This is a genomic window from Ruegeria sp. CDSA021 (genome assembly GCF_059612325.1).
Genome location: NZ_JBXWQJ010000001.1, coordinates 169,951 through 396,400 on the forward strand (window position 1 = coordinate 169,951; position 226,450 = coordinate 396,400).

A 226,450-nucleotide genomic window follows, 5' to 3' on the forward strand; every position below is an offset into this window, starting at 1 on the left:
TGCAGAGCAGGCCGTGCTGGAGCCATCGGATGTGACGCCCGAAAGCACGCTTGAAAATCTGGGCATCGACAGCCTTGGTTTGGTTGAGAGCATCTTCGCCATCGAAGAAGAGTTCGACATATCTGTTCCGTTCAACGCAAACGAACCCGAGGCCAATGATTTCGACATTTCCAATGTGGCTGCGATCATTACCGGGATCGAAAAGCTTGTGTCGGAAAAGGTCTGATCAGCGCTCATGAAACGTGTTGTCATTACCGGCGCAGGTACGATCAATTCGCTGGGCCACTCGGTTCCTGACACTTTGGAAGCCATGCGCGAAGGTCGCTGCGGCATCTCGGAGCTGGAATTCCGGGACGTAGATCGTTTGGCCATCAAGATCGGCGGTCAAGTTCGTGGGTTTGAGGCAGAAGGGCGGTTTAACCGCCAGCAGATGTCTCTGTACGACCGGTTCACTCAGTTCACCCTGACTGCCGCCAAAGAAGCGATTGAGCAGTCGGGAATTGAGTTCCACGGTGAATTGGCTGCCAGATCCGGCGTTGTACTTGGAACGGCGGGTGGGGGCGTCTCGACCTGGGATGACAATTACCGTTCGGTCTATGAGGATGGTAAAAACCGGGTTCACCCGTTTGTTGTTCCAAAGCTGATGAACAACGCGGCAGCCAGTCACGTGTCCATAGAGTACAACCTCAAAGGCCCCAGCTTTACGGTCTCGACCGCGTGCGCCTCTTCGAACCACGCCATGGCGCAAGCCTTTCAGATGGTGCGCAGCGGGGCCGCCCCGGCGATGATCACAGGTGGGTCGGAATCCATGCTGTGTTTCGGCGGGATCAAAGCGTGGGAAGGTTTACGCGTGATGTCCAAAGACGCCTGCCGCCCCTTCAGCGCCAACCGCAACGGAATGGTTCAGGGGGAAGGTGCCGGCATCTTTGTATTCGAAGAATATGAACACGCGCGTGCGCGCGGTGCCGAGATACTGTGTGAAGTTGCCGGCTTTGCCATGTCGTCTGATGCAGCGGACATTGTGATGCCAAGCAAACAGGGCGCTGCGCGGGCCATGGCGGGCGCCCTTGCCGATGCCAAACTGAATGCCAGCGATGTCTGCTATATCAACGCACATGGCACGGGCACGGCGGCGAATGACAAAACTGAATGCGCGGCAGTTGCAGGTGTCTTTGGTCCCCATGCAGATGATCTGATGATCTCATCCACCAAATCCATGCATGGGCATTTGATTGGTGGCACAGGGGCCGTTGAACTGCTGGCGTGTATCATGGCGCTTCGAGACGGCGTCATTGCACCGACCATCGGATACGAAGAACCAGACCCTGAATGTGCGTTGGACGTGGTGCCGAATGAAGCGCGAGAAGCGAAAGTCAACGTCGCGCTGAGCAACGCGTTTGCGTTCGGCGGGCTAAATGCCGTTCTGGCATTGAAGCGGATATGACAGACACAAACGCCGCCGCACTTTGTGCAGCGGCGCAAGCGTTAACGCGGATTAGTTCGTGTTGATGTTCAGGGCGTCATAGCCGGATGTAAAGCCGGACAGCGACATGTCCATTTCCAGTACCTGATCGGGAACCCGGGCCGGAACCAGCGAGAATGTCGCCTTGCTGCCTGCTTTCATTGCGTCAATGTCACCTTGGCTAAGGCCAAGCTGTGCAACGCAGCCAACCGGCAGGCAATGATGATAGTTGTACAGCTTGCGCGGCGCGCCATCGATGGACAAGGCGAGCTGGGCTTGCAACAGCGTCTCCAAAGGAACGATCACATTTGCCCAAGCAACAGCGGCTCCACCTTCCGGTAATTTTCCGATTGAAACTTCTGCAATCGGGTCTCCTGCGGGGCCATTCAACACCTGAACGACGGCACAAGGGTCTTCCCCGGCCTGCGCTTTGATGCAGGACACATCCCAATCGCCGAATTCTTCGCGAACAAACTGTTCACCAACGCGTGGCCCTTCCTGACCCAGGTCAAGCCCAGTCTCTGGTTCGGTTGTTGGTGTCTCTTGAGCATAGGCCGTACCACAGAGCAAAAGGGCTGCCACTGTGTTAAACGAGAGGATTTTCTTGATCATGAATGCCTCGGTGTGATGATTGAGCTTTTTGCCTCGTTTAGCATTCTTCTGTACCGGTGTCAGGCACTAACAGAGCATCCTCTGTGAACGTGAACGGATTTTTGCCTGAATGTGAGACAAGACCCTTTTTCATTAGAAAAAGGGAGCCGTTTGATCAGCTCCCTTTCCCAAATAGTTCTCCCCGTCGGACTGGCCGACTTATTTATGCGCAAACCCTACGAGAGCGGCGCAGGTGGGTCAACAGCTATCCTGAATTTTTAATCTGCTCGTCAGCACTTGCACATGTCTTGACGCAAGCAAAAAAGCCGTGCCCGAAGGCACGGCCAGTCGACAGGGAGGAAGTCTGCCCCACGAGATCAAAACCACCGCAGAGCAAATTGACTATCGCAGTCAAAGGTTAACTTTGTATGCTGGTCACGGATCGGTGAACAATAAGGCAGTGTTAATGGGCAAGACTATTTTTTTGGGCGGCGGTGGCGAAGGGTATGGCGCACCGCAGGAATTGGCATTGAACTACGCAAACCGCCACGGATTGATCGCCGGTGCCACTGGAACGGGTAAAACCGTAACGCTGCAAATACTTGCTGAAGGATTCTCACAAGCAGGCGTCCCGGTGTTTCTGTCGGATGTCAAAGGGGACCTGTCTGGTCTGGCTTTGGCTGGAAGCCCAGAACATAAATTGCATCAGGCATTTCTGGACCGTGCTGAACGTATCGGTTTTTCGGATTTCAGCTATTCCGCTTGTCCGGTAACGTTCTGGGATCTGTTTGGCGAACAGGGCCATCCGGTGCGCACAACGATCACGGAAATGGGGCCCCTGCTGCTGTCGCGCCTGATGGAACTGAGCGAGGCGCAGGAAGGCATTCTGAACATCGCGTTCCGTGTGGCTGATGAAGAAGGGATGCCGCTGCTGGATCTCAAGGACCTTCAGGCACTGCTGGTCTGGATCGGAGAGAACCGCGCGCAGCTGTCCCTGCGCTATGGCAACGTGTCGACATCTTCGATTGGCGCAATCCAAAGACGTTTGCTGGTGCTGGAAAACCAGGGTGGCACGAAACTGTTTGGCGAACCCGCGCTGGATCTGGCCGATCTGATGCGCACAGATGAAAACGGGCAGGGGATGGTGAACATCCTGGCCTCGGACAAATTGATGGCCTCGCCCCGGCTCTATGCCACCTTCCTTCTTTGGCTGCTGAGCGAGCTGTTCGAGGAACTACCTGAAGTGGGCGACCCCGAGAAACCCAAGCTGGTGTTCTTCTTTGACGAAGCACATCTGCTGTTTGACGATGCCCCCAAGGTTTTGGTGGACAAGGTCGAACAGGTGGCGCGTCTGATCCGATCAAAAGGCGTTGGGGTGTATTTCATCACGCAAAACCCGGCGGATATCCCCGAAGATATTCTGGGCCAGCTGGGCAATCGGGTCCAACACGCCTTGCGAGCTTTCACCGCACGTGACCGCAAGAACCTACGCATGGCAGCCGAAACTTACCGAGAGAACCCGGCTTTCGACACCGAAGCCGCGATCCGAGAGGTTGGCGTCGGAGAGGCCGTGACCTCGATGCTGCAAAAGAAAGGCGTTCCGGGCATTGTCGAGCGCACCTTGATCCGCCCGCCGGGGTCTCAGCTCGGGCCGGTCTCAGCGGCGGAACGCAAAGCGATCCTTGCCGCGTCCCCGATGGCAGCGAAATATGACAAAGGTGTAGACCGAAAATCTGCTTTTGAAATCTTGCAAGCGCGGGCCGATGCGGCCGCCAAAGCTGCAGAACAGGCAGAAGCTGATGAGGTGCTTGAAGCGCAATCGCCGATGGAACGCGAATTTTCTGCCGCACGCAGATACTCAGGCAGCCGGGTGGGGCGATCGTCTTCTCGTGTGCAGCGCCGGAAAGACACGTTTGCAACGGCGATGACCGAAGCCGTGATCAAGGAACTGAAAGGAACAACCGGGCGACGTCTTGTGCGCGGTATTCTGGGCGGTTTATTCAAAAACAGATAATGGCGCGGCGCCCAAAACGGGCGCCGACGCAATTATTTCAAACGACGCAGACCTTCCTGGCGGCAATAAGCGTCGGCCTGGGGTACCGACATTTTTGTGGCCGGAAAATCGATTGCGCGGTCCCAAGTCACTCGATCCTGGCGATACAACTGGCAGGTCACGACCCCTTGGGGCGTCTGAACCTTGACCGGCGTTGTTTCAAGATCTTCGGGTCTGGGTATACAGGCGGCTGTTGTGGCGACAACAACCAAAAGCAAAAGAACTGTTCCGAAGCGTGGTGCTTTCATTTTTATACTCGTATCAACACGTTAGAATGATCGTTTAAGATCGGCTTGAGCGGGTGTGAGTGCCAGCAACAGACCGCAAAAGAAAAACACTGCGGTGCGCCCGTTTAGTCATAATACCTTCAAGAATCAAGAAACCGCGCCCGTTTTCAGGCGCGGTTGAACTTTTTTACGTAGCGTTGTGGTCTATTTCTCTGGAATCAGACCCCTCGGGCTGAACCTGAGAACAATCAACAGAATCAGGCCCATGGTAAACAGGCGCATGTGGGCAGCACTGTCGATCAGATGCGACTTCAACCAGCTGCCATCGGGCATACCTGAGGTAATCAGACTCATCAGCCACAAGCCGATCGGTTCAACCTGAACCCAAAGGAACCAAATCAAGAATGCGCCCAGCACAGCCCCAAAATTATTGCCTGATCCACCAACGATCACCATCACCCAAACAAGGAAGGTGAAACGCAGCGGTTGGTAGGCGCTTGGTGTCAATTGGCCGTCCAACGTGGTCATCATCGCGCCCGCGATACCACAAACGGCCGATCCCAGAACAAAAATCTGCAGATGCCGGCGCGTGACGTCCTTGCCCATGGCTTCAGCCGCAACCTCATTGTCGCGGATCGCGCGCATCATGCGGCCCCATGGGCTTTTCAGTGCCATCTGAGCCATCCAGAGCAGCACCAGAAGCACGATCATGAACAGCAAGGAATAACCAAGCTTGACCGATAGGGTCGAGGCCGTGATCGGGTCAAGCCCGAACCAATCCGCACGCGCCAGGAAAGCTGGATCTTGCTGCAAATCGACCTCATACCCCACCACAGGGGACGGGCGCGGTATGCCGTAGACGTTTTTCACACCTCGGGCCAGCCAGTCTTCGTTCTTCATGACGGCGATGATGATCTCGGCAATGCCCAATGTAGCGATGGCCAGATAATCGGACCGCAGACCCAGCGCGGTTTTTCCGATCAGCCACGCGGCACCGGCAGCCAGCAAACCGCCCGCAGGCCATGCCAGCAGGACCGGGAGATTCAGACCGCCGATATTGCCAGCAATTGCTGGATCGATGGCCTCGATCGCTGCAACATTGGGATCAAACACCGCGCGATAGACAAAGAACCCAACGACCAGAACGGCGATGATGGTCAGGGTCTGCATCCGGCCTTTGGACATTTTCGTTGCAACCAGAACTGCGGCCACAACGGTTGCGGCCCCCAGCAGCAACGACAAAACAATCCCGTAACCGCCTGCAATCCAGGCCCCCGGCGTAGGTGGTGTTGACACCAGCACAACCGCCAGACCGCCAAGCGCGACAAAGCCCATGACACCCACATTGAACAGGCCCGCAAAACCCCATTGCAGGTTGACCCCTATCGCCATGATGGCCGAGATCAGCCCCATGTTCAGGATAAGAATGGCCGTGTTCCAGCTTTGCGTGAATCCAGTCAGCAGGATCAGACCGGCAACAACAGCAAACAGCAGCGTGTTTTTGACGGGCTCGCTCATATCACTTTTCCTTTGAACAGACCCGTGGGCTTGAACAGAAGCACAATCAGCAGAATGACAAAGCTGACCGCAAATTTGTAATCAGTGGACAGGAACTGCACCAATCCCGACGGCTCCAGACCTTCCGGCGCGACATAGGTCAGCACCTTCTTCCAGGCATAGGTGATCGTCACTTCGGAAAACGCGATGATGAACCCACCTGCGATGGCTCCCAATGGGTTTCCCAGCCCTCCAACGATGGCTGACGCAAAGATCGGCAGCAGCAACTGGAAATAGACAAAGGGCTTGAAGCTTTTGTCCAGACCATAAAGCACGCCCGCCGTGGTCGCGAGCGCCGCTACGATGATCCACGTGATCATAACCACGCGTTCCGGGTTGATACCGGACAACAGCGCGAGATCCTCGTTATCTGAATAAGCGCGCATCGATTTGCCGGTACGGGTTTTGTTGAGGAACCAGAACAAAAGCACCACGGCAACAACGGCCACGACAACCGTGATGCCCTGCGAGGTCTTGATCGCCAACCCCTCACGCAGGCCAGTCATCTCTTTGAAATCCCGCGCTTTGATCAGGAACCGCGCGCCGTCCGAAAAGCGCTGATCATCCGGCCCGATGATAAAGCGCACGAGGCCGTTCAAGATGAACATCACACCCATCGAAACGATCACGAGGATCACAGGTTTGGCCTTTTGTTCCCTGTAAAAGCGATAGACCAGCCGGTCGGTGATCAGCACCAGAACAATACAGCCCAAAATGGCGAAGGGCAGGGCGAGCAGAGCGGTTGGCAGCGGGCCAAAACTAATCCCGGCAGCCTGCAGACCCCACGTGACCAGCACGGCGATCATTGCGCCAAAGGCCATCGTGTCGCCATGGGCAAAGTTCGAGAACCGGAGGATGCCGTAGATCAACGTGACCCCAAGCGCCCCAAGCGCCAGTTGGCTGCCATAGGCCACAGCAGGCACCAACACAAAATTTGCAAGCGCTACAAGCGCGTTGAGTAAGTCCATGAATCCATCTCTTTGTCCGGGTGCGATCTTATGGCACGCGGTCAGGTGAAATGACAATATTTCCTATGTGCTTAACGTCGTGTTTGGCATGGAAAACACGACCAAGACGCGCTTTAAACCCGTTCGCAGCCTTTAACTCGTGTCGCATAGGTGACGTTTCGTTACGGATCGCCGGTCCATCCCCGCGGCACAGTCAGGCACTTTGACCAAGGGTTTTGGTTCACACGTCCCATCACCGGATTTCAAGGTTAGGTGAAGTTGCGGGTCCAACCTATTGCAACCTTCGGATTCGTAACGAATTTTGTCCAAGGCGTGGGGGCGCAGAATGAAATGAAAGAGGTTCGACATGAAGATTTTCGCAGCTTTTGCCCTGGGAGCGATCTTGCCGGTGGTGGCGCATTCCGCAACAAGCGATCCCCTGAATGGTGCTGACTTTGTGGTAAATTGCATGTCGGACGGCAACGGGGGCGCGGTGACTCTGGCGCGGTCCGGTGCGACCGACAAAGGGTTCATTGTGGCCGACAACATCAAGGGAGAGGCTCAGATCATTCCCGGCCTGAACTCACTGACCTTCCTGCATATCATGGATCAGGACGTCGTGACCTTTGTGGTGGACTTCGACAACCTGCACTATGACATGTCGATCAAAGGCCCACACGCTGTGAATGACTCCGGGTATTGTAGCGATCCAGCCGGATAAATTTGGAAAAGGCGGTTGCCCGTGGTCAAACGCAAGTCGTAGCCGCCTTCAATGCTTGTCTGAAAACTCCGGACGAGGGGGACGAATTTCCCAAATGCCAGGACAACGGGGAGTGCTGACATAGTGCGTCAGCCACGTCTTCTTGCTCGCCATTCTTAAGAAGGGTCAGGTTCTGCCAAAGGCGATTGAAGGAACAAGGACGATGTGGGAGAGCGCCACAAGTGTGTTGACGAAGTCCATTAGCTCTCTTCTCCGCAGTGGCCGTGGAATACTGAAACGTCGACCATCCAACCTTTGGTTTGCGTCGTGATTGTTACAACCGTTGGTTTACCTTTGTGCAAGTTGACTTGCATATGTGCTATCTCGTTTTCTTCGATGCGGCTGGCGATAAGAACGTCTTCTGCGGTTAGTTCTGGGTCCACCACAAATCCCCCCAACGGAAACTTAGAGTCCCTGTCCGGTGACACGGCAAATGTATTTAGCTGACCCCCGATGGACGACAGTTCCATGCTAAAGCTGCCTTTTGGACAATCGACTGCCTCACAGTCGTTGGAAATGCAGTGCGCTTGAACCGCGCACATTTTCATTTTGCAATATGTCTGAGGAATGTCGTCGGCATATCCTGCGCTTGCTGAAGCTAACCCGGAGGAAGCCAAAACAAGAAAGTGATACAGCCTTTTCGTAATAAACCCTGTACTCACCCTCCCAAGAAGCTCTTGCGCACCTCGGGATCGGCCAGCAATTCCTTGCCGGTACCGGTATAAGCATTCCGCCCCTGCACCAGAACATAACCTTTGTCGGCGATTTCAAGTGCCTGGCGGGCGTTCTGTTCGACCATCAGGATCGGCAGGCCGGTGCGGGACACCTCGATAATCCTGTCGAACAGTTCATCCATCACGATCGGCGAGACACCGGCGGTTGGTTCGTCCAGCATCAGCACCTTGGGCTGGGTCATCAGCGCGCGGCCCACAGCGACCTGTTGGCGTTGTCCGCCCGACAGTTCTCCGGCGGCCTGATTGCGCTTGTCGCGCAGGATGGGGAACAGGTCATAGACCTGCTCCATTGTCTGGCTGATTTCGTCGCGGCGGATGAAGGCGCCCATTTCCAGGTTCTCTTCCACCGTCATCGAAGTAAAGATATTCGAGGTCTGCGGCACAAAGCCCATACCTTTGATCACACGGTCCTGCGGAGACAGATTGGTGATGTCTTCGCCGTCCAGCCGTACCGAACCGGCACGCACATCCAGCATTCCGAACACCGCCTTCATCGCCGTGGATTTGCCCGCTCCGTTGGGGCCAACGATCACCGCAATCTCACCCTTATCAACGCCGATTGTGCAGTCGTGCAGGATGTCCGGACCCTTTCCGTAACCGCCGGTCATCGTGTCCCCGACTAGGAAGGGACCGCCACCGACGTAGTGCGATTCACCGCTTTTCGCATGCGCAGGTGTCATCGAGCCAACGCCGTGCGTGTTGGTGATCGAGGCGTCCTTGTTCCCCTTGTCGTCCTGGTAAGGATTGTCGCTCACGCGCCTGCCTCCAGCTTGTCTTTGTTCTTCAGGCCAGTGCCCAGATAGGCCTCGATCACCTGCTCGTTCGCCTTGATCTCGTCCAGGGTGCCTTCGGCCAAGACCTTGCCTTCGGCCATACAGATGACCGGGTCACAGATCTTGCCGATGAAATCCATGTCATGTTCGATGACCACGAAGGTATAGCCGCGTTCCTTGTTCAGGCGCAGGATGGTATCGGCGATGGTATTCAGCAGGGTGCGGTTCACGCCCGCGCCGACCTCGTCCAGAAACACGATCTTGGCGTCGACCATCATGGTGCGGCCAAGTTCCAGCAGCTTTTTCTGCCCGCCCGAGACCTGACCAGCCTTGTGGTCGGCCAGATGTTCGATGGTCAGAAACTCAAGCACCTCATCGGCCTTGGCCCTCAGCGCGCGTTCTTCGTTCGCGATGCGCTTGCGCCCGAACCATGTGTTCCACAGCGATTCACCCGATTGTGCACCGGGTACCATCATCAGGTTCTCGCGGCAGCTCATTGAAGAAAACTCATGCGCGATCTGGAAAGTGCGCAGCAGGCCCTTGTGAAACAACTCATGTGGGGGCAGGCCGGTGATATCCTCACCATCCATGAAGACCTTGCCGCTGGTTGGGGGCAGAACGCCCGCGATCACGTTGAACAGAGTGGTTTTTCCGGCCCCGTTCGGCCCGATCAGGCCGGTGATCGACCCTTTCTGGATTTCCAGCGATGCCCCGTCCACCGCGTGAAACCCGCCGAAATGCTTGTGCACGTCTTCGACGACGATCATGTTATCCCCTTGCCTTTTCCTCGCAAAAACGAGGTGCAGCCTTTTGTCATTGAAACAGCCCGGACACAAGGCCCGGGCTGCTTGTTCTTATGGCTTTTTATGCTGGATCAACGGAAATTGACGGTCTTGTTCTCGCCGTCGGTCACTTCGATCTCACGATAGGAACCCGCGCTTTCGCCGGGGCCGATCAGCTCGACACCGGACGCACCGACATAGTCGATGTCCTGACCGCTTGCCAGAAGCTCAAGACCCTTGGCAAGTTCACCCGGATAGATCTTTTCACCCGGTGCGTTGGCCACTTCCAAGACTTTGCCTGCATAATCGGCAGGGCTCGCCGAGCCCGCAGCCTGCATGGCGAGCATGAACAGCGCTGCAGCGTCGTAAGATTCAGGTGAATAGGGCGAGGAGCCATCAAAACCCGCAGCCTCGGCCAAGGCAAAGTACTTCTCGGGGCCTTCGCCACCCGCACCCGCGATCTGACCGAAGGAACCGTTCAGGTCGGGACCAACATTTGCTGGCAACGAGTCACCGATCATGCCACCCGGCAGACCGAATGTGTCATATGCACCGCTGTCCAGCGCCGACTGGATGATGCCAAGCCCACCTTGGTCCAGATAGCCCGCAACCACCAGGATGTCGCCACCTGCGGAAGCCAGGGCGCCAACTTCAGCAGAATAGTCGGCTTTACCGTCTTCGTGTGCGGCCACGATGGTCACTTCGCCACCGGCGGCTTCGAACGACGACTGGATCGCGTCTGCCAGGCCCTTGCCATAGTCATTGTTGGTGTAGGTCAAAGCGATCGATTCGATGCCGCGATCCTTGAGGATGTCCGCCATCACCTGACCTTCACGCGCATCCGACGGGGCGGTGCGGAAGAAAAGACCGTTGTCTTCCATAGTCGACAGGCCCGGTGAGGTGGCCGACGGCGAGATCATGACCATGCCATTTGGAATGGCCACGTTCTGCAGAATCGCGCCAGTAACGCCCGAGCAGTCTCCGCCAATGATTCCGGCAATGCCATCCGCAATCATACGCTCGCCGTTCGATGTGGACAGACCATTGTCGATACAGCCCGTGTCGGCCCGCATACCAGATACACTGGCGCCATCCATGAACTTGCCAGATTCGTTAACTTCGGCAATCGCCAATTCGGCACCGGATCCCATCGCTGGGGCAAGCGATTCAATCGGGCCGGTAAAGCCGAGCAGAATGCCCAGTTTCACGTCTTCGGCCATGGCCGCACCGGCCAGAAGTGCGGTTGCTGCAGTTGCAGTAAGCAGCTTTTTCATACGGTTACTCCCTGTATTGAACGTCTTTGTTCTGATCTCGACCCTAGGCAAGCTGGTCCAAAAAGAAAAGTCCAAACGGAAACGTGTTTTTACCGGTCGCGAAACTAACTGTTTTGATAGAATTCTTCTGTGACGATCACCGAAAAGGGCCGACATGTTACGTGCAGCTGCGATTTTGTTTTTCGTCCTCAGTGCTATCTCGACTGCGGCGCAGACCCTGCCAACGTCAGCCGGAAGCATTGAACTGACCGAAATGGTCAGCGGACTGGATACACCTTGGGCCGTAGGCATTCTACCGGATGGGACGTTCCTTGTGACAGAGCGGGAGGGCGACCTTCTATACGTTAAAGACGGTACCTCACGTTCAGTGCGGGGCGTGCCGAAAGTCGCGGCCACGGGTCAGGGTGGTCTGCTGGATGTAACGATTCCACGCGACTTCAAGCAAAGCCGCGAGGTTTTCCTGACCTTCTCGAAACCGCAGAATCGGGGGGCAGGCACTGCAGTCTCCGTGGCACGGTTGTCGGAAGACGGAAAGCGCCTGACCAATTTGAAGGTGATTTACGAAGCGTCACCCGGCGGATCCGGTGGGCGGCATTTTGGCAGCCGCGTCGTCGAAGCAAGGGATGGGACGCTGTTTGTCACCATCGGTGACCGTGGCCAACCCGACAGTGCTCAGGACAAATCTTCCCCGATGGGGTCGGTTATTCGGATCAACCGGAATGGATCGATCCCTGCGGACAATCCTTTTGTCGGGCAATCGAGCGTCAAACCCGAAATCTGGTCCTTCGGCCACCGCAACCCTCAAGGGGCTGCGCTGGACACGCGGGGGCGGTTATGGGTGTCGGAACATGGGGCGCGGGGCGGTGACGAGGTTAATCAACCTCGCGCAGGCCGGAATTACGGATGGCCGGTCATTTCATATGGCACACATTATTCCGGCCAAAAAATCGGGGAGGGTACCTCCAAAGCCGGGATGGAACAGCCCAAGTTGTATTGGGACCCATCCATCGCGCCTTCGGGTTTGCTGGTGTATTCCGGCAAACTTTGGCCGCAATGGACGGGTGATCTCTTCGTTGGTTCCCTGAAGTTCGACTACATCGCCCGACTCGCGGGCAATCCGCTTCGTGAGGTTGAACAGATCAAAGGGCGGGAAACCGAACGCGTGCGCGACATCGTAGAGAGTCCGGATGGATCGATCTGGTTCATTTCAGTCGGGCAGGGCGCGGTGTATCGAATGACCCCGCAGCGTTAGACCGACAAACGTCCGCTTTGTGCACCACGTTCACGGTAGGGCGTGGTGTTGTAATGCGCCCGGTAGCATTTTGAGAAATGCGAAGGGCTGGCAAAGCCACAGGCAAGCGCAACGTTGATCACACTCATATCCGTCTGCATCAAGAGGTTCCGCGCTTTGTGCAGTCGCAACTCCATGTAGTAGCGTTTCGGCGAACGGCTGAGATACCTACGGAAAAGACGTTCCAACTGGCGCGTCGACATGCCGACATCTTTGGCCAGAATCGAAGGTGAGATCGGTTCTTCGATGTTCTTTTCCATCATCAGGATGACCTGGCTCAGTTTTGGGTGTCGCACACCAATCCGCGTGGGTGTCGACAAACGTTGGGTGTCCTGATCAGTACGTATCGACGAATAAATCATCTGATCGGCAACAGCATTGGCAAGATCTTCGCCATAGTCATCCGCGATCAGTTTCAGCATCAAGTCGATCGAAGACGTACCACCCGCCGTGGTCATACGGTTGCCGTCAATCTGAAAGACCGATTTCGTCAGTTCGACCTCATCGAATTCCTCGATAAAACTGTCGGAGTTTTCCCAGTGAATCGTAGCCTTCTTGTTGTCAAGCAACCCGGCCTTTGCCAGCGTATAGGCTGCAGTGCACAAACCACCGATTCGAAGCCCGCGCCGGGCCTCGCGCCGAACCCAGTTCAGGACGCGTTTGGTGGTCGCTGATTGAACGTCCACGCCGCCGCAAATCAGGACGACATCATCCCGTTGCAATTCTTCCAGATCTTTGTCGAGCTTGAACTCGGTCCCGGCCGAGCATGTCACCGTATTGCCGCCTTCGCCTGAAAGCGTCCAGGAATACAGCTCTTGGTCTGCCATGCGGTTGGCAATCCGCAAACTGTCCAGCGCCGAAGCGAAGGACAGCAATGAGAATCTCTCCAGGAGAATAAAAACATAATGGCGTGGAGTGGCGTCAGCGCCTTCCACGGTGACTGCCTGGCGTTGAACTTGCATGGCGGGTTGTCCTTACTTCGGCGCCGAACTCATGCGGGTCCAGCGACAGATTTGCCAATCACCATGATCAAAGCTTGTTTGCGCCGTCAAGAGGCGCAAATGGGATATGGCCACTCTGCGAAGCATTTTGTATAGAAGCCACCTGAATACTTCAGCGGAGATCAAAGCTATGACCGAATGGCAAAAATCGAACTGGCGCAATAAGGCACGGGTTCAGATGCCAGATTATACCGACGCGGCCGCTCTGGCCAAGGTCGAGGCCCGGCTTTCACAGTATCCCCCGCTGGTCTTCGCCGGTGAGGCGCGGCGTCTCAAGCAACATTTGGGTGCCGCCGGTCGCGGCGAAGCCTTCCTGCTACAGGGCGGGGATTGTGCTGAAAGCTTTGAACAATTCAGCGCGGATGCGATCCGTGACACCTTTAAGGTGATGCTGCAAATGGCGATGGTTCTGACCTACGGCGCCAAAGTGCCGGTGGTGAAAGTTGGCCGCATGGCAGGTCAGTTCGCCAAGCCACGCAGCGCACCGACCGAGGTGGTGGATGGTGTGGAGCTGCCCAGCTACCGTGGTGACATCATCAACGAGCTGGCCTTCACGCCCGAAGCGCGGATTCCGAATCCTCAGAAGATGCTGCAAGCCTACACGCAAGCCGCAGCGACCTTGAACCTGCTGCGCGCATTCTCAACCGGCGGTTTCGCGGATATGAGCATGGTGCATTCCTGGACGCTCGGGTTCACCGATAAACAGGATGTACAGAAATACTCTGAAATTGCAGATCGTATCCAGGACACCATCGACTTCATGGAAGCGGCGGGAATCACGGCGGATACCACGCATGAATTCTCGACCGTTGAATTCTACACCAGCCATGAAGGGCTGCTGCTGGAGTATGAAGAGGCGCTGACCCGTCTGGATTCAACTTCGGGCAACTGGTTGGCTGGTTCTGGCCACATGATCTGGATCGGTGACCGTACACGTCAGCCCGACGGTGCACATGTGGAATTCTGCCGCGGTGTTCTGAACCCGATTGGTCTGAAATGTGGTCCGACAACGACTGCGGAAGACCTCAAGGTTCTGATGTCCAAACTGAACCCCGAGAACGAAGAGGGTCGCCTGACCCTGATCGCGCGCTTTGGTGCCGGCAAAGCGGGAGAGCACCTGCCGCGCCTGGTCAAAGCCGTGAAGGAAGAAGGCGCCAAGGTCACCTGGGTCTGCGACCCGATGCACGGCAATACAATCAAATCGGCGACTGGTTACAAGACTCGTCCGTTCGATTCGGTCCTGCGCGAGGTGCGTGACTTCTTCGGTGTACATCAGGCTGAGGGCACCATCCCCGGCGGTGTGCATTTCGAGATGACTGGTCTGGACGTGACGGAATGCACCGGCGGCGTACGCGCCGTGACCGAAGAGGATCTGTCTGATCGCTACCACACCGCCTGCGACCCGCGCCTGAACGCGTCTCAGTCGCTGGAACTGGCCTTCCTGGTCGCAGAGGAACTGACAAATCTGCGCCGCAATGGCAGCAAACGCGCCGTAAGCTAAGCGCCGATGAACTGTTTCAAACAGCGGGCCATTGGTCCGCTGTTTTTGGTTTCAGGAACCGTTAGTCGTCGCGTGACACGACCAATCGCAGATGCTTGGCAGGGCGTTTGAATTCGCCTTCTTTTTCCGCAAACCCATGGGCCGGTTGCGGTGCCGCAGGGGTTTGGACCTGAATGTCAGCCACCGGTTTGATCCGTGTATCCGAGATCGAAAACCGGCGCGGTGTTTTTCCGATTGCTCCGTCAGCGACCATGACACCCAGAACGCGGGTGACATCGCCCAGATCACTTTTCAGTGGCAACAAGATCATCCGGGCCTGCATTCGTGTACGGCCCAGTATTCCACCCGAGATCACCCCCAGCTCTGCAACGGCCGGGGCGGCGAACACCTGCTCGAGAACATCCTTGACGCCTGCACGGTCATCGGGCTGAAAGAACGCTGTCAAAGGCATCCCCCGTACCTCCATCCCGGCAAGCGCGTTCAAATGGCTGCCAGCCAGACGAAACCGGGCCAACCCGGGGGCAATGCGCTCCAGTATAAATGTATATTGCAGGATGTTTTCCAAACCACGCGGATCAATCTGAGACCGCGTGGGAACGCCGTCACCGCTCAGCAATGCGGTCCAATACGCCTCGGCCTGGCGGATCGGCGAAAGGCTGCGCCCACTGTCAAAGCGATCCATTGCGACGATCTTTCCAAATTCTGACCCGGAACCAATCCCGAAAAAGGTTTTCATCTTCTTTACCCTTACGCCAAAAGGCCGCCATTTTCATAAAATGCTACACATTGGGAGCATCCGCAGCCTGCAAACCATTGCTTTGGGCAGTTTGACTCGGGTTAATTCAATTTTGGAGCAATTCTTTAACGAATGGTTAACTCGCACCAAACAATTGCGGTTTCAGCAAATACTTGCTCTGCACCGGTCAATGGCATTAGGTGCGGCATGAGTGTGATGCGGCAGGACCAGAAGAAAGGGCAGGTATGATCAGATCCATGACCGGGTTTGCTTCGGCAAAGGGGCAGCACGGCCCACATAGCTGGACGTGGGAACTGCGCAGTGTCAATGGCAAGGGGCTTGATATGCGCCTGCGCGTGCCGGATTGGCTGACCGGGCTTGAGGCCGCACTGAGGGCAAAGCTGTCCAAATCTCTCAACCGTGGAAACGTTACGCTTTCGATGCGTTTAAGTCGCGAGGACTCGGCCACGGAACTGGCCTTGAATGAGGCCGCCATGAACGCCGCACTGACCGCTGTTGAGCAAACAGAGCAGATGGCGTCAGCGCGTGGCCTAACTCTGGCGCCATCTCGGGCGTCGGATCTATTGGCGCTGAAGGGAATGCTAGATACTGGTTCGGACTCAGATGACCCGGGTCCACTGGTTGCACATCTTACCGCTGAATTCGACGTCCTTGTGGACGCGTTTCTCGACATGCGTCGAACTGAGGGTGACGCCCTGGCAGCAGTTCTGAAAACTCAACTGGATCAGGTCGCCACGCTGACCGCGAAGGCGGCTGAACTGGCAGAACAACGCAGGGATAAGATCGCACAGGTCCTGCGGGAAAATCTGGCGCGGGTACTGGACAATTCTCAGGGCGCAGACCCCGAGCGTGTCGCGCAGGAACTTGCCCTGATCGCCGTCAAGGCCGATATCACGGAAGAGATCGACAGATTGACGGCGCATGTCACAGCCGCACGTGACTTATTGGCACAAAACGGAGCAGTGGGCCGCAAGCTGGATTTCCTGATGCAGGAGTTCAACCGCGAGGCCAATACGCTGTGTTCAAAAGCCCAAAGCTCGGATCTGACAGCGGTTGGGCTAGAGCTGAAGGCGGTGATCGATCAAATGCGCGAGCAAGTGCAGAACGTAGAATAGAATGGGAATACATGACATGGCGGATCGCCGCGGCCTTTTAATCATCCTGTCTTCCCCGTCCGGGGCGGGCAAATCCACGTTGGCCAAACGGCTGATGGCCTGGGATACGGATCTGAAATTCTCGGTTTCGGCCACGACCCGTGCACCGCGCCCGGGTGAAGGACATGGGCGCGAGTATTTCTTCCTGTCAGAAGACGAATTCAAGCAACACGTGGCCGAAGGGCAGATGCTGGAGCACGCCCATGTTTTCGGCAATTTCTACGGCTCACCCGCTGAACCCGTGCGCAATTCGATCAACACCGGAAAGGATGTTCTGTTCGATGTAGACTGGCAAGGTGAGGTGCAGATCAGAAACTCGGACCTAGGCAAACACGCCTTGTCGATCTTTATTCTGCCACCGTCCATCTCGGAACTGCGCCGCCGTCTGGAAACCCGCGGGCAGGACAGCGATGACGTCATCGGCAAGCGGATGCTCAAAAGCTGGGATGAGATCAGCCATTGGGGTTATTACGACTATGTCCTGGTCAACGACGATCTTGAGGCGACAGAAGAAAAGCTGAAGACCATCGTCAGCGCCGAACGAATGCGCCGTATCCAGCAGCCAAAGCTACAACAGCATGTACGTAAACTGCAAAATGAGTTCGAGGGCCTGTCATGACCATTTATGCCTTGGGGGATCACACACCGGTCATTCACGAGGACACATGGGTCGCGCCCGACGCCAACCTGATCGGCAAGGTGGTGCTGGAGAAGGGGGCCTCGGTTTGGTTTGGCAGCACGATCCGCGCCGACCACGAAGAAATCCGCGTGGGCGCAGGTAGCAATGTTCAGGAAAACTGCGTCATGCATATCGATGCGGGCTTTCCTTTGACCATAGGCGCAAATTGCACAATCGGGCACAAGGTGATGCTGCATGGTTGCACTATTGGCGACAACTCTCTGATCGGCATGGGTGCGATTGTTTTGAACGGCGCAAAGATCGGGAGGAATTGCTTGATTGGGGCCGGTGCCCTGATCACTGAAGGTAAGGAGATTCCTGACAATTCGCTTGTCATGGGCGCGCCGGGTAAGGTTGTACGCCAGTTGGATGAGACCGCGGCGCAACGCATCACCCTCAGTGCGCTTCACTATCAGGAAAACATGCGCAATTTTCGCAAAACTTTAAAATCCGTCTCCTAAGGCGTCTGGACCACTTGAGAAACAAAGCATGTCCACAGACCTAATAGACGAATTTGTCCGCGCGATTCCGATGCCCGCACTGATGGTGGATCAGACGGAACGGATCATTACCGCCAATACCGAAGCAAAGACTCTGCTTGGCCAGAATATCGTCGGACGCCATTTCGCCACCATCCTGCGGCAACCTCAGGTGCTGGAAGCCATTGAGCAAAGTTTACAGTCCAAAGGCGCAAAAAAGACGCGTCACCTGTCCAATGACGGTGCACAGGACACAACGTTCGAGGTGGATTGCCGGTACATGAACGGAGTTGGCGCCGTGTCTGGCGGGGCTGTTCTGGTCACATTTCAGGACATCACCCATCTGGAATATGCCAGTCAGATGCGGAGGGATTTCGTGGCGAATGTCAGTCATGAGTTGCGCACTCCGCTGACCGCGTTGATGGGCTTTATCGAAACCCTACGTGGATCGGCGCGCGACGACCCGGGCGCGCGCGACAGGTTTCTTCAGATTATGACAGATGAAGCCAATCGGATGAACCGACTGGTCGGCGATCTGCTGTCCCTCAACCGGGTCGAAAGCGAAGAACGTGTTCGACCCAGTGAACAGCTGGAGCTTACTGGCCTGCTACAATCTATTCTGAACTCGGTGCGCCCACTGGCCGAGGACGCAGGTGTGGCCCTTTCGCTCGAGGCTCAGGACGGGCCAGTGTCGGTGACCGGCGACAGCGATCAGCTGCGTCAGGTGTTCACCAACTTGATCGAGAACGGAATAAAATATGGCGGCAGTGGCGGGATCGTTTCGGTTTGCGTTTTGTCTTCGGAACGAGACACAGCGCTGAGGGGTCCGTCTGTGCGAGTTCAGGTCATCGACAAGGGACCTGGCATAGATCCGATTCACCTGCCACGTCTGACCGAGCGATTCTATCGCGCGGACAGCCATAGATCCCGGCAATTGGGCGGAACTGGGCTTGGTCTTGCCATTGTCAAACATATCGTCAACCGGCATCGAGGACGGTTAAGGGTTGAGAGCGAATTGGGTAAAGGTTCGGTTTTTACCGTGATTTTACCAAGGTGACACCTTGTCAGCCTGAATTTTTCGAAGTCCCAGTTCACAAAGCTTGAAATCTTTACGGCGGGTAAAGAGCGAAAAAACTCAGGTTGTCATAAAAGCGTTACACACTTGTCACAAAAGGCTTACGCACGCCCCATAGGGGTGCCCACAGGATCATCATGGGGGTGATCAAGCATACCTTTTTCAGGGAGACTGAAATGTCCTTTGTAAAACTGTCGGCATCTGCGCTGGCAATCGCTGCTGTCTCGGCAACCACTGCTGCAGCTCGTGACAACGTTCAGGTCGCCGGTTCGTCGACCGTTCTGCCTTATGCCTCGATCGTCGCGGAACTGTTCGGTGAAAACACAGATTTCCCGACCCCGGTTGTTGAATCGGGTGGTTCGTCGGCTGGTCTGAAGCGTTTCTGCGAAGGTGTTGGCGAAAACACCATTGACGTTGCGAACGCATCGCGCGCGATCCGCGAAAAAGAGATCAAGGCCTGTGCCGAAAATGGCGTGACTGACATCATGGAAGTCCGCATCGGCTATGACGGCATCGTTTTTGCAAGCCAACAGACAGGTCCCGCGTTCACCGCGTTTGAACCTTCTGACATATTCAACGCTCTGGGTGCGAAGGTCCTGAAAGACGGCGAAGTTGTTGATAACCCCTACAACAACTGGTCTGAATTCAACGCGGATCTGCCTGACGTAGAAATCGCTGGTTTCATTCCGGGCACCAAGCACGGCACCCGTGAAGTGTTCGAAGAAAAGGTCCTGCTGATCGGTTGCGAAGCAACCGGCACAATGGAAGCCATGATTTCGGGCGGTATGAGCGAAGATGATGCAGAAGATGCATGTCTGGCCGTTCGCACCGACGGTAAGTCGGTCGACATCGATGGTGACTATACCGAGACTCTGGCACGTATCGACACCAACCCGAACGGCATCGGTATTTTCGGTCTGGCGTTTTATGAGAACAACACAGACAAGCTGAAAGTGGGCACCATGTCGGGTGTCGCACCGTCGACCGAAACCATCTCGACCGGTGAGTACCCTGTTTCGCGCCCGCTGTTCTTCTACGTGAAGAAAGCCCATATCGGCGTGATCCCAGGCCTGAAAGAATATGCTCAGTTCTTCACTGCTGACGAAATCGCTGGCGGTTCAGGTCCTTTGGCAAACTATGGTCTGGTTGCAGATCCCGAGCTGGCAAAAACTCAGGACGCCATTGCCAACGAAGTCACCATGGGTTCGGGCAGCTAAGCCTGACGCTGTTGGAATGCATCAGGGGCGACGGTTCAGTCGCCCCTTCATCGTCTTTTATTCTATTCGCAATCGAGAGCAAACGGGGGTGTCATGCCGATACTTTGGCTCATTCTGATCGTGTCTGCGATCGCAGCTGTCGGCTATGTTCTTGGACGGGCGCGCGCCCTGCAAAGCGCCGACGGTGACAGTCGGAACCTGCATTCGTTGCCATCATTTTATGGTGCAAACGTTACACTGAAGACACTTGTCCCTGCCGTTGGTCTCTTGATTGTCTGGCTTTTGGCGCAGCCGTTCTTTGTCAACTCGCAAGTCTCGGGCATGATCCCGGAATCGGCCATCAAGGAAGGCTCTTCCCGCAGTCTGGTTATGGCCGAGGTGCGCCGCACCGCCTTCGGCCTGGATAACGCGGTCGCTCAGGGAAATCTGACCGAGAGTGCCGCCAGTGATGCGCAAGTAGACGTCGACGACGTGACCCAGCGCCTGAAGGATGCAGGGCAGGTGGTGACGTCAGACATCACTCAGCCGGTTCTGCGCGCGGCTCAGAGTTATCGGGCCATGAGCTCAACTGGCTATACTATGATGTCCGTTGCCGTTCTGGTGGTCGCATTGATAGGGGCCGCGATAGGCTGGTTGCAAACCAACGCCGATTACCGCGCCCGCAACGTTGTCGAAAAAGGGGTCAGTGTCCTTCTTCTTGCCGCTGCATCCATTGCCATTCTGACAACGGTCGGCATTGTCCTGTCCCTAATTTTCAACACCTGGGAATTCTTCAAGCTATACCCGGCATCAGAATTCTTCTTTGGCATGACCTGGGCACCCAGCTTCTCGGGCCGCGGAGGTTTGTCCGAACTTGGGATCATCCCGCTGCTGTGGGGTACGCTTTACATTTCGATAGTTGCGCTGCTGGTTGCAGTGCCGATCGGATTGTTTGCCGCGATCTATCTCAGTGAATACGCCTCGCCCCGCTTGCGGTCCGTTGCCAAACCTTTGCTTGAGGTCTTGGCTGGGATTCCGACCATTGTTTACGGTCTTTTCGCGCTGTTGACCGTTGGCCCGCTGCTGTTGGACATTTTCGGTGACAGTGGCCTGGGGTGGATGAAAGCGGGTACTGCCGTGATGACGGCGGGTCTGGTGATGGGGATCATGTTGATCCCGTTCGTGTCCTCACTGTCTGACGACATTATCAACGCGGTCCCGCAGGCGATGCGCGACGGGTCTTACGGCCTTGGCGCAACGCAATCTGAAACCATCCGTCAGGTTGTTCTGCCCGCCGCACTACCCGGTATCGTGGGTGCGATCCTTCTGGCTGCATCGCGCGCCATTGGTGAGACAATGATCGTGGTTCTTGGGGCAGGGGCCGCAGCCCGCCTGAGCCTGAACCCGTTCGAAGCCATGACAACCGTAACCGCCAAGATCGTCAGTCAGTTGACTGGTGACGCCGACTTTGCCTCGCCCGAGGCTCTGGTTGCCTTCGCACTTGGCATGACACTTTTCATTCTCACATTGGGGCTTAACGTGTTTGCCCTGTATATCGTGCGCAAGTACCGGGAGCAGTACGAATGACCGACACAAGCATGCAAAGCCCCGAAACCGGTCGCCATGGGGTCTCGCTCACAGCGGCTGACGAGCACACGAAGAAACGTGCCAAAGCTGAGAAACGTTTCCGCGCGTATGGCATCGCCGCAATCGCAACCGGTCTGTTCTTTCTGGTTGTTCTGTTCACCTCGATTCTGTCGCAGGGTATCCCGGCCTTTCAGCGTACTGTTGTCAGCGTAGACTTCACTCTGAACGAGCCGCAGCGGGACGAGGCCGAAGGGACGTTGTTCAAAACCAAAGCCTATTCCAATCTGTTCATCGCTCAGTTGAATCAGGAACTGGCAGAAAGCGGGATCAGCGTCGATTTTGACGAAGCCGCCATCGAGCGTCTTCTGGGTAAGGTTGGCGGCACGATCCGGACATACTATGCCGACAATCCGGACAAACTGGGTGAGCCGGTCAATTTCGATCTGGCGGCCTCCAGCCGTGTTGATGGGTATTTCAAAGGCCGCGTGTCCCGTGACACCATCCAAGACAGCCGCTTTTTGCAGAAAAGTGACCTGGATCTGGTTGATGCTCTGGAAGAGGCCGGCATCATCAAACAAGCGTTCAACTGGCCGTTCATCACTGGCGCTGACTCGGGTGTGGACAATCCGGGCGGTGCAGGTATCGGTGCCTCGGTCGTTGGTTCGTTCTTCATGATGCTGGTGGTGCTGGGCCTGTCGCTGCCGATTGGCGTGGCCGCCTCGATCTACCTCGAGGAGTTCGCTCCGCAAAACAGGTTTACCGACCTGATTGAAGTGAACATCTCGAATCTGGCTGCGGTTCCATCCATCGTCTTCGGTATTCTGGGTCTGGCCGTGTTCATCCAGTTCATGCACTTGCCGCAATCTGCACCACTGGTTGGTGGTCTGGTCCTGACACTCATGACATTGCCAACGATCATCATTTCGACCCGCGCCTCGCTGAAGGCGGTTCCACCGTCCATCCGCGATGCGGCGCTTGGGGTAGGGGCCTCGAAAATGCAGGCTGTGTTCCATCACGTACTGCCACTCGCCGCGCCGGGCATCCTGACCGGTACTATCATCGGTCTGGCACAAGCTCTGGGTGAAACCGCGCCGCTGCTGCTGATCGGTATGGTTGGTTTTGTGGCCCGCGGTTATCCCGATGGCTTCCTCGCAGGCTTTACCGAGCCGAACTCTGCCATGCCCGCGCAGATCTACACTTGGGCCTCGCGCGCCGATGTCGGGTTCTACGAGAAAGCCTGGGGCGGCATCATCATCCTTTTGATGTTCCTGCTGACCATGAATATCATCGCAATCATCTTGCGCCGCCGCTTTGAACGCCGCTGGTAAGAGGGGGCAACAATGAACGACATGACACGAGTGGAGAGAGCCTTGGACTCCAAAGATATCAAGATCAACGCCAAAAACGTTCAGGTCTATTACGGTGACACCCATGCCATCAAGGACGTGGATGTAGCGATCGAAGACAAGACCGTAACCGCCTTTATCGGTCCGTCGGGCTGCGGCAAATCCACGTTTTTGCGGTGTCTGAACCGGATGAACGACACGATCGACATCTGCCGGGTTGAGGGCGATATCCTGCTGGATGGCGAAGACATCTATGACAAGCGCGTTGACCCGGTTCAGTTGCGCGCCAAGGTGGGCATGGTGTTCCAAAAGCCCAACCCATTCCCCAAGTCGATCTATGACAACGTGGCCTATGGACCGCGCATTCACGGTCTAGCGAAAAACAAAGCCGATCTGGATGATATCGTTGAAAAATCCCTGCGTCGTGGCGCCATCTGGGATGAGGTTAAGGATCGCCTGCACGCACCCGGGACCGGCCTGTCTGGTGGTCAGCAGCAACGCCTGTGTATTGCCCGTGCCGTTGCAACTGAACCTGAGGTTCTGTTGATGGACGAGCCGTGCTCGGCATTGGACCCGATCGCGACCGCGCAGGTTGAAGAACTGATCGACGAACTGCGAGCAAACTATTCGGTAGTGATCGTGACCCACTCGATGCAACAGGCAGCGCGTGTCAGTCAGAAAACCGCCTTCTTCCATCTCGGCAATCTGGTCGAGTTCGGAGAGACTGGCCAGATCTTCACCAACCCCGTAGATCCGCGCACGGAAAGCTACATCACCGGCCGCATCGGCTGAGCACAGGTATTCACAAATGTCCGATTTGACCGAACAACATATTGCATCCGTTTTCGACCGCGATCTCGAAGCGATCCAAGCGCATATCATGAAGATGGGCGGTCTGGTCGAGGCCGCTATCATGAGCGCGGCGCGCTCGCTGGAAACCCGCGACGCGGAACTGGCGCAGCAAGTGAGGCAGGGCGACAAAGCCATCGATGCGTTGGAAGATATCATCGACGAGGAAACGGCCCGCTTGATCGCGTTGCGTGCACCCACAGCCAGCGATCTGAGATTGGTGCTTTCTGTTCTGAAAGTCTCAAGCAATCTTGAGCGGATCGGAGACTATGCCAAGAACATCGCAAAGCGCACTACGGTGTTGGTTGATGCCGGAGAGATCAACGGTAGTGCCGCAGCGCTGCGCCGCATGGCGCGCGAGGTCGAACGGATGCTGCGCGACGCGTTGGATGCCTATATTCAACGTGATGCGGAGCTGGCCACCGATGTCATTAATCGCGATGAAGATGTCGACCAGATGTACAATGGTCTGTTTCGCGAGTTCCTGACCTACATGGCTGAAGACCCGCGTAACATCTCATCATGTATGCACCTGCATTTCATTGCCAAGAACATCGAACGCATGGGCGATCACGTGACCTCTATTGCCGAGCAGGTGGTTTATCTGGTCACCGGCGAACGTCCGGCCGAGGCGCGCCCGAAGGCTGACACCACCTCGCAAACCTTGTAGGAGACAATCAAGATGTCCGCAGAACAACCCACGGTTCTTGTGGTCGAGGACGAGCTGGCACAGCGTGAAGTCCTGGCGTACAACCTTGAAGCAGAAGGTTTTCGCGTGTCCAAGGCCGCAAGCGGCGACGAGGCCATGTTGCTGGTGGATGAAGATTGCCCGGATATCATCGTGCTGGATTGGATGATGCCTAATCTCAGCGGCATCGAAGTTTGCCGTCGCCTAAAAAGTCGGCCCGAGACACGTTCGATTCCGATCATCATGCTGTCGGCGCGCACCGAAGAAGTCGACAAGGTGCGTGGCCTGGAAACGGGTGCGGACGATTACGTGGTCAAACCATATTCCGTTGTCGAATTGATGGCACGTGTCCGCACTCAGCTGCGCCGGGTTCGTCCGGCAACGGTTGGCATTCGGCTAGAGTTTGACGACATCGTTCTGGACTCTGAGACCCATAAAGTCAGTCGCGACAGCAAACCTCTAAAACTGGGTCCGACCGAATTCCGGCTGCTCAGCACTTTCATGGAAAAGCCGGGCAGGGTCTGGAGCCGCGAGCAGTTGCTGGACCGTGTCTGGGGCCGCGACATCTATGTGGATACCCGAACGGTTGATGTTCACATCGGGCGGCTGCGCAAAGCGCTGACACAACATGGTGGTGAAGATCCTGTGCGTACCGTACGCGGCGCAGGGTATGCTTTGGGCTGAGCGCCATTGGTTCGAGCACAATGAGCGACGGTTCGGTGGAGCGAGGCATGTACTTTCTCAACCTGTTGCTTGTGTTCTCGACGGTGCCTTTCTGGCAGGGAGCCTGCGGGTCACAGAACCAGCTGTCCGCTCCAATCCTGCCTGCTCGAGAGGGAAATGTGCCATTTCCACTTTGCTAAAGTGGGACATTCTAACATTGCAGCTGCAACTGGATGTAACGGATAATTGGTATTATGGTAAAAGCAGGCAAACTTGATTAACTTCATGCAAGCAGACATTGTTCCTGCACTCAAGCTGAGCGCCCTGGAACGTAAATGGACTTAGAAAACAAAACTGTTGTCGTGACTGGTGCCGCGCACGGCATTGGTCGAGGAATGGCAGAACGCTTTGCCCATGAAGGTGCACAGGTCGTGTGTTCAGATATCGACGATGCCGGCGCGCATACTTTGGCGGATCAAATCGGTGGCCATGCGTTTCCCTGCGACGTGGCCAACGAAGATCAAATCAAAGCACTGATCGACTTTTCAGAAGACACTGTCGGCCCAATTGATTTGTTTTGCGCAAATGCCGGAATTCTGACGCTTGGCGGTTTGGACGTACCGGATGAAGACTGGGAACGGATTTGGAAAATCAATGTGATGTCGCATATTTGGACAGCGCGGCATATGGTTCCACGCATGATTGCGCGCGGCGGCGGATACATTTTGACGACCGCGTCAGCCGCCGGTTTGCTGAACCAACCAGGTGCAGCTCCGTATGCTGTAAGCAAACACGCCGCCGTTGGCTTCGCAGAATGGCTTGCGTTAACATACGGATCGCACGGGATACGGGTCTCGGTTTTGTGCCCACAAGGTGTCCGGTCAAAAATGACCGAAGGACACGAAGTGTCAGTAGCATCGATTGACGGAATGCTTGACCCCAGTGATGTCGCCGAGGCTTGTATAGAAGCTATAAACGCCGAACAGTTTCTGGTTCTGCCGCATCCGCAAGTTTTGGACTACATGCAGCAAAAATCAGCGGATTATGACAGATGGCTATCTGGAATGATCAAGTTAAATCAGAAATTTAACAGCATCTCTTAACGATTTCTCTGAACCTTACGCATTAACCCTTCCTGAGCCACAGAGGCAATCAAAGTGCCATCTTCAGAATAGATGGAGCCGCGATTGAAGCTGCGCCCCTGCCCCGTCCAAGGTGAATCCATCACATACAGATGCCAATTCTGAAACTGGACGGGCGCATGAAACCAAAGCGCGTGGTCGAGGCTTGCGCCATTGAACTCTCCGGTAAACCAACTCAGGCCGTGTGGTCGCAAGCCTGAGGACATGAGGTTCATGTCGGACGCATAGGCCAATAAAAGATGCTGTGTTCTCGCATCGGCGGAGGCCGCAGCGGCCATACGAAACCAGGTCTGGTTCCGGTCATCAGAGACTTTAGGGGTAAATGGGTCTAAATGGTCCACTTCGCGTACTTCTATTGGTCTTTCGCGCAACAACTCGCCGCGCAGGCGCTCGGGCACTCGGTCAACATAGGACTGCCGCAATTCGGAACGGGACGGATAGTTCTCGGGCGCGTTTACGGGTGGCATCGGATGCTGATGATCCCAGCCTTCATCCTGAACGTGGAACGACGCAGACATGTTCAGGATCTGCTTGCCGTGCTGAATGGCAACGACGCGGCGGGTTGTGAATGAACCTCCATCTCGCGCTCTATCAACTTGATAAATAACAGGTTGTTCAGGATCACCAGGTCGAATGAAATAAGCATGGAGCGAATGGCACAGACGGTCTTCCACAGTCCGGTACGCCGCAGCCAAAGCCTGCGCGATGACCTGCCCGCCGAAAATGCGCGTTGGTGTTTCACCGCCGGACCCCGTTCCACGGAACAAATCGACTTCAAGCCGTTCAATATCCAGAAGATCCAGTAAGATACGTTCCGCTTCGGTCATGTTGTGCTCGCACAGTCAGTTACTCGACCCCCGGGTATCAGTCCGGTTGCGATCATTCAATCATGGCAGCGTGAACCAAAGCCTTTAGCTCGGCCCGAGATGGGTAGGAACTTGACGGCGATAATTGGGTGAAAAACACGGCCGTCAGATCGTTTTGCCAGTCGACCCAGAAGTAGGTCGAGGCCATGCCGCCCCAACTGAAATCCCCAATCGAACCGGGCACCCGCACCCGTCCGGGGTTCAAAACAACCGATCCTGCGAGGCCAAAGCCCATGCCCTCCATCGGTTGTTCCGCAAAACTCTTGGGGCCCATTGATGTGATATCGCCCGGTAAGTGATTGCGCATCATAAACTCTACGGTCTTAGGACCCAACAAGCGGTGCCCGTTCGCAGTGCCGCGATTGCGCAGCATGTCTGCAAACTTGGCGTAGTCATCAAGTGTTGAAATCAGCCCGCCGCCGCCCGAAAAGGTCGTTGTGCAAATGAATGGCGACCCTTCATAGCTGTCGACCAATCGCAGGCTGTCACCCCCCTGATCAGCCGAATTGAGCGCCATGGCATCTCCTGCCAGAGGTGTGTAGAGCGACGCAAATCGGTCCCCTGCCCCAGATGGCACTGAAAAGCCGGTTTCGCGCATATCCAGCAGTTTAAAAATGTGCTGCTGAAGAAACTGCTCCAGCGTCTGACCTGATACTACTTCTATCACGCGACCCAGAACATCTGTGCCAACCGAATACTCCCAACGCGTCCCCGGTTGAAAGGCCAATGGTAACTTTGACAGATCTCGCACGCGATCTTCCAGAAGCCCTTGATCAGGCTTGAACATAAGATCTTGCTCATCCATGGCTTCGGGCAGAGTTCCGGGGTTGAAAGGATAGCTGAAACCGCTGGTATGTGTCAGCACCTGATGCAAGGTTGGCGACGGCGCGTGTTCCGTCTGATCCAAGGCTTCGGCCGTTGGAGCAAGCGCGCGCATGTGTTTGAATTCAGGCAGGAACTCCGATAACGGAGCATCCAGATGGAACAGCCCGCGTTCAGCTAGCATCATCAAGGCAACCGACGTGATCGGCTTGGTCATGGAATAGATGCGCACCAGCGTGTCGCGTTGAAATGGCAGGTTGCTTTCCAGATTGCGCAGGCCGCTTTTGTGAAAAAAGACCTCGGACCCGTTTTGGCGCAGCAAAAAAGACGAACCTGCGTATTTCCGTTGCTCAACATAGCGGTCCATCCAGATCCGAATCCGATCCAAACGCGCCTGATCAAACATCAATTCTTGTTGCGGCATTGGACCTTTTCCATCTGGTTGTCCGTGCTGAGTGTGTCGGCTTGAGAGTTGAATTAACAGTGATATCTTACGTCAAAACTGGTTTCGTCTCAGACGAAGCAAGCCTGCCACACGTTGAAATGTTAGACTGTGTTAACCCAGATTCGCAGGGTGTGTTTTGGGACGATCACTCCAGACAACCGGAAAGGTAAAACATGACGCAAAATATCGATTTTGTTTATGACTTTTGCAGCCCAAACGCTTTTCTGGCGCTCAAAATGCTGCCCGATCTTGCGGCGCGGCACGATGTTCAGATCACCTTTGTTCCTGTTCTTCTACCTATCGTTTTCAAGGCGACCCACAACCAAAGCCCGTTTCAAGCCTTCTCAGAGAACCGCCAGAAAACGGCCTATTTGACTCATGACTTACACCGTTTCGCGCGGCGGCGCGGGTTGAGTTTTCATATGAGCCCACATTTCCCGATAAACACGAAATTTGCGATGCGTGGCGCACATTTTGCGCGGGGAAAATCATGGGAAACCAAGTATATAAATGCTGTTTTTGATGCTATTTGGGTGCACGGGCAAAAGGCCGACGAAATGGCCGTGCTTATCGACATCTTGCAGGAAAACGAATTGCCCGCTCGCAAAATCCGTGAAGCCATGTCCAGCCCTGAAGTCAAACAAGACTTGAAGGCACAAACCAAGGCCAATGTACGGCGCGGGGTGTTCGGTGTTCCCAGCCTTTTTGTTGGGTCTGAAATGTTTTTTGGCAAGAACAGTCTAACGAATGTCGAGATAGAGCTCTGGAAGAATAGTAGTGATTAACATCAGGCTGTTACGACGTTATTCTTATGTGCCGCGCAGCGCTCTCAAACCATGCTGGGCAAAGAGAGGTACGTAGGCGCCATACGCCTTGGCGCGTTCCGGGTCTGAGGCATTTCCGTCCAACGCCCGCTTGTATACACCCTGCAATATTCCTGCCATGCGGAAGAAATTGAAAGCCAAGTAGAACCCGAAATTGTCGATGCCTCCCAAGCCGCGTCGTTTGCAATATCGGGCGACAAAGTCTTGGTCGCTGGGCAGGCCCAAGTTTTCGCGATCAATTCCTGCCAATCCGCGTCCTTGGTTTCCCGGAGGTAGCTGCCATTGCATGATCACGGCCGCCAAATCCGCATAAGGATGACCGATCGTTGACAGTTCCCAATCCAGAACACCGATGCAGTCAGTTCCATTTGATGCGAACATCAGGTTGTCGATACGATAATCCCCATGCACAAGCGTACGCTGCCCATCATCTTCGGGCACCGAATTACCCAGCGCGGACACCAGAGCGTCCATGTCTTCAATCACCGAAGTCTCTGACGCGCGATATTGCTTGGTCCAACGTGCGATCTGGCGTTCATAGTAATTGCCCGTCGGCCCATAGTCGGACAAACCCACGGCATCAATGTCGACCATATGCAACTGGGCAAGAACCCTGTTCATCTCATCCATTACAGCCGTGCGCGTTTCGTTGCTTTCGCCTTGCAGGGTTGGTTCAGGAAAGATCCTGCCGTGCAGACGCTCCATCACATAGAAGGCTGAGCCGATAACGCTGTCATCTTCGCACAGCAGGAACATGTTGGGCACGGGCACCTGACTGCCTGCCAGCGCGCTTTGAACTCTGAACTCGCGATCGACTGCATGAGCCGATTTCAGCAGAACGCCGGGTGGCTTTCGCCGCAGCACATAGGTGTTGCCGGGCGTTCGAAGCTCAAAGGTTGGGTTAGACTGCCCAACCGCGAACTTCTTCGCCTCCAGTGGGCCTTCGTAACCGGAAAGATTTGCGCTGAGATACCTGTCTACCGCAGCAAGATCCAGATTGGTGTCAGTGCTCATGGCTTGGCTTCCACTCACAAGGCTTCTGCAAAGATGTTGCCCGCCGTCACCACGTTGATTCCGCCTGAAACCGGGATCACTGCTCCGGTCACATAACTGCCGCCGCGCCCGCACAGAAACAACATGCAACCTGCAATGTCTTCGTCGCGCCCGACCCGGCCCAGCGGAACCGATTTTCCGACCTTTTCGCGGGTGCCCTCGTCCGCCGTGGCAAATGCTGTCATGCGAGAGACAAACGGTCCCGGCGCCAATGCGTTAACCGTTATGTGGTATGGCGAAAGCTCTTTAGCCATGATCTTGGTCAGATGCAGAACCGCGGCTTTTGAGGCCGAATAGCTATACGCTCCGTCCCCCATGGGCACTTCACCCATCACAGACCCCACATTGACGATCCTGGCAGGATCATCGGCTGTTCCAGATTTCATCAACAAAGGCAAAAGCCGCTGTGTCAGTTCGAAAATCCCTGCGACATTGACAGACATCACCTTGTCCCAAGCGTCATAGGGAAACTGGCCTAGCGGAGCGCCCCAAGACACGCCTGAGTTATTCATAAGAATATCAAGCTTTTCCGTACGCTTTCGAATGTCAGAGACAAGGCTTGCGATACCTTCCTCGCTCCCGATATCTCCGGTAAAACCCTCAGCCCTGCCGGGTGCATCCAATGAGTTCAGCTCAGCTGCCACCTCGGCGCACGCATCCCCTTTACGCGACGCGATCAAAACGCGCGAGCCAGCCCTGACCAGCGCCTCGGCCGCCATGCGCCCGATCCCTGTCGCGCCACCTGTGACGAGTGCGGTCTTGCCCTCAAGAGAAAACAGGGTGTCTGGCGTCATGATCATACTCCTCGCTTTAGTTTGTGCCTGTTAGAGCCTGTTATGACCCACCTATTGCCGTTACGGCAAATGGCGGTCGTTCACGTTGACAAACTCATCGTCGGCACCAAAACTTCCCAAAGACAAGTTACAGGCAGAACAGAGGTCGTATGCAAGCGTTACTCAGCGTCGCACCGGGCGGACCCGAAACACTGGAACTCACCACCTTGCCCGATCCGCAACCCGGTAAGGGACAGTTGTTGGTTGCTGTCAAAGCGGCTGGCGTGAACTTCCCGGATACGCTGATCATCCGGGATCTGTATCAGATCAAACCGCCTCGACCCTTTGCTCCGGGGGGTGAGATTGCTGGCGACGTGTTGGCGTTGGGTGAAAATGTCACTGGGTTCAAGGTCGGCGACCGCATTCTAGCTCTGACAGGACATGATGGCTTTGCGACCCACGCAACAATCCGGGCCGACAGTGCCATCAAGATACCTGACGCGATGCCCTATGATGAGGCCGCCTGCTTCATCTTCACCTATGGCACATCTTATCACGCACTCAAGGATCGGGCCAATCTGAAGACAGGCGAAACACTCTTGGTGCTGGGCGCAGCTGGTGGAGTGGGATCTGCCGCCATCGAACTTGGAAAAGCCATGGGCGCCAAAGTGATAGCGGGTGTTTCTTCAGCGGAAAAGGCCGAGTTCTGCCGCCGGATTGGTGCGGATGAAGTCGTGATTTACCCGCATGATTTGGACAAAGATGCACAAAAAGCCTTTTCGGCGGAGGTCAAAAGAATTGCGGGCCCAAATGGTGTGGATGTGGTTTATGACCCAGTGGGAGGAGACCTGGCCGAGCCATCCTTACGCTGTGTGGCCTGGAATGGAAGGTACTTGGTTGTGGGGTTCCCTGCAGGCATCCCGCAGATTCCGCTGAACTTGCCCTTGTTGAAAGGCTGCCAGATCGTTGGTGTTTTCTGGGGCGCATCTGTCTTCCGTGATCCCAAAGGACATGCCAGGAACGCCAGTGAGCTGTTCGCGCAGTATGCCGCGGGACTGATCAAACCCCACATCAGTGCGCGTTTCCCACTAGCGCGGGCCCCTGACGCATTAGAGCATGTGTCGAAGCGCTCGGCCCTTGGGAAACTGGTTATAACGATGGAATAGATGCGTGTTACCAAGGCTGGCCTTAAAGCCTCAACCCTGGCCTGGTTGCGTTGAGACTGGTGGACAATCTGGCCTTTTGCCGTCTATGAACCATTAATGGGGATTGTGAAGACATGCATAAAATACTGGTATTAAATGGCCCGAACCTCAATCTTCTGGGCACACGTCAGCCCGAGGTTTACGGAAGCACGACTTTACATATGATCGAAGAACACTGCGTTCAGCATGGCGTGTCTGTTGGGTTGGAAGTGACGCATCTGCAATCCAACCACGAAGGTGTCTTGCTTGACGCAATTCACGCTGCACGCGGAGTTCAAAGCGGTCTGGTACTGAACGCAGGTGCGTTCACGCATACATCAATCGCGCTGATGGACGCCATTGCGTCAGTAGAATTGCCAGTGGTCGAAGTTCATTTGTCCAACATACATGCCCGTGAGGCGTTCCGTCACAAATCCTATATCGCTCCGGTCGCTCTGGGCCAGATCTGCGGATTTGGCGCGCAGGGTTACATCCTGGCCCTGGATGCGCTGGCCGTGCACTTGAGAGCAGGTGGTGCGGCATGACCTTGAAAGAATACCTGCGGTTTGTCAGCTACACCAAGACTTTGGAAGATCTTTGGGATGCGCACTGCCGACAAATGAATGAGTATGGGTTTGAGCGACTGATCTACGGCTATACGGTCTATAGAACGGCGACGTCCTTGGGCGACCCCGAGGATTTTGTGATCCTGACCAACCACAAACGCACGTATGTGGACGGGTTTATGAAAGACGGACTTTATTTTCACGCCCCCATGCTGAAATGGGCGCTGAACAATGAAGGCGCTGCAAGCTGGAAGATGCTGCAAGACATGAAGTCCAGCGGCACTTTGACCAACGAAGAGCGCAGAGTATTCGAGTTCAACAAATCTATGGACGTGGTGGCTGGCTATACGGTTAGTTTCAATTCCGTCTCAATGCGTTCCAAAGGTGCGATTTCCCTTTCAGCAAAGAACGGGATGAGCCAGGAAGAGATTGACGCCATCTGGCAAGAGCATGGCGAAGATATCCTGTTGATGAACAATGTGGCACATCTGAAAATTTTGACCTTGCCGTTCAACCCGCCAAACCGGGCTTTGACGAAACGGCAACGGGAAGCTCTGGAATGGGTCGGCGATGGAAAAACCACCCAGGATATCGCGCTGCTGATGGGGCTGACATCGGCCACCGTGGAAAAGCATCTGCGACTCGCACGAGAAGCACTGTCGGTCGAAACAACGGCTCAAGCCGTTCTAAAGGCATCGCTACACAATCAGATGTTCATAATGGAAGCCTGATCGCTACATTTTGACGCCATCCCGCGTCAGTTTACCCTAGGTAAGGAAAACACTACTTTTCAAAACTAGCCCAAAAGTTGCAAAGTGAGAGTGTTCCGTGAGTGGTGGCTTTAGCCTGGGAACATTCGGTTGGATCTTTGCAATACCAGAGCTCTCCAATCACTCTGACAAAGGGGCGTCTATTCATCAGCGCATCAGTGTCGGAAATTTGGGGGGCCCCGACCATCCCCATCAAGCGGGGCCCTCCATTTAAACTTCCTAAATATCAGATTCGATACACAGCTTGTGGAAATCAAAAAAGGGTCACGCATGGCGTAACCCTTTTGTTTTTCGGGAAAAGGCCCCAAGCGGAGCGTTTCCGAAAAACGTTTAGCCTTGAGCGGCTTTTGCAACTTCGGCTGCGAAGTCTTCTTTTTCGACCACGATGCCTTCGCCAACTTCCAGACGGATGAAACCGGTGATGGTTGCGCCAGCTTCTTTGGCCGCGGCTTCAACGGTCAGGTCAGGGTTCACAACGAATGACTGGTTCAGCAGAGTTGATTCGGCGACGAATTTCTTCATGCGGCCAACGATCATCTTTTCGATCACCTGTTCCGGCTTGCCGGATTCGCGGGCGATGTCCATCTGAACCTGTTTTTCTTTCTCGACAACCGCAGGGTCCATGTCCGCTTCGGACAGAGCCGCCGGGTTTACAGCTGCAATGTGCATTGCAACCTGCTTGCCGATGGCTTCGTCACCACCCGACAGAGCAACCAGAACACCAATTTTGCCCATGCCGTTGGTGGCTGCGTTGTGGACGTAGGACACAACGGTGTCGCCCGACAGTTTGGCCATACGGCGCACGGACATGTTCTCGCCAATGGTGGCGATCTTGTCGGTCAGCGTGTCAGCAACGTTCTTGCCGCCCAGATCAGCCGCAAGCAGAGCTTCGACGTTGTCCACGCCTTCAGCTGCATAAGCGATCTTGCCAACCATTTCCTGGAACTCTGCGTTTTTCGCGACAAAGTCGGTTTCCGAGTTCACCTCGACAGCAACGCCATTGCCACCGTTAACGTGAACAGCGACCAGACCTTCGGCTGCGGTGCGGCCCGACTTCTTGGCCGCTTTGGCCAGACCTTTGGTGCGCAGCCAGTCAACGGCCTCGTCCATGTTGCCGCCGGTTTCAGTCAGCGCTTTTTTTGCGTCCATCATGCCTGCGCCGGTCGAGTCGCGCAGTTCTTTAACCATTGCTGCTGTGATTGCCATCTTTGGCTCTCCTCAATTCAAACGGAATTGGGGCAGGTCATACCCTGCCCCATATGTCATTTACGTGACGGGCAGCTTACGCTTCGGCTTTGGCTTCCGGAGCGGCTTCTTCTACAGGTGCTTCCTCAGCAACGGCTTCTTCAACCGGCGCTTCTTCGAAAGCACCCAGGTCAACGCCAGCTGCACCCATCTGAGCGGTCATGCCGTCCAGAGCGGCACGTGCGGCCAGGTCACAGTACAGAGAGATCGCGCGGGCTGCGTCGTCGTTGCCAGGGATGATATAGTCAACGCCATCGGGCGAGCAGTTGGTGTCGACAACAGCCACAACCGGGATACCCAGCTTGTTGGCTTCGGCGATGGCCAGTGCTTCTTTTTTGACGTCGATGACGAACAGCAGGTCTGGAACGCCACCCATTTCGCGGATACCGCCCAGCGAAGCCTGCAGTTTGCCCTGGTCACGTTCCATGCCCAGACGCTCTTTCTTGGTCAGGCCTTCGGCACCCGATTCCATGGCTTCATCGATCTGGTTCAGACGGTTGATCGACTGGGAAACGGTTTTCCAGTTGGTCAGCGTGCCGCCCAGCCAGCGGTGGTTCATGTAGTACTGAGCCGATTTCTCAGCCGCTTCAGCGATCGGGCTTGCCGCCTGACGCTTGGTACCAACGAACAGAACGCGGCCGCCTTTTGCAACGGTGTCACGAACGGCCTGCAGAGCCTGATCCAGCATCGGAACGGTCTGGGTCAAGTCCATGATGTGGATGCCATTGCGCGAGCCGTAGATGAACGGGCCCATGCGGGGATTCCAACGCTGTGTCTGGTGACCAAAGTGAACGCCAGCTTCTAGCAGCTGACGCATGGAGAACTCGGGAAGAGCCATGCTATTTTCCTTTTCCGGTTTACGCCTCGGCGGGGGTGAAAGAAGCGGATGCTCCAACCGGCGGGCCAGATAGGGATTTCTCCCCTACAAAGCCCAAACCCCGCCTGCGGGTTTGAATGGCGCGCGTATACGGCAGGATTGAAAGCAGCGCAAGGGCCAATTGCCCTTATTTTTCAAGCAAAGCCAAAGCATGGGCGTGCCTGACCGCCTCTTCGCAGTGAGCCGCCAGCGCCTTTCGATTATCAAAGTCGCTGACCCGCGCAGGTGCGTGGTAGATCAACTCGACATACCCTTGTCTGCGCGCCCCGAGCGTCTTCAACAGATGCGGGCCGAACTCCATATCGCCCCACCAGCCATAAAACCGTTTGGGCTGCCCTTTGGGCGCGTGAAAGACGACCGAAACCGGCTGGATATACATGAAATCGCGCAGTTCATCTGCGAAGAACGCGGCAAAGAGCGTTGTTTTAAATGGTAAAACACGAAATCCGTCCGTCGAGGTGCCTTCTGGAAAGAACAGCAGCTTGTGACCTGCTTTCAGACGGGTCTCAAACACTTTGGTCTGTTCTTTGGCCTTCGCACGATCCCGTTGGATGAACACGGTTCCGGTTGCACGCGCCAACCATCCGATTCCGGGCCATTTTGCAACCTCGGCCTTCGACACAAAATAGACCCTCTTACGCGCGTTCAGAGCGAAAATATCCAACCAGGAAGTATGGTTGGCCACCACTGCCCCCTGCTCTTTCATCAAAACGCCAGAGGTTTTGAAACCCATACCAAGAATGCGAAATGCATTCCGGCAGACAAATTGCGAGATGAACGGCGTCACGGGCCGGTGCACCCCGCACAACGGATACTCGATCAACCGGACCGCCAAAAGAACGATCAAGCCGCCAAAAACCAGAAGAGCCAGCGGCACCCCGCGCACAACGACCAAAATCCAAACGATCACTCCCAGGTCGACCGGTTCAGGCGCTTCCTCACTGTTCCAAGCCGGATCGTTCACGATTGTCAGGCTCCGCCATAGATGCGACGCTGCCGGTCGTTCATACGAGCGGTGTCTAGGATCAGGCACACATCGGTGGTGTTGAACTTATGATCTATAAAGGCACCCTCACCCACGAAACCGCCAAGTCTCAGGTAGGCTTTTATCAAAGCTGGCACCTGAACCATGGCGGCACGCCGATCCAGCGAATCTTTTGCGACCAATTCCATGGACTGAAAAACGTCAGGTTGCGCCCTTACCCGCAACTCAGGCGGTGCAAGATGGTTGTGATGCAACATAGATAAAGGTTGCGCCAATGCGGTGACATCCGTGCCGTGGAAACTTGCCACCCCGAACAGCACCTCAATCTCGCGCTCGGCGACATAGGCCGCCAGACCGTTCCACAGATGATACAGGGCGGTGCCGCCGCGATAGTCGGGATGCACACAAGACCGACCCAGTTCCAGCAACTTGCGGCCACTGTTCTTCAGCACCGTCAGATCATATTCATCTTCCGAATAGAATTGACCCAAATCCGCCGCACGTTCGCCCGGCAACATCCTGTAAACACCGATGATTTCGCCCGTGCTGTCATCATAGGCCAACATGTGATCGAAATACGGGTCAAACCGGTCTTTCTCCAACTCCGCCTCGTGATCGACCAAGTCGCCGCCGCCACCCAGCTCGCGCACGAAGACGTCATAGCGCAGGCGTTGCGCAGCTTGTATCTCGGCCTCGGTCTCAGCCAGCTTGATAGTGAAGGATGGGCCTGTATCCGGCATTAGGGGTGTGTCCGTTTTTCTTTTCGCCGCTGATACCGCAGTTGGTCAGTCGAAGGCAACAACTGCTGGTTTGATCACAGTTGTTAACCTTTCCTAAACCAGTTTCACGGATCAAAGACCGGCATCAGGGCGATGCGCGTTCCGTCGATTACCACTTTCCCCTGCTCGCGAAAGTTCACGGTGATCTTGCCTGCGATGTTGGATTGAACCTGTCCAACGCCCCATTCGGGAAAATCCGGGTGGCGGACAAACATGCCCGGTGCAAGAATAGCATTCATGTCTGTCATAGGGGCTCCTGGTTCCGGTGGCAGATACAGCAGGAGGTACGCATGGGCGCTACAGACGTCAACCTGGCCGAGTTGATCGGCTCTCGGATCTGCCACGATCTGATCAGCCCGATTGGGGCCATCACCAACGGGCTTGAGCTGTTGGACATGGTTGGCGCGGTGCAAGGCCCCGAGATGGAACTGATCTCGGGCAGTGTGGGCAGTGCGGGCGCGCGCATTCGCTTTTTTCGCGTGGCCTTCGGCTTGGCCAGCGACCAACCGCTTGGGCGGGCCGAAATCACCGAACTGTTTAATGATGTCGAACGCGCGGGTCGTGTGCGGGTCAACTGGCACCTGACTAAGCCTGTCTCGCGCAATCAGGTCAAACTGGCCTTTCTGGCATTGATGTGTTGCGAAAGCGCCATGCCGCCGCTGGGTGGCACGGTCGACATCACAAGCCAGGGTGAGGCATGGACCGTCACAGGTTCAGCAGACAAGCTGAACGTAGACAGCGACTTATGGAAACACGTAACCACGGGGCGTTTTCCGAACAAACTGACCCCAGCGCAGGTACAGTTTGCCTTGTTGCCGGAAACAGCCAAAGCGGTAGGACGGCGCATCGCGGTGGAAACCGCCGCAACGCGCGTTTCGCTCAGGTTTTAAGCCCGGGTCGTTCCATCCCCACGGACGAGATACTTGAAACTGGTCAGTTGCGCCGCGCCCACTGGTCCGCGCGCGTGCATCTTGCCCGTAGCTATCCCGATTTCTGCCCCCATTCCGAATTCACCGCCGTCTGCGAACTGTGTCGAGGCGTTGTGCATCAGGATGGCACTGTCGAGACGTTCAAAGAAGCGTGCCGCCGCCGAGACGTCTTCGGTCATGATGCAATCGGTGTGGTTGGACCCAAATTGCCGGATATGTGCAATCGCCGCGTCAATATCTGCTACGGGTTTGGCTGCAATCACACTATCAAGGAATTCCTTCCCCCAATCGTCTGACGTCGCGGCCTGTGTGCCCTCAACCGCCAGCGCACCTTCGGCATGCACCTCGACACCGGCAGCCAGCAACGCCGAGATGACCTCGCGGCCCAGAGTTTCAACGACATCCTGATGTACCAACAGGCATTCAGCCGCTCCGCAGATACCGGTTCGGCGGGTCTTGGCATTCAGAACGACATCCAGCGTTTTTTGCGGATCGGCGGCTTTATCGATGTAGATGTGAACAATGCCTTCCAGGTGAGCGAAGACCGGCACACGGGCCTCGCGCTGCACCAGACCCACCAACCCCTTGCCACCGCGCGGGACGATGACATCGACATAATCAGTCAGGGTCAGCAACTCCTGCACCGCCGCGCGATCTCGCGTGGGCACCAGTTGAATGGCGTCCTCGGGCAGGTTGGCGGCCGTCAACCCTTCGACCAGACATTCATGGATCGCGGTCGACGAATGAAAGCTCTCGGACCCGCCACGCAAGATGACTGCATTGCCGGATTTCAGGCACAGAGCACCTGCATCGGCGGTCACATTGGGTCGGCTTTCATAGATCACGCCAATGACGCCCAAAGGCGTACGTACACGCTGAATTTTCAATCCAGTGGGGCGTTCCCATTCGGCCAGAACCTCACCTACCGGATCGGCTTGATCCGCCACGGTGCGCAACCCATCGACCATGCCCTGAACACGGCCCTCATCCAGCATCAGACGATCCATCATCGCAGGGCTCAGGCCCTTTTCACGGCCAAACGCCAGATCCTTCTGGTTTGCTTCGATGATTTTTGCCCGATTGGCCCAAACCGCATCAGCTGCCGCAATCAAGGCGGCATGCTTGCGTTCGGCGCTTGCAAAAGCCAGATCACGCGAGGCCTCTTTGGCGCGTTTCCCAAGATCGGCCATCAGAGCGGGAATGCTGTCGAAATCTTTCATGTCGCGTGCCTTTCAGGTCGTCTTTCTCAGTGCTTACAGGGCCAGATCATCCCGGTGGATCAAGGCCGCGCGGCCCGGGTAGCCTAGCGTCGCCTCAATCTCGGAAGACTTGCGCCCCTTGATCGCGTCAGCCTCTTGCGCGGTATAGCGGCTGATCCCTTGTGCCAATCGGCGGGCATTGGGATCGAGAACGGCAACCGGATCACCGCGCCCGAAATCGCCAGTCACCTCGACAATACCTGCAGGCAGGAGGCTTTTGCCATTGGCCAGAGCATTCGCGGCCCCGTCATCCACTGTGATCTCTCCGCGTGGTTTCATCGCAGAAATCCAACGTTTGCGGGCGGCGTGAGGGTCCAGAGTCGCCGTGAACCACGTTGAATTTGCGCCGTTTTCCAGCGATTTCAGTGGGTTCAGAGTCGATCCTTCAGTAATTGCCATTGCGCACCCACCCGCGGTGGCCATCTTGGCGGCCAGAAGTTTTGTCTTCATCCCACCCTTGGACAGGCCCGAGCCTGCATCACCTGCCATCGCCTCAATTTCGGGCGTGATCCGATCAATAGTCTCGAACCGCGTGGCCGAGGCGTCCCCGTTCGGATTGCCCGAATAGAACCCGTCTACATCGGACAGCAGGATCAGTTGGTCGGCCCCAACCGTTACCGCAATCTGCGCGGCCAGGCGGTCATTGTCGCCATATCGGATTTCGTCCGTAGCGACGGTGTCATTCTCGTTCACGATCGGAACAACACCAAGGCCCAGCAACGTTTCCAGAGTAGCTCGTGAATTCAAATAGCGACGGCGGTTCTCGCTGTCTTCCAGCGTCACCAGCACCTGTGCCGTTGTGATCTGATGAGGTGTCAGAGCCTCTTCATACGCCCGTGCCAGACGGATCTGACCCACCGCGGCGGCAGCTTGTGATTTTTCCAAAGGCAGCGCAGCCATCGGTAAGCCCAGCACACCGCGTCCCAACGCAATTGACCCGGAAGAGACCAGAATAACATCTGTCCCTTGCCCCTTGAGCCAGGCCACATCCTGAGCCAATGAAGTCAACCAGTCCGACCGAAGCAATCCGGTGTTGCGATCCACCAGCAAAGCGGACCCGATCTTCACCACCAGACGCCGCGCTGAGGTCAGGGCTGCCAAGACTGCGCCTCCTCAGCAGGTATCTGGCGCACACGATTGTCGTCAATCTGTGACCGCAACGCGCGCAGAACCTCGGTCACACCCAGATGCGCAACGCCCGACATGGTCATGACGGGGCCGCCAACAGCCTCTTTCAGTTCGGCTTTGGCTAATTCACGCTCTTCATCGTCCAGAGCATCGATCTTGTTCAGAACGGTAATTCGGGGTTTCTCAGCCAGTTCGCCACCATAGGCTTCAAGCTCGTTAATAATCGTACGGTAATCTTCGGCAACCGATTCCGAGGTGCCATCAACAAGATGCAACAGCACCGCGCAGCGTTCAACATGGCCAAGGAACCGGTCTCCGATGCCGCGGCCTTCATGCGCGCCTTCGATCAGACCGGGGATGTCGGCCACCACAAATTCCACGTTGTCGACACCCACAACGCCCAGATTGGGGTGCAGCGTGGTAAAGGGATAATCCGCAATCTTCGGGCGCGCATTCGACGTCGCCGCAAGAAAGGTGGATTTGCCTGCATTGGGCATACCCAACAATCCAACATCCGCAATCAGCTTGAGCCGCAGCCAGATGGTTCGGTCGATACCCGCCTGCCCCGGATTGGCGCGGCGTGGCGCCTGATTGGTGGCAGACTTAAAGTGCAGGTTACCAAACCCGCCGTTACCACCTTTGGCCAGCAGAACCCGTTGACCAACTTCGGTCAGGTCGCAGATGACGGTTTCTTCGTCTTCATCCAGAATTTCAGTGCCCACAGGGACACGCAGAACGATATCGTCACCGTCCTTACCTGTACGCTGCTGACCTCGGCCTGGTTGGCCGTTCTTGGCAAAGAAATGCTGCTGATAGCGAAAGTCGATCAGGGTGTTCAGCCCGTCCACAACTTCGACCCAGACGGAACCGCCTTTGCCGCCGTCCCCACCATCTGGGCCACCGTATTCAATGTACTTTTCGCGCCGAAAGCTGACGCACCCGCCACCGCCGGCCCCGGACCGGATGTAGACCTTTGCAAGATCGAGAAATTTCATGTTTGTCCCCTACTGCAAAGGCCCCATCGGCCACAAGTCAGAGTTTTTTACTGTATGTCCAGGTGGGCACATTCGCATCGCGCGCCACCGAATAGCTTTCTGCATCGCCAAGATACTGGAACCCGCAATGTGTCAGAACACGAGCTGATGCCGGATTGTCCTGAAATACGCTGGCAAACATGGTGGCGTTCTCCAGCGGGTTGGCGTTTACCAGAGCTTCGACAGCCATCGAGGCAATGCCCGTATTCCAATAAATCGGAGCAACCCAATAGCCGACTTCGGACTGATTCCTATCCAGCCGCTTCAGCGTGATCAGACCAATCAGTTCCGGCCCGCCATCTTTGATGGCATCCATAACCCAGACATCCTCGTCCCGTTCTTCAGCCATTGAACGGGTCACAAAGGCCTCGGTCGAGCCGGGCGCCAGCGGATGCGCGATACTGGTCGTCATGCGCGCCACACGCTCGTCACCGGCGTAGTGCTCGATTAGTCCCATATCCGACCGACGCAAAGGGCGCAGATCGAACCGCTCGGTTTCTATGACCGGCTGATTTATTATTGCTTCAAGCTTCATTGGTGTGTTCCTCCTCCGAACAACACGAAAAGTACGGACGCAACCGTAAGGCCGGCCAACGTCCACATCAGATATTTTTCAACTGGCTGTCCTTCAACCGCGTGGGCAATTCTATCGCCAGCAAAAGTCCAGATTGGATGAAGAACCGCCTGACAAAACAACAAACAGAGAGCGATCGTAATCGTCGCTTCAAAAGTAGGTGTCCCCGCAGCCACAAACCCGGTGAACCCGGCGATGATCATGGCCCAAGCCTTGGGATTGAGCGGATGAACAATCAATCCGGCCAGAAACCCAGGGGCTTTCCCGTCAGCCTGTTGCCGCGACAAGCGCGTATTGGCAATTTTCCAAGCCAGCCACATTATATAGGCCGCCGACACGTATTTGAGCGCCGTAAACACCGCAGGTGCCTGCTCAGCGAGATGCAACAAACCAAAACCAACCGGCCAAATGATCAGCTGCTTGCCCAGAATAACACCGCCAACAAAAGGCAATGCTGCCCGAAACCCATAACGCGCACCTGTTCCTAGCAGGACCATATTGGCCGGTCCCGGCGTGCCGACCTGAGAGGCGGCAAAGATCAGGAAACTGGTGGTTGCGACTGTCATCGGTTTGTTTGATCACGACTGCGTTAAAACGAAAAAGGGACCGGCACTTTGTGCCGGTCCCCCATGAATTTTTCTTAAACCTTCTGGGTTTCGGCTTACTCTGCGGCCTCCGCCACTGGCAGGACCGAAATGAAGGTGCGGTTTTTGAGCCCCTTGTGGAACTTCACAGCGCCATCGACGGTTGCAAAGATGGTGTGATCTTTGCCAATGCCTACGCCTTCGCCCGGCCAGAACTTGGTGCCGCGCTGACGCACGATGATGTTGCCTGCGATGGCAGCCTGGCCACCATACAGTTTCACGCCAAGGCGGCGACCAGCTGAGTCGCGACCGTTACGGGAGGAACCGCCAGCTTTTTTATGTGCCATTCTCTCTCTCCTTAGCCTTTAGCCAGCTCTTTGGCCTGCTCAACCCATTCGGGTTTCACTTTGACCGTTTCGATAGCAGCAATCTGCTCGTCCGACAAGGCGGCCAAAGCGGCAAAGCTCTCGATACCGGCCTCGTTCAGCTTTTTGGCAGCGGCAGGGCCGACGCCGGTCAGCGCGGTCAGATCGTCCGCAGCAGCAGCGGCGGGTGCTTCTGCCTTGGCTTCTGCTTTCTTGGCAGGCTTTGCTGCCGGAGCAGCTTCGCCAGCAGGCGCGGAACCAGTAGCAGCTTTCAGGCCCGACTTGTCTGCGCCAGATGCCAGAATGTCGGTGATCTTGACCAGAGTCAGTTTCTGACGGTGGCCAACGGTACGCTTCGAGCTGTGCTTACGACGGCGTTTGACGAACTTGATGACCTTGTCACCTTTGATCTGTTCGATCACTTCGGCCTGTACGCCTGCGCCTTCAACGAAAGGTGCACCAACAACCGGAGCATCGCCGCCCAGCATCAGAACATCGTTGAATTGAACTTTTTCACCTGCGTCGGCAGCCAATTTTTCAACGCGGAGGATATCACCCGCCTGAACCTTGTACTGCTTGCCGCCAGTCTTGAGGACCGCAAACATGCGTCTTTCCTTTTCATTCCCGCGTTCTGTGGTCCCCTTCCGGGTGTTTCTGGCTTTCGCCACCTCGAACAGCGCGCCCTTTTTCGGGCTGTGTGACAGACCCTTTCGACATGTCTTAAGGGTCAAATAATAACGATACCCGGCGCGGATTACCGGCCGGGATGCGCGCTTATCCATAGATTGAAGGGAAAAGTCAACACCAAAGCAGCGTTACAAGTCCGACGCCCTGAGCGCACGTGCAACCGCTTGCCCCAACTGATAGGAAATATCGTTGAACATGCGATCAAACCCCTCAAATAACGCGTCGTTCAGGGCTTGTCCGGTATCCGTTCTGGAAAAGGCAATATTCTCTCGCATCTGTGTCTCGTCCAACGGGCGATAGGCCAGCAGCAGAAAGGCATAAAGCCAGGCTTCGGTGTCCTCTGCCCTGCTTTCCTTTTGGGACAAAAGCTCGGCCAACAAATCCTGCGTGTCGGCTCTGGACTCAACATCAAGACCGCGAAAGAAGTTGTAATCCGACGTCAACGACCCCTGAACATTCTTCTCAACCAGATCATTTGCTTCGATGTATTCCTCGACCAAAGCAAACCGTATGGTCGTACGCTCGGTCGCTTCAAATGCATCACGGGCCATATCTTCGATCGCGGGGTCCGACATGGCTTGACGGGCCGAGTTTTCCAGCGTCACGACGGTCTGACCAAGATCGCTTTCAAAAAACACGATGGCTTGATCAAGCTGCGCGTCCGACATACCCACCTCAAGCGCATCGGTCAGGTGGTCCTGCATCCAAAGCGGTTCGTAGATGTCGTTGACCTGAGCCTCGAAATACGCGCCACCCGAATTGTTCAGCAGCGTTTCATCCAGATTTTGTCGGTGCAGCTGCCCTTCCAGAACCAGAACTTCCATGACGTCGGACAAATGCATGGCCTGTGCCAGCCGGTCGATCCTTTCATTGGCCAACACGGGCGACCCCAACAGGGCAAAGACCAAGACCGGCGCAAAACTCCGCATCAAATATCCTGAGCGGGATGCATATCAGCCATCCGCGAGGCAAGAATCTCGAACCGTCTGGCCATGATCTCAAATTGTATGACGTTCAAAAGTTCATAGACTTCCTGCATCAATGGCTGCTCAAGCGCTTCGACATAGGCATCCACGTCTTCATCAGAAAAGTCCTGATAGGTGTAAGCCGCCCCTGCAAGGCTGGACAGTTGCAGCGACTGGCGCAACGCAGGCTCATTTCGCTTCAAAAACGCGCGCAACCCGTCTGCATCCAATTGCAGTTCGATCACCCCCGACGCGCTTGCCGCCAGAAGGAAGCGCAGCTGTATCTCCTGCCAAGCCCGCACCGCTGTTTCGGTAGAATCGATTGCCGAATTCATCCGCTTGAAACTTTCGACCCGCTGCGACCCGTCTTTGATAAGGTCTGAAATGATCTGCTGACCTTCCAATTGCTTGGCCTCGCCGTCCTCAATCATATGTGAAGCATTTTCCACTTCCACCAGACGCTGTCCCAGATCGGACGCATAGAATTCAACCGCATGTGTCAGGGCCTCGCCACTCAGTGTTTCCTCAAGGATGGAAACGGCGGTCTCATGCATGGTCTCAATGTCAAACACCTCATCCGTCAGGCGCGCCCAGTCCGAGCCGAACCCGTCCGGATCAATGCCCAGCATCTGAGGTGCAGAACGAGAGCTGAGCGCGATGCTTTCCAGCGCCACGTCAAATCCGGTTGTGGTCAGAAAAGCCTCGATCCGGTCGCGATTGGCCGCTGACAAAGGAGCAGCAGTAAGCAGAAACGCCAGGACCGGCGCCAAAAGAAGAAACGCAAAGCGATATGCATGCTGTGTCATATCATTTAGAGTAGGTGTTTTCCGCGCGCAGGCAACGGAAAAACCCGGCTTTGACGAATTCTGGAATTTTCTGCTTGCACCCCTGCCCGTTCCTCACTAAATCCCCCCCTCACAGACCCCCGCGGAGAGGTGCCGGAGTGGTCGAACGGGGCGGTCTCGAAAACCGTTGTGGGTGCAAGCCCACCCAGGGTTCGAATCCCTGTCTCTCCGCCACTAACCCGAGACCAGCATAGTCCCTGAATTCGGTTTCGTAGCCTTACCCACGACCGAGTGCGCTTGTCATTGAACAACAGACGAGTCTGCTTTCAGATAGATCAAAGTAGTTTTCATATTCTTTTCCCTAAAATATCTACCGAGCCCTGAATCCTCCTTCCCAATGGCTATTTCCGGACCCGAACCGGGCATTCGAAGTTGAGTTTTCTTCTGCAGCGCGGCTTGTTCTGACGTACTATTTTCAGAGTTTATCATTGCGGCACCAAAAGAAGGCAGTCGTACCTTAGGTGCGCCGTTTCTTATTCACTCAAACAGCATTCAGACTCTGGCTTTTTCAAAGGCTGTCCAAGAGGTTTCGAATGCTTCGAAATCAAACTCCGGATGACGGGCTGCATCCAAGACAATACGTTCTGTCGACAACAGCTTTTGCATTGCAGCTTCTAACTGATCGACGACGTCCTCGGGCACGACCAACGCACCATGACGGTCGGCATGAACCAACGCGCCCGGATTGACGGCCAGGCCAAAAACTGAAACCGGTGTATCAATCTCGCGGATGTGGACGAAGCCGTGGCTCGGCCCGACGGAGCCGGCAACAACCGGGAACCCCTCGGGCAAGTCCCCGAGATCGCGCATGACACCATTGGTTACAACACCGGAAATTCCGAACCCCTTGTGGACAGATGTATTGATCTCACCCCAATAGGCGCCGATGCAATCGGGAAAATCCAAGTCCTCAATCACAGCGACACTGGGACTGGTCGATTCGGCCATGTATTTGTAATAGGCCATGCGCCGGGTTTTGATGACGTCAGACGGTTCAGTCGGCGGATTGACTGCCGCGATCTTGGCCGTGCGTGCATAGCCGACGATCGCGGGCTCATCAGGCGCGGAACACAGCATGGTGCCGCGCGTAAAATCGTCGAACCCGCGCTTGCCTTGCGCCACTTCGATGGCATTGCAGACGGTGGGGGTGTCGACCTTGCGCAGCAGGGACAAAAGAGATGGCGTCATGTGTCCTCCAACCAGCGGATCAATGCCGCTGTGGTTAATTGTGGTTGTTCCAATGTCGGGAGATGCCCCGCACCTTCAATGATCTCCAGAGTGCTGTGTGGTAGCAGTTCGTGCATCATCTGGTGGCGCTCAACCGGGCACAACTTGTCTTCGCGTCCACACAGGACCAGAACGTTCCCGGCAAAAGCCTTCAGAGTTGCGCTTTGGTCCGGGCGGTCCATCAGCGCCTGTGACTGGCGCAAGAAAACGTCAGGACCCAAGTCGGAGGCCATCGCCATGCAAAGATCCAGTATAGCGCCCCGATTAGGCCCGTCGGCCAGATAATTGGGTTTCATCTCGTCTTGCATAACCAACCTCAGCTTGCCGTCGCGAACAGCCGCCATTTGGGGCGTACGACGGGCCTTTACCTCTGGAATTTCAGCGAGTGGGTTTGTGTCGAGCAAAGCCAGTCGCGAGACGCGTGCAGGAGACTGACGCAATACTTCCATTGCCACGATCCCTCCCATCGACAAGCCGGTCAGCGCGAAATCGGGTGGCGCATTTTTCAGGATATCATGCGCCATGGCCTGCACGCTGTCGTACCGGGACAAGGGGAATGTCATCACGGGCCTGCTGCCCGACAGAGCATTGATCTGCGGACCAAAGAGGCGGGCATCGCACATCATACCCGGCAAGAAGATTAAGGGTGTCATGCCGAGGCCAGCTTGGCCCCCTCAGATAACGCGGCCAACTTGGCGTAGGCGATCTGAGGGTCAACCGCGCCGAAGCCCGCAAAGGTTCCAAAGCCGCAATCGCTGCCTGCTATCACCCGGTCGGCGCCGACAATTCCCGTAAATCGTTCGATCCGTTGGGCCACAAGTTCGGGATGCTCGACAAAATTGGTGGTGGTGTCGACGACACCGGGGACCAGAACCTTGTCATTGGGTATCTCAGATTTGCGGTCACGGAACACGGTCCACTCGTGGGCGTGACGCGGGTTCGAGGTCTCAAACAGGACATAGCGCGATTTGGTCGCCATCAGGGTGCTGAATACCTTGTCCATCGCAATATCGCAGCAATGCGGACCCTCGTAGTTGCCCCAGCAGATATGCACCCGCACGCGATCCTGCGGGACGTTCTGAAGTGCGTGGTTCAGCGCCTCAACATGCATGTCGGCGATTTTGACGAACGCGTCGTCTGAAAGGTCTGTGAACAGCATATGACGCGACAGGGCCAGATCGGGGCAATCCAGTTGCAGATCCAGACCTGCGGCCACGATGGTTTCGTATTCCTCTTTCATGGCATCGGCCAGCGCCGCCAGATAGGCCTCACGTGTTGGGTAAAATTCGTTTTGCAAAAACAACGAAATCACGCCTGGTGACGCGGCGTTCATAAAGCCGCGCTCTGCCCCGTGCTGCTCCATCGCTGCTTGGAGGTTGGCAATGTCTTTCTGCAACTCACCCTGCCCTTTTGATCGCACCTCGCCGGTGCACATCGGTCGTGCGTATTGTGGCGTGCCACCATCATCGGCCAGTCGCTGCAGAAAACTTGGGAACATCTTCAAGTCTGCAGGCGCATTTCGGGGGCACTCACCGGAAAAACCGGTGTATCGATCCTTGACATAGGTCGCGTAGGAAATCTTCGAGGTCTCGCCATCGCTGACAACGTTGACACCAGAATCAACCTGTTTGCGCACTGTCTCAGAGACCGCATCGGTCATGCAGACATCAAACGCCGCCGCGTCATAGGTTTCACCATTTTCACGGGCGAATATGAAATCCACCACGTCTTGCGTTCGGGGCAGAGACCCAACATGTGTGGTTTTGATAGTCATCAGAGCCTCCTTAAATTTTGCGCGCCATCAGGATTGTGTGGCTTTGGGTATCTGGGTCTTCGGCAAGATACCCGGTCATATGTAGTCCGTTTTCCTCAAGACACGTCGCGTAGCCGGCCGGGGACAGCGAGGCGTGATAGACAAGCTCTGATCCCACCGTGCCGCTGACTTCTCCGGCCCGAGGTCCGACGGTCAGCATGAGCATTCCACCGGGCCGCAAATGACGCGACATGCGCGCGATACAGTCTTTTTGTTCACCTGCGGTCAGATGAAAAAAGCTATTCCAAGCGATAATGCCATCGAATTGCTGGTCCAGCTCGAATTCCCGCATATCAGCATGCCGCCAATCCCCATCAGGCCAGCGGTCACGGGCAATGGCCAGCATCGCATCGGCAAAATCGACACCTGTTACTGCGAACCCCTCAGCCATGAACCAGCATGCGATCGGGTCGCCTGTGCCGCAGCCCAGATCCAGCACATGTTCCCCTGGCTTGAGGCTGGCCGTGAAGCGCGCCAGCCAGCGCGCTTCGAACAGGGCCTTGGATCGACGCTTGTCATACTCCGTCGCTTGCCGCTCATAGACGGCATGGGTGTCGTTAGGGTCAGCGTTCATCCTTTCCAGGTCGCTCCTGCCGGGTCATCGGTTGCGGTAATCCGATACAGGCCCGCCTGCCCGGTCATCGAAGGTTGCACGCTATAGGATTCACCGGAAAGAACCAAAGCCGTGTCGCCGTTGGACAAAGTGGTTTCTTGATCGTCGATCGAAATACGCCAGTGTCCGCTGGCTGGCATAAGAACCACAGGTTTTTCTGCCACAACCGGTTCGGTCACAGAAGATCCTCGCCCAAGGAAATCAACCTCGAACCCGGGTTTATCCATGATCATTCCGTTTTCCCCGATCACCTGTGCGGGTTTGTTGGCCGACAGGGCCATCAGGTCCCAATACCGCGCGACGTATTTACCGACGACCTCTTCAACCGGAACCTCGGGGTAGACTTTCAACTGCTCTTCGGTCAGCAAAGGCATTGGTCGGACGTTGTGAGGCAGTTCCTGCCCCTTTTTGGAATCGTAGAGCACGCCATTGTCGCCCAGCATCAGCCCATGTGCCTGCGCATCTTCAATAACTTGAGGTGCCCATGTCACTCCGCCGCCCGCGTCGTCACCGCCCAAGATCGACATGATCATCCCATAATCCTGACCGACGTTTTCAAAACCCCGGAAGATACCGGTCGGGATGTTGAAGATATCGCCCTCTTCGGCGATGAATTCACCGGCGGTACCATAGCGGCCCCAGAAAAAACGCCAACGACCTTTGGCGACAAAGAAGACCTCGGCCGTCGTGTGGCTGTGCAGAGAGTTCCGGCATTTTGGCGGCTGACCGGCAGCACCGATGTTGAAGCCGATCTTGTCAGTGATATGCACATGCTGATCCGGAGATTCCGAGACCCCCCCGCCGACGATTGTGAAGTTCTCTTTCTGATCGCTGCCCGGCGTGTGGGCGTCGATAAAAGCGGTTTTGCACGGCCGGAGTTCACCATAGTGAACAATGCGGGAAGAGATGGTTGATTTCGACATTTTGCAAGTTCCGATACTACGTTTTCAGGAGTTGTGGGTTGCGTGCTTGTACGGCACGCTCTCTCACTCTCCCGGCGGACGCAGGTTCAATCGCCGTGAACGCAGGCTTTGACGGTGCATATGGTAACGCCGAAGGACCCCGGTCTCATTCAGACCATCCACAAGAATGCGATATGCGACCGGGCGCGCCATTCAGACCTCACCGCTCTGCAACAGGATCTGCTTCCAGACCGAGGTTTCATCGAACAGAGTATACTCGCGGCGCAACTGCGGCTGGCCGCCAATCAGGGCGCCAAACTCGGCGTGGCTGATGCCGAGGACATAAACCTGTGCACCTGTCGGCGCACCAAACACGCCCCAGCCGTCATGTTTGCCCCAAAGGCTCCAGCGGATCGCGGCGCGGGGTGGCATATCCGGGTCGTCGCGCCCGATCTGATGCTCGATCTTGAAATCAGCATTCGGGAAGCTCGCCCGCAGACCCATCCAGAAACGGTCGACCGCATCCCAGCCATGACCAGTCATGCCGCCCACATATTCTGACTGAACGGCCCGGTCATACTCGGCTTCGATCGCACCCATATCGGCATTCATGATCCGGGTCAGAATGTCGGCATAGCGCTGCCCCCACTCGTTATCGTTTCCACAGCCCCTGTACGGCCCAGGCTGATCGATTTCGGGGGTCAGAGGCTTGACGCAGTTCTCCTTACCTCCTTCGCGGGCAATCAGATCGGCGGCGTATTCCTTCGGGGCCCATCCCATCTGGCGGACGATGGCGCCTTGATCGCGGATGAGCCATTCGTCGTTGATCTGATTGTTAATAGCGTGACAATCCGCCAGAATCCGGTAACGCAGTTTGGTTCCGGTTGGCTTGCCGTAAACACCCTCGGCCAGATGCGTGGCCGTTGAAAGGATACGGTGAGAACTCAGCATCCCTTCTTCGGGGGTGCCGGACCAGATCACATCTTCGCCCAGCAACTGCCGATCAGGAAACTCGGCCAGCGTCGCCATGGTCGCGCCGATCACGTTCTGATTGCCCAGAACCACCGAACCGGGCGAGCGTACGACGATATCTTCGCTGTAATAGTCGTGCAGGGTCGCAATACCCCGGTCTTCCCAAATCTCTCTGGTGATACCGATGATATATTCGGGGAAGTCCCGAAACTTGGGATCAAAGCCCTTCATGTTTTCATCCTTTGCGGCGTCCAGCCTTTTGGCAGCCGTGCCGATGTGCGCACGATCAGAGGCCCATCAATCGCGACCTTGCGTGCCGTGGCGGCTGCCGGGTTTTCAATATGGTCCAGCAATGCGTCAACGGTCTCGGCAACCATCAGGTTGGCCCGCTGACGAATGGTGGTGAGGTTATAGGCAAGCCAAGCTGCCTGCGGGACGTCATCGTATCCGACGACAGAAACGTCTTCGGGTACTTGCATTCCCAACTCGAACCGGATGACGTCCATCACGGCAAGCGCCATGTGGTCATTGGCAACGAAAACCGCGTCGGGCCGCTTCTGCGGCTCGACTTCGAACATTCGACGTGCGGCCAAGCGCGCATTCTCGGTGTGAAACTCTCCGATCTCATGAGCGTACAGGTCCTGGCCTGCATCGCTGAGCGCCGCGCGGAAACCTGCTTCGCGGTCTCGCTGAGTAGAGGCACCCTGCCATCCGGCTATGTAAGCGATACGGCTGTGACCAGCTGCGATAAAGAACTCGGCCACCTTGCGACCGCCCGCATAGTTATCGGAGGTGACCGACGTGATCCCATCGATGTCCTGACTACGGTTGAACAGCACCACCGGCACACCGGCCTGTTGGCACCGGGTTGCTATATCGGACGACATCGCGACCGAAGCCAGAATGACGCCATCAACCTGATAATCGAGGATTTCCTCCATCACGTCGTCGATGTTTCCGGCTGTTCTGGAGGCCATGAAGATAAGGACATGATAGCCCTGCTCCTGCAACTCGTTCGACAATTTCTCGAGCGCTTCGGGATAGAAATAGTTATCCAGATAGGCGACCACCAAACCGATGATGCGGCTTTTGCCTGACACCATCGCACGCGCCAGTACATTGGGGCGATAACCCAGTTCGGCAGCGGCCTTGCGCACCTTCTCTTCGGTCTTCTTGCTGACCGAAGCCCCGGGCGTGAAGACTCGGCTAACCGCAGATTGGCTAACCCCTGCAAGCTGAGCGACCTGGAGTGATGTTACTTTCTCAGCCATCAGTCTGCCGTCCAACCTCCGTCAATCAACATCGAGGTGCCTGTAACCAGCGCTGAGGCGTCGGAGGCGAGGTAGCGTACCGCACCCATGATATCTTCGACCTCGCCCACGCGACCCAGTTTGATCTTTTCCATGATCCATGCGGCGCGTTCCGGGTTGTCAAAGGTAGATTGAGTCAGAGGCGTTCGAATGAAAGTCGGGCAGACCGTGTTGATCCGAATTCCCTGTTTGCCCCACTCGATGGCCATCGATTTGACCATCCCCTCAAGCCCGTGCTTAGTCGCACAGTAGAGCGCCCGTTCGACCCCTCCAACATGCCCCATTTGGCTGGAGATGTGGATGATCGAACCCGGCCTGCCAGCCTCGATCAAAGAACGAGCGGCATAGGCCGATAGGAAGTAGGCCGAACGCAGATTGACGCCGGTGACAACATCGAAATCCTCTGGCGTTGTCTCAATAGCAGCACTGTGCCGTGCAACCCCGGCGGAATTCACCACGACATCAAAGCTGCGCGGTTCGAAAACCTGCTTTAGTGCATCCAGCTCGCCCTGATCCAGAACCAGCGCCTCGACCGACCATCCCTTTGCCCGCAGAGCAGCGACAGTTGCATTCAATCGATCTTCGCCTCTGGCCGCACAGACGACATGCGCGCCCGCCTCGGCCAGCGCAACGGCACAGCCCTGCCCAATGCCTGAAGAGGCACCAGTCACCAGGGCGGTCTTTCCTGTCAGGGAGAACGAAGGGGTGCGCGGCAGTTCGGTCATCAGCTCATTCCATCCGGTATTTCAATGCGACCCATGTTTCGGGCCTTATTGAATTCCCCCAGACGGGCAAAGACGTCAACGCCAAGCTGCCGGTAGGCATCCAGCAAATCGACCAAGACCCAGTTTTCGCGGATGCGCCCGTTTTCCAACCGCCAGAAATCGAGGCTGCGCATGGTGATCTTCTTGCCAGAAGGGGCGATCCCCAGCCAACCGTCGTGAGTCACAGTCTGGATCATGTTGGGCCAGCCAGTCACGGCTGCGTATTCGCCATCACCGAAGAAGTGATAGGTGATGTCATCCACGTATTGCCCCCGGTCCGGCATCCCGTTCAGGAATGGAATCTGATGCCAGTTGCGAAAGCCCGAATACCCGCGCCCGGTACCGATGCCCGAAGGACCGTACCAGTTCATCCGCGGATGCCAGAACCGGTCCATCTCCATCACTTCTGGGCCGCCGTGCGAAGGGTGTTTCTTGAGATGTTCCAGCATGTCGATGATGTGCTGGCAGGTCGCCCTGCCCTTGGCCGCGTCATAGGGACCGGGTACAAAACCGTCTTGCGTGGCCGGTCCGGGAACATGCCATTCGCGCCCCAGGCTGGGTGCCATCGGCCATGCACCTGCCTGCATCATCACCTCGGGGATGTCCCAAAGCGCCTGCATTTCAACAACCTTACCGTCCTCGAACCGATAGAATTCGTGGAATCGCATGGTGACCTGATGGCCAGTTGGAGGAATATCCAGCCACGGGCCAGTGAACGTACCTGTGTAGTAACCGCCGCAGCCGACCCAGTCCGCGCCATCTTCGTCCGGCCCGGCCATGACGATGTAATCGCGGCGCTCCAGATCGGGCCAGGCGGTTAACAGGTTCTTGAAGGTACAGTCATAGAAAGCATCGCTGCCGATGCTGTCGCCGAAGGGATGGCACAGGTGGAACACGACGTCCTGCGCCGTCACCCCGGCCAGCGCTTCGCGGACACCGGCCTCGGAAAAGTCGTACATCGCGGCCGTGAGCGGAGCAATCAGGGCTTTGTGTTGGGTATGCCTGTCACTCATTCAGCAGCATCCCGATATGGAGCGGGCTCTCCATAGGGTACGTTAATTCCGCCATAACGCCGTACGCGAACATTGCACTGCTCCGCATGGCCCACGAAACCTTCCAGCATGCAGAGGCGCGAGCCGTATTCGCCAATCAACGTCGCCGCCTCATCGGTCAGAACCTTCTGATAGCTGTGCGTTTTCAGGTACTTCCCTACCCACAACCCACCGGTATAGCGACCTGCCTTTTTCGTTGGCAGTGTGTGGTTCGTACCAATCACTTTGTCCCCGTTCGAAACATTGGTACGCGGCCCAAGAAACAGCGCGCCGTAGCAAGTCATATTCTCAAGGAACCAATCGTCGCGATCCGTCATCACCTGAACATGTTCCGAGGCAAGATCGTCAGCGACTTGCAGCATCTCATCATACGTATCGCAGACGATCACTTCGCCATATTCTTCCCAGGACACTTTAGCAGTGTCGGCGGTTGGCAGGATATCCAACAGACGGTCCACCTCGATCAGTGTCTCTTCGGCGAGTTTGCGAGAGTTGGTCAGCAACACACAGGGGCTGTTATAGCCATGCTCGGCCTGCCCCAAAAGATCTGTTGCGCACAGCTCAGCATCTGCTGCGGTCTCATCCGCGATGACCATCGTCTCAGTGGGGCCTGCGAACAAGTCGATGCCGACACGCCCAAATAGTTGGCGCTTGGCTTCGGCCACAAATGCGTTGCCCGGGCCAACCAGCATGTGAACCGGGTCGATGGTCTCGGTTCCCAGCGCCATCGCTCCGATGGCCTGAATGCCACCCATGACATAAATCTCATGCGCGCCACCCAGATGCATCGCCGCAATCACCGCCGGGTTGGGCTTGTCTTTGAACGGAGGCGTACAGGCGATGATGCGCGGCACACCCGCAACCGAAGCCGTCGCCACCGACATATGCGCCGAAGCCACCATTGGAAACTTGCCGCCGGGCACGTAGCAGCCCACAGACTGAACGGGGATGTTTTTGTGGCCAAGAATGACACCGGGCAGGGTCTCGACTTCGATGTCCAGCATTGAATCCCGCTGAGCCTGCGCAAAGTTGCGCACCTGCTCCTGCGCGAACTTGATATCGGCCAATTCACGGTCGGACAATTGCTCGATCAAGTCATCAATTTCTTGTTGGCTTAGGCGGAACGAGGCGGGCGAGTAGTTGTCGAACTTCTCACTCAACTCACGCACCGCAGCATCACCGCGGGTTTCGATGTCTTTCAGCGTCGCCTCAACCACGGCGCGGGTCCTGGCATCGTCTTCAGCCCGGTCCGCATCGGATTTGCCGCGTTTTAGATACTCGATTGCCATGTTTCCAATCCTCAGTTTTCGGGCCGGGGCGGAAGTTTTTCACCCCGGTCAAATGCTTCCCAGCCTTCGCCGTTGAACAGGTCCACGCCCAGCTGAGCCGCAACGTGGGCAAAGTCGACATTCACCCAGTTGTCGACAATCTTGCCGTCGACTACTTTCCAGAAGTCCATGTACCTAATCTCGACACGCTTGCCGGTGGGGGCGATGCCCAGAAACTCACCGGAATGCGTGGCTTCCTGACGGCCAAAGGCGGCTGCCCATTCCCCCATGTAAAGACGCGCCTCATCTATGCAGGTCTTGTCCGAAAACGCCGCTTGGAATGGACGCTGCCAGTTATCCTGAAACTCTTTCAGACCGGTTTTGGTTCCGCAGCCTTGATTACCCATCCAACGGAAGCCCTGGGTGAAAAATTCCCCAATACCGTTGATGCGGTGGTCATTTAGACCATCCACCATGGTTTCGATCACGCGGCGCGTGTCTTCGGTTTTGCTCATGTCCGTGCCGCGAGTTAGAACCGCTTGTTCGGGGCGAGAACCTTTCATGCCTATATCCTTTCAGGTTGCCAGTGGGAGAGTTTGGGGGTCGCAGCCCCAATACTCAGAAAGTCCCTCGGCAACCTGTTCAGCGCCGGGTGGCGCGACATGGCGTTATGTCTGGCATGATTGCTCATTAGCCCTTGACCGCTCCGGCTGTCAGACCACTCACGATCTGACGCTGGAAGATCAGAACAAGGAAAATCAACGGCGCGGTGATCGAAACGGCGGCGGCCACGGCAACAACTTGGTCTGTTGTGGTCGTCTCGCGGTTGAACATGCCGACGATGGCGGGAACCATTGTCTGATTTTGTGCATCCAACAGCAACGAAGTCACAAGGATGTCGTTGTAAGCCAAAAGGAAACTAAACAGCCCGGTGGTGATCACCCCCGGCCACATCACAGGCATGATCACCCGGCGGAAGGCCTGGAAATGGTTACAGCCGTCCACACGTGCGGCCTCGTCCAGCTCGGCCGGAATGTTCTGGAAGAAGGAGCGCAGCATCCAGATTGTGAACGGCTGGTTGATCGCCACCAAAACCGCGATCACGGCGAAAGGCTTACCATAGAGCGTCGGTGCGTTTTCACCCAGGATCGGGGCCAACCATTCGGATGAGCTGATGAAGACCGGCAGGTAGCTGGCAACCAGTGCCGACGGCGGCAAGGCACGGAAGATCAAAGCGACGATCAAAAGCCAGAAAGCCAAATTCGACCCCGACCGCGCCAGCCCATAACCCGCCAGAGTCCCGACCGACAGTGACAGGATGACGACGCCCGAGGTCACGATCAACGAGTTCTTGAAGTTGTTCGAGAAGCCTCGGTCGATCCAGACTGTTTTGTAGTGTTCAGTTGTCAGACCCAGTATGTCGCGCCCCAACGGGCCTAAGAGTGGGTTCAAAACGTTCAGAATGGCGGGCAGGATCACGAAGAATACGACCAGAAAGCCCACTGTGGCGGCCAGAATTCCGATCACCCAGCCAAACCATTCCTGACCTTCCCTGGAATAAGCTGTGATCATTGCCGGCATCTTCTTGAATACCAGAGCAATAGTGCCCCAAATCACCGCTATGCCGAGGATGATATCCAGCAGTGACAGCCCGTTTCCGTTGGACAGAGTTGTTGGCCCGAAGATCACGTTGAGGGCGTTGCTGTCAAAGGCGTCGACCGGGGATTTGAAGCTCATCACCGTTATCCAGAAGATCGGGAAGATGGCAACAAGGCACCAAAAGGCCAGAAAGATGTTCGAGGTCAGCCGCAGGCTGAGCGGTTGGCGAAGCGCGCTCGAGGACATGTCAGTGACCTCCTTTGTGATCGCGCCATGTCCGGCGCAGCGGGAAGATTAGCAGTATGGCAATGCCGATCATGGTCAGCATGGCGCTGGCCGAGGCCCGGCTGATCGAGCGGTTGCCTGCCTGATCGGGCACCAGGAAGTCATAGGTCAGCCATTGCAGCGATATGACATACCCTTGGCTGGCGAACCCGACGATCTCTTCGAACACTCGGTAGCTGTCCATCAAGTGGATCATCGACACAAAGATGATCAGCGGCATCAGGTGTGGGATGACAATGTACTTCATCCGCTGCCAACGGGTCGCACCGTCGATCACCGCGCTTTCCAGGCTGTCCTGATTGACCGTTTGCAAACCGGCATAAAACACGATGGCGGCAAAGGGCGCGACGTGCCAGACGCGGTAGAGCATCATCAGGACTTCAATGGTCCAGGCCTGCGCAAACAGGGCTATATCGCGGTTCAGCCACCATTCCAGCAACGCAGTCAGGATACCGTCACCACGGAACAGCCAGTTGACCGACAGCACCCCGATCACAGGTGTTATGATAAAGGGTAGCAATGAGATGAAGATCACTGGCCCTCGGATCGCATGTGCGGCGTTGTTGATCATAACCGCAATCCCCAGTCCGCAGACGATGACTAAAGGCAAGGTGATCAGCGTGAAGGTCAGGGTAAACCGAAGCGCTTTCCAGAAGTTGATGGTGGACAGAACGTTCCAGTTACCATCACTGATCGCACGCCAGGCCCGTTCCGGCTCCAGTACGTTGCGATAGCTTTCCCACCCCACATACTGGGTTTGGGTGATGACCTTGCCTTCCTCATCCAGTCTTGGCTGTGAGACCGTTTCGGTCACACAGGTCTGTGTCAGAAACCCCGGGGTGCAGGTTTCCTTTTCGACCGTCTCATAGATCGGCTGGGTGACGTAAAAGCTTTGCTTGAACACGCTGATCAGCGGAAACGCGATGAAGAGAAGCATCATAAAGACAGAGGGGCCGACAAAAGCGGCAAATGTCCGGAAATTCATGGCTCTGCCTTTCTCATGGTTCTCGGGGGGGAAGGGTTGGGAGGGCCGTAGCCCTCCCGTGGGAGGATCAGTTGCTGATCAGACCGGCTTCTTTCGCGGCGGTGATGTAGTCCGCCTCGATATCGGCCAGCGTGGTCGGTGCATCCTTGGCACCGGTCAGGTAGTCGGCCAGACCGTTGCCCAGTGAGGTGTGCATGATGCCCATCGGACCAGAGGCCGGGTACGCCTTGGCGCCGCCTTCTGCAGATGCTGCAGCACCGGCCGCCAAGTCGCCCGCGGAATAGGCCGGGCTTAACCAGACGGCGACATCGTTGTTTGCGCTGACCATGTCCGTATCCATGCCTTCAAGTGCTACACGGAAGGCGGCATCTGCTTCTTCGTCGCTCATGTTCGACGCCAGAACGATACCGTCCCACCAGATCGTTGTCGCTGGCACTGCGGATCCCATCGGCGCCGCAGCCATCGTCACCTTGCCAACGACCTGGCTTTCGGCCTCATCGTTCATCGCGGCTGCACGGCTGGCCCACAGGTTCGCCATCGCGATCTTGCCCTGCTGGAACTGCTGCTGCACATAGGTCGAGTCAGAGACCAGGTATTCCGGGTCCATGTAATCGGTCATGGCCTTCAGAGTCTCAAGCGCCGCTACGCCCTGCTCGTTGTTGATCGCAGGCATGTTGCCGTCACCAAAGAACGCTCCGCCCTCGCCCAAGTACATGTTGACGAATTCCTGGCCGAGGTTCCAACCGGTTTTGAACGTACCGCCAATGGGATAGTCCATGACGCCGGCTTCCTTGATCTTGGCAGCCGCAGCCAGAACGTCGTCATATGACTTCGGCTCTTCGATGCCCAGTTCGGCCAGAACATCATCGCGATACATCAGATGCTGCGCATTCACCATCATCGCGATAGCCATGGTCTTGCCATCGACTTTGATCAACTGGTTGGGCAGCAGATCCTGGCCGTATTTCTCGACCAGATCATCCAGCGGGCGGACCGTGCCTGCGTTCAGCAATGGAACCAGAGTGGCGTTCGAAACACCGCCGATCTGATAGAGCGCGGGATCAGCCGCAAAAGCCTCGGGCTGTTTCTCGCGGAACTCCTGGTCCAGCGAGGCACTGAAATTGCCGCACTCGGCCATCGCATCTGTAACCGCTTTCCAGGCTTCGAACCCTGCCGAAAGCGATTTGAGCGGAACATCATTTTCAAAGGCACAATCAGCCCATGCACCGGTGGCGGCGATGGACATGGCACCTGCCATGAGGATCGTCTTGAGTTTCATGCGTTTCTCCCTGTCAGGATCGGTCCGTCGTCGACGTCCGGACCGGTGTTAAGCCCGTTTGGGCTGTTCGTGGGGTTGTTTCTCCCCGATCCGCGCACCGCTTTCAGCTTCAAAGAGGTGACAGATTTCTGTTGGCACCGAGAACGAGACAGGCTCGCCAATTTCGGCGCGGAAGGCTTTGTCTGCTTTGACCGAGACCAGTGCACCACCGACCCGGACCGAGATCATGGTCGCGTCGCCCAGCAGTTCCAGCGTGTAGATCGGTGCGGTTACTTGGCCCTGCCCTTCGGCAAGGCTGGCGTCTTCGGCCCTGAAGCCCAGCGTCATCGGGCCGTCCGGCGCATCGACCGGAATTTCGACATGGTCGGCACGGAACACGCCGGCCGAAACCTCACCATCCATCAGGTTCATCGCGGGCGAGCCAATGAAGCTGGCCACGAAAGTATTCGCCGGACTGTCATAGATTTCGGTCGGGCTGCCGACCTGCTGCACCACACCCTGCTTCATTACCACGACACGGTCGGCCAGCGTCATGGCTTCGATCTGGTCATGGGTCACATAGATGGTCGTTACCGCCAGTTCGTGGCTGAGGTTCTTTATCTGCGCCCGCGTCGAAACCCGAAGCTTGGCATCCAGATTCGAGAGCGGCTCATCCATCAGGAACACGTTCGGCTCGCGCACAATGGCGCGGGCCAGTGCCACACGCTGTCGCTGACCGCCCGACAATTCGGCAGGCTTCCGGTGCAGGAAATCGTCCAACTCGACCATTGCGCTGGCACGGCGCACCTTGTCGTCGTGCGTCGAGGGGTCGATTCCACGAACCTTCAGCGGAAAGCGGATGTTTTCATAGACGTTCATGTTGGGATAAAGCGCATAGCTCTGGAACACCATCGCGACGTCGCGGTCTTTGGGCTCAAGGTCGTTGACCACCTTGCCGTCGACCAGGATTTCGCCCTCGGTTACGTCCTCGAGACCGGCGATCATGCGCATCGTGGTGGTCTTGCCGCAGCCCGAGGGGCCGAGCAGCACCAGAAACTCGCGATCCGCGATCGTCAGGTCGAAATTGTGAACCCCGATGAATGATCCCCATCGCTTACCGACGTTCCGCAATTGAATTTCCGCCATGGTGCCCCCTGCAAGGAATCGGTTTGCATACGCTTGCAAAACAGTAATTCGCATATACCAAATCAGGCAAGACTTTTTTGCATACGTATGCAAAAGTGCTACTGATATCCGACTCGCACCGGCCTCGCGCCTCTCATAAAACCCTGATTACAATGGTAACCACCGTGAACTTTCAGACAGAAAAAAAGCTGGTCTCCGCGTTTCATACTGCCCTGGAGTCCGCTTCAGAGCACGAATCCCCGACCGTCATGAGCCGATTCTGTGCTCCGGACCTGAAGTGGCGCGGCTTTCATCCGTTCGACGAAATCCGCGGCGCCGAACAGGTTGCCCAGCAATTCTGGCAGCCGCTGAAAAGCAGCCTTACCCACATGCAAAACCGTGTGGACATCATGTTTGCGGGACAAAACTCACTGAGTGACGAAGCTGACGTCTGGGTCGTGTCCATGGGGCATTTGATGGGCCTGTTCGACCGACCGTGGTTGGGCATTCGCCCAACCAGTAAATTGGCATTCCTGCGATATTGCGCATTCCACAAAATCGTCGGTGACAGGATCGTCGAAACAGCAATGTACTTCGACATTCCGCACCTAATGGTGCAAGCCGGACAGAACCCGTTTCCTCCACAAACAGCGGCGCATTTGGTGCAACCTGGACCACGGCCCCGTGACGGCCTGCTGTTCAACGAACAACCCGTTGAAGAAGGCGAGAAGACACTGGCGGTCATCAATGCGATGATCTCGGATCTCGGCCAATGGGACAGTGGTGTGTCGCTTGAGGATGAATTGGCCCGAACCTGGCACAAGGACATGATTTGGTGGGGCCCCGAGGGGATTGGCGCGACCTATACGATAGAACGCTATGCCAAGCAGCACTCGGGCCCTTTCCGTGCGGCTTTCAAAGACCGATCAAAAACCAAACATTTTTGCCGCCTGGCCGAAGGGCATTATGGCGGCTTTTTTGGTTGGCCCAACTTCACCGCTACCCCTTCAGGCGGGTTCATGGGGATGCCAGCCACGGGTAAACCCGGCGAGTTTAGGGTGATTGATATCTATCGCCGCGCTGGTGACAAACTGGCCGAAAACTGGATCTTCATCGACCTGCTCCACTTCTGGCAGGGTCAAGGCGTTGATATTCTGGCACGCACCACAGGGATCGAAAACCCATGAAGATAGATGCACACCACCATCTGTGGGACCTTTCGGTAGTGAATTACCCTTGGCTCATGGAGAAAGGCATCGTTCGTTTTTTTGGCGACCCGTCTTCTATCCAGCGGGACTATTTACTGCCGGAATTTCGTGCAGATGCCGAAGCCATGGGCTTTGGCGCTTCGGTACACATTCAGGTCGGTGCGGCAGACCCCTGGGCCGAAGCTCAATGGGTGCAATCCGTTGCGGACCAGTTCCCTGACTGGCCGTTGGTGCAAGTGGCATTCTGCGATCTGACATCTAATGATCTGGACGAACAACTCGATCGTCTTCAAACGCTGCCCTCGGTGCGTGGTGTGCGTCAGATTGTTGGCCGGGCTCCGGGCGAAGATGCCTCAACCGGCACGAATTCACTTCTAAAAGACCCAAAATTCTTGGCTGGTTTGAAGCAACTGGGCGCTCGCGGCCTTTCCTTTGACCTTCAGCTGCTGCCTGAACTAATGGAGCAAGCCGCAGATGTTCTTGCGCAATCTCCGGAAACCCGAATAGCCCTGTGCCACGCTGGTTCGCCACACGACCGGACACCACAAGGTTTGCGAAGGTGGGCAGATGAATTGACAGCATTGTCGAGCCTGCCGCAGGTTTATTGCAAACTCTCCGGCCTCGGAATGTTCGATCACAACTGGAGCGCTGAAAGCGTCGCGCCTATCGTTTCAAACTGCTTATCCCAGTTTGGCGCCGATCGCTGCATGTTCGGATCGAATTTCCCGGTCGATAACCTCACTTCAACTTACAAAGAGGTTGTTTCCCGGCATCAGGAACTTATCCCGATTTCAAGCCACGAATACGTGTTCCATGGCACATCAAAACGCTTCTATCGCATTTAATAGCGAAGAAGCACACAAGCCAAAGGTCTTTGGCACCATTTCAAAACATCTGCTTTGCCGTCGCGGCAAAAGACAGCTTCCCGCCCTTCGGAACCTCAATGCGCTTTCAGTAACCGCCGAAGAAGTTCACTCATCCGAAATCACTATGACGCTTTCCTATGACACCCCTACCCGCTTTCCGTGCCAAGCCTGCCTATCTTGCAGCCGCAAAGCCATTGTTTTACTGATATAAAGACCTTTGTTTTGATGTAGAAAACGGTCTCGAAAACCGTTGTGGGTGCAAGCCCACCCAGGGTTCGAATCCCTGTCTCTCCGCCACGATCCATCGATAGTTGCAGACGTGAAAAACAGGCCCCAAAGGCACGATCACGGTTTGGTCAGGTTTCCAGAACTGTAAATCGGCCTCAGCCGCTTGAACCGTTCTCGTTCAACGGGTCTGCCATTTGCGGGATCGGAACGTCAAAACCGATAAGTTGCGCCCAAAAGAGGACCGGACTGATCGAACTTGAAATCATTCCCATTGATCACATGATCGAAAGAGATATAGCGGTACCCACCCCGCAGCAGCCATCGATCATTAATCGCGTAGTCGGCGGTCAACAGGATCTGCCAGGTCTCACTTCCGCTTCGGAAGCCGCCATAATCCACAAACCCTGACCCCGACCATTTATCTGAAAAGCGAACCCTTGCCCGTGCCCCGATCACTGGATCGGTCCAGTTGTCATCGGCCGTTGCGCTGCGTCCGGGCGCGATTCCGGGTTGTAGGGTAAATTGAGTACTGGTGCTGAACCATCTGAAACCACCTGCAAGATCAACGCTTACTGTCGGTGCGTCATAAACACGATAGCCGACATAGCCGCTGAAGAACTTTATCTCGGCCGAGGTATCAACGCTGGAGATGGCCGGACCCGGTGTGCCATTGCTGAATGACAAGTTGGTGTAATTGTAATCGGCCAAGAACAGCCATCGCCCATCAGAAGCAGCAAACGCAGCCATGAACGCAAAATCCAGATTATCCAGCGCGTCCGAAAAACTGAGTGTCCCGTCGATTGTTCCATTCGGCGTGGCCAGCGACAAGTCCGTTTCAGGCATAAACAGATAGACCGTAGCCTCATATGACCAATCGGACTGCTGCGCGGATACCGTTGACCCAATGCCCGCCGCCAGAGCAAACCCAAAAGTCGTCCCTATTTTTAAAGCTGTGGCCATCACACATCCCCCTTTGAAATCTATTAATCTTTTTCCGTCGGTTTATCATTCATTGCCCCTTATCGCTGATCTCGCGGATTTTGCGAGGGTTCAGCGAAACGCAATTTCTCAGGCAGCTGTTTCCTTTGATTGTGCCGCATTGTCTTTGATACGATTGATATCGGTTTTTGGGAAAAACTCGGACCAGACGTGCCAAAACACTCCGGCTCGCAAGGTTTCAACCCGTTGCAACTGACCCTGATCAGACTTGCCCCAGAAATCGCATTGGGACACAGGCTGACCGCTGTCATTGTACCAAACGCCCAAGCTTTCAAACTTGGGATCAAGACTTACAACTACATCGCGCCCGCCGACCTGGGCATTCACGATCCAATCGTTGTCGACGACAAAGTCATCGGTCCAGCACGTGGCATCTTGCCCGATGCTGATGCCCCAAACATAGGTCTTGTTCGGCAGCCGGTCGTCGGTACGGTCCATGTTGTCCATCACCGGTGCGTCTTCCTGATGCTGTCGACTGATGCCCCACCCAAAGGTGATTTCCGTCACCATGTCCAACAACCGCAAAATCGGGTTCGAGGACGGCCGGTTCAGATACACCTCGCCATTCGGGAAGGCTTTTTGAAATCCTCGGAACGTCATCCGATAGGTTGGCCAAGGTTTCATCTGCGCCTCAGGGCGAAGAGGGCAAGCCGGGCCATCCGGGTTTGGATCACGGTCCGCTTCGCGAAACCCATAGATGTGCTGTATGGGCTCACCGGTTTCATTATCCCGCAGGATCAGATTGTTGCCATGCTGTGCCAGAACCTCCAGATTCAGGCGCTGGCCTTCGATCCGAGGCACATAACCCTGCCCCAGATTGGCCATGGCGCAATAGGTCATGACAACGTCTTCTCCGTCCAAGCCCTGCGCATCGCCGGCCAGGTGGGGCCGCATGATCTGAGCGTCCGGATGCGCCCGGGCATGACCGTTATTGTCAATGACAATGACCGGAGCAGTCGGGCCCACAAATTTCCGCGCCTCTTCGATGGAAACGTATTGTGCGTCATTCAACTGATTGCGCAGCCCGAGGTGGACCCAGACGTAGGGAAACCCATAAAGAAACGCCACCAGCACGGCGCTTGTCAGCCAAAGCCAGAAAGGAGTACCGCCAAGCGCAAAGTGTGCAAGTGTCGCCAGGGCAAACCCGCACAGCCCGACTGCGATCAGACGGTATTCATTGCGAATAAAGCGCACCATGTTCTCGCGCTTCACCTTCAGCACCATCTGAGAGACGTCCCCGAGGTCTCGGAAATAGACAAAGCCAATCCCAAGTGAGACGATCAGGCCAAGTGCAAAAACTATCGTTCCCAACATGTGTCCATCCCAAAGTCCATACGTTCAGTTCTTAACAACGCGGTGGCGATGACCGCCGCGCTATTCCAGTGGAGACTGGCGTTTCACACCAAACGCTTCGACCGCCTGTTGTGTTTCCGGGCGAATGTTCTCGATCCCTTCATAGGGCATTCCAAAAGCCGGAGGCGTATCTGGAAACTTCTCTTTACGCGCATTGTGGCGCCCCAATATGCGAACGAATTCCTGACCGCCCCACGCTCCGACCTCGGTCGAAACCGAATACTCCTCGCGCGTATCGCGAAACAGATCGAAGAACTTCGCGAGAATTGCGCTCTCACCCGGTCCGGGAAGTTTGAGCTTTAGCTGATCTTTGACAATGGCCTCGGGTTTTGCGACCGAGTAGATGATGACATGGTCGCGCCGTGCCTTTGTTTCATCTGAAAACAACAGTGCTGCGGACTGATCCACACCGTCAACAAGACGATCACGGGGGATGTATTGATCCGCTCCTGCAAACCGCGACAAAGTGGTATAAAGATCCGAGACATGGATGATGCTGTTCAGCAATCCATCTGCTTCAATTACCCCCGGCCAGCGTATGAACGCATCCACGCGCACGCCCCCTTCTGTCGTATCCCCCTTGCCACCCGCAAATATCATCGGAGTAAACCCGGACTGCGGTGCATATTTGGTAAAATGCCCGTTGTCTCCCATGACGACAACGATCGTGTTCTCAGCTAGCCCTAACGCTTCCATTTTATCGAACAAATCGCCCAGCCACTCGTCCAGCAACTGCATCTTGTCCACGTATAGCCCGCCATTGGCACTTTCAGGACCGCTGCGCCCGGCGCGCGTGTTGTCCAGCGGGATCATCGGCCAGTATTGCAAAAAGAACGGCTCCGCACCGCTGCTGAGCCGATCCAGTTCCTCCAATGTTTTGACCTGAAAAGCCTCGTTCATTTCATCGTACTTGGCCGCGTTCCAACGCTCTCCGGCTTCCATCCGGATTTCGCGGATCGGGCCGCCTGCCTCGCCCTCAATAACGGTCATCATGGCCGAGGCATCGGGGCGGAACCAATCGTCCAACGTGTACTTGTCATCAAAATCCCGGATTCCCACCGAAACCTGTTCCTTGATCGCGTCGTCGTTAAAGATCGTCAGTTGCCCCTGCTGGTGCACAGCCATTTGGGCATAATCGAACCCCTGGTTCATGGCCCAGCTTTCGGAAATATCGCCCATATGCCACTTGCCCACATGGCTTGTGGCGTAACCCGCTTGCTTCAGAATCTCCGCCAGCGTCACCTCGTCCGCAGGAAGCCCGAAACCCGCGATGTCGACAGTTGTGTCCCCCATGCCCATGCGTACAGGTAGGCGTCCGGTCATTTGGGCCACGCGCGTCGGTGTGCAGGACGGTTCGGTATACATTCGAACCATGCGCATCGCCTCGTCGGAAAAGTCGTTGATGTTCGGTGTTTCATATCCGCGAACGGCATTCAGTTCCGGAATACCCATGTCACCAAAGCCAAGATCATCGATCAGAACGCTAACGATATTAGGCGGTTTTCCGTTGTTGGCGTCACGAAACGCCGCCAGGGCCTCATCCACTGCAGCGTCGTCCTGAGCCCATTGCTCGCCATGCTGGGCTTTCAGAATGTAGAACTCTGCATCATGTTGAATGGGGTCTTGTTGAGCATATGCTGCCGAAGCCAAACTGCCAGTCGCCAGAACCAATACCCTAAGACCTTTCATCGCAATCCCCCCAAAACTGTTCCAAAGCGCGTTTCACAATACATGTCCCGCCCCTCATATTGACACATTAGTATATATTATCGAGAGTTTTTATCCTTAGTCACTGCCAACTCATGAAGACATCCCGGGTCAGCTCCGTTTCCGGGCGCAGATTTTCGATGCCTTTATAGGGTTCACCTTTTGCGATCTCGGAATGCGGGTATTTTGCGATCATTTTCTGATGACGTTTGATCATGTCCTGAAACGATGCACCGGCCCATAGCGAGTATCCAACCAGCGGGTGTTCCTCGCGCGGGTCCCGATAGATGTTATAGGTCGGGGCGGCAGCACCGGGCTGACCTGGCGCCGGCAGGTGCATCTTGAACTCCTGTTTGACGACCGACCGCAACACCGGTCCTTCGTAGACATAGACGTAATCCCGCCGGCCATGGCCCTCGCCATTCAAAAGCAAAGCTGTCTGATCGATCCCGTCAATCACCCGGTCACGTGGGATATGGTCCGTTGCCCCGGCAATCCGTGCCATTGTGGTGAAAATATCTGAGACGTGAAAAATATCACCGGCCGCGCTGTTGGCTTCGATCACACCAGGCCAGCGGATGAAGGCATCGGTGCGCACACCTCCTTCCAGGTGCTGGGTTTTTCCGCCGCGATAGATCAGCTGATTGAGTCCGGACGTTCCCTCGTAATGATACATCAGACCATTGTCTGCCATCACCATGACGATGGTGTTGTCGGCTTTGCCGGTTTCCTCCAATTTGGCCAGAACATCCCCGATCCAACCATCCAGCAATTGCAGTTTGTCCGCGTGGAAACCGCCATTTCGTGAAATCGCTTGTTCAGGGTAGACAAAATTCAGCGGGTACAAGGGCCAGTATTGCAGGAAAAATGGGGCGTCTTCCGCCGCAACGCGTTCGATTTGCTCCAGCGCCTGACGCTGGTAGCGTTCATTCATCTCTTCGTATTTGGCTTGCGTCCAGGTTTCGCCCGCAGCCATATCCACTTCACGCGCCATCCCTCCGGCGACAGCTTCAACACCTGTGACCAGACCATAGGGCTTGAACCTTTCGTCCAACTGGAACTGGTTGCTTTGTCCTTCGGACACATAGCCTAGCATAGTGTTGGATCGCATCGCCTCGGGGATCATGAGGCTTAACTGCACCTGCTGATGCAGCGGGAATGCGGCCCAGTCGAAGCCCTGATTGTGCGGGTAAGCCTCTTCGATATCGCCCTGATGCCACTTGCCTACATGGGCTGTTGAATAGCCGACCTGTTTCAAGATTTCCGGAAGCGTCACCTCGCTGGCCGGCAGGCCCTCACCCACGAGGGCAACCTTGACCTCTTCCACTCCGGCACGCACCGGATGGCGTCCGGTCAGCATCGCGGTTCGGGTCGGGGTACAAGAGGGTTCGGTATACATGCGCATCAACGACAGCCCCTCGGCTGCGACCTGGTTGATGTTCGGCGTATCAATCCCCGTGACGTAGTTTAGCCTGCGGTCCCCCATTTGGCCAAAACTGACATCGTCGACCAGGATGTACAGAAAGTTAGGGGGGTTCCCTCCATTCGATGCGCGTATCTCAGCCAATCTGGCGTCGATGTCCGCGTCCTGCGCATCCCATTCCTCTCCGAATTGTGCGCGCAGGAACTGAAACTCTCCATCGTGAATGATCGGATTGTCCTGCGCCAGAACCGGGTTAGCGCAAAGAAAAAATGCGGGCAGGATACGATTAAGCAACATGTCAGGATTCTCCAATGTTGTAAGATCTATCGGCCAACTCGACACCTTGCGCGGCCAACCGCTTTTCTATCGTGCTGCGCAGATCCGACAGGCTTTCGGCCAGATCCGCGATGTATCGAGATTGTGGTACTTCCTTGGCTTGTGGTTGCTTTGACAGCTCCGCAAAAAGCTCGTGGTAGTCTGTGCAGATCTGGTCAAACTCTTTGTCTTGGGCGCGCATTTTCTTCAGCAGCGGCACTGCTTTGGGAAACTGAGTATCAAAGAAATCATCGTCGATCATAATCGGCAAAACCCATAAGCTTGCTGGCCAAATATGCACGGGAAGCAATGTGTCTTGTACGTAATACGGCGCATGCTACCGTAGCAGAGTGGAACCAAATCTTTGTGGAAAAAGGATAGTTCTTGATGGGCGCGGACAGCGAAACACAGCAGACAGATAAGCGGTCGGCCTCAACAGCCGAGATCGAAACCGCGCTGAAACATGTGTTGCAGTCAGACGAATTCCGAGGATCCAGCCGTATGCAGTCCTTTCTGACTTACGTGGTCAAAGAGGCGCTTTCAGGACGAGCCGAGAATATCCGCGCAAAGACGATCGCAATGGATGTGTACGGCTATGACGTAAACGAATTGTCCAAGCGCGAAGGTGTTGTTCGGGTGGACGCGGGTCGCGTACGTCGTAAACTCGACGCGTATTATGAAAGAAACGGAACCTTGGATCCGGTCATCATATCTCTGCCGGTTGGCGGCTATGCGCCGGAATTCACCCTTCGCACAAATGCACGTCGCGGTGCACGCAGGCCTCTGTTCGCTGCTTTCTTGCTGACGCTTTCCGCGTTCCTTATCGCCTCGATTGCAGGGTTCTATGTCTGGTATGGCTCCTCTTCGACCAGACTAAGCAAGGATAGACCGATCATCTACGATGTCGCTCCTGCGCGCATAGAGGCCATGAACCTGTGCAACGCGGGCCGCGAATTGATTTTTCCGGTTGTCACCCTGTCACGCTTGCGTCCTGCGTTGCAGATTTTCGAAACCGCAGTTGCACGCGACCCGGACTATTTTTGCGGCTATGCGGGAGCAGCCCAGGTTGAAACAATGCTGGCGCTTCTTCAACCTGAACGCCCTGACATAGAGATTCTGTTGCAACAGGCAGAGAAGAACAGCGCCCGCGCCATAGAGTTTGCGCCGGACGACCCTTGGGCCATGTCTGCTCGGGCCTGGTTCGAGTTCGGGTCCGGGAACTATGACCGCGCGCTGACGCTTTCGGGTCGGGCTGTGCAAATGGCGCCTCAGGACCCTCATATTGCGGAATTTGATGCGTTGATCTTGTTGTACACATCCCGCTTTGATCAGCTTCTTGAACAATCCGACCACTACAAACAATTGGCCAAATCGGGTGGCGGTCTAGTTTTCGATAACGCGCTTGGCTCGGCCCAGTTTCACAGTGGCGAATATGCGGCTGCCATTATAACCTTTGAAACCACTATTGCACGGGGCGGCCCCTTTGGCCCAATCTCAGCCGCCTATCTCATGGCCGCACATTGGAAGAATGGGGAACGGAAAGAGGCCCAAAGACTGGCCGGCATGTTCAATCAGACTTGGCCTAATTTCCCGCTGGAGACAATCAAAAGGCGTGCATTTTCAACAGCTGAACCTGTGGAGTCTTTGATTGATGCGATGAAAGCTGCGGGATGGACGCAGCAACCAGACTAAATGATCGCATACTTAGCGATGTGTACGTGCAATTGACGAATGCCCACCACCTTAACCTCTTAACGTTAGCAACAATTCGAGCAAGGCAACCCTTCACAGACGGATCACTGAGCATTTCCGCCACGGCTTAGCCAAAGCAGCGTGATCTTGCCACATGCAGTATGCCGATCAGCGCGGCCTGGCCCAAAACTCTATTCTGCTGAGAATTCACAAGAATTCCCCTTTGTCTCTGCGTTAGTTTTGCATCATCCCGGCGACACAAATTCCAAAGGAGATTCACATGTCGCGTACTCTTGTTTTGATCATAGTCCTCGCCGCAATCGGCGTTGGCGGATATTATTACCTGAACCAACCTGAGCCAACTCCGGCAGAACGTTTGCAATCGGCGGCAGAGGACGCTGGTGACGCATTGTCCGATGCGGCCACTGCGGCACAGGACGCCGCATCCGACGCAGTTGACGCCGCAACCGAGCAAGCCGCGGAAGCGGCTTCATCTTTGACCGAGCAGGCATCCGAGGCAGCCTCTTCCGTTGCCGATCAGGCATCTGAAACTGCGCAACAAGCGGGCGATCAGGTTGCTGCGCTGGCCGGTCAGGGACAAGAACTGCTGAATTCCTGGATTCAGGAAGGCAAGCTGGACGTAACCAATTTCGACTATGACGGCATCATGACTTCGCTGGAAGAAAGCACACTGGCTGCCGATCTGAAAGAGCAAGCGATCAAGATCGTGAACGACATCAAAGAGTCACCCGAAACCATCGCTCAGAAGATTCAGGAACTAACCAACCTTTTGACTCAACAATAAAATACCTGGGGCTGACCTTTTGGGTTGGCCCCATACCATGGGCGCATCTTGGGTACCCCCACGTTATTTCGGCATTGAATTGACGCCCCAAGCCGCATTTGATTGGCTCATTCCAATGCACAGCTCGCGCCACACCTCTTTAGGGCACTTGTTTCAATAAGGCACGTGTGACCCTGTTTGATCGAGGATGACCACATGACAGATTTGCCGCAGACCATGTTTGCCACACTTATAAAACATGACGGATATTCCGGCACATCCAGCGGGCCGGTCATCTCAGATGCAGCCGAATGGCTGGAACCCGCAGAAATCCCTGTGCCACAACCAGGCCCTGGTCAGGTTCTGATCAAATTGAGAACAGCGTCGGTCAATCCGTCGGACCTGCATTTCATCAAGGGAGAGTATGGTCAGCCGCGTGTAAAAGGATCCCCTGCCGGGTTTGAAGGATGCGGTGACGTCGTGGCCACCGGCAAAGGTGCCGAAGCCCTGCAAGGTCAGCGCGTCGCGTTTGTCGCCGCCGGATCGGGGGCGTGGGCGGAGTATGTCGTCACGCAGATGCAGATGTGCATTCCCCTGAGGCCGGATATCTCAGACGATGACGGGGCCGCACAGATCGTAAACCCCCTGACCGCGATGGCGATGGTGGACATGGCCAAGGCCGACGGCGATGCGTTTGTTGTGTCTGCCGCAACCAGCCAGCTTGGAAAACTCATGTGCAGCCTGGGGCGCGATCTGGGGCTGAAACCCATTGCGTTGGTGCGGCGCGCCGAGACGATAGACATGCTCAAAGACCTGGGTGCATCCGAAGTATTGGTAACGACAGACTCGGATGTGGTCGCACAGTTCGCGGAACTTAGCGCATCTCTGAAACCACGCGTCTTCCTTGACGCCGTGACAGACCAGCTTTCGGAAAAGCTGTTCTGCGCCATGCCGAACCGTGCACGTTGGATCACTTACGGCAGGCTCTCAACCGAAGCGCCGACTCTGACCCAGACCGGCCAGTTGATCTTTATGGGCAAGCGGATCGAAGGCTTTTGGCTGACGCAATGGATGATGTCGACACCGCCTGCAGATCAGATGCGGGTGGTGACCGAAGTGCAGGCACGTTTTGCGGACGGGCGCTGGAAAACAGATGTTTCTGAACACCTTACGCTCAGGAATCTGGTGCCGAATTTGGCCGACGCGCTGAAAAAGAGTGACGGAAAGGTGATAATCACGCCATAGTAGAAGAACCCCACGCAACCCGAGAACCTGCGTGAGGCTGACGGCATCGGTTGTTCGTTGGAGGGAGGACAGTTTGGATAACGCACAGCTGCTGATCAGCGGGCTGGCGAATGGCTGCGTCTATGGCCTGATCGCACTTGGCTTTGTTCTGATCTACAAGGCAACCGAGGCGGTGAATTTCGCGCAGGGCGATTTCATGATGTTGGGGGCCTTTGTGACCATCGGCCTTACGAATACCCAATATATGGGCCTGCCCTTCTGGCTGGCCTTGCCGATCTCACTGGGGATTATGGGCGCTCTGGGCTATCTGCTGGATCGACTGATCATCCGGCGACTGTTCGGTGAAAGCCAAACCGCCGTCGTCATCCTGACCATCGCTTTGGGGTTCGTGATCCGCTTTGTGGCAGGCCTTATCTGGGGGCATGAGCCGCAAACGCTGCAAAACCCGCTTGCAGGCAAAGAAGCCCGCTTTGGCGGTCTGGTACTGGGGATGGAAGATGTTGCGGTGATTGTCGTCACGATCCTTCTGACCGGGGCGCTCTATGTCTTCTTCAGCCGCACCAAACTGGGTCTTGCGATGCAGGGTGCGTCGCAAAACCAATTGGCGGCGTATTATATGGGCATTCCGGTCAAACGCGTTCAGGGCTTTATCTGGGCACTGGCCGGGGTTGTTGCCGGGATCGCCGGTATCCTCTTTGCCGCCAAGGGTGCGGTGGACCCGACGACTGGTTTGCTGGGCATCAAGGCCTTTGCAGCGGCGGTCATTGGAGGCTTTGGCAGCCTGCCCGGTGCATTGGCAGGAGGGCTGATCGTGGGTGTGATCGAACCCTTTTCCAGCCGTTATATTGCTGCGGGCTACAGTCAGGTTGCGCCCTATGCTCTTCTTCTTGCCGTACTGATTTTCCGGCCCAACGGGCTGTTCAGTCAGGTTCGGATCAAAAAGGTCTGAGCCATGCGGATTGTTTTCAAAACCAATTACATGCAGGATATTCGGCCTTGGAAGGACAGGTATCAACTTAGCCTGTATCTGATCCTGCTGGCCGTTGTCGCCGCTGCCCCCTGGTGGTTGGACGCGTTCTATCTGGGTGAGCTGACAAACGTTCTGATCTGGGCCATTGCCGGGCTGGGCCTGATGATCCTGACCGGACATACCGGGCAAGTCAGCCTGGGGCACGCCGCTTTTCTGGCCTTTGGCTGTTATGCCAATATTGCACTGATCGAAGCAGGGGTTCCTTTTCTGATCGCCTTCCCGCTGGCCGGGATTCTAACCGGCATCGCGGGCGTGACGGTGGCGATCCCTGCCCTGCGGCTGCACGGCATCTATCTGGCCATCTTCACAATGGCCCTGTCGATCCTGATGGACGACATCATCGTTCTGTCCGAACCAATAACCGGAGGCGTCGCTGGCAAGTATGTCGGAGGGGTCGAGATCTTTGGCCATCTGGTAGACCGCTGGGGTACACCGGATCAGTTCTTCTGGCTGGTGCTGATCGTCACTGTTCTGGTCACACTGGGCTATATCAACCTGCTACGTGCGCCGCTGGGGCGCAGCTTTATCGCTGTGCGTGACTCAGAGGTTTCCGCGCAGGCGATGGGCATTGATATCGCGCGGACCAAGATGATCTCATTCGCCTTGTCATGCGCTGTGACAGGCTGGGCCGGGGCGTTGATGGGGCTGTTTGCCGGGGCCTTCAACAACGAAACCTTCAGCGTCCTAATCTCAATCCAGTTGCTGATGATGATCGTGATCGGCGGGCTGGGGTCGATCCATGGGGCATTTCTGGGCGCGATCGTGATCGGGTTTTTGCCGCAATTTCTGTCAATTTCGAAGGAATACGCCGGTGCCCTGTTCGGCGGCAATACCGTCGCCATTCCGGGGCTGGAATTCGGCATCTTCGGAATGATCCTGATCGCCTTCATCCTGTTCGAACCCATGGGCCTTTATGGCCGCTGGCTTAAAATCCGAACCTGGTTCGAGCTGTTCCCCTTCTACCGAAAGGATATGTTTAAACGGCAAAAATCTTATCTGAGGACGGAGCGCCTGAGATGAGCCTGCTGGAATTTGAAAACGTGACCCTGAAATTTGGCGGCCTCACTGCGGTTGATGACCTGTCATTCGAGGTTCTGGAAGGCGAGGTCTTTGCCATTGTGGGCCCCAACGGCGCCGGAAAATCGACAGTGTTCAACCTGATCTCGCGATTTTACGACCCCTATGCCGGGTCGATCCGGTTTGATGGCCATGATCTGCTACGTGTCAAACCCTCGGGCGTCGCAGCTTACGGCGTGGCGCGGACGTTCCAGAATATCGAACTGTTTGAGCACGCAACCGTTCTGCAAAACCTTCTGGTCGGGCGACACCAGCACCGAAAAACAAACCTGCTGTCCGAATTGTTGTTTCTTCCATCCGCCCGACAGCAGGAAATAGAGAACCGCGAGAAGGTTGAAGAGATCATCGATTTTCTCGATCTTCAGGCCTATCGTGACAAGATGATCGCGGGGTTGCCCTACGGTGTGCGAAAAGTGGTCGAGGTCGCGCGCGCCTTGGCAACCGATCCCAAATTGCTGCTGCTGGACGAACCGGCCTCGGGTCTTTCAGTCGAAGAAACAAGTGATATGCGGTGGTGGATCGATGACATCCGGCGTCAGATGGGTATCACCGTTTTGATGGTGGAACACGACATGGGCCTGGTCTCGGGCGTGTCAGATCGCGTTTTGGCCATGGCCGACGGCGCTAAACTGGCGCTCGGCTCTCCGGCCCAAGTACAATCCCACCCGGCCGTGATCGAAGCTTATCTTGGGAAAGCCTCATGAGTGCGCCGATCCTGAGAATCCGCAATGTCGAAAGCTTTTATGGCCCCATCATGGCCATTCGCGGCGTGTCCCTGGACGTGCACGAGGGGCAGATCGTCTCGATCCTTGGGGCCAATGGCGCGGGAAAGACGACGCTGATGAAAACCGTCTCGGGCGTGATGGACCCGGAGAAGGGTCAAATCACCTTTGATGGCGATGACATTCAGGGGGCCGAGCCGCATAAGGTCGTTCAGCGCGGTATCGTTCACATTCCCGAAGGGCGCGAGGTCTTTCCACTTCTGACCGTTGATGAGAACCTCAGCCTCGGTGCTTATTCCCGCAAGGATAAACACCAGATCGAGCAGGATCGTGAACTGGTTTTCAGCTATTTTCCGGTTCTCAAAGACCGCCGTGGGCAAGAGGCTGGCACCTTGTCAGGTGGTCAGCAGCAAATGTTGGCCATCGGGCGTGGACTAATGGCCCGGCCTCGCATCATGTTGCTGGATGAACCCTCGCTGGGCTTGTCGCCGATGCTGGTGCAAGAGATTTTCGAGATACTCAAGCGTCTCAACCAAGAACAGCAGATGACCATGATGCTGGTTGAACAAAACGCTCATGCGGCACTGGATCTCGCCCATCATGGCTATGTGATGGAGGTTGGTCGCATCGTCATGGACGGGAGCGCTGAAGTTCTGTTGAAGTCCGAGGACATCCAGAACTTCTATCTTGGGGTGCAGGAAGACGGCGCGCGGGAAAACCGGCGCTGGAAACGGAAAAAGACGTGGAGGTAAGACGGATGGACGCCACCCCCCTGCCCCCGCAAACCACAATCAACGGAGTGCACTTTAACGCAACGACGGGTCAGCGGCCGCTAAGGGTCGATGGCTGCATCACCATCAGCGAATTGTTTCAACACCGTTGTGCCGAGTTGGGCGACCGCACCGCGCATCGGGAAAAAGACCTGGGCATCTGGAAATCCTATACCTGGGCCGATTACTGGCAACACGCCAAATGGATCGGTTTGGCGTTGCGCAAACTGGGGCTGGAACGCGGCGATGTGGTCTCGATCCTGTCCGAGGACCGCAAGGAATGGGCCTGGTTCGACATGGGTATTCAGGGTGTCGGAGGGATAGCCTCGGGCGTTTACACCACCGACTCCGCCAGTCAGCTGCAATACCTGATCAATGACAGCGGCAGCAAATTCCTGATCGTCGAAGATGAAGAACATCTGGACAAGTTTCTGGAAATTGAGACTGAGCTTCCCGATCTGATCAAGGTGATCATTCTGGAAGACGAAGGTCTGCACGACCTCAAACACCCGCGCGGCATGATGATCGGCGACCTCTACGCGCTTGGCCAGCAGGTCGAAGCCACCGATCCCGGTCGGTTCGAGGCCGAAATCGCACTGGGGAAACCGCAGGATACCGCCCTACTTGTCTATACCTCGGGCACCACCGGGCAGCCCAAGGGCGCGATGCTGAGTCACGAAAATATCCTGGCCGCCATCGAATCCGGCGCGCGAGCCTTGCCGGTTCTTGCCAGCGATGAGCAGCTTTGCTTCTTGCCGCTCTGTCATATTCTGGAACGGGACGTGTCGGTCTATTTTCCGCTGGCGGCGCGCTGCACGGTGAACTTCGCAGAAAGCCCGGAGACCGTCTTTTCTAATCTGCAAGAGGTCTCGCCCTCGACCTTCACCGCTGTGCCGCGCGTGTGGGAAAAGATTTATGCGCATGTGCAGATCCTGACGCAGGAGGCCACACCATTGGGGCGCGCGGCCTTTGGTATGGCATTGAAAGCTGGCGCGCGTCGCGCCGATTACGTAGCGGCAGGAAAACCTGTTCCTGCCAGTATCACCGCCCAATTCTGGGCATGGGATCAACTGGTCCTGAAGAACCTGCGCCGCATGTTGGGAATGGACAAGCTACGTCGGGGCGGGACCGGCGCTGCACCGATTTCGACTGACCTGTTGAAATGGTACTGGGCCATCGGTGTGCCTTTGGTCGAAGGTTTTGGGATGACTGAAACCTCGGGGCTTGCCACGCTCAATACCGTTGAAAGCAACAGGATCGGGACCATCGGTAAGGTCGTTGAAGGCTGCGACATTCGCATCTCAGACGACGGTGAAATCCAGCTGAAAGGCATGAACATTTTTCAGGGATATTGGCGCAACAACGTCAAAACGGCCGAGACTTTTACAGCAGACGGTTGGCTGCGCACAGGGGATATGGGGCATATCGACAAGGATGGCTACGTCACCATCACGGGCCGTATGAAAGACATCATCATCACAGCAGGCGGTAAGAACATCACCCCGGCTGAGATCGAAAGCCGGTTGAAGTTCAGTCATTATATTTCTGACGCGATCCTGATCGGTGACAGGCGCAAATACCTGACGGCCCTGATCATGATCGATCAGGAGAATGTCGAGAAGTTTGCCCAGGACCGCAAAATCCCGTTTTCGAACTTCGCCTCGCTATGTGCCGCGCCCGAGATCCGCGATCTGATCGGTGCCGAGGTTACAGCCGTGAACGGTGAATTTGCACGGGTCGAGCAGATCAAGGATTTCCGGCTGATCGACGTACTTTTGACCGCCGAAGACGACGAACTTACCGCCACGATGAAGTTGAAACGCGGGCTGGTGGAAAAGAAGCACGGACATCTGATTGAAGACATGTACAGTTAATCAAAGGAATTTCGGGAGGAGAGAGATGAGAAATTCATTCAAACTATTGGCTGTCGCCACGGCCTTGACCGCCTCGGCGACCATGGGTTTGGCCCAAACCCAAGGCGTCACCGATGATGAAATCGTCATCGGGTCGGTCAACGATCTAAGCGGCATATTCGCTGCTGTTGGCGTTCCTGCCACCAAAGGCGCAAATGTCGTGTTTGACCGTGTCAATGCAGCCGGAGGCGTGCACGGCCGACAAATCCGCTTTGTTGTTGAAGACAACGGCTATCAAATGCCGCGTGCCATGCAGGGCTATAACAAACTGCTGAACCGGGACAAAGTTTTCGCGATGCTGCAATCTCTGGGCACACCGATGAACATGGCCGGGTTCAAACTTTTGGATCCGAAGGGCATTCCCAACGTCGCCCCTCTGACGGCAGCGCGGCAGATGTTGCAAGAGCCGATACGCAACAAGTTCACCTCGTTCTCAACTTACTATGATCAAGCCCGCGTGGGCGTGAAATACCTCTCGGGTGAATTTGGATCGCAAACCGTTTGCACAATGTATCTGCCCACCGATTTTGGCGAGGAAATTCTGGAAGGCAGCAAGGCCGGGGCGGAGGAGGCCGGGATCACATTTGGATCCGAGACCACGCATAAACCAGATGAGACCGATTTCGTGGGCTCACTCAGCAAACTCAAGGAAGAAGGCTGTGACATTGTCACGATGGCGCTGGGCGTTCGTCAGGCAATTACCGTAGTTGGCACAGCCAAGAAGATGGGCCTGACGGATATGAAATTCCTGGGCACCTCGGCCAGTTTTCTCACAGTCGTGGCGAAAGTTCCCGGAGGCGTGACCGAAGGCTTCTATGCTGCTGCCTCATGGCAGGATCTGTGGGCCCGCGCGGATGAGCCCGCACCCGCCGCATTTATCGAAGAGTACAAGGCCGCCACGGGTGAAGATCCGGTTGGGTTCGCAATGCTGGGCTATTCTGCTGCCGAGATGATGGTCAAAGCGCTTGAGGCCGCAGGCCCGGACCTGACTCATGACAGCTTTATCGAAGCCATGGAATCGCTGGACTATCAGGACGATCTGGTCGGCAACCACATCACCTATGGACCGGATGATCATCAAGGCGCGGATACCGTGTTCGTCAATGTAGTTGAAAACGGAACGTGGAAGCTGGTTTACGAGGAATAAACCAATGTAGACGCAAAGAAAAAGGGCTCGCGAGAGCGAGCCCTTTCTATTTGGATATTCCCGGCGATTAACGCTTGGAGAACTGGAACGAACGGCGGGCTTTGCGCTTACCGAATTTCTTACGTTCCACAACCCGGCTGTCGCGGGTCAGGAAGCCTGCGGCTTTCAGAGCACCACGCAGGCTCGGATCGTACAGTTGTAGCGCTTTTGAGATGCCGTGCTTTACCGCACCGGCCTGACCGGTCAGGCCACCGCCTTTGACGGTTGCAACAACGTCGAACTCGCCTTCTACGCCGGCAACCTGAAACGGCTGGCGCAGGATCAGCTGCAGAACGGGGCGCGCGAAGTACACGTCCTGGTCTTTGCCGTTCACGGTGACTTTGCCGGAGCCCGGTTTGATCCAAACGCGGGCGACAGCGTCTTTACGCTTGCCGGTTGCGTAGGAACGGCCCAGTTCGTCACGTACGGGTTCACGCACGATGACTTCTTCGGCCACAACCTCAACGCCTGCAACGGCGCTCAGCTCTTCGAGAGTATTGATCTGATCAGCCATGGTCATTAGCTCCGGGTGTTTTTCTTGTTCATGGACTTAACGTCCAGAACTTCGGGCGCTTGCGCCTCATGAGGATGCTCGGCACCAGCGTAGACGCGCAGGTTCGTCATAACCTGACGCGACAGGCGGTTGCCCGGCAGCATGCGCTTGACCGCCTGGGTCACGACGCGCTCGGGGTGCTTGCCCTCGAGGATCTGCTGCTTGGTGCGCGACTTGATGCCGCCCGGGTGGCCAGTGTGCCAGTAGAAGTTTTCTTCGCGCTTCTTGCCGGTCATCTGGATTTTGTCAGCGTTGATCACGATGACGTTGTCGCCCATGTCCATGTTCGGGGTGAACGACGCTTTGTGCTTGCCACGCAGGCGCATGGCGACGATCGAGGCAAGACGGCCCAGAACAACGCCCTCGGCGTCGATCAGGATCCATTTCTTGTCGATGTCTGCAGGTGTTGCAGAAAAGGTTTTCATGGCAGGATAGTCCTGTTTGATGTGAAAGACCGCCCCAGCGGAGCGGTCCGAATTCGATGGATGGGTTCTATGGGGTGCTTGCGCGCAGGTCAAGCACAGCAGATCAGTTTTTCACATGCCAAAACAACAACTTACAAAATAGGTATTATTTTACCCCAATTTCAGACACTGATTTGCTCAGGTGGATTGTCCAACAGGTTTCGCAGCCGCACCATCGCGTTCTCGAACCGTTGCAACGAAACATGCCCGTTCACTGCAATACGCACCGCGTTGGGCGCGCGCCCATCACGGAGTGCGAACTCATCTGCCGAACGCAGTTGAATCCCCTCACGCTCTGCCGCACGGCTAAAGGCCGCGGCACGCCAGCCGGACGGCAGATTCAGCCAGACAAAGGGGACATCCGGGGCCCAGTTCAGATCAAAACCACCTAATGCATTCACTGCCACACGAACGTAATCCCCCATCCTCATGCGCACGTCCTTGGCGATTTGCCGGGTTCGAGGGTCGGACAACAAAAGCCGCGTTAATTCTGCCAATGGCTGCGCCAACCCGAAATAACCGTATTCCGCCGACCGGCGCAGATCTGCGCTGCGGTCTTTCGGGGCGATTGCGAACCCGACCCGTAACGCCGGGGTCAGTATCTTGGAGATCGAAGACACATGCCAACCCCGTTCAGGTGCAAGCGCACGAAAGCTGGGTTCCTTGGCATCGCCCATCCGGTAGCAATCATCCTCGACGATCTGCACATCGAAACGTCGCGCAATCTCGACCACCTCTTTCCGCCGTTCCAGAGGAGTGTGCAATGCGGTGGGGTTTTGTACCTCGGGTGAGACACAGATGATCTGGGCTGGTGTCTGACGCAGCACATGTTCCATGGCGGTTGGATCAATGCCCCACTTGTCCATTCGAATACCAACCACTTCAGCCCGCATCAGTTCACCCGCGCGACGGAACCCGGCATAAGACAGATCTTCAACCAGCACGACTGGTTTTGGACCCTGAAGGATGCTTTGAAACACAAGACACAACCCGTTCTGCCCCCCATGGGTCAGTACAATGTCGTCATCCGTCAATTGACCCAGTGGCAAATCCGACAACCAATCGACAACCACCTGCCGCATGGGTTTGTAGGCGTCGCGCGTCGGATAACTCATGAACAAGGCCGGATCAGACTGCGCCACCTTCTGCAAACACTCGCGCACCAGCGAAACCTGCCCCATATCCACCAAACGTGGGCTGAACAAGCTGACGTGGTTGGCGTTTTGCGCCTCGGCGAGGTGCAGTTGCCGCGACCAGACATCGTCCAGAATCGGAGATTTCGGAGGAGCGACAAATGTACCACGTCCAACCTCGGCTTGTAGCAAGCCCTCATCCGTCAGAATCGTATAAGCTCGCGCAACCGTGCCCGGTGTGATCTGCAACCGAAAAGCAAGTTCACGCACGGGCGGCAGCTTGGTTCCGATATCTAACGTTTTGTTCTCGATGGCTTTTCGAATTGTATCGGCGACCAAGGTGTATTTTGGCCCCTTAGATTTTGGCAGTGTGTCTGGCCAAATTGTATCCATTACAATTCTTCCTTTGCTTTTGACACAATGTCGAATGTATCAAACTCTTGTACCGAACATTGCTACTTTGTGTCAATACAATTTGAAAGGAATACCAAGATGACACGCACGATGCACAACCCCGCCCTTATGCTGCTGAACGACAGCCCTCGGCTGCCTCTGATCGCATCTCTGGCCGTGCGGTTTGCGGCGGCTGTCACTCAATGGGAGCGCCGTCGGCGCAGCCGCGTCAACCTGGGCTATCTGGATGACCGGCTGCTACAGGATGTCGGCCTGACCCGTCGCCAGGCACACCGCGAAGTAAAGCGCTGTTTCTGGCAGGTTTAAGGAATCCCCAGTCCCAGTTTTGGGACCTCTTCCTGGGCCGGGGCCTGTCCCCGGCCTTTTTTATCCAAATTGTGCCGCTGCAGAGCCTGCAGGTGGAATAGAATAGGTCATCGTTGCACGTGCAACCGGACCATCCACGCCTTCGGAAAAGATCAAGACGTCCCCAACCGCCAGCGTCCTGCCCAGCTTCAGCAATCGGCAGTTTGCAATCAAGTCGACGCCCCCGGCTGGCTTGCGCAGAAAATCCAATGAACTGTTGGTCGTCACCACCAAGGATTGCCGCCCCTTTCGCGCCAAAACCATCGCATAGACACTGACATCCGCCAGACCAAACATGGACGGCCCTGACACTGTGCCGCCGGGGCGCAGATGTCGTTCCTGCACCACAAGACGCATGGTGATGGTGTCCTCCGTCAGATCTTCGACAACAAAGTCCTGATGTACCTGAGGGAACACCTCGTTGAGGTATTGCGACAGTTCATCCCGATTCATTGCCAAAGCCATACTTTCCCTCCTGCTCTTCCCGACCTAGAGTTGGCCCAACTTGGGAACGGAGGGCAAGATGGCAATTCTGGAACGTAACGACACAGGCGCAGTTGCGCGGCTGACAATGAACGCCCCAGAGCGGTTAAACGCACTGAGCGAAGAGATGCTGGAAGCGCTTCAGGCCGAACTTGATGCCTTGCGCGATGACAGAACCATCCGCGCGGTGATCCTGGCAGGTGCTGGAAAAGCGTTCTGCGCGGGGCATGACCTGAAGCAGATGACGGCCGGACGTCAATCCGAGGATGGAGGCAAAGCCTATTTCCAGGATCTGTTTGCGCGCTGCGCCCGGATGATGATGTCAATCCAATCCCTGCCCCAGCCCGTGATAGCTCAGGTCCATGGCATTGCCACGGCCGCCGGGTGCCAGTTGGTGGCGACCTGCGACATGGCCATTGCGGCCGAAGGCACGCGATTTGGTGTGAACGGCGTGAATATCGGACTGTTTTGCTCGACCCCCATGGTTGCGCTGAGCCGCAATATACCCAGAAAACAGGCTTTTGAGATGCTGACCACTGGCACATTCATCTCAGCCGAGCGCGCCGCAGAGCTTGGGCTGATCAATCGCGCCGTCCCGGAAATGTTGCTGGAACATGAGGCCGACACGCTGGCCGAACTGGTTGCCTCGAAGCTTGGGGCCGCCGTCAAAATCGGGAAAGAAGCGTTTTATCAACAGCTTCAGATGCCTTTGGATCAGGCCTATGCCTATACCGGAGACGTAATGGCGCAGAATATGCTGCACCGGGATACAGAAGAAGGCATTTCCGCCTTTATTGAAAAACGCCCTCCGAATTGGACCCAATGAGGCAATTGTTTTGCATATTTTTTGCCACTGTTTTGATTTTAGCACTTTTCAAAACGGCGACTCTGTGGCAAAGCTGGGTCGAGGCTGAGGCCTCAGGACACTTTTGGGTCGTCGTGGGCGGAAGGTCCCTCCAGCTGGTCTCTCTCACCAGCGCTGACATTCCCGCAGCGGCGACCCCAAGATTCCCCTTTAAATTTAGCTAAACCAGCGCTGGCTGAGTTGCGCCCGATTGTGGTCTGCCCTATGTGGCAGCGCATGACACAAGTTTTGCATATTGTAGGCGGCGGAATGGCCGGATCCGAGGCGGCGTGGCAAGCGGCTGAAATGGGCGTTGACGTGGTGATCCACGAAATGCGCCCCACGGTTGGCACATTTGCCCATCAAACCGGCAATCTGGCTGAAATGGTGTGCTCCAACTCGTTCCGGTCGGATGATGACGAACAGAACGCGGTGGGCCTGTTGCATTGGGAAATGCGGGCCGCCAACGGGCTGATCATGACAACCGCTGATTCCCATCGCCTGCCCGCCGGAGGGGCTCTGGCGGTGGATCGCGATCCCTTTGCCGCAAGCGTCACTGCAAAACTCCGCGCCCATCCGCGTATATCGGTCACGGACGAAGAAGTGACCGCCCTGCCCGATGATGGCCAATGGATCTTTGCAACCGGGCCTCTGACCTCGCCTGCGCTGAGTGAAGCGATCCGTACGGAAACAGGTGCCGAGGCGCTGGCCTTCTTTGATGCCATTGCCCCCATCGTCTATGCCGAAAGCATCGATATGTCGAAGGCTTGGATGCAGTCGCGGTATGACAAGGGCGAGACTGAAGAAGAGCGCACAGCCTATCTGAACTGTCCGATGGACCGTGATCAGTATGAGGCGTTCATCGACGCGCTTTTGGCCGCTGACAAGGCCGAGTTTCACGAAGGGGAAACAGCTGGCTACTTTGACGGCTGCCTGCCCATCGAAGTTATGGCAGAACGCGGGCGTGAGACCTTGCGCCATGGTCCGATGAAACCTGTTGGCTTGACCAATCCGCATGCGCCGGACGTGAAATCTCATGCCGTGGTGCAACTGCGCCGTGACAACGCATTGGGCACACTGTTCAATATCGTGGGGTTCCAGACCAAGATGAAATACGGCGCCCAGACCGAGGTGTTCCGTATGATCCCCGGTCTTGAGAACGCAAGTTTCGCACGATTGGGCGGCATTCACCGCAACACCTTCATCAACTCGCCCACGCTGCTTGATGCGCAGATGCGGTTGAAATCGAAACCCAACATCCGGTTTGCCGGGCAGATCACAGGTGTTGAGGGTTATGTCGAAAGCGCCGCAATGGGGTTGCTGGCCGGGCGTCTGGCCGCCGCCGAAATCTTGGGCCGCGACCTGCCGGAATTGCCACAAGACAGCGCTATGGGCGCCTTGATCCATCACATCACGGGCGGGGCCGAGGCCAAGACATTTCAGCCAATGAATGTGAACTTTGGCTTATTTCGACCGGTAGACGGCCTGAAAGGTGGGCGGCGCGGCCGGAAGGACCGATACAAAGCCTATACGGACCGTGCCAAGTCGGAATGGAGCACCTGGTTGGAGCATTGCTGACTGGACGCACAATGTGGTCTCGGCTTAGCATGCAGTTATGACCGACAAGTTCCTAGACAGCACCTACAACCTCGGCACGCCACAAGAGACTGAATCGCATTACAAGAACTGGGCTGCGACCTATGATGAAGAGGTCGAAGATCACGGGTACGTCACCCCCGGTCGCGTAGCGGCGGCTTTGTGGTCTGTCCACCCTCACCCTGAAACTCGGATTCTGGATTTTGGATGTGGAACCGGACTTTCCGGTCAGGCTTTGCGCGCAGTCGGGTTTGAAGTTATCGATGGCATGGACCCCACGCCCAAAATGCTGGAAGAAGCAAAGGCTAAAGGTGTTTACAAAACGCTGACCGGCTTTGATATCACCAAGCCTGCTCCACTCAAGCGTGATGCCTATTCAGTTATCACGGCCATCGGTGCCATCGGTCAGGGTGCAGCGCCGCCAGAGACATTCGACGTTTTGATGCACGCTTTACCCAAAGGAGGACTGTTTGCGTTGTCTTTGAATGATCACGCGCTGGCAGATCACACATTCACATGCCGCATCACCGATTGGGTCGACATGGGGGCCGCACGTTTGCTATTTCGTGAACATGGGCCACATTTGCCTGGAATCAACCTTAACTCTGATGTGTATGTTTTAGAAAAAGCGTGACTTTTAAAACGCGCTTCGCGCCTTCCCCAACCGGGCCACTTCATCTGGGACACGCGTATTCCGCGATGATAGCCAGCGACATGGCCACAGCTGAATGTGGTCAATTCCTGCTGCGGATCGAGGATATCGACCAATCGCGTTCGCGACAGCATTGGGAGGATCAGATCTATGATGATCTGGCTTGGCTGGGCGTGAATTGGCCACGTCCGGTAATGCGCCAGTCGGATCGCATGGCCGTCTACGACGATGCCCTGAATCACCTCTGGGCGCAGGGCTTTCTGTATCCCTGCACCTGTAACCGCAAAGATATTGCCGCTGCAGCCAGCGCTCCGCAGGAAGGCGCACCGCTGCACGGGCCGGACGGAATAATCTATCCCGGAACTTGTCGAAAATTGCATGCAGACAAAGACTTAACCCAGCACCCTCGTCCAAAACACGAAGCAGTGCGGCTGGACATTTCCAAAGCTTGCCAAGCGATTCACGACAGTTGCAGGTTTCAATTCACCGAACTTTGTTCAGGGCCTGACGGGGAAACCGGAACGATAGCCTTCACCCCTGATGAGTTGGAAGCAACCGTCGGCGATGTTGTTCTGTCCCGTCGAGACATGGGTACGTCTTACCATTTGTCCGTTGTCCTTGACGACGCCGCGCAATTAATCACGCAGGTGGTCCGAGGTCAGGATTTGTTCGAAGCCACCCGCATTCATGTTCTGCTTCAAGCGCTGCTGGACTTGCCAACGCCCGCGTATTTTCACCACGATCTGGTCCGTGATGATGCAGGCAAACGATTGGCCAAGCGCGACGATGCGCGCGCGATCTCGAAATATCGCGCTGAAGGGGCCAGCCCTGCAGATATTCGGCGCCTGGTCGGGCTTTGATCTGGCACTCTTACTCCATAGGAGCCATCAGTTCTGTCTCGTTCCCATCACGAACAGCTGTGTAGAAACAGGTTCGGCGATTGGTGTGGCAGGCGGCCCCGGTCTGACGCACCAGAACCAGCAGGCAATCCCGATCACAATCGATCCGAAAATCCACCAACTCCTGCACATGCCCCGAGGTTTCGCCCTTGATCCAGAAAGATTGACGCGACCGCGACCAATAGGTCACCCTGCCCGTTTCCAGTGTCTTTTCAACAGCCTGGGCATTCATCCAAGCCATCATCAGAACCTCGCCTGACACATCGTCCTGCGCAATGGCCGGGATCAGGCCGGCGTCATTGTATTTCAGGGTCGCTGGATCAAACACGACGGTATCAGTCATCTCGAAAAACCTTTTGCATCCGGTGGGGTGACCACTATGTATGAGGAACACACGACGAGGGAAAGCCATGAGCGGCGAGAACGATCTGATCAAGTTGTACTCTGGGCGCATTCTGGCGCTGGCGGCGGATATTCCGCATCTGGACCGTCTGGACAGCCCGGACGCGACGGTCAAGAAACGCTCGCCGCTGTGCGGTTCGACCGTGACGGTGGATGTGAAGGTTCAAGACGGCCGTGTCAGTGCCTTTGGTCAGGACGTCAAAGCCTGCGCCTTGGGTCAAGCCTCGGCGGCGGTTGTCGGGGATGCTATCATTGGCGCGACCCGCGCTCAAATCGAAGCTGCGCGCGGCCAACTAACCGCCATGCTCAAGAAAGACGGACCTGCCCCGGATGCGCCCTTTGACGGCCTTGAGGTTCTGATGCCTGCAAGGGACTACAAGAACCGGCACGCCTCGATCCTGCTGGTGTTGGACGCCACGGCCGAAGCCATGGCGCAGGCGGAACAGGCGCACTGCGCCTGATTGTAGCTATTTGAGGTAAACCCGTTTACCTTCCGCTAAGATTTTAGGAGGGGTGGGTTTGAACAATTTGCTTGAACATTTCGTGACGCTTTGGGTCGTCATCGACCCGATTGGAACAATTCCTGTATTTATCGCTGTCACCGCAGGCCTCACCGCAGCATCTCGACGCAAAACGGCTTTGTTGGCGTCGCTCATCAGTGCCGGGGTTCTTCTGTTCTTCCTGGTTTTCGGACAATTGCTGATCGAGGCGCTGGATATAGGCCTGAATTCCTTTCAGGTGGCAGGCGGCATCATCCTGTTCCTTTTTGCGCTGACCATGATCTTCGGCGAAAGCAAACAAGAGATTGAGCAGCGGCAAGCTGAAGAAGATCAGGAAGACAAGTATCACAAGCAAAATCCGGCGATCTTTCCCCTCGCCGTGCCCTCACTGGCCTCACCCGGGGCGATGCTGGCCGTCGTGATCCTAACTGATAACCACCGGTACAGTGCAACGGACCAGGGGATCACTGCCTTGGTCATGCTGTCCGTACTGTTGGTTGCTTTTGTTCTGATGCTTCTGGCGGAGCCGATCATTCGCCTGATCGGTCATTCAGGTGCGGCGATCATTAGCCGTATCATGGGAATGATCCTGGCCTCGGTTGCGGTCAATTCCGTCCTCTCCGCGTTGCTTGAGATTTTCAAAACCGGCCAGCTATAAAAAAACCGCCGCACCTTCCGGGCGAAAGGGCGGCGGCAGGCATTGCGTGTCTCGTGCGGGGTCCGGTTCACCGCGCGGGGCCGAGGCATGGCCCCTCAAGGGGTTTGGGACAGGCAGGTCACCCTTGACTGAAATGGGGATGACAGCGCGGTTTTTCGGCACGAGATCGCAGGCAGAAAGGCTTAGAAACCAACCGGTAAGTGAAGGGCCACCATCAGGATCACGACCAAGGACATCACGCCAACTGCATCCTGAAAGATGGTCGATTGCGCGCGGCTGAAAGCGGTCTTGATCTGGGTCAGCATAGGGTCACCTCCGGTCAGAGTTTTAATCCTTTGTTGACCTTTTGTTCTCATATTTACCCGAGTCGGTAAAGAACTTTTTGAGAACATTTGTGAACTTTTCGGAACTTCTCGCCTAACCCACTGAAATCAAACGGATCGCCTGATCCTGCTTCATCAGCCAAAGTAGAACACGCGCCGCACGCCCCCGGTCTGAGGTCAGTTTGGGGTCGGCAGTCAGCAATGCCCGGGCATCAGATTGGGCCACAGCCATCAATCCAGCCTGACGTTCCAGATCGGCAATGCGGAATTTTGGCAGGCCCGACTGCGCTGTTCCGATCAGATCCCCGGCCCCGCGCATTTCCAGATCGGTTTCGGAAATGCGGAACCCGTCTTCGGTTTCGCGCAGAACCTCCAACCGTTTGCGCCCGCCGTCGCTGAGCGGCGGTTGATACATCAACAGGCACGTCGAGTCCGCGTCGCCGCGCCCCACACGACCACGCAATTGGTGCAGCTGAGCCAGGCCAAAAATCTCGGCCCGCTCAATGACCATGATCGTGGCGTTGGGCACATTGACCCCAACTTCGATAACGGTCGTCGCCACCAAAACCTTGGTCTCGCCGGTCTGAAAGGCTCTCATGGCCGCGTCTTTGTCGGCGGGTGGCATCTGTCCATGAACCAGCCCCACCACGCCTTCCCCCAAAATAGCGCGCAGGCGTTTGAACCGTTCTTCGGCGGCGGTCAGGTCCGAGACCTCGGATTCGTCGACCAACGGACAGACCCAATAGCACTGGCGCCCTTCTTCAATCGCGCGACGCAGATGCGAAACGACCTCATCCATGCGCTGGGTGGTGACAATCGCCGTCTTGATCGGTTTACGTCCCGGCGGCTTTTCGTCCAGCACCGAAACATCCATGTCCCCATATTGCGCAAGCGCCAGGCTGCGTGGAATCGGCGTCGCCGTCATTACCAGAACGTCGGCACCCTGCCCCTTTTCCGACAACTCCATCCTCTGCCGAACGCCAAACCGATGCTGTTCGTCTACGACTGCCAGTCGCAGAGCCTTGAATTCCACATCACTCTGAAACACGGCATGGGTGCCCACCAGAATATGAAAATTGCCCTGTTTCAGAGCCTCAAGCTTGGCGCGACGCTCGGCACCTTTGTCGCGTCCGGTGAGCAGTTCCAACACCACCCCGGCCTCTTCGGCCAATGGCCGCAACCCTTCCAGATGTTGGCGCGCAAGTATCTCGGTTGGGGCCATCATCACCCCCTGCCCGCCGGCCTCGACCGCGATCAGCAAGGCCATGAAAGCCACCAGTGTCTTACCCGCCCCCACATCGCCCTGAAGCAGCCGGTTCATCCGAGCGTCTGATGCCATATCTGCCGAGATTTCCGCGACCGCGCGGCTTTGGGCTCCGGTCGGGCGATAAGGAAGGCTGTCCAGCACCTTGGATTGCAAAGCACCCGTCGCAACGCTGACGATTCCACGGGATTTTCGTTCCCGTTGGCGGGCCAAGGCCAGTGTCAACTGATGCGCAAAAAGCTCGTCATAGGCCAAACGCTGCCGCGCGGGTGCAAACGGGGCGACGTCATCCGCACCTTGAGGGTTGTGCCCGGCTTGAATGGCCGAAGCCCAATCCGGCCAGTTTTGTTGCGCCACCTGCGCAGGGTCGATCCATTCCTCAAGCTCGGGCGCGCGCGCCAACGCGCTGCGGCTGGCCTTGAACGCGGTTTTCTGGGTCAACCCTTGTGTCAGGTGATAGACCGGTTCGAATTCCGGGATCTCTTGGGCCTGTTCGACCGGTAGCATGTGGTCCGGATGCACCATCTGGGCCAAGCCGTCGAACAATTCCAACTTGCCTGAAACCACCCTGCGCGATCCCTCAGGCAGCACCTTTTTCAGATAATCCCCGCGCGCATGAAAGAAGACCAGCTGGAAATCGGCCTTACTGTCTTCGACATGAACGCGATAGGCCCCACCCTTGTTGCGCGGGGGGCGATGCGTGCCCACCGTCACTTCAACTGTCAAGGTGGCAGGCAGATCAGCGCCCTGAATCGTATCGCGCCTGCGCCGATCAACCACCGCGTATGGCAGACCAAACAGAACATCGCGCGGGCTTTCCACGCCAGTCTGTGCCATGACCTGCGCAGTCTTTGGGCCGACACCGTCCAGCGTCTCCAAACCCGCAAAAAGCGGGAAAAGCTGCTCGGGCCGCCCGCTCATGCGCCTTCGACCAGCTGTAGCCAGCCATCCTCATCCAAGGTTTCGATTCCCAGTTCTGCGGCCTTTTTCGCTTTCGATCCAGCGCCAGGACCTGCAACCAGAATATCGGTTTTCTTGCTGACCGAGCCTGAAACTTTAGCCCCCAACGCTTCGGCCCGAGCCTTGGCTTCGGCGCGCGTCATCTTTTCCAACGTTCCGGTAAACACAACAGTTTTGCCTGCCACTGGACTATCCGACGCGGGCGCATCTGGTGCAACGACCGTCAGTTCCTTGCGTAACGTGTCAAATGCGCGCCTCTCTTCCTGATTTGCAAATGCGTCGGACAGAGACAGACCAAGCGTTGCGCCGATCCCATCGATACCGATCAGATCAGACCAAGCCGCATTAGCCTCTGAAGGAACACAGGCTGCTACAATGGCCGCATCACGTACTTCTTTGACGCGGGCACGGCGGTCTTCGGCCAGCGCCGCTGCCCGTTCAGAATCTTCCGCCTCTTCGGCTTGCCGTTGAGCCAGAGCGGCCGGGCGCGCTGCGTCCAGCGCTTGCGCCATGGTATCCCACTCGCGGTAATACAGCGCCAGATCACGCGCGCCGACCTCACCCACATGTCGAATACCCAAGGCAAACAACAGGCGCGCAAACGGAATTGTCCGTTTTTCGTCAATCGCAGCAAACAGATTTCCGGCCGAAGTCTCCCCCCATCCATCCCGGTTTTTCAACCGGGCCAGATTACCCTTGTCGCGCGGTTCCAGTGTGAAGATATCCGCAGGCGTATTTATCGGCAGGACCGGATCATCGTAGAACATCTCGATCTGTTTTGCACCCAGACCTTCGATGTCAAACGCTTTGCGCGAGACGAAATGTTTCAACTTTTCAACAGCCTGCGCGGGGCAGATCAAGCCACCTGTACAGCGGCGCACGGCGTCGCCTTCCTCGCGGATCGCCGCACTTTGACATTCTGGGCAGAGGGTCGGGAACGCAAAAGGCTGAGCATCAGACGGACGTTTCGACAGGTCTACATCTGACACTTTCGGGATCACGTCACCCGCACGATAGACCTGCACCCAGTCGCCGATACGGATATCTTTACCCTCACGGATCGTACCGCCCTTGGCATCACGCCCGGCGATATAGTCTTCGTTGTGCAAGGTCGCGTTGGACACCACAACACCGCCAACTGTCACTGGATGCAACCGAGCCACAGGGCTGAGCGCGCCGGTGCGACCAACCTGAATGTCGATCGCCTCCAGCCTCGTCCAGGCCAGTTCGGCGGGAAATTTATGCGCAATTGCCCATCGCGGTGTGGTCGAGCGGAACCCCAATCGCGCCTGGAGCGACAAGTCATTGACCTTGTAAACAACACCGTCGATGTCATAGTCCAAGGTTGAACGTTGCGTTTCAATATCCTGATAATGCTCTAACATCTCTTGGGTTGTAGCGCATAGGCGGGTCAGATCATTCGTTGAAAATCCAAGCGATTTCAGCCGATCAATCGCCCCAATTTGCGTGTCAGCCAAGGGCTCTGACAGTTCTCCCCACGCATAGGCGAAAAACTTCAGCGGACGGGACCGTGTGATTTCCGAATCCAGTTGTCGCAAAGACCCGGCCGCTGCGTTACGTGGATTTGCAAAAGGCTTTCCGCCCCGCTCTGTCTGTCGGGCATTCAGCGCCTCGAAGTCCGCGTGGGACATATAGACCTCGCCCCGCACCTCTAGCACAGCCGGTGCGCCCTCGATCCTTTGCGGAATGTCCGAGACCGTGCGGGCGTTGGCGGTAACATTCTCACCGACTTCACCATCCCCACGAGTTGCGGCTTGAATCAGTTCGCCATCCTCGTATCGCAAGGACAAGGATAAGCCATCAATCTTGGGCTCTGCTGTGAAAGCCAGCGGCGCGTCCGCGGCCAACCCGAGGTATTTTCGGATCGAACGGTCGAAATCGGCCACATCTTCATCGTCAAAGGCATTGCCCAGCGACATCATGCGCATGGCATGCGTGACCTTGGAAAACCCGTCTGCTGCGCGGGCTCCGACCTGTTCGCTTGGGCTGTCGCTGCGTTTGAGGTTCGGGAACTGCGCCTCGATCTCGGCATTCCGGCGTTTCAGCGCATCGTATTCCGCATCTGAAATCTCGGGCGCATCTGCCCCGTGATACAGCGTGTTCGCCCGAGACAACACATCCGCCAGACGCGCCAATTCGGCGCGCGCTTGGTCTTCGGTCAGATCAGAGATGGAAATAGAATTGCTCATGGCCTCGCCCTGTCACGCGTTCTTGGACCTCAGTGATAGGGCGAGGCCATGGCCAGGTCCAGACGTGCTGAGCCGTGAGTGCAAAGTGCCGCCCTGGACCACCAGCGGCACAGGTGGTTCAAATCAGAGGCCGACAGCCATCCGCGTCTCGTCCAGAGTGTTGCTTTGCGGGTCGCGCAGCACATACCCACGCCCCCAGACGGTTTCGATATAATTCTCGCCGCCAGTCGCATTGCTGAGCTTTTTGCGCAGTTTACAGATGAACACGTCGATGATCTTCAGTTCGGGTTCATCCATGCCGCCATAGAGGTGATTCAGGAACATCTCTTTTGTGAGGGTCGTGCCCTTGCGCAAGCTGAGCAGTTCAAGCATCTGATATTCCTTGCCGGTCAGGTGAACAGTCTTTCCATCCACTTCCACGGTTTTGGCATCCAGATTAACCGCAACACGACCGGTATGGATAATAGACTGCGAATGTCCTTTCGACCGACGGATAATCGCATGAATACGCGCCACCAGTTCTTCGCGATGGAAGGGTTTGGTCAGGTAATCATCTGCGCCAAAGCCAAAGCCTTTGATCTTGCTTTCCGTGTCATCGGCCCCTGACAGGATCAGGATTGGTGTTTCAACCCGTGCGATGCGCAACTGGCGCAGCACCTCATGCCCGTTCATGTCCGGCAGGTTCAGATCCAGCAATATAAGATCGTAATCGTACAACTTCGCCAGATCGATGCCTTCTTCGCCAAGATCCGTTGCATAGACGTTCAGGTTCGCGTGTGTCAGCATCAATTCAATGCTTTTCGACGTAGTCGGATCATCCTCGACAAGAAGTATGCGCATTTCTTACTGCTCCAATTCGGGTCAACAATTCCAATTAAAATTAAACCTGAACAAGAATGGTTAATCTGACGTTACCGTTGAATCATTTATTCACACTCTCCCCTAGGTTGTCGATATTTTTTTAGCGCGGTGGCCTTCAACGCCTCGACCCCATGCTCTGCAACAAGGGACACCCAGCCGTTGAATTCTTCATCGCTGATACCGTAATTCTTTTTTACGTCGGACAAGCTGATTAGGCCGTAAAGCACTCCACGCACGACCAGAATCTTGCGCGAAGCCACCCAACGCCGAGTATCCGCAGGCGGTAGATCTGCGCGTGTCAGTATGGAGCCGTCGGGGAGTGTCACTGACCGAGGGCCTTCAACTTTGTGCAAAAACATCTTTCAACCCTTTTCTTACTGCATCACAGCTGACATCAGGCTACTTAAGACCGCGTGAAACCGCCCCTTGAGAATGTGTAGAATTTTCTTATATTCCGGCAGTCTTCTTTAACCCGAAACGGAACTGCTCATGGCCCTCGATACCGAGACTCCGCTGAACTCGCTTGGTTTTGCAAAGCCACCCTCGGAAACGCGGGTGGTTGTTGCGATGTCGGGTGGCGTCGACAGCTCTGTTGTGGCGGCTTATCTGGCGGATCAGGGCTATGACGTCGTGGGTGTTACGCTGCAACTTTATGACCACGGTGCCGCCCTGGCCAAGAAAGGCGCATGCTGTGCCGGGATCGATATCCACGATGCCCGCCTCGTGGCTGAAGAGCGCGGCTTTCCGCATTACGTTCTGGACTATGAGAACATCTTCAAAGACGCCGTGATCGACGAATTCGCCGACAGCTATCTGGCCGGTGCAACCCCTGTGCCGTGCATTCGCTGCAATGAACGGGTGAAGTTCAAGGATCTTCTGGAAACCGCCAAGGATCTTGAGGCCGACTGCATGGCCACCGGCCACTATATACAGCGCAAGATGGGCCCCAATGGACCCGAGCTGCATAGCGCCGAGGATGCGAACCGCGATCAATCCTACTTCCTGTTTTCGACCACGCCGGAGCAGTTGGATTTCCTGCGTTTCCCTCTGGGCCACCTGCCGTCAAAAGACGCAACGCGTGAGATGGCGGCGCAATACGGGTTGTCCGTGGCCGACAAGCCCGACAGTCAGGACATTTGCTTCGTTCCCAACGGCAATTATGCCAGCGTGATTGAAAAACTGCGCCCGGGTGCGGCAGAACCCGGTGAGATCGTTCACGCCGACGGCCGTGTTCTGGCGCAACATAATGGGGTGATTCACTACACTATCGGGCAACGGCGCGGTCTTGGCATCGGCGGCCTGACTGAGCCGCTGTACGTCGTTAAGCTGGACGTCGACAAGAAACAGGTTGTTGTCGGCCCCAAAGAGATGCTGGCCACGCGTGTCGTTCCGGTGCGCGAGATCAACTGGCTGGGTGATGAACCCTTCACCTCGCGCGATGAATGGCACCTGAAGGTCAAGGTCCGCTCGACCCGCCCCCCGCGTGAAGCAATCATCCGCCCGCTGTCGGACACCACAGCCGAGGTCGAGCTGCTAACGCCCGAGGAAGGTATTTCACCGGGTCAGGCCTGTGTGTTCTATACAGGTGAAGGCAGCCGCATCTTTGGCGGCGGCTGGATCTGGCGTGGATACTAAGCCGAAACCGGTTCGACCTCGGTTTCGATCTGGATCTGAAGCGCATCGTTGAAGCGGTTGAAGGCACCGCACAAAGCGATGCGCCAGGTCAGCTCAACGATTTGCGCGTCCGTGAACCACTCCCGCAGGTCAGACACTTCGGCGTCCCGCATACGGCCGGATCGTGTCGTCACAGCCTCGGCATAGCGCACCACGGCTTTATCACAGGCGTCCAGCTCTGGATGATCCTCAACGTCCGGCAGACGCGCGGCGCCTTCTGGGCTCAGGCCCGCGACGGTCAACAGCGGTGTGTGATGTGAAACGCAATAATCGCAGGCGTTGAGCTTCGATACCGTTACCATCGCCAGTTCCAGCGCCCGTCGCGGTAGGTTCTGCTGTTCGCGCAAGGTCGTCAGCATTCCCGTCACATGCTCCAGAACCGGAGGGCAATAGGCCGCGACGCGGGCCCAGTTGTCGAACGGGCCATACGTGCCCAACGCTGCATGGGACGCGCGCGCCTCTTCAGTCATCTCGTGATCCGACAATGGGGGAATGCGAGTCATGGCAAAGCTCCTTTTTTTGGCCAAGGTACCCCAGGCCGTTGCCTCTACAACAGCCGGATAGAGATCACATATACGAGACACGACGCGTCTCCTGCCGATCACACAATATCCGTGGGCGAGTTGAAGAGAATATAGAGACCTACACAGACCATGATATATGGGGCGATCCGATCCAAGCGGGCGACACGGGGGCCGAGGCTCTTGGCGCGAGGCGCACCCCAGGCCGCGACAGCAACAAGTGCGGTGGCTGCCGCGACAGCGCCAACCAGCGCAGCAACGCGATAAGTTGGTGCCGAGTCTGCAAGCAGAGGCGTCATAACCGCAAAACTGTCGATCGAGAGGCTCAGGAAAAGCGTCACCACCGAGGTCACGGCCCCTTTGGACTCTGTTTCCCGCGCTTCAACGTTGCGATACTGCTTCCAGATGCCGCGCAACCCAAAAACCAGGGGCACGATGCCCAGATATCCGATCCAGAACGGAATACCGCTTTGGTTCAGGCCAAGTGCCACGGTCATCGCCAAGGTCAGAACAAGTGTCTGGGCGACCGCAAAGCCAATGATGGCGCGGCGTTGTTCCATGACCAAAATCAGGCCCAGCAAGACGGCCAGATTGTCGAGATTGGTGGAGATCACCGCGATTCCGGCAGACACCGCGAACAGCGCATGATCAAGCATAGTCGACCTGCATTCTGTCCAGTACGGCCCGCGCTGCACGCAAGCCGGGGTCTTCGCCACCTCGACCCAATCTTTCCATGGTCAGGCTCATGGCATGCTGTTGCGCGTCCGGGGCGTTGACCACATTGCGCAAGGCGTCAGCAATCTTTGCGGGTTGGCAATCATCCAGCAGACATTCCGGCACTGCACGCGTATCTGACACCAAGTTGACCAGGGTCACAGTGTCCAGTTTGACCATCCGTTCTGCCATCTTCTGCGTCAGCCAGTTGAGTTTGTAGGCAATGACCATCGGCGTGTTCTGAGCTGCAAGCTCCAGCGACACTGTCCCCGACGCCGCAAGCGCCAAATCGGCGACGCCGAAGGCTGCGCGCTTATAGGCCAGCGCCTGATCCGCACCTTCGTGACGCGGCTCCAGCACAACCGGGCGTCCGGGCCAGTCCGCCACCCGTTCTTTGATAAGATCGGTTGTCGCGCCTACAGTCGGGATCACCACACGATAATCTGCATGGTCTTCCATAAACAACTGCAATGCCCCGCCGAACGCGTCCGCCAATCGTTCGATCTCGCCCCGGCGTGACCCGGGCAAGGCCAGAAGGATTGGCGCGTCGCCCAGATCAAAACTGCTTCGAAATGTTGCAATCTCTTCCGGGGTGGCAATCGGTTCACTGGCCACAGGATGGCCGACAAAGTCGCACTCCATCCCTGCCCGCTCCATGTACGGCGGCTCAAAAGGAAGCAGCGCCAGCACATGGTCAATAACCTTGGCCATCTTGTCGGCCCGTCCCGGTCGCCAGGCCCAGACACTCGGGGCGACGTAGTGAACCGTGCGGATGTTGCTTGCGGCCTTAACGATCTTGGCAACACGCAGACTGAAATCCGGGCTGTCGATGGTGATCAACACATCTGGCTTCGTGTCCAGCACGGCCTGCGCCGTTTCAGATATCCGGCGCTTGAGATGGAAGAACTTCGGCAGAACTTCTACAAGGCCCATGACCGAGAGTTCCGACATGGGAAACCGGCTGGTCAGACCCTGCGCCGCCATCAGCGGGCCACCGATCCCGTCAAATTCAACATCGGGGATCAGAGTCTTCAGCCCCTCCATCAACGCGCCGCCCAGCCGGTCGCCCGAGGGTTCACCGGCGACCAGAAAGACACGCATCAGACCGCCCGCTCGCGGACGTACAGAAACAGACCCAGACGGTTGCACTCGGCGATGACCTGCTCTTGCCGCAACACAAGCACACCGCCTTTTTCCAATACGATCCCGGTCAACCCAGCCGCGACCGAGTCGCTGACGGTATCGGGTCCTATGGCAGGCAAGTCGGCGCGCCGGTCCTGATCGGGTTTGGGCCCTTTGAACAGAATACCTCCGCCCGCATCCGGTCGTTGTGTCAGAGATTGCAGCATCCAGGCGGTGCCAAAAATTCCTTCAATCGCCAGAGCCTGGCCATTTAACACAGCGCAGGCTTGCCCTGTATCCGCAGCCCCCATTGCACGCAGAATACCAGCAGCACGGTCGGCATCGGCCATGTCGGCCTCGGACGGCTGCGTATCCGTCAGGCACCCCAGAGGCGGAAGCAAACCGGGCGCAATTTCGTGCGCGGCACGCATTTGCAGCCCTGCATTTTCAAGAATCCCGATGACCGCACGCAAAGCGCCGTCATCGCCAGACATGATCGCCTTTTGGATTACCGGAACCAATGGCAGTGTCGCTGCGTCAATGCGACTTGGGTCAATGGGCGGACGCCGAACGGCACCGGCCAGACAAATCTGGGTCACGCCTCGCGCTTTCAGATCAACAATGAAGCTGCCCAACTGCTCCAGCGGAAACACGACATCTGCGTTCAGATCGTCAGGCAAAAACCCTTCCATTGCGCAGATCAAAGGTCGGTCGGTCAGCTGAGCCACAACTTCGGTTGGCAGCGCCCCTGTTCCCGCAATCAACGCCAGCATAAGCTTACTTCCCCGGTGTCAGGAACGAGCGGTCACTGTGCCCGGTGACAAAGTCGACGATCCGCTGCACGTAATCGCTTTCATTGCCTTCGCCGATCCGGGAGGCACGGTCCATGAAGGTTCCATCGCCTTCAGACAATTCCTTGAACGCAGCGCGCAGCGCCGAGATATCCTCGCGCGAGACGCCTTTTCGTTTCAGACCCACAAGATTCAGGCCGTCCAGCTCACCACGTGATGCCTGCACGAGGCCATAGGGAATAACGTCCTTGGGCACCATTGTCAGCGCACCAATGATCGCGCCACGCCCGACTCGTACCCATTGATGCAGGCCCGAGATGCCGCCGACAATCACATCATCTTCAACGATACAGTGACCAGCCGCACCTGCATGGTTGACCATGATGACACGGTTACCGATCTGCACGTCATGGGCCACGTGAACGCCCGCCATCAGCAGGCAATCGTCCCCGATCCGCGTCACGCCGCCACCACCATCGGTGCCGGTATTGATCGTGACATGTTCCCGAATGCGGTTCCGTTGTCCGATTTCGAGTCGGGTGTTTTCGCCACCGAATTTCAAGTCCTGCGGGATTTCACCAATCACCGAGAAATTGAAGATGACGGTGTCTTCACCAACCGACGTATCCCCGGTCACGACCACATGGGATTTCAGCTCGACCCGATCCGCCAGTTTGACCTGCGCACCTACGTAGCAAAACGGACCGATGGTGCAGTCCTGCCCGATCTGAGCGCCCTCTTCGAAAATTGCGCTGGGATGGATTCCGCTCATGTTGTTTTTTCCATGTCCCAATCCACATAGGCCGAAAACTCGGCCTCAGCCGCCACTTCGCTTTCAACCGTGGCCCGACCGCTGAACTTGAAAAGCTTGCCGCCCTTTTTGCCGCGTACTGTTTCGACATGCATCTCAAGAACGTCACCCGGCACAACCTTGCGGCGGAACTTGCACTTGTCGATGCTCATGAAATAGATCAGTAGCTCAGTATCGATGACATCCATGCCAACACCCAGCATGACACCTGCGGTCTGGGCCATGGCTTCGACAATTGTGACGCCCGGCATGATCGGCGTGCCCGGGAAATGTCCCTGAAAATGCGGTTCGTTCATGGTCACATTCTTGATACCACGAGCCGACTGATAGCCCGAGATGTCTACCACCTTGTCGACCAGCAAAAACGGATAACGATGCGGCAGGATCCTCTGGATCAGCTGAATGTCGGCGCTTTTGGTTTCCGTGGTCATTGATCAGATATCCCGTTTTGGATGTTTCTTTTCCGCGTGGTTAGCAATACGGCAATCCAAGGGCAAGCAGCCCTATTCGCCGTTGTCCTCTTGCAGCGCGCTGCCATCACCGATTGCAGCATCGATACGGGCAATAGCGGCCTCGGTAATGTCGGCCGTGCTGACGACCACATTGGAACGTTCGATCATCACGCTTGCACCAAATTCACGCAGCAAGTCTACGAGGATGGGACGGACGATCTCAAAAAAAGTCTGTTGCGCTTTTTCGCTGCGCTGGGCCAGCGCATCCAGTTTGGCGCGCTGGCCTTCGCGATGAGACTGAACCTTGACATCAAATGCCTCGGCCAGCGGGCGAAACTCCTCGGTCGGCAAGGATGTTCGCTGTTTTGTCAGTTGCTTTTCTTCCTGGCTGAGCTCAGCCACGATCCGTTCGTTTTCTTCGGCCAGCAAAGCGCTTTCCGTTTCGACTTCACGTAGAACGCGCTGACCGAACGCTGAATCCGAAAACAGCTTCTCACTGGACAGCGTGACGACACTGGCCTGAGGCACCCCCAGCTGCTGTGCCTTCGCGACAGGAGCACCAAAAAGGACCGAAAAAACACACAAGGCCCGCATTGGGCCCCGTGCTATCATCAAGAGCTTGTTCAGCATCTGCGATCAGAACCGGGCCTGAATGGTCAGGTCAAAGTTCTGTTCCTTGTCGAAAGATTCTTTCTTGAGGGGCTGTGAAAAGTTGAACTGCAGCGGTCCGAAAGGCGTTTCCCACAGAACCGATATACCAATTACATGACGGATCGAGCCATTTGCGCCGACGATAGTTGCACCTGCAGTGTTCACATTGTCGATGTTGTAAAGGTTGCCAACATCATAGAACAAGCCACCGCGCAGCCCCAACTCTTCGGGCAAACCCAACGGGAAGTCGGTTTCGAACCGGGCAACCCAATAGTAGTTGCCACCGATAGCGTCATCCTGACCATTGGACAAATCACGTGGGCCAATACCGGCAGGTTCAAACCCGCGGAAAGTGTTGGGCCCCAACACGAAACGGTCGACGGCACGGCTGAAATCATTGCCAGTCCAGTTCAAAGCGCCAAGCTCAACCGTGGCCCGCAAGACAACTTCTTCGTTCCAAACGCGGGTTTGGGCAATACCACGCGCCGTGGTCTTGAAGAACTTGTTGTCTCCGCCAAGACCGGCCGCATCAACACCCACTTCGAACAGAATGCCCGAGTTCGGATCCAGACCACCGCGTCTGCTGTCATACACGTAGGACAGTCCCAGAGTGCTGGATGTCCGCTTGCCCTGTGCAATCTCTGACGAGATCACCGCGCCGTTTACCTCGTTGTCCTGCTGCGTCATCTCGCTGCGATCCCAACCATAACGCAGTCGCAGTGACGAAAGTTCGCCAATGGCATAAGTCAGCTGTGGGGTGAAGAACAAAGAACTGGTGTCATAGCTGGCAAAGCCCGAGTTTGTTCCCGACAAACCCAAACCCAGGTCAAAACGCAGTTTTCGGCCCAACAGGTAAGGTTCGGTGAAGCTTATCGAGTATTCCTCCGAATCCTGCGCGGTCGAAATCGTCAGACCAAGGTTCTGACCACGGCCCAGGAAGTTGGATTCGTTCAGACCAATTGCGATCCCGAAACCGTCCGTCACCGAGTAGCTACCACCCAGGCTGAGCGAACCGGTGGGTTGTTCTTCCACATCCACATCCAGGATCACCTGGCTGGGTGACGACCCTTCACGCGGCTCTACATCCGCGTTGGCGAAGAAGCCCAAAGCATTGATACGTTCGGCAGCCTGACGAATTTCGCGGGGGTTGAACGGGTCGCCCTCTACCGTGTCAAACTGACGGCGGATGACGCGGTCCAGCGTGGTGGTGTTGCCTTCGATATCGATCCGTTCAACAAAGATGCGCGGACCTTTTGTCAGTACGAATTCCACATCCAGTGTCAGGTCGCGGTCATTGCGCGTGATACGCGGCTCGACCCGCAGAAAGTCCACGCCTTGCTTGACGCCCAGACGTTCCTGGCGGGCGATCGAGTTTTCGATCAGCGTGGGCGTATAGGTCACGCCCGGTTTGATCTTCAGCGCATCTTGATAATCGGCGGCGTTGATGCCCGGAATTTCGCTGACCGTCGTGATTTTGCCGAACGAGAATTTCTGACCTTCGGTAACGTTCATCACCAGAAAGAATGCATCCCGCTCGCGGGTAAACTCGACATTGGCACTATTCACACGGAAATCGATATAGCCGCGCGACAGGTAGAAATCGCGGATGACCTGTTTGTCGAACTCGATGCGGTCGCCGATAAACGTGTCGTTACGGAAGAAAGTCCGCAGGAATGTCGCCTGTTTGGTCTCAAGAACGCGGCGCAAACGGCGATCCGAAAAGGCCCGGTTGCCGACAAAGCTGACACGCTCAACTTCGATGGTTGTACCTTCCGATACTTCGAAAACCAGATCGACACGGTTATCACTGCGGCGAATGATCCGAGGGATGACAGTTGCGGCCACCCGGCCCTGTGCCGAATACACTTCGGCTATAGTGTCTGCATCCGATTCAGCGACCTGAGCGGTAAATACGCGGCGCGGTTCGGATTGAATGACGTCGAGCAGAACGTCGTCTTTGACGCGTGAGTTTCCTTCGATGCTGATCTGGTTGATCGTGGGGTATTCCTGAACTTCGATGACCAGAGTCGTGCCACTTGGCGTTAGCTCAACTGTTTCAAATACACCACTGTCAAGCAAACGCTGATAGGCGTCATTGATCTGTCCGGCTGTGACCGTCTGGCCCGGTTCGATTCCCGTTCGGGCGATAATCGTACCGGTTTCGATCCGGCGGTTGCCCTCAACCTGGAAGGAGTTGATCGTGAAGTTCTGCGCCTGCGCAGCGTTCGGAAATGCGGTCAAACTCGCTGCAACAAAAAGGAAAAGAACCGTTAGCGCCTGCCACAAAATATTGTTTGTCGGCATTTGCCCCCCGCAGGATGTGCCCGCGTCTCGCCTGTCAGTCATTTTGCGCTCTACCCAGAATTTTACGTCTTTAATGCTGAGTAACGGGATTGAATGAGCTTGTCAAAAGGCGAAATAGAAGCACTCGGGCACGCAGCCAGATCGGGGGGAGTTGTCGATTTAAGTAAGAATCACAATCCGGCCAGATAGACACCGGCTAAGTAAGCTGCACATGCCAGCGCCAGAGCGGTCATCGCAAAACTCAAAAAAACATCCCAGTTCAAAAGGAACAGAAAGCTGAAGCCCTGGTAGGATTTTTTGAGCGCTTTGGTCATGGCAATACCCTTTTCAACGCGAAAGACTATAGCCGTGAAATAAGGCGGGAATGCGGCCCAATTCTGCGCCGCGCGCCACAATCAGCAGAACAGATCGTTACTGACCGACAAAACCATCAGCGAGAGGATAAAGGTGATTCCAAGCGCCATGAGAATCCGAAGCGCTCTGTCACTGGGTGGTTTGCCGGCGACAGCTTCATAGGCGTAGAACACCAGATGACCGCCGTCCAAGGCTGGGATCGGGAACAGGTTCAGCAAGCCGACAGCTGTCGAGAGAACAGCGATGAAGAAGATAAAGTTCTGCGCCCCCTGGCTGGCCATCGCGCCCGAGGTTTCGGCAATCCCAATCGGACCGGAAATGTTGCAAGTACTGATCGCACCCGTCACCATATGCCACATACCAGACAGAGACCCTTCGATAATGCGACCCGTCTGAATGAAACCACCACGCAGGGAATCGTAGATACCAGCGGGTTCCGTTGCTGGGTCCAGCATCATGCCGCCGACAATCCCGATCCGCCAATGTGTGACGAAACCACCTTCCGGTTTCGGTTCATCCGTGCGGCGCGGGGCCAGAGCAAACTCCAGGTCCGACCCTTCCCGCCAAACATCCAATAACAGAACCTTTCCATCCGAGCTTTCGACGAAGTCCTTCAGCTGATCGAAGGCATAGATAGGCTCGCCGTTCACGGCGGTGATGACATCCCCCTGCTCAAGCTGGATATCCATGGCAGCACTGCGCGGAGCCACCTGTCTGATCAGCGGCGGGAACATCCAGGGGGCCTGAACATCCATCGTTTCGCCATCGCGGATTACCGTATAGTTCAGAACCGGTTCCACGGGCAGCGCATCGATGAAATCCTGCCAAGCACCCTCTTCATCATAATCCGGTGTCGGGATGCCTGCGATTGCAGTGATCACATCCCCTTCCCGCAGCTCCTGTACCGTCCCGGGCAGAGGTTGCAGAGAACCCACGGTCAACGGCTCGCGCGATACCCCCTGGGACCAAAAGATCATACCAAAGACCAAAATGGACATGGCGAAATTGAACGCCGGTCCAGCCGCCACTGTGGCAGCCCGCGCCCATAAAGGGGCCCCATGCATGGTGCGCCGCAACTCTTCCGGGCTTTGGGTCGCGATCTCGCCCATCGCCTCGTCATCCTTGCCCGACGCGGCATTGGCATCACCCAGAAATTTCACATATCCACCAAATGGTAACAGCGCGATCTGCCAGCGGGTGCCACGCTTGTCGACACGGCTCCACAATACCGGCCCGAACCCGATCGAGAATACCTCAGCATGGATGCCTGACCACCGTCCGACAATGTAATGACCGTATTCATGCACGGCCACGATGACCGACAGCGCGATGACAAAAGCCACAATCGTCCAAAGAAGATTGCCAAATTGCGGTATCAGCGAAAGTACGTCCAAAATTCTATCCTGCTCGTTCCACCACGGTGTCATCGACCCATTGTCGTGCCAAATGGTCCGTTTGCTGTACGTTATCAAGGGTCATCGGGGCATCAATAAGGCTGTCTGCGACATCAAAGCGGTCCAGAACCGCCGCCACAGCATCTGCCATGTCAAGAAATCCGATCCTGCGCGCAATGAAATGGTCCAACGCACGTTCTTTGGCGGCGTTGAAAACAGCGCCCGCCAGACCACCACGATCCATAACATCCCACGCCAGTTTCAGCGCAGGATACCGCGTCAGATCCGGTGCCTTGAAATTCAACTGCCCCAGTTTCGCAAGATCAAGTTGTTTCACAGGAAGCTCACGCCGTTCTGGCCAGTGCAGGGCATACCCGATGGCATGACGCATATCTGGTTCGCCCATGTGGGCCATCATCGCACCATCCCGAAACCCGACCATCGCATGCACAATCGATTCCGGGTGAACCAAGACCTCGATTTGTTCAGGCGAAACGGCAAAGTACTCATGGGTTTCAATCACTTCCAGAGCCTTGTTGAACATGGACGCGCTATCGATCGTAATGCGCTGTCCCATGTCCCAATTCGGGTGACTGGACGCCTGTTCAACCGTTGCATTGGCCAGTTCTTCCAACGGCCAGTCGCGGAAAGCGCCGCCGCTGGCCGTAATGATCACACGCTCCACCGCGCCGATGTCCTCTCCGACCAGCGCTTGAAACACGGCTGAATGCTCGCTATCGACCGGCAGCAATTGCGCGCCGTGCGCCTTGGCCGTGCGCAAAACCAAAGACCCGGCACAGACCAGCGTTTCTTTGTTGGCAAGCGCCAGCGTTGCCCCCTGTTTCAGCGCTTCAAGTCCTGGTGCCAGTCCCGCGGCACCCACGATGGCAGACATGACCCAATCCGCAGGGCGTGCGGCAGCTTCCGCAATCGCACGTGCCCCTGCCGCCGCTTCGACGCCGCTGCCGGCCAGAGCTGTACGCAGATCATCCAACCTGTCTTCATGCGCCGTCACAGCCAGTTCGGCCCCCAAACGGCATGCATCATCGGCCAGCTTCTGGATGTTTAAGCCGCCCGTTAAAGCCACGACCTCGTAGTCGTCTGGCGCGCGGGCGATCAGGTCGATTGTGTTTTGCCCGATCGAGCCCGTGGATCCGAGAATAGAAACCCTGCGCATTACATTCCACCTGGCGCATAGATCAGCCCCGCGATCAGAACAAACAAGGCAGCGCCCATCATACCATCAAAGCGATCCAAAAAGCCGCCATGGCCCGGGATCAGGTTTGAACTGTCTTTGACTCCAAACTTGCGTTTGACCGCACTTTCGACAATATCACCAGCCTGACTGGCCATTGAGGCCAAAACCGAAACAATAACGAAGGCCACTCCGAAACCGGCATGGGCCGCAAAGACAATCCCGACGCAAGCAGCAGCCGCCCAACCCCCTGCCGTACCCGACCATGTCTTTTTCGGACTCACCTTAGGCCAAAACTTGGGGCCACCTATCGCTTTGCCTACAAAATAGCCTGCAACATCCGTCGCAACCACGACCGCAATCAGCCAAACCATCCAGCCAAAGCCAGAATTCTCACGGATCGAGATAAAGCCTAGTCCAGCCCCAACGATCCAAACTGCAAACAACGCATACAGAATTTTCGACCGGCTCAACTGCCCCATACCCACCAAGGCGGGCGCGATCACCACGGGCAGTGTATAAACTGGCGGCAAATGATAGCTCAGCAGAACCGACGCGCTTGTAAGAATACCCAATTGAACGGCCACGCCAGGGCTTTGGGGCTCGATCATGCGCACCAATTCCCAGGCCATCAAACCACAGGCGACCGCAATAAAGGTTTCGAACCACACGCCACCCAGCCACACCTCAATCGCGCCGATCGCGACCAGTACCGCTGCCGAAAGAACTCGCGCCGTCAGGTCAGACCATCGGCCCTCGCTCATGCCAGAACCGCTCCGAACCGGCGTTCTCTCGAGCCGAAATTGCGACATAGCCGTTCAAGCTCGGTGGCGGTGAAATCCGGCCACAGGGTATTGATGAACTCATACTCGGAATAGGCGGACTGCCACAAAAGAAAGTTCGAAATACGCGCTTCACCGCTGGTACGTACGACAAGATCGGGGTCAGGAAGTACACGCGTATCCAGATACTTAGGCAATGTTTCCTCATCCACCTCGTCAGGTTTCAACCGTCCTTCAGCGACATCCCGCGCCAGTCTTTTCGTGGCGCGCGCCACTTCATCCCGGCCACCATAGTTTAGCGCCACGGTCAGATGAACGAGGTCATTGTTCTTTGTTTCTTGTTCCAGAGCATCCATCAATTCGGTCAGTTTTGTGTCCAACCGCACGCGGTCACCAATAAATCGTACGCGTACACCGTTTTCAGCCAGCGTCCGGGTTTCTTTGATGATGTACCGGCGAAACAGGCTCATCAGCCCCGCCACTTCAACCTGTGTCCGCTTCCAGTTTTCAGTCGAAAACGCAAAAACGGTCAGATACTTGATCCCCAATCTTGGGCAGGCTTCGACGATCTCGCGAACCCGACGCGCACCGGCGTGATGACCGAACAGCCGGGGGCGGCCACGCGCCTGAGCCCAGCGACCATTGCCATCCATGATGATGGCGACGTGACGCGGGCCGCAAAGCAGTTCGGGTTGGGGATCTTTGGGCATCAAACCAGCTCAGACCTGCATGATTTCGGCTTGCTTGGTTTCAAGTGCTACATCAACCGCCTTGATCATCTCATCCGTCAGATCCTGAACTTCGCTTTCCCACAGCTTCTGATCGTCTTCCGACATTCCGTCTGCCTTGGCTTTCTTGATCTGGTCCATACCGTCGCGACGCACATTGCGGATCGCAACACGCGCGCTCTCTGCATATTGCCCGGCAACTTTACCCAGTTCGCGGCGGCGTTCTTCGTTCAGTTCGGGAATCGGCAACATGATGATGGTGCCGTTCAGCTGAGGATTGATACCAAGGCCGCTTTCGCGAATGGCCTTTTCTACCTTTCCAACCAGTGACTTATCCCACACATTTATAGTCACCATTCGGGGCTCGGGCACGTTTACTGTGCCCACCTGGTTGATCGGCGTCATCGAGCCATAAGCGTCAACCATCACCGGCTCAAGCATCGATGCCGAAGCACGACCCGTGCGCAGCGAGGCAAATTCGGTTTTCAGATTGGCCATGGCGCCATCCATGCGGCGCTGCAAATCATCGATGTCCAGTTCGAAGTCGTCAGACATGCTGCTCACTCCCCGTATTCAGGTACTCTTTGGATGGGTCTTACGCCATCACAATTGGGATGTATAGCAATCATGGTCGGGAATTGTATCAATGGCCAGAGGTGTTGCGACCATTTTGTACCAACTTGACGCAGCTCCAGCCGAGTGACCTCGGCCAGAGCTGCCCGGATACCCAAATCTATGCGTTCACATCAACCACAACGCGGCCCTTGACCTGCCCTTTCAGGATATCGGCACCCAACTGAGGCAGATCCGAAAGTGCGGCGGGCTGGACCATCGCGTCCAACCTGTCCATCGGCAAATCAGTGGCGATCCGCTTCCAGGCGCGCAACCGGTTGCCATAAGGCTGCATCACGCTGTCGATCCCCAACAGGTTCACTCCACGCAGCAGGAACGGAATCACCGTCGCGGGCAGCGCCGCGCCCCCGGCCAAACCTACCGCTGCAACCGAACAGCCATATTTCATCTGACCCAGAACACGCGCCAGCATCTCGCCACCCACTGCATCCACGCAGCCAGCCCAGGCCTCGCTTTCCAGCGGACGTTTGGTGGTCTCGTTCAGGTCATCGCGCGGCACAATGGTCGTCGCCCCCAATGACTTCAGATAGTCACCGGTTTCGGGCCGCCCGGTTACTGCGGCAACCTCATATCCCAGATTGCCCAGAATGGCCGTGGCGACCGACCCGACACCGCCAGCAGCCCCTGTTACCAGAACCGGCCCCCGATCCGGGGTCAGCCCGTGATCCTCCAGTGCCATGACCGCTAGCATGGCCGTGAAACCGGCGGTACCGACAGCCATGGCCTGCCGCGCGTCCAACCCGTCAGGCAGCGGGACCAACCAATCGGCCCGCGCATTGGCTTTCTGAGAGTAGCCGCCCCAATGCGCCTCACCGACACGCCAGCCGGTCAGAACAACCTTGTCACCGGGTTTGTAGCGATCATCTGACGAAGCTTCGACCGTACCGGCAAAATCGATGCCCGGCACATGCGGATAGGCCCGCACCAGCCCGCCCCCTTTGGGAGACAGGCAAAGACCGTCCTTGTAGTTGACCGTTGAATACTCAACAGCAACGGTGACTTCACCTTGCGGCAGATCATCTTCCGACAACTGTTTGACCGATGGGCTCGCCAATCCGCTTTCTTCGTCCTTCTCCATCACCAGAGCATTGAACATTTTCAAATCCTTTCGTGTTTCTGCGCCTAGCCCGGTTCTTCACCTGGCCCAAAATATCCCGGGGGAGTCGCGTAGCGACGGGGGCAGCGCCCCCAACCCCCCTTTAAATCCAAAAATGCGCCTGCACGGTTGCGCGACGCATTCCATCCGGTGTTTCCACGTCCAGTTCCGTTCCCGCTTCCCAGTGGCTCAATCGCACCATGCCAATCGCCACGTTGGTTTTGAAATCAGGCGACCAGGCGGCGGACGTCACCTGACCGACCCACTTTCCGTCCGCGTAAAGACCCCAAGGCCGATCGCAGCCCGGCACAGGATCGCCCGCAATCGCGATAGGTCGGATTTGCTGAATGGGCCCTTCCTTGGCCACGCGCAGCAACGCGTCGCGACCGATGCAGCCGATGGCCGTGTGTGTGTTGCAGAATTTGCCCAAACCACATTCATGTGGGGTGTTGTCATCAGTCATGTCATTGCCATAGGACAACAAACCGCCCTCGATCCGCTCGATCAGGTTTGGACAGCCTGCACGCACCCGAAGATCTTCGCCTGCACCAAACAACGCGTTCCAGAGGGGCATACCAATGTCGCTGCCCTCAACATAAATCTCAAACCCGCCCTGTTTGGAATAACCCGAGCGCGCCACGGCCAGATCGCGCCCTTCAAATTCGAACATATCGAACTTGAAGAACCGGATGTCCCGTACTCGGTCTCCAAACACGCGGGCCATAAGCTCATCTGCCTTGGGGCCCTGAACCGCAAGCGGCGATACATCCGGTTCGTCCACCAACACATCCAAACGATACCCTACGGCGATCCCTTTGACCCACAGCAACAAGTCACTGTCAGCAATCGAGATCCACCAACGGTCTTCAGACAGTTTCACCGCCACGGGATCATTCAGCATTCCACCCGTTTCATCAACGATCGGCACATAGAAACACTGGCCGGGCAACATCCCTCGCAAGTCGCGCGGAGTCAGCATCTGCATCAGACGTGCGGCGTCCGGCCCGCGCAGTTCAACCTGACGTTCACAGGCCACATCCCACACCTGCACATGGGTCTTCAAATGCCGGTAATCGGCCTGAACGCTTTCGAAAACAGTGGGCAACAACATACGGTTATATACCGTATACCCCTTGACCCCAGCGGCTTCGACCCCATCCGAGAATGGCGTGCGCCTCAGGCGGCGAGAAGCAGATATTTGCGGCATTCAAACCTCCTGTGGCATGAAGACAAGATCACTGACGGGTGCTTGAGATCCAGCCTCGGTCAGCATTTTGTGCAATTGTCCGCGGTGGTGGGTCTGGTGGTTGAACATATGGATGACGCAACGCGCGTAAGGTAAAGTAATGTCGGCCTGTTTCGCGGCCGAATACCATGTGAACGGACCTGTCAGAGGTTCATCCTCCAGGGTTTCCGCCCATTTGATGATCCGCGCGTCGATCTTTTCACGCAGGGGCAGCCACGCAAGCAAGTCGGGGCACAGATACACGCTTTCATGAATACCACCGCCTGCGCGGTGAACGTTGCTTTCCGGTCCGTCCCCATTTTCAAAACGAGACATCCAGATCCAATCACCCCAAAGCAAATGGTTGGCTGTGCCCAGTATCGAGCCAAAAAAAGCACCACGTTCGAGGATCAGTTCTTCGTGAGAAAGTGCCTGAAAGAACTCCGCCAACTGCTTGTTTTGCCAATGATTGTACTGCGCCATCTCACGTGCGTATGCGCCGGTGATCATCACTTTGGCCCGCGCCAGTCAATCGGGCAAATTTCTGCTGACTTTCCGCCAAAGTCCCAAACCCGACCGTAATCACGCACTTTCGATTTCGTGCCCCGTGCCACGATAATGTCCGGTCCCATCCAGTATTTCGAGTTCGATACCATGACAGGATGCTCTGGATCTTTACCGCCGAGCATCTCGATCTCGCCCTGAATCTTGCGACCTATCATGATACGACGCTTGGTCCCGTCGCGTTCAATCTGAACCGGTGCGCGCTCGGCCCCTATGATCTCGCTGACCAGCATGGTGAAGAGCCCGGTGGTACCGCCCGCCTGTCCGCTAAATATTTGCAGTAAACCATTGTAGGCCTTACCGCTGGCCCGTTCGTCGACATACGCCGCTACTTTCCACTGACCTTCGCCCATCCGGCCCGGAATATCGACCAGCAGTCCGACATTCAGCCCCGACAGATCTTCGCCCTCGTAATGTCCTTCATCAACGATGATGCCCATCCAGGCATGGCAATGGCCCTCGGTCGGAGGATGCGCGCCCAGCGACACAACACAGGGGCAGAACACATCGCACGAGCAGTTCAGGATCAATTCGCCTTTGATCGCCCATTCAGTCGGGCTCATCTCGCGCCGTTTAGGGTTTGGCATCCGGCTGTCGATCCGCTGGCTGATGGGCAACCTATCGGCTTCTGGTTTTCTGTTTTTTGCCATTGGCTTAACCTCCGTAGCTAATTGGATAGACGAGCAGGACCAGACCGCCCGCTATTAATGCAAACCCCATGGGCCGCGTTATCGCGTGCCCGATCTGGGGGAGTTTTTCCAAAACCATGAACAGCGTCGCGAGACCCATCCACAACAGGCTCATGACACCGCCCACAAATCCCAGCGCCATAAAGCCCCAGCAGCAGCCGACGCAAAACACGCCCAGGCCTAATCCCATGCGAACACCACCCGCGAAACCGGTTTTCCAGTGGCCTAGAAAATAGGTCATAGGTGCGTGACAGACTCCGTGGCAAACCTCTTTCACACGGGTGAACTGAAAGGCCCCCACTGCGATCATCAATCCGCCCGCAAGCCAGCCGGACTTGGTTATGCCCAGCATATCGACCACACCGCCAAACAACAAAACCAGCTGAATTCCTGCAATCAGAGCCGCAAATCCAACCCAGACGATCGAATACCCCGCCAGAACGCCCATCCAGCCCGCACGGCTGCCATTGGCGCTGCGGATCAGGTCGTCATAGCTTCGCAGGGTTGGTACAAGCGTAGGCAGCATCATCGCCGCCATCATGATCGCCCACATTGAGAACAGCGGCCCAAACTCGGCCATGGGCATATACATGTCCATGCGCGGATCCATGGCCGCCATGGTCTGCCCCATTGGTCCGGGGCGACCGATCAGATCAAGGTCCATGTCTCGGCTCATTGAGAACATGACCCACCACGCCCACAAGATCAGGACATAAAAGCCCAGCCACATTCCGCTGCGCAGCCACGTACGACTCACTTCGGCCTCCCGACTCAACTCCCTTGCTTTTCAAATGTCAGACTTTTAAATGTCAGACAAATAAAAACTTGCCCAAGGTCCTCTGAAGATGAAAGCCGCGCCCCGGAAAACCGCTGACCTGTCCGCCCAGATCGCGCAAGCCATTCGGGATGCGATTGTGTCAGGTGAGTTAATCGTTGACGCACGCCTGCCTTCCGAGGCTGAACTGTCCGATCAATTTCAGGTCTCACGCCCAACTGTGCGTGAAGCGTTGAAACGGCTTGCAGCACAATCCCTGATCCGCACTCAACGCGGCGCGTCAGGCGGCGCGTTTGTGAACCGGCTGAGTTTTGAGGACGCCTATTCCCAGCAGGTCACGACCTCGACCCTGCTGCTTTCAATGAACGCCGTCAGCTTCGATACCGCCTGCGAGGCGCGCTATGCTCTGGAAAGAGCCTGCGCCCCGTTGTCTGCACAGCGACGCACAGCGGACCAACTGGCCACCATGCGAGCCGAGATTTTCCGTCAGTCCCAACCCGGTCTGACGGATGAAGCATTTTGCGCTTCGGATGTCACCTTTCACCGTGCGCTGGTGGACGGGGCGGAAAATCCGGTGCTGTCTTACCAACTGGCCGGAGCTGTAGAAGCGATGCAGCCGCTGATGAACATGATCACCTTCACGGCGCGGTCCCGTGAGGAAATCATTACGCTACACACCAGAATAGCCGACGCGCTTGAGGCACAAGACGCTGAAACCGTGGACTCAGCCCTGATCGATCTGGAACACTATACCCGACAGCTGGCTCAGGATGTGGTCGAGAGCAAACGCAAACCCGCCTAAAGGCGCACACGCACTCAGAAGACGAAAGGCAGAAGAGCAGGTAGAATGTCACCCGGCGACAAGACCGGAACTCTCAATATGAATTGAAGGTCAATGACTTACGGGAGGACGTTATGAACACTAGACCGGACCCAACCTTTTATCCATCTGCCAAACTTGCGATGGAGGGCCCCACTGAAACGCTTGCTTTCACCTTGATGCTAAGCCCTGATTTTTCGCAGCCCGACGGGCTGGCGGTTGTGAATGTCGATCCGACATCCGACGATTTCGGGAAGATCGTACATCAGGTGATCATGCCAGAGAAAGGCGACGAGTTTCACCATTTCGGTTGGAACGCATGTTCATCCGCTTTGTCACCGCTGACCGGGCACGCCTTTTTAGAGCGGCGCTATCTGATCATCCCAGGTATTCGTTCCAGTCGGATATACGTCATCGATGTTAAAAACCCGCTCGAGGCGAAGATTCACAAGATCATCGAACCCGAAGAAGTCTTTGCAAAGACTGGGTATTCCCGCCCGCATACGATCCATTGCGGACCCGAAGGCATCTATGTCAGCACACTGGGCGGTGGTGGTCCCGACGGCACCGACGGACCTCCGGGCATTTTCATCATGGATTGCGAGAGCTTCGAGATCATCGGGCGCTATGAGATCGAACGCGGCGTGCAGGACAAGCACTATGATTTCTGGTGGAACCTGCCGCGGGATTACATGGTCAGCTCTGAATGGGGCCTGCCCCCACAATTCGAAAACGGAATCGTTGCCGAAGATCTGCTGTCGAACAAATATGGCCATCGCATCCATTTCTGGAACCTGCGCAACCGGACAAATATCCAGACCATCGATCTGGGTGAAAATCACCAGATGGCGCTGGAAATCCGCCCGGCCCATGACCCGGTCAAACAGTACGGGTTCTGTGGCGTTGTTGTGGATACCACCAACCTGCAAGGTGCGATCTTCACCTGGTGGCGCAATGATGACGGCACATTCGAGGCCAAAAAGACCATCACCATCGATCCGCAACCTGCTGATCCGAATGATCTGCCAGATTTGCTCAAAGGGTTTTCGGCTGTGCCACCTCTTGTCACCGACATCGATCTCAGCCTGGACGACAAGTACCTCTACGTCTCGTGCTGGGGCACAGGAGAGATGCACCAATACGATGTGTCGGACCCGATGAATCCCAAACTGGCGGGCATGGTTGAAATCGGGGGGATCGTAAAGAAAACCAAGCATCCGAATGGTCAGAATTTTGGCTATGGCCCTCAAATGGTTGAAATCAGCCGCGATGGCAAACGCGTCTACTGGACCAATTCGCTCTATTCCACATGGGACGATCAGTTCTATCCCGGCGAAGGCGGCGCGGCCATGGTCAAAGCGGATGTTGGCGAGAACGGCGGGCTGACGCTGGATCCGAAATTCTGGGTCGCGTTCCCTGACGGCTATCGCAGCCACCAAATCCGATTAGAGGGTGGAGACTGTTCGACCGACAGCTTCTGCTACCCATCGGTCTGAGTTGGACGTTTTGATGACATCAACGGCCGGCCTTTGGCTGGCCGTTGTTCTGAGTGGCGCCTATCACGGTCTGAACCCCGGCATGGGCTGGCCGCTGGCGGTATCATCTGCCTTGATGGAACAACGCCAATCCGCCCTATGGCAGGCACTGGCGGCTTTGGCAGGCGGGCATTTCGTGGCCATGTTGGGGGTGTTGCTGCCTTTTGCCCTGATGACGGTTCTGGTCGATTATCAGAAAGAAATCCGAATCGGAGCTGCGCTGATCGTCATCGGGATGGGGCTGTTCATCGCCATCACCCGCCGCCATCCCCGCTTTCTGTCACGTATTCCTCCAAGCAAACTGGCGTTATGGTCTTTCCTCGTCGCGCTCGCCCACGGGGCCGCCCTGATGCTGGTTCCAATCTATCTGGGCCTGTGCGCTGTTGATGAACTGGACGCTGGGCATCAAGCAATTTCGCGGATCATGACAACCAACACCCTACTGGTTCTTGGTGTTGCCGCGTTGCACACGGCCGCCATGGTTCTGGGCGGAGGTTTGCTGGCCTTCGCCGTCTATCGCTGGCTGGGCCTGCAGGTTCTGACACGCAGTTGGTTCAACCTGGAACTCATCTGGGCGCTGAGCCTTATTCTGGTCGGAGGTCTTGGCCTTTGGTCCGCGCTCGCGTGACCTTGTACTTTGTTTTGAAACGCGCTTTGTCTTCGGCAAGACAAATACGGAGCTTCCAAATGCAAGACCAAGCCCGCCCAACCGAAATGCTGCGTCTGGGCAGGAACAACGACTGGCAGGCCGCCACCACCCACGCCTTCACGCGCGAACTGTCCGACGGCACCCTGCCTCAGGGCAAGATGCGTTGGTACTTGCGGCAGGATTATCAATTCGTAGACGGGTTTGTGCGCCTGCTGGCCAGTGCCATCGCGAACGCTCCGACACTCGCAGACAGCGTGCCTGCCGCGCAGTTTCTGGCGGTGATCACTGGCCCCGAGAACACCTATTTCCTGCGTGCCATGGAAGCTTTGGGCACAGAACCCAGCACTGACCCCGCGCCTGCCACACAGGCGTTTCAGAACCTGATGGCCGAGGCGGCAGCCTCTGGCCGATACCAGAACATGCTGGCCGTGCTTGTTGTGGCCGAATGGGTCTATTTGAGCTGGGCCAGCCCGGAAAATCCACCCAAAGACGGCTTGCCCTTCTGGTTTGCCGAATGGATCACGCTACATGCGGGCGAAGGCTTTGAAAGCGTGGTCGAATATCTGCGTTGCCAGTTGGACAAGGTCTGGCCCACGCTGGATGCGGCTGAACAGGCCGAGGTCACGCGGTTGTTCCATCGCGCAGTCGAACTGGAACGCGATTTCTTTGACGCGGCCTACGCGGCCTGAACCACAAGGGGGCCGGAATGGTCACAACATTGAACGTCATCGCCGCCTTGCTAACCGTTGGGTTCGGAGCGTTTGGATTTCTGGCCCCGGCACACACAGCGTCTGCTTTGGATCTGGCGCCCACCAACAGCACAATGGGACTGTCCGAGATGCGCGCCTCGGTCGGCGGATTGTTTGTTGTGACCGGACTTGTCGTGATCTGGCTGAACAATCCGATGGCCTATGTGATGCTGGGCGTTGTCTATTCCGGGGCGGCTTTGGGCCGGTTCGTGTCGATTGCACTGGACAACCCGCCATTCGCCAAGGCGTTGATTTTTGGGGGAATTGAGCTGGTTCTGGCGGTTTGGCTGATTGCCGCGAACTATCATAAAGCGGCTTAACCGGCTTAAGATTTAGGGCGGTTCAGACGCGATTCCGAGTTTGCATCCGCCCATCACCTCACCTATATAAGACATGTCCTTCGGGACTATGGACATAAACGCGCTCGTAATAAGCGGATCGGACCCGGGGGCGGTACCCGGCGGCTCCACCAATCATCCTTCGTTTGGGGATTTTGGGGCCGAAACAGGATCGACGAACGTCTAAAGGGGTTAGCTTTGTCTCGGCTGTCTGCCACCGTTACCGGCGAAAATAGTACAATTGCAAACGACAATCGTGCTCCGGTTGCAGTTGCTGCGTAAGCAGTAACAAGACCGAAATCTAAGCCCTTGCGCCTAGCCGCGTAAGGCGGGGTTCGCAGGTACCTGGCAACAGAAACCTGCATAACCCCCAATATGTCTGATTTTATTGCCCTGCTCTGCGCGCATTCAGAGTTTGTTCATTCCTGCCTGTCATCATGCCCTCACTTGGACAGGAGAACTGGGATGACAAATTCAGAGATACTCAGAACATGGTATTCTGAGGTTTGGGAAAACGGAAACACCGAGGCGATCGATCAGTTCTTTGCACCTGAAACAATGGCGGAAGGGCTGATTCCTGAAATGCAGGTCGGTGCTGACGATTTCCGTGATCTGGTCACGGCCTTCCGCCATATCCTCGGTGACATCAAGGTAGAGCTGCCCAAGATTATCGAAAACGAAGATTGGGTCTCGGCCATCCTGCATGTGCATACGTCCCGCGCCGACAATGGCGCACCGCTGGAAGTGACCGGTCAGGTAATGGCGCGCTTCAAGGACAACAAAATGGTCGAGGCGTACAACCACTTCGATTTCGTCTCGTTTTTTGAAGAACTGGGCCAGTTTCCCGCAGACACCCTGCCCGTTTGTATGACCGGGCAAAGACTGGACTGGGCCTGAATCCAAAGCAATCTTGACCCCAACGGCGCTTGCACGGTAGCAAGAGCCATGGGGTAAAATTGCGAACGCCCCGTGAGGCGACAGCCTAAGTTTCGCATGTATCCGAAATAGCTCAGGAGACATGCCATGGCTGCGCCCAATTCAATAACACCGAAACAACTATTACGCCTGATCGGAACGCCACAGGCGCCGGTCTTGGTCGATATTTGCGTGGATGCCGACTTTGACGACGATCCTTTTTTCATCCCAGGCTCCGTTCGCCATGCCGCCAAAGATCTTCCGGGGCTTCTTGATGTCATTGCTGACCGCCCCAGCGTCATCATCTGTCAAAAGGGTAAAAAGCTGAGCCAGGGTGTCGTGTCATGGCTTCGAAGCGAGGGGCAGCAGGCCGAGTATCTGGAAGGTGGTATGTACGCATGGCGGGATATGCCGGGCGCTCCACGTATTCCCGCCTCTGCTATTCCGCCATTCCACGACCGCGGAACCCTATGGGTCACACGACATAGGCCCAAGATTGATAGAATTGCCTGCCCCTGGCTGATCCGCCGGTTTGTGGACCCTAATGCACGTTTCTTATTCGTCGCCCCGTCAGAGGTTCAAAGCGTCGCCGATATCTTTGGTGCGGTCCCGTTTGATATCAATGATACGTTTTGGAGCCACCGCGCAGACAAATGCACATTTGATACGATGCTCGACGAGTTCAACCTGCACTTGCCCGCGCTGGACCGTTTGGCAACCGTCGTTCGCGCAGCAGACACCAATCGACATGACCTCGCACCAGAAGCCGCGGGATTGCTGGCGATTTCGGTCGGACTATCCCGCCAATACCGTGATGATCACGAAAATCTCGACGCAGGAATGTCTGTTTATGACGCCCTGTATCGCTGGGCCCGCGACGGCTTTGATGAAAGCCATGACTGGCCGGCGGAGCGTCACACATGACGCCGACACTGAATGAGTTGGTCAAAGTATTTGGTCGTATCGGCCTGTTGTCATTCGGCGGTCCGGCGGCACAGATATCCCTGATGCATCAGGAATTGGTTGAACGTCGACCTTGGCTGGATGAACAGACCTATCTGCGCGCCTTGTCGCTGTGCATGTTGCTGCCGGGCCCCGAGGCGATGCAACTGGCCACCTACGCGGGCTGGCGCTTGCGTGGGGTCACCGGCGGCTTAATCGCTGGCAGCTTGTTTGTCTTGCCCGGAGCCTTGATTATCGCGATCCTGGTCGCGCTTTATGTTGCGTTCGGAGATGTTCCGTTGGTGCAGTCGGCCTTTATCGGCATCAAGGCGACCGTCATCGTGATCGTCCTGCAGGCGCTGCGCAACCTTTCGCGCAAGGCTATGACGGACAAGGATCATCGCATCATCGCTGCGCTGTCTTTCCTGTCCATTTTCCTGCTGAACCTGCCCTTCCCGCTGATCATTTTTGCTGCCGCACTTTGGGGATATGCGACATTCAGGGGCCCGTTCGAACCACCTAAGCCGAACCAAACATCGCAGCTTGCACGCTCTGCCCGAACGGCCGCTATCTGGCTGCCGCTTTGGCTGGGCCCGCTGGTTGCGTTAACCCTCAGCGGTCATCAATTGCTGAGCGATCTGGGATGGTTCTTTGCGCGACTGGCCGTTGTTACCTTTGGCGGCGCTTATGCGGTGTTGGCCTACATGACCCAAACGGTTGTGGATCAGTATCACTGGATCAGCACAGATCAGATGATCGACGGGTTGGGTCTTGCCGAAACGACACCCGGCCCACTGATTCTGGTGACGCAATTCGTTGCGATGCTTGCGGGCGCGCTGAGCGGAGGTTTCGGCCTGGCGCTGGCTGCTGGGGTCGTCGCGCTTTGGGCTACATTTGTGCCTTGCTTTCTGTGGATATTTCTGGCTGCCCCCTATCTGGATCGGTTGGCCACACGCCCGCGCCTGTCTGCGGCTCTTCATGGCATCACCGCGGCTGTTGTAGGCGTGATTCTCAACCTCTCCGTGTGGTTTGCCCTGAACGTTCTATTCGAATCAGTCCCACACATATCCTGGGGTCCGCTGGCAATACCCGTGCCGCAACTTTCTCAGCTGGACTTCACAGCTTTGGGCTTAACTATTCTGGCTGGGGTCTTGATTTTTCGAGCCAAATTGGGGATGGGCATGGTGTTGGCCCTGATGTCCGTCGCCGGGCTGGCCGCTCACAATATCTGATCAATCCGGCCATACCCGCTCTTTCGTTTCCGAACAAAAGCCCTATGCTGGTCGTAACCACTTTTGAGGATCACACATGTCGCAAGGCATCGATTACGGTAACCTGATGCACTCCGCCATGCGCGGACTTATCAAGAAAGTGCTGACGGATGTTTCCGAAACCGGTTTACCCGGGGCGCATCACTTTTTCATCACGTTCGACACGCGCGAGGACGGGGTCGAGATCGCCGACTGGCTGCACGAGCGGTATCCCGAAGAAATGACAATCGTCATGCAGCATTGGTTCGAAAACCTTGAGGTTGGCGAAACGGGCTTCGCAATCACATTGAATTTCGGTGACTCACCCGAACCGCTGTATATCCCCTATGCTGCGATCAAGACCTTTGTGGACCCGTCAGTCGAGTTTGGCCTGCGGTTCGAAAGCCCCGAGGATGAGATCGATGAAGAGGACATCTTGGAAGAGTCGATTGAGGTCGAAGAGGAAGAGACACAACATGACGCCGATGTTGTGTCCTTGGACAGCTTCCGGAAGTGACCCGCACAACCCCGCCCCGTACGGGGTTATTTTCTTTGCAAGAATGTCTCGACCGACCTGGATTTTACCCCGTCAATAAAGCGAGAGAAGGACAGGTTCAGCCCGCCTTCACCCAGTGTTCGGTCGAATTGCTGTAATTCGTATCCCCCATCCTCATCAATGAACAGGGAATACACGGTCAGCGTGTCATCGACGATGCGCCCCCAGACAAAGGGTTCACCCTTCATCGGGTCCAACGGCACTTCGTGGCCGAACACGTTGCGCTTCATGGCTGCCGAAAACAAATCGCCACGCCCCGAAGGCACAAAGTCGATAGAGAACTTTTGTTCCTTTACGCGCCCGTCCAATTTGTAGGTCGTGGTCCGCCAACTGACATTAAACCCGTTTTTGGTTTCAAAAATGGAAACGCTCATGTCCCGCGGGGTCGAGGTGCCGTCCACATCCTCGACGCTTGCAGAACCGATATAATCTCCGACAAACGGGGCAATTTCTGCTGCCCGTGCAGAAAGGCTGAATACGGACAACCACACCGCGCAAACAGCAATGGCCACGACGGCTTTGGACAGCGCAAATCGATGGAAATTCGGCATTTTGTCCTCCACGGCGTTCACCCTCCTATTGTAGCTCAGAGGGGCCTGCACACAATGGCACAATCCATCTCTTTCTCATTTAAAGTGACGCACCCCGGCACCTATACCTTTGGAGCACCTGAGTTTAAGGTGCGCGCAACTGGCCGATTGCGTCACGGCTTTGCTGCGGCTAAACGGCATACAATCGCATACCAGACGGAGTGACAGATGTCTCAGACCCGCACCGAATCCGACAGCTTTGGCCCGCTAGAAGTCCCTGCCGACAAATATTGGGGCGCACAGACGCAGCGTTCGATCATGAATTTCCCCATCGGTTGGGAAAAGCAACCCGTCGCCATCGTCCGCGCGCTGGGCGTGATCAAAAAGGCCTGCGCAATACAGAACAAGGCCACCGGCAAACTGGAAGCCAAGATCGCCGACGCGATCATCGAGGCCGCCAGTGAAGTGATCGAGGGAAAGTTTGATGACAACTTCCCACTGGTCGTCTGGCAGACCGGCTCTGGCACCCAGTCGAACATGAATTCGAACGAGGTTATCGCAAACCGCGCCATCGAGATCCTGGGTGGTGTGATTGGCTCAAAAGACCCGGTGCATCCGAACGATCACTGCAACATGGGTCAGTCCTCGAACGACACCTTCCCCACCGCCATGCATATCGCCGCTGCCATGAGTGTGCGCGACGTGCTGCTTCCGGGACTTGAAAAGCTGGCCTCAGGGCTCGAGCAGAAGGCCGAAGAATTCAAAGACATCATCAAAATCGGCCGGACCCACACCCAAGACGCGACGCCTTTGACGCTGGGACAGGAATTCAGCGGTTATGCCCATCAGATTCGTCAGGGAATCGCCCGTGTTCACGCGGCGATGCCGGGAATTTACGAACTGGCGCAGGGCGGTACTGCAGTTGGTACTGGGCTGAACACGCAGCATGGTTGGAGCGAGGCCGTCGCCGGCCATATGGCCGATATCACCGACCTGCCCTTCGTGACCGCGCCGAATAAATTCGAGGCACTGGCAGCCCATGATGCCATGGTGTTCCTGTCCGGCGCTTTGGCCACCATTGCCGGTAGCTGCTACAAGATCGCCAATGACATTCGTTTCCTGGGCTCCGGTCCGCGTTCGGGTCTGGGTGAACTGATCCTGCCCGAGAACGAGCCCGGCTCGTCGATCATGCCCGGCAAGGTGAACCCGACACAGGCCGAAGCGCTGACACAGGTCGCCGCGCATGTGATGGGCAACAACGCCGCGATGACTTTCGCAGGCAGCCAGGGTCATTTCGAACTGAACGTCTACAACCCGATGATGTCCTACAACCTGCTGCAGTCAATCCAGCTGCTGGGCGATGCTACAGACAGCTTTTCCGAGCGGATGTTACTGGGCATCAAGGCCAACGAACCGCGCATCGACAAGCTGATGAAGGAATCGCTAATGCTGGTCACGGCGTTGGCCCCGACCATCGGCTATGACAACGCAACGAAAGTTGCCAAGACGGCGCATAAGAACGGCACAACCCTCAAGGAAGAGGCCATCGCACTGGGCTTTGTGGATGAGGCGACCTTTGACGCCGTAGTTCGCCCAGAGCAGATGATCGGGCCTAAATGACGGCGCGATTGACGCAAATAGCGCTGTGCTTGTCTCTGGCAGGCATGGCGACAACAGCCCAAGCGGAACTATTTGGGCTTATTGATGCAAGGCTGGAATGGATGCGGGACGTGGCAGCGTATAAATTCGCAAACGACCTGCCCGTCGAAGATCTTGCCCGCGAACAGATCGTCATCACCGGGACGTTGGAAACGGCAACAAAGGCCGGTTTGGATCCTAAGGCGACCCAGGCTTTTTTCGAATCCCAGATCTCGGCTGCCAAAGACATTCAAACTTGTTGGATCGCCCGGTGGGCCTCTGATCAGGCCCCAACCACCTATCGTGACTTAACGCAGGAGGTACGCCCCGCCATATTGGACCTTGGCGCCCAGATTATTGCTGCACTGCAAGACCAAACACCTGTTCATGCCTCAGATCGGGATGATTTTAACGCTGTGGTTCAGGTTGATTGTTTGTCCGAAGACAGTAAGAAAGCCCTGTTCGATGCCCTGACGCAGGTAAGAACTTTTCAATGAGCACCCCGATCAACCTGAATCGGTTTCGCAAAGAAAAGGCTCGGGCCAAAAAAAAGGCCCTTGCAGACCACAACGCCGTAACCTTTGGGCGAACCAAGGCCGAGAAAGAGGTCATCAAGCTGCAGCAGGAAAAGCAGAAGCGCGACCTCGACAATCATGAGTTGGACGGATGAGCGGCCGTCCGGTTAAACGCTCTTTGACCCTCAAGGGGCACCGAACTTCGGTGTCATTGGAGGATGAATTCTGGCGCGCTTTCCGTCAAATTGCCGCTGAAAAAGAAATGCCAATCAACGTTTTGGCCGCACAAATTGATGTGGCACGTGATCCTGAAACGGGTTTGGCCTCGGCCATTCGCGTCTTCATCCTGAAATGGTATCAGAACAAGACCTGAAGCGCTGTGTTTACGATCCACCTCATTTGCGCCGTCACAGAGGCTCAAAAGCAAGATGCGTGGTCAATAACATTCAAAGTCGCCTGATTGTTTCCCAAGCTAAACTAGACCACCGTGCCATTCGAAACAGGTGTGAGGCAAAGGTGCGACTTCAGCTTCGACGTCGAAACCGGCTTGGGGATATGATCGTCGCGTTGCAACTTCGCCGAAAAAACTCGAAAACGACCTGCCGGATTTTGCAACAATAGGCACATGCAACCCTCTGATCACAAGCGTCAAACTAGAATCGGAGGAAATAATGTGGTGCCCAAGGAGAGACTCGAACTCTCACGCCCGTGAAGGCGGGGGATTTTGAATCCCCTGCGTCTACCATTCCGCCACTTGGGCCACGGACACTGAATTAGCGCTCATCCAAGCGAAGGTCCAGAGGCAAAAAACATCCAATATTCCATTTGTTTCAATATCGGCGGTTGACGGTCCATCAGGTGCGTGTTTTGGCTTTCTGCGGCCGAAAACGGGATCTGAGTTCTTTATGTTACGATCACTTTATGACTGGACCATTCGTCTAGCAGAACACCCTCATGCCCTGTGGGCCCTTGCTGTCGTGGCCTTTATCGAAAGCTCGTTCTTTCCGATTCCCCCAGATGTGCTGATGATTCCGATGATTCTGGCGCGCCCATCACGTGCTTGGCTGATCGCGACCGTCGCGTTGGTGGCCTCGGTTCTGGGCGGAATGCTGGGCTATGCGATTGGTGCGTTTTTCTATGAAAGCATCGGCCAGCCCATTCTGGAATCCATGGGCAAGGCGCACGCGATGGAAGAGTTCAACACCCGGTTCAACGATTTCGGGTTCTGGGCTGTTCTGGCTGCGGGCGTGACGCCCTTCCCTTACAAAGTTATCACCATCATGTCCGGCTGGACCGGAATGCCGCTCGGCACCTTTATCGCCACTTCGATTCTGGCGCGCGCCCTGCGGTTCTTCCTGGTTGCGGGTCTGCTTTGGCGCTTCGGAGAGCCGATCCGAGACTTTATCGAAAAGCGTCTGGGACTTATGTTCACGCTGTTTATCATCCTTCTGTTTGGCGGGTTCGTGGTGGTTAAATACCTATGACAAGAAAATCCGGGCTTGTGGCACTGGCCACGATTGGCTCAGCAGCCCTGTTGTTGGGCGCGTTTGGCTTTCAGCATCTGGGCGGGCTTGCCCCGTGCAAAATGTGCATCTGGCAGCGCTACCCGCATGCGGTGGCGATCGCTATTGGCGGGGTTGCGCTGGCATTGCCAAGGCTGAGTTTCCTGCCGTTGCTGGGCGCCGTTGCCGCGGGTGTAACTTCGGCGATTGGTGCGTTTCATGCCGGTGTCGAGCAAGGCTGGTGGGAAGGCCCCAGCACATGTACCTCGGGCGATATCAGCGGGCTGAGTAGCGACGATCTGTTCGATCAGATCATGAACGCCCCATTGGTGCGCTGTGATGATATCCCGTGGGAGATGTTCGGCATATCGATGGCGGGCTGGAATGCCATCGCCTCGGCCGTGCTGATGCTGATCTGGATCGCGGCCTGGCGAGCGCGCGCTTAAAACTCGTCCAGTTCCGCATCCCAATACAAGAAGTCGATCCAGCTTTCGTGCAGGTGGTTCGGCGGGAATTTCCGACCGATATTGCGCAGTGCCTCGGCATCAGGCTGACGTGGTGGTTTGCGCAATGTCATCCCCGCCTGACGCAGCGACTTAGACCCCTTGCGCAGGTTACATGGACTGCATGCCGCCACCACGTTCTGCCAGCTGGTGACGCCGCCTGCAGCCCGCGGCACCACATGATCAAAGGTCAGGTTATCGCGGCTGCCGCAGTACTGGCAGCGGAATTCATCCCGCAGAAATAAATTAAAGCGCGTGAAGGCCACGCGCTTTCTGGGTTTTACATAGTCTTTCAAAACAACGACCGAGGGTATTCGGATCTCGGTACTCGGGCTTCGGACAACTTCGTCATATTCGGCCACGATGTCGACCCTGTCCAGCCACGCGGCTTTGATCGCTTCTTGCCAGGGCCACAGGGACAGCGGGTAGTAGGACAAGGGGCGGTAATCGGCATTCAAAACCAAGGCCGGATGTTGTTTGAGCACACCCGGCTCTCTGACAAATTCGGTCCTGAAGTCTCCGTCCATCACAGAATCGCTCCTCGCTCTCAACTGCCCGTTTGTGACACCAAAGCGGAGAGCACCCGCTCCGGCCTTATATTAACTATATATCGTGTTAAAACTCTGACAAGCCCTGAGTTTCCACAATATGTCGCTGAATGGGTAAGCCGAATTTGTTACAGGCTTGTGACAGTTATCCACAGCTTGCACCGGGCGTGTCCTTCGCGCTATGCGCGGGTCATGTCCTGGTTCATTCGCTTCAACAAACCTTATGACGTGCTGCCGCAGTTCACGGACCGCGCCAATGCCGAAAGTCCGCGTAGCACGCTGTCAGATTTTATCGACTTGCCCGGCGTTTACCCCGCAGGCCGGCTGGATCGTGACAGCGAGGGTTTGATGCTGCTGACGGATCACGGGAAACTGCAGGCCCAGATATCAGACCCCAAGCACAAGATGGCCAAGACCTATTGGGTACAGGTTGAAGGCATCCCGGATGAGGTAGCCTTAAAAGCCTTACGGAACGGGGTTGAGATGAAGGACGGTCTAACGCGGCCCGCAAAGGCCCGGCAGATTGATGAGCCCGAGGGGCTCTGGCCCCGTACCCCGCCTATCCGAGATCGAAAAAGCGTTCCCGACAGCTGGCTGGAACTGACCATCCGAGAGGGCAAGAACCGGCAGGTGCGGCGCATGACGGCGGCGGTGGGTCTGCCGACCCTGCGCCTGATCCGGTATTGCATAGGGGACTGGACCTTGGATGATCTTGAGCCCGGCCAATGGGGCAGCCTGCCTATGCCGACGCTGAACTCAACCCCACAGCGTAAACGCGACCGACGTCCACGCCGGTGACAAAACCCGCCCTAATCTGTTAGGCTTGGGGTATGAAACTCACGCCAGACATTCCGGCCCCTTCGGCCATTCTGGAGGCGGCGCTCTACGCAGACGATCTGGACGCCGCGGAACAGTTCTATGGTGAGGTTCTGGGTTTGGACCGTATTCAGCGCATCGGCGACCGTCACGTTTTCTATCGCATCGGCGGATCAGTTCTGCTGATCTTCAATCCAGAACAGACTGAACAGCCTCCGCTCAACCCGGAGATGCCCGTTCCACCCCATGGCGCCCGCGGCCCCGGACATGTGTGTCTTGTGTTGTCACGCGATGAAATCGCAGTGATGCGCAAACACCTTTTGGATTGGAACATCCCCGTCGATGCCGAATTTGACTGGCCTGGCGGCGCACGGTCATTGTACGTACGCGATCCGGCCGGAAACTCTGTGGAGTTCGCTGAGGCGCATCTTTGGTCTTGATCTGGTGCGGAACGCCTGAGCGCTCCGCCGATCTGATATCAAAGGCTAAAGACTCAGCTTGTCGCGCATGAAGGCCAGCGCAACGCTCAGCCCATCTGGTGCAATGCCGTGCCCGGTGCCTTTCATGACATGCGCATAAACCTCTTTGAAGTCTGCGGCCTGCAAGGCTTCGGCAGCCTCGGGCAGTGATTGCGGCGGCACCACGTCGTCAGCATCGCCATGCACCAGCAGGACCGGCATCCGGCTTACGGTTTCGTCGGGCAGAAGATCAGGTTCCAGCAACCGGCCGGAAAAGGCGACAATCCCGGCCACAGGGTCTTCGCGGCGCGGGGCAACGTGCAGGCTCATCATCGTGCCTTGGCTGAAACCGAACAGAACAACCTGCTCGGGCAGCACGTCTTCGTCCACCATCAGGGCGTCCAGAAAGGCGTTAAAGTCCTCGACCGCCATTTCCATGCCCCGACGCGCCTCTTCCTCCGACGAGCCGTCGATCCAAGGGATCGGGAACCACTGAAACCCGTTGGGCATGCCTGGAATCTGTTCGGGCGCATCGGGGGCCACAAACAGTGTGTCGGGCAGATGTTCGCCCAGCGGATCGGCCAGCCCCAGCAAGTCAGCACCGTTTGCGCCATAGCCATGCACGAACACCACGACCGAGCGCGTGTCACCCGAAACAGGCTCTTTCCTCAGCGCATTCAAAACCCGTGTCATCTGATCCCTTCTCTTTGTTTATCAACCCGGTAATAGGCCCACAGCACCCGCGCCGCAACCGAGCGCCATGGCGACCACGCTTCGGCCATTTGGCGCAGCTCCTTGTCTGTGGGGCGTTTGGGCAGGTCATAGAGGACGCGCGCGGCCTCTTGCAGCGCCAGATCGCCAGGCGCGATTACGTCCGCGCGACCCAAGGAAAACATTGCATAAATCTCGGCCGTCCAAACGCCGATCCCAGAAACTTGTGTCAGAGTGGATACGACCTCGGCATCCGGGGCATCGCGCAACGCTTTGTAATCAATGCGCGCCTCAGCCAGCGCCCGTGCATAGCGGATCTTCTGACGGCTCAACCCCACGGCGCGCAGATCGTCATCTGTGGCCCACTTGATCTTGCGCGGACCCGTCAGTTTAGCATCCTGCAACCGTTTCCAGATCGCACGAGCCGAAGCCACGCTGACCTGCTGGCTGACAATTGCGCTCAGCAGTTGCGCGAAACCATCCGGGCGACGGCGCAGAGGCAGCGGGCCTGTTTGTTCGATAGCGAAAGCCATGCGTGGGCAGGTTTGGACCAGCCATTCGGCCCCTTCGGCCACGCAATCAGGCGTTTCGATAATGCGGCCTACGGACATGCGGCCTCCCTGCTCGATGTTCATGGGCACGTTAGGCGCATGTGCCACAGATGCAAGCCGCTTGTGCCGCAAAGACTTAGCCGATAACCATTCGCCCATGACCATGACCTCCACTCTTCCCGATGACCGTCAAGCCAAGCGCAACGTGGCCGTTTTGGTGGCCGCACAGGCCATTCTGGGCGCACAAATGCCCATGATGTTCATTGTCGGAGGGCTGGCAGGTCAGTCGCTGGCCTCGAACCCTTGCCTGGCGACGCTGCCCATTTCCCTGATTGTTCTGGGATCAATGCTGGCGGCCACACCGATCTCAGCCATAATGCAGCGCTGGGGTCGCCGTGCGGGGTTCCTTGTTGGTGCAACCGCTGGTGCGTTGGGTGGGCTAATCGGAGCTTACGGCCTGTTCCTTGGCTCTTTCCCGATCTTCCTTGTCGGCAGCCTGCTGACTGGTATCTACATGAGCGCACACGGATTCTACCGGTTTGCTGCGGCAGATACAGCATCGGACGCTTATCGTCCGAAGGCTATTTCTTATGTCATGGCCGGTGGCTTGGCTGCGGCGATAATAGGTCCTCAGATTGTGAAACTCACCTCCGAAGCCTATGTCATCCCATTTCTGGGCACATATCTGGCCGTGATCGGGATCAACGTTCTGGGTTCGGCCCTGTTCTTCTTTCTTGACATTCCGACGCCTGCGAAACCTGCGGCTGACGAACCCAAGGGACGGTCAAGGCTCGAATTGCTGAAGACGCCGCGCATCGCCGTGGCAATCATCTGTGCGATGGTGTCTTACGCATTGATGAACCTTGTGATGACCTCGACGCCGCTGGCCGTTGTCGGCTGTGGGTTCTCGGCCAATGATGCTGCGGACGTGGTCACAAGCCATGTTCTGGCCATGTACATCCCCAGCTTCTTCACCGGCCATCTGATCGCGCGATTTGGTGTTGAGAAGATCATGGCGCTGGGCCTCGCAATCTTGGCAAGCGCCGGGGTTGTTGCTCTGCAAGGGGTTGAACTTGGCAACTTCTTTCTCGCCCTCGTTCTTCTGGGCATTGGTTGGAACTTTGGCTTTATCGGCGCAACCTCGATGCTGGCGGATTCGCATGACCCGCAAGAGCGTGGCCGGATGCAGGGCCTGAACGACCTTCTGGTGTTTGGCGGTGTCACATTGGCCTCGTTGGCCTCGGGCGGTCTGATGAACTGCTCGGGCGGATCCGCGGTCGAAGGTTGGACGGCGGTAAACCTGGCCATGGTCCCACTGCTGACACTGGCGGGTGGCGCTTTGCTATGGTTGGTGCTGCGGCCTGCCGACCCGGAACGGGCGTGATTACCAGCGCCCGCTGCTGACTGTCCACATCAGGGACAGGCGTTGCCGCATTTCGCCCGGTATCAACGTGCCAGAGGCAACGCTTTCAGGTTGCGCAACGGCTTGTTTCAACACCCAGTCCGCCAGCCACCCGGCAGAAAGCGCAGGACGGGCTTCGGCAGAGATCGCGGCCCGGTTTGCTCTGGCCTTGTTCAGCCGCTCCAGCGCGGATTGTGCAAGGGCACGCACCCCCTCCGGAGTGCCATCCAACAAAGGTACCCGCCCCCTGTTTTCCAACTCGGGAATCGCGCGAAACCAGTTTGCGACACCAACCGCATAACCAAATTTGCGCAGCACATCCTCGTCCGCTACACCCAGCGCCTGAGCGGAGGCTACAAACAAAGACCCCGTGCTGTGCTTGATATAGGCGTCAAAGTGCTCCTGATCTTCAAACGGATCCCGATATATATCCCAACGTCTTACGGCCACATACTCATTCAAGACACCGGCCAGATGTGGCGAGAGTACACGGGACAAAGGCGTTACCACTTCATGCCGTCGCACAGTGGTGCCTTCAGCAATTTCCTGTAAGGCGTCGCGCCACCATTGCAGCCGCATTTCGGCAATCATCGGCTCTTGTGTGACCCAGGGCGCGCGCGCAACTTCGACATTCAGCGCGTATAACGGAAACAGAACGGCACGGGCAGCTACAGGGGCCGCCATTGCGGCGCGGAATCGATCAGGATCAGCCCGCTGCACCAGCGCGGCACAAGCTTTGACGTCGTCGTCAAAGACCGCACTCACTCAGCCGCCGCCTTCTGCGGGTCGCAATCGCGTACCAATTTCCACTGAATCGCATCCAGCAGAGCCTCGAACGATGCGTCGACTATGTTCGCGCTGACGCCAACGGTCGACCAGCGCCGCCCCTGCCCGTCCTCACTGTCGATGATGACGCGCGTGACCGCCTCGGTCCCGCCTTGTGTGATCCGCACCTTGAAGTCGACCAGTCGCATGTCTGACAGGACTTGCGAATATTGCCCCAGATCCTTCGCCAGCGCCTTGGCCAGAGCGTTCACCGGCCCCCGGTCACTGCCGGATTCGTCCACGGATTCGCTGACAGACAGTTTCTTCTCACCATCCACCTTCACGACAACAACGGCCTCGGACAGGCTGACCATCTTGTTGTACTTGTTCTTCCGCCGCTCAACCGTGACCTTGTAGCGTTTGACTTCAAAGAACTCGGGCAGTTGTCCCAACTCATCCCGCGCCAACAGTTCGAAACTGGCTTGCGCGGTGTCATAGGAATACCCATCCGCTTCACGCAATTTGATCCGATCAAGGATGCGACCGAGTGCAGGATCACCCACCTCAACGCTTAGCCCCGCTTCGGTCAGACGTTTGCGCAGGTTCGACTGCCCCGCCTGGTTCGACATCGGAATGATGCGCGTGTTGCCGACGCTTGCGGGCCCCACATGCTCATAGGTCGACGGATCCTTGAGGATTGCGCTGGCGTGCAACCCTGCTTTATGCGCAAAGGCAGACGCCCCGACATAGGCCGCCTGTTTGCTGGGTACGCGGTTCAGAACGTCGTCCAGCATCCGGCTGATACGGGTCAATCCCGCCAGAGCATCCAGACTTACACCGGTCTCAAACTGCGAGGCATAGGGTTCCTTGAGCAGCAGCGTCGGGATCAAAGCAGTCAGGTTCGCATTGCCACAACGCTCGCCCAATCCATTCAGCGTACCCTGAATCTGACGCGCGCCAACCTCGACCGCTGCCAGTGAACAGGCCACAGCGTTCTCGGTGTCGTTATGTGTGTGAATGCCCAGCCGATCACCGGGCAAACCTGCTGCGATGACTTCGGACACGATCCGCCCGACCTCGGACGGCAAGGCACCGCCGTTGGTATCACATAGCACAACCCATCGCGCTCCGGCATCCAGCGCTGCACGGCAAACTTCGGTCGCGTATTCCGGGTTGTCCTTGTATCCGTCAAAGAAGTGTTCCGCATCAAACAGCGCCTCGCGCCCCTGTGCCACGATATGCGCAACCGAAGCGCGGACGTTTTCGGTGTTCTCTTCAAGCGAGATACCTAACGCTTGAGTGACGTGATAATCGTGCGATTTGCCCACCAGACAGACGGCCTGTGTGCCCGCATTCATCACCGCCGCCAGCACATCGTCATTCTCGGCCGAACGCCCCGCCCGCTTGGTCATGCCAAACGCTGTCAGCCGGGCCGAGGTCTTCGGCGCAGCCTCGAAAAACGCGCTGTCGGTGGGGTTCGCCCCGGGCCAACCGCCTTCGATGTAGTCCACCCCCAAGGCATCCAGCGCCTGCGCGATCTGCACTTTCTCGGCGGTCGAGAACTGCACCCCCTGCGTTTGTTGCCCATCGCGCAGGGTCGTGTCGTAGAGATAGAGGCGGGCTTTGGTCATCAGACCTCCTCCAGCTTGGAGGCATCGAACCCAGTGCCAGGCACCAGTTCAACACCTTCCTTGCTCATGCGCACTTCCAGCCCGGCGGCAACATAGGCGGCTTTGAGACGATCAACTTCCGAGAAATCCTTGTTCTGCATGGCGGATACACGCGCATCGGCCAAACGATCCGCATGGGCCGTCAGGTCCACAGATGTCGTATCCGCCCAAGCGCCCATTTCTGGTAAGAGCAACCCAAGAATCTGCGCGCTCGCCAACAGACCAGCCGCATCGCCGTCCGAGGCCAGACGGTAAAGCTCGGTCATGGCACCTGCTGTATTCAGATCATCGCTCAGCGCTGCGATCACCTCAGGTGCCGCGCTGGCAGCGGGTTCGACGCCCGCTGTAAGCGCCCGCCATTTGCGCAGCGTCGCTTCAGCCTCGCGAGCCTTTTTCTCGGTCCAATCCATCGGCTTGCGGTAATGCGTCTGCAGGAACACAAACCGGATCACCTCACCCGGTACTCCCTGCTCCAGCAGATCATGCACGGTAAAGAAATTGCCCAGCGATTTGGACATCTTCTTGCCTTCGACCTGTAGCATCTCGTTGTGCAGCCAGTACCGCGCGAACTCACCTTGCGGGTGAGCGCATTTGCTCTGGGCAATCTCGTTCTCGTGGTGCGGGAACATCAGGTCGTTGCCACCGCCGTGAATATCAAAGCTCTCGCCCAACAGTTCATAGGCCATGGCCGAGCATTCGATGTGCCACCCCGGACGTCCCCGCCCCCATGGGCTGTCCCAGCCCGGCAACTCATCGGTTGAAGGCTTCCACAACACGAAATCCATCGGGTTCTTCTTGTAGGGCGCCACCTCGACCCGCGCGCCCGCGATCATGTCATCGACCGACCGGCCAGACAGCTTGCCGTAGCTTTCTTTCCAACTGTCGACCGCGAACAGAACATGGCCTTCGGCGGCATAGGCATGGCCCTTGGTGATCAGGTCTTCGATCATTTCAATCATCTGAGCGATAAACTGGGTCGCGCGCGGCATCTCGTTAGGCTCTAACGTGCCCAAAGCACCCATATCATGAAGGTACCAGCCGATGGTCTCATCCGACCGTTCCTGCACCAGTTGCTCCAGCGTGCCCTCTGCCCCAGCCTTTTTGCGCGCCAGCGCCGTGGCGTTGATCTTGTCGTCCACGTCGGTGAAGTTGCGCACGTAGGTCACGTGCTCTGCGCCATAAACGTGCCGCAGCAGACGATAGAGCACGTCAAAAACAACCACCGGACGGGCGTTGCCCAGATGCGCGCGGTCATAGACCGTCGGACCACAGACATACATCCGCACGTTATCAGGGTCGATCGGTACGAAGTCTTGCTTCGTCCGCGTCCGCGTGTTGTGCAGCTTGATCGTCGTCATCGGTCGGGCTCCTCAGAAACAGCATGTGCTTGCGCGTTGGCGCGGGCTTAGCAACTTGTCTCAGGGATGAAAACGAAAGAAACCGGCCCGCTTGATAAATCAGCAGGTAATGCAGCAGATAATGATGCAGGTCACCGGGTTCATACCCCTCGGTTAGCACGGGTTCATCTTCAAGCCAAGTATTGAGTTTGCGCGTAGTCTAAGTCAGCGTGCAGATCATGGATCGAGATTACATCAACGCGATTTGCAAAGAATTCCCCGGGGCCGATTTGTCAGACCCCTGGGGCGGCGGGCACGACGCGTGGAAAGTCGGCGGCAAAATGTTCGCCTGTATCGGCACGGCAAATGACGGGGTTTCTGTCAAAACGCCCGACGTCGAAACGGCACAGATGGTGATTGATGCCGGCGTGGGGGTGAAAGCCCCCTATTTCCACCGCAGTTGGGTACGTCTACCGTTTGACGCAGAGCCCGAGGAATTGCGCCATCGCCTGACGGTGTCTTACGACATTGTCCGCGCGTCCCTCACAAAAAAGCTACAGGCGACATTGCCGCCGCGAAGCTGATTGACAAAACTCTGTTGCTCTGCCCCATTCAACGGAAATGAGTCCAGGGGCATTGTTATGAAACTTTCTGAGCGCATCACGCATCTGACCGGCGACAGTGATGGATGGGACGTGTTCTACCGGGCGCGCCGGATGCTGAGCGAGGGACATGCCGTCACCGAGTTGACGATCGGTGAGCATGATGTCCGAACTGACCCGTCGATCCTGCATGCGATGGCCTTGTCGGCTCGCGAGGGGCACACCGGCTATGCCATGGTGCCCGGAACGAATCTTCTGCGCGACACGGTTGCGGCACGGGTGCAAACGCGGACGGGCGTTCCAACAACGCGCAACAATGTTATGATCACGCCCGGCGGCCAATCTGCCTTGTTTGCGGCCCATATGGCTGTATGTGATCCGGGCGATGTGGGCCTGTTCCTTGACCCCTATTACGCCACGTACCCAGGCACGATTCGCGGGGCCGGAGCAGTTGCCCGCGCGGTTCCGACCGCGGCAGAAGATGCCTTTCAACCCAACGCTGAATGGATCGATGCAGCGGCTACCGATGCCGTTTCACTGTTGATCAACACACCCAACAATCCGACCGGAGTGGTCTATTCCCGTCAATCGCTTGAAGCGATAGCCGAGGTCTGTCAGAGGCGCGACCTGTGGCTGATCTCGGATGAGGTCTACGATACGCAGGTCTGGGAGGGCGAGCACCTGTCGCCGCGCGTTTTGCCCGGTATGGCGGATCGGACGCTCGTTGTGGGATCGATGTCCAAGTCTCATGCCATGACAGGATCGCGTTGTGGTTGGATCGTGGGCCCCGAAAAGGTTATCGATCATCTGATTAATCTTGCCACTCACACGACCTATGGCGTGCCTGGCTTCATTCAGGACGCGTCCAGTTTCGCACTGACCGCTGGACCCGAGCTGGAGGAGAAGATCGCTGCCCCGTTCCGCCGTCGGCGTTCACTGGCCATGGATATTCTTCAGACGCAATCCACCGTTGGTTTGGTGCCAGCGCAAGGCGCGATGTACCTGATGCTGGACGTTCGCAAAACCGGGCTGTCAGGGGAAGATTTTGCCAATGCCCTATTAGATACGCACACCATTGCCGTCATGCCGGGAGAGAGCTTTGGTTCAGCCGCCGCTGGGCATATTCGAGTGGCCATGACCGTCGAAGATGAGCGTTTCGCAAGCGCCCTGACCACGCTGTGTTCTTTTGCAGAGCAGCTTGCGCAGCGTCACGCTGCGGAATAGCCGTCAAAATCGGAATGTGGTGCGCAGATTGAAGACGTTGGAATCCAAACTGCCGCTGGAACGGGTGACGTCGTCGAAATTCTGCCGCAGCGCCTCGCCGCTGATTACAAAGTTCTCACCTATCGGATAGGCTACGCCGATGCCGTAGACAGCGGCTGTATCGCTGTCGACCGAGGTTTCAGCCCGTGCCGCGCCGACAACCACATATCCCAATGCGCTGCCGAAATCATATCCACCGCGCAGCTTCAGGCGGGTCATGCTGTCCAGGCTACCCTGGGACGACCCCAGATCCAGCGATAGGCGGTTGTATTCCAGTTCTCCGCCCAGGACGAAATTCCCCAAATCCAGATCGTAGCCCACATGGGCCCCAAAAGCGGTATCGTCACCGCTGGCCCCTCCTGGCCCATCCGCATCAGCATATCCAAAGCTGAGGCCCACATATCCACCGGTCCAATCCTCAGCCAAACTCGGGCTTGCGCCAGCGATCAGGGTCGCTGCGATCAGGGCAGAAAGGGGTTTCCGAACCGGTTTCAAAGCTAGGCCGCTCTTGTTTCGATCTAAAGATGCAATCTCAGTGTAATCTGTGATCCGTTCCGTCAGAATTCAATTCAAAGGTCACAACGTTCAATAGTAAGTGAAGGTACTATAACAGAATTCTACCAAAACGGGAGAAAATCCGCACCGACCCGCTTTCATCCTGAAGATGGCACACAGTGTAGGTCGCAAAATCAAGCAGAGGTCGCAAACAGGACAGATTGCGTTGCTTTATTTTGAAAACGTCGGATCAAATGTTGAGAGGCAGAATGACTGACCACGATTGGAAGATCAGCTTGATCAGCCGCACCATCGGTGCGGATCGTGGGCGTGCCGCACGAGGACGGCCGTAAAGGCGTTTTCCCTGCACCCCACGACAGCACTCAACGACCGGAAAACCCAAATGAACGACCAATCCCGCAACACATCCCGCAGTGGCGGCCGCGCCGCGCGTCGCGCCGCCCGTGCAACCGCCCTGCCCGAGCATTTACGCCCTGTACGCCCCGGAATGGAAGGCGGCGTTCTGAATGTTCTGACACAGGCACAGATCGAACGCATCCATGAGGCCGCCCTGACCGCTCTTGAGACGATCGGGTTGGCGGATGCACCCCAAAGCGGCATCGATTATCTGGTCGGAGCTGGCTGCACCCTGGGCGACGATGGCCGCATCCGGTTTCCGCGTGCCCTGGTCGAAGACACGATTGCAAAGGCAAACCGCTCGGTCACTATGTACAGCCGGGACGGAAAAACCGATCTGGAACTGACGGGAACCAAAGTACATTACGGCACGGCTGGAGCCGCCGTATCCATGGTCGACGTTCACGGACGTGAATATCGCGACTCAACCGTGCAAGACTTGCATGACGCGGCTCGTATCTGCCAACAGCTTGACAACATACACTTTGTTCAACGCCCAATGGTCTGCCGCGACATCGCGGATAACCTCGAGATGGACCTGAACACGATCTACGCCAGCTGTTCCGGAACCTTCAAACATATCGGCACATCTTTCACCGAACCCAGCCACGTCGCCCCTGCGATGGAGATGATCTACATGATCGCGGGCGGCGAAGACAAATACCGCGAGCGGCCGTTTGTTTCGAACTCGAACTGCTTTGTGGTTCCGCCGATGAAATTCGCGACCGAAAGCTGCGAAGTGATGGAGGAATGCATCAAGGCCGGTATGCCGGTTCTGCTATTGTCCGCCGGGATGGCCGGTGCCACTGCGCCTTCGACCATAGCCGGAGCAATTGCGCAGGCGACCGCTGAATGTCTGGCAGGACTGGTTTATGTAAACGCCGTAAAGCCCGGCGCCCCTGCTGTTTTTGGCACCTGGCCCTTTGGTCTGGACTTGCGGACAGGTGCGATGTCCATCGGGTCTGGCGAACAGGCTTTGCTGACGGCGGGCTGCGCTCAGATGCACCGGTTCTACGACCTGCCCGGCGGTGCGGCCGCAGGAGCTTCGGATTCGAAGCTTCCGGATATGCAGGCCGGATGGGAACAGATGTGTTCGAACGTGATGGCAGGTCTGTCCGGGTTGAACATGGTGTATGAGGCTGCGGGTATGCACGCGTCTCTGCTGGGCTTCTGCTTCGAAAGCCTGATCCTCAGCGACGATTTGATCGGTCAGGCACAACGCTGTGTCCGCGGGATCGAAGTGTCGGACGAAACTCTGGCCCTGGATCAGATCGCATCAGTCTGCATGGGTGGCCCGGGTCATTATCTGGGAACGGAAGCAACGCTTAGCCGGATGCAGGCCGATTACGTTTATCCAACGTTCGGCGACCGCTCTTCCCCCAAGGAATGGGTGGAACTTGGCAAACCGGATCTGATCGAAAAGGCAATAGCCCGCAAGGAAGAGATCCTGTCTGCCCCGTCAGCGGCAAAGTTCGACCCGCTTCTGGACGCAGAGCTTCGGCAAAAGTTCAACATTCATTTGCCCGCATAGCACGCGAAAGGGCGGCCCGAAGATACTCGGGCCGCCCACCGGATCAGCCGTTATTGGGCGGAAGTAGCCCCGCTTCCTGAGCGACGGCTATTTCATCTGCGTCCAACGCTCCGTCGCCGTTGGCGTCCATCGTCGAAAATGTATCTGCGTCCACGCTCGGCACAACGGCCTGAACTTCTTCGATGGTGAGAACGCCATCGCCATTGGCATCGGCTGTGGATTGGGCCAAGACCATTCCCGGCAGGGTCATTGCCGCGATGGACATTCCAATTAAATACTGCGGTTTCATGTTGGTGCCTCCTGATTAGGTTGATTATGTCTTCGTCCGGACAGGCCCCAGAAACACCGTAACACCGAAGGCGTCACCCGTTTTGCGCGAACACCAAGGATTCGCGCCAATCCTTGCGTGTTTGCCCGAGTCGGAGTCGCAAAGCGCCGCCGGGCAAAACTCCGCCAGACCCGTTTCGGCGGGTCTGGCCCGACACATACTGCCTAATCCGGCAAGAGCACGCTTATCCGGGCACCTCGGCGCAAAAAGAAAGGGGGCCGAAGCCCCCTGTCAGTTTCGCCTTCCAGGCTCATTTCGTTGACCGCCCGGTATTTTTTTGCCTGCGGCCTGGACTGCGCATGGGGCGAGCGCACCCGCCCCGTGAAAGAGTGGGAAAGAGCAAATATTCCGCCCCACCCTGTTCCCGGCCAACACGGGCATGTCGACCGAGTGGAGAAAGGTCAGTTGGTAAGTCTCAGACCTTTACTCCGTATTCGTCGGGGTCGGTAACCAAGGGCAGCGTCCGACCCCTACGCCCCGGGGTGCCGGGGCGTTATTCTTTAGCTACACCCGCTTGTCGCGCCGCAGGTGTTGCACTTCATGCAAGTGCCGTTGCGCACCAGCGTGTAGTTTCCGCATTCGCCACAAGGGTCACCTTCGTAGCCCTGCATCTTGGCTTTGGTGCGGGCGTCCATTCCCGTGGCTACAGCACTTTCCACGACGGGAGCTTCGAAGGCAGCGGCCGTTTCAGCCATACCACCCAGCTCGGCCTTACCCGCGTTGAACACAGCCAGATCTTGCGGCAGGCGCTTGCGCAGGTAGCCGGTTGAGCTGATTTGTTTCAGCACTTCCAAGGACTTGGATGCCGCAGTTTCACTGATCTCTGAGACGTTCGAGACACCTTCCTCCTCACCGCGACCCAAATCATCAAAGCTTGCACCTTCGGGTTTCACATGGGCCAGATCGGTGCGGTCCAGATAAGACACGGCCAGTTCGCGGAAGATATAATCCAGGATCGACGTCGCATTCTTGATCGAATCGTTACCCTGCACCATCCCCGCCGGTTCGAACTTGGTGAAGGTGAAGGCGTCAACAAACTCTTCCAACGGCACGCCGTATTGCAGACCAACCGAGACCGCGATGGCAAAGTTGTTCATCATTGCCCGGAAGCCTGCGCCTTCCTTATGCATGTCGATGAAAATCTCGCCCAGCTGACCGTCTTCGAATTCACCTGTCCGCAGGTATACTTTGTGGCCACCAACGATTGCCTTCTGGGTATACCCCTTGCGGCGATGCGGCAGTTTCTCACGATGGCTGCGGATGATCTCTTTGACCACAACCTTCTCGATCACTTTTTCTGCCAGGACGACGGCCTTTTCCTGCATCGAACCGCTTTCCAGCACTTCTGCCGCTTCATCGTCATCCTCGACCAGTGCAGCCGCCAGCGGCTGCGACAGTTTCGAGCCGTCACGATACAGCGCGTTGGCCTTCACACCCAACGACCAGCTAAGCTCATAGGCTTTCTGGCAATCCTCGATGGTCGCGTCATTCGGCATGTTGATCGTTTTTGAGATCGCCCCCGAGATGAAGCTTTGCGCCGCCGCCATCATGGTGATGTGGCTATCAACCCCTAGGAAACGCTTGCCTTTCTTGCCGCACGGGTTCGCGCAGTCGAAGATCGAATAGTGCTCTTCCCTCAGGTGCGGCGCCCCTTCCAGCGTCATGGTTCCGCAAACGTGATCGTTGGCTGCCTCGATATCTGCACGAGTAAAGCCCAGATGGCGCAGCAGATCGAAAGTCGGATCGTTCAGTTTGGTCGCCGGGATGCCCAGTACTCCGGTGCAGAAGTCCTCTCCCAGTGTCCATTGGTTGAAGACGAACCGGATGTCGAAGGCGCTTTCCAGCGCGGCGTCCACCTTTGCCAGTTCATTCGGGCCAAAGCCGTGACCGGTCAGCGAGGTGTGGTTGATCCCCGGCGCGTTACCAATGGTACCGTGACCAACTGCATAGGACACAATCTCTTCGATCTGAGACGAGGAATAGCCCAGCTTTTCCAGTGCCGAGGGCACCGAGCGGTTGATGATCTTGAAGTAACCGCCACCGGCCAGCTTCTTGAATTTGACCAGCGCAAAGTCAGGCTCGATGCCGGTGGTGTCGCAATCCATCACCAGACCGATGGTGCCGGTCGGGGCGATCACGGTGGCCTGCGCGTTGCGATAACCGTTCTTCTCACCAAGGCTCAGCGCTTCATCCCAGGCCGACATGGCCAGATCGACCAGACGTTTATCCGGACAGTTGCCGTGGTCCAGCGGCACCGGCTTCACCGCCAGTTTCTCATAGCCATCCGTAACACCCTGCGACGCGCGGCGGTGGTTGCGGATGACGCGCAGCATGTGGTCGGCGTTGCGCTCGTAACCTTTGAACGGGCCAAGCTCACCGGCGATTTCAGCCGAGGTTGCATAAGCCACACCGGTCATGATCGCGGTCAGCGCGCCGCAGATCGCCCGCCCCTCATCCGAGTCATAGCTGTAGCTCATGTTCATCAGCAGACCGCCAATATTGGCATAACCCAGACCCAGCGTGCGGAAGTCGTAAGACAGCTGGGCGATTTCCTTCGACGGGAACTGCGCCATGGTCACCGAGATTTCCAGCGTCAAGGTCCACAGGCGCGAGGCGTGCATGTAATCGGCCGCCTGGAACTCACCATCCTTCAGGAAGGTCAGCAAATTCATTGACGCAAGGTTGCAGGCCGTGTCATCAAGGAACATGTATTCCGAGCACGGGTTCGAACCGCGAATCTCACCGTCTTTGGGGCATGTGTGCCACTCGTTTACCGTGTCGTGGAACTGAATGCCCGGATCGGCGCAGGCCCAGGCCGCGTGGCCGACCTTTTCCCACAGATCGCGCGCTTTGACGGTACGGGCGACCTTGCCATCGGTGCGGTTGATCAGTTCCCAATCGGCGTCTTTCTGGACAGCGGTCAGGAACGCGTTTGTCACGCGGATCGAGTTGTTCGAGTTCTGACCCGAGACCGAGCTGTAGGCTTCCGAATCCCAGTCCGTGTCGTAGGTCGGGAATTCGATGCTGTCGTGACCCTGCTTGGCGTAATCCAGAACACGCTTGATGTAAGTCTCAGGGATCGCAACCTTTTTCGCCTCGCGAACCGCCTTCTTCAACGCGTCGTTTGCGTTGGGATCATAAGCGTCATCAGCTACACCGTCCCATGTGCGAATGGCCTCGAAAATGCCGTTCAGCATCTTCTCGTGCATCTTCGATCCGGCAACGATCGAGGCCACTTTCTGCTCTTCAATCACCTTCCATTCGATGAATTTCTCGATGTCTGGGTGATCTGCATCGACGATTACCATCTTTGCTGCCCGACGGGTTGTTCCGCCTGATTTGATCGCGCCAGCGGCGCGGTCGCCGATCTTGAGAAAGCCCATCAGGCCCGAGGACTTGCCGCCACCCGACAGCGCCTCGCCTTCTGCACGCAGATGGCTGAAGTTGGTCCCGGTACCCGAGCCATATTTAAACAGGCGCGCCTCGCGCACCCACAGATCCATGATGCCGCCTTCGTTCACCAGATCGTCATCAACGGACTGAATGAAACACGCGTGTGGTTGCGGGTGTTCGTAAGCGGATTTCGATTTGGTCAACTTGCCGGTTTTGTAATCGACATAGTGGTGCCCCTGCGCCGGGCCGTCGATGCCATAGGCCCAGTGCAGGCCGGTGTTGAACCACTGCGGGCTGTTCGGCGCGGCGCGCTGTGTCGCCAACATAAAGCGCATCTCATCAAAGTAAGCGCGCGCGTCATCCTCGGTCGAGAAATAGCCACCCTTCCAGCCCCAATACGCCCACGCGCCGGCCAGACGGTCGAAAACTTGCTTCGAGGATGTCTCCCCATCGAACTCAGCGCCATCCGCAGGGACCGAGCGCCACAGGAATTCGGGAACGTCTTTCTCTTTTACTTTTTTCAGCTTGGAAGGAACGCCTGCCTTGCGGAAGTATTTCTGCGCGATCACGTCGCTGGCCACCTGAGACCAGCTTGCGGGCACTTCGATATTGTCGAGACGAAAAACAATTGTACCGTCCGGATTTCGGATTTCAGACGTTGCGGACACAAAATCCAGTTCTGCGTAAGCATCCTGATCTGGTTTGGTAAAACTTCTCTCAATCTTCATGTCCGCAGCCCTGATTAAAACAGCTCAATTTTCGATTCCCGACACCAAATCTTGTGTTGCTGGGTGTCGCCCGCAACGCCCAGAGAAGAGCTCGCAAAGGTATTGGTCACTGTCTGAGACAGCTTAAAAACCGCTATTGCGGCTGCACGTTAATCTTTTGTGCTTGTCCGACCCTCGCCCGCTGCCTGTTCCGGTTTGGACACCAGATATTGTGGCACTCTCGTTGGCTCATACAATTTGGCGTATGTTACCATAGAAGGTCAACGCCCTTTTTCAGCCATTTTTGAAATCTTTTTTGTTGACCTGAGCGCTGCGGAAGCCCGCCCATCCGCAGGTTCCGATTCCTCCACAGCTTCGTCCACGGCAAAATTCCGCCGACATTTCGAAGTCTCAAAACGAATTCCCGTGTTTACCAGCATAGTTATCTGCATTTGATCAACCAATGCCATACTGACTAAGGTGAAAGAGAATCATCTTCACTTGGTCTAACTGACCTGCGATTTGCGCCGGATGGTTCGCTCAGGTGTCAGAAGGTTCAAACGAATGAAGTTGTTTCACTTTGTTCCGGCTATCGCCTTCATCGTGGCCTGCACACCACAAGATGTGCCCATCGCGTCACGCAGCGCACAGTTCGAAACCTACCCTCAGCGTTTGTTCGATACCTTTGAAATCAATTGTTCAGGCCCTGGTGAATCTTTTGAGAAAACCGGGAAGCAAACTTTTGAATGCAGCGAGTTCTTGCCCCCCAATGCGGCAGCCTACCTGATTCTGAATTATGATGGCGATCCTCAAGACCTCCCTCAAAGTGTCATACGTCTTACATCGACGAAGACAAACGCCGGATATCGCGTGGACGCACAGGTCTTCTTCAATGTGCCGCAAAAAGCCGGCACCGCGGTCGAAGTTCCAGTTGAAAGTAAGGTCTTGGACCAAGCCATCAGCGAGCTCTACCAAACAATGGGAGGCTCGCTGACTTAGCTTGATGGAAGTGGTCGGGGCGGCAGGATTCGAACCTACGACCCCCTGTACCCAAAACAGGTGCGCTACCAGACTGCGCCACGCCCCGGACCGTGCGCCTTCCTAACGACGCCAATCTGATTTGAAAAGCCCTAACAGGGCCAAATCGCAGGACCTTGCGAAAAAATTTCATGCTGCATCTGTGTGCCGGGCGCAATTGAGTAGCGTGCGGACAATCCGGCATTGATTTCAAGCACTGCAAAAACGGAATCTCCGCCTTCGATTGGGGTCAGATCACCGGGAATCGCCCCCTCATGCACACGCGTGACCGTGCCAGTGCGATCCACAAAAATCATATCGAGAGGAATCAGGGTGTCCTTCATCCAGAACGCAACCCTTTGCGGTGGATCGAAGACAAACAACATCCCGGATCGATTCGGCAGGGATTCGCGAAGCATCAAACCGTGCGAACGCTCCTCGGGCGTTACTGCCAGCTCGATATCAAATCGAATTGTCGCGCTGTCATTTCTTAAAGTGACACGATCAACGCTGCATGCTGCAAACGCCCCACCCGCACATATCGTGATTAACAGGGTTAAGAGCGTCAGAATCCGTATCATCAAGAACTCAGCCGTCCAGTGCGGCTTCCCAAGCCAGCACTTGTGCCGCCATTCGGCCCCGTTTGCCGTCAATCACCCGCATAGCCAGAGCTTCGCCAGGTTGCAGATCAGCGAGACCGGAACGCCGCAACACTTCGATATGAAGGAAAACGTCTTCGCCGCGGCCAAAGACATTTGCAAAGCCAAAGCCCTTGCCCTTGTCGAACCACTTGACCCGTGCAGCTTCCAACGGAGCGGCGGCAATATCTACCGGGTCAAGCTCGGCAAAATCAGCCAGCATCATCGAGTCGGTCCGCGCCGGAGGATCGATCGCGACGACTTCCACCGCCTGAACGCCCCGGTCGGTGCGGTGCGTCATGATCTCGATCCCGGCACCATCCGCTACTGAGCTTTGACCGAAATTCCGCAGTACATTCACATGCAACAGAATATCTGGGCCGCCTTCGTCGGACACAACGAATCCATATCCCTTGGCAGGATCGAACCATTTCACGTGTCCACGGACGCGATACATATTGTTCAGGTCTTCTGGCACGGTTTTCCCATCGCGAATTTTAGCAGTTCGTTAAGGGTTTGTTGTTTATGGGAACGGCAGGCAAATTCAAGCTGAAAAAACTGTTTACTTTCTGCCCGTTGCATTTCACGACACGTGAACGTCATGGATTCAACCTTTCCACATGCCATGCCGATCCCGGCTCATTACGTTGCCATCTGAACCGGTCATGCAGGCGAAATGCCCCATCGGCCCAGAACTCAATCTCGGTCGGCGTCAGCCGGTACCCGCCCCAAAACGGGGGGCGTGGCGGATTCGGCCCCAGCTTTGCAGTCACTTTCGCCACGTCAGCCATCAGCGCGGTTCGGCTGGAAAGCGGTTGCGATTGCTTTGACGCCCAGGCGCCCAAACGGCTCTTTAGCGATCTCGATGCGTAATACTCATCCGCCTGAGGACCGTTTTCACGCGTTATTGTACCACGAACACGCAGTTGACGCCGCAAAGATTTCCAATGCATCACAAACGCGGCCTTGCCCGCGGCCTCCAACTCTGCCGCCTTCGCGCTTTCATAGTTGGTATAGAAAACAAACGAATCCGCTTCGATTTCCTTCAGCAGCACCATACGGGCATTCGGCAACCCATCAGGGTCGACGGTTGCAAGCGCAATCGCATTAGGATCATTCGGTTCTGTCTGTTCAGCCTCGGCAAGCCACCGACCCGCTATTACAAACGGATCAGTGCCAGCAAAGATGCCATCACGCTCGGTCATTTCCATCCCCTGGAAAGTATTAATGTCGAACCTAAGGCGAGAACCCGCTGCGGGCAAGAGCGCACGGCCTTGAAGCAACGCTACCAATGGCATACACCAACTCAACAGATCGCGAAGACAGGCGGAGAACCACACATGTCAAATCAGTTGATGGCCGGCAAACGCGGCCTCATCATGGGACTGGCCAATGACAAATCAATTGCATGGGGAATCGCCCGCGCCTTGTCCGACGCCGGGGCCGAGCTTGCTTTTTCCTATCAGGGCGACGCCCTGAAAAAGCGTGTCGACCCGCTTGCTGCACAATTGGGCAGCGAAATCGTCCTGCCCTGCGACGTGAGCGACGAGGCATCCATCGATGCTCTGTTCACCGCGCTGGAAGAAAAATGGGGCAAGTTGGACTTTATTGTTCATGCCATCGGTTTTTCCGACAAGAACGAGCTGCGCGGTCGCTACGTCGACACCAGCCGGGCGAATTTCAAGCTGACTATGGACGTGTCGGTTTATTCCTTCACCGCCGTTATGCAGCGGGCCGAAAAGATGATGGGCGAAGGCGGCAGCGCCGTCACCCTAACCTATTACGGTGCCGAACAAGTGATGCCTCACTACAACGTTATGGGCGTCGCCAAAGCCGCACTGGAGGCATCGGTGAAATATTTGGCCGAGGATCTGGGTAAGGACGGCATCCGCGTCAACTCGATCTCGGCCGGTCCGATCAAGACCCTGGCTGCCAGCGGCATCGGCGATTTCCGCTATATCATGAAGTGGAACGAGTATAACTCGCCCCTGCGTCGCAACGTGACCATAGACGATGTGGGCAAGTCGGCACTCTATCTGCTGTCAGATCTGTCCAGCGGCGTGACCGGGGAAAACCTGCACGTGGATTCGGGCTATCACATCGTCGGCATGAAAGCCGTTGATGCACCTGATGTAGAAAAGGGCTGAGATCATGAGTGCTAAGGACCGCCTGCCACACGAAAAAGGCTTTCACATCAGCTGGGACCAAATCCATCGCGACTCGCGCGCGCTGGCTTGGCGGCTCGACGGGCAAGGCCCGGACAATGGGGCCTGGCGCGCCGTTGTCGCCATCACACGCGGTGGCATGGCCCCTGCGATGATTGTCAGCCGAGAGCTGGACATTCGCACCGTGGATACCGTCAGCGTAAAATCTTACCACCATCAGGCTCAGGGTGAGGCCGAAGTGCTAAAAGCGCCCAATCAAGATCTGATGGGCGATGGCACCGGGATTCTGATCATCGACGATCTGGTCGACAGCGGCAAAACGCTGGAACTTGTGCGTGAGTTGTATCCCAACGCCCATTTCGCAACGGTCTATGCCAAACCCAAGGGCCGCCCGATGGTCAATACGTTCATCACCGAGGTCAGCCAGGACACCTGGATCTTCTTCCCCTGGGACATGGCACTGCAATATGTCGAGCCCTATCGCGGTACCGACTGATCCCTTCTTCTGTTCAAAAAACCTCGGAGTGTGGGGCTGAGCCTCGCAATAAGACCGGCACGCCATGACCCAGACTCGTACCAGCGCCACCTTTTCCCCTCCGGTGATGGAGGCGCGGCGATGGCTGGAAGGTGTCAACTTTCCCGCAGAGCGTCCGCTGATAAACGTCAGCCAGGCCGCACCGGTCGACCCGCCCCCGCTCGCGCTGCGCAAAGCGATGGCCGATTTTGCAGTGCAGGAAGATAGCGCTCATTTGTACGGGCCTGTTTTGGGGAATGACGACCTGCGCACGGAACTGGCGGCCCAGATCGGCGCGCATTACGCGGCACAGGTTGACGTATCTCAGACCGCAATCACCTCGGGCTGCAATCAGGCGTTTTCGGCTGTAGTCTCGGCGATCACCGATGAGGCAGATGAGGTGATTCTGCCAACGCCATGGTATTTCAATCATAAAATGTGGCTGGACATGGCAGGTGTGCGCACAGTGGATTTGCCGACGGGTGACGATCTGTTGCCCGATCCAGAGCTGGCACGTCAGCGGATCACCGGGAAAACGCGCGCCATCGCACTGGTTACGCCCAACAACCCCGGTGGCGTGGAATACCCCGCCGATCTGGTTCGAGCGTTCTATGACCTGGCGCGCGACAACGGGATTCGCTTGATCGTCGACGAAACCTATCGCGATTTCGACAGTCGCAGCGGCCCACCCCACGATCTGTTCCAGCAACCCGCCTGGGATGAGACGCTGATTCACCTCTATTCCTTCTCGAAATCCTATCGCCTGACCGGCCACCGGGTTGGTGCCATAGCAACAAGCCGTTCTCTTTTGGCCGAGGTCGAGAAATTCCTCGACACAGTCGCCATTTGCCCCGGCCAGATCGGCCAGTTCGCGGCCCTTTGGGGAATGCAGAACTTGTCACAATGGCTGGCGGGTGAGCGAGACGAAATTCTCGACCGTAGAGCTGCAATCAAAGATGGAATGCCTGCACTTGAAGCCAAAGGATGGCGTCTTTTAGGGCTTGGGGCGTATTTTGCTTATCTCGAACATCCGTTCGACATGCCTTCGGATGATCTGGCCCGCCGTCTGGTGGCTGAGACAGGCGTGCTGCTGTTACCCGGTACCATGTTCATGCCCGAACATGATCCCGCCGGAAGACGGCAGGTACGTGTGGCGTTCGCCAATCTCGACCGTGCGGGACTGGGACAATTGTTCGACCGGTTGCAGGGCCTGTCCTTCTAAGCTTGCCCCCCGGCGGTGTGCGTCGTATTCAGGGCCGCAACCGACAGGGCAGAACGCTGCCGCAAAAACAAGAGGGCACTATGGCCGCAGGCGCAAAAAGTCTTTCGAAAACCTTTGTCTGGATTCTGATGGGCCTGCTGATGCTGGGCCTAGCGGGCTTTGGCGCCACCAATCTCAGCGGTACGGTTCGAACCGTCGCGCAAGTGGGCGATGAAAGTGTCTCGGTCGAAGAGTTTGTGCGCGAGTTGCAGCGTGAAATCCGCGCAGTCGAAGCACAATCCGGCCAGCCCTTGCAAATGTCACAGGCGCGTGACCTTGGACTGGATCAGAACGCCCTTGCCCGTCTGACCGCATTGGCGGCTTTGGACAACGAAGTCGGCCAGCTTGGTATTTCCATTGGGGACGAGAATCTGCAGCAAGAGATCGTTGGAATCCAAGCCTTTCAGGGTGTGGACGGCAGCTTTGACCGTGAAGCCTATCGTTTTCAGCTGGAACAGGTTGGCATGACTGATTCCGAGTTTGAAACGGATCTGCGCAAAGAATCGGCGCGCACAATCGTGCAGGGCGCGATCATGGGTGGCGTCGCGATGCCTGCGACTCTGACAGATGCGATGACGGATTACATCGGCGCACGGCGCAGCTTCACGGTTGCGACCGTGGGCACCGAAGCTCTGGAGGCCCCGGTTGCCGAACCGACCGAGGTGCAAGTTCAGACTTTTTATGATGAAAACGGCGATCAGTTCACCCTGCCCCGCACCAAGCAGCTGACCTATGCGATCCTGTCACCCGCAATGCTGATCGACAGCGTTGAGGTGGATCAAGAAGCTCTGCGGAAACTCTATGAAGATCGTTCTGACGAATATAATCAACCCGAACGCCGCCTGGTGGAACGCCTGAACTTCCCTGATGAACAGGCCGCCAACGATGCCAAGGCGCAGCTCGAGGTCGGCGGCACCACTTTCGAACAACTGGTTCGCGACCGCGATCTTGAACTGAACGATATCGATCTGGGCGATGTAACCCGTGATGATCTGGGCGAAGCTGCGGATACCGTTTTTGCGGCTGATCTCGATTCTGTTGTCGGCCCCCTGCCTTCGGTATTTGGTCCGGCCCTGTTCCGGATCAACGGATCTCTGGCGGCGAACAATGTGCCTTTTGAGGATGCAGAACCGGCCTTGCGGGAAGAACTGGCAGCCGAGCGCGCGGGCCGCCTGATCGAGGCACAGTCCGAAGACATCAACGATATGCTGGCTGGCGGCGCCACGCTGGAAGAACTGGCGGATGAGACCGAAATGGAGCTGGGTCAGATCGACTGGACCCGCGAGAGTTCGGATGATGTCGCAGCCTATGACGGATTCCGCGTCGCCGCCGAGGCGGTGCAGGACGGTGATTTCCCGGAAATCGGCTTCCTCGAAGATGGGTCAATCTTTGCCCTGCGCCTGAATGAGGTTCTGCCGCGCCGCCCCGAGCCTTTGGACAGCGCGCGTGATCGAGTGGCTGCCGCATGGATACAGGCCGAAACCGACAAGGCGCTGAAAGATCGGGCGAATGCGGTTATGACTCAGTTGGCCACAGATGGCGACTTTACAACCACCGGTCTGCCGTTCCGCGTGGAAAACGCCCTGACCCGCACGGCGTTTCTGGATGACGTTCCCGTAGATTTCATGAATGAAGTGTTCCAGATGGAACCTGGCGAGCTGCGCGTCATTGGTGGCAATGGTGCAGCCCTGCTGGTGCGTCTGGACGAGGTTTTGCCACCTGCAGACACGGACGAGCTGCGCCAGCTGCGTGAAGCCCTGTCTGCGCAGATGAATCAGGCCCTGTCACAGAATATTTTCAACGCTTACGTGCGCGATGCACAGACACGCGCGCGCCCGGTCGTCGACCAACAGGCACTGAACGCCGTGCAGGCGAGCTTTTAAACGAGACCGATATGGCCCTGACACCCGAATTCGACACCTTCGCGCGCGCTTATGAAGCGGGCGAAAATCAGGTGGTCTACACACGGCTGGCCGCTGATCTGGACACGCCCGTGTCGCTGATGCTCAAGCTGACCGGCGCGCAAAAAGATGCGTTCATGCTGGAATCCGTGACTGGTGGCGAGGTACGCGGTCGTTATTCGATCATCGGAATGAAACCCGACCTGATCTGGCGGTGTCGTGGTGAAACATCTGAATTGAACCGCTCAGCCCGGTTCGATGCCGAGGCATTTTCGGCCCAAGATGGCAACCCGATGGACAACCTGCGCGCTTTGCTGGCCGAAAGCCGCATCGACCTGCCCGACGACCTGCCGCAGGCCGCCGCCGGGCTGTTTGGGTATCTGGGCTATGACATGGTGCGGCTGGTGGAATACCTACCGGATGTGAACCCCGATCCTTTGGGACTGCCCGATGCGATCATGCTGCGCCCTTCCGTTATTGCGGTTCTGGACGGTGTCAAAGGTGAGGTAACCGTGGTGTCCCCCGTCTGGGCGTCCGATGGGCAATCGGCCAAGGCTGCCTATGCTCAGGCCGCCGAGCGTGTGATGGATGGGGTACGCGATCTGGAACGCGCCATGCCCGCAGAGACCCGCGATCTGGGGGATGCGCGCGAGGTTGCTCCGCCAGTGTCGAACTTCACCAAGTCCGGCTATATGGAAGCGGTTGAAAAGGCCAAAGAGTACATCCGTGCAGGTGATATTTTCCAGGTCGTGCCAGCACAACGTTGGACGCAGGAATTCCTTCTGCCGCCTTTTGCGCTCTACCGTTCGTTGCGGCGCACCAACCCGTCGCCCTTCATGTTCTATTTCAACTTCGGCGGTTTTCAGGTCGTGGGTGCCAGCCCCGAAATTCTGGTGCGTGTGTTTGGCAGTGAAGTCACCATTCGCCCCATTGCAGGCACTCGCCCCCGGGGCGCGACGCCCGAAGAAGACAAGGCAAACGAACTGGATCTGCTGGCCGATAAGAAAGAACTTGCCGAGCATCTGATGCTTCTGGATCTGGGCCGCAACGATACAGGCCGTGTTTCCAAGATCGGCACCGTGCGTCCAACCGAAGAGTTCATCATCGAACGCTACAGCCATGTGATGCATATTGTGTCAAACGTGGTGGGTGAGCTGGCCGAAGACAAAGACGCGCTGGACGCGTTTTTTGCGGGAATGCCAGCGGGAACAGTGTCTGGCGCGCCCAAAGTGCGCGCGATGGAGATTATTGACGAGTTGGAACCGGAAAAACGCGGCATCTATGGCGGTGGCGTCGGATATTTCAGCGCGGGTGGCGACATGGATATGTGTATCGCGCTGCGCACAGCCATTGTGAAAGATCACAAGCTTTATATCCAGGCGGGTGGCGGTGTTGTTTACGACAGTAACCCAGAGGCCGAATTCATGGAAACTGTCCATAAATCCAACGCAATCCGGCGCGCGGCGGCAGATGCCGCGCGTTTCACGGGCAACGGAAACAGCTAAACGGAAAAAGGGCGGCAGATCAGAAGATCGCCGCCCTTTTTTCGATACGACTTCGATTTTGCGTCGTGCAGCTTACTGCACCTGTTTCATCATGACCGCCGAAATCGGGGCCATGGCCACGCGGCTACCCCGGTCTTCCAACCCCCAAAGCAACAGGGCCGAGATCGTTTCGGGGCGCACCCGACCCAGCATGACCACAGCGCCTTCCTGCCCGGCGCGGAACGCCGCCTGATCCAGGAATCGACGCATGACTTTAGGGTCCTGACGCGCGCCATCTATGTCACGGAACACAACACCCGATGGCGTACCGTTTCGGGCAGCCAGTTTCTGCACAGTGTTCAACCCGTTGTCCTGCGTGATCAATCCCCGGCCAGTCCCGGCGGCAATTTCTGCAACCTGATCAGCCAGTTTGCGGTTGCCGTGAATTCCGCTGTTCACCCCTTCCAGAATGCCGACGGTTTCGGGCAGAGTATCCAGCCAGACAGACAGGGAAACCTCGGCATCCTGAGCGGTCGCCGCCTCAGGCAAATCAGCAAGGGCCATGACTTCAAACCCGGCCGCGCGGTGCCGCGCCATCTTTTCCGCTGCATCGGGGTCAGACGGATTCACGGCAAAGCTGATCGGATATGGAAAATCCTGCAGTGCTTCGGTCCCGAACGCGCCTTCGTCATCGATCAGAATGATGGACATCAACGGTTTGGATTCAGGGTTCTCAAACTTTACCGCATAGCGTTCGATTGGCTTGCCCGATGGTGTCGGTTGTTCTGCCGATGCTTCCTCGACCACCGGATCACCATCCCGTTCTGTCAATGGAACCACACGTGTTCCAACCGTTGAACTGACGCTTGCCTGCTGTTCACTACCGATCTGGGGCAGTGCTGCGATGCGCGGCAACTTGCGTGGCAAAGTGTCTTCATCCCCTTCCACCGCAATCGGGCTGCTTTCAAACGGGTTTTCCTCTTCGGTATCCGCCGTTTGTGGCAAAGGGTCTTGTTCCGGTTGAAGAAGTGCAACCTCTGTTGTCTCGGGTTCTTCCGTGGGCGGGGTTGGTGTATCGTCGATCACGGCTGGTACAGCTTCGTCCTGCGGAACAGATGGGGCCAGGCTGGGTTCCGGCGGAGCAGCGGGTGCTTCGGTCACAACGGACACTTCAGTTACATCTGCGGCCTCGGGTTCGTCCACGACCTCAGCTGCCTCATCAACAACCGGCTGAGTATCTGACGACGATTCCAGCCCCGATAGATCGGCCAATTCCTCCGTCGCGTCATCGGCGACTTCCAGCGCACTGGGCGCCAGTTCCACCAGATCGGCATCAGAAACCGCTTCGGCCACCTCAGTCGGCGCCTCAGGTGTTTCAGAAATCGTCGGTGCCGGCGCTTGGGTTGAGACAACCGGCGTATTGGCCATCGGCGTCTTAAGCGACACGACCACGCCCAAGATCAAAACAACGATCGCCCCAGCGATCATTCCCCCGAAAAATCCGCCCATATTTCCTGCCTTTCGCCTCTTTTCTCTGCCTCGTCCAGCTCTGCGCCATCTGATGTGGCGCTCGGCCAATTGGACGCGTCAGAAACGGTATGTCCTCTTGACGCTGCCGCTCAAGCCTGAGCATGTATGTGCGGACATTATACCGTGGCCCGGGGCTGCATCGCCAGCCTGAAATGCCCAAGCGAAGATAAGTGCCCATATGCTGCTGCTGATCGACAACTACGATTCGTTTACCTACAATTTGGTACATTATTTAGGCGAACTTGGTGCCGAAATGGTCATTCGCCGAAATGATGCGCTGGATGTGCAGGAAGCGATGGCGATGAACCCCGCCGGAATACTGCTGAGCCCAGGCCCCTGCGACCCGGATCAGGCGGGGATATGCCTTGCGCTGACCGAAGCTGCCGCTGAAACCAGAACACCTTTGTTGGGGGTTTGCCTTGGCCACCAGACCATCGGTCAGGTTTTTGGCGGTAAAGTGGTGCGCTGCCACGAGATCGTGCACGGCAAAATGGGCACCATGAACCACACGGGTAAAGGCCTGTTTGCCGGTTTGCCCTCGCCCTTTGAGGCAACGCGGTACCATTCGCTGATCGTGGAACGCGAAACCCTGCCCGAATGCCTTGAGATCACGGCCGAGCTGGAAGATGGCACCATCATGGGTCTGCAACACAAGGAACTGCCCATCCACGGCGTGCAGTTCCACCCTGAGTCCATCGCATCCGAGCATGGTCACGCCTTGCTCAAGAACTTCCTGCAAGAACTGAAAGTCCCCGCATGAGCGACGCGCTTAAACCGCTGATCGGGGCCGCTGCCGATCGCCCATTGACTCGTGATGAAGCTGAAAAAGCCTTTGCCATTCTGTTCGAGGGCGAAGCCACACCCAGCCAGATCGGCGGATTGCTGATGGCCATGCGGACACGCGGCGAGACAGTCGACGAATACGCCGCAGCCGCCGCCGTGATGCGTTCAAAATGCAACGCCGTGTCGGCACCCGACGGGGCGATGGATATTGTGGGCACGGGCGGAGATGGAAAAGGCACTCTGAATATTTCGACCGCGACAGCTTTTGTAGTCGCCGGTGCCGGAGTCACGGTCGCCAAACACGGCAATCGCAACCTGAGTTCAAAATCCGGCGCGGCGGACGCTTTGGGTCAGATGGGTATCAACGTCATGGTTGGTCCGCAAGTTGTTGAGAACGCTTTGAAAGACGTCGGCATTGGCTTCATGATGGCCCCGATGCATCATCCGGCCATTGCCCATGTGATGCCATCACGCCAGGAGCTGGGCACGCGCACGATCTTCAACATTCTTGGTCCCCTGACCAATCCCGCTGGCGTCAAACGGCAATTGACCGGCGCGTTCAGTCGCGACCTGATCCGCCCGATGGCCGAAACGCTTGGTCTGCTGGGTTCAGACCGCGCGTGGCTGGTGCACGGCTCGGACGGGACGGATGAACTCACGATCACAGGCATAAGCTGGGTCGCTGCACTGGAAGACGGCACGATCAAAGAGGTTGAACTGCACCCCGAAGACGCTGGTCTGCCGGTTCATCCGTTCGAGGATATAATCGGCGGAACTCCGGAAGAAAACGCAGTGGCTTTCCGCGCACTGCTGGATGGTGCCCCGTCCGCTTATCGTGACGCCGTGCTGATGAATTCGGCTGCTGCTTTGGTCGTGGCCGAAGCTGCAAACGATCTTCGCGAAGGTGTCACCATGGCCGCCGAGAGCATCGACAGCGGCAAAGCCAAAGACAAAATCGCCGCTCTGGCCCGCAAGACACAGGAAGCCGCATGACCGAGACCGTTCTGGACAAGATCAAAGCCTACAAGCTGGAAGAGGTCGCAGCCGACAAGGCACAAAAATCCCTGGAAACACTGGAAGGTGAGGCGCGGGCCGCATCAGAAACCCGTGGCTTTGCGAAGGCTTTGCAATCCGCGTCCCGGCAAGGCTATGGCCTGATTGCCGAGGTCAAGAAAGCCAGCCCGTCCAAGGGTCTGATCCGCCCGGATTTCGATCCGCCTGTACTGGCCAAAGCGTATGAGGACGGGGGCGCTGCATGTTTGTCCGTGCTGACCGACGCCCCCAGCTTTCAAGGCGCCAAGGAATACCTGACGCAGGCGCGCGAGGCGACATCCCTGCCCGCCTTGCGCAAGGATTTCATGTATGACCCCTATCAAGTGGTCGAAGCCCGCGCCCTGGGTGCTGATTGTATTTTGATCATCATGGCATCCGTCAGCGAAGATCAGGCGGCTGAGTTGGAACAGACCGCCTTCGATTGGGAGATGGATGTTCTGATCGAAGTGCATGACGAAGCGGAACTGGAACGCGCGGCCCAGTTGAAAAGCCCGTTGATCGGCATCAACAACCGCAATCTCAAAACCTTCGAGACCACACTCGACACCACACGGCGCTTGTCCAAGCTGGTGCCTGCAGACCGTACCATTGTCTGTGAAAGCGGTCTGGGAACGCCGGATGACCTGAAGGACATTGCGCGCTACGGTGCCCGGTGCTTCCTGATCGGTGAAAGCCTGATGCGTCAGGACGATGTCGAGGCCGCCACGCGTCATATCCTGTCGAACCCTCTGATCCCCGGAGTGATGTGATGCCGCTGACCCATTTTGACGCGCAAGGTCAGGCGCATATGGTTGATGTGTCGGACAAAGACGTGACCGACCGTGTCGCCGTTGCTGCCGGGCACATCAGGATGGCAGCGGAAACCTTTGAAATCATTTCAGAAGGACGCGCGAAAAAGGGTGATGTCCTTGGCATTGCCCGTCTGGCCGGCATCATGGGAGCAAAGAAAACACCAGACCTTATCCCCCTGTGCCACCCTTTGCCTGTTACAAAAGTGGCAGTCGAATTGACGCTTGATCCCGATCTGCCGGGTGTTCAGATCGAGGCTACGGTCAAAACCTCGGGACAGACAGGTGTCGAGATGGAAGCCCTGACCGCTGTCTCAACCGCTGCATTGACGGTGTACGACATGACCAAAGCCGTCGACAAAGCGATGGAGATTGGCGGCATCCGCGTTCTACTGAAAGACGGCGGAAAATCAGGGCGTTACGAGGCAAAATGATAACGGTCGAAGAGGCACGCGCCCTGCTGTTCGATCTGGTGGGCCCCTTACCTTCGGAAGAGGTTCCTCTGGCACAATCCGCCGGGCGTGTTTTGGCGCAGGATGTTGTGGCGGGACGGAACCAGCCGCCCTTCGCCGCTTCGTCGATGGATGGGTATGCGGTGAAAGCCGCCGAAGTTGAGCTGCACGCCATGTTCAAGGTTGTCGGCGAATCCGCAGCGGGCCATCGGTTTGACGGCCAAGTCGGCCCCGGTCAGGCGGTGCGCATCTTCACCGGTGCGCCGATCCCCGAGGGCGCGGGCTTTGTGGTGATACAGGAAGATACTGACCGCCGCGGAGACTTGATCACGATTACCGACGATCCGGGCCCTAAAACAAATATCCGTCCTGCTGGCGTCGATTTTGAAATTGGCACAACCATTTCAGCGCCGCGTTTGATCCGAGCCGAGGATGTGGCCCTGATGGCCGCAATGAACACCCCGCGCGTCACGGTTGCGCGCAAACCGGTGATCGCCCTGATCTCGACTGGTGATGAGCTGGTTATGCCAGGGGAAGAGCCCGGTCCGGATCAGATCATCGCCTCGAACACATTCGGCCTGCAGGCGTTGCTTGAAGGCTTGGGGGCAACGGTGCGGGTTCTGCCCATTGCGCGCGATACCGTTTCCTCGCTTGAAACCGCGTTTGGCCTGGCGCATGGGGCCGATCTTGTCGTGACAATCGGCGGTGCGTCTGTTGGTGACTATGACCTTGTCTCGGATGTTTCGCAGGGATTGGGAATGGAACGGTCCTTCTACAAGATCCGAATGCGCCCGGGAAAACCGCTGATGGCCGGGCGTATTGGCGAAACGGCAATGGTCGGCCTGCCGGGCAATCCGGTCAGCGCCATGGTCTGCGGCTATCTGTTTCTGGCTCCTATGGTGCGCCGAATGCTGGGGCTGGACCACGTGGTTCCGCCTTTCCGTACCGCGCTACTCACGGAGCCTTTGTCGAAAAACGGACCGCGAGAGCACTATATGCGCGCGGTTCTGAGCGATGCGGGCATTGCGGCTTGCGCGGATCAAGACAGCTCGCTTCTCAGCGTTCTGGCGCAGGCCAACGCGCTTTTGATGCGCCGACCGCACGATCCCGCCCAAAAAATCGGAGAAACGGTTCAGTACCTGCCCATCTGAGATGTTCTCAAATCCATTGACACAAAACGTGAACATGCGTAGAACAAAAGAAAACGTATGAGCGACGAGGTGTGAGCGATGCTGACCAAGAAGCAATTGGATTTGCTGGAATTCATCCACAAACGCGTGCAGGCTGACGGTGTTCCGCCCAGTTTTGACGAAATGAAGGCCGCGCTTGATCTGCGGTCGAAATCCGGCATCCACAGATTGATCACCGCGCTGGAAGAGCGCGGGTTTATCCGCCGCCTTGCCCATCGCGCCCGTGCTATTGAGATTGTGAAACTTCCTGAAAGCCTGGGTGGCGAACCCACTACCGGGTTCACGCCCCGTGTGATCGAAGGTGACAAACCGGAAGGCCGCCGCCCAGCCAATGTTGAACCTGTTTCGGTAGACGCGCTGGAGCTGCCGGTCATGGGCCGGATCGCAGCCGGTGTTCCGATTGAAGCCATCAGCCATGTCTCGCACCATGTTGCCGTCCCCGGCCCCATGGTCTCCGGCAAGGGTGAGCATTACGCGTTGGAGGTCCGCGGTGACTCGATGATCGACGCGGGTATTAACGACGGTGATGTGGTGGTGATCCGGGAAACTTCGACCGCAGACAACGGCGACATCGTGGTTGCGCTGGTCGAAAATCAGGAAGCCACGTTGAAGCGGTATTTTCGCCGTGGCAACGCCATCGCGCTCGAGGCTGCCAACCCGGTCTACGAGACGCGCGTACTGCCCGAGGAAAAGGTCAAGGTGCAAGGCCGCCTTGTGGGCCTGATCCGGACCTACTGATTTCGCCTGGAACGGAGGTCCCCGGCAGGGTTCGGGGACCAGAGCCTGCGCCCGGTGAGCTCAGCACTTGATACCAGTTTACCGTCCAGAACGGAAAGGCTGCCGGTTTCATACAAACGATCCGGGTCAAACACCCCGCATGACCCTTGCAGATCAAGGGCTATGGCAGAGACGATGATCTGGTTTTCCTTGCATTCTTTAAATCCGTTTGCCGCCCGTTTGCCGGTCAGGTGGATTATTTCCTGCTCCTTCAGCAGATAGCGTTGGACCGCGTTTTTCTCTGGCCACCTGAGCGCCGCCTGAGACTGATCGACACCGTCCCCATCATTCTCCAACCAGACGGTCGCGACAAACCCGCTGCCTTTGTTTTTGCTTAGCGCGCGGCCTTGTTCGGTCATCACCCCCACCAACCCTCCGGTCTCGGCGATCAGGACGTCAGGACGTTGCCCTTCGGTCCACAACAGAAAACCCGCAAGAACAGGCCCCGCCCCAACCCACCGCGCGTGTCCTTGCCACAACGCGGTCCACAAAGCGCCCAACGCGATAAGAGGCAGAATGTACCACGGCGGACCAACTACATATCCCTGTGCGCCATCCAGGTTCGAAACCCAATGCGACACCGTCAATATCCAGTTCAGGGCCAAGCCCATCACCGTCAGGGGAATCGCCTCGAGCCCCAGAGGAGCCAGTAACGCGGCAACCACCGCCGCCGGGACAACAAACAAACCCATGACCGGAACAGAGAGCAGGTTCGCCAAAAGCCCGTAGTGCGACATGGTGTTAAAATGCGCGGCACCGATCGGAGCAGTTGCAATCCCTGCTATAGCTGAGGACATCAGAACGCCCACCGCCGGTTTAAGCCATTTCGGTCCGGGCATGGAACCAAATTCGCGCAGCGCTCCGAACACGGCGACCAGTGCGGTGGTGGCAGCAAATGACATCTGAAATCCCGGGCTCAGCAGTGATTCTGGTCTGAGGATCAGGACGATCACCGCCGCAACGGCCACAGCACGCAGTGATATAGCCCGACGGTCGATCAGCACGGCGCCCAACATGACCGTGATCATGACAAAGGCGCGCTCGGTGGCGACATTTCCCCCGGACAACATCAGATAGATGGTCGCCGCAAGCAAAGCACACACAGCAGCCACCTTTCGAACTAGTACCCGCAGCGCAAGCGGTGGGATGAGCGACAGACCGATGCGGCAGGCCACAAAGACGAATCCCGTCAGCAGCCCCATATGCAGACCCGATATGGCCAGCAAATGCGCCAGGTTTGAAGCCCGCAGCGACGACAGCGTCTCTTGTCCCATGCCACTGCGATCTCCGGTGGTCACAGCAGCAGCAAAACCACCGATTTCCCCCGGAAGAACTTCTTTCACGCGCTCGGAAATGGCCATGCGTATGGCGGTTAGCCGAACGCCTTCGATCCCGTCTGACGCAGGCGCGATGGTTAAAACAGGGACGCGGGTGTACCCCACCGCGCCTAAACTCTGGAACCAGGCATGGCGGCGGAAATCGAACCCGCCGGGCTCAACCGGGCCTTGTGGCGGAGACAGATGCGCCGTTGTCATGATCCTTTGCCCCGGTGCGATTGATCCTGTTGGGGCATGCACGGAAAGACGGATGCGCTGCGGCCTTCGCTCCTGCGGCACGTCCCCTATACGTACCTGATCGAGCGTCAACCGCAACGCATCCGAGGCAGACCGATCCATGGCGACGACCCTCCCCTCGACAGGGCCATAATATCGCCATGACAGAACCGGTTCTGCCACCATATGGGCGCGAGCACCTGCCAGGCAGAAACCTGCAGCGATCAGCGCCCCCCCGATGGTCAACGACCCCACCCCCGGCGGAAGCCAGCGGCGCAAAACGATAAGTGCCAGGCACAGACAGACCAGACCTGCGTATTCCGGCAACGCGGGCTCTGACCGGATGTTGAAATACAGGCCAATTCCCGTTGCCAGCAAGACCGGTGTCCATGGGAACAGGTACCCTGTCTGGTGCAGCAGCGCGGCCTCAACCCGTGTAAGAACACGCATGGTTGCCCCCGTCCTTCGGGCTCGTTAGACAGGCGTCAATCTATGCCAGATACGGTTACCAAAAGGTTAATCCCCACCATGTCCGACCAGGTCGTCACTCGTTTTGCCCCTTCACCCACCGGTTTTCTGCATATCGGCGGCGCGCGCACCGCGCTGTTCAATTGGCTCTACGCTCGGGGCCGTGGCGGCAAGTTCCTGTTGCGGATTGAAGACACCGACCGCGAACGCTCGACCCCCGAAGCAACTGCCGCAATCCTTCAGGGCATGGCATGGCTGGGTCTGGACCATGACGGTGAAGTGATCAGCCAGTTCGACGGCGCAAGCCGCCATGCTGAGGTTGCCCATCAACTGCTGTCCAAGGGTAAGGCGTACAAGTGTTTCTCGACTCAGGAGGAAATCGCTGCCTTCCGCGAACAGGCGCGCGCCGAAGGGAAATCGACCCTGTTCCGAAGCCCCTGGCGCGACGCCGATCCGACGACACATCCCGATGCGCCGTTCGTCATCCGTATCAAGGCCCCGCAGGATGGGGTGACCGTCATCCGTGATCAGGTTCAAGGCGGTGTCACCATCCGCAACGATCAACTGGACGACATGATCCTGCTGCGCTCGGATGGCACACCTGTCTACATGCTGGCGGTGGTGGTCGACGATCATGACATGGGCGTCACCCATGTTATTCGCGGCGACGATCACCTGAACAACGCAGCGCGCCAGATGATGATCTATGAGGCGATGGGCTGGGACGTTCCGGTTTGGGCGCACATCCCGCTGATACACGGGCCCGACGGCAAGAAATTGTCGAAACGTCATGGCGCGCTTGGTGCGCAGGAATATCAGGCCATGGGTTATCCCGCGGCTGGAATGCGTAATTACCTGGCTCGTTTGGGTTGGAGTCATGGTGATGACGAATTTTTTACGGATGCCCAAGCAAAAGAATGGTTCGATCTGGACGGGATCGGCAAAAGCCCGGCCCGTTTCGATCTGAAAAAGCTGGAGAATCTCTGCGGCCAGCATATTGCCATCTCTGATGATGCTGCGCTGCGGCAAGAAATTGAAGATTACCTTGCGGCAGCGGACCTTCCTGCTCTCACCTCGACACAATCCGGTGATCTGGAACGTGCGATGTATTGCCTCAAGGATCGGGCACGCACTTTCCCGGAACTCCTTGAAAAAGCGCATTTTGCACTGACCGAACGCCCAATTTCTCCCGATGAGAAGGCGACAAATGCACTGGCAACTGTATCCGACGGTATACTGTCGGAATTGACGCCGCAGCTGCAAAATGTTAGCTGGTCCCGGAACGAACTGGAGGAGGTCCTGAATTCCTTTGCCGAGTCAAAGGAGCTCAAGTTCGGCAAGTTGGCAGGCCCGCTACGGGCTGCGCTGGCAGGCCGGGCCGTTACACCTTCGGTTTTTGATATGATGCTGGTGCTGGGACGGGATGAAACCCTGGCGCGGCTCACTGAGGCAGCGAAATAAACCCAACCTTCATAAACGGGTAACGCTGCTCCGCTAACACCCGGATTGCGCGTCCGCGCGCAGTCGTTGCCCGTATCGCCAGAGGTCCGTCCGGCGTACGCATGAATGAAGAAGGGACAACTATGACTGACAGCAACAAAACAGCCACTCTGACTGTTCACGGCAAAGATTACGAGTTGCCAGTTCATTCCCCGACCACCGGCCCTGACGTTGTCGATATTCGCAAGCTTTACGGTCAGGCCGGGGTTTTTACCTACGATCCGGGCTTCACCTCGACCGCCAGTTGCGACAGCACCATCACCTATATCGACGGGGAAAAAGGCGAGCTGCTGCATCGGGGCTATCCGATCGACCAACTGGCCGAGAAGTCGCACTTCCTCGAGGTTTGCTATTTGCTGCTGTACGGAGAACTGCCTGCGGCAAAGGCTCTGGAGAAGTTCGAAACCACGATCACTCGTCACACCATGCTGCACGAGCAGATGCAGTATTTCTATCGTGGTTTCCGCCGCGACGCGCACCCAATGGCCATCATGGTCGGTGTTGTCGGTGCGATGTCGGCCTTCTATCACGACTCGACCGATATCGCGGATCCGCAGCAACGTGAGATCGCATCGCATCGCCTGATCGCCAAGATGCCAACGATTGCAGCCTGGGCCTATAAATACCACACAGGTCAGCCCTTCGTGTATCCGCGCAACGATCTGGACTATGCGTCCAACTTCCTGCGCATGTGTTTCAGCGTTCCGGCCGAAGAATATGAGGTGAACCCGATCCTCAGCCGCGCGATGGACCGCATCTTTACCCTACACGCCGATCATGAGCAGAACGCGTCAACGTCGACCGTGCGTTTGGCGTCGTCCTCGGGTGCAAATCCGTTCGCGTGTATCGCGGCTGGCATCGCTTGCCTGTGGGGTCCGTCCCATGGTGGTGCGAACCAGGCGTGTCTGGAGATGTTGGAAGAGATCGGCACAGTTGATCGCATTCCTGAGTACATCGCTCGAGCCAAAGACAAAAACGATCCGTTCCGCCTGATGGGCTTTGGTCACCGCGTCTATAAGAACTTCGATCCGCGCGCCAAAGTTATGAAGCAATCGGCCGATGAAGTGCTGGATCTGCTGGGTGTTGAAGACAACCCGAAACTGCAGGTTGCCAAGGAGCTGGAGCGCGAAGCGCTGGAAGATCCGTACTTCGCCGACAAAAAACTGTTCCCGAATGTGGACTTCTATTCGGGCATCATCCTCGAGGCGATGGGTTTCCCAACCTCAATGTTCACGCCGATTTTCGCCCTGTCGCGCACAGTGGGCTGGGTCAGCCAGTGGAAAGAAATGATCGCCGATCCTCAGAACAAGATCGGACGCCCACGCCAGCTGTATCTGGGCGAGACGCTGCGGGATTACGTGGATATCGAAAACCGCTGATCCGTCGCAGAGCAGTTCATTTGACAAAAGGACCCCGGTTTGACCGGGGTCTTTTTTTGGACCGCTGCTCATCAGCGTTGCCGAAGTGTAGTCATGCATCAGTAATTTCCGGGTCGAAGAGCGCGAAGGTTCAAACAGTTTCGATCTCGGGCCTTGGGGGCCTGGTGTGATTGACCGCGTGTTGTTTGGTCCGTCTGATCTGCACTGCTGGCCGTTTCGGTCATCGTTTTGCGACCTCTGCGGCATAAGCTTCTGATCTTTCCAATCAAAACAGACGCATCTGATCCCCCGGCTGTGGCGGTACGGCAAACAGGTCGCAACGCAACGGTGCGGATTTGACCGACAAACCAAGGCGTTTGCAGACCTTCGAGAATCTCTGCGCGATGATCCCGGCATAGACACCCTCACCTCGCATTCGGTGCCCCCAACGGGGATCATAATCGCGCCCTCCGTGCATGTCGCGCAGCTTGGACATGACCTTCTCGGAACGGGCTGGTTCATGCTCTGCCAGCCAGTCCTGCCACAGCTGTGATACCTCGCGTGGCAACCGCAGCATGATCCAGCTGGCGGCATCTGCTCCGGCCTCCTGCCCCGCTTCCAGAAGGTTCTCAAGTTCATGATCGGTCAAACCTGGCACAATCGGGGAAGTCATGACGCGTACCGGAACCCCTGCCTCGGTCAGAGTGCGGATCATACGCAGACGCCGTTCCGGTGACGGTGCGCGAGGCTCCATCCGGCGCGAGAGAGTTGCGTCCAAAGTGGTCAGCGAGATCCCAACACGCACCAGCCCATGGCTGGCCATTTCAGCCAGAATGTCCAGATCCCGCTCGATCAGAGCACCCTTGGTGACAATTGCGACCGGATGGTTGAATTCGCGCAGCACCTCAAGACAGGACCTTGTAATAAAGCGATTTTTCTCGATGGGCTGATAGGGGTCGGTGTTTGTACCAATGGCCAGCGGAGCCACCTTGTAGGATTTTGACGACAATTCCTTGCGCAACACACTGTTCATGTTTGGGCGGGCGGTCAGGCGAGTTTCGAAATCCAGCCCTGCGGACAGACCCAGATAGGCATGGCTGGGCCGGGCAAAACAATAGACACACCCATGTTCGCACCCCCGATACGGATTGATGGAACGGTCAAACGGTAGATCCGGAGACCGGTTATACGTAATCGCACTGCGCGCCACCTCATCCCGTGTTTCAGTGCGCAGAGGCGGCAGGGATTCGTCACTCTCCCACCCGTCATCGGCGGCGACAGTGGCAAAGCGTTCGAACCGTCCGGCGGCGTTCAAACGTGTTCCTCTGGCTTTCGGAGTTTGTATGGCGCTCATTTCGACAGCTTGTTCTATGTTTGTTCTCATTCGGAACGTACTCCTGCGACGCGTCCGGTGCAAGTCATCCATGCGCCAGCCAAAACAGGCATGATCAAACGGAGCACACGATAATCATGCAGATTTTTCATTCGAGCCGGTCAATTTTTTGACCTATAGGTCGGTCCCGAAACGACCGACGTCGCAATCGTCACAGTCAGGATGCGACGTTTTGGCCAAAACGATAAAAATGCCACCACGGGCCGATAGCCCGCCCAGCACAGGGAATACCCCATGTCCGACGAAGAAGACATCATCCTGTCCGAACTGAACGACGACGAATTGGTCGAACAGATGTTCGACGATCTCTATGACGGTCTGAAAGAAGAGATCGAAGAAAGCACCAACATCCTGCTGGAACGCGGATGGACCCCGTATGACATCCTGACAAAAGCGCTGGTTGGTGGCATGACCATCGTGGGCCATGACTTCCGCGACGGCATCCTGTTCGTGCCCGAAGTTCTACTGGCCGCCAACGCCATGAAGGGCGGTATGTTCATCCTCAAGCCGTTGCTCGCAGAAACAGGCGCACCGCGCGTCGGCAAGATGGTCATCGGCACCGTCAAAGGCGATATCCACGACATCGGCAAAAACCTTGTTTCGATGATGATGGAAGGCGCCGGTTTCGAAGTTGTCGATCTGGGAATCAACAACCCGGTCGAGAATTACCTGGAAGCGCTTGAAACCGAGCAACCAGATATTCTGGGCATGTCTGCGCTGCTGACCACCACAATGCCTTACATGAAGGTGGTTATCGACACGTTGGTCGAACAAGGTGTGCGTGATGACTATATCGTTCTGGTTGGCGGCGCCCCGCTGAACGAAGAGTTTGGCAAGGCCATCGGTGCAGACGCCTATTGCCGTGACGCTGCGGTTGCAGTGGAAACCGCAAAAGACTTTGTAGGCCGCAAGCACAATCAGCTGGCTGGCTGAGCCGCCTGAGATTTTTTTGAAAAGGGCCGTTCACATTTGGGCGGCCCTTTCTCGTTTTGGAAGGCAGAACCGCCTATGTTTAGTGCAAGCCCCTAGACCTTCAATTTGGGACTGCACCGTTTGGTCGACGTTTATGCAAATCCGACCAACTTGTTAGTCTTCTGCTGACAGCGCTCGACAGCTGAGGTCGGCAGCTTGCCATCACAGGTCGGAACAGGGCTTGCCTGCGCTTGATATTCATCCTCTTCTTGGAAGAACTCAGAGGACGCCACACCATGCAAAAAGACGCCCTGCCCGATGATGCCAGCCTGACGACCAAAGGCTACGCCAACACCGATTCCGGTCGCATCCTGCTGATCGCCTGCGGGGCGTTGGCCAAAGAGATTCTGGATATCAAATCGCGCAACGGCTGGGATCATATTGCGCTGACCTGCCTGCCCGCCATTCTGCATGTCCATCCGGAACGGATTACGCAGGCGGTGGAAGACGCGGTGGCCAAGCACCGTGACCAGTTCGACAAAATCTATGTGGTCTACGCCGACTGCGGAACCGGTGGCCTATTGCAGCAAGCCTGCGAAAAACTTGGAGTCGAGATGGTGAAAGGTCCCCATTGCTATTCCTTTTTCGAAGGCAACCAAGCCTTCGACGCGCGCGGCGAAGACGAAACCACAGCTTTCTACCTGACCGACTTTTTGGCCAGGCAATTTGACGCCTTTGTCTGGAAACCGCTGGGCCTGGATCGCCACCCGGAACTGCGGGATATGTACTTCGGCAACTACACCAAACTGATCTATCAAGCGCAGATCGACAGCCCGGAACTGACGGAGCGCGCGCGCCAATGCGCGGACAAGATGGGTTTGGAGTTCGAGCGCCGCTTTACCGGTTATGGCGATCTTGAAACCACATTGTCAGATTGGGCAAACCGCCCGACCTGACCTTAGGCGTTTTCCTGGGCCACCTTACGAATGCGTTGGATCATAGCGCGCAGACCGTTGGACCGCTGCGCCGACAGGTGATCGTTCAGCCCCAGACGCGCAAGCTCGGCCCCGGCATCGACACCGGGAACTTCGGCCACCGGCAAACCGTTATACAAAGACCGAAGGACAGCAATCAGCCCGCGTACGATCAAGGCATCGCTGTCGCCATCGAATTTGAAGGTACCGGAGTCGATCATGGGATGCAGCCAAACCTGACTGGCGCACCCATGCACCTTTGTCGCCGGAACCTTAAGCGCGTCATCCAGCGGTTCCATCGCCTTGCCCTGCTCGATGACATGGCGATACCGATCTTCCCAGTCCTCCAGAAACTCGAAATCTTCGACAATGTCCTCAAAGGCGGGCGTGGCCATGGTGCGGCGATCCTTTCGGTTTCGATACAAACAGTGACCTATGCCGACGACCACACTCTGTCCACCCCCTGCGGTGCCTTTTCAACGCGAGGAAATTGCGCTAACCCATTGTCTGAATTCGTGTGAAAAGCTGTGGGTCCATGCAAAAATCTCTGTCCGTTCTCATCATCGCCACGCTGACCCTGACTGCTTGCAGCGGCTGGCGTGACTCTCGGGTGAACCCGTCGAATTGGTTTGGCTCCAGCAGATCGGTTGAGGCTGACGTACCCTCCGACCCCAATGCTGCCGACATCCTTGTACCCAAGCAGCGAGAGGGAACGGGCCTGTTTTCACGTCCTGATGCCGAAGATACAAGCATTCCAATCGGCCAGATTGACGAGTTGCGCATCGACCCAACGCCAAACGGGGCGATCATCTATGCTGCTGGAACAGCCGTCCGTCAGGGTGCGTACAATGCGCGACTGGTTCGTGTGAATTCAGAAGAGAACGAGAAAAATGGCACGATGGAGTTTGTGTTTCGCGTGACCTATCCCGGCGCGCAAACACCGCAGGGCTCCGAACGCACGCGTATGGTGTCGGACGCCGTAAATGTCAGTCGCCAGGACCTTGAAGGTATTCGCTTGGTACGTGTTGTCGGGCAACAGAACGCATTGGAATCGCGGCGGCGCTAACCGCCGTTAAAGCGATACAACCTTGACCGCCTGCCCCTTGGCCGCCAGTGCGATCTTGCCGTCGCACAGCTTCAGCGCGTCCTCGCCAAAGACCTCGAACCGCCAGCCGGACATAGCGGGCAGGTCCCGCTCTCCAGCAGCAATCTGATCCAGCTCAGAGCTTGTGGCGATCAGCTTGGCAGCCACGCCCGAGCTTTCAGTTTTGGATTTCAGCAAAACCCGCAACAAGTCAGACAAAGCCGGGTTGACCTTGAGCTTGTCGCGCGACGTGTCGATAATGGGCAACTTGTCTGCCGGGCAATTCACCCCACGTTTGACAGCGGCCAGAATGCCATCGGCAATCGCGCCCTTGCGCGCCTCGCGCAGCAACAGCCGCGATCCGCCCAGATCCGAGAGCGTCTTGGGTTTGGTTGACGCCAGCTCAACCAAGGCATCGTCTTTGAATACGCGGTTTCGCGGGACGTTGTTTTCCTGCGCATAGGATTCGCGAAACTGTGCAAGTTCCCGTATGACAGCCAGAAACTTGGCCGAATTTGTCCGCGTCTTGACCCGTTTCCACGCTTCTTCCGGACGAATGTCATAAGTGGCAGGCTGAGTCAGCGTGCGCAGTTCTTCCCCCACCCAATGGCTGCGTCTGGTCTTTTCCAGCTCTGCCGCCAGATGCTCGTAAATCTTGCGCAAATGGGTCACATCGGCCAGCGCATACGTTTTCTGTGCATCTGTGAGAGGGCGACGGGACCAATCCGTGAACCGAGAGGTCTTGTCGACCCCTTGCTTGCAAATCTTGCGCACCAGCGTTTCATACCCGACCTGCTCACCAAAGCCGCAGACCATCGCCGCGACCTGTGTGTCGAACAGAGGGTTGGGAAACACACCGGCTTCTACCCAGAAGATCTCAAGATCCTGACGGGCAGCATGGAATACCTTGACCACATCCTCGTTGCGGAACAGCTCGTAAAGCGGTTCAAGCGACAGATCATCGGCCAACGGATCGACCAGAACCGCGCTGTCTTCGTTTTCGGAAGGGACCGCCAATTGCACAAGGCAAAGCTTGGAATAATACGTCCGCTCGCGCAGAAATTCGGTATCGACTGTGATATATGGATAGCCTGCAGCGGCCTTGCAGAAATCGGCCAGCTCTTGCTTCGTCGTCAGGGTTTTCATGCGCCGTACTAGTATCGCTCTTGCTTTTGTGACTGCCCGTTTTTTCTTCGTCCCGAGCGTTAACGACGACCATAGGCCGATTTTCGGGCGGGTGTAAATCACCCAGAGCAGGTTCAGGGCAACAGGATGGACGACCTGTTGCCTTCTGCAAAGCGTCGCAGCACTTCGGGGTAAAGTTTATGCTCCCAAACCAGCACTCGCGCAGCCAGCGTATCCGGGGTATCATCAGGTTCAACAGACACCCGCGCCTGCCCCAGGATCGGGCCATCGTCCAGCGCTGCTGTGACTTCATGGACGGAACATCCATGTTCGATATCCCTTGACTCGATGGCACGGGCATGAGTATGTAAGCCTTTGTATTTCGGCAGCAAAGAGGGGTGGATGTTCAGCATCCGACCCTGAAACCGAGACACGAAGCCCCCTGTCAGTACGCGCATGAAGCCCGCCAGACACACGATGTCAGGCTGTGCGTCTTGCAGGGGCTTCAAAAGCTCAGCCTCAAAAGCGGCGCGGTCCCCATTGAAGGGTCGGTGATCAACAACTGCGGTCGGAATGCCACGGTCCGCAGCTTTTTTGAGCCCGCCCGCCTGTGCATCGTTAGACAGCACCAAACAAGGCCGCGCTGGATGATCGCCGGTCATGCTGTCGACCAGCGACACCATGTTCGACCCGCCCCCGGAAATCAGGATCGCGACGCGCTTGTGGCTCACAGCAGTTTGCCCGAGTAGGCAACACCGGGCGTCTCAGACACGGTGCCGATCCGCGCGACGGTCTCACCGGCGTCGGACAGCAAGGTCGACAGATCATCCGCTTTGCCTGCCTCGCACACCACAATCAGGCCGATACCGCAGTTGAAGGTCTTGAGCATTTCGGCTTCAACAATACCACCAGTTTGCGCCATCCAGCTAAAGACAGGCGGCAGTTGCCAGCTGTCCAGATCGATTTCGACACCCAGTCCTTCGGGCAAAACGCGCGGCAGGTTTTCGGTCAGACCGCCACCTGTGATGTGGGCAAGCGCATGCACACCACCCGCACGGACGGCAGCCAAAGCCGGTTTGACATAAAGACGCGTGGGTGTCAGCAGAGCCTCACCCAGAGTGCCTTCGCCGAAGGGGGACGGCGCATCCCAGCCCAGCCCCGACAGCTCGACCAGCTTGCGCACCAGCGAATAGCCGTTTGAATGCACCCCGTTCGAGGCCAGACCCAGCAGCACGTCACCGGATTGCACGCCTGCGGGCAGATCCGCACCGCGCTCCATCGCACCAACCGAAAACCCGGCCAGGTCGAAATCGCCGTCGGGGTACATGCCCGGCATCTCGGCGGTCTCACCACCGATCAAAGCGCAACCGGACTGCGCACAGCCTTCGGCAATTCCTTCGATGATCCGCGCTGCCGTGTCGGTGTCCAGCTTGCCGGTGGCGAAATAGTCGAGGAAGAAAAGCGGTTCAGCCCCCTGACAGATCAGGTCGTTGACGCACATGGCTACCAGGTCGATGCCAACCCCATCCACAACGCCGGTATCAATCGCAATCCGCAGTTTGGTACCCACGCCATCTGTTGCACCAACCAGAATAGGGTCCTGATACCCCGCAGCTTTCAGGTCGAACAGCGCGCCAAAGCCACCCAGACCGCTCATCACGCCGGGGCGGTTGGTCCGCTTGGCGGCAGGCTTGATCCGATCGACCAGAGCGTTGCCTGCGTCAATGTCCACGCCTGCATCGGCATAGGTGATTCCGTTCTTACCCGCTGTCATGGCTGGTCCCTCATGAATGCTTTGCGGGCGGGTTAGTCTATTGTGCAACATCTTGCAACGGTCAGGCTTGACGTGGGCGTTCACCGTGATAGCAAGACGCCGAGGCGGGCCTGTAGCTCAATTGGTTAGAGCAGAGCGCTCATAACGCTTTGGTTGCGGGTTCAAGTCCTGCCGGGCCTACCAAAATCCGCTAAACACATTGACATAATAAGTTTCATTTCGTTTCGAAGAGCTACCACTACGGCGGACTCCGAAATCTAAGAAAATCAGGTTTATTTCAAACCCGCCCCATAATTCAGAACGCCCTGCAACACTTCTGCGGGATAAACTGCTGGCATTAGTATTCCAAAAACTCTTCCACGGTTTCAGCCAGCCACCAGGGACTTCGTGTATCGTAGAACGTATGTGTCCCGGCCGATTGCGGCAGGTTTCTGACCGTCACAAGATAGTCTTCAAAATCGATCGGAACGGACCAATGTGACGCGTCATACAGCATGGTTAAGTATTCATCTGCAGTCGGTTCGAAATAGTCCGGGTCCGGATCAGGCGGGCCATAGACTTTTGCGAACTCGGCCTGGAAATAATCCATGACATAGGAACAATAAATCACCTGGTTGGCCCGAACCTGAACTGGAATCGGTGCCAGCTCATCCACGTCCTCTTTGACAAAATGCTTGAGTTCAAACGCCATTCCCTGAATCACTTCTTCCTGCATCCAATTGCTGCAGGTGTCGCCAAGCGCAATGAAACTGGCCATACGTTCGAATTTTCGGTCTTCGGCTTCCCGTGCAAACTGAGTAATCGGAACAAGTGCAAACAGTGATGTGACTGTAACGACTATTTTCTCGAAGTTATTGAGAGCTGCTTTAATCATTTTCCCTGAACCCCACGCCGTTTGAAAACGGGGTCAGAATGACATGATCAGACAAAATCACAAAGTTGCATGCTTTTTTTGGCAGCGGCAGGTGCGGCTATCGCCCGATGATAATATCCGCGCACAGCCCGCCCAAACGCTCACTCTTAGCAAGCCGCAACGTTCCGCCATGGGCGCGCGCGATATCCGCGACAATGGCAAGACCCAGGCCCACGCCACTGCCCTGATTCTGATTCCGCGCCGGATCAAGTCGCGTGAAAGGTTTGACCGCCTCGGTGCGTTGCTCGATCGGAATGCCGGGGCCGTCATCCTCAACGCGGACACGCAAGGATTTCGGGTTCACCGTCAGGCTGACCTCAGCTCGGGTGCCATACCGCACCGCGTTTCCGATCAGGTTTTCAACAGCCCTGCGAATGGCTACAGGGCGCAGCATGACGGTCCCCTGCCCCTCGGTCTGGGTCAACTCCACCTCAAGCCCTGCTCGCTTTGAGTCTTCCACGATCTGACGGATGAACGCGTCTGGCTGCACCTCTTCAGGGGGGCCTTCCGAAGCCCCGCGCGAGAAATCCAGAAACGCATCCATCAAAGACTGCATTTCGGTCACATCCTGCTGCAAGGGCGCAGCGTCCTCTTCGGGCAACATCGACAAGCCTAGCTTAAGCCGCGTCAAGGGCGTGCGCAGGTCATGACTGACCCCCGACAACATCAGCGTCCGCTGTTCTATCTGCCGCTCAATCCGGGCGCGCATATCCAGAAAGGCATGTCCAGCCGCGCGGACCTCAATAGCGCCACCAGGAGAATATGGCACCACCCGCCCGCGCCCAAATGCCTGCGCGGCATCGGCAAGGCGCGTGATCGGCCGCAATTGGTTGCGCATGTAAAGAAAGGAAATCGTCGTCATGATGAAGGCAAAAAACACCATTGTAACGATCAACTGATGCGGCGCGACCGGGGATAATCTACGCCTGTCAAAGGTCAGTTCCAAAACTCCCAGATGCGTTTGAACATAGACACGTGCCTCGCGACTGGTCGGCAGGGCAACCGCCACCAGATCGGGTAGATTCGCTATTAGGTCGGCCTGAACCTGCGGCGCGATGAAATCATACCACCGCCGCGCACCAACCATCGGTTCTTCGTTCAGGCCCAGAAACCGAGCCTTCATTTCAAGGGCCTGCAAATCGGGGCGCATGGCCGCCAATGCCTGTTGCTGGGTCTCGGTATCCTCAATCACGGTCGTGATCAAAGTCACTTCACGCGACGCCGCGCGTGTCATCTGGCCTGTGACGTCTTCCAGATGCTTCTGGATAAACGCAACGCCCACCACCAGAAGCAGCACGATCACCGGCAGAACCAGAATCAGAGCCGCCCGGGCGTAGAGGCTACGAGGCAGATAGGGTTTGAGCCATTGCGAGGACATGGGCTAAACCTAGCGGGCCGCCCGGACAAGAGGAAGAGCACAGAATGCAGGCACCTGACAATTTCAATCCACCCGCAGGTGTTGCGGTCGATCTGCAACCGGGGCTGCGGCGTATTCTGGCTCCGAATCCCTCGCCCATGACCTATCGTGGCACCAACACGTACTTGCTGGGCGACGAAGACATCGCGGTGATCGACCCCGGCCCCGAAAATGAGGCGCATCTGAACGCGATTCTGGATGCTGTGACTCCCGGGCAAAGAATCAGCCACATCATCGTGACGCATACGCATCTGGATCACTCGCCCCTTGCTGCCCCCCTGGCGGTGCGGACGGGCGCAGCGATCTATGCCTTTGGCGGACCTGAAGCTGGCCGTAGCGAAGTCATGACCCGTTTGGTCGCACAAGGCATGACGGGGGGCGGCGAAGGTATCGACATCGCGTTTCGTCCAGATGTGGAGCTTGCAGACGGCGAGGTCATTGACGGTGATGGTTGGCAGCTGGAGGTCATTCACACCCCGGGCCATCTGGGAAATCACATCGCACTGGGCTGGCAGGACACCTGTTTCACGGCTGACCACGTGATGGGTTGGGCCAGTTCCTTGGTCTCACCCCCGGACGGAGATTTGACGGATTTCATGGCAGCCTGCCACCGCCTGCGTGCCCGGAACTGGTCGGTTTTTCATGCGGGGCACGGAGCGCCGATCACAGACCCGGCTGGCCGTCTGGAATGGCTGATCAAACACAGGCAATCCCGCGAGGCACAGATTCTGTCGGCTCTGGAACAGGCAGAGGGCACAGCCCGACAACTGGCCGAGCGTATCTATATCGAAACACCCGTCGCCCTGTTGCCTGCTGCAGAACGCAATGTCTTCGCTCATCTTGTTGACCTGAATGGGAAAAACATGGTTCTTCCACGCGGCGAGATTTCTGCCACAGCGGTTTTTCATCGCGTCGCATGACATGAAAAAATTTTTTCGTGCTTCGCGCGCTTCCCCTCTGGACGCCGGGAATCCGGGTTGCTATACGCGCTTCAGTTCCGGCGTAGCTCAGCGGTAGAGCAGTTGACTGTTAATCAATTGGTCGTAGGTTCGATCCCTACCGCCGGAGCCAATCAAATTTTAAATCGAGATATTGGCAATTCCCACTTCGCGGTCCTGAAATCCGCGATTTGTTGGACGTGCTAGGGCAAGCGCTTACTCGACCAAGGTTCATGTCCATTTTTTTGAACACATTTCAAAGAAACGCTGAATTGCCTAAAAGCTTGCCACTCGGTCCCGCGAAGAAAGAAACGCTTTCTAAAACACGCCCCTACGGAAGCGTTAACAACCGAATGACACGAATCAAGCGGTCGGCGGGAATCTGCATCGGCTCTATCTGGAAAATTGCCATGCGGCCAACAAGCTCGGGCTTGGGCAGAAATTCTTCCGCCGCCTGCAGACGTGGGCGGTCTCCGTAGTCGTCGAGCAATAAGGTCACGGGCCGAGTAATGTTGAAGGCTGTTGCCAGGGCACAGCCCACGCGAAACCGACCGTCAACAAGAACCACATCGGGATGTTTGAACCCTTTGCTCTGCCAGATCGAAAGGGGGTATCTGGGATATCGCGCCGATTTTTCCTGGTTTATCGGAAACCCCCACTTTTTGGTTTCACCGACATCAACCCAAGAGATATTGACCTCGGTCCCCGTATTCGGAGGATTCTCGCGAAACCAGCGTCGCATCATTCGAGCCCAGCTTCGATCACTTTCGACACTGAAAACTGCTTTTGATTCCATCTCACCAGCGACCACGGTTGAACCGCCAGAGCCGTATTCAAGAATTACAGAGGCCGCATCATAATGCTTTCGCAAAACACTTTGCGCATCTTCCGGCATGGTAAGAATAGGTTTTTCCAGGTTTGCCGTTTTCAATATGATCTCCGGGTCATTTCGTACTTTATGCCATACGTATGAATTCACCGTGGTCTCTGTTCCGGCAAACTCTTCCGTTACAGAATTCACACCACATGACAGCTAAATCAATAGCGACAGTGGGAATCCGCAGACAAGGGTTACCTTAACACCTGTATCCCGACTTTCAGGATGCAGATGCACCGCAAAAAACGAATTACCACGCAACCTGCAAGGAAGCACCAATAACCCGAAGAGCGACTTTGTTCTCTAATTTAAGGCCGAAAAAAATTTCCTCAAAATCTTGCACGCCGCACTGGACGCCGGGAAACCGGATTGCTATACGGCGCGAACCGTTCCGGCGTAGCTCAGCGGTAGAGCAGTTGACTGTTAATCAATTGGTCGTAGGTTCGATCCCTACCGCCGGAGCCATTCTTCCATAACGTACTGATTTCAGCCCGTCAGGGCATCTTCGAAATCTGCGCGTAGATTGCGTTTCAACACCTTACCCGTAGCATTCAGTGGCAGTGCATCGACAAAGACCACTTTGTCCGGAATCTGCCATTTGGCGATCTTGCCGTCGAAGAACCCCAGCAATTCGCCTTCGCTTGGGTCTTCGCCTTCAGCCTTCACCGCGACCAGCAAGGGTCTTTCGTCCCATTTTGGGTGCGGTACGCCTACCACAGCCGCGGTTGCTAGTTTGGGGTGTGCAACAGCGATGTTTTCAAGCTCGACCGAACTGATCCATTCACCACCGGATTTTATAATGTCCTTGGATCGGTCACGGATAGTCATAAAGCCATCCGGATCCAACGTGGCGACATCGCCCGTAGCGAACCAACCATCCTGCAAAAGCTGCTGATCCTGCAACATAAAATAGCTGTCCAGAACCCAATACCCCCGGACCATTAGATCGCCCTGAGCTTCGCCGTCATGCGGCAGGTCATTGCCATCATCATCGACGATTTTCAGCTCGACCCCAAAGGGTGGTCTGCCCTGGCTCAGGCGGATCGCGTGCTGTTCTTCCAGCGGCAGCTCAAGATGTTTGGCCAGAGGGTAGTTTGCCGTACCCAGCGGGCTCATCTCGCTCATGCCCCAGGCGTGTACCGTGTCGACGCCATAGGTTTCGCGGAAGGTTTCGATCATCGAAGGCGGACAGGCCGAGCCCCCGATCACTGTTCGATCCAGGCTTTTCAACTCAGTCCCGCAATTGGCTGCATGGGCCAGCAGACCTTGCCAAATGGTCGGCACACCCATGGCTAGGGTTACACCATATGTGTCGATCAGGTTGACCAGCGCCTCGCCGTGCAAATCCGGCCCGGGCAAGACCAGCCGCGAACCCGACATGGCGCAGGCATAGGGCGACCCCCAGGCGTTAACGTGGAACATTGGTACGACGGGCATCACAACATCCATCGCGGAAAAGCCGATCACATCCTTCGTGTTCGATGCAAAGCTGTGCAGCAAGGTCGATCTGTGGGAATACAATACGCCTTTCGGATTGCCTGTCGTGCCAGAGGTATAACACAGGCTTGAAGCTGTGTTTTCATCCAGATCAGGCCATGCGAACCCCGCATCTCCTGTTTCGATCAATTCATCATAAAACATCAGACCGGGAATCTGTGACGCCGCCTCTTCATTGCGCGGGCCCATGAGGACAAAATGTCGAACTTCGGTAAGCGCTTCGTGCAGCGCCGCAACCAAAGGGATGAAAGTTGCATCAAAGAACAGCACCCGATCCTGAGCGTGGTTGATGATATATGTCAGCTGCTCGGGGAACAGGCGTGGATTGACCGTATGGCAAACAAAGCCCGCGCCAGAGGTCGCATAATAAACCTCCAGGTGCCGCCTGTTGTTCCACGCCAGGGTTCCGACCCTGTCCTGTGGCTCTAACCCCAGTTTGGTCAGCGCTGATCCCAGACGCCGGGCATTAACCGCAATCTCGGACCAGTTGGTCTTAGAAATCGTGCCATCTGTTTCGACCGAGATAATCCCGGTTTGGCCATGGTAGCTTTCTGCATGATCAATAAGTGACGAAATCAGCAGGGGCTGCGTCATCATCTGTCCCAGCATGGACATCCTCCCGTCATTGGCCGGATCTTAAATGACCCCTGCCTTATCCATCTGACATTAACAGCTAGGGGCATGCCCCATTGCGTCAATCCAGTCGTTTCCTAGGATGGAACCCTGCCAAGCATTTAATTGTCTGACAATAAAAGAATGCAGCCCGCCAGTGCGGCAGGCCGCGTTTTTGGGGCGTTAATCCCGGTGTTTCAACACATAGGCGACCAATGCAGCGGTGGATGCGTCCTTGCCGCCGGCACTCTCGGCACCATCCACAATGGGGCCAAGCGAAGTGGCCAGTTCCTTACCCAGTTCCACCCCCCATTGATCGAAGGAATTGATGTCCAACAGCACACCTTCTACAAACACCCGGTGCTCATAGAGGGCAATGATCTGCCCCAGTACGAACGGTGTGAGTTTCGGATAGATCAGAGTGGTGGACGGGCGATTGCCGGGGAAAACCCGATGCCTGGCTTGACGCTCCAGCTCAGCACCGGTCAGCCCCTTTGCCGCCATGCGGTCACGCGCTTCATCCAGTGACCGGCCGCGCATCAGGGCCTCGGATTGCGCCAGACAATTGGCCAAAAGCAGGCGGTGATGATGGATCAGCTCGGGTTCGTGGCCTTCAGCCGCAACCATGAATTCGCAAGGAATGACGTCCGTGCCCTGATGAATCAGTTGGTAAAAAGCGTGCTGACCGTTTGTGCCCGGCTCGCCCCAGACCACAGGACCTGACGGAACAGTCAGGGAAGAACCATCCATCGCCACCAATTTGCCGTTCGATTCCATCTCCAACTGCTGGAAATAGGCAGGCAGCCGCAACAGCCGCTGATCATAGGGCAGCACTGCGCGGCTGGTATGACCCAGAACCTGACGATGCCAGATGCCAACCAGAGCCAGCATGACAGGCACATTGTCCACCCAATCCGCCGAGCGGAAATGCAGATCCATCGCCTGCCCGCCACGCAGAAAGGCATCAAACGCGTTCGAGCCGACAGCGATCATGACCGGCAAGCCAACCGGCCCCCAGACCGAATAGCGCCCACCAACCCAATCAGCGAAACCGAACACATGCGCCTCGGGAATGCCAAACGCCTGCGTCTTGTCCAACGCGCTCGATACAGCGGCAAACTGCCGGGACGGATCGCCGCCACCTTCGGACATCCAAGCGCGCGCCGTACGTGCATTGGTCATTGTCTCAATGGTCGTGAAAGTTTTCGAGGCAACAATCACCAATGTCCGTGTCGGGTCCAACTGACGCAGAGTGTCGGCGATATGGGCGCCGTCCACGTTCGAAACATAGTGCAGGCGCGGCCCATCATGATACGGGGCCAACGCATGTGTGGCCATGACAGGGCCAAGATCCGATCCCCCGATGCCAATATTGACCACATCGGTAAAGCTACCCCCTGCCCCGGCAATCGCGCCGCCGCGGACTTCTTCAGCAAAGACCCGCATCCGTTGCAACGTGTCCAGAACCTCGGGCATGACGTCCAAACCGTCCACGTCGACCGACCCGCCATCAAGGTTGCGCAAGGCCGTGTGCAGCACCGCGCGTCCCTCGGTTTCGTTAATCTTTTCGCCGGCAAACATCGCATCGCGCCGCGCCGCAAGACTGGCATCTTCGCACAGTTGGATCAGCGCTGAACGAGTATTCTCGCCGATCTGCGTCTTGGAATAATCAAACAGCATATCTCCGGTCGAAGCCGAAAAAGACTCGGCCCTGTTTGCGTCCGCCCCAAACAGATCCAGAATGCGGCGGTCTGTACCCGCCAATGCCTTCACAGCGTCCAGTTGCATAAGCTTACTCCGACCAATGGACTGTCATACCGCTAAGCACTGCGGCGATTGGTGCGTCTTCCGGTGGCAGCGACATGGCTTTTTCCAACGCGTCGCGCTTTGCCTGACCGTGGATGATCAGGTGTTTCGACAAAGCGCCGTCCAAAACCGGCGCGGTCAGGGAAATGCGCGCCTCTGGCTGCACCTCGGTGCGCGCAACGGTAAGTGTAGGCGCGTTGCTGTCCAGCGCCTCGGCCAGCCCTTCCATCCCAGGAAACAACGAAGCCGTATGCATGTCGTCGCCCATCCCGAGAACCAGTACCGACAACGGCAACACCGGCGCAATCAGGGATTCGATTTCCGGCAACGCCGCCTCCGGTTGCGTACCGGGTACATAGAGCGGGATGTAATGCGCGGCAGAGGCCCGGTTGGTCAGCAGCCTTTCACGGATCAGACGCTCGTTCGACCGCTCATGATCGGCAGCTACACACCGTTCATCAGTTGCCAGAACACGCACACGGTCCCACTCAAGGTCAGCGGCGCAGAGGCTGTCAAAAACTGGCCCTGGCGTTGTCCCACCGGGAACCGCCAGCGCAACGGTGTCGTTATGCAGCAATGTGGCTTCAAGCTCGCCCGCCAAGGCATTTGCCACGTCGATAGCAAGCATTTCACGGTCTGCGTATTCCAGAATATTCATGGCTTGATTCCTTGCCAACGGCGACCGTCTCGTTTCATCAGCAGCTCGGCGTCGCCCGGCCCTGTGCTGCCGCTGTCATAAGGTTTGGGCACGTCGCCACGTGCAAGCCACCCGGCGATGATCGGGTCGGTCCAGGCCCAGGCGGCCTCGACCTCGTCCCCACGCATGAACAACGTCTGATTGCCCCGGATCACATCCATCACCAACCGTTCATAGGCATCCGGCGGATCCTGATTTTCGGGCCCCAAGGCCTCGGCAAAGCTCATGTCCAAGGGAACATCGACCAGACGCATCCCGCCCGGTCCCGGCTCTTTGATCGTTACCTTCAGCGTGATCCCTTCGTTGGGCTGCAAGCGGATCGACAACGCATTGGCGTGCCGCCCAGCTTCTTCCCCGAAGATCGAATGCGGCGCGTCCTTGAACATCACATTGATCACGGAAGACCGCGCCACCAAACGCTTGCCCGTGCGCAGATAGAATGGCGTTCCAGCCCACCGCCAGTTGCTGATATGGGCCTTCAACGCGACATAGCTTTCGGTTGTCGAACGTGGATTGCCGACGCAATCCCGATAGCCAGCTCCTTCTGGCCCTGCCGCGAACTGGCCCCGCACAATATGATGGGGCTCAACCGGGTCAAGAGCTCGGATCACCTTGAGTTTCTCGTCGCGCACTGCGTCGGGATCAAATTTGGCCGGAGGTTCCATCGCGATCAGACAGAGCAATTGCATCAGGTGATTCTGCACCATGTCCCGCATGGCGCCTGCGCGCTCATAATACTCTTCTCGCCCCGAAATCCCCACGGTTTCTGCAACCGTTATTTGAATGTGGTCGACATATTGGCTGTTCCACAGGGGCTCGAACAGCATGTTGCCAAACCGCACAGCCATAAGATTCTGCACGGTTTCCTTGCCCAGATAATGGTCGATCCGGTAAATCTGGCTTTCGTCGAAGTGCGCGGCCAGCGTGGCGTTCAGCGCCCGTGCACTGTCCAGATCATGCCCGAACGGTTTTTCCACCACGACACGGGTGTCGTCGGTTGCCAGATCATGCGCCCTCACCCGTTCGGCCAACGGGCCGAACAAACTTGGCCCGACCGAGAAGTAGAACGCCCTAACGCGGTTGGGCGACAGCTTTTCGCTAAGAACATCCCAGCCTTCTGCTGTCATTGCATCTAGCGGCACATAGTCAACCCGCAGCAAAAACCGGGTCAGAGCCCGGCTGTCCTGCGCTCGCCTCGGCGCGTGCTGGCGCAAAGATTCGGCCACCATCTCACGAAACTCTTCCGCAGTATGGTTCGCCCGGGCGGCTGCGATTATCTGCGCATCCTCATGCCATTGCCCGGCACAGAACCGACGAAACAGCGCAGGCAGGATTTTGCGCTGCGCCAGATCACCGGTGCCACCGAAAATGATCAGATCAAAAGGATCAACAGGGATGACGCGTGAAACCATAAGCTGTCCTTACCCCGCCCCCTCGGGCATGTCCAATGTTAGCGCAATCAAAACTGGAAACTCAAAGCTCATCAAAACTCTGTCAGAACCGCTGCGTCACCCTTACCAAATCTCCAACAACACGCTAGTTCAATACGACGACTTCAAAAAACCGGATGCGGTAATGAAAGACAACGCCCCTCAACTCGCCAATATCGGCAAGTTTCAAGACAAACTGGTTACGGCGGACGGGCAGACCCGCGCAACAGTTTCACTGACACAGCCAGATACGCTGTGGTTCAATACGGGTACGCTGTGCAACATCGAATGCGTGAACTGCTATATCGCAAGCAGTCCTACCAATGATGCTTTGGTCTATCTGACCGCAGATGAAGTCTGCGATTATCTGGATCAGATCGAGCAGCGCAACTGGCCCGTGCGAGAGATCGGATTTACCGGCGGCGAACCCTTTATGAACCCCGAAATGATCGAGATGACTCGCGCCGCGTTGGAGCGTGGGTATGAAGTCCTGATCCTGACCAATGCGATGGCCCCGATGATGCGCCACAAGATGCGCGAAGGGTTGTTGGAGTTACAAAGCAAGCACAACGACAAGCTGACCCTGCGCATCTCTGTCGATCATTACCGCCCTGATCTACACGACGAGGAACGCGGCAAGGGCAGTTTCGACAAAACCGTCACCGGGATGAAGTGGTTGCGCGATCACGGCTTCAACATGGCGATCGCAGGCAGGTCCGTCTGGGGGGACACGGATGCGGAAAGCCGCGCTGGCTATGCTGCGTTCTTCTCTAGGCATGGCTTTGACATCGACCCGAACAATCCAGCTCAGACCGTATTGTTCCCTGAGATGGACGAGACCGTGGAAGTGCCGGAAATTACCACGGCCTGCTGGGGAATTCTGGACAAGTCCCCTAATGCGGTGATGTGTGCCAGTTCGCGCATGGTGGTGAAACGCAAAGGCGCAGATCGCCCTACTGTCCTTGCCTGCACCCTGCTGCCTTATGAACCCGAATTTGAGATGGGTCATAGCCTGGCCGAAGCCGAGGCGGATGTTCACCTCAACCACCCCCATTGCGCCAAATTCTGCGTTCTGGGCGGTGCAAGCTGCTCTGGCTGATCAGTTCAGTTCGGGCGATTTCCAAAACTTGGTGCCGGACGCGCCTGCCGACACGCGCCAACCTTTTTTGCTGAGCACAAAGAAAGAGCGTCCATCGGTAAAGCGCACCGTTTCGCCCGATTGGTCTTCTCCATACATGGCACCGGTTTCTGCCGTTGCGTCGTAGCCATGGGTTATGAAGTTTTCCAAATCTGACGGGGTTTCGAACAGGATCACGAACTTGGTCTCAAAGCCACCAATACCAATGGCTGCGCCGACGCCACCTGTGCCCATGTTCATATAGGTGTGCTGCCCGGTGTCTTTCGAAATGGCCACACCGCGCCCATATCCCGCCGATACCGGAAAAACCGAAATCTTGCGCGAGTCGAAGGCCGCGTAGCCTGCGCTCACTTCATACAGGGATTTTGCTTCGGGGTTTTCGGCAAGCAACTGATCAAGGATGTCACCTGCCATCACGTCCAGTTTGGCGCGCGTTTCTTCAGGAGTGGCCTCGTTGGACAGCAACTCCGAGGTCGAGTCGATGGTCTGATCGACTGCTGTGGCACCTTTATCGATTGTGTCGCCGACACTTTCCGCACCGCGACCGATCGCATTTGCGGTGTTTTCGACACCTTTCTTTACTTTGTCGAGAACGCCTTCGGCGAAAGCAGGGCCACTCAGGCAAAGCGCTGCGGTAAGGAAAAAGACTCTTGGCATGACATGTTTCCGCGTAAGACTGACCAATCGGATGCTACCTTACCCGACTTGTCGCAATTGAGAACGCGCTTTTCGAATACTTGACAGACTTTGCACTTTGCTCAGTTCACGCGAAACTCGCCCACCATGTTGCGCCACTCACCCGGGGCGATCATCTTGCGGTGGGTGAATTTGACGGAATGCAGCGGCCCTTCGATCTCTCGCTGCCAGAAATCGATGAATTCGAACAGTTTGGGATGGTCAGGCGCAAGGTCGTATTCCTGCCAGATGAACGTGTTCAGTACGTGGATATAGTCGGGCATATGGTAGAAGAATTCCGCCGTTGTCAGACCATAGCCTTTAAGCATCATTTCCGTTTCGCTTTGCGCCATGCAGACCTCCAATCTTGTTGCAAGGTCTACTCAGGGTACCACGAAAACTTTCTAATACTTGGATAACAATATGTTACCGGCACGTTACCGTGGTTTTTCGTGCCAAAAGCGCTGCTTGCTTGCACCTTATGTGCTGGGTCTGATAAGGTGCATCCACAAGATATAGACCCAGCACAAGAAACGGGCAGTTTACGTGAGCGATACGCCAGAAATTCCTGAAAACATGGACGAAACCCCGCCCGAGCGCCCGGTGTATGACGGCCCGACGGTCTCCATCGAATCCGAAATGCGTACGTCCTATCTGGATTACGCCATGTCGGTCATCGTCAGCCGTGCGATCCCGGATTTGCGTGACGGTCTGAAGCCGGTGCATCGGCGGATTCTGTATGCGATGCACGAAACCGGAAATACCCACGACAAATCTTACCGCAAATCGGCCCGTCCGGTGGGCGACGTGATGGGTAAGTACCACCCGCATGGCGACAGCGCGATCTATGACGCGCTGGTGCGCATGGCGCAGGATTTCTCGATGTCGCTGCCGCTGCTGGACGGTCAGGGCAACTTTGGTTCGATGGATGGCGATAACCCGGCGGCCATGCGTTACACCGAAGTGCGGATGGACAAGCCCGCAAGCGCCCTGCTGGCTGACATCGAAAAAGAAACAGTCGATTTTCAGGACAACTACGATGGCAAGGACCGGGAACCAACCGTCCTGCCCGCCCGTTTCCCAAACATGCTCGTCAATGGTGCCGGTGGTATCGCCGTGGGTATGGCGACAAACATCCCGCCACACAATCTGGGCGAAGTTGTCGATGCCACGCTGGCACTAATCGACGACCCGGACCTGACGTCAGAACAACTGATCGAATATGTCCCCGGTCCCGATTTCCCGACCGGCGCCGTTATGCTGGGACGGTCCGGCGCGCGCAAAGCGTATCTTGAGGGGCGCGGCAGCGTCATCATCCGCTCTAAGACCCGCGTCGAAGAGATCCGTAAAGACCGTTACGCCATTGTGGTTGATGAGATTCCCTATCAGGTGAACAAGGCCGCGATGATCGAAAAGATCGCCGAAGCCGTGCGCGAGAAACGCATCGAAGGCGTCAGCCACGTGCAGGATGAATCCGACCGCAACGGCGTGCGTGTCGTGGTGGAACTAAAACGGGACGCCACGCCTGAGGTGGTTCTGAATCAACTGTTCCGCTTCTCACCGATGCAGACGTCTTTCGGCTGCAACATGCTGGCCCTGAACGGGGGTCGTCCCGAGCAGCTGACACTGCGCCGGTTCCTGACCTCGTTTATCGACTTCCGCGAGGATGTTGTCGCGCGACGCACCGCATACGACCTGCGCAAGGCCCGCGAACGCAGCCACATTCTGTGTGGTCTGGCCGTGGCGGTATCCAACGTCGATGAAGTGGTCGCGACGATCCGTTCGTCGGCAGATGCGGCTGAAGCGCGCGAAAAGCTGATGACCCGCCGCTGGCCCGCATCCGAGATCGAAAGCTATCTGCGCCTGATCGACGATCCTCTGTCCAAGATGAACGACGATGGCACCTATAACCTGACCGAGGTTCAGGCCCGCGCGATCCTTGATCTTCGACTGCAACGTCTGACCCAAATTGGCGTCAAAGAAGTCACCGACGAGCTGGAAGAACTAGCAGGTAAGATCAAGGAATACCTTGATATTCTGTCCTCGCGCGAACGCATAATGAGCATCATTGCTGATGAGCTGCGCAGCGTCCGCGAGCAATTTGCCGTCCCGCGTCGCACCGAAATCGTCGACTGGTCCGGCGACATGGAAGACGAGGACCTGATCGAACGTGAAGACATGGTCGTGACCGTCACCTCGGGTGGTTACATCAAGCGGACCCCGCTGGCCGACTTCCGCGCGCAAAAGCGCGGTGGCAAAGGTCTTTCGGGGATGCAGACCAAGGAAGAGGATGTTGTTACCAACCTCTTCGTGGCGAACACGCACACGCAACTGCTGTTCTTCACCACCGAAGGCATGGTCTACAAGCTCAAGACCTGGCGCTTGCCGCAGTCCAGCCGTACCGGCAAAGGCAAGGCGATCGTCAACATCCTGCCGATCCCAACCGGTGTTTCCATCGCGGCGATCATGCCTGTGGATGTGCCGGATGAAGAATGGGAAAACCTGCAAATCGTCTTTGCCACCAGCGCCGGCGACGTGCGTCGCAACCGGCTGTCGGATTTCACCAATGTCCGCCGCAACGGCAAGATCGCCATGAAACTGCCCGAAGGCGTGGAACTGGTGAATGCGCGCATCTGTTCAGAAGATGAAGACGTGATGCTGGTCACCAACGCGGGCCGCGCAATTCGCTTCCGCACCACCGATGTACGCGTCTTCAACTCGCGCGAATCTACTGGTGTACGTGGCATCAAACTGACCAATGACGACCGTGTTGTGTCAATGTCCGTGATCCGCCATTTCGAGGCTGACCCGGATGAGCGTGCCGCCTACCTCAAAATGCGCCGCGCCGTGGCGGGCATCGCGGATGATGGCGAGACCGATGAAGATGAAGCGGTCCCGGGCGTCATCACGCAGGAACGCTATGCCGAGATGTCGGCAGCTGAGAACCTGATCCTGACCATCACCACCGGTGGCGCGGGCAAGCTGAGCTCCAGCCACGACTACCCCGTCCGTGGACGCGGCGGTATGGGCGTGGCAGCCATGGACAGGGCAATGCGCGGCGGTGAGCTTGTGGCATCCTTCCCGGTTGAGATCGACGACCAGATCATGCTGGCCACGTCGAAAGGTCAGTCTATCCGAGTACCCGTCGAGGGGATTTCATTCCGGTCCCGCAGCGCGGGCGGTGTGCGTGTCTTCAACACCGGCAAAGGGGAAGTGGTTGTTAGCGTCGCCTGGATCGCTGATCAAGGCGAGGACGAGACCGAAGAGTAACCGGTTTGAACCGTGGAAAAACAAAAACCCGAGGTCCGCGGACCTCGGGTTTTTCTTTGTGAAGGTTTTTCAACGCTTTGATAGGTGCGGAAGAATTACCTTGCTTAAGCCGTCTTGCTCTTTTGACGGCGGCCAAATGCAAACAACCCACCGATGCCGCCAAGCAGCAACCAACCGGCAGCAGGCAACGGGACAGGCGCAACCGTGTACTCGCCATAAAGCGTTGCATAGTTTTGCAACTCTTCAACCGTCTTGAAGCCACTGGATATGGTGCCACCTCCATCCTGCGAAAACCCTAGCACCGAGAACACATAGTTTTGTCCACCCAAGGTGAAGTTCTGAGATCCAAGCGTGTTGGCAATGGTCACAATATCGTCGCAGGGCGTAGGATCCTGAGGACAGTTTTGCGGGCGGTTCAAAGTCTCATTATGTGTCAGCGCAAAGGTCGATGACACCAGAGGTCCACCGCCGATCTGTATATCGACGACAAGATCGACAGAACTCAGAGTTTCCCCAGGGATCGGAAAGTTAAGATGCGTGAACTGCCCTAGCGCAAAAGCCGAGTTTGGCGACAAGTTCAGAATCGGTGTTCCTGATGGAGTGAAATCATAGCCACTTGGGTTGTTGCCACCGCCCCAACGCAGTGAGATCGTCGAACCAGAACTGCTTTCCGTAACGCCGTTTGTAGGGTTTACGTTCTGCCATGACGGGGAAATAGCTGATACTGTCAACGCCGACGCGGCACTCCCGGCCAGTATCCCTGCAACTGCAATCGCAGCCACGTTTCGTTTCAGTGTCATGTACCCAACCCTTCACCATTCAAACACTAACAAAAAGCACATCTTTTACGGGTGCTTCAGTGACTATACACCTTCTTGGTTCTATCGCCACATTTTGGCCGCTTTTCAACCAAATTCATGACTTTTTCGACCTAAGATGCCCCATTTTTTCAACAGTCCCCATTTCGTGAGGCATTGAAGTCTTTACGGAAACAGTTCTTTTTCCGAAAACCGCTTTACGCGCCTCTCCTGCATGGGCGGCTAAAACGTCTCCAGAGTTTTGTGACTTCTGTTTTGAGCGAAAGGAATGTCGCCCTTCTCAGGTGCCCGGTCACTCCTGCGTTACTGCAACTTCAAGGCGATCCTGCGCGCGTTAGAAGCAGATCGGTCCTCACCAGATCCAAAAATCAAGGATTGGTGTCGACGAGTGCATCTTAGCGAAAGCTCTGAGGCGAAACCTGAAGACAAACCTGTCTCAACGCAAAAAAGAACTGGGTTCAGGGCCGGCACCAAACGCCGGGGAGTTCAATTGTCGACTGAAGGCAGGTTTTCAAACCACGCAAGGACAACATCGACCCAGCCTTGCGGGATTCCATGCCCACCTTCAAATCCGATGACCGACAGTGAGACATCCCTGTCGCATTCGCTCCATGTTCGCTGGTCGAAACCGACATGCTCGACAAAGTCCACTGAGGTACAACCAGAGTGGCCTGCAACGCCGTCGATAACTTCGACGGCACCCAGATATCCGGGCCTACCCGGCTCTGGGCCTGACCATGCAAAAGGAATTACCGTGTCTGTGTAGCCGTGAGTTTAAAGCACATTAAAATCAATTCGTGTCTCTGCGCAGGGTCCGACTTGGTTACGAACCGGTGTGCCGCCGATTGGTGCAAAGGCGTTCAGATTCAGATTCAAGCACGCCAGATACCAGGCAAACGTGCCTCCTCTGGAATGACCCGCAATAAGGATGCGGTCTGGATCAATTGGAAAACGTGTAATCGCGTCTTCTGCAACTTTAGCGCTGTATGAGTAGTCATCCCATTCTGAGTGAGATGTGTCCCAGACCCACCCTGTACCTGGTCCATTTCTGTAGGAAATCTACAAAGCGGTTGGGGCAACAATCGCGTATCCGCGTTAGAGAATGGGTTGCACCAGATTGGTACTCTGGATGACTGCCTGACCCGAGCCACTTGATCCGTGAAAAAACAGAACGGCAGGAAACGGACCCTGTCCTTTTGGGATAAGGGTGCTGTATTTGCGCCCCAGAGCTTCGCATTCGGCACCAATGCCACCGCATTCGAATGACTGAGACAACGCCCTGACCCGGCTGTTCAGACCAGCATCGGGTAAGAGCAATAAAATGGCCGCCAAGGCGATTGCGCTTGTGGCCAATCTCAGCACCCACCGCCGTCGGTTCAATCTCACACCCCGTACAACGTCCCGAACTTCTCTTCCAAATATGCAAGCAATGGCTCCGGCCCAGGCTCTACGCCGCTGGCACGCGCGATGATGTCGCGTGGTGCGTAAAGCCCGCCATGTTGTTGAACTTGGTCCCGCAACCAGCCTGTTGCACCCGAAGTATCGCCGTCAGCAAGTTGGGCATCCAGCCCCGGCACCGCTGCACGCAGGGCCTGATACAGGCATCCGGCATACACGTTGCCCAGCGAATAAGTCGGGAAATATCCGAACAACCCAACCGACCAATGCACGTCCTGCAAACAGCCGTTCGAAGGTTTGTCGATCGCATAGCCGAAATCTGCCTTGAACCTGTCATTCCAGGCGGCCTCAAGGTCGCTCACTTGCAGGTCTCCGGCCATCAACGCGCGTTCCAGATCAAAGCGCAACATGATGTGCAGGTTATATTGCACCTCATCCGCCTCGGTGCGGATATAGCCGTTATGAACCCGGTTGACCGTGGCGTAAAATGCATCAGCGTCGGCGATGCCGAAATCGCCAAAAGTCTCTGTCATCTGTCCAAACAGCCAACCGGTAAAGGCGCGCGAACGGCCCAGTTGGTTTTCATAGATCCGGCTTTGGCTTTCATGTACGCCCATCGACACGCCGCTCCCCAGCGGGGTCAGCAAATAGGCTTTGTCGATACCTTGTTCATAGGCGGCGTGGCCGACTTCGTGTATCGTAGAATAGAAGCAGTTGAACGGGTCCGTTTCACTGGTTCGCGTGGTGATGCGTACATCCAGCCCGCTGCCCGAACTGAACGGATGCACCGCCTTGTCCACACGGCCGTTGTTCAGATCATACCCAAAGGTCGTCGCCAGCTTTTGCGATAAGCGCATCTGAGCCGGCTCATCAAAGCTGCCACTCAGGGCCGTCGGTTCCGGGCGGTCCAGTACCGCAGCGCGCAAGGCCACCAGACGTGGGCGCATCTCATCAAAAATGGCCGCGATCTGCGCGCCGGTTGTATAGGGCTCATAGTCCTCGACCATGGCATCATAAATGTCACCGCCCTGCGCCAGCGCTTCGCCCTCTTGCCGTTTGAGTGACACGACCTCTTCAAGCACCGGCAGAAAGGCCGAGACGTCCTCATCCGCCCGCGCCTGCGCCCAGGTTCCGTGCGCGGCGGATGTAACGCGGGCGATCGCGGTTGCCAGATCGGCGGGCACTTTCACCGCACGCTCATAGGCGCGGCGGATTTCACGCAGCTGCGCCTTGCCCACTTCGTCCTGCGGCGCGGCTTGCTCTAGCCATTCTGCCACACGGGGATCGGATCGGCGCGCGTGCAGCACCGCCTCGATAGCCGCCATTTCTTCGGCGCGTTGCGGGGCCGACCCACGCGGCATGACGGTTTCCTGATCCCAGCCGAGCCGCCCGGCAATCTGGCCCAAAGCCGAAGTTTCACGCTGAAAGGCCATAAGCTCATTGAATGCGGTCATTGAATCATACTCCGCGCAGGGATGTTGCGATGGGATAAGCTGTCAGAAACCGAGCGCGCAGGATCAGGGTCCAGACGACTACGGCCATAAATTGGTGGAAAATAGCGATCTGCCAGGGTGCACCGTAGACCACGGTCACGATGCCGACGACAACCTGAAATGCCAGCCCGGCAAAGGCGGCATTGAAGGCAAAGCGTGTCTGCGGATGAGCGCTGGATCCGCCACGTCGCCAGACAATGAAGGCAAAGATGAACAGCAGATACCCCGCACAGCGGTGAATGAACTGTACCAACCCCGGGCTTTCAAAGAAGTTCCGCCACATCGGTTCCAACGCGGTCGCATCCGGCGGCAACACCTGCCCGCCGATCAAGGGCCAATCGGTATAAGACCGCCCGGCGTCAATTCCTGCGACCAATGCGCCAATGAGTATTTGTAAAAAGGCGAAATGCATCAGGCCGGTAGACAGCGAGAACAGTTTTGCCTCTTTGGCACGACGGGCCTGCATCAGGTCACGCTCTTCGCGACCAAGTTCAAAGATGTACCAGGCCAAAAAGCCCAGGATCACGAAGGCCAGACCCAGATGCGTGGCCAGACGATAGCTGGCGACCGCGGTCATGCCCTCGCCCTGTGTCACGCCCGAGGCGACCATCCACCAACCGACCGCGCCCTGTACACCGCCCAGAAGGCCCGGAATCAACAGTTTACCGGTCCAGCCCGTCGGGATCTTGCGCGCCACAAGGAAACCGAAGAAGCCGATTGCCCAGACAAGACCGATCACGCGGCCCAGTTGACGATGGCCCCATTCCCACCAGTAGATGGTTTTAAAGTCACTCAGCTCCATCCACTGGTTCTGGATACGCCACTGGTCGATCTGCTTGTACTTTTCGAACTCGGCCTGCCAATCCGCCTCAGTCATCGGCGGGATGGCACCGGTGACCGGGCGCCATTCGGTGATCGAGAGACCGCTGTCAGTCAGCCTGGTCAACCCACCGACGGCAATCATCACCACAACCAGAGCGAACAGGATCATCAGCCAGGTGCGGATCGCCTTGCGCGCCCCGCCCCGCCCCCGGTCGATCATACCGGGCTGAACCGCCTGTTGTTTTTCGGTTTCCGAGACCTCTTCGAAGATGCTGCGCTTACCGCTCATGCTGTCCTCATGTCCTGATTTCGTCGCAAGCTAGGGCTTGACGGAAGATAGGTCCAGCCTCAGCTTTTGTCTTTCCAGCGGACCATCTGCCGCATGATCCCGTGCAGCATCTGCACATCGGCCCGCGTCATCCGCATCCGCGACCACAGGTTGCGCAGGTTCACCTTCATTCCTTCCGCCTTTTCGGGAGGATAGAAGAACCCGGCCTCTTCCAGTCGGTCCTCGTAATGCTCGACCAGCTTTTCAACTTCGATCCCTGTGGCCCAATCGCCCTTCCCCAGATCGGTGGTCTCATGCACCACGTCTCCGGTCTGGCGCATCCACTCATATGCGGTCAGCAACACGCATTGACCAAGGTTTAGCGACGCGTATTCCGGGTTCACCGGGACCGAGATAATTGCGTTCGCCTTGGCGATATCCTCATTCTCAAGACCCGCACGTTCCGGGCCGAACAGCACGGCGACCTTCTCGCCTGCTGCAATCTTTTCCGCGGCGATCTTCATTGCTTGCTCAGGGCTGTAGACGGGTTTGGTCAGACCCCGCTGTCGGGCCGTGGTTGCGAAGACAAAAGTGCTGTCGGCCAGCGAACCAGCGAGATTGTCAAACAGCTGCGCCTCGTCCAGCAACCGCCCTGCACCGCTGGACATGGCCACAGCCTTGGGGTTCGGCCAGCCATCACGCGGGGCTACGATCCGCATTCGGTCCAGACCGAAATTCCACATCGCGCGCGCGGCGGCGCCGATGTTTTCACCCATCTGCGGGCGCACGAGCACGAAGGAGGGCTGAGATGTATCGCTGGGCATGGCTGTCTCCGAAAAGTTCCGCCCGCTCTAATCCGACAGCGTTAACAGGGCAACCCGATCCTCTTCTTCTGTTTCCAAATACCCGCTCAGCAGGCATAAAAGTTTGCTTCCCCGCCGCAATCCGCTAAACCGCGCCAAAGACCAAAAGCCGAAGGACGCGACCATGGATACCCCCGAGCAGCCGCAGATTTATCTGATTACGCCCCCGACCATCGAGTTGAGCACGTTCACGAACAAGCTGGCGAGTGTGCTTGATGGGGCCGAGGTTGCCTGCATCCGCCTGGCACTGGCTGGCAGCGACGAAGACACCATTGCCCGCGCAGCAGATGCCTGCCGCGAGGTGGCCCATGCTCGCGACGTGGCCATCGTGATTTCAAATCATGTGCTGCTGGCACAACGTCTGGGTCTGGACGGAGTGCATCTGGACGACGGTTCACGCTCGGTCCGCTTCGCACGCAAGGAATTGGGCGCGGATGCGATCGTCGGCAGTTTCTGTGACGCGTCCATCCATGACGGAATGACTGCGGGCGAAAGCGGCGCGGACTACGTAGCTTTCGGCCCGGTAGGCACCGCTACGCTGGGGGACGGAACCCGCGCCGAAAAGGATCTGTTCCAGTGGTGGTCAGAGGTGGTCGAGGTTCCTGTCGTGGCCGAAGGTAGTTTGACACCCGAGTTGATCCGCGATCTGGCGCCCTGCACTGATTTCTTCGGCATTGGCGACGAAATCTGGGGCAGCGACGATCCGCTGGGCACGTTGAACACGCTGCTGGCGGCGATGCCTTAACCCGGCATCACCCCAGCATCCAGGGCTCGGCCAACCAATACACCCCGAGCCCCGCAATCAGGATCGAGGCCAGAGCGGAAATCCGACTGCGGGTTCTATGCGACTCGCCCGCAAGCAACAGAGTCAGACCAAACGCAGCTGATGCCGTCAGAACAAACGGCACAACAACCCCGGCCCCGAAACCCAAAATGGTCGGAAGCTGATGGTCCGGCGGCACGCCGATGACCCTCAGTGCTGCTGCCAACCCAAATCCAACCACTGTTCCCCCTGCAAAAACCGTCAACAGCCGCGCGACCTGCAACCGGCGTACCACCAGGTTCCACAGTGCCAGAATAATGATGAACGCTATCGGCACTTGGGCTTGAACATGGATGATCGGGTTCAGCACGTCGTAGACAGCCAAACCAAGCCCGAGGAACACGCCAGCTGACAGAAACAGCACCTGCACCGTGACGGACCGAAAGGATAGGGACAGAAACACAAGGCTGAGGGCAAGCAGAATGGGCGTGAAAGGCGCGTGTATAAAATGATTGATACCCAGCGCAAAATACGTCTGTAACGTCTGTTGCGGAGTCAGGGACGCCCCGCCCCGCAACGGTATGAGCGGGCTGATTTCACCGGCCGTCAGGTAACCGGTATATGGGGCCGTAACACCCTGTTGCCGCAGCACGATCGGCCCGCCGTCAATCGGCCAGCGCAATTGCAGGTTTGAGGTTTGATCCGAAAGAGGTGCCGCCAGTAAGAGGTTGGTAACACGCGCAGTTTCCTCATCGCCACCTTCAGGGATGCTTATACTTTCCAAAGTCAGTGCCACACGCTCGGGCACCTCCACAACGACGTCCTGTACCCAAGTTTTCATAAACTCTATGATTTGTGGTTCCAACTCCGACGATGCCATACGCCGCAAAGACAGATACTGCGGATCACCAGAAAGCGCCTCGTGCCGTGCTGGATCAAACCCGAGCAAAAGCGCTTCGGCATTCAAACTAACTTTTAGAAACAGGTTTTCCTCGGCAATCCAGAAGTCAATCACGGTGGGTGAACCAGACTGCGCCCTGACCGGGCCTGAAGAAACGAATGCAAAGAAGAAACAACTCAGGACAAAGAAGATACAGACACGAAGGATGGCATGGAATACATGGCCATTCATACGAAACGCTCCGGCAAAAGAACCAAATCAACAATCATTGTGCTCAATAGTCCCCGCGCTCACCTCAGATCGCAAGTTCAAAAGGTGCAAATGCCCGGCAGTTCGGGAATATCTGGTGGCGGTAACGTTCTGACTTGCACGGGCATCACTGCTGCGGCATGACATCTCTATGACTAAGAACAGCAATATCCTGTGTATCGGTTCGGTCCTGTGGGACGTAATCGGACGATCGGCCAGCGCCATGCGGCAAGGTTCGGACGTACCGGGGCGGATCACCCGCTTGCCTGGCGGCGTTGCGATGAACATCGCCATGACTCTGGTACGCTTTGGTATGACCCCTACCCTGCTGACCGCCATCGGACGCGACCCCGAGGGTGAGGAGCTTGTCCATGCCTGTTCGCGTCTGGGCATGATCACCGATCACATCTATCGCTCTCAGGATTTGCCAACCGACCGCTATATGGCCGTCGAAGGTGCAAACGGGTTGATCGCAGCCATTGCAGATGCGCATTCGCTGGAAGCCGCAGGCGCAAAGATCCTGCGCCCTTTGATTCACGGACCATTGGGCCATGAGAACACGCCTTTTAAAGGCCCCATCGCACTGGACGGCAACCTGACGCTGGACCTGCTGGAAGAAATTGCCCAAAGCCCTGCTTTTGCCCGTGCCGACCTGCGCGTGGCCCCTGCCTCGCCCGGCAAAGCGGAACGGCTGTTGCCCTTTCTGAAGCACGCCCGCGCCACGCTTTATGTAAACCTCGAAGAAGCTGGCATCCTGTGTCAGCGTGAATTCACCGACTCTGAAACTGCCGCCAAGGGCCTGCTGGATCGCGGTGCGCTGCGCGTGCTGGTCACCGATGGCGGTAGCTCGGCCACTGTCGGCGATGCCGATGAAATCCTGACCCAAACACCCCCCTCGGTTCTGGTTACCCGCGTGACCGGTGCCGGGGATACATTCATGGCGGCCCACATCGCCTCAGAATCCGGTGGCGCATCAAGCGATGAGGCCCTGACCCGCGCTCTGCACGCCGCCGCAACCTACGTTTCCGGAGAAACCCCACTGTGATCGACATCCAATATTCTGCCGAGGTCCGCGCCGCCAAAGACGCAGGCCGACCCATCGTTGCGCTGGAAAGCACCATCATAACCCACGGAATGCCCTACCCGCAAAACGTCGAAGTTGCGGCTCAGGTCGAACAGGACATCCGCGATGCGGGTGCGGTTCCGGCAACCATGGCCGTGATCGAAGGCAAACTGCATGTCGGGCTTGAGACCGAGCAACTGCAGTGGCTGGGTCAGGCGCAGGGTGTCGCGAAGATTTCGCGTGCCGACATGGCGGCCTGTATCTCGACCGGGGGCACCGGTGCCACTACCGTCGCCGCCACCATGATTGCCGCGCATTATGCCGGGATCGAGGTTTTCGCCACTGGCGGCATCGGTGGCGTGCATCAGGGGGCTGAGACAACGTTTGACATCTCAGCCGACTTGCACGAACTGGGCCATACGCCGGTCACGGTTGTTGCCGCCGGGGCCAAAGCCATCCTCGATCTGGCAAAGACACTTGAGGTTCTGGAAACTCTCGGTGTGCCGGTCATTGCTTACGGTCAGGACGAATTCCCGGCTTTCTGGTCCGCAAAATCTCCTTTTGCCGCACCTCTGCGCATGGACAGCGCCGAAGCCATCGCCAAAGCCCATTCCACCCGTCGCACGCTGGGTCTGCCCGGAGGTCAACTGGTTGCCAACCCGATTCCCGCCGCCGATCAGATTCCGGCCGAAGAACTGGCCCCCATCATTGCCGAGGCTCAGTCCGACGCAGATGCCCACCGCATTACCGGCAAGGCCGTGACGCCATACCTGCTACAGCGCATCTTCGAAAAAACCGAAGGCCGCTCGCTGATCGCCAATATCGCCTTGGTGCGCAACAATGCGCGACTGGCCGCGAAAATCGCGCAGTCGCTGGTACAGCAGGGCTGACGCAGCCCTATTGTACCAAAGCGAGGGATTGACTACCTAAACCACGGAAACCATTCGGAACTGGCACTCGGACTTGTAATGAACACACCTTTCGACGAAGAGCCTCATCGCCGCCCCGGCCTGCTGTCACGGCTGCGTGCATCCTTTCTGACGGGCATCGTCGTTATTGCACCTGTCTGGTTGACGGTCTGGCTGATCTGGTCGGTGGTCGGCTGGATCGACAGCGCCGTTCTGCCGCTGATTCCGCAACAAATCCAGCCGGAACAATATGTTGGCATCAACCTGCGCGGCGTGGGTGTGGTGATCTTCCTGATCTTCACGGTGCTCGTGGGCTGGATCGCAAAGGGTATTCTGGGCCGATCACTGATCCATTTCGCCGAAAGCCTGGTCGATCGGATGCCCGTCGTGCGGTCGGTCTATTCCGGGATCAAGCAGATTTCGGAAACGGTCTTTGCCCAAACCGAACGGTCCTTTGAAAAAGCCTGCCTGATCCAGTACCCGCGCCGAGGCATCTGGGCCATTGGTTTTGTTTCGACAAGCGCCCGTGGAGAGGTCAGCGAACGCGCTGAAACCGGGGGCGAATTGCTCAGCATATTCGTACCCACAACGCCTAACCCCACCTCAGGATTTCTGCTGTTCTTCCCCGCCGAAGACGTGATCCTGCTGGATATGAGCATCGAGGATGCCGCGAAACTGGTGATTTCGGCCGGTCTGGTTTATCCCAACGAAAAAGACCCGACCCAGCCGCCCGAGTGATCAGCCAAACATCGCGGGCAGATCAACTGTACTGTTCTGCCCCAGATCACCTTTGTGATTGGCAAGAAATCCATTCACCGCCTCGCGCCCGGCCTCTTTCAGCTTGTGCAGGATGACCGGGTTGGGCACTGTCTTGGTTGCAACGGACAAACTGTTCATCAATTCGTTGTCCGCAATCATGTGGACCAGAACGCGGGTCATTTCTCCGGGTTTCAGCTTGCCGTCTTGCAACAGCCTTTGAACAAAATTGATCGCCCTCAGCTCGCGAAACAGGGAAGAGTTGAAGCTGATCTCATTGATCCGGTTCTGGATCTGCTGCGGTGTAACGGGAACTTCGTCGCGTTCCAGCGGGTTGATATTCACGATCACTACGTCATCTGGCAGATCGCTATCGAACAAAGGATACAGCGCCGGATTTCCGGTATAGCCCCCATCCCAATAGGCTTCGGTCCGCTCGGTTTTGGGGTCGTAAATCTCAACCGCCTTGAACAGGGTCGGCAGGCAGGCTGAGGCCAGAATGGCGTTGGTCGAAATCTCGTCGCCGGTAAAAACGCGGATTTTACCGCTCCGTACGCAGGTGGCACAAACAAACAGGCGCGGACCTTCATCGGCACAGACTTCGGCAAAGTTGAACCGATCCACTACCGACTCCAACGGATTGCTGTAGAACGGGCCATAGGCGTAAGGTGACACCATCCGCGACCACGCCTCGCCTATGGAATACGGCACCGAATACTCCATTGCCCTTGAAATCGCCGCCGGTTCCACCCCTCGGAACCAGTCGGTCATGCGCATATCGCCGATCGCGCCCATGCGCGCCCACAACCCATTCAGACTTGCCCGTGCCCCATCGCGCCCGGCATGAACCATACCCGACTTGAACGCTGCCCCGTTCAGCGCCCCCGCCGACGTACCGGTAATGGCCGCAACTTCGATGTCTTCTTCATCCAGCAGCCGGTCGAGCACGCCCCAAGTGAAGGCGCCATGCGCCCCACCCCCTTGCAAAGCCAGATTGATCCGCTTCATGTCCCGGCCCCTTCATCTTTTCCCAAATACTCCGGGGGTATGAGGGCAGCGCCCCCATAGATTCTCAAAGCGCGGTCCAGCCACCATCGACCGAAATCGTCGTCCCGGTAATCTGCGCCGCCGCGTCCGAGCACAGAAAGATGGCCGTGCCGCCCAACTGCTCGACAGTGGCAAATTCCTTCGAGGGCTGCCGCTCCAGCAGAATATTCTTCACAACATCTTCGCGGCTCATGTTGTATTCTTTCATCGTATCAGGGATCTGCGCCTCGACCAGAGGCGTTAATACATAACCCGGACAGATTGCGTTGCAGGTGATCGGCTCCTGCGCGGTTTCCAGCGCGACGGTCTTGGTCATCCCGACCACACCGTGTTTGGCCGCGACATAAGCCGCTTTGTAAGGCGAAGCCGTCAGACCGTGGGCCGAAGCAATATTGACGATCCGGCCCCACGCCGCCTTGCGCATCATCGGCAGCGCTGCGGCTGTGGTGTGAAAGGCCGAGTTCATATTGATCGCAATAATCGCGTCCCATTTCTCGGTCGGGAACTGATCGATCGGAGAGACATGTTGAATACCCGCGTTATTCACCAGAATATCACAGGCCCCCGCCTGCTCGATCAGCGCACGGCATTCATCGCCTTTGGACATGTCCGCCTTGATATAGCGCGCATTGGTTCCGGTCTCTTTTGAAATCTCTGCGGCCAGCGCATGATCTTCATCCCGGTCGGTGAATGAGTTCAGAACCACGTTGGCCCCTGCCTTGGCCAACTCGCGCGCGACCCCCAGACCGATACCTGAATTTGATCCTGTAATGATTGCCGTTTTGCCGGAAATGCTCATGACCGATCTCCCTGATGCGATGTCCTGGCGCACCATGCCATGCTGCACCTGCAAAGAAAACGGGGAAACATATGGAATTGAAATCCCGGGCTGAGACATCCCGACCTGCCAAAAAAAAACGCCCGCACGAAGCGGGCGTTAAGTTATTGAGGCAGGTTTCATACAGGCAAGAAACCTATCGAGCAGTAGGACCTTTATAAGCAATTCTGTGCCTTCGTCCAAGCTAAAAGTTTGATAATAAGAAAAATCATCACTACGGTGATCTCCAACAAAATAAGGCCAGAGCAGGATTGTTTCCAAAATGAGCCCGGATTTTCTCCGACCGTTTCGACCATTTGCGGCGGGAATCGCCAGCGTTTTTCTTATGTCTGTCGCCCATGCAGAATCGTCTCATGGCATAGCTATGTATGGGGACCCGGCCCTACCACCGGATTTTGTGTCCCTCCCTTATGCCAACCCGGATGCGCCCCAAGGCGGCAAAGCCGTGTTCGGAAATACCGGCGGCTATAACAGCTTGAACCCGTTTTTGCAAAAAGGCACCTCACCGTGGCAATTGCCGTTCTGGACCCATGAAAGCCTGATGGGGCGGTCCTGGGACGAACCTTTTACGCTTTACGGGCTGTTAGCCGAATCAGTTGAGGCTGCACCAGACCGGTCCTGGGTCGAATTCACCCTGCGCGAAGAGGCGCGTTTTTCCGACGGCAGCCCCGTTACGGTCGGGGATGTGATCTGGTCCTATGAAACCCTCGGGACCGAAGGTCATCTGCGCTATCGCGGGCTGTGGGGCAAAATCGACAGCATTGAACAGACTGGCCCACGCTCGGTTCGGATCTCGTTCAACGAACCGGATCGCGAACTGGCTTTGCTGGCCGGGATGCGCCCGATCCTGCAAAAGGCGCAATGGGAAGGGAAGGATTTTGCAAACGCCAAGTTGCAGGATATTCCAATCGGCACCGGCCCTTATGTGATCGATAGCTACGAGGCAGGCCGCTATGTGAACCTGCGTCGCAACCCGGATTATTGGGGTAAGGATGTCCCGTTTCGCCGCGGCACCATGAACCTCGATGACTTGCGGATCGAGTTCTACGGGGATGGCTCTGTCGCGTTTGAGGCATTCAAAGCCGGTGAGCTTTCGGCGGTGCGCGAATTTAACGCCGACAAATGGAACAAGCAATACAACTTCCCCGCCGTTCAGCGCGGGGACGTGATCAAGACTGAGATCCCCCATGGCAAACCGTCCGGGATGACCGGTTTTGTGATGAATACCCGCAAACCACCCCTGGACGACTGGCGGGTGCGCGAGGCACTGACCCTTGCCTTCAATTTCGAGTTTATCAACGACACGGTCACAGGCGGCGCACAGCCGCGTATTTCTTCCTACTTCTCTGGCTCTGATCTGGCGATGCAACCGGGACTGGCAAGCGAACCGGTGCGTGCTTTGCTGGAGCCATTTGAGGCAGACCTGACACCCGGCACGCTGGAAGGGTACGAGTTGCCGCAAGGCGACGGCTCGGAACGGAACAGACGCAACATTCGCAAGGCGGTCAAGCTTCTGGAAGATGCGGGATGGACCGTTCAGGATGGCGTGCTGAAAAACACTGAAGGCCGCCCGTTTAGGATTGAAATGGTGATCAGCCAGGGCAGTCTGAATGTTGTGCAGGATGTCACCACGATCGCCGAGATTTACGCTGGCGCGCTGAAACGGCTTGGCATTGAACTGGTGGTCGAAAAGGTCGATGACGCGCAATACACCTCGCGCATGAACGAACTTGATTTCGACATGACGCCATTTCGCCGCGCCCTGTCGTTGTCTCCGGGCAATGAACAGAGATTCTACTGGGGCAGTGAGTTTGTTGACACACCAGGCACGCGCAACCTGATGGGCGTGTCCTCGCCCGCTGTTGATGCGATGATCGATGCCATGCTGGCATCGGAAACGCGCGAAGACTTCACCACGGCGACCCGTGCACTGGACCGCGTCCTGACCGCAGGCCGCTATGTCATCCCGATCTGGAGCTTTGATGTCGGGCGCATTGCGCATGCCCGCGAGCTCAAGTTTCCCGACACTTTACCCATCTACGGCGACGGCCCTCAATACATGCCCGAGGTCTGGTGGTACGAGGCCAATTAAGACCACACGCAGTGACCGGGGGCCGCATGACCCCGGTCGGGTTCCTGAGAGGTTCACCAAAGCGGATGTGATTTAGGCAATTTCCTGCTGATTGCAGACCCAATAAAACCGGTTCCACTGCGCCGGTACGGGAATGCTGACAAGTCGCCCTATCAACACAAGAAATCGCGTGAATACTTTCGCCGCGTCCAATGCGCTGAGAAATCCATCACCCCGGGATGACAAATGCGCGAAATCTTGCGAAAACCTTTGGTTCGCGATCAAGACTTGTATATACGGCATACAACACAGGTTAGACGCAGGTGGTCTTTTGTCCTTACTTTCAAAGCGCTAGACTCTGCCTGGTCTTGCCGGTTGCTGGATATTCGGGCCTACCACCACTCACACCAAATCTTGGCCCACTCGCCCGTTGCGGAGGTTTCGCAGCGGGCACATTCCCCGTCAAATGACCCAATCCAGAGGTGCGACATTTTGTCATGTCTTACCTAACGGCAACGTTTCCGTACGCTATTTCGGGGGAGAGCAGTCCTAATGACTACAAAAGGAAAGCTCATTGATGATGAACTGGACAGATCTTACACAAGACTGGAGCGCAGCCTACGCGCGAGCAAAACGGCGCTTTCCGAACTTGCGGGATCAGGACATGATGCGTGTCGCAAAGGATCGAAAGAGGTTCGAAGCCTATCTGGCAGAACGTCACCAACTGACCATAAACGAGGCGCATGAAGAGGTTGAAGATTTTCTGTTTACAGAGGGCCTGAACCGCGAATTCACCCACGCGTCGTTACGCAAGTGATGTAACCCAAAGGATCGTCGCGTCTTCGTCGCTGACGGACATGACGTTGTGCCCCATGCTGCCGTCGTAATAGGCGCTGTCGCCCCTACGCATTTCGACCGGTTCATAAAACTCGGTATAAAGCCGCACGACGCCGGTTAGGACATACATGAACTCCTCACCATCATGGCGCACCCAGCCTTCAAATTCGTCCATCGACCGCGCCCGGACCCGAGCGCGATAAGGCAACATCTGCTTTTTCGTCAGCGTCTCGGCCAGCAGCTCGTGTTCATAAGTTGTCGTGGCATGGGCCGCTCCTTCGCCGGTGCGGGTCACGGCCATCCGTCCTATCACCTGATCGCGCTGCGGCGGCGTAAAGAGCTGCGGTACTGAAATCTCTAGACCGATAGCCAGTTTCTTGAGCGCATCATATGTGGGCGACATCTGCCCGTTTTCGATCTTGCTGAGCGTCGAACGCGCCAATCCGGCTTGAGTGGCGGCCTGCTCCAACGTCCATTTCCGCGCCTTGCGCAGCTCACGCACGCGCGCACCAAGGTCCAGCGGCTCGACTTCGGTATGATCACCTGAGTCACGGGCAATTCGGATCAGAGATTTGGGATCTTGAGTGCTCATGCCCCTCTCTATAGGCCCGGTCCGCCGCGCTTGCAACGCAGCAAGCTCCGCGATAGCCAGAGGACATGTTGTCCATCTTCGATCAGGGGGCGCCTGCGCCCTGCCCCACGCCCTTCAACCTGGCCGCTCATGTTCTGGGTCAGGCGGATCGCCTCGCAGACAAGGTTGCCCTGTCTGTTCTGCGTACAACCGAGGTGCAAAACTGGAGCTATCGCGACCTGAAGTCCGCGGTATTGGGCACCGGCGCAGGGTTGCTGCAAGCCGGTCTGAAACCCGGCGATATCGCATTGATGCGGCTGGGAAATACAGTCGACTTCCCCATCGCCTACCTTGGCGCAATAGCCGTGGGTATCGTACCTGTGCCGACATCGTCGCAACTGACGGAGCCCGAAACCGCCAAAATGATCGAAGATCTGTCTCCGGCGGTCATTCTGCGCGATCCCGACGTCACCTGCGCGTCACATCCCAGGCAAATCAAGCTGGATGCACTTACAGCCATGCGCAACCTGCCATCCGCTGTGTTTGATATGGGCGATCCCGAGCGGATGGCTTACGTGGTCTACACGTCCGGAACCTCGGGCAAGCCACGCGCCGTGGCCCATGCCCACCGGGCGATCTGGGCGCGGCAAATGATGGTCGATGGCTGGTATGGTCTGCAAGAGAGCGACCGGTTGTGCCACGCGGGCGCGTTCAACTGGACCTATACGCTGGGCACCGGATTGATGGACCCGTGGACCATTGGCGCAACAGCCCTGATCCCGGAACCCGGCACCAATATCGACACCCTGCCCACCTTGCTGCGCCAGCATCGCGCTACGATCTTTGCCGCTGCCCCCGGTGTCTATCGCAAGATGCTTCAAGGGTCCGAGCAGAAGGATTTGCCCGATCTGCGCCACGGCTTGTGCGCGGGTGAGAAACTTTCGCGCCCGTTGCACGAGAAATGGGTCAAAACCACCGGAACCGACCTGTTCGAAGCCTATGGTATGTCCGAATGCTCGACCTTTATCTCTTCCAGCCCGTCCCACCCCGCGCGAGGCGACGCGTTGGGGCAACCGCAACCGGGGCGGCGTGTGGCCATCCTGGGTTCAGACGGCCCGGTGCCGCAAGGACAGGAAGGCACCATCGCCATTCACCGCTCGGACCCTGGATTGATGCTGACCTATCTCAACGCGCCCGACGAAGCTGACGCGCGGATGCAAGGAGATTGGTTTCTGACCGGAGATCAGGGCGCGATGGCGGTGGACGGCCAGATCAGCTATCTGGGCCGCGATGATGACATGATGAACGCGGGAGGCTATCGCGTGTCCCCGGTCGAGGTCGAAGGCACGCTGTCCCGCTTTCCAGGCATCACACAGGTCGGCGCCGCGGCGGTCGAGGTCAAACCGGACACATTTGTGATAGCAGCCTTCTATACCGGCCCGGAAAAGCTGGACGATGCGGCCTTGCGGGCCTATGTCGAGGCCAATCTGGCCCGCTACAAGCAACCGCGTGCCTTCATCCACCTGCCTGCTCTGCCAACTGGCGGCAATGGCAAACTCCTGCGCCGGGCGTTGCCGGCCTATTTCGAGGCACCAACCAAATGACCCAGACCGTCAAGCTCGACATCCTGTCCGATCCGATCTGCCCATGGTGCTATATCGGCAAAACGCATCTGGACAAGGCATTGGCCAATGTTCCGGATCATCCCTTTGTCATCGAATGGCATCCGTTTCAGCTGAACCCGGACATGCCGGATGCAGGCATGGATCGGCGCGAATATCTTGAGCGCAAATTCGGCGGCAAGGACGGCGCTGTAAAAGCCTATGCCCCTGTGGTGGAAAATGCGGAAAATGCGGGCCTGAAGATCGACTTCGAAGGCATGAAGCGTACACCCAACACGCTGGACGCACATCGCCTGATCCATTGGGCCGGGATTGAAAACAAACAGAACGCCGTCGTCGATGCCCTGTTCGACGCTTATTTTGTGCAAGCCCGTGATATCGGCGACTCCGAAGTTCTGTCCGACATCGCCGACAGCGCTGGAATGGACGCTGCCGTGGTTTTGAAACTGCTGAAATCTGACGCCGACCGCGAAGACATTCGCAACCGGGACACGCATTCTCGCCAGATGGGCGTCAGCTCGGTTCCCACCTACATCGTGGCCAACCAACACGCTGTTCCCGGTGCGCAACCCCCTGAGATGTGGGAAAAAGTGATCGCCGAGATCATGTCTCAGATTGAGGCTTCCCCTGCAGAATAGCACAGAGGTCTGTGCGAATTTCCAGTCTGGTCTAACCTGATCCGCCGTGATAGCGCGAACGGGTTAGGAGTTCTTCATGGCCGACCGCATGTCGAAGGCAGAATTCATTGCGCTGATTGCAATGATGTTCGCCACAATCGCCTTTTCGATCGATTCAATGCTGCCCGCCCTGCCAGAAATCGGCGCGCAGCTCAGCCCCGATGATGTCAATCGGGCGCAACTGATCCTGACCTCGTTTGTGTTGGGGATGGGGATCGGAACGTTTTTTACCGGCCCTCTCTCAGATGCTCTGGGACGCAAACCAGTTATTTACGGCGGCGCGGCCCTCTATATCGTGGCCTCAGCAGTTGCCTGGGCCAGTTCGTCACTGGAACTAGTACTGATCGCACGTGTGGTTCAGGGGCTGGGCGCGGCTGGCCCACGCGTGGTGGCCATGGCGATCATTCGCGACTTGTATTCGGGTCGCGAAATGGCGCGGATCATCTCGATTGCGATGATGATCTTCACATTGGTACCAGCAGCCGCGCCGATGCTGGGCGCAGGTGTGATCGCCCTGTTTGGCTGGCGCGGGATCTTTGTGTCTTTCATTCTGTTTGCGTTGGTCATCATCTCTTGGATGGGCGTTCGCCTACCGGAATCCCTGGCACGCGAAAACCGTCGTCCCTTCCGCTTTCCGCTGATGCTCTCGGCCACGAAAGAAATGTTTGCCCATCCGACCGTCCGCCTTTCGATCATGGTTCAGACCCTGTGTATGGGGGTGTTGTTCACCATGCTGACGATGGTTCAGCCCGTTTATGATATAGTTCATGACCGCGCCGAGAGCTTTCCGTTCTGGTTTGGGTTTGTGGCACTGATGTCCGGGTCGGCCAGCTTACTCAACGCGGCACTTGTCGTGCGCGTGGGCATGCGCCGGATGGTAACATGGGCACTGGGGGGACAAATCCTGATCACCGCCTTTGTGATGACACTAAGCGCCACGCACCTTTCGCCAGACGCATCATTTGCGCTGTTTGTTTTCTGGCAGACTATGGTGTTTTTCATGGCTGGTGTAACGTTGGGCAACCTGAACGCCATCGCAATGGAACCAATGGGGCATATTGCCGGAATGGCAGCCTCGGTCATCGGATCGATTTCAACGGTACTGGCTGCGGCCATAGCCGCACCAATCGGATTGTTGTTTGATGGCTCCATCGTACCTTTGACATTTGGCATCCTGACCATGTGTATCCTGGCCTTTGGCCTGATGCTTCATATGGGTCGCGTCGAGGAACACCTGCCCGCCTGATCTGGGCAACATGTTGGAAACACGCTACCCTCGGCCCAGGCCGAAGGGAGGATTTCCAATGCGTGACTATTACGATCTGGGCAGCTACACCTGCCCTGTTTCCACGTCCGATCCCGAGGCGCAACTGTGGTTCGATCGAGGCCTGAACTGGACCTATGGATATAACCACGAAGAAGCCGTCGTCTGTTTTCAACGCGCAGTCGAGCATGACCCCCAATGCGCCATGGCCCATTGGGGCGTGGCCTATGCGGCGGGTCCCAATTACAACCTGCCTTGGGATTTGCAGGATGAGCGTGGTCGCGGCAAAGCACTGGCGCTGGCATATGATGCAACGCAAAACGCGCTGAAGTTGGCTGAAGGTTGCTCGCCCGTTGAGCAGGCGCTGATCCGGGCGCTACCCGCGCGGTACCCGCAGAGGGATCAGACCGAGAATATGCATCAGTGGGATCACGATTTCGCTGACGCGATGCGCGCAGCATTTACGGCACAGCCCGGTTCCCTCGACCTGCGCACAATCTATGTCGAAGCGCTGCTGAATCTGACACCCTGGAAGATGTGGGATCTGAAAACCGGCCAACCCGCCGAAGGCGCAGCCACGCTTGAAGCCCAAGAGGCGCTGGAATGGGCGATGGCCAACGATGCCGCCGCCATGTCACATCCCGGCCTGTTGCATCTTTATGTCCACCTGATGGAGATGTCGCCCACGCCGGAAAAGGCGCTGAAAGCTGGGGATGTTCTGCGCACGCTGGTACCGGATGCGGGGCATCTGGTGCATATGCCAACGCACATTGATGTGCTGTGTGGCCATTTCCACAATGTGGTGCACTGGAACCAGAAAGCCTCGGAAGCCGACCTGAAGTATTACGAACGCGAAGGCGCGTTCAACATCTACACCGGCTACCGCCAACACAACTATCACTTCGCAATCTACGGCGCACTGTTTCTGGGACAGATCGAACCCGCCCTGCGCGCCAATCAGGGCCTGTGGGATACGACGCCCGAAGAAATGCTGCGTATCGAAAGCCCGCCCATGGCGGATTACTTTGAAAGCTACATGTCCATGGGACCGCATATCCTGATCCGATTTGGCCGGTGGGAAAAGGCCAAGGCGCTGGATCTGCCCTCTGATCCGGACCTGTATCGAACACTGACGGCCACGACCCACTACGCCCGGGCAATCGCTCATGCCGCAACCGGCGATACTGCCCGTGCCGAAGCTGAAGAAAACCTGTTTCTTGCAGCCAAAGAATGCGTCCCCGAAACCCGCAGGCTGCACAATAATCGCGTGATCGACTTGCTCGAGATTGCGCGGGAAATGCTGCGCGGCGAGATCGAATATCGCAAGGGAAACTTCGAAATCGCCTTTGCTCATCTGCGTCGCTCGGTCGAACTGGACGATACCCTGCCCTATGACGAACCATGGGGTTGGATGCAGCCCACCCGCCACGCGCTTGGCGCTTTGCTGTTCGAACAAGGTCACGTGGCAGAAGCAGAGGCTGTTTATCGCGAAGATCTTGGCCTTGGCGGCTCCCTAAGCCGCGCTTCAATCCATCCCGACAACGTGTGGAGCCTGAAGGGGCTGCACGATTGTCTCAAAGCCCGTGGGGAAGGTGTTGAAATCCTGCAGATCAAACAACGCCTGGATCTGGCTCTGGCCCGGGCAGATCGGGCGGTTGCAGCGTCCTGTTTCTGCGCGCAGGCTGCAATGCGTGAGTGAAGTGATTTAAAATCGCGCTGCCGCGCGATGCCTCCGGCGGGGATATTTTTAGCCAGATGAAGCAGGGATCCACTTCTTCATCTGGCCGCAAATATCCCGGGGGAGATGCGCGGGACGCGCAGCGGGACGCGCAGCGGGACGCGCAGCGGGACGCGCAGCGGGACGCGCAGCGGGACGCGCAGCGGGGGCAGAGCCCCCTACCGCCATCTCAACCAGCCTTGGCCTTTTTCTTTTCTGCGATCACTTTCTCAGCAAGGTCGCGCGCAATAGCAAAGGCACCTTTGATTTTGTCGCTGTCCTTTTTCCAATCACGACGCACCACGATTTTGTTGTCTTTGACCTTGGCCATGCCCCGTTGGTTCTGGATGAATTCGACCAACCCCTGAGGCGAAGCAAACTTGTCATTGTGGAACTGGATCGTCGCGCCCTTCGGGCCACCGTCCAGTTTGGCAATTCCGGCGCGTTTGCACATGGCCTTGATGCGAACGACCAGCATCAGCGTGTTGACCTCTTTCGGCAACTTCCCGAACCGATCAATCAACTCGGCAGCAAAACCCTCCAGTTCAACTTTGGTCGAGAGCGATGACAGACGACGATAAAGACCCAGACGCACATCCAGATCGGGAACGTAGTCTTCGGGGATCAGAACCGGCACGCCCAGGTTGATCTGCGGGGCCCATTGATCGTCTGCATCTGACAACCCCTCCATCTCACCCGCTTTGATCTTGGCAATCGCCTCTTCCAGCATCGACTGGTAAAGCTCAAAACCTACATCGCGCATCTGGCCGGACTGTTCCTCGCCCAGCAGGTTGCCCGCACCACGGATATCCAAGTCCTGAGATGCCAGTGTGAACCCGGCCCCCAGTGTGTCCAGCGACCCCAGTACCCGCAGGCGTTTCTCGGCAGTCGCGGTCAGTTTCTGGCGCGGCTTGGTGGTCAGGTATGCATAGGCACGCGTTTTCGAACGCCCCACCCGACCCCGGATCTGATAGAGCTGCGCCAGTCCGAACATATCCGCCCGGTGCACAACCATGGTGTTTGCGGTGGGAATATCCAGCCCGCTTTCGACAATGGTCGTGGCCAGCAACACGTCATACCTGCCGTCGTAGAACGCGTTCATGCGATCGTCGAGCTCGCCCGCCGCCATCTGACCATGGGCGACCACATAGGTCAGTTCCGGCAGTTGGCTTTTCAGGAAGTCTTCGATTTCAGGTAAGTCCGAGATGCGGGGCACAACATAAAAACTTTGACCGCCACGATAGTGTTCACGCAGCAGCGCCTCTCGGATCGTGACGGCATCGAACTCGCTGACATACGTACGGATCGCAAGCCGGTCGATGGGCGGCGTGCCGATGATCGACAGATCGCGCACGCCGGTCAGAGACAATTGCAATGTCCGTGGAATTGGGGTCGCGGTCAAAGTCAGAACGTGGATGTCGCTGCGCAGTTGCTTCAACCGTTCTTTATGGCCCACACCAAAATGCTGTTCTTCATCGATGATCAGCAGACCCAGATTGTTGAAACGGATGCCCTTGGCCAGCAGCGCATGGGTACCGATCACGATGTCCACAGTGCCGCGTGCCAGCCCATCACGGGTTTGCTGCGCCTCTTTCGCGGAAACAAAACGCGACAGTTGCCGCACCTCCAGCGGGAAGCCACGGAACCGTTCCTTGAAACTTGCCGCGTGCTGTCGCGCCAACAGGGTTGTTGGCGCGACGACGGCCACCTGAACGCCCGACATGGCGGCGACAAAGGCGGCGCGCATCGCCACCTCGGTCTTGCCAAAGCCCACATCGCCGCAGATCAGACGATCCATCGGTGCGCCTGAATGGATGTCTTCCATTACATCCGAGATCGCGCGCAACTGGTCGTCGGTTTCCTGGTACGGGAAACGCGCGCTGAACTCCTCCCACGCGTGGGGTGGCGGGTCCATGACCGGAGCTTTTCGCAGGGCGCGTTCCGCCGCGATGCGGATCAGTTTATCCGCCATCTCCCGAATGCGCTCTTTCAGCTTGGCTTTCTTGGCCTGCCACGCGCCGCCACCCAGACGATCCAACAGCCCTTCGTCATGGCCGTATTTCGACAGAAGCTCGATGTTCTCCACCGGCAGGTACAGCTTGGCCCGCTCGGCATATTCCAGCAGCAGGCATTCATGAGCGGCACCAGCTGCGGTGACGACCTCCATCCCCAAGTAGCGACCGATCCCGTGGTCCACATGCACAACCAGATCGCCTGGAGTGAGCGATTGCGTTTCTGTCAGGAAATTTTCAGCTTTGCGGCGCTTTTTGGGTTGGCGGATCAGGCGATCACCCAGAACATCTTGTTCTGCAATGACCGTCAGACCCGGGGTTTCAAACCCATGCTCCAGCGCCCAGACGGTCAAATGCAAACCACGCTTGCCGATGCGGGTGCCATTGGACACAGGTATGGCCTCGGCCAGACCTTCATCCTCGATCAAACCGGTCAGACGTTCGCGCGCGCCTTCTGAATAAGAGGCGATCAGCACCGGGCCTTTGTCGAGCTTGGCTGTGATGTGGCTGGCCAAAGCGCCGAACAGGCTGATGTTTTCCTGCTGGCGTTCCGGGGCAAAGTTACGCCCGATCCGGCCACCCGCGTCAATGACACCGGGGCCAGTGGCCTGCGGCAAGGGGTTGAACTGCATCACCCGGCGATCTGCGACCGCCGCCTCCCAAGCGGTATCATCGAGGTACAACAGACCCGGGGGGGTGGGTTTGTAAACCGTATCCATTCGGGATCGGTTTTCCAACGCCAGACGCCGGGTTTCATACTGATCGGCAATCGTGTCCCATCGCGCCAAGCGCGCAGGCGTGACCTGATCATCAAGGGTGATCGTGGCGTTCGGCAGATAGTCAAACAGCGTCTCAAGCTTGTCGTGAAAAAACGGCAGCCAGTGTTCAATGCCCTGGTGCTTACGACCCGCGCTGACTGCTTCGTAGAGCGGATCATCTGTGCCTGCCGCGCCAAATTCGATACGATAATTCTGGCGGAATCGGGTGATGGCGGCCTCGTCCAGAATGACTTCGGACACAGGCGCAAGCTCAACCACATCCAGCTTCTCGGTTGTACGCTGAGAAACCGGATCAAAGCGGCGCGCGCCGTCCAGAACGTCGCCGAACAGGTCCAGGCGAACGGGGCCGGATTCTCCGGGAGGAAAGATGTCGATGATACCACCACGAATAGCATAGTCGCCGGGCTCCATCACCGTGGGACTTTGAGTGAACCCCATGCGCACAAGAAAGTTCCTGAGCGCGGTCTCATCGATGCGCTGATCAACACGGGCGGTAAACGCCGCCTCGCGCAAAACCTCACGCGCCGGCACACGTTGGGTGGCGGCATTGAGCGTGGTCAGCAATACGAACTTCTTCGGCATCTGGTGGACTAATGCCGCCAGCGTGGCCACCCTTGCCGCCGAAATATCCGCATTCGGCGATACCCGGTCATAAGGAAGGCAATCCCAACCCGGAAACACAAAGACCGGCATGTCGGGGGCAAAGAAGGCCAGCGCAGCGCGCATCGCTTCCATCCGCTTGTCATCACGTGCGACATGGGCCACTGGCCCATCGCTGCGGGCGATTTCGTTCAGCACAAGCTGTGCGTCAAACCCTTCAGGGGCGCCGCCAACTGTCACGTGGTTCGGAGCCTTCATCGCCTCGCCTTTCAGATTTTGCTACCCAAGAACACCAATCGAAATGTTCTGATACATGCCCCAGAACGAAGTGACCAGTATCGAGATCATGCCGATGATCTGGGTATATAGCCTGCAGCGGGAAATGGTCTTGGAAACGGTCTCAAGCGTTAGCTCTTGCCGCCGCAGGCGTCGTGCCTGCGAAATGTTCACTAGCAGAACCAATGTCATCGGGAACATCAACAAAAACACCGCTTGGGCAAATTCAACTTCGTAATAAAAGCCCAGCGTTGCCAAACCGGTGAGTAAGAAACACACAAACGCCAGAAGGATAGTGCCCGACATGTCGACGATCAGCAATATCCGGTTCGTGTGGATGCGCACGATGTCCAGAAGATCGACCTCAACCTGACCGCCAATCCGTCGCGCACGCACCACCAGGTCATACGGGATACCCATCACCCAATGGCTGGCTGACGACCAGACCACCGCCAGTACAATCCAGTACCACAGATTCGAAAAGCTGCGCATGTCGATGAATTCAAAGATCGAAGAATACCAGTCCAAACCCAACCCTTTATTCAAACAACTCAGGGGGGTATATCGCGGCGACGCGTCCATTGATACCCTTGAGACCTTTGTAAATTCATGCCACCCAATGCTGGAATGTTCAAGGAGAACACGCCATGAAACCGACCATTGCCCCCTTTCCCCTGACTCGCTTTCGGCGGGCCCGTCAATCCGAGGCAATTCGTGGACTGGTGCGCGAAAACACATTGACCACTGACGATCTGATCTGGCCGGTCTTTGTGCGCGATGGTGAAGGAATTGAAGAACCGGTGCCCTCGATGCCGGGCGTGGTGCGCCGGTCGGTGGATAGGATTGCCAAAGCCGCGGTCGAGGCGCAAGCGCTTGGAATCCCCGCGATTTGCATCTTTCCCTACACGGATTCTGCGCTGAAAACCGAAGACTGTGCCGAAGCCTGGAACCCCGACAACCTGTCGAATCGGGCGATCCGGGCGATAAAGGCGGCGGCTCCGGATATTGCGGTGATGACCGATGTGGCGCTGGATCCCTACAACATCAATGGCCATGACGGGTATGTTGTCGACGGAGAGATCGTGAATGATCAGACCGTCGAGGCATTGGTCAAGATGACTCTCGCTCAGGCCGATGCCGGTGCAGATATTATCGGCCCGTCAGATATGATGGACGGCCGGATCGGAGAAATGCGCCGCGCACTGGAACACGCGGGCCATCACAACGTGATGATCCTCAGCTATGCTGCAAAGTATGCCAGCGCTTTTTATGGCCCCTTCCGGGACGCGGTCGGCGCTTCGGGCGCGCTGACCGGTGACAAGAAGACCTATCAGATGGACCCGGCCAACTCGGACGAAGCGTTGCGCCTGATCGAGCGCGACCTGACCGAGGGCGCGGATATGGTGATGATCAAACCGGGGATGCCTTATCTGGATATTTGCCGCCGGGTGAAAGACGGCTTTGGCGCGCCGACTTATGCCTATCAGGTATCCGGCGAATACGCGATGATTCAGGCGGCGTCGCAGAATGGCTGGATTGATGGCGACAAGGTGATGCTAGAAAGTCTGCTGGCCTTCAAGCGCGCCGGATGCGACGGCATTCTGACCTATTTCTCGCCGCAGGTTGCGCGCATCCTTCAGGGCTAAAACCCCAAAGAGTCGCAATTTTTCGCCGACGAATCCGCGTTGTCGGGCAGCTTTCCCGTGACACATGACCCTAATCGGCGTATCCTTGCCAACAAGATCGGGATGACCCGACAACATCAGGCACAGTTACAGAGACATAAAAACCATGAGCAGTTCCCCTTCCCCCCGACTGAGCCGTCGCGGCTTTGCCTTTGGCATGGCAGGTCTGACCCTGACAACCGCCTGCGGCAACGGCGTCGGCAATTCGAACGCGGCATCAATCGACGCCCGCGTCGACGCCACGCTGACGGAGATGTACGCGAAATATCCCAACACGGTTGAGATCGCAAACAAAGCCAACGGGATGTTGGTTATGCCCCTGATCACCGACGCCGGATTGATCATCTTTGGGGGTGCCTACGGCCAAGGCGCGCTGCGCATCAACGGGGCGACTGTCGATTACTATTCCGCAATTTCCGGATCCGCCGGCCTGCAATTTGGCGCGCAGCAATATGCGCATGTCCTGTTCTTCATGACTGAAGATGCGCTAAACGATTTCCGCCGTTCCAGCGGATGGACAGCGGGCGCCGATATTGGATATGTGGTTGACGCAACTGGGAATTCCTTGTCCACGGACACAACAACACTGCGTTCACCGGTGCTGGCGGCGGTCTTTGGTCAGGCCGGTCTGAAATTCGGCGCGACCGTCGAAGGCACAAAATACACGCGCATCATTCCATAAACCGGATTACCACTTCCCCCGCACATGGCCCCCGTCGCAGCACAACACTGCGGCGGGGCAATTATTAATAAGCGTTTCCAAGCAGGTTCTTGCCGCGTTCCTCTTTCGGTCTGACCGACCATCCTCTAATCTCTGAACAACCTTCATCCGAACGATAATATGGGGCAGTAATGGGTCTTGTTTTCCGCTGGCTGGTGCGCATCGCGTCGGGTCTGATTTTTCTGATCCTCGCCGCGATAGGCCTTGTCTATTTCCTGGCCAGCCAATCCCTGCCGGATTACGACCAGACCCTTGAAGTTGACGGCCTGACCGCCCCGGTCGAGATCGTGCGCGACACGGCCAACGTGCCGCACATTCTGGGCCAGACTGATCCGGATGTTTTCTTTGGACTGGGATACGCCCATGCGCAGGACCGGCTATGGCAAATGACCGTGATGCGCCGTACCGCGCAAGGCCGCCTGTCCGAAGTATTTGGTCCGCGAACCCTGCGCATCGACAAGTTGCTGCGGCGGCTTGACCTTTATGGCCTCGCCCATCGATCGGTCGAAGTGCAGGATGACTATACCAAAACCGCCTTGCGGGCTTATGCGGCCGGGGTCAATGCAAGGCTGACTGAAATCAACGAAGAGGCACTGGGACGCGGTGCGCCTGAAATGTTCCTGTTCAATGCCCCCGTCTCACCCTGGCAACCGGGTGACAGCCTTGCGGTCATCAAGCTGATGGCCTTGCAACTGTCGGGCCACCTGTCCGATGAGGTTCTGCGCGCCCGCACCTCTTTGATATTGAACAACCCCGAGCGTCTGGCCGACATCCTGCCTGACGTCCCCGGACCTGGTATCGCCGCCCTACCGGAATATGCGTCCCTGTTCCCCAATCTGCCACGCTATGCGGCTGGCACGGATGTACCCGCGACCTCCCTCTCTCCGCTTCCCAAACGCGGTTTGGCCGGTGCCTCAAACGCCTGGACCGCTGCCCCATCGCGGTCAGCAAGCGGTGGCACATTGCTGGCCAACGACCCGCATCTGGGCTTCACCGCGCCCGGAGTGTGGTATCTGGCGCATCTCGGCCTGGAAAATGGCGGCGTGATCGGGGCTTCGATCCCTGGCGTACCCGCCATCATGGCCGGACGCAGCGACCGCTTGGGATGGGGGCTGACCTCGTCTTATCTGGATGATCAGGATCTGCACATCGAGCAGTTGAACCCGGATAACCCCGAGGAATACCTGACCCCTGACGGTTACAAAGAGTTTCAGACCCGCCCATCGATCATCGCCATAAAAGATGAAGCGCCCGTCACACTGACCCTGCGCTGGACGGAAAACGGCCCGGTCCTGCCCGGCACAGATTACAAGCTGGAGACCATTACTCCGCCCGGCCATGTGGCGTCTCTGTCCTGGACAGCGCTAAGCCCGCGCGACACCTCGATGACCGCTTCCATGGCGCTGATGAACGCGGATAACGTGCGTCAGGCCATCCGGGCGGGCGAGCAATTCATGGCCCCGTCGCAGAACCTTTCGCTGGTGGACCGGAACACCATCGGCATGAAGCTGATCGGCGCTATGCCCGCGCGGGACGTGCGAAACCAAAGCCGCGGTCGCATTCCGACACCCGGCTGGATCGAGGTGAACCGCTGGCAGGGCCGTCTGCCCTATGCGGACAATCCCGAATTTGTTGCTCCGGTCGGCGGCATTCTGGGCAATACGAACAACAAGATTATCGACCGCCCCTTCCCCAACCATGTGTCTTACGAATGGGGCGATACACAGCGCGTGCACCGCTGGGACCGCCTGATGCAATCCCGTGAGGTCCATACCCGCGACAGCTTTATTGAAGCGCAGCTTGATACCGTCAGTTTCACGGCACGGTCCTTGTTGCCATTGATCGGCGCGGATTTATGGTTCACTGGCGCGTCGGCCCCCGAGGGCACACCGGAGCGACAGCGCCAGATCGCCTTGTCTCTGTTGGCGGACTGGAATGGTGAGATGAACGAACACCTGCCCGAGCCGCTGATCTATGCGGCGTGGCTGCGCGCCCTTCAGATCCGCCTGATCGCGGATGAGCTTGGACCTCTGGCCAGCGAATACAAACATGTTGAGCCGCTATTCATCGAGCGGGTATATCGCGATATCGACGGAGCAAGCGTATGGTGCGATGTACGGCAGAGCGCCCCGGTTGAGACGTGCACCGAAATGGCCCGACTGGCGCTGGATGACGCCCTGATCTGGATTTCCGAGCGCTATGGCAGCGCGCTGGAATCCCTGCGCTGGGGCGATGCGCATCAAGCCACGCATGATCACCCGGTTTTGGGCGACGTGCCTGTCCTGCGCTATTTCGTGAATATCCGCCAGTCGACCAGCGGTGGCGACAACACGCTGCTGCGTGGGCGCACCTTGGGCGAAGGCCCCGACCCGTTCCAGAATGTCCACGGCGCCGGGTATCGCGGGGTTTACGACTTTGCCGATCCCAACAGCTCGGTCTTTATCACCGCGACCGGTCAATCGGGGCACTTCCTGTCGCGCTACTATGACGATCAGGCGCAACTGTGGCGACGTGGCGAGTATATCCCCATGTCATTGGACCTTGATCTGGCCCGCGCTGCTGCGGTTGGCGTGACCAATCTGATCCCGCGATAATCCGCCTAATCGGCAACTCCTCGCCCTGATTTCCGGGGCGTCGTGGCACCTTGCGCCTTTTTCGCCTATGATCATTCCACCGATTATGTGGGACCAAAGGGGGGGGCGAATATGGCCAGTATTCGAGATGTCCTAAATAATCTTGCTCGCGATTACGCAATTGCCTGGAGTTCCGGCGACGGTGACGCAGTTGCCGGTTTCTTTGCACCTGACGGTCAAATCACGATCAATCGGGGCGACCCCATAGAAGGGCGCGCAGCGATTGCCGATATGGCTCGTGGCTTTTACGCCGACTTCCCTGATCTTGAGGTCCGTTGCGATATGATGCGATGGGCCGGATCTCATGCGATTTTTGTTTGGACCCTAGAAGGGCACCACGCCGAAACTGGCAATCACGTTGTCGCGCGTGGTTGGGAAGAGTGGGAATTGACGTCAGACTATCTTGTAAAGTCATCGCTGGGCTGGTTCGACGCGGATGACTACCAACACCAGATTGACGGCAAATAGCTTAACGCGCTCGATCCGCAGCCGTTTCTATTGTGTAGTTCCGGGGTATTCCCTGTGTGACCTGAAACCAGTCTGACGCCTTGGCCCGTGCCTGATGTGCGTCAAAGGCCCTTTGCGTCACAAACACCTCTGACACAGTAAACCGCCCGGGCGTTGACTGATCTTCCACAACTTCGAAAGACAAGCAGCCCTCTTCCGCGCGCGTGAGAGCGATGTGAAGCGGCAAGGCTGCCCGCACGTCTTCAAGCCGGTCGGGCGGCACGTCAATATGACCATTCAGGAATACCCGTTGGTCCACTGCATCTGACATACCAAGCCCTCACGTCTTGTTCAAAGCGACGCGAACTGCGCGGCCTGTTTGTCAGTCCACAAAACCGTCAGACGGAACCCGTCTTCGGTTTGATCCTCGCTCTGGACGACGTCCTGACGGAATAGCCAAGCCCGCTTGTCACCCTCGGCGAAAGAGAGGTTCAGGACAACTTCATGCCGTGCCCCCTGAAGGAGCGTGGCAATCTCGGCCAACAGCGCATCAACGCCTTCGCCCGTTACAGCCGAGATTGAGAATATCGCCGGGTCCCGTTCAGCCCGCGCCAATGCGGCCTCTTTGTTTTCGGGGTTAAGCAGGTCAATCTTGTTCCAGACCTCAAGCCGTGGACGCTCTTCATCGACACCCAATGAGGTCAGGATGGTCTCAACATCCTGCGCCTGTGCATCCGTTTCCTCGTGGCTGATATCACGTACATGCACGATCAGGTCCGCGCCCAGAACTTCCTCAAGGGTCGCCCGGAAAGCCGCCACAAGCTCGGTCGGCAGGTTCGAGATAAAGCCCACCGTATCCGACAGGATCACTTCGGGGCCGTCAGGCAACTGCACCCGTCGCATCGTCGGGTCCAGCGTGGCGAACAGCATGTCTTTGGCCATCACTTCGGCCCCGGTCAGGCGGTTGAACAGTGTCGATTTGCCCGCGTTTGTGTAGCCCACAAGGGCAACGATTGGATACGGCACCTTGGCGCGTGCAGCCCGGTGCAGGGTGCGGGTCTTGACCACTTTCTGCAACTGACGGCGCAGTCTGACCAGTTGCTCGTCAATGGCGCGGCGGTCGGCTTCGATCTGGGTTTCACCGGGTCCGCCAACGAACCCCAAACCGCCCCGCTGCCGTTCAAGGTGGGTCCAGGCCCGGACCAAGCGTGTGCGTTGATAGCTGAGAGCGGCCATCTCGACCTGCAGCACCCCTTCACGAGTGCGGGCACGATCGCTGAAAATTTCAAGGATCAATCCGGTCCGGTCGAGGATTTTGACCTTCCACGCCTTTTCCAGATTGCGCTGCTGCACCGGCGTAACGGGCCCATCGATCAAGACCAGCTCGATTTCACTGTCATGCAGCCGCTCGGCCAGTTCCTCGATCTTGCCGGTGCCGAACAAAAGCCCCGACTGGGCGCGTTGCAAGCGCACGATTTCAGACCCGATCACATCCAGATCGGGCAAAGCAGCGGCCAGTGCAACCGCCTCGGCCAGCGCCGGTTCGGGAACACGGCGCTGTTCATCTGATTTGATTTCTGGATGCAGCACCCAAGCACGGGTGCGCCTCCGGTCATGTTCCATCAAGAGGCGTCTTCGCCCTCATACAGGTTGATCGGCTGTGATGGCATGATGGTTGAAATCGCGTGTTTGTATACCAACTGCGACTGTCCGTCGCGGCGCAACAATACGCAGAAATTGTCGAACCAGGTGATCACACCTTGCAGTTTTACGCCATTGATCAGGAAGATCGTTACCGGAACCTTAGCTTTCCGTACATTGTTCAGGAAGGCATCCTGAAGATTCTGTCTGTCCGAAGCCATATTTTTATAATCTCGCCATTGTTCTTGCTACGCGCTGCGGACCAACGCGCTCCCTCCCGGCGAGTATGGAGTGCCGCGCAGAGATATTCCAGATGAAAAATAAGGCGATAACGTTGGTGGGGCGTTTTGGTTCAATCCCGCCACAGCGATGGCGTGATCAGGGCAATGATAGCAAGCGTTTCCAGACGTCCGATCACCATCGCTGCACAAAGAGTCAGTTTTGCCCCTGCGGACAGATCAATCAGCCGGATCGGGACGTCCGTGGCCAGCTCGATCAGCGGACCCGTTGTCGTCAGGGTGGCTACACTCAGCACCATTGCCTGTTCGAAACCGGATCCCATCGCCGCCAGCAACAGGTTGAACACCGCCAGCGTCAGCGCAAAAAGCATCAGAAAAATCCAGGCGATAAAGGCACCGTCGCTTTGAATGCGCCGGTTACCACCCCCGACACCGCTGACGGATGAAGGATAGATCAAGCGATCAATCTCGCGCGCGCCGTTCAGATACAACGCAAAAACCCGCAACAGTTTGACTCCTCCGGCCGTGGTGGCGACCCCACCGCCGATTAGCGCCAATCCCATCAGCAGCAGCCCCGGCGTACCCAGACCTGACAATTGCTGCGCATCATTCCAGTTCGCACTTTCAAATCCGGCAGTGGTCAGGAAGGCCAACACGGTGAACAGCATACCCCAGATCACCTGCAAAGCCTGAAGCGGTGCGATCTGCCCGCCGATTTCGGTCACGCCAGCAACCACTCGGAAAAACAAGAGCAGCGCGACGGCCAAAACGATCAACAGGCCGATGCGAAACTCGGGGTCTCTGTCCAAACGAGAATACCCGGTGGCAGCGGTATCCGCCGAAAAGGTGAGGCGCGAAAGGGCAAAGAAGAGGAACAGAAAAACAATCGCCTCGCCGGTAAACCCTGCCTGCGCCCCTTCCATGCCACCGACCGGAGAGATACCGGACGTGGCCATCACCGACATTGCGTGGCAGACAGCCGTCAGGCCGGCCTCACCCGCGATCAGCAGAAGCACCCAGATCACCGCTGTCAGCCCGGCGTATACAGGCGTCAGCGCCCGCGCCACACGCAGCAAACGGCCGCGCGGGTCCACGCGCTCGCTTTGCGCGACGCCCGACACCGGACGCCCAGGCTGCCCTTTTGCTGTCACCTCGAACCCACCAAGGGAAAGTGGGGCCAGAATCGCGGCGGCCGCGACCCACATCAACAAGCCCCCCATCCAACCGACCAGCGCACGCCACAGATGCAGCGGTGCACTCAGCCGGTTATGATCAGGGAACAGGTCGGCCCCGGTGGTCGTCAGGGCGCTGACCATATCAAAATAAGCGTTCAGAAACGTCGTCGTGCCAAGTGCGTCATGGAATGGGATCGCCAGAAAGATCGGCAGGATAGTGAAGCATCCCAACATCACCGCCAGCTGCCCCAAAGTGCCCCGCCGCGGGATACGATTGGACGACGCCATTGCGATGATAGCGACCAGAAACAGGCCCAGAATGCCCGAATACAGAAATGATCGCGACGTACTGTGATCATCCAGCACCAGCGCATAGATTGCCGGAATCCACATGGCCAGAGACACGATTGCCCAGATCAGCAGGAACAACGGCAGTCGCCGTAAAAGCCTAACCTGTTGTGTCCCCGCACGCTCCATCAGAAGAAATCGATTGAAACCTGCATCAGGCGTTCAACCTCGGGCACGTCCTTGGCCATGGCAAAGATGGCAACCACATCCTTTTCATCGATCCTCAGACTTCCTGTCGGGCGCAGAACCTCGTCCCCTTTGCGCACGGCACCCACCAGCACACCTTCGGGGAAATCGATATCCCGCAGCTTCTGCCCCGCCATCGGAGAAGTCGACAGAACCTCGGCCTCGATCACTTCGGCCTCGGCATCGCCGATGGAATAAACCTGTCGCACACGCCCATGCCGGATATGGCGCAGGATCGAGCTGACGGTGGTGGCACGCGGGTTAATATAAGCGTCAATGCCCAACGGCCCCATCAGAGCAACCATGCTGGGATCGTTAATCAGCGCAATCGCCAGCGCACAGCCTTCGGCCTTGGCACGCACGGCGGCCAGCATGTTGGTGCGGTCGTCATCCGTGACGGCCAGCATCGCATCGGCCCGGTCGATACCCGCCTCGCTCAGCAAGCCGGAATCCAACCCATCCCCATGCAGAACGATTGTCCGCTCCAGCGCTTCGGCGGCGATCTCGGCGCATTGACGGTCGCGTTCGATGATCTTGGCACGCACGCGACCTTCACGCTCTTCCAGCGTTCTGGCCACTTCCAAACCAACATTACCACCGCCAACAATCACAATACGATCCTGACGCTTCTGGGCTTTGCCGAACACCTCCATGGTGCGGTTCACGTCTTTCACATTAGTAAAGACGTAACATTCGTCACCCACGAACAGCTGATCTTCGGACTCGGGCGCAAACAGCGTACCTTCGCGCCGAACCCCAACCACAATCGAACTGAGCGTGGAAAACAGATCGGTCAGTTGCCGGAGCGGCGTGTTCACGATCGGACAGTCCTCTTCCACCCTGATGCCCAGCAGTTGCGCCTTGCCATCCATGAAAATCTCGGTGTCAAAGGCCGACGGGGCAGACAGGCGGCGCATCGCAGCGGCAGCCACTTCGCGTTCGGGGCTGATCACCACATCGATAGGCAAGTGATCGCGGCGGTAAAGATCCGAATGGATGGCTTCCAGATAGGATTTCGACCGCAGACGCGCGATCTTGCGTTGGATCGAGAAGACCGAATGCGCCATCTGACAGGTGACCATGTTCACCTCGTCGGAATGGGTCGCAGCGATTATCATTTCGGCGTCACGGGCCCCTGCCCGTTCCAGTACGTCAGGATAGCTTGCAAACCCGGCAATGCCCTGCACATCCAGCGTTTCCGTCGCTCGGCGCACGAGGTCGGGATTGTTGTCCACGACCGTTACGTCATTCAGTTCGCCCGAAAGGTGCCGCGCAATCTGCCAGCCAACCTGACCTGCGCCGCATATGATGACCTTCATGTTTCTGGCCCTTCTGCCTGAGAGGATTGAATGACAGATGCCCCCAAAGCGGTCAATTGAATTGTCATCCCTGCGCGGCTGCGGCAAGATAAGCGTATGAAAACGCTGTTTCCTATGCTCGTTACCCTGATGGTACTGTCCTCATGTGGGCCGCTTTCGCTCTATTATCGCGAGGGCGCAACCGTGTCGCGACTGCAGGAAGAAACCACCCAGTGCCAGCTCAAGGCGGTAAAAGAGGTGCCAGTTGCCAATCAAATCCGTCAAAGCCCGCCAACGTACTGGCCCGGGCGCACATATTGCGACGGCCGGGGGCGGTGCTATCAATCGCCCGGATGGTGGCAGCCCGGTCGGGTGTATACCGTGGATGTGAATCAGGGCCTGCGTAATACAGTCGAAGCGCAATGCATGGCGCAAAAAGGCTTCCGGCCTGTAAGTCTGCCGCCCTGCAAGCAGAATGTGAAATCACGCGTGCCCGCGACGCGCACCACAACGTTGCCGCCGCTCAACAGCGCCTCGTGCTTTGTGAAATTCGATGATGGGTCCTTCCAGATCATAACGCCCGGTCAATCAGGTTGAGATCTGGTCCCCCATTTCCTGACCCAAGTCTCTCGGATCAGGCTTTGAGTCTGGTCGTGCGACCGGCAGATTACTCTGCCGGTTCCGGTTCGTCGATCTGTGCAACCCGTGCGCCGGATTTGTTCGATGTTACCACACCCAGCGATTTCAGTTTGCGATGCAGCGCGCTGCGCTCCATCCCTACAAAGCTGGCAGTGCGGCTGATATTGCCGCCAAAGCGATTGATCTGAGTCAGCAGATATTCCCGCTCGAATGCTTCACGCGCCTCACGCAGCGGCAAGGTTGCCAGTGCACCCGACAGAACGACACGGCCCGACTCTTCGGTTTTTTCCTCTTCGCTTGGCAACTCACGCGCTTCGATCGGGCCGGTTCCGTCGCCCAGGATCAGAACCCGTTCAATCAGGTTCTTGAGCTGACGCACATTCCCCGGCCACGTCATTGTCTGCAACAAGGCAACCGCCTCCTCCGAGAGTTCACGGATCGGCAAACCCTGGGTTTCGTTGCACATTTCAATGAAATGCTGGGCCAGAACCGGAATATCCTCACGGCGATCTTCCAGCGACGGAACTGCAATCGGTACTACGTTCAGACGGTGATACAGTTCTTCCCGGAAGCGCTCGGCGGCGATTTCCACATCAAGGTCCTTGTTGGTGGACGAGATGACCCGAAGATCCACGCGCACCTTGTCAGACCCGCCCACACGCTGGAATTGCTGATCCACCAGCACCCGCAGGATCTTGGACTGCGTGCCCAAGGGCATATCCGCCACTTCGTCAAAATAGACCACACCGCCATGGGCTTCTTCCAGCAAACCGGGTTCGACCCCTCGCTCTGCGGATTCCCGGCCAAATAGAACTTCTTCCACGCGCTCGGGTTCGACCCCAGCGCAGTTCACCGTGACGAAGGGGGCATTGGCGCGGTTGGAGTGAGCGTGAATATACCGCGCCGCAATCTCCTTGCCCGACCCGGCAGGTCCACTCAGCATCACGCGGCCATTTGATTTGGTCACTTTGTCCAACTGACCCTGCATACCGCGGAACGAAGCGGACTTGCCGATCATATCCGAATTGTTGACCTCTTTGCGCTTCAGCGACGCATTCTCGCGACGCAGGCGAGAGGTCTCCATCGCACGGCGGATCACCACCATCAATTGGTCAATATTGAAGGGCTTTTCGATAAAGTCATACGCGCCTTGTTTGATGGCGGCGACCGCGATTTCGATGTTGCCGTGACCCGAAATGATCACCACCGGCACATCCGGGTTGTCGCGTTTCACCGCCTTCAGAATATCGATACCGTCCATGCGGCTGTCTTTCAGCCAGATATCCAGGATCAACAGTCCCGGAGGCTCGGAATTGATCGACGCCATACACTCATCCGAGTTGGCCGCCAGCCGGGTTGAATACCCTTCGTCCTCCAGAATGTCGGACACCAGCTCGCGAATATCGCGCTCGTCATCTACGATCAGAATGTCGCTCATCTTTGGCCTGCTTTCAGTTTGTTGGTTCTAATTGCCTGCTTCTGTGGCGCAACGGTCGAGGACATGGTGGCCCCCGGTAAACGGATAACGGCCATCGCGCCAAAATGGTCCTGTCCGTCAAATACGGGCGCATCTTCAAGTGTCAGCGCTCCGCCATGTTCTTCGATGATTTTCTTGACGATGGGCAGGCCCAGCCCGGTCCCTTCGTCGCGTGTGGTCACATAGGGTTCAAACAGCCGCGCCCGATCCTCGGGCAGACCGATCCCGTTGTCTGCAATGGTGATGAGGGTACCCGCGTCATCACCGGACACTGCCACTTTTATCTGTGGCTTCAGATTGTCCGGCGCCCCTTTTTCCTTAAGGGTGCCAATCGCTTCTCCGGCATTTTTAATCAGGTTTGTCAGGGCTTGATGCAGCATGGTGGCGTCGACATCCGCCATGATGGGTTGCTGCGGCAAATCAGCGTCGATCTGTACATCCGGTTGCCCCGCTTGCTGCAGCACAACCGCTTCGCGCACCAGATCAACCACGTTTTCTTCCCGGCGCTCAGGCTCGGGCATCCGCGCGAATTTCGAGAATTCGTCCACAATTCGGCGCAGGTCGTTGGTCTGGCGTACGATCACGCCAGTCATCGACTCGAGGCCTTCGGAATCCTCTTCGTCCAGCTTGCGGGCAAATTTGCGCTTGATGCGCTCAGCGCTCAACTGGATCGGGGTCAACGGGTTCTTGATCTCATGGGCAATCCGGCGGGCAACATCGCCCCAGGCCGCCATCCGCTGTGCGCTGACCAGATCGGTCACATCATCAAATGCGACCACATAGCCTTCCAGCCCACCGTCTTCGCCGCGACGGATGGCCATCCGGACAAGCAGGTTCTCCAACCGGCCTTTACGGGTGACCTTGATCTCACCTTGAACGGCCTCTTGCCCGCTTTCTTTCAAATTTTCAAAAAGGGGCAGAAACTCCGGTACAGCGATACCGATCGCCAAGTGCTCTTCGCCCCGAGACCAATCCAGCAATCGTTCTGCCGAACGGTTTACGAAGGTCACGCAGCCTTCGGGGTCAATACCCACAACACCTGACGTGACCGAACTGAGAACCGAATCAAACAGACGGCGGCGGCTTTCGATTTGTTGCGTGTTTTCCAACAGCGTGTCCCGCTGTCCCTTCAACTGCCTGGTCATCTGGTTGAAATACCGGCCCAGCATGGCAATCTCATCATCGCTGGCCTCTTCGATGACCTGAACGCTCAAATCACCGGCGCCGACCCTTTGGGCCGCTGTGGTCAAACGACCCACTGGTCGCGACAGGCGCTCGGCAAACCACATGCCCAACGACATTGCAGCAAGAATCAGGATCAGTGCAAAGCCAAGATACAGCAGGCCAAATTCGAACAGCACCCTGCCACGTTCGCTTTCCAACTGTTGGTAGAACTGTGCTGTTTCCTTGGTGTCATCCAGCAGCGTCAGCAACTGACCGTCAACCTCGCGGCTGACATACAGGTAACGGTCCAAATAGGCCGTCAGAGGCACCAGCGCGCGGAATTCATTGTTCGGCCAATCTGCGATAATCAACAGACCCGTGTCGGCCGCCTCAGCCATTTGCTCGGACGTGGGGGCTTGGTAATTGAACAGATACGACCGATCCCCGCGCGACTTGATCTCACCGTTGCCGTCGATGACATAGGCTTCGCGCAACCCGCGTTGAATCTGAGCCTGCCCTTGCGCCAGCACTTCGCGCAATTCGGCGTCTGAGATGTAGAAATCCAGAGAGCGTGCGTTGTCCAGGTATCGTGCCAGTACCGAAGCATCCTGAACCAACCCGCGCCGGTGTTCCTGCTCGTAGGCTTCCGCTGCTGTCAGGGAAGACCCCACCACTTGCCGAACCCGGTCCGAGAACCAGCCTTCGAGGCCGATATTCACGGTGAGCCCCGCAAAAATCGCTACGGTCACGGTCGGCACCAGCGCCAGCAGCGTAAAAGCCCCGATCAGGCGCAAATGCAGGCGCGAACCCGCCGATTTCGCCCTGCGCGCCGCAATCAAGCTGCCCACCTGACTGAGTACCAGCGCGGCGACAACCAGAACGTACACAAGATCAGCCAACAGAATCAGCCGCAGGGTCGGCGCCGTGGTGCCAAGATCAAAGGGACCGATAACAAGATACGTTGCCAACGCCAAAATCGGCCCCAGGAGCACCAGCCCAAAGGTTCCAAAATTGCGCAGTTTCCGTGATTTACGCCATCGACTTATCGATGGGATCATCCCGCTCTGTGCTCGGGTTGCCACCGTCTGCCCTCATCCTGATGTGCCGCGCTCGCGGCTTATCGCCATATATCGTGATCTTTTCCCGACAGATGCCGGGATGCCACGGTTTGTGTGGCGATATTACATCAGTTTGCGTCGGCGTGTCACCCGAATATCGAGATCGGTAATCTTTTTTCGCAACGTGTTTCGATTGATTCCCAGCAAATCGGCACATTTCGCCTGATTTCCGCCGGTTGCCTCCAGTGCAATTTCGATCAGCGGTGCCTCAACCTCGCGCAGAATACGCTGGTACAGGCCCGGCGGTGGCAGAATATTGCCGTGCAGATCAAAGTATCGTCGCAAATGACGCTCGACCGAGGTCGACAGTTTTTCGCGCTCTCCTCCGCTGAGAACCGGCTCTGCCTCGGGCTGACTGCCCAGTACAGCTTCCACTTCGGATTTAGAGATTTCATCTGCCCGGCTGGTCAGACCCAGACGACGTACGGCATTTTCCAACTGCCGCACGTTACCGGGCCATGAATAGCGCCGCACCAGTTCGACTGCCTCTGGACCAAGCCAGCGCTTTGTTCCACTTTCACGCTCATCGCGGGCCAGAAAATGTTCGGCCAGCAGCGGTATATCATCTACCCTTTCGCGCAAAGACGGCACATGGATCGTGGCCCCGCACAACCGGTAATATAGATCCTGACGAATGCGCCCGTTTTCCATTCCTTCATTCAGGTCCGACTGGCTGGTGGCCATAAAGCGCGGAAGATGATCGCCGGGCGTGTCCATCATCCGCACGATCCGGGCCTGAACTTCATCGTCGATATCCGCGATCTCATCAATCAACAGCGTGCCACCACGCACCCGCGCCAACACCCGTGCGGGTCCTTCCAGATCCCGCAGCTCGGCAGCAGTAACTGTGACAAAAGGCAGAGTGCGCCGGTCCGAGAAATCGTGAATAGCCCGCGCAATCAATGATTTACCCGTTCCGCTTTCACCCGAGATCATCACAGGCAGATCCGTGTTCATCACCCGTGCAACCAGCCTGTACAGGGCCTGCATAACCGGAGTGCGCCCGACCAGAGGGAGCTCGTCCGGGCGCTCGCCGTCTGCCTTGGCTGGTTCGGGTTGCGCGCGCTGCTTCTGATCCAGAGCGCGTGCGGTCCGCTTCATCAGGTCCGGCAGGTCGAACGGTTTCGGCAGGTAATCGTACGCATCCGCCTCTGCCGCCTGAATGGCTGTCATGATCGTGTTCTGCGCCGAAATCACGATAACAGGCAGACCCGGGCGATCCTCGGCAATTTTTGGCAGCATTTCCAGACCGTTGCCGTCGGGCATGACCACGTCTGAAATCACCACATCGCCTTTGCCCTCACCGACCCAGCGCATCAGCGTGGTCAGCGATGAGGTTGCGTGTACCTTGCACCCGGCGCGCGTCAGGGCCTGGGTCAGAACGGTGCGGATCGTGCGGTCGTCATCCGCAACCAGTACTGTGCCATCCATCAGGGGGTCTCCTTCTTATGCTCGGCGTCTTCACGCGGCGCGCGACGCAGCGACAGTTTGAATATGGTTCGCCCGGGAACGGATTCAGCTGAAACCCAGCCATCGTGGTCCGAGACAATCTTACTGACCAGCGCCAGCCCCAGTCCGGTGCCATTTTCCCTACCCGACACAAACGGATCGAAAATGTCACCACGAATGTCTTCAGGCAGGCCCGGGCCATCGTCGATGATCTCGACCTGCAGGGGCAGCGAATGACCCGAACCATCGCTGCGGCGCAATCGGAACGAGTGTTCATAATACGTCCGTAGGCGGATCGTGCCGCCCTGCGCACCGGCGGCTTCGGACGCGTTCTTCAGAAGGTTCAGTACCACCTGCAACAAC

The 226,450-nt window shown here is 56.9% G+C and carries 224 protein-coding genes, 6 tRNA genes, 1 other RNA gene and 1 pseudogene (2 of these 232 running past the window's edge); 102 read left to right on the top strand and 130 right to left on the bottom strand.

Annotation, left to right across the window (positions count from 1 at the left end; translation table 11 throughout):
• Positions 1–226: the 3' portion of an acyl carrier protein gene (locus AC2FLD_RS00820; protein WP_050602493.1), read on the top strand. Its footprint begins 32 nt before the window's first position; only the last 226 of its 258 coding nucleotides appear in the window; the start codon falls outside the window, past its left edge; its stop codon occupies positions 224–226.
• A gap of 9 nt (positions 227–235) precedes the next feature.
• Positions 236–1,444 carry a beta-ketoacyl-[acyl-carrier-protein] synthase family protein gene (locus AC2FLD_RS00825; protein ID WP_050602492.1) on the top strand — a complete coding sequence of 403 codons (1,209 nt, stop codon included), beginning with the start codon at positions 236–238 and terminating at the stop codon, positions 1,442–1,444.
• Between the two features lie 51 nt (positions 1,445–1,495).
• Here the strand turns inward: AC2FLD_RS00825 and AC2FLD_RS00830 are convergent, their stop codons facing one another.
• Positions 1,496–2,074: an invasion associated locus B family protein gene (locus tag AC2FLD_RS00830; RefSeq protein ID WP_050602491.1), complete on the bottom strand. Its 579-nt coding sequence runs from the start codon at positions 2,072–2,074 to the stop codon at positions 1,496–1,498.
• A 445-nt stretch (positions 2,075–2,519) separates the two neighbouring features.
• Here AC2FLD_RS00830 and AC2FLD_RS00835 point away from each other — a divergent pair, with 445 nt between their 5' ends.
• The gene (locus AC2FLD_RS00835; RefSeq protein WP_496669935.1) at positions 2,520–4,067 is read left to right on the top strand and encodes a helicase HerA-like domain-containing protein; all 1,548 of its coding nucleotides are present in this window, start codon (positions 2,520–2,522) and stop codon (positions 4,065–4,067) included.
• Positions 4,068–4,099: 32 nt separating this feature from the next.
• On the opposite strand, the gene AC2FLD_RS00840 is transcribed toward AC2FLD_RS00835, so the two are convergent.
• The 3 genes from AC2FLD_RS00840 to AC2FLD_RS00850 form a co-directional block, all read right to left on the bottom strand.
• Positions 4,100–4,354, bottom strand: a complete 255-nt coding sequence (locus tag AC2FLD_RS00840) for a hypothetical protein (protein ID WP_050602489.1) — start codon at positions 4,352–4,354, stop codon at positions 4,100–4,102.
• A gap of 183 nt (positions 4,355–4,537) precedes the next feature.
• Entirely contained in the window at positions 4,538–5,851 is a 1,314-nt protein-coding gene (locus AC2FLD_RS00845) for a branched-chain amino acid ABC transporter permease (RefSeq protein WP_496669934.1), read from the bottom strand.
• On the bottom strand, positions 5,848–6,858 hold the full coding sequence (locus AC2FLD_RS00850; RefSeq protein WP_050602487.1) for a branched-chain amino acid ABC transporter permease: 1,011 nt from the start codon (positions 6,856–6,858) through the stop codon (positions 5,848–5,850). Before AC2FLD_RS00850 ends, AC2FLD_RS00845 begins: the two co-directional genes overlap by 4 nt.
• A 346-nt stretch (positions 6,859–7,204) precedes the next feature.
• On the opposite strand from AC2FLD_RS00850, the gene AC2FLD_RS00855 reads away from it, so the two are divergent.
• The gene (locus tag AC2FLD_RS00855) at positions 7,205–7,558 is read left to right on the top strand and encodes a hypothetical protein (protein WP_496669933.1); all 354 of its coding nucleotides are present in this window, start codon (positions 7,205–7,207) and stop codon (positions 7,556–7,558) included.
• Positions 7,559–7,797: 239 nt separating this feature from the next.
• On the opposite strand, the gene AC2FLD_RS00860 is transcribed toward AC2FLD_RS00855, so the two are convergent.
• The 4 genes from AC2FLD_RS00860 to AC2FLD_RS00875 form a co-directional block, all read right to left on the bottom strand.
• Entirely contained in the window at positions 7,798–8,067 is a 270-nt protein-coding gene (locus AC2FLD_RS00860) for a hypothetical protein (protein WP_496669931.1), read from the bottom strand.
• 188 nt (positions 8,068–8,255) lie between these two features.
• Complete coding sequence (locus AC2FLD_RS00865) at positions 8,256–9,086, bottom strand: ABC transporter ATP-binding protein (protein ID WP_496669930.1); 831 nt, start codon at positions 9,084–9,086, stop codon at positions 8,256–8,258.
• On the bottom strand, positions 9,083–9,871 hold the full coding sequence (locus AC2FLD_RS00870; protein WP_496669929.1) for an ABC transporter ATP-binding protein: 789 nt from the start codon (positions 9,869–9,871) through the stop codon (positions 9,083–9,085). The genes AC2FLD_RS00865 and AC2FLD_RS00870 overlap by 4 nt, the downstream gene beginning before the upstream one ends.
• Before the next feature lie 107 nt (positions 9,872–9,978).
• Positions 9,979–11,160, bottom strand: a complete 1,182-nt coding sequence (locus tag AC2FLD_RS00875) for an ABC transporter substrate-binding protein (RefSeq protein ID WP_050602482.1) — start codon at positions 11,158–11,160, stop codon at positions 9,979–9,981.
• A 154-nt stretch (positions 11,161–11,314) separates the two neighbouring features.
• Here AC2FLD_RS00875 and AC2FLD_RS00880 point away from each other — a divergent pair, with 154 nt between their 5' ends.
• Positions 11,315–12,412 carry a PQQ-dependent sugar dehydrogenase gene (locus AC2FLD_RS00880; protein ID WP_496669928.1) on the top strand — a complete coding sequence of 366 codons (1,098 nt, stop codon included), beginning with the start codon at positions 11,315–11,317 and terminating at the stop codon, positions 12,410–12,412.
• Here AC2FLD_RS00880 and AC2FLD_RS00885 read toward each other — a convergent pair.
• Positions 12,409–13,413 (bottom strand): GlxA family transcriptional regulator, encoded by a 1,005-nt coding sequence (locus AC2FLD_RS00885; RefSeq protein ID WP_496669926.1) that lies wholly within the window; start codon positions 13,411–13,413, stop codon positions 12,409–12,411. The genes AC2FLD_RS00880 and AC2FLD_RS00885 overlap by 4 nt on opposite strands.
• 169 nt (positions 13,414–13,582) lie before the next feature.
• On the opposite strand from AC2FLD_RS00885, the gene AC2FLD_RS00890 reads away from it, so the two are divergent.
• Positions 13,583–14,953 (top strand): class II 3-deoxy-7-phosphoheptulonate synthase, encoded by a 1,371-nt coding sequence (locus AC2FLD_RS00890; RefSeq protein WP_496669924.1) that lies wholly within the window; start codon positions 13,583–13,585, stop codon positions 14,951–14,953.
• Between the two features lie 61 nt (positions 14,954–15,014).
• Here the strand turns inward: AC2FLD_RS00890 and AC2FLD_RS00895 are convergent, their stop codons facing one another.
• Entirely contained in the window at positions 15,015–15,689 is a 675-nt protein-coding gene (locus AC2FLD_RS00895; RefSeq protein ID WP_496669923.1) for a PAS domain-containing protein, read from the bottom strand.
• 245 nt (positions 15,690–15,934) lie between these two features.
• On the opposite strand from AC2FLD_RS00895, the gene AC2FLD_RS00900 reads away from it, so the two are divergent.
• The 10 genes from AC2FLD_RS00900 (at position 15,935) to phoB (ending at position 25,447) form a co-directional block, all read left to right on the top strand.
• Positions 15,935–16,825, top strand: a complete 891-nt coding sequence (locus AC2FLD_RS00900) for a YicC/YloC family endoribonuclease (protein WP_496669922.1) — start codon at positions 15,935–15,937, stop codon at positions 16,823–16,825.
• A gap of 16 nt (positions 16,826–16,841) precedes the next feature.
• On the top strand, positions 16,842–17,483 hold the full coding sequence (gmk, locus tag AC2FLD_RS00905; RefSeq protein WP_496669921.1) for a guanylate kinase: 642 nt from the start codon (positions 16,842–16,844) through the stop codon (positions 17,481–17,483).
• Positions 17,480–18,004 (top strand): gamma carbonic anhydrase family protein, encoded by a 525-nt coding sequence (locus tag AC2FLD_RS00910; RefSeq protein WP_496669920.1) that lies wholly within the window; start codon positions 17,480–17,482, stop codon positions 18,002–18,004. The genes gmk and AC2FLD_RS00910 overlap by 4 nt, the downstream gene beginning before the upstream one ends.
• A 28-nt stretch (positions 18,005–18,032) precedes the next feature.
• On the top strand, positions 18,033–19,079 hold the full coding sequence (locus tag AC2FLD_RS00915) for an ATP-binding protein (protein WP_496669919.1): 1,047 nt from the start codon (positions 18,033–18,035) through the stop codon (positions 19,077–19,079).
• A 194-nt stretch (positions 19,080–19,273) separates the two neighbouring features.
• Positions 19,274–20,314, top strand: coding sequence for a substrate-binding domain-containing protein (locus AC2FLD_RS00920; protein WP_050602580.1), 1,041 nt, complete (start codon positions 19,274–19,276; stop codon positions 20,312–20,314).
• Positions 20,315–20,407: 93 nt separating this feature from the next.
• Positions 20,408–21,880 (top strand): phosphate ABC transporter permease subunit PstC, encoded by a 1,473-nt coding sequence (gene pstC, locus AC2FLD_RS00925; protein WP_496669918.1) that lies wholly within the window; start codon positions 20,408–20,410, stop codon positions 21,878–21,880.
• Positions 21,877–23,208, top strand: a complete 1,332-nt coding sequence (gene pstA, locus AC2FLD_RS00930; RefSeq protein ID WP_496669917.1) for a phosphate ABC transporter permease PstA — start codon at positions 21,877–21,879, stop codon at positions 23,206–23,208. The genes pstC and pstA overlap by 4 nt, the downstream gene beginning before the upstream one ends.
• A 12-nt stretch (positions 23,209–23,220) precedes the next feature.
• Positions 23,221–24,018: a phosphate ABC transporter ATP-binding protein PstB gene (gene pstB, locus AC2FLD_RS00935; protein WP_496669916.1), complete on the top strand. Its 798-nt coding sequence runs from the start codon at positions 23,221–23,223 to the stop codon at positions 24,016–24,018.
• Positions 24,019–24,043: 25 nt separating this feature from the next.
• Positions 24,044–24,745 (top strand): phosphate signaling complex protein PhoU, encoded by a 702-nt coding sequence (gene phoU, locus AC2FLD_RS00940; RefSeq protein ID WP_050602579.1) that lies wholly within the window; start codon positions 24,044–24,046, stop codon positions 24,743–24,745.
• 12 nt (positions 24,746–24,757) lie between these two features.
• A complete protein-coding gene (phoB, locus tag AC2FLD_RS00945; protein WP_050602472.1) occupies positions 24,758–25,447 on the top strand; it encodes a phosphate regulon transcriptional regulator PhoB in 690 nt (229 codons plus the stop codon).
• A gap of 25 nt (positions 25,448–25,472) precedes the next feature.
• Here phoB and AC2FLD_RS00950 read toward each other — a convergent pair.
• Positions 25,473–25,583 (bottom strand): annotated as a pseudogene (locus AC2FLD_RS00950) (IS30 family transposase); the annotation flags it as partial.
• 178 nt (positions 25,584–25,761) lie between these two features.
• Here AC2FLD_RS00950 and AC2FLD_RS00955 point away from each other — a divergent pair.
• A complete protein-coding gene (locus AC2FLD_RS00955) occupies positions 25,762–26,529 on the top strand; it encodes an SDR family oxidoreductase (protein ID WP_496669915.1) in 768 nt (255 codons plus the stop codon).
• On the opposite strand, the gene AC2FLD_RS00960 is transcribed toward AC2FLD_RS00955, so the two are convergent.
• Together AC2FLD_RS00960 and AC2FLD_RS00965 are read right to left on the bottom strand one after the other, a co-directional pair.
• Positions 26,526–27,395, bottom strand: a complete 870-nt coding sequence (locus AC2FLD_RS00960; RefSeq protein ID WP_496669914.1) for an acyl-CoA thioesterase — start codon at positions 27,393–27,395, stop codon at positions 26,526–26,528. The genes AC2FLD_RS00955 and AC2FLD_RS00960 overlap by 4 nt on opposite strands.
• Before the next feature lie 52 nt (positions 27,396–27,447).
• Positions 27,448–28,680, bottom strand: coding sequence for a serine hydrolase domain-containing protein (locus AC2FLD_RS00965; protein ID WP_496669913.1), 1,233 nt, complete (start codon positions 28,678–28,680; stop codon positions 27,448–27,450).
• 194 nt (positions 28,681–28,874) lie between these two features.
• On the opposite strand from AC2FLD_RS00965, the gene AC2FLD_RS00970 reads away from it, so the two are divergent.
• The gene (locus tag AC2FLD_RS00970) at positions 28,875–29,486 is read left to right on the top strand and encodes a 2-hydroxychromene-2-carboxylate isomerase (RefSeq protein ID WP_496669912.1); all 612 of its coding nucleotides are present in this window, start codon (positions 28,875–28,877) and stop codon (positions 29,484–29,486) included.
• Positions 29,487–29,510: 24 nt separating this feature from the next.
• Here AC2FLD_RS00970 and AC2FLD_RS00975 read toward each other — a convergent pair whose 3' ends face one another.
• Positions 29,511–30,539 (bottom strand): phosphotransferase family protein, encoded by a 1,029-nt coding sequence (locus tag AC2FLD_RS00975; protein ID WP_496669911.1) that lies wholly within the window; start codon positions 30,537–30,539, stop codon positions 29,511–29,513.
• A 14-nt stretch (positions 30,540–30,553) separates the two neighbouring features.
• On the bottom strand, positions 30,554–31,372 hold the full coding sequence (locus AC2FLD_RS00980) for an SDR family oxidoreductase (RefSeq protein WP_496669910.1): 819 nt from the start codon (positions 31,370–31,372) through the stop codon (positions 30,554–30,556).
• A 149-nt stretch (positions 31,373–31,521) separates the two neighbouring features.
• Here AC2FLD_RS00980 and AC2FLD_RS00985 point away from each other — a divergent pair, with 149 nt between their 5' ends.
• The 3 genes from AC2FLD_RS00985 (at position 31,522) to AC2FLD_RS00995 (ending at position 33,832) form a co-directional block, all read left to right on the top strand.
• Positions 31,522–32,517 carry an NADPH:quinone oxidoreductase family protein gene (locus tag AC2FLD_RS00985; RefSeq protein ID WP_496669909.1) on the top strand — a complete coding sequence of 332 codons (996 nt, stop codon included), beginning with the start codon at positions 31,522–31,524 and terminating at the stop codon, positions 32,515–32,517.
• Positions 32,518–32,630: 113 nt separating this feature from the next.
• The gene (gene aroQ, locus AC2FLD_RS00990) at positions 32,631–33,080 is read left to right on the top strand and encodes a type II 3-dehydroquinate dehydratase (protein ID WP_496669908.1); all 450 of its coding nucleotides are present in this window, start codon (positions 32,631–32,633) and stop codon (positions 33,078–33,080) included.
• Positions 33,077–33,832 carry a LuxR family transcriptional regulator gene (locus AC2FLD_RS00995; RefSeq protein WP_496669906.1) on the top strand — a complete coding sequence of 252 codons (756 nt, stop codon included), beginning with the start codon at positions 33,077–33,079 and terminating at the stop codon, positions 33,830–33,832. Before aroQ (AC2FLD_RS00990) ends, AC2FLD_RS00995 begins: the two co-directional genes overlap by 4 nt.
• A 369-nt stretch (positions 33,833–34,201) precedes the next feature.
• On the opposite strand, the gene tsf is transcribed toward AC2FLD_RS00995, so the two are convergent.
• The 5 genes from tsf to AC2FLD_RS01020 form a co-directional block, all read right to left on the bottom strand.
• Positions 34,202–35,077: a translation elongation factor Ts gene (gene tsf / locus AC2FLD_RS01000; protein WP_496669905.1), complete on the bottom strand. Its 876-nt coding sequence runs from the start codon at positions 35,075–35,077 to the stop codon at positions 34,202–34,204.
• A 76-nt stretch (positions 35,078–35,153) separates the two neighbouring features.
• Positions 35,154–35,954: a 30S ribosomal protein S2 gene (gene rpsB, locus AC2FLD_RS01005; protein WP_496669904.1), complete on the bottom strand. Its 801-nt coding sequence runs from the start codon at positions 35,952–35,954 to the stop codon at positions 35,154–35,156.
• 166 nt (positions 35,955–36,120) lie between these two features.
• Positions 36,121–36,957: a lyso-ornithine lipid O-acyltransferase gene (olsA, locus tag AC2FLD_RS01010; RefSeq protein ID WP_496669902.1), complete on the bottom strand. Its 837-nt coding sequence runs from the start codon at positions 36,955–36,957 to the stop codon at positions 36,121–36,123.
• Between the two features lie 5 nt (positions 36,958–36,962).
• On the bottom strand, positions 36,963–37,718 hold the full coding sequence (gene olsB / locus AC2FLD_RS01015) for an L-ornithine N(alpha)-acyltransferase (protein WP_496669901.1): 756 nt from the start codon (positions 37,716–37,718) through the stop codon (positions 36,963–36,965).
• Between the two features lie 104 nt (positions 37,719–37,822).
• Positions 37,823–38,005: a DUF3553 domain-containing protein gene (locus AC2FLD_RS01020; protein WP_050602459.1), complete on the bottom strand. Its 183-nt coding sequence runs from the start codon at positions 38,003–38,005 to the stop codon at positions 37,823–37,825.
• Positions 38,006–38,047: 42 nt separating this feature from the next.
• Here AC2FLD_RS01020 and AC2FLD_RS01025 point away from each other — a divergent pair, with 42 nt between their 5' ends.
• Positions 38,048–38,647: a histidine phosphotransferase family protein gene (locus AC2FLD_RS01025; RefSeq protein WP_496669899.1), complete on the top strand. Its 600-nt coding sequence runs from the start codon at positions 38,048–38,050 to the stop codon at positions 38,645–38,647.
• Here AC2FLD_RS01025 and AC2FLD_RS01030 read toward each other — a convergent pair.
• The 9 genes from AC2FLD_RS01030 to AC2FLD_RS01070 form a co-directional block, all read right to left on the bottom strand.
• Positions 38,644–39,906 carry a glutamate-5-semialdehyde dehydrogenase gene (locus AC2FLD_RS01030; protein ID WP_496669898.1) on the bottom strand — a complete coding sequence of 421 codons (1,263 nt, stop codon included), beginning with the start codon at positions 39,904–39,906 and terminating at the stop codon, positions 38,644–38,646. The genes AC2FLD_RS01025 and AC2FLD_RS01030 overlap by 4 nt on opposite strands.
• 33 nt (positions 39,907–39,939) lie before the next feature.
• Positions 39,940–41,046 (bottom strand): glutamate 5-kinase, encoded by a 1,107-nt coding sequence (gene proB, locus AC2FLD_RS01035; RefSeq protein WP_496669897.1) that lies wholly within the window; start codon positions 41,044–41,046, stop codon positions 39,940–39,942.
• The gene (gene obgE, locus AC2FLD_RS01040) at positions 41,034–42,068 is read right to left on the bottom strand and encodes a GTPase ObgE (protein ID WP_496669896.1); all 1,035 of its coding nucleotides are present in this window, start codon (positions 42,066–42,068) and stop codon (positions 41,034–41,036) included. The genes proB and obgE overlap by 13 nt, the downstream gene beginning before the upstream one ends.
• Positions 42,069–42,105: 37 nt before the next feature.
• Positions 42,106–42,642: a GNAT family N-acetyltransferase gene (locus tag AC2FLD_RS01045; protein WP_496669895.1), complete on the bottom strand. Its 537-nt coding sequence runs from the start codon at positions 42,640–42,642 to the stop codon at positions 42,106–42,108.
• The gene (locus AC2FLD_RS01050; RefSeq protein WP_496669894.1) at positions 42,639–43,247 is read right to left on the bottom strand and encodes a LysE family translocator; all 609 of its coding nucleotides are present in this window, start codon (positions 43,245–43,247) and stop codon (positions 42,639–42,641) included. The genes AC2FLD_RS01045 and AC2FLD_RS01050 overlap by 4 nt, the downstream gene beginning before the upstream one ends.
• A gap of 95 nt (positions 43,248–43,342) precedes the next feature.
• The gene (rpmA, locus tag AC2FLD_RS01055) at positions 43,343–43,612 is read right to left on the bottom strand and encodes a 50S ribosomal protein L27 (protein WP_050602452.1); all 270 of its coding nucleotides are present in this window, start codon (positions 43,610–43,612) and stop codon (positions 43,343–43,345) included.
• 11 nt (positions 43,613–43,623) lie between these two features.
• Positions 43,624–44,235, bottom strand: coding sequence for a 50S ribosomal protein L21 (locus AC2FLD_RS01060; protein ID WP_050602451.1), 612 nt, complete (start codon positions 44,233–44,235; stop codon positions 43,624–43,626).
• A 210-nt stretch (positions 44,236–44,445) separates the two neighbouring features.
• A complete protein-coding gene (locus tag AC2FLD_RS01065) occupies positions 44,446–45,246 on the bottom strand; it encodes a DUF2059 domain-containing protein (protein ID WP_496669893.1) in 801 nt (266 codons plus the stop codon).
• Positions 45,246–46,088: a DUF2059 domain-containing protein gene (locus tag AC2FLD_RS01070; RefSeq protein WP_496669892.1), complete on the bottom strand. Its 843-nt coding sequence runs from the start codon at positions 46,086–46,088 to the stop codon at positions 45,246–45,248. The genes AC2FLD_RS01065 and AC2FLD_RS01070 overlap by 1 nt, the downstream gene beginning before the upstream one ends.
• 123 nt (positions 46,089–46,211) lie before the next feature.
• Between AC2FLD_RS01070 and AC2FLD_RS01075 the strand changes: the two genes are divergently transcribed.
• Positions 46,212–46,301: transfer RNA gene (locus AC2FLD_RS01075), tRNA-Ser, on the top strand.
• 318 nt (positions 46,302–46,619) lie between these two features.
• Here AC2FLD_RS01075 and AC2FLD_RS01080 read toward each other — a convergent pair.
• The 15 genes from AC2FLD_RS01080 to AC2FLD_RS01150 all read right to left on the bottom strand — a co-directional run bounded on the left by AC2FLD_RS01080 (position 46,620) and on the right by AC2FLD_RS01150 (position 61,321).
• Positions 46,620–47,315 carry an RraA family protein gene (locus tag AC2FLD_RS01080; protein ID WP_496669891.1) on the bottom strand — a complete coding sequence of 232 codons (696 nt, stop codon included), beginning with the start codon at positions 47,313–47,315 and terminating at the stop codon, positions 46,620–46,622.
• Entirely contained in the window at positions 47,312–48,007 is a 696-nt protein-coding gene (locus tag AC2FLD_RS01085) for an alpha/beta fold hydrolase (protein ID WP_496669890.1), read from the bottom strand. Before AC2FLD_RS01085 ends, AC2FLD_RS01080 begins: the two co-directional genes overlap by 4 nt.
• Positions 48,004–49,128, bottom strand: coding sequence for a cobalamin-independent methionine synthase II family protein (locus AC2FLD_RS01090; protein WP_496669889.1), 1,125 nt, complete (start codon positions 49,126–49,128; stop codon positions 48,004–48,006). The genes AC2FLD_RS01085 and AC2FLD_RS01090 overlap by 4 nt, the downstream gene beginning before the upstream one ends.
• A gap of 10 nt (positions 49,129–49,138) precedes the next feature.
• Complete coding sequence (locus tag AC2FLD_RS01095; RefSeq protein ID WP_496669888.1) at positions 49,139–49,741, bottom strand: class I SAM-dependent methyltransferase; 603 nt, start codon at positions 49,739–49,741, stop codon at positions 49,139–49,141.
• Positions 49,738–50,703 (bottom strand): cupin domain-containing protein, encoded by a 966-nt coding sequence (locus tag AC2FLD_RS01100; RefSeq protein ID WP_496669887.1) that lies wholly within the window; start codon positions 50,701–50,703, stop codon positions 49,738–49,740. The genes AC2FLD_RS01095 and AC2FLD_RS01100 overlap by 4 nt, the downstream gene beginning before the upstream one ends.
• Positions 50,704–50,895: 192 nt before the next feature.
• Complete coding sequence (locus AC2FLD_RS01105; RefSeq protein ID WP_496669886.1) at positions 50,896–51,885, bottom strand: nuclear transport factor 2 family protein; 990 nt, start codon at positions 51,883–51,885, stop codon at positions 50,896–50,898.
• The gene (locus AC2FLD_RS01110; RefSeq protein WP_496669885.1) at positions 51,882–52,925 is read right to left on the bottom strand and encodes a LacI family DNA-binding transcriptional regulator; all 1,044 of its coding nucleotides are present in this window, start codon (positions 52,923–52,925) and stop codon (positions 51,882–51,884) included. The genes AC2FLD_RS01105 and AC2FLD_RS01110 overlap by 4 nt, the downstream gene beginning before the upstream one ends.
• Positions 52,925–53,689, bottom strand: a complete 765-nt coding sequence (locus AC2FLD_RS01115; protein ID WP_496669884.1) for an SDR family NAD(P)-dependent oxidoreductase — start codon at positions 53,687–53,689, stop codon at positions 52,925–52,927. Before AC2FLD_RS01115 ends, AC2FLD_RS01110 begins: the two co-directional genes overlap by 1 nt.
• Positions 53,689–54,741 (bottom strand): ester cyclase, encoded by a 1,053-nt coding sequence (locus AC2FLD_RS01120; RefSeq protein ID WP_496669883.1) that lies wholly within the window; start codon positions 54,739–54,741, stop codon positions 53,689–53,691. The genes AC2FLD_RS01115 and AC2FLD_RS01120 overlap by 1 nt, the downstream gene beginning before the upstream one ends.
• On the bottom strand, positions 54,738–56,069 hold the full coding sequence (gene hisD, locus AC2FLD_RS01125; RefSeq protein ID WP_496669882.1) for a histidinol dehydrogenase: 1,332 nt from the start codon (positions 56,067–56,069) through the stop codon (positions 54,738–54,740). Before hisD ends, AC2FLD_RS01120 begins: the two co-directional genes overlap by 4 nt.
• An 11-nt stretch (positions 56,070–56,080) precedes the next feature.
• Positions 56,081–56,611, bottom strand: a complete 531-nt coding sequence (locus AC2FLD_RS01130) for an ester cyclase (protein ID WP_496669881.1) — start codon at positions 56,609–56,611, stop codon at positions 56,081–56,083.
• A gap of 127 nt (positions 56,612–56,738) precedes the next feature.
• Positions 56,739–57,893: a carbohydrate ABC transporter permease gene (locus AC2FLD_RS01135; protein WP_496669880.1), complete on the bottom strand. Its 1,155-nt coding sequence runs from the start codon at positions 57,891–57,893 to the stop codon at positions 56,739–56,741.
• Position 57,894: 1 nt separating this feature from the next.
• A complete protein-coding gene (locus tag AC2FLD_RS01140) occupies positions 57,895–58,917 on the bottom strand; it encodes a carbohydrate ABC transporter permease (protein ID WP_050602436.1) in 1,023 nt (340 codons plus the stop codon).
• A gap of 67 nt (positions 58,918–58,984) precedes the next feature.
• Positions 58,985–60,196: an ABC transporter substrate-binding protein gene (locus AC2FLD_RS01145; protein ID WP_496669879.1), complete on the bottom strand. Its 1,212-nt coding sequence runs from the start codon at positions 60,194–60,196 to the stop codon at positions 58,985–58,987.
• Between the two features lie 48 nt (positions 60,197–60,244).
• Positions 60,245–61,321: an ABC transporter ATP-binding protein gene (locus AC2FLD_RS01150; protein ID WP_050602576.1), complete on the bottom strand. Its 1,077-nt coding sequence runs from the start codon at positions 61,319–61,321 to the stop codon at positions 60,245–60,247.
• A gap of 248 nt (positions 61,322–61,569) precedes the next feature.
• Here AC2FLD_RS01150 and AC2FLD_RS01155 point away from each other — a divergent pair, with 248 nt between their 5' ends.
• Together AC2FLD_RS01155 and AC2FLD_RS01160 are read left to right on the top strand one after the other, a co-directional pair.
• Positions 61,570–62,487: a nuclear transport factor 2 family protein gene (locus AC2FLD_RS01155; RefSeq protein WP_496669878.1), complete on the top strand. Its 918-nt coding sequence runs from the start codon at positions 61,570–61,572 to the stop codon at positions 62,485–62,487.
• On the top strand, positions 62,484–63,353 hold the full coding sequence (locus AC2FLD_RS01160; protein WP_496669877.1) for an amidohydrolase family protein: 870 nt from the start codon (positions 62,484–62,486) through the stop codon (positions 63,351–63,353). The genes AC2FLD_RS01155 and AC2FLD_RS01160 overlap by 4 nt, the downstream gene beginning before the upstream one ends.
• A gap of 459 nt (positions 63,354–63,812) precedes the next feature.
• Here the strand turns inward: AC2FLD_RS01160 and AC2FLD_RS01165 are convergent, their stop codons facing one another.
• The 5 genes from AC2FLD_RS01165 to AC2FLD_RS01185 all read right to left on the bottom strand — a co-directional run bounded on the left by AC2FLD_RS01165 (position 63,813) and on the right by AC2FLD_RS01185 (position 69,661).
• Complete coding sequence (locus AC2FLD_RS01165) at positions 63,813–64,562, bottom strand: outer membrane protein (protein ID WP_050602432.1); 750 nt, start codon at positions 64,560–64,562, stop codon at positions 63,813–63,815.
• 108 nt (positions 64,563–64,670) lie between these two features.
• A complete protein-coding gene (locus AC2FLD_RS01170; protein ID WP_496669876.1) occupies positions 64,671–65,915 on the bottom strand; it encodes a DUF3179 domain-containing (seleno)protein in 1,245 nt (414 codons plus the stop codon).
• Between the two features lie 60 nt (positions 65,916–65,975).
• Positions 65,976–67,643, bottom strand: a complete 1,668-nt coding sequence (locus tag AC2FLD_RS01175) for a sulfatase-like hydrolase/transferase (protein WP_496669875.1) — start codon at positions 67,641–67,643, stop codon at positions 65,976–65,978.
• Positions 67,644–67,743: 100 nt separating this feature from the next.
• Positions 67,744–69,381: a sulfatase-like hydrolase/transferase gene (locus tag AC2FLD_RS01180; RefSeq protein WP_496669874.1), complete on the bottom strand. Its 1,638-nt coding sequence runs from the start codon at positions 69,379–69,381 to the stop codon at positions 67,744–67,746.
• Position 69,382: 1 nt separating this feature from the next.
• Positions 69,383–69,661 carry a hypothetical protein gene (locus tag AC2FLD_RS01185; RefSeq protein ID WP_496669873.1) on the bottom strand — a complete coding sequence of 93 codons (279 nt, stop codon included), beginning with the start codon at positions 69,659–69,661 and terminating at the stop codon, positions 69,383–69,385.
• A gap of 125 nt (positions 69,662–69,786) precedes the next feature.
• On the opposite strand from AC2FLD_RS01185, the gene AC2FLD_RS01190 reads away from it, so the two are divergent.
• The 9 genes from AC2FLD_RS01190 to AC2FLD_RS01230 all read left to right on the top strand — a co-directional run bounded on the left by AC2FLD_RS01190 (position 69,787) and on the right by AC2FLD_RS01230 (position 79,779).
• On the top strand, positions 69,787–71,091 hold the full coding sequence (locus AC2FLD_RS01190) for a tetratricopeptide repeat protein (RefSeq protein ID WP_496669872.1): 1,305 nt from the start codon (positions 69,787–69,789) through the stop codon (positions 71,089–71,091).
• Positions 71,092–71,371: 280 nt separating this feature from the next.
• On the top strand, positions 71,372–71,896 hold the full coding sequence (locus AC2FLD_RS01195) for a hypothetical protein (protein WP_496669871.1): 525 nt from the start codon (positions 71,372–71,374) through the stop codon (positions 71,894–71,896).
• 195 nt (positions 71,897–72,091) lie between these two features.
• Positions 72,092–73,120 carry an alcohol dehydrogenase catalytic domain-containing protein gene (locus tag AC2FLD_RS01200; RefSeq protein ID WP_496669870.1) on the top strand — a complete coding sequence of 343 codons (1,029 nt, stop codon included), beginning with the start codon at positions 72,092–72,094 and terminating at the stop codon, positions 73,118–73,120.
• Positions 73,121–73,193: 73 nt separating this feature from the next.
• Positions 73,194–74,069, top strand: coding sequence for a branched-chain amino acid ABC transporter permease (locus tag AC2FLD_RS01205; protein WP_496669869.1), 876 nt, complete (start codon positions 73,194–73,196; stop codon positions 74,067–74,069).
• 3 nt (positions 74,070–74,072) lie between these two features.
• On the top strand, positions 74,073–75,170 hold the full coding sequence (locus AC2FLD_RS01210) for a branched-chain amino acid ABC transporter permease (protein WP_496669868.1): 1,098 nt from the start codon (positions 74,073–74,075) through the stop codon (positions 75,168–75,170).
• Positions 75,167–75,931, top strand: coding sequence for an ABC transporter ATP-binding protein (locus AC2FLD_RS01215; protein ID WP_496669867.1), 765 nt, complete (start codon positions 75,167–75,169; stop codon positions 75,929–75,931). Before AC2FLD_RS01210 ends, AC2FLD_RS01215 begins: the two co-directional genes overlap by 4 nt.
• Complete coding sequence (locus AC2FLD_RS01220) at positions 75,928–76,701, top strand: ABC transporter ATP-binding protein (protein ID WP_496669866.1); 774 nt, start codon at positions 75,928–75,930, stop codon at positions 76,699–76,701. Before AC2FLD_RS01215 ends, AC2FLD_RS01220 begins: the two co-directional genes overlap by 4 nt.
• Positions 76,702–76,706: 5 nt before the next feature.
• The gene (locus AC2FLD_RS01225) at positions 76,707–78,593 is read left to right on the top strand and encodes an AMP-dependent synthetase/ligase (RefSeq protein WP_496669865.1); all 1,887 of its coding nucleotides are present in this window, start codon (positions 76,707–76,709) and stop codon (positions 78,591–78,593) included.
• Positions 78,594–78,618: 25 nt separating this feature from the next.
• On the top strand, positions 78,619–79,779 hold the full coding sequence (locus tag AC2FLD_RS01230; protein ID WP_496669863.1) for an ABC transporter substrate-binding protein: 1,161 nt from the start codon (positions 78,619–78,621) through the stop codon (positions 79,777–79,779).
• 67 nt (positions 79,780–79,846) lie between these two features.
• On the opposite strand, the gene rpsI is transcribed toward AC2FLD_RS01230, so the two are convergent.
• The 3 genes from rpsI to AC2FLD_RS01245 form a co-directional block, all read right to left on the bottom strand.
• Complete coding sequence (gene rpsI / locus AC2FLD_RS01235; protein ID WP_050602574.1) at positions 79,847–80,332, bottom strand: 30S ribosomal protein S9; 486 nt, start codon at positions 80,330–80,332, stop codon at positions 79,847–79,849.
• 5 nt (positions 80,333–80,337) lie between these two features.
• Positions 80,338–80,796, bottom strand: a complete 459-nt coding sequence (rplM, locus tag AC2FLD_RS01240; RefSeq protein WP_050602419.1) for a 50S ribosomal protein L13 — start codon at positions 80,794–80,796, stop codon at positions 80,338–80,340.
• 161 nt (positions 80,797–80,957) lie between these two features.
• A complete protein-coding gene (locus AC2FLD_RS01245) occupies positions 80,958–82,361 on the bottom strand; it encodes an aminotransferase-like domain-containing protein (protein WP_496669861.1) in 1,404 nt (467 codons plus the stop codon).
• 99 nt (positions 82,362–82,460) lie between these two features.
• On the opposite strand from AC2FLD_RS01245, the gene AC2FLD_RS01250 reads away from it, so the two are divergent.
• Positions 82,461–82,688, top strand: coding sequence for a DUF1127 domain-containing protein (locus AC2FLD_RS01250; protein WP_050602417.1), 228 nt, complete (start codon positions 82,461–82,463; stop codon positions 82,686–82,688).
• A 60-nt stretch (positions 82,689–82,748) separates the two neighbouring features.
• Here AC2FLD_RS01250 and AC2FLD_RS01255 read toward each other — a convergent pair whose 3' ends face one another.
• Positions 82,749–83,192 (bottom strand): PaaI family thioesterase, encoded by a 444-nt coding sequence (locus AC2FLD_RS01255; protein ID WP_496669859.1) that lies wholly within the window; start codon positions 83,190–83,192, stop codon positions 82,749–82,751.
• Between the two features lie 58 nt (positions 83,193–83,250).
• Between AC2FLD_RS01255 and AC2FLD_RS01260 the strand changes: the two genes are divergently transcribed.
• The 4 genes from AC2FLD_RS01260 (at position 83,251) to gluQRS (ending at position 87,162) form a co-directional block, all read left to right on the top strand.
• Positions 83,251–84,036 carry an enoyl-CoA hydratase gene (locus AC2FLD_RS01260; RefSeq protein WP_496669857.1) on the top strand — a complete coding sequence of 262 codons (786 nt, stop codon included), beginning with the start codon at positions 83,251–83,253 and terminating at the stop codon, positions 84,034–84,036.
• Positions 84,037–84,291: 255 nt separating this feature from the next.
• Complete coding sequence (trmFO, locus tag AC2FLD_RS01265; RefSeq protein ID WP_496669855.1) at positions 84,292–85,632, top strand: methylenetetrahydrofolate--tRNA-(uracil(54)-C(5))-methyltransferase (FADH(2)-oxidizing) TrmFO; 1,341 nt, start codon at positions 84,292–84,294, stop codon at positions 85,630–85,632.
• Positions 85,633–85,669: 37 nt separating this feature from the next.
• Entirely contained in the window at positions 85,670–86,284 is a 615-nt protein-coding gene (locus AC2FLD_RS01270; RefSeq protein WP_496669853.1) for a class I SAM-dependent DNA methyltransferase, read from the top strand.
• Positions 86,281–87,162 (top strand): tRNA glutamyl-Q(34) synthetase GluQRS, encoded by an 882-nt coding sequence (gene gluQRS / locus AC2FLD_RS01275; RefSeq protein WP_496669851.1) that lies wholly within the window; start codon positions 86,281–86,283, stop codon positions 87,160–87,162. The genes AC2FLD_RS01270 and gluQRS overlap by 4 nt, the downstream gene beginning before the upstream one ends.
• 10 nt (positions 87,163–87,172) lie before the next feature.
• Here gluQRS and hisI read toward each other — a convergent pair whose 3' ends face one another.
• Positions 87,173–87,544: a phosphoribosyl-AMP cyclohydrolase gene (hisI, locus tag AC2FLD_RS01280; RefSeq protein WP_050602411.1), complete on the bottom strand. Its 372-nt coding sequence runs from the start codon at positions 87,542–87,544 to the stop codon at positions 87,173–87,175.
• A gap of 67 nt (positions 87,545–87,611) precedes the next feature.
• Here hisI and AC2FLD_RS01285 point away from each other — a divergent pair, with 67 nt between their 5' ends.
• A complete protein-coding gene (locus tag AC2FLD_RS01285) occupies positions 87,612–88,064 on the top strand; it encodes an iron-sulfur cluster assembly scaffold protein (protein WP_496669849.1) in 453 nt (150 codons plus the stop codon).
• 58 nt (positions 88,065–88,122) lie between these two features.
• Positions 88,123–88,761: a MarC family protein gene (locus AC2FLD_RS01290; protein ID WP_050602409.1), complete on the top strand. Its 639-nt coding sequence runs from the start codon at positions 88,123–88,125 to the stop codon at positions 88,759–88,761.
• A 182-nt stretch (positions 88,762–88,943) separates the two neighbouring features.
• Here AC2FLD_RS01290 and AC2FLD_RS01295 read toward each other — a convergent pair whose 3' ends face one another.
• The 5 genes from AC2FLD_RS01295 to sciP all read right to left on the bottom strand — a co-directional run bounded on the left by AC2FLD_RS01295 (position 88,944) and on the right by sciP (position 94,738).
• Positions 88,944–89,066 (bottom strand): hypothetical protein, encoded by a 123-nt coding sequence (locus AC2FLD_RS01295; RefSeq protein ID WP_256364009.1) that lies wholly within the window; start codon positions 89,064–89,066, stop codon positions 88,944–88,946.
• A gap of 112 nt (positions 89,067–89,178) precedes the next feature.
• On the bottom strand, positions 89,179–91,269 hold the full coding sequence (recG, locus tag AC2FLD_RS01300; protein WP_496669847.1) for an ATP-dependent DNA helicase RecG: 2,091 nt from the start codon (positions 91,267–91,269) through the stop codon (positions 89,179–89,181).
• Entirely contained in the window at positions 91,266–93,518 is a 2,253-nt protein-coding gene (gene ligA, locus AC2FLD_RS01305) for an NAD-dependent DNA ligase LigA (protein WP_496669845.1), read from the bottom strand. The genes recG and ligA overlap by 4 nt, the downstream gene beginning before the upstream one ends.
• 123 nt (positions 93,519–93,641) lie before the next feature.
• On the bottom strand, positions 93,642–94,358 hold the full coding sequence (gene ctrA, locus AC2FLD_RS01310; protein ID WP_050602406.1) for a response regulator transcription factor CtrA: 717 nt from the start codon (positions 94,356–94,358) through the stop codon (positions 93,642–93,644).
• A gap of 86 nt (positions 94,359–94,444) precedes the next feature.
• The gene (gene sciP / locus AC2FLD_RS01315; RefSeq protein ID WP_496669843.1) at positions 94,445–94,738 is read right to left on the bottom strand and encodes a CtrA inhibitor SciP; all 294 of its coding nucleotides are present in this window, start codon (positions 94,736–94,738) and stop codon (positions 94,445–94,447) included.
• Between the two features lie 130 nt (positions 94,739–94,868).
• On the opposite strand from sciP, the gene mnmA reads away from it, so the two are divergent.
• Positions 94,869–96,014: a tRNA 2-thiouridine(34) synthase MnmA gene (gene mnmA, locus AC2FLD_RS01320; protein ID WP_496669841.1), complete on the top strand. Its 1,146-nt coding sequence runs from the start codon at positions 94,869–94,871 to the stop codon at positions 96,012–96,014.
• On the opposite strand, the gene AC2FLD_RS01325 is transcribed toward mnmA, so the two are convergent.
• From AC2FLD_RS01325 to AC2FLD_RS01415, 19 genes are all read right to left on the bottom strand, one after another.
• Positions 96,011–96,556, bottom strand: a complete 546-nt coding sequence (locus AC2FLD_RS01325; protein ID WP_496669839.1) for a carboxymuconolactone decarboxylase family protein — start codon at positions 96,554–96,556, stop codon at positions 96,011–96,013. The genes mnmA and AC2FLD_RS01325 overlap by 4 nt on opposite strands.
• A 98-nt stretch (positions 96,557–96,654) precedes the next feature.
• Entirely contained in the window at positions 96,655–97,230 is a 576-nt protein-coding gene (locus AC2FLD_RS01330) for a hypothetical protein (RefSeq protein ID WP_496669837.1), read from the bottom strand.
• Complete coding sequence (gene lpxB / locus AC2FLD_RS01335; protein ID WP_496669835.1) at positions 97,223–98,389, bottom strand: lipid-A-disaccharide synthase; 1,167 nt, start codon at positions 98,387–98,389, stop codon at positions 97,223–97,225. The genes AC2FLD_RS01330 and lpxB overlap by 8 nt, the downstream gene beginning before the upstream one ends.
• Positions 98,389–99,183 (bottom strand): LpxI family protein, encoded by a 795-nt coding sequence (locus AC2FLD_RS01340; protein WP_496669833.1) that lies wholly within the window; start codon positions 99,181–99,183, stop codon positions 98,389–98,391. The genes lpxB and AC2FLD_RS01340 overlap by 1 nt, the downstream gene beginning before the upstream one ends.
• Positions 99,184–99,187: 4 nt before the next feature.
• A complete protein-coding gene (gene lpxA, locus AC2FLD_RS01345; protein ID WP_496669831.1) occupies positions 99,188–99,973 on the bottom strand; it encodes an acyl-ACP--UDP-N-acetylglucosamine O-acyltransferase in 786 nt (261 codons plus the stop codon).
• A complete protein-coding gene (gene fabZ, locus AC2FLD_RS01350; RefSeq protein WP_496669829.1) occupies positions 99,970–100,443 on the bottom strand; it encodes a 3-hydroxyacyl-ACP dehydratase FabZ in 474 nt (157 codons plus the stop codon). Before fabZ ends, lpxA begins: the two co-directional genes overlap by 4 nt.
• A 72-nt stretch (positions 100,444–100,515) precedes the next feature.
• The gene (locus AC2FLD_RS01355) at positions 100,516–101,094 is read right to left on the bottom strand and encodes an OmpH family outer membrane protein (RefSeq protein WP_496669827.1); all 579 of its coding nucleotides are present in this window, start codon (positions 101,092–101,094) and stop codon (positions 100,516–100,518) included.
• A 6-nt stretch (positions 101,095–101,100) separates the two neighbouring features.
• On the bottom strand, positions 101,101–103,461 hold the full coding sequence (gene bamA, locus AC2FLD_RS01360; RefSeq protein WP_496669825.1) for an outer membrane protein assembly factor BamA: 2,361 nt from the start codon (positions 103,459–103,461) through the stop codon (positions 101,101–101,103).
• Positions 103,462–103,589: 128 nt separating this feature from the next.
• On the bottom strand, positions 103,590–103,733 hold the full coding sequence (locus tag AC2FLD_RS01365) for a hypothetical protein (protein WP_172677849.1): 144 nt from the start codon (positions 103,731–103,733) through the stop codon (positions 103,590–103,592).
• A gap of 81 nt (positions 103,734–103,814) precedes the next feature.
• Positions 103,815–105,167, bottom strand: a complete 1,353-nt coding sequence (gene rseP, locus AC2FLD_RS01370; protein WP_496669823.1) for an RIP metalloprotease RseP — start codon at positions 105,165–105,167, stop codon at positions 103,815–103,817.
• 4 nt (positions 105,168–105,171) lie between these two features.
• Positions 105,172–106,344 (bottom strand): 1-deoxy-D-xylulose-5-phosphate reductoisomerase, encoded by a 1,173-nt coding sequence (gene dxr / locus AC2FLD_RS01375; RefSeq protein WP_496669821.1) that lies wholly within the window; start codon positions 106,342–106,344, stop codon positions 105,172–105,174.
• Positions 106,344–107,126 carry a phosphatidate cytidylyltransferase gene (locus AC2FLD_RS01380; RefSeq protein ID WP_496669819.1) on the bottom strand — a complete coding sequence of 261 codons (783 nt, stop codon included), beginning with the start codon at positions 107,124–107,126 and terminating at the stop codon, positions 106,344–106,346. Before AC2FLD_RS01380 ends, dxr begins: the two co-directional genes overlap by 1 nt.
• Positions 107,123–107,854 (bottom strand): undecaprenyl pyrophosphate synthase, encoded by a 732-nt coding sequence (gene uppS, locus AC2FLD_RS01385; protein ID WP_496669817.1) that lies wholly within the window; start codon positions 107,852–107,854, stop codon positions 107,123–107,125. Before uppS ends, AC2FLD_RS01380 begins: the two co-directional genes overlap by 4 nt.
• A gap of 9 nt (positions 107,855–107,863) precedes the next feature.
• Positions 107,864–108,427, bottom strand: coding sequence for a ribosome recycling factor (gene frr / locus AC2FLD_RS01390; RefSeq protein ID WP_050602391.1), 564 nt, complete (start codon positions 108,425–108,427; stop codon positions 107,864–107,866).
• Between the two features lie 178 nt (positions 108,428–108,605).
• A complete protein-coding gene (gene acuI / locus AC2FLD_RS01395) occupies positions 108,606–109,601 on the bottom strand; it encodes an acryloyl-CoA reductase (protein ID WP_496669815.1) in 996 nt (331 codons plus the stop codon).
• A gap of 103 nt (positions 109,602–109,704) precedes the next feature.
• Positions 109,705–110,808: a dimethylsulfoniopropionate demethylase gene (locus AC2FLD_RS01400; protein ID WP_050602389.1), complete on the bottom strand. Its 1,104-nt coding sequence runs from the start codon at positions 110,806–110,808 to the stop codon at positions 109,705–109,707.
• Entirely contained in the window at positions 110,809–111,336 is a 528-nt protein-coding gene (locus AC2FLD_RS01405; RefSeq protein WP_050602388.1) for a DinB family protein, read from the bottom strand.
• Positions 111,336–112,040, bottom strand: a complete 705-nt coding sequence (locus tag AC2FLD_RS01410) for a DUF1326 domain-containing protein (protein ID WP_050602387.1) — start codon at positions 112,038–112,040, stop codon at positions 111,336–111,338. The genes AC2FLD_RS01405 and AC2FLD_RS01410 overlap by 1 nt, the downstream gene beginning before the upstream one ends.
• Positions 112,041–112,044: 4 nt before the next feature.
• The gene (locus tag AC2FLD_RS01415; protein WP_496669983.1) at positions 112,045–112,809 is read right to left on the bottom strand and encodes a DUF2182 domain-containing protein; all 765 of its coding nucleotides are present in this window, start codon (positions 112,807–112,809) and stop codon (positions 112,045–112,047) included.
• Positions 112,810–112,924: 115 nt separating this feature from the next.
• On the opposite strand from AC2FLD_RS01415, the gene AC2FLD_RS01420 reads away from it, so the two are divergent.
• The 10 genes from AC2FLD_RS01420 to AC2FLD_RS01465 all read left to right on the top strand — a co-directional run bounded on the left by AC2FLD_RS01420 (position 112,925) and on the right by AC2FLD_RS01465 (position 120,569).
• The gene (locus tag AC2FLD_RS01420) at positions 112,925–113,656 is read left to right on the top strand and encodes a FadR/GntR family transcriptional regulator (RefSeq protein WP_050602385.1); all 732 of its coding nucleotides are present in this window, start codon (positions 112,925–112,927) and stop codon (positions 113,654–113,656) included.
• Between the two features lie 113 nt (positions 113,657–113,769).
• A complete protein-coding gene (locus AC2FLD_RS01425; RefSeq protein ID WP_496669813.1) occupies positions 113,770–115,170 on the top strand; it encodes a selenium-binding protein SBP56-related protein in 1,401 nt (466 codons plus the stop codon).
• Positions 115,171–115,183: 13 nt separating this feature from the next.
• Positions 115,184–115,837: a hypothetical protein gene (locus AC2FLD_RS01430; protein ID WP_496669810.1), complete on the top strand. Its 654-nt coding sequence runs from the start codon at positions 115,184–115,186 to the stop codon at positions 115,835–115,837.
• Positions 115,838–115,896: 59 nt separating this feature from the next.
• Positions 115,897–116,547 (top strand): TenA family protein, encoded by a 651-nt coding sequence (locus AC2FLD_RS01435; protein ID WP_496669808.1) that lies wholly within the window; start codon positions 115,897–115,899, stop codon positions 116,545–116,547.
• Between the two features lie 17 nt (positions 116,548–116,564).
• Positions 116,565–116,927: a DUF4345 family protein gene (locus AC2FLD_RS01440; RefSeq protein WP_496669806.1), complete on the top strand. Its 363-nt coding sequence runs from the start codon at positions 116,565–116,567 to the stop codon at positions 116,925–116,927.
• 36 nt (positions 116,928–116,963) lie between these two features.
• Positions 116,964–117,311: a transfer-messenger RNA gene (gene ssrA, locus AC2FLD_RS01445) on the top strand.
• A gap of 99 nt (positions 117,312–117,410) precedes the next feature.
• Entirely contained in the window at positions 117,411–117,842 is a 432-nt protein-coding gene (locus AC2FLD_RS01450; RefSeq protein ID WP_496669804.1) for an ester cyclase, read from the top strand.
• 126 nt (positions 117,843–117,968) lie between these two features.
• Positions 117,969–118,784, top strand: coding sequence for a chromate resistance protein ChrB domain-containing protein (locus tag AC2FLD_RS01455; protein WP_496669802.1), 816 nt, complete (start codon positions 117,969–117,971; stop codon positions 118,782–118,784).
• Positions 118,781–120,034: a chromate efflux transporter gene (gene chrA, locus AC2FLD_RS01460; protein ID WP_496669800.1), complete on the top strand. Its 1,254-nt coding sequence runs from the start codon at positions 118,781–118,783 to the stop codon at positions 120,032–120,034. The genes AC2FLD_RS01455 and chrA overlap by 4 nt, the downstream gene beginning before the upstream one ends.
• Positions 120,035–120,110: 76 nt before the next feature.
• Positions 120,111–120,569, top strand: coding sequence for an SspB family protein (locus AC2FLD_RS01465; protein WP_496669799.1), 459 nt, complete (start codon positions 120,111–120,113; stop codon positions 120,567–120,569).
• A 26-nt stretch (positions 120,570–120,595) separates the two neighbouring features.
• Here AC2FLD_RS01465 and AC2FLD_RS01470 read toward each other — a convergent pair whose 3' ends face one another.
• Positions 120,596–121,159 carry a hypothetical protein gene (locus AC2FLD_RS01470; protein WP_496669797.1) on the bottom strand — a complete coding sequence of 188 codons (564 nt, stop codon included), beginning with the start codon at positions 121,157–121,159 and terminating at the stop codon, positions 120,596–120,598.
• Positions 121,160–121,366: 207 nt separating this feature from the next.
• Between AC2FLD_RS01470 and fumC the strand changes: the two genes are divergently transcribed.
• The 4 genes from fumC to AC2FLD_RS01490 are packed head-to-tail and all read left to right on the top strand — an operon-like array spanning position 121,367 to position 123,664.
• Positions 121,367–122,758, top strand: coding sequence for a class II fumarate hydratase (gene fumC / locus AC2FLD_RS01475; RefSeq protein WP_496669795.1), 1,392 nt, complete (start codon positions 121,367–121,369; stop codon positions 122,756–122,758).
• The gene (aroQ, locus tag AC2FLD_RS01480; RefSeq protein WP_496669793.1) at positions 122,755–123,273 is read left to right on the top strand and encodes a gamma subclass chorismate mutase AroQ; all 519 of its coding nucleotides are present in this window, start codon (positions 122,755–122,757) and stop codon (positions 123,271–123,273) included. Before fumC ends, aroQ (AC2FLD_RS01480) begins: the two co-directional genes overlap by 4 nt.
• On the top strand, positions 123,270–123,446 hold the full coding sequence (locus AC2FLD_RS01485; protein ID WP_496669791.1) for a DUF4169 family protein: 177 nt from the start codon (positions 123,270–123,272) through the stop codon (positions 123,444–123,446). Before aroQ (AC2FLD_RS01480) ends, AC2FLD_RS01485 begins: the two co-directional genes overlap by 4 nt.
• Positions 123,443–123,664, top strand: coding sequence for a ribbon-helix-helix domain-containing protein (locus tag AC2FLD_RS01490; protein ID WP_050602372.1), 222 nt, complete (start codon positions 123,443–123,445; stop codon positions 123,662–123,664). The genes AC2FLD_RS01485 and AC2FLD_RS01490 overlap by 4 nt, the downstream gene beginning before the upstream one ends.
• A 301-nt stretch (positions 123,665–123,965) precedes the next feature.
• Here the strand turns inward: AC2FLD_RS01490 and AC2FLD_RS01495 are convergent.
• A tRNA-Leu gene (locus AC2FLD_RS01495) sits at positions 123,966–124,051 on the bottom strand.
• A gap of 145 nt (positions 124,052–124,196) precedes the next feature.
• Between AC2FLD_RS01495 and AC2FLD_RS01500 the strand changes: the two genes are divergently transcribed.
• Together AC2FLD_RS01500 and AC2FLD_RS01505 are read left to right on the top strand one after the other, a co-directional pair.
• Positions 124,197–124,775 carry a YqaA family protein gene (locus AC2FLD_RS01500; RefSeq protein ID WP_496669789.1) on the top strand — a complete coding sequence of 193 codons (579 nt, stop codon included), beginning with the start codon at positions 124,197–124,199 and terminating at the stop codon, positions 124,773–124,775.
• Positions 124,772–125,239 (top strand): disulfide bond formation protein B, encoded by a 468-nt coding sequence (locus AC2FLD_RS01505; RefSeq protein ID WP_496669787.1) that lies wholly within the window; start codon positions 124,772–124,774, stop codon positions 125,237–125,239. Before AC2FLD_RS01500 ends, AC2FLD_RS01505 begins: the two co-directional genes overlap by 4 nt.
• Here the strand turns inward: AC2FLD_RS01505 and AC2FLD_RS01510 are convergent.
• Positions 125,236–125,823, bottom strand: a complete 588-nt coding sequence (locus tag AC2FLD_RS01510; RefSeq protein ID WP_050602369.1) for an HNH endonuclease — start codon at positions 125,821–125,823, stop codon at positions 125,236–125,238. The genes AC2FLD_RS01505 and AC2FLD_RS01510 overlap by 4 nt on opposite strands.
• A 213-nt stretch (positions 125,824–126,036) precedes the next feature.
• Between AC2FLD_RS01510 and AC2FLD_RS01515 the strand changes: the two genes are divergently transcribed.
• Together AC2FLD_RS01515 and AC2FLD_RS01520 are read left to right on the top strand one after the other, a co-directional pair.
• On the top strand, positions 126,037–126,642 hold the full coding sequence (locus AC2FLD_RS01515) for an rRNA large subunit pseudouridine synthase E (RefSeq protein WP_496669785.1): 606 nt from the start codon (positions 126,037–126,039) through the stop codon (positions 126,640–126,642).
• Positions 126,643–126,674: 32 nt separating this feature from the next.
• Positions 126,675–127,100, top strand: coding sequence for a VOC family protein (locus AC2FLD_RS01520; RefSeq protein ID WP_496669783.1), 426 nt, complete (start codon positions 126,675–126,677; stop codon positions 127,098–127,100).
• Between the two features lie 45 nt (positions 127,101–127,145).
• Here AC2FLD_RS01520 and AC2FLD_RS01525 read toward each other — a convergent pair whose 3' ends face one another.
• Positions 127,146–127,811 carry an alpha/beta hydrolase gene (locus AC2FLD_RS01525; protein WP_171183335.1) on the bottom strand — a complete coding sequence of 222 codons (666 nt, stop codon included), beginning with the start codon at positions 127,809–127,811 and terminating at the stop codon, positions 127,146–127,148.
• A complete protein-coding gene (locus tag AC2FLD_RS01530; protein WP_496669982.1) occupies positions 127,808–128,440 on the bottom strand; it encodes a DNA-3-methyladenine glycosylase family protein in 633 nt (210 codons plus the stop codon). The genes AC2FLD_RS01525 and AC2FLD_RS01530 overlap by 4 nt, the downstream gene beginning before the upstream one ends.
• A gap of 97 nt (positions 128,441–128,537) precedes the next feature.
• On the opposite strand from AC2FLD_RS01530, the gene AC2FLD_RS01535 reads away from it, so the two are divergent.
• A complete protein-coding gene (locus tag AC2FLD_RS01535; protein WP_050602365.1) occupies positions 128,538–129,764 on the top strand; it encodes an MFS transporter in 1,227 nt (408 codons plus the stop codon).
• Here AC2FLD_RS01535 and AC2FLD_RS01540 read toward each other — a convergent pair whose 3' ends face one another.
• Genes AC2FLD_RS01540 through cysS form a run of 3 tightly spaced genes read right to left on the bottom strand, consistent with a single transcriptional unit; the run spans position 129,765 to position 133,575 of the window.
• Complete coding sequence (locus tag AC2FLD_RS01540; protein ID WP_496669781.1) at positions 129,765–130,547, bottom strand: squalene/phytoene synthase family protein; 783 nt, start codon at positions 130,545–130,547, stop codon at positions 129,765–129,767.
• Positions 130,544–132,178: a citramalate synthase gene (cimA, locus tag AC2FLD_RS01545; protein ID WP_496669779.1), complete on the bottom strand. Its 1,635-nt coding sequence runs from the start codon at positions 132,176–132,178 to the stop codon at positions 130,544–130,546. The genes AC2FLD_RS01540 and cimA overlap by 4 nt, the downstream gene beginning before the upstream one ends.
• Positions 132,178–133,575 (bottom strand): cysteine--tRNA ligase, encoded by a 1,398-nt coding sequence (cysS, locus tag AC2FLD_RS01550; RefSeq protein ID WP_496669777.1) that lies wholly within the window; start codon positions 133,573–133,575, stop codon positions 132,178–132,180. The genes cimA and cysS overlap by 1 nt, the downstream gene beginning before the upstream one ends.
• A 218-nt stretch (positions 133,576–133,793) precedes the next feature.
• Here cysS and AC2FLD_RS01555 point away from each other — a divergent pair, with 218 nt between their 5' ends.
• Positions 133,794–134,138, top strand: a complete 345-nt coding sequence (locus tag AC2FLD_RS01555) for an MmcQ/YjbR family DNA-binding protein (RefSeq protein ID WP_496669775.1) — start codon at positions 133,794–133,796, stop codon at positions 134,136–134,138.
• Positions 134,139–134,195: 57 nt separating this feature from the next.
• Complete coding sequence (locus AC2FLD_RS01560; protein ID WP_496669773.1) at positions 134,196–135,380, top strand: pyridoxal phosphate-dependent aminotransferase; 1,185 nt, start codon at positions 134,196–134,198, stop codon at positions 135,378–135,380.
• Between the two features lie 3 nt (positions 135,381–135,383).
• Here AC2FLD_RS01560 and AC2FLD_RS01565 read toward each other — a convergent pair whose 3' ends face one another.
• A complete protein-coding gene (locus AC2FLD_RS01565; protein WP_496669771.1) occupies positions 135,384–135,914 on the bottom strand; it encodes an outer membrane protein in 531 nt (176 codons plus the stop codon).
• Between the two features lie 403 nt (positions 135,915–136,317).
• Between AC2FLD_RS01565 and AC2FLD_RS01570 the strand changes: the two genes are divergently transcribed.
• Complete coding sequence (locus AC2FLD_RS01570) at positions 136,318–137,862, top strand: trimethylamine methyltransferase family protein (protein ID WP_496669769.1); 1,545 nt, start codon at positions 136,318–136,320, stop codon at positions 137,860–137,862.
• Between the two features lie 43 nt (positions 137,863–137,905).
• Here AC2FLD_RS01570 and AC2FLD_RS01575 read toward each other — a convergent pair whose 3' ends face one another.
• Positions 137,906–138,151: an EF-hand domain-containing protein gene (locus AC2FLD_RS01575; RefSeq protein ID WP_083445164.1), complete on the bottom strand. Its 246-nt coding sequence runs from the start codon at positions 138,149–138,151 to the stop codon at positions 137,906–137,908.
• Between the two features lie 539 nt (positions 138,152–138,690).
• Positions 138,691–142,311, bottom strand: a complete 3,621-nt coding sequence (locus AC2FLD_RS01580; protein WP_496669767.1) for a vitamin B12-dependent ribonucleotide reductase — start codon at positions 142,309–142,311, stop codon at positions 138,691–138,693.
• 543 nt (positions 142,312–142,854) lie between these two features.
• Between AC2FLD_RS01580 and AC2FLD_RS01585 the strand changes: the two genes are divergently transcribed.
• Positions 142,855–143,289 (top strand): hypothetical protein, encoded by a 435-nt coding sequence (locus AC2FLD_RS01585; RefSeq protein WP_496669765.1) that lies wholly within the window; start codon positions 142,855–142,857, stop codon positions 143,287–143,289.
• Between the two features lie 11 nt (positions 143,290–143,300).
• Here AC2FLD_RS01585 and AC2FLD_RS01590 read toward each other — a convergent pair.
• From AC2FLD_RS01590 to pdxH, 4 genes are all read right to left on the bottom strand, one after another.
• Positions 143,301–143,377 (bottom strand) — tRNA-Pro (locus tag AC2FLD_RS01590).
• 43 nt (positions 143,378–143,420) lie between these two features.
• Complete coding sequence (locus AC2FLD_RS01595; protein WP_496669761.1) at positions 143,421–143,888, bottom strand: DUF192 domain-containing protein; 468 nt, start codon at positions 143,886–143,888, stop codon at positions 143,421–143,423.
• Between the two features lie 7 nt (positions 143,889–143,895).
• Positions 143,896–144,402: a cold-shock protein gene (locus tag AC2FLD_RS01600; protein WP_371255944.1), complete on the bottom strand. Its 507-nt coding sequence runs from the start codon at positions 144,400–144,402 to the stop codon at positions 143,896–143,898.
• A gap of 142 nt (positions 144,403–144,544) precedes the next feature.
• Entirely contained in the window at positions 144,545–145,150 is a 606-nt protein-coding gene (gene pdxH / locus AC2FLD_RS01605) for a pyridoxamine 5'-phosphate oxidase (protein WP_050602571.1), read from the bottom strand.
• 135 nt (positions 145,151–145,285) lie between these two features.
• On the opposite strand from pdxH, the gene fabI reads away from it, so the two are divergent.
• The 5 genes from fabI (at position 145,286) to trpE (ending at position 151,291) form a co-directional block, all read left to right on the top strand.
• Positions 145,286–146,092 carry an enoyl-ACP reductase FabI gene (gene fabI / locus AC2FLD_RS01610; RefSeq protein ID WP_050602351.1) on the top strand — a complete coding sequence of 269 codons (807 nt, stop codon included), beginning with the start codon at positions 145,286–145,288 and terminating at the stop codon, positions 146,090–146,092.
• Positions 146,093–146,096: 4 nt separating this feature from the next.
• Positions 146,097–146,606 (top strand): xanthine phosphoribosyltransferase, encoded by a 510-nt coding sequence (gpt, locus tag AC2FLD_RS01615; protein ID WP_050602350.1) that lies wholly within the window; start codon positions 146,097–146,099, stop codon positions 146,604–146,606.
• Between the two features lie 64 nt (positions 146,607–146,670).
• Positions 146,671–147,846, top strand: a complete 1,176-nt coding sequence (locus AC2FLD_RS01620; protein WP_496669758.1) for an aminotransferase — start codon at positions 146,671–146,673, stop codon at positions 147,844–147,846.
• Between the two features lie 80 nt (positions 147,847–147,926).
• A complete protein-coding gene (locus tag AC2FLD_RS01625; RefSeq protein WP_496669756.1) occupies positions 147,927–149,768 on the top strand; it encodes a peptidylprolyl isomerase in 1,842 nt (613 codons plus the stop codon).
• A gap of 11 nt (positions 149,769–149,779) precedes the next feature.
• Positions 149,780–151,291: an anthranilate synthase component I gene (trpE, locus tag AC2FLD_RS01630; RefSeq protein WP_496669755.1), complete on the top strand. Its 1,512-nt coding sequence runs from the start codon at positions 149,780–149,782 to the stop codon at positions 151,289–151,291.
• Positions 151,292–151,363: 72 nt separating this feature from the next.
• On the opposite strand, the gene AC2FLD_RS01635 is transcribed toward trpE, so the two are convergent.
• A complete protein-coding gene (locus AC2FLD_RS01635; RefSeq protein ID WP_496669754.1) occupies positions 151,364–152,779 on the bottom strand; it encodes a divergent polysaccharide deacetylase family protein in 1,416 nt (471 codons plus the stop codon).
• A 199-nt stretch (positions 152,780–152,978) separates the two neighbouring features.
• Between AC2FLD_RS01635 and AC2FLD_RS01640 the strand changes: the two genes are divergently transcribed.
• The 6 genes from AC2FLD_RS01640 to lexA all read left to right on the top strand — a co-directional run bounded on the left by AC2FLD_RS01640 (position 152,979) and on the right by lexA (position 157,804).
• Positions 152,979–153,560, top strand: coding sequence for an anthranilate synthase component II (locus AC2FLD_RS01640; protein ID WP_496669752.1), 582 nt, complete (start codon positions 152,979–152,981; stop codon positions 153,558–153,560).
• Complete coding sequence (gene trpD, locus AC2FLD_RS01645; RefSeq protein WP_496669750.1) at positions 153,557–154,576, top strand: anthranilate phosphoribosyltransferase; 1,020 nt, start codon at positions 153,557–153,559, stop codon at positions 154,574–154,576. Before AC2FLD_RS01640 ends, trpD begins: the two co-directional genes overlap by 4 nt.
• The gene (gene trpC, locus AC2FLD_RS01650; protein ID WP_496669749.1) at positions 154,573–155,385 is read left to right on the top strand and encodes an indole-3-glycerol phosphate synthase TrpC; all 813 of its coding nucleotides are present in this window, start codon (positions 154,573–154,575) and stop codon (positions 155,383–155,385) included. The genes trpD and trpC overlap by 4 nt, the downstream gene beginning before the upstream one ends.
• Positions 155,385–155,858 carry a cyclic pyranopterin monophosphate synthase MoaC gene (gene moaC, locus AC2FLD_RS01655; protein WP_496669748.1) on the top strand — a complete coding sequence of 158 codons (474 nt, stop codon included), beginning with the start codon at positions 155,385–155,387 and terminating at the stop codon, positions 155,856–155,858. Before trpC ends, moaC begins: the two co-directional genes overlap by 1 nt.
• Complete coding sequence (locus AC2FLD_RS01660) at positions 155,855–157,027, top strand: molybdopterin molybdotransferase MoeA (RefSeq protein WP_496669746.1); 1,173 nt, start codon at positions 155,855–155,857, stop codon at positions 157,025–157,027. The genes moaC and AC2FLD_RS01660 overlap by 4 nt, the downstream gene beginning before the upstream one ends.
• 78 nt (positions 157,028–157,105) lie before the next feature.
• Positions 157,106–157,804: a transcriptional repressor LexA gene (gene lexA / locus AC2FLD_RS01665; protein WP_496669744.1), complete on the top strand. Its 699-nt coding sequence runs from the start codon at positions 157,106–157,108 to the stop codon at positions 157,802–157,804.
• Here the strand turns inward: lexA and AC2FLD_RS01670 are convergent.
• Entirely contained in the window at positions 157,798–159,846 is a 2,049-nt protein-coding gene (locus tag AC2FLD_RS01670; RefSeq protein WP_496669742.1) for a ComEC/Rec2 family competence protein, read from the bottom strand. The genes lexA and AC2FLD_RS01670 overlap by 7 nt on opposite strands.
• Positions 159,847–159,924: 78 nt before the next feature.
• On the opposite strand from AC2FLD_RS01670, the gene gltX reads away from it, so the two are divergent.
• The gene (gene gltX, locus AC2FLD_RS01675; protein ID WP_496669981.1) at positions 159,925–161,325 is read left to right on the top strand and encodes a glutamate--tRNA ligase; all 1,401 of its coding nucleotides are present in this window, start codon (positions 159,925–159,927) and stop codon (positions 161,323–161,325) included.
• Positions 161,326–161,447: 122 nt separating this feature from the next.
• On the top strand, positions 161,448–162,743 hold the full coding sequence (gene gltA / locus AC2FLD_RS01680; RefSeq protein WP_496669740.1) for a citrate synthase: 1,296 nt from the start codon (positions 161,448–161,450) through the stop codon (positions 162,741–162,743).
• Between the two features lie 265 nt (positions 162,744–163,008).
• Here the strand turns inward: gltA and AC2FLD_RS01685 are convergent, their stop codons facing one another.
• Positions 163,009–164,106: a PA0069 family radical SAM protein gene (locus AC2FLD_RS01685; protein ID WP_496669739.1), complete on the bottom strand. Its 1,098-nt coding sequence runs from the start codon at positions 164,104–164,106 to the stop codon at positions 163,009–163,011.
• Between the two features lie 243 nt (positions 164,107–164,349).
• Here AC2FLD_RS01685 and AC2FLD_RS01690 point away from each other — a divergent pair, with 243 nt between their 5' ends.
• Together AC2FLD_RS01690 and AC2FLD_RS01695 are read left to right on the top strand one after the other, a co-directional pair.
• Positions 164,350–165,048 carry a corrinoid protein gene (locus AC2FLD_RS01690; RefSeq protein WP_050602335.1) on the top strand — a complete coding sequence of 233 codons (699 nt, stop codon included), beginning with the start codon at positions 164,350–164,352 and terminating at the stop codon, positions 165,046–165,048.
• Positions 165,049–165,323: 275 nt separating this feature from the next.
• Positions 165,324–165,983, top strand: a complete 660-nt coding sequence (locus AC2FLD_RS01695) for a DUF1638 domain-containing protein (RefSeq protein ID WP_496669737.1) — start codon at positions 165,324–165,326, stop codon at positions 165,981–165,983.
• A 2-nt stretch (positions 165,984–165,985) separates the two neighbouring features.
• Here the strand turns inward: AC2FLD_RS01695 and AC2FLD_RS01700 are convergent, their stop codons facing one another.
• Entirely contained in the window at positions 165,986–166,396 is a 411-nt protein-coding gene (locus AC2FLD_RS01700; RefSeq protein WP_496669735.1) for a SufE family protein, read from the bottom strand.
• Positions 166,397–166,536: 140 nt separating this feature from the next.
• Here AC2FLD_RS01700 and AC2FLD_RS01705 point away from each other — a divergent pair, with 140 nt between their 5' ends.
• Positions 166,537–167,067: a hypothetical protein gene (locus AC2FLD_RS01705; RefSeq protein WP_050602332.1), complete on the top strand. Its 531-nt coding sequence runs from the start codon at positions 166,537–166,539 to the stop codon at positions 167,065–167,067.
• 6 nt (positions 167,068–167,073) lie between these two features.
• Here AC2FLD_RS01705 and rnd read toward each other — a convergent pair whose 3' ends face one another.
• The 3 genes from rnd to purM all read right to left on the bottom strand — a co-directional run bounded on the left by rnd (position 167,074) and on the right by purM (position 169,984).
• A complete protein-coding gene (rnd, locus tag AC2FLD_RS01710; RefSeq protein WP_496669733.1) occupies positions 167,074–168,231 on the bottom strand; it encodes a ribonuclease D in 1,158 nt (385 codons plus the stop codon).
• A 113-nt stretch (positions 168,232–168,344) separates the two neighbouring features.
• The gene (gene purN / locus AC2FLD_RS01715; RefSeq protein WP_496669731.1) at positions 168,345–168,941 is read right to left on the bottom strand and encodes a phosphoribosylglycinamide formyltransferase; all 597 of its coding nucleotides are present in this window, start codon (positions 168,939–168,941) and stop codon (positions 168,345–168,347) included.
• Entirely contained in the window at positions 168,938–169,984 is a 1,047-nt protein-coding gene (gene purM, locus AC2FLD_RS01720) for a phosphoribosylformylglycinamidine cyclo-ligase (protein WP_496669729.1), read from the bottom strand. Before purM ends, purN begins: the two co-directional genes overlap by 4 nt.
• Positions 169,985–170,090: 106 nt before the next feature.
• On the opposite strand from purM, the gene AC2FLD_RS01725 reads away from it, so the two are divergent.
• Positions 170,091–170,167 (top strand) — tRNA-Ile (locus tag AC2FLD_RS01725).
• 154 nt (positions 170,168–170,321) lie between these two features.
• On the opposite strand, the gene AC2FLD_RS01730 is transcribed toward AC2FLD_RS01725, so the two are convergent.
• Both AC2FLD_RS01730 and AC2FLD_RS01735 read right to left on the bottom strand, forming a co-directional pair.
• The gene (locus AC2FLD_RS01730) at positions 170,322–170,858 is read right to left on the bottom strand and encodes a hypothetical protein (RefSeq protein ID WP_496669727.1); all 537 of its coding nucleotides are present in this window, start codon (positions 170,856–170,858) and stop codon (positions 170,322–170,324) included.
• A gap of 97 nt (positions 170,859–170,955) precedes the next feature.
• Positions 170,956–172,275: an ATP-binding protein gene (locus AC2FLD_RS01735; RefSeq protein WP_496669725.1), complete on the bottom strand. Its 1,320-nt coding sequence runs from the start codon at positions 172,273–172,275 to the stop codon at positions 170,956–170,958.
• Positions 172,276–172,319: 44 nt separating this feature from the next.
• Here AC2FLD_RS01735 and AC2FLD_RS01740 point away from each other — a divergent pair, with 44 nt between their 5' ends.
• The gene (locus AC2FLD_RS01740) at positions 172,320–173,234 is read left to right on the top strand and encodes an MBL fold metallo-hydrolase (RefSeq protein WP_496669723.1); all 915 of its coding nucleotides are present in this window, start codon (positions 172,320–172,322) and stop codon (positions 173,232–173,234) included.
• 76 nt (positions 173,235–173,310) lie between these two features.
• Positions 173,311–173,385, top strand: a tRNA-Asn gene (locus tag AC2FLD_RS01745).
• Between the two features lie 198 nt (positions 173,386–173,583).
• Here the strand turns inward: AC2FLD_RS01745 and AC2FLD_RS01750 are convergent.
• Positions 173,584–174,183, bottom strand: a complete 600-nt coding sequence (locus tag AC2FLD_RS01750) for a hypothetical protein (protein ID WP_496669721.1) — start codon at positions 174,181–174,183, stop codon at positions 173,584–173,586.
• A gap of 336 nt (positions 174,184–174,519) precedes the next feature.
• On the opposite strand from AC2FLD_RS01750, the gene AC2FLD_RS01755 reads away from it, so the two are divergent.
• Positions 174,520–174,594, top strand: a tRNA-Asn gene (locus AC2FLD_RS01755).
• A 21-nt stretch (positions 174,595–174,615) separates the two neighbouring features.
• Here AC2FLD_RS01755 and AC2FLD_RS01760 read toward each other — a convergent pair.
• The 4 genes from AC2FLD_RS01760 to zwf all read right to left on the bottom strand — a co-directional run bounded on the left by AC2FLD_RS01760 (position 174,616) and on the right by zwf (position 180,153).
• A complete protein-coding gene (locus tag AC2FLD_RS01760; RefSeq protein ID WP_496669720.1) occupies positions 174,616–176,235 on the bottom strand; it encodes a long-chain-fatty-acid--CoA ligase in 1,620 nt (539 codons plus the stop codon).
• A gap of 186 nt (positions 176,236–176,421) precedes the next feature.
• On the bottom strand, positions 176,422–178,026 hold the full coding sequence (pgi, locus tag AC2FLD_RS01765) for a glucose-6-phosphate isomerase (RefSeq protein WP_496669718.1): 1,605 nt from the start codon (positions 178,024–178,026) through the stop codon (positions 176,422–176,424).
• A 4-nt stretch (positions 178,027–178,030) separates the two neighbouring features.
• The gene (gene pgl / locus AC2FLD_RS01770) at positions 178,031–178,702 is read right to left on the bottom strand and encodes a 6-phosphogluconolactonase (RefSeq protein ID WP_496669716.1); all 672 of its coding nucleotides are present in this window, start codon (positions 178,700–178,702) and stop codon (positions 178,031–178,033) included.
• Positions 178,699–180,153, bottom strand: coding sequence for a glucose-6-phosphate dehydrogenase (gene zwf / locus AC2FLD_RS01775; RefSeq protein WP_050602322.1), 1,455 nt, complete (start codon positions 180,151–180,153; stop codon positions 178,699–178,701). Before zwf ends, pgl begins: the two co-directional genes overlap by 4 nt.
• Before the next feature lie 163 nt (positions 180,154–180,316).
• On the opposite strand from zwf, the gene AC2FLD_RS01780 reads away from it, so the two are divergent.
• A complete protein-coding gene (locus tag AC2FLD_RS01780; RefSeq protein WP_496669715.1) occupies positions 180,317–181,270 on the top strand; it encodes a radical SAM protein in 954 nt (317 codons plus the stop codon).
• On the opposite strand, the gene AC2FLD_RS01785 is transcribed toward AC2FLD_RS01780, so the two are convergent.
• Complete coding sequence (locus AC2FLD_RS01785; protein ID WP_496669713.1) at positions 181,271–181,966, bottom strand: lipid-binding SYLF domain-containing protein; 696 nt, start codon at positions 181,964–181,966, stop codon at positions 181,271–181,273.
• A 101-nt stretch (positions 181,967–182,067) separates the two neighbouring features.
• Positions 182,068–182,337 (bottom strand): usg protein, encoded by a 270-nt coding sequence (locus AC2FLD_RS01790; protein WP_050602320.1) that lies wholly within the window; start codon positions 182,335–182,337, stop codon positions 182,068–182,070.
• A gap of 193 nt (positions 182,338–182,530) precedes the next feature.
• Between AC2FLD_RS01790 and gyrA the strand changes: the two genes are divergently transcribed.
• Positions 182,531–185,254: a DNA gyrase subunit A gene (gene gyrA / locus AC2FLD_RS01795; RefSeq protein WP_496669711.1), complete on the top strand. Its 2,724-nt coding sequence runs from the start codon at positions 182,531–182,533 to the stop codon at positions 185,252–185,254.
• 104 nt (positions 185,255–185,358) lie between these two features.
• On the opposite strand, the gene AC2FLD_RS01800 is transcribed toward gyrA, so the two are convergent.
• The 6 genes from AC2FLD_RS01800 to AC2FLD_RS01825 form a co-directional block, all read right to left on the bottom strand.
• Complete coding sequence (locus AC2FLD_RS01800) at positions 185,359–186,054, bottom strand: THxN family PEP-CTERM protein (protein WP_496669709.1); 696 nt, start codon at positions 186,052–186,054, stop codon at positions 185,359–185,361.
• Positions 186,055–186,558: 504 nt separating this feature from the next.
• Positions 186,559–186,723: a hypothetical protein gene (locus AC2FLD_RS01805; RefSeq protein ID WP_496669707.1), complete on the bottom strand. Its 165-nt coding sequence runs from the start codon at positions 186,721–186,723 to the stop codon at positions 186,559–186,561.
• Between the two features lie 444 nt (positions 186,724–187,167).
• On the bottom strand, positions 187,168–187,425 hold the full coding sequence (locus AC2FLD_RS01810) for a hypothetical protein (protein WP_496669705.1): 258 nt from the start codon (positions 187,423–187,425) through the stop codon (positions 187,168–187,170).
• Positions 187,426–187,454: 29 nt separating this feature from the next.
• The gene (locus tag AC2FLD_RS01815) at positions 187,455–188,924 is read right to left on the bottom strand and encodes a carboxypeptidase M32 (protein WP_496669703.1); all 1,470 of its coding nucleotides are present in this window, start codon (positions 188,922–188,924) and stop codon (positions 187,455–187,457) included.
• A 4-nt stretch (positions 188,925–188,928) separates the two neighbouring features.
• Entirely contained in the window at positions 188,929–190,074 is a 1,146-nt protein-coding gene (gene ctaA, locus AC2FLD_RS01820) for a heme A synthase (protein ID WP_496669701.1), read from the bottom strand.
• Between the two features lie 59 nt (positions 190,075–190,133).
• Positions 190,134–190,877: an RNA methyltransferase gene (locus AC2FLD_RS01825; RefSeq protein WP_496669699.1), complete on the bottom strand. Its 744-nt coding sequence runs from the start codon at positions 190,875–190,877 to the stop codon at positions 190,134–190,136.
• 163 nt (positions 190,878–191,040) lie between these two features.
• Here AC2FLD_RS01825 and AC2FLD_RS01830 point away from each other — a divergent pair, with 163 nt between their 5' ends.
• Positions 191,041–191,661, top strand: coding sequence for a thiamine phosphate synthase (locus AC2FLD_RS01830; protein ID WP_496669697.1), 621 nt, complete (start codon positions 191,041–191,043; stop codon positions 191,659–191,661).
• A gap of 7 nt (positions 191,662–191,668) precedes the next feature.
• Here AC2FLD_RS01830 and AC2FLD_RS01835 read toward each other — a convergent pair whose 3' ends face one another.
• Entirely contained in the window at positions 191,669–192,811 is a 1,143-nt protein-coding gene (locus AC2FLD_RS01835) for a HupE/UreJ family protein (protein WP_496669695.1), read from the bottom strand.
• Positions 192,812–192,980: 169 nt separating this feature from the next.
• On the opposite strand from AC2FLD_RS01835, the gene AC2FLD_RS01840 reads away from it, so the two are divergent.
• The 3 genes from AC2FLD_RS01840 (at position 192,981) to AC2FLD_RS01850 (ending at position 195,538) form a co-directional block, all read left to right on the top strand.
• On the top strand, positions 192,981–193,874 hold the full coding sequence (locus tag AC2FLD_RS01840) for a PfkB family carbohydrate kinase (protein ID WP_496669693.1): 894 nt from the start codon (positions 192,981–192,983) through the stop codon (positions 193,872–193,874).
• Positions 193,871–194,782, top strand: coding sequence for a pseudouridine-5'-phosphate glycosidase (locus AC2FLD_RS01845; RefSeq protein ID WP_496669691.1), 912 nt, complete (start codon positions 193,871–193,873; stop codon positions 194,780–194,782). Before AC2FLD_RS01840 ends, AC2FLD_RS01845 begins: the two co-directional genes overlap by 4 nt.
• Positions 194,783–194,860: 78 nt before the next feature.
• Entirely contained in the window at positions 194,861–195,538 is a 678-nt protein-coding gene (locus AC2FLD_RS01850) for a DUF502 domain-containing protein (RefSeq protein ID WP_050602310.1), read from the top strand.
• Here AC2FLD_RS01850 and AC2FLD_RS01855 read toward each other — a convergent pair whose 3' ends face one another.
• Both AC2FLD_RS01855 and AC2FLD_RS01860 read right to left on the bottom strand, forming a co-directional pair.
• Positions 195,539–196,564, bottom strand: coding sequence for a patatin-like phospholipase family protein (locus tag AC2FLD_RS01855; protein ID WP_496669689.1), 1,026 nt, complete (start codon positions 196,562–196,564; stop codon positions 195,539–195,541).
• 64 nt (positions 196,565–196,628) lie between these two features.
• On the bottom strand, positions 196,629–197,402 hold the full coding sequence (locus AC2FLD_RS01860) for a 3-hydroxybutyrate dehydrogenase (RefSeq protein ID WP_496669688.1): 774 nt from the start codon (positions 197,400–197,402) through the stop codon (positions 196,629–196,631).
• Between the two features lie 301 nt (positions 197,403–197,703).
• Between AC2FLD_RS01860 and AC2FLD_RS01865 the strand changes: the two genes are divergently transcribed.
• Both AC2FLD_RS01865 and AC2FLD_RS01870 read left to right on the top strand, forming a co-directional pair.
• Positions 197,704–199,533, top strand: a complete 1,830-nt coding sequence (locus AC2FLD_RS01865) for an extracellular solute-binding protein (protein WP_496669687.1) — start codon at positions 197,704–197,706, stop codon at positions 199,531–199,533.
• A gap of 556 nt (positions 199,534–200,089) precedes the next feature.
• A complete protein-coding gene (locus AC2FLD_RS01870; protein ID WP_496669685.1) occupies positions 200,090–200,329 on the top strand; it encodes a hypothetical protein in 240 nt (79 codons plus the stop codon).
• Here AC2FLD_RS01870 and AC2FLD_RS01875 read toward each other — a convergent pair.
• Positions 200,318–200,941: a helix-turn-helix domain-containing protein gene (locus AC2FLD_RS01875; protein WP_050602305.1), complete on the bottom strand. Its 624-nt coding sequence runs from the start codon at positions 200,939–200,941 to the stop codon at positions 200,318–200,320. The genes AC2FLD_RS01870 and AC2FLD_RS01875 overlap by 12 nt on opposite strands.
• A gap of 65 nt (positions 200,942–201,006) precedes the next feature.
• On the opposite strand from AC2FLD_RS01875, the gene AC2FLD_RS01880 reads away from it, so the two are divergent.
• The 4 genes from AC2FLD_RS01880 (at position 201,007) to AC2FLD_RS01895 (ending at position 206,182) form a co-directional block, all read left to right on the top strand.
• Positions 201,007–202,524, top strand: a complete 1,518-nt coding sequence (locus AC2FLD_RS01880; protein WP_496669682.1) for a class I adenylate-forming enzyme family protein — start codon at positions 201,007–201,009, stop codon at positions 202,522–202,524.
• Positions 202,521–203,180, top strand: a complete 660-nt coding sequence (locus AC2FLD_RS01885) for a DsbA family oxidoreductase (protein ID WP_496669680.1) — start codon at positions 202,521–202,523, stop codon at positions 203,178–203,180. The genes AC2FLD_RS01880 and AC2FLD_RS01885 overlap by 4 nt, the downstream gene beginning before the upstream one ends.
• A 76-nt stretch (positions 203,181–203,256) precedes the next feature.
• On the top strand, positions 203,257–204,465 hold the full coding sequence (locus AC2FLD_RS01890; RefSeq protein ID WP_496669678.1) for a multidrug effflux MFS transporter: 1,209 nt from the start codon (positions 203,257–203,259) through the stop codon (positions 204,463–204,465).
• Positions 204,466–204,523: 58 nt separating this feature from the next.
• A complete protein-coding gene (locus AC2FLD_RS01895) occupies positions 204,524–206,182 on the top strand; it encodes a tetratricopeptide repeat protein (RefSeq protein ID WP_496669675.1) in 1,659 nt (552 codons plus the stop codon).
• Between the two features lie 208 nt (positions 206,183–206,390).
• On the opposite strand, the gene mfd is transcribed toward AC2FLD_RS01895, so the two are convergent.
• Positions 206,391–209,849, bottom strand: a complete 3,459-nt coding sequence (mfd, locus tag AC2FLD_RS01900; protein ID WP_496672937.1) for a transcription-repair coupling factor — start codon at positions 209,847–209,849, stop codon at positions 206,391–206,393.
• Positions 209,850–209,870: 21 nt separating this feature from the next.
• The gene (locus AC2FLD_RS01905; RefSeq protein WP_496672935.1) at positions 209,871–210,395 is read right to left on the bottom strand and encodes a component of SufBCD complex; all 525 of its coding nucleotides are present in this window, start codon (positions 210,393–210,395) and stop codon (positions 209,871–209,873) included.
• Between the two features lie 119 nt (positions 210,396–210,514).
• Between AC2FLD_RS01905 and hemB the strand changes: the two genes are divergently transcribed.
• From hemB to AC2FLD_RS01925, 4 genes are all read left to right on the top strand, one after another.
• Positions 210,515–211,513 (top strand): porphobilinogen synthase, encoded by a 999-nt coding sequence (gene hemB / locus AC2FLD_RS01910; protein ID WP_496672932.1) that lies wholly within the window; start codon positions 210,515–210,517, stop codon positions 211,511–211,513.
• Between the two features lie 145 nt (positions 211,514–211,658).
• Complete coding sequence (locus AC2FLD_RS01915; RefSeq protein ID WP_050602298.1) at positions 211,659–212,234, top strand: lipid-binding SYLF domain-containing protein; 576 nt, start codon at positions 211,659–211,661, stop codon at positions 212,232–212,234.
• Between the two features lie 170 nt (positions 212,235–212,404).
• On the top strand, positions 212,405–214,867 hold the full coding sequence (locus AC2FLD_RS01920) for a penicillin acylase family protein (RefSeq protein WP_496672929.1): 2,463 nt from the start codon (positions 212,405–212,407) through the stop codon (positions 214,865–214,867).
• 111 nt (positions 214,868–214,978) lie between these two features.
• A complete protein-coding gene (locus AC2FLD_RS01925) occupies positions 214,979–215,374 on the top strand; it encodes a nuclear transport factor 2 family protein (RefSeq protein ID WP_050602296.1) in 396 nt (131 codons plus the stop codon).
• Between the two features lies 1 nt (position 215,375).
• Here AC2FLD_RS01925 and AC2FLD_RS01930 read toward each other — a convergent pair whose 3' ends face one another.
• The 5 genes from AC2FLD_RS01930 to trkA form a co-directional block, all read right to left on the bottom strand.
• A complete protein-coding gene (locus tag AC2FLD_RS01930; RefSeq protein WP_496672926.1) occupies positions 215,376–215,684 on the bottom strand; it encodes a putative quinol monooxygenase in 309 nt (102 codons plus the stop codon).
• Positions 215,685–215,704: 20 nt separating this feature from the next.
• The gene (gene hflX / locus AC2FLD_RS01935; protein ID WP_496672923.1) at positions 215,705–216,976 is read right to left on the bottom strand and encodes a GTPase HflX; all 1,272 of its coding nucleotides are present in this window, start codon (positions 216,974–216,976) and stop codon (positions 215,705–215,707) included.
• Complete coding sequence (gene hfq, locus AC2FLD_RS01940; RefSeq protein ID WP_005982826.1) at positions 216,976–217,215, bottom strand: RNA chaperone Hfq; 240 nt, start codon at positions 217,213–217,215, stop codon at positions 216,976–216,978. Before hfq ends, hflX begins: the two co-directional genes overlap by 1 nt.
• A gap of 131 nt (positions 217,216–217,346) precedes the next feature.
• Positions 217,347–218,885, bottom strand: coding sequence for a TrkH family potassium uptake protein (locus tag AC2FLD_RS01945; protein WP_050602293.1), 1,539 nt, complete (start codon positions 218,883–218,885; stop codon positions 217,347–217,349).
• Positions 218,885–220,261, bottom strand: a complete 1,377-nt coding sequence (gene trkA, locus AC2FLD_RS01950) for a Trk system potassium transporter TrkA (RefSeq protein ID WP_496672921.1) — start codon at positions 220,259–220,261, stop codon at positions 218,885–218,887. The genes AC2FLD_RS01945 and trkA overlap by 1 nt, the downstream gene beginning before the upstream one ends.
• 96 nt (positions 220,262–220,357) lie before the next feature.
• Here trkA and AC2FLD_RS01955 point away from each other — a divergent pair, with 96 nt between their 5' ends.
• The gene (locus tag AC2FLD_RS01955; RefSeq protein ID WP_496672918.1) at positions 220,358–220,837 is read left to right on the top strand and encodes a hypothetical protein; all 480 of its coding nucleotides are present in this window, start codon (positions 220,358–220,360) and stop codon (positions 220,835–220,837) included.
• A 70-nt stretch (positions 220,838–220,907) separates the two neighbouring features.
• Here AC2FLD_RS01955 and ntrX read toward each other — a convergent pair whose 3' ends face one another.
• From ntrX to AC2FLD_RS01975, 4 genes are all read right to left on the bottom strand, one after another.
• Positions 220,908–222,317, bottom strand: coding sequence for a nitrogen assimilation response regulator NtrX (ntrX, locus tag AC2FLD_RS01960; protein ID WP_050602290.1), 1,410 nt, complete (start codon positions 222,315–222,317; stop codon positions 220,908–220,910).
• On the bottom strand, positions 222,314–224,578 hold the full coding sequence (locus tag AC2FLD_RS01965; RefSeq protein ID WP_496672916.1) for a sensor histidine kinase NtrY-like: 2,265 nt from the start codon (positions 224,576–224,578) through the stop codon (positions 222,314–222,316). Before AC2FLD_RS01965 ends, ntrX begins: the two co-directional genes overlap by 4 nt.
• A 123-nt stretch (positions 224,579–224,701) precedes the next feature.
• A complete protein-coding gene (locus AC2FLD_RS01970; protein ID WP_496672913.1) occupies positions 224,702–226,069 on the bottom strand; it encodes a response regulator in 1,368 nt (455 codons plus the stop codon).
• Positions 226,069–226,450: the 3' end of a two-component system sensor histidine kinase NtrB gene (locus tag AC2FLD_RS01975; RefSeq protein WP_050602287.1), read on the bottom strand. 707 nt of this gene lie beyond the right edge of the window; only the last 382 of its 1,089 coding nucleotides appear in the window; its start codon lies off the right edge, out of view; it ends in the stop codon at positions 226,069–226,071. The genes AC2FLD_RS01970 and AC2FLD_RS01975 overlap by 1 nt, the downstream gene beginning before the upstream one ends.

Bases quoted from the DNA above. Each gene is read 5' to 3' on its own strand.
- AC2FLD_RS01450 (WP_496669804.1), top strand. From the start codon at position 117,411: ATGACAAATTCAGAGATACTCAGAACATGGTATTCTGAGGTTTGGGAA.
- fabI (WP_050602351.1), top strand. From the start codon at position 145,286: ATGTCAAATCAGTTGATGGCCGGCAAACGCGGCCTCATCATGGGACTG.
- AC2FLD_RS00985 (WP_496669909.1), top strand. From the start codon at position 31,522: ATGCAAGCGTTACTCAGCGTCGCACCGGGCGGACCCGAAACACTGGAA.
- AC2FLD_RS01690 (WP_050602335.1), top strand. From the start codon at position 164,350: ATGTCCGACGAAGAAGACATCATCCTGTCCGAACTGAACGACGACGAA.
- AC2FLD_RS01860 (WP_496669688.1), bottom strand. From the start codon at position 197,402: ATGAGCATTTCCGGCAAAACGGCAATCATTACAGGATCAAATTCAGGT.
- AC2FLD_RS01500 (WP_496669789.1), top strand. From the start codon at position 124,197: ATGTTACGATCACTTTATGACTGGACCATTCGTCTAGCAGAACACCCT.
- AC2FLD_RS00885 (WP_496669926.1), bottom strand. From the start codon at position 13,413: ATGCAAGTTCAACGCCAGGCAGTCACCGTGGAAGGCGCTGACGCCACT.
- gpt (WP_050602350.1), top strand. From the start codon at position 146,097: ATGAGTGCTAAGGACCGCCTGCCACACGAAAAAGGCTTTCACATCAGC.
- ligA (WP_496669845.1), bottom strand. From the start codon at position 93,518: ATGAGCAATTCTATTTCCATCTCTGATCTGACCGAAGACCAAGCGCGC.
- AC2FLD_RS01230 (WP_496669863.1), top strand. From the start codon at position 78,619: ATGAGAAATTCATTCAAACTATTGGCTGTCGCCACGGCCTTGACCGCC.
- AC2FLD_RS01670 (WP_496669742.1), bottom strand. From the start codon at position 159,846: ATGCGTGTTCTTACACGGGTTGAGGCCGCGCTGCTGCACCAGACAGGG.
- AC2FLD_RS01560 (WP_496669773.1), top strand. From the start codon at position 134,196: ATGAAACTTTCTGAGCGCATCACGCATCTGACCGGCGACAGTGATGGA.
- AC2FLD_RS01110 (WP_496669885.1), bottom strand. From the start codon at position 52,925: ATGGCTGAGAAAGTAACATCACTCCAGGTCGCTCAGCTTGCAGGGGTT.
- AC2FLD_RS01095 (WP_496669888.1), bottom strand. From the start codon at position 49,741: ATGAACGCTGACCCTAACGACACCCATGCCGTCTATGAGCGGCAAGCG.
- AC2FLD_RS01835 (WP_496669695.1), bottom strand. From the start codon at position 192,811: ATGAATGGCCATGTATTCCATGCCATCCTTCGTGTCTGTATCTTCTTT.
- pdxH (WP_050602571.1), bottom strand. From the start codon at position 145,150: ATGACCGAGCGTGATGGCATCTTTGCTGGCACTGATCCGTTTGTAATA.
- AC2FLD_RS01340 (WP_496669833.1), bottom strand. From the start codon at position 99,183: ATGCTGGCGTTGATTGCGGGAACAGGGGCGCTGCCAACCGAAGTTGTG.
- moaC (WP_496669748.1), top strand. From the start codon at position 155,385: ATGCCGCTGACCCATTTTGACGCGCAAGGTCAGGCGCATATGGTTGAT.
- purM (WP_496669729.1), bottom strand. From the start codon at position 169,984: ATGACAGCGGGTAAGAACGGAATCACCTATGCCGATGCAGGCGTGGAC.
- AC2FLD_RS01050 (WP_496669894.1), bottom strand. From the start codon at position 43,247: ATGACAGTCGCAACCACCAGTTTCCTGATCTTTGCCGCCTCTCAGGTC.
- AC2FLD_RS00980 (WP_496669910.1), bottom strand. From the start codon at position 31,372: ATGACGCCAGACACCCTGTTTTCTCTTGAGGGCAAGACCGCACTCGTC.
- AC2FLD_RS00900 (WP_496669922.1), top strand. From the start codon at position 15,935: ATGATCAGATCCATGACCGGGTTTGCTTCGGCAAAGGGGCAGCACGGC.
- AC2FLD_RS01920 (WP_496672929.1), top strand. From the start codon at position 212,405: ATGGGTCTTGTTTTCCGCTGGCTGGTGCGCATCGCGTCGGGTCTGATT.
- AC2FLD_RS01185 (WP_496669873.1), bottom strand. From the start codon at position 69,661: ATGATCGACGATGATTTCTTTGATACTCAGTTTCCCAAAGCAGTGCCG.
- AC2FLD_RS01635 (WP_496669754.1), bottom strand. From the start codon at position 152,779: ATGGGCGGATTTTTCGGGGGAATGATCGCTGGGGCGATCGTTGTTTTG.
- AC2FLD_RS01700 (WP_496669735.1), bottom strand. From the start codon at position 166,396: ATGGCCACGCCCGCCTTTGAGGACATTGTCGAAGATTTCGAGTTTCTG.
- AC2FLD_RS01140 (WP_050602436.1), bottom strand. From the start codon at position 58,917: ATGAATTTCCGGACATTTGCCGCTTTTGTCGGCCCCTCTGTCTTTATG.
- hemB (WP_496672932.1), top strand. From the start codon at position 210,515: ATGAAACCGACCATTGCCCCCTTTCCCCTGACTCGCTTTCGGCGGGCC.
- AC2FLD_RS01100 (WP_496669887.1), bottom strand. From the start codon at position 50,703: ATGTCGAAATCAACCATCTCTTCCCGCATTGTTCACTATGGTGAACTC.
- AC2FLD_RS01930 (WP_496672926.1), bottom strand. From the start codon at position 215,684: ATGTCAGATGCAGTGGACCAACGGGTATTCCTGAATGGTCATATTGAC.
- AC2FLD_RS01440 (WP_496669806.1), top strand. From the start codon at position 116,565: ATGGTCACAACATTGAACGTCATCGCCGCCTTGCTAACCGTTGGGTTC.
- AC2FLD_RS01660 (WP_496669746.1), top strand. From the start codon at position 155,855: ATGATAACGGTCGAAGAGGCACGCGCCCTGCTGTTCGATCTGGTGGGC.
- mnmA (WP_496669841.1), top strand. From the start codon at position 94,869: ATGGCCCTCGATACCGAGACTCCGCTGAACTCGCTTGGTTTTGCAAAG.
- AC2FLD_RS00835 (WP_496669935.1), top strand. From the start codon at position 2,520: ATGGGCAAGACTATTTTTTTGGGCGGCGGTGGCGAAGGGTATGGCGCA.
- gltX (WP_496669981.1), top strand. From the start codon at position 159,925: ATGTCCGACCAGGTCGTCACTCGTTTTGCCCCTTCACCCACCGGTTTT.
- AC2FLD_RS01555 (WP_496669775.1), top strand. From the start codon at position 133,794: ATGGATCGAGATTACATCAACGCGATTTGCAAAGAATTCCCCGGGGCC.
- AC2FLD_RS01410 (WP_050602387.1), bottom strand. From the start codon at position 112,040: ATGGCAAAAAACAGAAAACCAGAAGCCGATAGGTTGCCCATCAGCCAG.
- AC2FLD_RS01490 (WP_050602372.1), top strand. From the start codon at position 123,443: ATGAGCGGCCGTCCGGTTAAACGCTCTTTGACCCTCAAGGGGCACCGA.
- AC2FLD_RS00975 (WP_496669911.1), bottom strand. From the start codon at position 30,539: ATGAGCACTGACACCAATCTGGATCTTGCTGCGGTAGACAGGTATCTC.
- AC2FLD_RS01365 (WP_172677849.1), bottom strand. From the start codon at position 103,733: ATGACCAAAGCGCTCAAAAAATCCTACCAGGGCTTCAGCTTTCTGTTC.
- AC2FLD_RS01915 (WP_050602298.1), top strand. From the start codon at position 211,659: ATGAGCAGTTCCCCTTCCCCCCGACTGAGCCGTCGCGGCTTTGCCTTT.
- AC2FLD_RS00960 (WP_496669914.1), bottom strand. From the start codon at position 27,395: ATGACCGAAGCGGAACGTATCTTACTGGATCTTCTGGATATTGAACGG.
- AC2FLD_RS01850 (WP_050602310.1), top strand. From the start codon at position 194,861: ATGAACACACCTTTCGACGAAGAGCCTCATCGCCGCCCCGGCCTGCTG.
- AC2FLD_RS01485 (WP_496669791.1), top strand. From the start codon at position 123,270: ATGAGCACCCCGATCAACCTGAATCGGTTTCGCAAAGAAAAGGCTCGG.
- pstA (WP_496669917.1), top strand. From the start codon at position 21,877: ATGACCGACACAAGCATGCAAAGCCCCGAAACCGGTCGCCATGGGGTC.
- AC2FLD_RS01355 (WP_496669827.1), bottom strand. From the start codon at position 101,094: ATGCTGAACAAGCTCTTGATGATAGCACGGGGCCCAATGCGGGCCTTG.
- AC2FLD_RS01785 (WP_496669713.1), bottom strand. From the start codon at position 181,966: ATGCCAAGAGTCTTTTTCCTTACCGCAGCGCTTTGCCTGAGTGGCCCT.
- mfd (WP_496672937.1), bottom strand. From the start codon at position 209,849: ATGAAGGCTCCGAACCACGTGACAGTTGGCGGCGCCCCTGAAGGGTTT.
- AC2FLD_RS01895 (WP_496669675.1), top strand. From the start codon at position 204,524: ATGCGTGACTATTACGATCTGGGCAGCTACACCTGCCCTGTTTCCACG.
- uppS (WP_496669817.1), bottom strand. From the start codon at position 107,854: ATGCCCAAAGATCCCCAACCCGAACTGCTTTGCGGCCCGCGTCACGTC.
- AC2FLD_RS00995 (WP_496669906.1), top strand. From the start codon at position 33,077: ATGACCTTGAAAGAATACCTGCGGTTTGTCAGCTACACCAAGACTTTG.
- AC2FLD_RS01695 (WP_496669737.1), top strand. From the start codon at position 165,324: ATGCAAAAAGACGCCCTGCCCGATGATGCCAGCCTGACGACCAAAGGC.
- bamA (WP_496669825.1), bottom strand. From the start codon at position 103,461: ATGACTGACAGGCGAGACGCGGGCACATCCTGCGGGGGGCAAATGCCG.
- AC2FLD_RS01510 (WP_050602369.1), bottom strand. From the start codon at position 125,823: ATGGACGGAGACTTCAGGACCGAATTTGTCAGAGAGCCGGGTGTGCTC.
- AC2FLD_RS01705 (WP_050602332.1), top strand. From the start codon at position 166,537: ATGCAAAAATCTCTGTCCGTTCTCATCATCGCCACGCTGACCCTGACT.
- AC2FLD_RS01790 (WP_050602320.1), bottom strand. From the start codon at position 182,337: ATGGCGCAAAGCGAAACGGAAATGATGCTTAAAGGCTATGGTCTGACA.
- AC2FLD_RS00955 (WP_496669915.1), top strand. From the start codon at position 25,762: ATGGACTTAGAAAACAAAACTGTTGTCGTGACTGGTGCCGCGCACGGC.
- rpsI (WP_050602574.1), bottom strand. From the start codon at position 80,332: ATGGCTGATCAGATCAATACTCTCGAAGAGCTGAGCGCCGTTGCAGGC.
- AC2FLD_RS01830 (WP_496669697.1), top strand. From the start codon at position 191,041: ATGGATACCCCCGAGCAGCCGCAGATTTATCTGATTACGCCCCCGACC.
- AC2FLD_RS01435 (WP_496669808.1), top strand. From the start codon at position 115,897: ATGCAAGACCAAGCCCGCCCAACCGAAATGCTGCGTCTGGGCAGGAAC.
- AC2FLD_RS01685 (WP_496669739.1), bottom strand. From the start codon at position 164,106: ATGAGAACAAACATAGAACAAGCTGTCGAAATGAGCGCCATACAAACT.
- AC2FLD_RS00855 (WP_496669933.1), top strand. From the start codon at position 7,205: ATGAAGATTTTCGCAGCTTTTGCCCTGGGAGCGATCTTGCCGGTGGTG.
- gmk (WP_496669921.1), top strand. From the start codon at position 16,842: ATGGCGGATCGCCGCGGCCTTTTAATCATCCTGTCTTCCCCGTCCGGG.
- pgi (WP_496669718.1), bottom strand. From the start codon at position 178,026: ATGCAACTGGACGCTGTGAAGGCATTGGCGGGTACAGACCGCCGCATT.
- AC2FLD_RS01575 (WP_083445164.1), bottom strand. From the start codon at position 138,151: ATGAAACCGCAGTATTTAATTGGAATGTCCATCGCGGCAATGACCCTG.
- AC2FLD_RS01925 (WP_050602296.1), top strand. From the start codon at position 214,979: ATGGCCAGTATTCGAGATGTCCTAAATAATCTTGCTCGCGATTACGCA.
- AC2FLD_RS00875 (WP_050602482.1), bottom strand. From the start codon at position 11,160: ATGAAAAAGCTGCTTACTGCAACTGCAGCAACCGCACTTCTGGCCGGT.
- AC2FLD_RS01525 (WP_171183335.1), bottom strand. From the start codon at position 127,811: ATGACACGGGTTTTGAATGCGCTGAGGAAAGAGCCTGTTTCGGGTGAC.
- AC2FLD_RS01220 (WP_496669866.1), top strand. From the start codon at position 75,928: ATGAGTGCGCCGATCCTGAGAATCCGCAATGTCGAAAGCTTTTATGGC.
- AC2FLD_RS01760 (WP_496669720.1), bottom strand. From the start codon at position 176,235: ATGCTGGGACAGATGATGACGCAGCCCCTGCTGATTTCGTCACTTATT.
- AC2FLD_RS01250 (WP_050602417.1), top strand. From the start codon at position 82,461: ATGACACGCACGATGCACAACCCCGCCCTTATGCTGCTGAACGACAGC.
- AC2FLD_RS01570 (WP_496669769.1), top strand. From the start codon at position 136,318: ATGAACGACCAATCCCGCAACACATCCCGCAGTGGCGGCCGCGCCGCG.
- AC2FLD_RS01955 (WP_496672918.1), top strand. From the start codon at position 220,358: ATGAAAACGCTGTTTCCTATGCTCGTTACCCTGATGGTACTGTCCTCA.
- AC2FLD_RS01415 (WP_496669983.1), bottom strand. From the start codon at position 112,809: ATGTGGCTGGGCTTTTATGTCCTGATCTTGTGGGCGTGGTGGGTCATG.
- AC2FLD_RS01965 (WP_496672916.1), bottom strand. From the start codon at position 224,578: ATGATCCCATCGATAAGTCGATGGCGTAAATCACGGAAACTGCGCAAT.
- lpxB (WP_496669835.1), bottom strand. From the start codon at position 98,389: ATGCGTGTCTTTCTGGTCGCCGGTGAACCCTCGGGCGACCGGCTGGGC.
- trmFO (WP_496669855.1), top strand. From the start codon at position 84,292: ATGACACAAGTTTTGCATATTGTAGGCGGCGGAATGGCCGGATCCGAG.
- chrA (WP_496669800.1), top strand. From the start codon at position 118,781: ATGACGCCGACACTGAATGAGTTGGTCAAAGTATTTGGTCGTATCGGC.
- AC2FLD_RS01890 (WP_496669678.1), top strand. From the start codon at position 203,257: ATGGCCGACCGCATGTCGAAGGCAGAATTCATTGCGCTGATTGCAATG.
- AC2FLD_RS01530 (WP_496669982.1), bottom strand. From the start codon at position 128,440: ATGTCCGTAGGCCGCATTATCGAAACGCCTGATTGCGTGGCCGAAGGG.
- aroQ (WP_496669908.1), top strand. From the start codon at position 32,631: ATGCATAAAATACTGGTATTAAATGGCCCGAACCTCAATCTTCTGGGC.
- AC2FLD_RS00970 (WP_496669912.1), top strand. From the start codon at position 28,875: ATGACGCAAAATATCGATTTTGTTTATGACTTTTGCAGCCCAAACGCT.
- AC2FLD_RS01465 (WP_496669799.1), top strand. From the start codon at position 120,111: ATGTCGCAAGGCATCGATTACGGTAACCTGATGCACTCCGCCATGCGC.
- AC2FLD_RS01640 (WP_496669752.1), top strand. From the start codon at position 152,979: ATGCTGCTGCTGATCGACAACTACGATTCGTTTACCTACAATTTGGTA.
- obgE (WP_496669896.1), bottom strand. From the start codon at position 42,068: ATGAAATTTCTCGATCTTGCAAAGGTCTACATCCGGTCCGGGGCCGGC.
- AC2FLD_RS01190 (WP_496669872.1), top strand. From the start codon at position 69,787: ATGGGCGCGGACAGCGAAACACAGCAGACAGATAAGCGGTCGGCCTCA.
- phoB (WP_050602472.1), top strand. From the start codon at position 24,758: ATGTCCGCAGAACAACCCACGGTTCTTGTGGTCGAGGACGAGCTGGCA.
- AC2FLD_RS01255 (WP_496669859.1), bottom strand. From the start codon at position 83,192: ATGGCTTTGGCAATGAATCGGGATGAACTGTCGCAATACCTCAACGAG.
- AC2FLD_RS00845 (WP_496669934.1), bottom strand. From the start codon at position 5,851: ATGAGCGAGCCCGTCAAAAACACGCTGCTGTTTGCTGTTGTTGCCGGT.
- AC2FLD_RS00880 (WP_496669928.1), top strand. From the start codon at position 11,315: ATGTTACGTGCAGCTGCGATTTTGTTTTTCGTCCTCAGTGCTATCTCG.
- trpC (WP_496669749.1), top strand. From the start codon at position 154,573: ATGACCGAGACCGTTCTGGACAAGATCAAAGCCTACAAGCTGGAAGAG.
- AC2FLD_RS01825 (WP_496669699.1), bottom strand. From the start codon at position 190,877: ATGCCCAGCGATACATCTCAGCCCTCCTTCGTGCTCGTGCGCCCGCAG.
- AC2FLD_RS01025 (WP_496669899.1), top strand. From the start codon at position 38,048: ATGGGCGCTACAGACGTCAACCTGGCCGAGTTGATCGGCTCTCGGATC.
- rnd (WP_496669733.1), bottom strand. From the start codon at position 168,231: ATGAAAACCCTGACGACGAAGCAAGAGCTGGCCGATTTCTGCAAGGCC.
- AC2FLD_RS00895 (WP_496669923.1), bottom strand. From the start codon at position 15,689: ATGAAAACCTTTTTCGGGATTGGTTCCGGGTCAGAATTTGGAAAGATC.
- AC2FLD_RS01180 (WP_496669874.1), bottom strand. From the start codon at position 69,381: ATGTTGCTTAATCGTATCCTGCCCGCATTTTTTCTTTGCGCTAACCCG.
- rpmA (WP_050602452.1), bottom strand. From the start codon at position 43,612: ATGGCACATAAAAAAGCTGGCGGTTCCTCCCGTAACGGTCGCGACTCA.
- AC2FLD_RS01135 (WP_496669880.1), bottom strand. From the start codon at position 57,893: ATGTCCTCGAGCGCGCTTCGCCAACCGCTCAGCCTGCGGCTGACCTCG.
- AC2FLD_RS01210 (WP_496669868.1), top strand. From the start codon at position 74,073: ATGCGGATTGTTTTCAAAACCAATTACATGCAGGATATTCGGCCTTGG.
- fabZ (WP_496669829.1), bottom strand. From the start codon at position 100,443: ATGACCACGGAAACCAAAAGCGCCGACATTCAGCTGATCCAGAGGATC.
- AC2FLD_RS01105 (WP_496669886.1), bottom strand. From the start codon at position 51,885: ATGAAGGGCTTTGATCCCAAGTTTCGGGACTTCCCCGAATATATCATC.
- AC2FLD_RS01400 (WP_050602389.1), bottom strand. From the start codon at position 110,808: ATGCCGCAAATATCTGCTTCTCGCCGCCTGAGGCGCACGCCATTCTCG.
- AC2FLD_RS01595 (WP_496669761.1), bottom strand. From the start codon at position 143,888: ATGATACGGATTCTGACGCTCTTAACCCTGTTAATCACGATATGTGCG.
- AC2FLD_RS00840 (WP_050602489.1), bottom strand. From the start codon at position 4,354: ATGAAAGCACCACGCTTCGGAACAGTTCTTTTGCTTTTGGTTGTTGTC.
- AC2FLD_RS01260 (WP_496669857.1), top strand. From the start codon at position 83,251: ATGGCAATTCTGGAACGTAACGACACAGGCGCAGTTGCGCGGCTGACA.
- AC2FLD_RS00910 (WP_496669920.1), top strand. From the start codon at position 17,480: ATGACCATTTATGCCTTGGGGGATCACACACCGGTCATTCACGAGGAC.
- olsB (WP_496669901.1), bottom strand. From the start codon at position 37,718: ATGCCGGATACAGGCCCATCCTTCACTATCAAGCTGGCTGAGACCGAG.
- sciP (WP_496669843.1), bottom strand. From the start codon at position 94,738: ATGTTTTTGCACAAAGTTGAAGGCCCTCGGTCAGTGACACTCCCCGAC.
- pstC (WP_496669918.1), top strand. From the start codon at position 20,408: ATGCCGATACTTTGGCTCATTCTGATCGTGTCTGCGATCGCAGCTGTC.
- AC2FLD_RS01740 (WP_496669723.1), top strand. From the start codon at position 172,320: ATGCAGGCACCTGACAATTTCAATCCACCCGCAGGTGTTGCGGTCGAT.
- AC2FLD_RS01155 (WP_496669878.1), top strand. From the start codon at position 61,570: ATGAGCCGATTCTGTGCTCCGGACCTGAAGTGGCGCGGCTTTCATCCG.
- AC2FLD_RS01150 (WP_050602576.1), bottom strand. From the start codon at position 61,321: ATGGCGGAAATTCAATTGCGGAACGTCGGTAAGCGATGGGGATCATTC.
- AC2FLD_RS01090 (WP_496669889.1), bottom strand. From the start codon at position 49,128: ATGACTATCAAAACCACACATGTTGGGTCTCTGCCCCGAACGCAAGAC.
- zwf (WP_050602322.1), bottom strand. From the start codon at position 180,153: ATGGTTTCACGCGTCATCCCTGTTGATCCTTTTGATCTGATCATTTTC.
- AC2FLD_RS01620 (WP_496669758.1), top strand. From the start codon at position 146,671: ATGACCCAGACTCGTACCAGCGCCACCTTTTCCCCTCCGGTGATGGAG.
- AC2FLD_RS01470 (WP_496669797.1), bottom strand. From the start codon at position 121,159: ATGCCGAATTTCCATCGATTTGCGCTGTCCAAAGCCGTCGTGGCCATT.
- AC2FLD_RS01505 (WP_496669787.1), top strand. From the start codon at position 124,772: ATGACAAGAAAATCCGGGCTTGTGGCACTGGCCACGATTGGCTCAGCA.
- AC2FLD_RS00915 (WP_496669919.1), top strand. From the start codon at position 18,033: ATGTCCACAGACCTAATAGACGAATTTGTCCGCGCGATTCCGATGCCC.
- AC2FLD_RS01870 (WP_496669685.1), top strand. From the start codon at position 200,090: ATGATGAACTGGACAGATCTTACACAAGACTGGAGCGCAGCCTACGCG.
- AC2FLD_RS01815 (WP_496669703.1), bottom strand. From the start codon at position 188,924: ATGACCGCATTCAATGAGCTTATGGCCTTTCAGCGTGAAACTTCGGCT.
- AC2FLD_RS01880 (WP_496669682.1), top strand. From the start codon at position 201,007: ATGTTGTCCATCTTCGATCAGGGGGCGCCTGCGCCCTGCCCCACGCCC.
- AC2FLD_RS01800 (WP_496669709.1), bottom strand. From the start codon at position 186,054: ATGACACTGAAACGAAACGTGGCTGCGATTGCAGTTGCAGGGATACTG.
- AC2FLD_RS01225 (WP_496669865.1), top strand. From the start codon at position 76,707: ATGGACGCCACCCCCCTGCCCCCGCAAACCACAATCAACGGAGTGCAC.
- AC2FLD_RS00920 (WP_050602580.1), top strand. From the start codon at position 19,274: ATGTCCTTTGTAAAACTGTCGGCATCTGCGCTGGCAATCGCTGCTGTC.
- AC2FLD_RS01070 (WP_496669892.1), bottom strand. From the start codon at position 46,088: ATGACACAGCATGCATATCGCTTTGCGTTTCTTCTTTTGGCGCCGGTC.
- AC2FLD_RS01270 (WP_496669853.1), top strand. From the start codon at position 85,670: ATGACCGACAAGTTCCTAGACAGCACCTACAACCTCGGCACGCCACAA.
- lexA (WP_496669744.1), top strand. From the start codon at position 157,106: ATGCTGACCAAGAAGCAATTGGATTTGCTGGAATTCATCCACAAACGC.
- AC2FLD_RS01945 (WP_050602293.1), bottom strand. From the start codon at position 218,885: ATGGAGCGTGCGGGGACACAACAGGTTAGGCTTTTACGGCGACTGCCG.
- AC2FLD_RS01285 (WP_496669849.1), top strand. From the start codon at position 87,612: ATGAGCGGCGAGAACGATCTGATCAAGTTGTACTCTGGGCGCATTCTG.
- hisI (WP_050602411.1), bottom strand. From the start codon at position 87,544: ATGACTGATACCGTCGTGTTTGATCCAGCGACCCTGAAATACAATGAC.
- gltA (WP_496669740.1), top strand. From the start codon at position 161,448: ATGACTGACAGCAACAAAACAGCCACTCTGACTGTTCACGGCAAAGAT.
- cysS (WP_496669777.1), bottom strand. From the start codon at position 133,575: ATGACGACGATCAAGCTGCACAACACGCGGACGCGGACGAAGCAAGAC.
- ctrA (WP_050602406.1), bottom strand. From the start codon at position 94,358: ATGCGCATACTTCTTGTCGAGGATGATCCGACTACGTCGAAAAGCATT.
- AC2FLD_RS01735 (WP_496669725.1), bottom strand. From the start codon at position 172,275: ATGTCCTCGCAATGGCTCAAACCCTATCTGCCTCGTAGCCTCTACGCC.
- AC2FLD_RS00825 (WP_050602492.1), top strand. From the start codon at position 236: ATGAAACGTGTTGTCATTACCGGCGCAGGTACGATCAATTCGCTGGGC.
- AC2FLD_RS01145 (WP_496669879.1), bottom strand. From the start codon at position 60,196: ATGAAACTCAAGACGATCCTCATGGCAGGTGCCATGTCCATCGCCGCC.
- hisD (WP_496669882.1), bottom strand. From the start codon at position 56,069: ATGGCAATCGAGTATCTAAAACGCGGCAAATCCGATGCGGACCGGGCT.
- frr (WP_050602391.1), bottom strand. From the start codon at position 108,427: ATGTCTGACGACTTCGAACTGGACATCGATGATTTGCAGCGCCGCATG.
- AC2FLD_RS01425 (WP_496669813.1), top strand. From the start codon at position 113,770: ATGAACACTAGACCGGACCCAACCTTTTATCCATCTGCCAAACTTGCG.
- ntrX (WP_050602290.1), bottom strand. From the start codon at position 222,317: ATGAGCGACATTCTGATCGTAGATGACGAGCGCGATATTCGCGAGCTG.
- AC2FLD_RS01780 (WP_496669715.1), top strand. From the start codon at position 180,317: ATGAAAGACAACGCCCCTCAACTCGCCAATATCGGCAAGTTTCAAGAC.
- AC2FLD_RS00965 (WP_496669913.1), bottom strand. From the start codon at position 28,680: ATGCCGCAACAAGAATTGATGTTTGATCAGGCGCGTTTGGATCGGATT.
- AC2FLD_RS00830 (WP_050602491.1), bottom strand. From the start codon at position 2,074: ATGATCAAGAAAATCCTCTCGTTTAACACAGTGGCAGCCCTTTTGCTC.
- hfq (WP_005982826.1), bottom strand. From the start codon at position 217,215: ATGGCTTCGGACAGACAGAATCTTCAGGATGCCTTCCTGAACAATGTA.
- cimA (WP_496669779.1), bottom strand. From the start codon at position 132,178: ATGACCAAAGCCCGCCTCTATCTCTACGACACGACCCTGCGCGATGGG.
- AC2FLD_RS01200 (WP_496669870.1), top strand. From the start codon at position 72,092: ATGACAGATTTGCCGCAGACCATGTTTGCCACACTTATAAAACATGAC.
- AC2FLD_RS01215 (WP_496669867.1), top strand. From the start codon at position 75,167: ATGAGCCTGCTGGAATTTGAAAACGTGACCCTGAAATTTGGCGGCCTC.
- AC2FLD_RS01625 (WP_496669756.1), top strand. From the start codon at position 147,927: ATGGCCGCAGGCGCAAAAAGTCTTTCGAAAACCTTTGTCTGGATTCTG.
- trkA (WP_496672921.1), bottom strand. From the start codon at position 220,261: ATGAAGGTCATCATATGCGGCGCAGGTCAGGTTGGCTGGCAGATTGCG.
- AC2FLD_RS01080 (WP_496669891.1), bottom strand. From the start codon at position 47,315: ATGACGCCATCTCTTTTGTCCCTGCTGCGCAAGGTCGACACCCCCACC.
- AC2FLD_RS01030 (WP_496669898.1), bottom strand. From the start codon at position 39,906: ATGAAAGATTTCGACAGCATTCCCGCTCTGATGGCCGATCTTGGGAAA.
- AC2FLD_RS00870 (WP_496669929.1), bottom strand. From the start codon at position 9,871: ATGATCGTCGTCGAAGACGTGCACAAGCATTTCGGCGGGTTTCACGCG.
- rplM (WP_050602419.1), bottom strand. From the start codon at position 80,796: ATGAAAACCTTTTCTGCAACACCTGCAGACATCGACAAGAAATGGATC.
- AC2FLD_RS01875 (WP_050602305.1), bottom strand. From the start codon at position 200,941: ATGAGCACTCAAGATCCCAAATCTCTGATCCGAATTGCCCGTGACTCA.
- AC2FLD_RS01295 (WP_256364009.1), bottom strand. From the start codon at position 89,066: ATGCTGACCCAGATCAAGACCGCTTTCAGCCGCGCGCAATCGACCATC.
- AC2FLD_RS01535 (WP_050602365.1), top strand. From the start codon at position 128,538: ATGACCATGACCTCCACTCTTCCCGATGACCGTCAAGCCAAGCGCAAC.
- AC2FLD_RS01885 (WP_496669680.1), top strand. From the start codon at position 202,521: ATGACCCAGACCGTCAAGCTCGACATCCTGTCCGATCCGATCTGCCCA.
- AC2FLD_RS00850 (WP_050602487.1), bottom strand. From the start codon at position 6,858: ATGGACTTACTCAACGCGCTTGTAGCGCTTGCAAATTTTGTGTTGGTG.
- AC2FLD_RS01840 (WP_496669693.1), top strand. From the start codon at position 192,981: ATGACTAAGAACAGCAATATCCTGTGTATCGGTTCGGTCCTGTGGGAC.
- AC2FLD_RS01430 (WP_496669810.1), top strand. From the start codon at position 115,184: ATGACATCAACGGCCGGCCTTTGGCTGGCCGTTGTTCTGAGTGGCGCC.
- AC2FLD_RS01585 (WP_496669765.1), top strand. From the start codon at position 142,855: ATGAAGTTGTTTCACTTTGTTCCGGCTATCGCCTTCATCGTGGCCTGC.
- dxr (WP_496669821.1), bottom strand. From the start codon at position 106,344: ATGCGCAGGGTTTCTATTCTCGGATCCACGGGCTCGATCGGGCAAAAC.
- AC2FLD_RS01165 (WP_050602432.1), bottom strand. From the start codon at position 64,562: ATGGCCACAGCTTTAAAAATAGGGACGACTTTTGGGTTTGCTCTGGCG.
- AC2FLD_RS01730 (WP_496669727.1), bottom strand. From the start codon at position 170,858: ATGATTAAAGCAGCTCTCAATAACTTCGAGAAAATAGTCGTTACAGTC.
- hflX (WP_496672923.1), bottom strand. From the start codon at position 216,976: ATGGAACATGACCGGAGGCGCACCCGTGCTTGGGTGCTGCATCCAGAA.
- fumC (WP_496669795.1), top strand. From the start codon at position 121,367: ATGTCTCAGACCCGCACCGAATCCGACAGCTTTGGCCCGCTAGAAGTC.
- AC2FLD_RS01060 (WP_050602451.1), bottom strand. From the start codon at position 44,235: ATGTTTGCGGTCCTCAAGACTGGCGGCAAGCAGTACAAGGTTCAGGCG.
- AC2FLD_RS01020 (WP_050602459.1), bottom strand. From the start codon at position 38,005: ATGACAGACATGAATGCTATTCTTGCACCGGGCATGTTTGTCCGCCAC.
- AC2FLD_RS01515 (WP_496669785.1), top strand. From the start codon at position 126,037: ATGTCCTGGTTCATTCGCTTCAACAAACCTTATGACGTGCTGCCGCAG.
- AC2FLD_RS01855 (WP_496669689.1), bottom strand. From the start codon at position 196,564: ATGAAGCGGATCAATCTGGCTTTGCAAGGGGGTGGGGCGCATGGCGCC.
- AC2FLD_RS01065 (WP_496669893.1), bottom strand. From the start codon at position 45,246: ATGCGGAGTTTTGCGCCGGTCTTGGTCTTTGCCCTGTTGGGGTCGCCC.
- tsf (WP_496669905.1), bottom strand. From the start codon at position 35,077: ATGGCAATCACAGCAGCAATGGTTAAAGAACTGCGCGACTCGACCGGC.
- AC2FLD_RS01455 (WP_496669802.1), top strand. From the start codon at position 117,969: ATGGCTGCGCCCAATTCAATAACACCGAAACAACTATTACGCCTGATC.
- AC2FLD_RS01420 (WP_050602385.1), top strand. From the start codon at position 112,925: ATGAAAGCCGCGCCCCGGAAAACCGCTGACCTGTCCGCCCAGATCGCG.
- AC2FLD_RS01405 (WP_050602388.1), bottom strand. From the start codon at position 111,336: ATGATCACCGGCGCATACGCACGTGAGATGGCGCAGTACAATCATTGG.
- ctaA (WP_496669701.1), bottom strand. From the start codon at position 190,074: ATGAGCGGTAAGCGCAGCATCTTCGAAGAGGTCTCGGAAACCGAAAAA.
- pgl (WP_496669716.1), bottom strand. From the start codon at position 178,702: ATGAATATTCTGGAATACGCAGACCGTGAAATGCTTGCTATCGACGTG.
- AC2FLD_RS01580 (WP_496669767.1), bottom strand. From the start codon at position 142,311: ATGAAGATTGAGAGAAGTTTTACCAAACCAGATCAGGATGCTTACGCA.
- recG (WP_496669847.1), bottom strand. From the start codon at position 91,269: ATGAGCGGGCGGCCCGAGCAGCTTTTCCCGCTTTTTGCGGGTTTGGAG.
- AC2FLD_RS01175 (WP_496669875.1), bottom strand. From the start codon at position 67,643: ATGAAAGGTCTTAGGGTATTGGTTCTGGCGACTGGCAGTTTGGCTTCG.
- rpsB (WP_496669904.1), bottom strand. From the start codon at position 35,954: ATGGCTCTTCCCGAGTTCTCCATGCGTCAGCTGCTAGAAGCTGGCGTT.
- AC2FLD_RS01970 (WP_496672913.1), bottom strand. From the start codon at position 226,069: ATGGATGGCACAGTACTGGTTGCGGATGACGACCGCACGATCCGCACC.
- AC2FLD_RS01130 (WP_496669881.1), bottom strand. From the start codon at position 56,611: ATGAAAGGTTCTCGCCCCGAACAAGCGGTTCTAACTCGCGGCACGGAC.
- pstB (WP_496669916.1), top strand. From the start codon at position 23,221: ATGAACGACATGACACGAGTGGAGAGAGCCTTGGACTCCAAAGATATC.
- AC2FLD_RS00890 (WP_496669924.1), top strand. From the start codon at position 13,583: ATGACCGAATGGCAAAAATCGAACTGGCGCAATAAGGCACGGGTTCAG.
- AC2FLD_RS01120 (WP_496669883.1), bottom strand. From the start codon at position 54,741: ATGAGTGACAGGCATACCCAACACAAAGCCCTGATTGCTCCGCTCACG.
- AC2FLD_RS01245 (WP_496669861.1), bottom strand. From the start codon at position 82,361: ATGGATACAATTTGGCCAGACACACTGCCAAAATCTAAGGGGCCAAAA.
- AC2FLD_RS01380 (WP_496669819.1), bottom strand. From the start codon at position 107,126: ATGAGCGAGGGCCGATGGTCTGACCTGACGGCGCGAGTTCTTTCGGCA.
- AC2FLD_RS01325 (WP_496669839.1), bottom strand. From the start codon at position 96,556: ATGACTCGCATTCCCCCATTGTCGGATCACGAGATGACTGAAGAGGCG.
- AC2FLD_RS01520 (WP_496669783.1), top strand. From the start codon at position 126,675: ATGAAACTCACGCCAGACATTCCGGCCCCTTCGGCCATTCTGGAGGCG.
- acuI (WP_496669815.1), bottom strand. From the start codon at position 109,601: ATGTTCAATGCTCTGGTGATGGAGAAGGACGAAGAAAGCGGATTGGCG.
- AC2FLD_RS01330 (WP_496669837.1), bottom strand. From the start codon at position 97,230: ATGCTTGATCATGCGCTGTTCGCGGTGTCTGCCGGAATCGCGGTGATC.
- AC2FLD_RS01195 (WP_496669871.1), top strand. From the start codon at position 71,372: ATGTCGCGTACTCTTGTTTTGATCATAGTCCTCGCCGCAATCGGCGTT.
- AC2FLD_RS01160 (WP_496669877.1), top strand. From the start codon at position 62,484: ATGAAGATAGATGCACACCACCATCTGTGGGACCTTTCGGTAGTGAAT.
- trpE (WP_496669755.1), top strand. From the start codon at position 149,780: ATGGCCCTGACACCCGAATTCGACACCTTCGCGCGCGCTTATGAAGCG.
- AC2FLD_RS01600 (WP_371255944.1), bottom strand. From the start codon at position 144,402: ATGTATCGCGTCCGTGGACACGTGAAATGGTTCGATCCTGCCAAGGGA.
- AC2FLD_RS00860 (WP_496669931.1), bottom strand. From the start codon at position 8,067: ATGGAACTGTCGTCCATCGGGGGTCAGCTAAATACATTTGCCGTGTCA.
- trpD (WP_496669750.1), top strand. From the start codon at position 153,557: ATGAGCGACGCGCTTAAACCGCTGATCGGGGCCGCTGCCGATCGCCCA.
- AC2FLD_RS01115 (WP_496669884.1), bottom strand. From the start codon at position 53,689: ATGACCGAACTGCCGCGCACCCCTTCGTTCTCCCTGACAGGAAAGACC.
- AC2FLD_RS01865 (WP_496669687.1), top strand. From the start codon at position 197,704: ATGAGCCCGGATTTTCTCCGACCGTTTCGACCATTTGCGGCGGGAATC.
- aroQ (WP_496669793.1), top strand. From the start codon at position 122,755: ATGACGGCGCGATTGACGCAAATAGCGCTGTGCTTGTCTCTGGCAGGC.
- AC2FLD_RS01045 (WP_496669895.1), bottom strand. From the start codon at position 42,642: ATGAAGCTTGAAGCAATAATAAATCAGCCGGTCATAGAAACCGAGCGG.
- lpxA (WP_496669831.1), bottom strand. From the start codon at position 99,973: ATGAGCGGAATCCATCCCAGCGCAATTTTCGAAGAGGGCGCTCAGATC.
- AC2FLD_RS01170 (WP_496669876.1), bottom strand. From the start codon at position 65,915: ATGTTGGGAACGATAGTTTTTGCACTTGGCCTGATCGTCTCACTTGGG.
- AC2FLD_RS01085 (WP_496669890.1), bottom strand. From the start codon at position 48,007: ATGACACCCTTAATCTTCTTGCCGGGTATGATGTGCGATGCCCGCCTC.